The sequence below is a fragment of the Mesorhizobium sp. WSM1293 genome (assembly GCF_000513875.1).
Classification (GTDB): domain Bacteria; phylum Pseudomonadota; class Alphaproteobacteria; order Rhizobiales; family Rhizobiaceae; genus Mesorhizobium; species Mesorhizobium ciceri.
This window is the reverse complement of sequence record NZ_AZUV01000009.1, coordinates 1-230686: the sequence shown is the minus strand read 5'-3', so window position 1 is coordinate 230686 and position 230686 is coordinate 1. Positions and strand designations below refer to the sequence as shown.

At 61.8% G+C, this 230686-nt stretch carries 191 protein-coding genes, 1 tRNA gene, 9 pseudogenes and 1 riboswitch (1 of these 202 cut by a window edge); of the genes and pseudogenes, 113 read left to right on the top strand and 88 right to left on the bottom strand.

The annotated features are described in order from the left end of the window. The 3 genes in view from M729_RS0112825 to M729_RS0112815 are tightly spaced (each overlapping or abutting the next) and all read right to left on the bottom strand, a layout consistent with a single transcriptional unit that may run on beyond the window. On the bottom strand, positions 1–454 hold the 5' end (the start) of the coding sequence (locus M729_RS0112825) for an efflux RND transporter permease subunit (protein ID WP_027161776.1). It extends 2642 nt beyond the left edge of the window; 454 of the gene's 3096 nt are visible here — the first part of the coding sequence; its start codon is at positions 452–454; its stop codon lies beyond the left edge, outside the window. Continuing rightward, positions 451–1530, bottom strand: coding sequence for an efflux RND transporter periplasmic adaptor subunit (locus M729_RS0112820; protein ID WP_027161775.1), 1080 nt, complete (start codon positions 1528–1530; stop codon positions 451–453). Before M729_RS0112820 ends, M729_RS0112825 begins: the two co-directional genes overlap by 4 nt. Next, positions 1527–2666 (bottom strand): efflux RND transporter periplasmic adaptor subunit, encoded by a 1140-nt coding sequence (locus tag M729_RS0112815; RefSeq protein WP_027161774.1) that lies wholly within the window; start codon positions 2664–2666, stop codon positions 1527–1529. The genes M729_RS0112820 and M729_RS0112815 overlap by 4 nt, the downstream gene beginning before the upstream one ends. Before the next feature lie 244 nt (positions 2667–2910). On the opposite strand from M729_RS0112815, the gene M729_RS0112810 reads away from it, so the two are divergent. Beyond that, entirely contained in the window at positions 2911–4188 is a 1278-nt protein-coding gene (locus M729_RS0112810) for a 4-aminobutyrate--2-oxoglutarate transaminase (RefSeq protein ID WP_023811424.1), read from the top strand. Positions 4189–4237: 49 nt separating this feature from the next. Here M729_RS0112810 and M729_RS1000000137105 read toward each other — a convergent pair whose 3' ends face one another. From M729_RS1000000137105 to M729_RS0112800, 3 genes are read right to left on the bottom strand one after another with little or no spacing between them, the layout of a single operon-like run. Next, the gene (locus M729_RS1000000137105; RefSeq protein WP_084652612.1) at positions 4238–4564 is read right to left on the bottom strand and encodes a type II toxin-antitoxin system RelE/ParE family toxin; all 327 of its coding nucleotides are present in this window, start codon (positions 4562–4564) and stop codon (positions 4238–4240) included. 5 nt (positions 4565–4569) lie between these two features. Beyond that, on the bottom strand, positions 4570–4800 hold the full coding sequence (locus M729_RS0112805; protein WP_027061046.1) for a type II toxin-antitoxin system ParD family antitoxin: 231 nt from the start codon (positions 4798–4800) through the stop codon (positions 4570–4572). Positions 4801–4837: 37 nt separating this feature from the next. After that, a complete protein-coding gene (locus M729_RS0112800; protein WP_027161773.1) occupies positions 4838–6091 on the bottom strand; it encodes an FAD-dependent oxidoreductase in 1254 nt (417 codons plus the stop codon). 433 nt (positions 6092–6524) lie between these two features. On the opposite strand from M729_RS0112800, the gene M729_RS0112795 reads away from it, so the two are divergent. The 18 genes from M729_RS0112795 to M729_RS0112710 all read left to right on the top strand — a co-directional run bounded on the left by M729_RS0112795 (position 6525) and on the right by M729_RS0112710 (position 23802). Beyond that, the gene (locus M729_RS0112795) at positions 6525–7814 is read left to right on the top strand and encodes an imelysin family protein (RefSeq protein WP_013527916.1); all 1290 of its coding nucleotides are present in this window, start codon (positions 6525–6527) and stop codon (positions 7812–7814) included. 112 nt (positions 7815–7926) lie between these two features. Beyond that, positions 7927–8238 (top strand): (2Fe-2S)-binding protein, encoded by a 312-nt coding sequence (locus M729_RS0112790; protein ID WP_013527915.1) that lies wholly within the window; start codon positions 7927–7929, stop codon positions 8236–8238. Next, complete coding sequence (bfr, locus tag M729_RS0112785; protein WP_013527914.1) at positions 8204–8689, top strand: bacterioferritin; 486 nt, start codon at positions 8204–8206, stop codon at positions 8687–8689. Before M729_RS0112790 ends, bfr begins: the two co-directional genes overlap by 35 nt. A gap of 12 nt (positions 8690–8701) precedes the next feature. Beyond that, the gene (locus tag M729_RS0112780) at positions 8702–10303 is read left to right on the top strand and encodes a di-heme oxidoredictase family protein (protein ID WP_027161772.1); all 1602 of its coding nucleotides are present in this window, start codon (positions 8702–8704) and stop codon (positions 10301–10303) included. After that, on the top strand, positions 10303–11382 hold the full coding sequence (locus tag M729_RS0112775) for an imelysin family protein (RefSeq protein ID WP_027161771.1): 1080 nt from the start codon (positions 10303–10305) through the stop codon (positions 11380–11382). The genes M729_RS0112780 and M729_RS0112775 overlap by 1 nt, the downstream gene beginning before the upstream one ends. 1 nt (position 11383) lies before the next feature. Continuing rightward, positions 11384–12490, top strand: coding sequence for a DUF1513 domain-containing protein (locus M729_RS0112770; RefSeq protein WP_027161770.1), 1107 nt, complete (start codon positions 11384–11386; stop codon positions 12488–12490). A gap of 94 nt (positions 12491–12584) precedes the next feature. Continuing rightward, positions 12585–13262 (top strand): tRNA (adenosine(37)-N6)-threonylcarbamoyltransferase complex dimerization subunit type 1 TsaB, encoded by a 678-nt coding sequence (gene tsaB / locus M729_RS0112765; protein WP_027161769.1) that lies wholly within the window; start codon positions 12585–12587, stop codon positions 13260–13262. A gap of 83 nt (positions 13263–13345) precedes the next feature. Further along, on the top strand, positions 13346–13840 hold the full coding sequence (gene rimI / locus M729_RS0112760; protein ID WP_024503455.1) for a ribosomal protein S18-alanine N-acetyltransferase: 495 nt from the start codon (positions 13346–13348) through the stop codon (positions 13838–13840). 21 nt (positions 13841–13861) lie between these two features. After that, positions 13862–14662 (top strand): 1-acyl-sn-glycerol-3-phosphate acyltransferase, encoded by an 801-nt coding sequence (locus M729_RS0112755; RefSeq protein ID WP_027161768.1) that lies wholly within the window; start codon positions 13862–13864, stop codon positions 14660–14662. 74 nt (positions 14663–14736) lie between these two features. Beyond that, on the top strand, positions 14737–16146 hold the full coding sequence (gene miaB, locus M729_RS0112750) for a tRNA (N6-isopentenyl adenosine(37)-C2)-methylthiotransferase MiaB (RefSeq protein WP_027161767.1): 1410 nt from the start codon (positions 14737–14739) through the stop codon (positions 16144–16146). An 83-nt stretch (positions 16147–16229) separates the two neighbouring features. Further along, a complete protein-coding gene (locus M729_RS0112745; protein ID WP_023758127.1) occupies positions 16230–17222 on the top strand; it encodes a PhoH family protein in 993 nt (330 codons plus the stop codon). 18 nt (positions 17223–17240) lie between these two features. Beyond that, positions 17241–17741, top strand: a complete 501-nt coding sequence (ybeY, locus tag M729_RS0112740) for an rRNA maturation RNase YbeY (protein WP_032808361.1) — start codon at positions 17241–17243, stop codon at positions 17739–17741. Between the two features lie 28 nt (positions 17742–17769). Beyond that, complete coding sequence (locus tag M729_RS0112735; protein ID WP_027161765.1) at positions 17770–18900, top strand: hemolysin family protein; 1131 nt, start codon at positions 17770–17772, stop codon at positions 18898–18900. Between the two features lie 16 nt (positions 18901–18916). After that, the gene (locus tag M729_RS0112730) at positions 18917–19387 is read left to right on the top strand and encodes a VOC family protein (protein ID WP_032808360.1); all 471 of its coding nucleotides are present in this window, start codon (positions 18917–18919) and stop codon (positions 19385–19387) included. A 101-nt stretch (positions 19388–19488) separates the two neighbouring features. Beyond that, entirely contained in the window at positions 19489–21081 is a 1593-nt protein-coding gene (gene lnt, locus M729_RS0112725; protein WP_027161763.1) for an apolipoprotein N-acyltransferase, read from the top strand. Positions 21082–21222: 141 nt separating this feature from the next. Beyond that, on the top strand, positions 21223–21642 hold the full coding sequence (locus tag M729_RS0112720) for a helix-turn-helix domain-containing protein (RefSeq protein ID WP_013527901.1): 420 nt from the start codon (positions 21223–21225) through the stop codon (positions 21640–21642). Positions 21643–21811: 169 nt separating this feature from the next. Further along, positions 21812–23077, top strand: a complete 1266-nt coding sequence (gene metK / locus M729_RS0112715) for a methionine adenosyltransferase (RefSeq protein ID WP_024503461.1) — start codon at positions 21812–21814, stop codon at positions 23075–23077. Between the two features lie 23 nt (positions 23078–23100). Beyond that, positions 23101–23802 carry a tRNA (guanosine(46)-N(7))-methyltransferase TrmB gene (locus M729_RS0112710; protein ID WP_027161762.1) on the top strand — a complete coding sequence of 234 codons (702 nt, stop codon included), beginning with the start codon at positions 23101–23103 and terminating at the stop codon, positions 23800–23802. 66 nt (positions 23803–23868) lie between these two features. On the opposite strand, the gene M729_RS1000000137100 is transcribed toward M729_RS0112710, so the two are convergent. Beyond that, positions 23869–24036, bottom strand: coding sequence for a hypothetical protein (locus M729_RS1000000137100; RefSeq protein ID WP_013527898.1), 168 nt, complete (start codon positions 24034–24036; stop codon positions 23869–23871). A gap of 299 nt (positions 24037–24335) precedes the next feature. Here M729_RS1000000137100 and rimP point away from each other — a divergent pair, with 299 nt between their 5' ends. From rimP to M729_RS0112655, 10 genes are all read left to right on the top strand, one after another. Next, on the top strand, positions 24336–24980 hold the full coding sequence (gene rimP / locus M729_RS0112700) for a ribosome maturation factor RimP (protein WP_027161761.1): 645 nt from the start codon (positions 24336–24338) through the stop codon (positions 24978–24980). Between the two features lie 49 nt (positions 24981–25029). Then, positions 25030–26625 (top strand): transcription termination factor NusA, encoded by a 1596-nt coding sequence (gene nusA / locus M729_RS0112695; RefSeq protein WP_013527896.1) that lies wholly within the window; start codon positions 25030–25032, stop codon positions 26623–26625. A 38-nt stretch (positions 26626–26663) separates the two neighbouring features. Beyond that, a complete protein-coding gene (locus M729_RS0112690; protein WP_024503463.1) occupies positions 26664–27314 on the top strand; it encodes an RNA-binding protein in 651 nt (216 codons plus the stop codon). Then, a complete protein-coding gene (gene infB / locus M729_RS0112685) occupies positions 27311–29887 on the top strand; it encodes a translation initiation factor IF-2 (RefSeq protein WP_013527894.1) in 2577 nt (858 codons plus the stop codon). The genes M729_RS0112690 and infB overlap by 4 nt, the downstream gene beginning before the upstream one ends. Before the next feature lie 125 nt (positions 29888–30012). Then, positions 30013–30453: a 30S ribosome-binding factor RbfA gene (gene rbfA / locus M729_RS0112680; RefSeq protein WP_024503464.1), complete on the top strand. Its 441-nt coding sequence runs from the start codon at positions 30013–30015 to the stop codon at positions 30451–30453. Then, complete coding sequence (truB, locus tag M729_RS0112675; RefSeq protein WP_027161760.1) at positions 30453–31448, top strand: tRNA pseudouridine(55) synthase TruB; 996 nt, start codon at positions 30453–30455, stop codon at positions 31446–31448. Before rbfA ends, truB begins: the two co-directional genes overlap by 1 nt. 44 nt (positions 31449–31492) lie before the next feature. Next, the gene (corA, locus tag M729_RS0112670) at positions 31493–32587 is read left to right on the top strand and encodes a magnesium/cobalt transporter CorA (RefSeq protein WP_027161759.1); all 1095 of its coding nucleotides are present in this window, start codon (positions 31493–31495) and stop codon (positions 32585–32587) included. A gap of 139 nt (positions 32588–32726) precedes the next feature. Continuing rightward, complete coding sequence (rpsO, locus tag M729_RS0112665; RefSeq protein ID WP_269470859.1) at positions 32727–33038, top strand: 30S ribosomal protein S15; 312 nt, start codon at positions 32727–32729, stop codon at positions 33036–33038. A gap of 275 nt (positions 33039–33313) precedes the next feature. Continuing rightward, positions 33314–35461: a polyribonucleotide nucleotidyltransferase gene (pnp, locus tag M729_RS0112660; RefSeq protein ID WP_013527890.1), complete on the top strand. Its 2148-nt coding sequence runs from the start codon at positions 33314–33316 to the stop codon at positions 35459–35461. A gap of 100 nt (positions 35462–35561) precedes the next feature. Further along, positions 35562–36581: a class I SAM-dependent methyltransferase gene (locus M729_RS0112655; RefSeq protein ID WP_027161758.1), complete on the top strand. Its 1020-nt coding sequence runs from the start codon at positions 35562–35564 to the stop codon at positions 36579–36581. Positions 36582–36649: 68 nt separating this feature from the next. On the opposite strand, the gene M729_RS0112650 is transcribed toward M729_RS0112655, so the two are convergent. The 4 genes from M729_RS0112650 to fabA form a co-directional block, all read right to left on the bottom strand. Beyond that, complete coding sequence (locus M729_RS0112650) at positions 36650–38194, bottom strand: bifunctional diguanylate cyclase/phosphodiesterase (RefSeq protein ID WP_027161757.1); 1545 nt, start codon at positions 38192–38194, stop codon at positions 36650–36652. Positions 38195–38401: 207 nt separating this feature from the next. Beyond that, positions 38402–39214 carry an enoyl-ACP reductase FabI gene (fabI, locus tag M729_RS0112645; protein WP_013527887.1) on the bottom strand — a complete coding sequence of 271 codons (813 nt, stop codon included), beginning with the start codon at positions 39212–39214 and terminating at the stop codon, positions 38402–38404. Between the two features lie 13 nt (positions 39215–39227). After that, on the bottom strand, positions 39228–40448 hold the full coding sequence (gene fabB, locus M729_RS0112640) for a beta-ketoacyl-ACP synthase I (RefSeq protein WP_024503470.1): 1221 nt from the start codon (positions 40446–40448) through the stop codon (positions 39228–39230). A gap of 51 nt (positions 40449–40499) precedes the next feature. Beyond that, on the bottom strand, positions 40500–41015 hold the full coding sequence (fabA, locus tag M729_RS0112635; protein ID WP_013527885.1) for a 3-hydroxyacyl-[acyl-carrier-protein] dehydratase FabA: 516 nt from the start codon (positions 41013–41015) through the stop codon (positions 40500–40502). 242 nt (positions 41016–41257) lie between these two features. On the opposite strand from fabA, the gene irrA reads away from it, so the two are divergent. Together irrA and M729_RS0112625 are read left to right on the top strand one after the other, a co-directional pair. Beyond that, positions 41258–41689 (top strand): iron response transcriptional regulator IrrA, encoded by a 432-nt coding sequence (gene irrA, locus M729_RS0112630; RefSeq protein WP_024503471.1) that lies wholly within the window; start codon positions 41258–41260, stop codon positions 41687–41689. 46 nt (positions 41690–41735) lie between these two features. Then, the gene (locus tag M729_RS0112625) at positions 41736–42140 is read left to right on the top strand and encodes a DUF4260 domain-containing protein (protein ID WP_027161756.1); all 405 of its coding nucleotides are present in this window, start codon (positions 41736–41738) and stop codon (positions 42138–42140) included. Here the strand turns inward: M729_RS0112625 and M729_RS0112620 are convergent. Then, positions 42113–42673, bottom strand: a complete 561-nt coding sequence (locus M729_RS0112620) for an SH3 domain-containing protein (protein ID WP_027161755.1) — start codon at positions 42671–42673, stop codon at positions 42113–42115. The two genes, M729_RS0112625 and M729_RS0112620, sit on opposite strands and share 28 nt — an antisense overlap. Before the next feature lie 209 nt (positions 42674–42882). Between M729_RS0112620 and M729_RS0112615 the strand changes: the two genes are divergently transcribed. Further along, on the top strand, positions 42883–43884 hold the full coding sequence (locus tag M729_RS0112615) for a D-glycerate dehydrogenase (protein WP_013527881.1): 1002 nt from the start codon (positions 42883–42885) through the stop codon (positions 43882–43884). A gap of 47 nt (positions 43885–43931) precedes the next feature. On the opposite strand, the gene M729_RS0112610 is transcribed toward M729_RS0112615, so the two are convergent. From M729_RS0112610 to M729_RS0112570, 9 genes are all read right to left on the bottom strand, one after another. Continuing rightward, positions 43932–44420 carry a GNAT family N-acetyltransferase gene (locus M729_RS0112610; protein WP_027161754.1) on the bottom strand — a complete coding sequence of 163 codons (489 nt, stop codon included), beginning with the start codon at positions 44418–44420 and terminating at the stop codon, positions 43932–43934. 4 nt (positions 44421–44424) lie between these two features. Continuing rightward, entirely contained in the window at positions 44425–45180 is a 756-nt protein-coding gene (locus M729_RS0112605) for a molybdopterin-synthase adenylyltransferase MoeB (protein WP_013527879.1), read from the bottom strand. A 31-nt stretch (positions 45181–45211) separates the two neighbouring features. Then, on the bottom strand, positions 45212–46357 hold the full coding sequence (gene recF, locus M729_RS0112600) for a DNA replication/repair protein RecF (RefSeq protein WP_027161753.1): 1146 nt from the start codon (positions 46355–46357) through the stop codon (positions 45212–45214). Positions 46358–46439: 82 nt separating this feature from the next. Continuing rightward, the gene (gene dnaN, locus M729_RS0112595) at positions 46440–47558 is read right to left on the bottom strand and encodes a DNA polymerase III subunit beta (protein ID WP_013527877.1); all 1119 of its coding nucleotides are present in this window, start codon (positions 47556–47558) and stop codon (positions 46440–46442) included. A gap of 303 nt (positions 47559–47861) precedes the next feature. Continuing rightward, positions 47862–49337 (bottom strand): chromosomal replication initiator protein DnaA, encoded by a 1476-nt coding sequence (dnaA, locus tag M729_RS0112590; RefSeq protein WP_224618575.1) that lies wholly within the window; start codon positions 49335–49337, stop codon positions 47862–47864. 925 nt (positions 49338–50262) lie between these two features. After that, positions 50263–50529, bottom strand: a complete 267-nt coding sequence (gene rpsT / locus M729_RS0112585) for a 30S ribosomal protein S20 (RefSeq protein ID WP_013533694.1) — start codon at positions 50527–50529, stop codon at positions 50263–50265. Between the two features lie 182 nt (positions 50530–50711). Continuing rightward, on the bottom strand, positions 50712–51485 hold the full coding sequence (locus M729_RS0112580) for an enoyl-CoA hydratase (RefSeq protein WP_027161752.1): 774 nt from the start codon (positions 51483–51485) through the stop codon (positions 50712–50714). 132 nt (positions 51486–51617) lie between these two features. Continuing rightward, positions 51618–52508 (bottom strand): bifunctional DNA-formamidopyrimidine glycosylase/DNA-(apurinic or apyrimidinic site) lyase, encoded by an 891-nt coding sequence (gene mutM / locus M729_RS0112575; RefSeq protein ID WP_027161751.1) that lies wholly within the window; start codon positions 52506–52508, stop codon positions 51618–51620. Beyond that, positions 52501–53742 (bottom strand): phosphopentomutase, encoded by a 1242-nt coding sequence (locus M729_RS0112570; RefSeq protein WP_027161750.1) that lies wholly within the window; start codon positions 53740–53742, stop codon positions 52501–52503. Before M729_RS0112570 ends, mutM begins: the two co-directional genes overlap by 8 nt. 301 nt (positions 53743–54043) lie before the next feature. Between M729_RS0112570 and M729_RS0112565 the strand changes: the two genes are divergently transcribed. Further along, positions 54044–54964 (top strand): PhnD/SsuA/transferrin family substrate-binding protein, encoded by a 921-nt coding sequence (locus tag M729_RS0112565; RefSeq protein ID WP_027161749.1) that lies wholly within the window; start codon positions 54044–54046, stop codon positions 54962–54964. Between the two features lie 36 nt (positions 54965–55000). Here M729_RS0112565 and M729_RS0112560 read toward each other — a convergent pair whose 3' ends face one another. The 3 genes from M729_RS0112560 to M729_RS0112550 form a co-directional block, all read right to left on the bottom strand. After that, positions 55001–55618, bottom strand: a complete 618-nt coding sequence (locus M729_RS0112560; protein WP_027161748.1) for a TadE/TadG family type IV pilus assembly protein — start codon at positions 55616–55618, stop codon at positions 55001–55003. A gap of 38 nt (positions 55619–55656) precedes the next feature. Further along, entirely contained in the window at positions 55657–56238 is a 582-nt protein-coding gene (locus M729_RS0112555; protein ID WP_027161747.1) for a TadE/TadG family type IV pilus assembly protein, read from the bottom strand. A gap of 137 nt (positions 56239–56375) precedes the next feature. Next, on the bottom strand, positions 56376–56798 hold the full coding sequence (locus M729_RS0112550) for a pilus assembly protein N-terminal domain-containing protein (protein ID WP_013533687.1): 423 nt from the start codon (positions 56796–56798) through the stop codon (positions 56376–56378). A gap of 334 nt (positions 56799–57132) precedes the next feature. Here M729_RS0112550 and M729_RS0112545 point away from each other — a divergent pair, with 334 nt between their 5' ends. The 9 genes from M729_RS0112545 to M729_RS0112505 all read left to right on the top strand — a co-directional run bounded on the left by M729_RS0112545 (position 57133) and on the right by M729_RS0112505 (position 66234). Then, complete coding sequence (locus M729_RS0112545) at positions 57133–57315, top strand: Flp family type IVb pilin (protein ID WP_024503191.1); 183 nt, start codon at positions 57133–57135, stop codon at positions 57313–57315. A gap of 172 nt (positions 57316–57487) precedes the next feature. Further along, the gene (locus tag M729_RS0112540) at positions 57488–58006 is read left to right on the top strand and encodes a prepilin peptidase (protein ID WP_024503190.1); all 519 of its coding nucleotides are present in this window, start codon (positions 57488–57490) and stop codon (positions 58004–58006) included. A gap of 214 nt (positions 58007–58220) precedes the next feature. Next, positions 58221–59033: a Flp pilus assembly protein CpaB gene (gene cpaB / locus M729_RS0112535; protein ID WP_024503189.1), complete on the top strand. Its 813-nt coding sequence runs from the start codon at positions 58221–58223 to the stop codon at positions 59031–59033. Beyond that, complete coding sequence (locus M729_RS0112530; RefSeq protein ID WP_027161746.1) at positions 59030–60550, top strand: type II and III secretion system protein family protein; 1521 nt, start codon at positions 59030–59032, stop codon at positions 60548–60550. The genes cpaB and M729_RS0112530 overlap by 4 nt, the downstream gene beginning before the upstream one ends. Positions 60551–60564: 14 nt before the next feature. Further along, positions 60565–61302: a CpaD family pilus assembly protein gene (locus tag M729_RS0112525; RefSeq protein WP_027161745.1), complete on the top strand. Its 738-nt coding sequence runs from the start codon at positions 60565–60567 to the stop codon at positions 61300–61302. A 38-nt stretch (positions 61303–61340) separates the two neighbouring features. Then, entirely contained in the window at positions 61341–62630 is a 1290-nt protein-coding gene (locus M729_RS0112520; protein WP_032808351.1) for a CpaE family protein, read from the top strand. Positions 62631–62659: 29 nt separating this feature from the next. Beyond that, the gene (locus M729_RS0112515) at positions 62660–64159 is read left to right on the top strand and encodes a CpaF family protein (RefSeq protein ID WP_013533680.1); all 1500 of its coding nucleotides are present in this window, start codon (positions 62660–62662) and stop codon (positions 64157–64159) included. Positions 64160–64188: 29 nt separating this feature from the next. Next, entirely contained in the window at positions 64189–65202 is a 1014-nt protein-coding gene (locus M729_RS0112510) for a type II secretion system F family protein (RefSeq protein WP_013533679.1), read from the top strand. 9 nt (positions 65203–65211) lie between these two features. After that, positions 65212–66234, top strand: a complete 1023-nt coding sequence (locus M729_RS0112505; RefSeq protein WP_013533678.1) for a type II secretion system F family protein — start codon at positions 65212–65214, stop codon at positions 66232–66234. 85 nt (positions 66235–66319) lie between these two features. On the opposite strand, the gene M729_RS0112500 is transcribed toward M729_RS0112505, so the two are convergent. Continuing rightward, complete coding sequence (locus M729_RS0112500) at positions 66320–67141, bottom strand: tetratricopeptide repeat protein (RefSeq protein ID WP_027161744.1); 822 nt, start codon at positions 67139–67141, stop codon at positions 66320–66322. A 116-nt stretch (positions 67142–67257) separates the two neighbouring features. Here M729_RS0112500 and M729_RS0112495 point away from each other — a divergent pair, with 116 nt between their 5' ends. The 5 genes from M729_RS0112495 (at position 67258) to pdeM (ending at position 73399) form a co-directional block, all read left to right on the top strand. Next, positions 67258–68622 (top strand): M17 family metallopeptidase, encoded by a 1365-nt coding sequence (locus M729_RS0112495; RefSeq protein WP_027161743.1) that lies wholly within the window; start codon positions 67258–67260, stop codon positions 68620–68622. A gap of 72 nt (positions 68623–68694) precedes the next feature. Further along, on the top strand, positions 68695–69045 hold the full coding sequence (locus M729_RS0112490; protein WP_013533675.1) for a MarR family winged helix-turn-helix transcriptional regulator: 351 nt from the start codon (positions 68695–68697) through the stop codon (positions 69043–69045). Between the two features lie 31 nt (positions 69046–69076). Then, positions 69077–69937, top strand: coding sequence for an NlpC/P60 family protein (locus M729_RS0112485; protein ID WP_027161742.1), 861 nt, complete (start codon positions 69077–69079; stop codon positions 69935–69937). Between the two features lie 199 nt (positions 69938–70136). After that, complete coding sequence (locus M729_RS0112480; protein WP_027161741.1) at positions 70137–72686, top strand: ligase-associated DNA damage response DEXH box helicase; 2550 nt, start codon at positions 70137–70139, stop codon at positions 72684–72686. Then, a complete protein-coding gene (pdeM, locus tag M729_RS0112475; protein ID WP_013533672.1) occupies positions 72683–73399 on the top strand; it encodes a ligase-associated DNA damage response endonuclease PdeM in 717 nt (238 codons plus the stop codon). Before M729_RS0112480 ends, pdeM begins: the two co-directional genes overlap by 4 nt. A 6-nt stretch (positions 73400–73405) precedes the next feature. Here the strand turns inward: pdeM and M729_RS0112470 are convergent, their stop codons facing one another. Genes M729_RS0112470 through M729_RS0112460 form a run of 3 tightly spaced genes read right to left on the bottom strand, consistent with a single transcriptional unit; the run spans position 73406 to position 78006 of the window. Continuing rightward, positions 73406–74341 carry a DmsC/YnfH family molybdoenzyme membrane anchor subunit gene (locus tag M729_RS0112470; protein ID WP_027161740.1) on the bottom strand — a complete coding sequence of 312 codons (936 nt, stop codon included), beginning with the start codon at positions 74339–74341 and terminating at the stop codon, positions 73406–73408. Between the two features lie 3 nt (positions 74342–74344). After that, positions 74345–75079, bottom strand: coding sequence for a 4Fe-4S dicluster domain-containing protein (locus M729_RS0112465; protein WP_027161739.1), 735 nt, complete (start codon positions 75077–75079; stop codon positions 74345–74347). Further along, complete coding sequence (locus M729_RS0112460) at positions 75076–78006, bottom strand: molybdopterin oxidoreductase family protein (protein WP_027161738.1); 2931 nt, start codon at positions 78004–78006, stop codon at positions 75076–75078. The genes M729_RS0112465 and M729_RS0112460 overlap by 4 nt, the downstream gene beginning before the upstream one ends. Positions 78007–78284: 278 nt before the next feature. Here M729_RS0112460 and M729_RS0112450 point away from each other — a divergent pair, with 278 nt between their 5' ends. Further along, positions 78285–79187: a LysR family transcriptional regulator gene (locus tag M729_RS0112450; RefSeq protein ID WP_027161737.1), complete on the top strand. Its 903-nt coding sequence runs from the start codon at positions 78285–78287 to the stop codon at positions 79185–79187. Positions 79188–79321: 134 nt separating this feature from the next. On the opposite strand, the gene M729_RS0112445 is transcribed toward M729_RS0112450, so the two are convergent. Beyond that, complete coding sequence (locus M729_RS0112445; RefSeq protein ID WP_027161736.1) at positions 79322–80884, bottom strand: winged helix-turn-helix domain-containing tetratricopeptide repeat protein; 1563 nt, start codon at positions 80882–80884, stop codon at positions 79322–79324. 110 nt (positions 80885–80994) lie between these two features. On the opposite strand from M729_RS0112445, the gene M729_RS0112440 reads away from it, so the two are divergent. Continuing rightward, entirely contained in the window at positions 80995–81456 is a 462-nt protein-coding gene (locus tag M729_RS0112440) for a cupin domain-containing protein (protein WP_013533666.1), read from the top strand. Positions 81457–81644: 188 nt separating this feature from the next. Here M729_RS0112440 and M729_RS0112435 read toward each other — a convergent pair whose 3' ends face one another. The 4 genes from M729_RS0112435 to M729_RS0112420 form a co-directional block, all read right to left on the bottom strand. Further along, positions 81645–82901 carry an Hsp70 family protein gene (locus M729_RS0112435; RefSeq protein ID WP_027161735.1) on the bottom strand — a complete coding sequence of 419 codons (1257 nt, stop codon included), beginning with the start codon at positions 82899–82901 and terminating at the stop codon, positions 81645–81647. A 169-nt stretch (positions 82902–83070) separates the two neighbouring features. After that, on the bottom strand, positions 83071–83862 hold the full coding sequence (locus M729_RS0112430; RefSeq protein ID WP_027161734.1) for a TIGR02186 family protein: 792 nt from the start codon (positions 83860–83862) through the stop codon (positions 83071–83073). Continuing rightward, positions 83862–84785 carry a sulfite exporter TauE/SafE family protein gene (locus M729_RS0112425; protein WP_023811359.1) on the bottom strand — a complete coding sequence of 308 codons (924 nt, stop codon included), beginning with the start codon at positions 84783–84785 and terminating at the stop codon, positions 83862–83864. Before M729_RS0112425 ends, M729_RS0112430 begins: the two co-directional genes overlap by 1 nt. Before the next feature lie 192 nt (positions 84786–84977). Continuing rightward, complete coding sequence (locus M729_RS0112420) at positions 84978–89015, bottom strand: peptidoglycan-binding protein (RefSeq protein WP_027161733.1); 4038 nt, start codon at positions 89013–89015, stop codon at positions 84978–84980. A 455-nt stretch (positions 89016–89470) separates the two neighbouring features. On the opposite strand from M729_RS0112420, the gene M729_RS0112410 reads away from it, so the two are divergent. The 7 genes from M729_RS0112410 to M729_RS0112380 all read left to right on the top strand — a co-directional run bounded on the left by M729_RS0112410 (position 89471) and on the right by M729_RS0112380 (position 98307). Beyond that, positions 89471–89929: a MerR family DNA-binding transcriptional regulator gene (locus M729_RS0112410; RefSeq protein WP_013533661.1), complete on the top strand. Its 459-nt coding sequence runs from the start codon at positions 89471–89473 to the stop codon at positions 89927–89929. Positions 89930–90236: 307 nt separating this feature from the next. Further along, on the top strand, positions 90237–92027 hold the full coding sequence (locus tag M729_RS0112405) for an acyl-CoA dehydrogenase (RefSeq protein ID WP_027161731.1): 1791 nt from the start codon (positions 90237–90239) through the stop codon (positions 92025–92027). 46 nt (positions 92028–92073) lie between these two features. Next, a complete protein-coding gene (locus tag M729_RS0112400) occupies positions 92074–93246 on the top strand; it encodes an acyl-CoA dehydrogenase family protein (RefSeq protein ID WP_027161730.1) in 1173 nt (390 codons plus the stop codon). Between the two features lie 33 nt (positions 93247–93279). Beyond that, entirely contained in the window at positions 93280–94488 is a 1209-nt protein-coding gene (locus M729_RS0112395) for an acetyl-CoA C-acetyltransferase (RefSeq protein ID WP_027161729.1), read from the top strand. A gap of 14 nt (positions 94489–94502) precedes the next feature. Further along, positions 94503–96722, top strand: a complete 2220-nt coding sequence (locus M729_RS0112390) for a 3-hydroxyacyl-CoA dehydrogenase NAD-binding domain-containing protein (RefSeq protein ID WP_027161728.1) — start codon at positions 94503–94505, stop codon at positions 96720–96722. 82 nt (positions 96723–96804) lie between these two features. Further along, entirely contained in the window at positions 96805–97455 is a 651-nt protein-coding gene (locus tag M729_RS0112385) for a helix-turn-helix transcriptional regulator (RefSeq protein ID WP_013533656.1), read from the top strand. Positions 97456–97464: 9 nt separating this feature from the next. Continuing rightward, positions 97465–98307: a hypothetical protein gene (locus M729_RS0112380; protein WP_027161727.1), complete on the top strand. Its 843-nt coding sequence runs from the start codon at positions 97465–97467 to the stop codon at positions 98305–98307. On the opposite strand, the gene M729_RS0112375 is transcribed toward M729_RS0112380, so the two are convergent. Then, entirely contained in the window at positions 98273–99919 is a 1647-nt protein-coding gene (locus M729_RS0112375) for a lysine--tRNA ligase (RefSeq protein ID WP_027161726.1), read from the bottom strand. The two genes, M729_RS0112380 and M729_RS0112375, sit on opposite strands and share 35 nt — an antisense overlap. A 165-nt stretch (positions 99920–100084) precedes the next feature. Here M729_RS0112375 and M729_RS0112370 point away from each other — a divergent pair, with 165 nt between their 5' ends. After that, entirely contained in the window at positions 100085–100492 is a 408-nt protein-coding gene (locus M729_RS0112370; protein WP_013533653.1) for a tellurite resistance TerB family protein, read from the top strand. A gap of 12 nt (positions 100493–100504) precedes the next feature. Here the strand turns inward: M729_RS0112370 and M729_RS0112365 are convergent, their stop codons facing one another. After that, positions 100505–101353 carry a transporter substrate-binding domain-containing protein gene (locus M729_RS0112365; protein ID WP_027161725.1) on the bottom strand — a complete coding sequence of 283 codons (849 nt, stop codon included), beginning with the start codon at positions 101351–101353 and terminating at the stop codon, positions 100505–100507. A 249-nt stretch (positions 101354–101602) separates the two neighbouring features. Between M729_RS0112365 and M729_RS0112360 the strand changes: the two genes are divergently transcribed. The 3 genes from M729_RS0112360 to M729_RS0112350 all read left to right on the top strand — a co-directional run bounded on the left by M729_RS0112360 (position 101603) and on the right by M729_RS0112350 (position 103833). Continuing rightward, positions 101603–102334: a LuxR family transcriptional regulator gene (locus tag M729_RS0112360; RefSeq protein ID WP_013533651.1), complete on the top strand. Its 732-nt coding sequence runs from the start codon at positions 101603–101605 to the stop codon at positions 102332–102334. 96 nt (positions 102335–102430) lie between these two features. Continuing rightward, entirely contained in the window at positions 102431–103069 is a 639-nt protein-coding gene (locus M729_RS0112355; RefSeq protein WP_013533650.1) for an acyl-homoserine-lactone synthase, read from the top strand. Between the two features lie 14 nt (positions 103070–103083). Beyond that, the gene (locus M729_RS0112350; protein ID WP_013533649.1) at positions 103084–103833 is read left to right on the top strand and encodes an enoyl-CoA hydratase-related protein; all 750 of its coding nucleotides are present in this window, start codon (positions 103084–103086) and stop codon (positions 103831–103833) included. Between the two features lie 49 nt (positions 103834–103882). Here the strand turns inward: M729_RS0112350 and ppk2 are convergent, their stop codons facing one another. Next, positions 103883–104791 (bottom strand): polyphosphate kinase 2, encoded by a 909-nt coding sequence (ppk2, locus tag M729_RS0112345; RefSeq protein WP_027161724.1) that lies wholly within the window; start codon positions 104789–104791, stop codon positions 103883–103885. A 120-nt stretch (positions 104792–104911) separates the two neighbouring features. Here ppk2 and M729_RS0112340 point away from each other — a divergent pair, with 120 nt between their 5' ends. The 3 genes from M729_RS0112340 (at position 104912) to M729_RS0112330 (ending at position 108116) form a co-directional block, all read left to right on the top strand. Further along, positions 104912–106177 (top strand): ATP-binding protein, encoded by a 1266-nt coding sequence (locus tag M729_RS0112340; RefSeq protein WP_027161723.1) that lies wholly within the window; start codon positions 104912–104914, stop codon positions 106175–106177. Between the two features lie 112 nt (positions 106178–106289). After that, on the top strand, positions 106290–107015 hold the full coding sequence (phoU, locus tag M729_RS0112335) for a phosphate signaling complex protein PhoU (RefSeq protein ID WP_013533646.1): 726 nt from the start codon (positions 106290–106292) through the stop codon (positions 107013–107015). Positions 107016–107105: 90 nt separating this feature from the next. Then, positions 107106–108116 (top strand): magnesium and cobalt transport protein CorA, encoded by a 1011-nt coding sequence (locus M729_RS0112330; protein WP_013533645.1) that lies wholly within the window; start codon positions 107106–107108, stop codon positions 108114–108116. A gap of 153 nt (positions 108117–108269) precedes the next feature. Here the strand turns inward: M729_RS0112330 and M729_RS0112325 are convergent, their stop codons facing one another. Then, complete coding sequence (locus M729_RS0112325) at positions 108270–108788, bottom strand: GcrA family cell cycle regulator (RefSeq protein WP_027161722.1); 519 nt, start codon at positions 108786–108788, stop codon at positions 108270–108272. A 358-nt stretch (positions 108789–109146) separates the two neighbouring features. Here M729_RS0112325 and M729_RS0112320 point away from each other — a divergent pair, with 358 nt between their 5' ends. The 3 genes from M729_RS0112320 (at position 109147) to M729_RS0112310 (ending at position 112417) form a co-directional block, all read left to right on the top strand. Further along, positions 109147–110346 (top strand): aspartate aminotransferase family protein, encoded by a 1200-nt coding sequence (locus M729_RS0112320; RefSeq protein ID WP_013533643.1) that lies wholly within the window; start codon positions 109147–109149, stop codon positions 110344–110346. A 17-nt stretch (positions 110347–110363) separates the two neighbouring features. Continuing rightward, positions 110364–111275: an ornithine carbamoyltransferase gene (gene argF / locus M729_RS0112315; RefSeq protein WP_013533642.1), complete on the top strand. Its 912-nt coding sequence runs from the start codon at positions 110364–110366 to the stop codon at positions 111273–111275. Between the two features lie 110 nt (positions 111276–111385). After that, entirely contained in the window at positions 111386–112417 is a 1032-nt protein-coding gene (locus M729_RS0112310; RefSeq protein ID WP_013533641.1) for an Hsp33 family molecular chaperone, read from the top strand. A gap of 47 nt (positions 112418–112464) precedes the next feature. Here M729_RS0112310 and apaG read toward each other — a convergent pair whose 3' ends face one another. Next, positions 112465–112857, bottom strand: a complete 393-nt coding sequence (gene apaG / locus M729_RS0112305; RefSeq protein ID WP_013533640.1) for a Co2+/Mg2+ efflux protein ApaG — start codon at positions 112855–112857, stop codon at positions 112465–112467. A gap of 233 nt (positions 112858–113090) precedes the next feature. On the opposite strand from apaG, the gene M729_RS0112300 reads away from it, so the two are divergent. Then, positions 113091–114242 carry a ceramide glucosyltransferase gene (locus M729_RS0112300; protein WP_027161721.1) on the top strand — a complete coding sequence of 384 codons (1152 nt, stop codon included), beginning with the start codon at positions 113091–113093 and terminating at the stop codon, positions 114240–114242. A gap of 7 nt (positions 114243–114249) precedes the next feature. On the opposite strand, the gene M729_RS0112295 is transcribed toward M729_RS0112300, so the two are convergent. Further along, positions 114250–115437: an O-succinylhomoserine sulfhydrylase gene (locus M729_RS0112295; RefSeq protein WP_027161720.1), complete on the bottom strand. Its 1188-nt coding sequence runs from the start codon at positions 115435–115437 to the stop codon at positions 114250–114252. Between the two features lie 57 nt (positions 115438–115494). Then, positions 115495–115572: riboswitch (SAM riboswitch) on the bottom strand. A 74-nt stretch (positions 115573–115646) separates the two neighbouring features. Here M729_RS0112295 and M729_RS0112290 point away from each other — a divergent pair. Both M729_RS0112290 and M729_RS0112285 read left to right on the top strand, forming a co-directional pair. Next, positions 115647–116741: a 2'-deoxycytidine 5'-triphosphate deaminase gene (locus tag M729_RS0112290; RefSeq protein ID WP_027161719.1), complete on the top strand. Its 1095-nt coding sequence runs from the start codon at positions 115647–115649 to the stop codon at positions 116739–116741. Between the two features lie 100 nt (positions 116742–116841). Then, positions 116842–117615: an ABC transporter substrate-binding protein gene (locus tag M729_RS0112285; RefSeq protein ID WP_050596217.1), complete on the top strand. Its 774-nt coding sequence runs from the start codon at positions 116842–116844 to the stop codon at positions 117613–117615. Between the two features lie 171 nt (positions 117616–117786). Here M729_RS0112285 and araD1 read toward each other — a convergent pair whose 3' ends face one another. From araD1 to chvE, 4 genes are all read right to left on the bottom strand, one after another. After that, positions 117787–118779: an AraD1 family protein gene (gene araD1, locus M729_RS0112280; RefSeq protein WP_013533635.1), complete on the bottom strand. Its 993-nt coding sequence runs from the start codon at positions 118777–118779 to the stop codon at positions 117787–117789. 305 nt (positions 118780–119084) lie between these two features. Next, complete coding sequence (mmsB, locus tag M729_RS0112275) at positions 119085–120371, bottom strand: multiple monosaccharide ABC transporter permease (RefSeq protein ID WP_027161717.1); 1287 nt, start codon at positions 120369–120371, stop codon at positions 119085–119087. Further along, positions 120368–121900: a multiple monosaccharide ABC transporter ATP-binding protein gene (gene mmsA, locus M729_RS0112270; protein WP_027161716.1), complete on the bottom strand. Its 1533-nt coding sequence runs from the start codon at positions 121898–121900 to the stop codon at positions 120368–120370. The genes mmsB and mmsA overlap by 4 nt, the downstream gene beginning before the upstream one ends. A gap of 123 nt (positions 121901–122023) precedes the next feature. Continuing rightward, positions 122024–123094: a multiple monosaccharide ABC transporter substrate-binding protein gene (gene chvE, locus M729_RS0112265; RefSeq protein WP_027161715.1), complete on the bottom strand. Its 1071-nt coding sequence runs from the start codon at positions 123092–123094 to the stop codon at positions 122024–122026. Positions 123095–123405: 311 nt separating this feature from the next. Here chvE and M729_RS0112260 point away from each other — a divergent pair, with 311 nt between their 5' ends. After that, on the top strand, positions 123406–124395 hold the full coding sequence (locus tag M729_RS0112260; protein WP_027161714.1) for a LysR family transcriptional regulator: 990 nt from the start codon (positions 123406–123408) through the stop codon (positions 124393–124395). 130 nt (positions 124396–124525) lie between these two features. Continuing rightward, positions 124526–124762: a hypothetical protein gene (locus M729_RS0112255; protein ID WP_024503153.1), complete on the top strand. Its 237-nt coding sequence runs from the start codon at positions 124526–124528 to the stop codon at positions 124760–124762. A 2-nt stretch (positions 124763–124764) separates the two neighbouring features. Here M729_RS0112255 and M729_RS0112250 read toward each other — a convergent pair. The 10 genes from M729_RS0112250 to M729_RS0112205 all read right to left on the bottom strand — a co-directional run bounded on the left by M729_RS0112250 (position 124765) and on the right by M729_RS0112205 (position 134296). After that, positions 124765–124838: transfer RNA gene (locus M729_RS0112250), tRNA-Gly, on the bottom strand. A gap of 81 nt (positions 124839–124919) precedes the next feature. Next, on the bottom strand, positions 124920–126833 hold the full coding sequence (locus tag M729_RS0112245; protein WP_027161713.1) for an acyltransferase family protein: 1914 nt from the start codon (positions 126831–126833) through the stop codon (positions 124920–124922). 196 nt (positions 126834–127029) lie between these two features. After that, positions 127030–128511, bottom strand: a complete 1482-nt coding sequence (locus M729_RS0112240) for a hypothetical protein (RefSeq protein ID WP_027161712.1) — start codon at positions 128509–128511, stop codon at positions 127030–127032. Between the two features lie 39 nt (positions 128512–128550). Next, positions 128551–129018, bottom strand: a complete 468-nt coding sequence (locus M729_RS01000000134955; protein WP_032808347.1) for a GtrA family protein — start codon at positions 129016–129018, stop codon at positions 128551–128553. Continuing rightward, on the bottom strand, positions 128996–129697 hold the full coding sequence (locus tag M729_RS0112230; RefSeq protein ID WP_024503149.1) for a class I SAM-dependent methyltransferase: 702 nt from the start codon (positions 129695–129697) through the stop codon (positions 128996–128998). Before M729_RS0112230 ends, M729_RS01000000134955 begins: the two co-directional genes overlap by 23 nt. Further along, positions 129690–130679, bottom strand: coding sequence for a glycosyltransferase family 2 protein (locus tag M729_RS0112225; RefSeq protein WP_196815397.1), 990 nt, complete (start codon positions 130677–130679; stop codon positions 129690–129692). The genes M729_RS0112230 and M729_RS0112225 overlap by 8 nt, the downstream gene beginning before the upstream one ends. Positions 130680–130759: 80 nt before the next feature. After that, positions 130760–132259, bottom strand: a complete 1500-nt coding sequence (locus M729_RS01000000134950; protein WP_032808343.1) for a HAMP domain-containing sensor histidine kinase — start codon at positions 132257–132259, stop codon at positions 130760–130762. Beyond that, complete coding sequence (locus tag M729_RS0112215) at positions 132256–132930, bottom strand: response regulator transcription factor (protein ID WP_013533623.1); 675 nt, start codon at positions 132928–132930, stop codon at positions 132256–132258. Before M729_RS0112215 ends, M729_RS01000000134950 begins: the two co-directional genes overlap by 4 nt. Positions 132931–132970: 40 nt before the next feature. Then, positions 132971–133363, bottom strand: a complete 393-nt coding sequence (locus tag M729_RS0112210; RefSeq protein ID WP_024503146.1) for a hypothetical protein — start codon at positions 133361–133363, stop codon at positions 132971–132973. Between the two features lie 315 nt (positions 133364–133678). Next, on the bottom strand, positions 133679–134296 hold the full coding sequence (locus M729_RS0112205; RefSeq protein WP_024503145.1) for an outer membrane protein: 618 nt from the start codon (positions 134294–134296) through the stop codon (positions 133679–133681). Positions 134297–134753: 457 nt separating this feature from the next. Between M729_RS0112205 and M729_RS0112200 the strand changes: the two genes are divergently transcribed. Then, a complete protein-coding gene (locus M729_RS0112200) occupies positions 134754–135017 on the top strand; it encodes a DUF6460 domain-containing protein (RefSeq protein WP_013533620.1) in 264 nt (87 codons plus the stop codon). A 65-nt stretch (positions 135018–135082) separates the two neighbouring features. On the opposite strand, the gene M729_RS0112195 is transcribed toward M729_RS0112200, so the two are convergent. Continuing rightward, positions 135083–135988, bottom strand: a complete 906-nt coding sequence (locus M729_RS0112195) for a histone deacetylase (RefSeq protein WP_027161711.1) — start codon at positions 135986–135988, stop codon at positions 135083–135085. A 171-nt stretch (positions 135989–136159) separates the two neighbouring features. Between M729_RS0112195 and M729_RS0112190 the strand changes: the two genes are divergently transcribed. Then, positions 136160–137494 (top strand): MATE family efflux transporter, encoded by a 1335-nt coding sequence (locus M729_RS0112190; RefSeq protein ID WP_027161710.1) that lies wholly within the window; start codon positions 136160–136162, stop codon positions 137492–137494. A gap of 267 nt (positions 137495–137761) precedes the next feature. Here M729_RS0112190 and M729_RS0112185 read toward each other — a convergent pair whose 3' ends face one another. Beyond that, positions 137762–138838 carry a quinone-dependent dihydroorotate dehydrogenase gene (locus tag M729_RS0112185; RefSeq protein WP_027161709.1) on the bottom strand — a complete coding sequence of 359 codons (1077 nt, stop codon included), beginning with the start codon at positions 138836–138838 and terminating at the stop codon, positions 137762–137764. Continuing rightward, entirely contained in the window at positions 138835–139185 is a 351-nt protein-coding gene (locus M729_RS0112180; protein ID WP_024503140.1) for a DUF952 domain-containing protein, read from the bottom strand. Before M729_RS0112180 ends, M729_RS0112185 begins: the two co-directional genes overlap by 4 nt. Positions 139186–139371: 186 nt before the next feature. Between M729_RS0112180 and M729_RS0112175 the strand changes: the two genes are divergently transcribed. Together M729_RS0112175 and M729_RS0112170 are read left to right on the top strand one after the other, a co-directional pair. Beyond that, positions 139372–139800, top strand: coding sequence for a hypothetical protein (locus M729_RS0112175; protein ID WP_013533615.1), 429 nt, complete (start codon positions 139372–139374; stop codon positions 139798–139800). 120 nt (positions 139801–139920) lie between these two features. Beyond that, positions 139921–140580, top strand: a complete 660-nt coding sequence (locus M729_RS0112170; RefSeq protein ID WP_027161708.1) for a response regulator transcription factor — start codon at positions 139921–139923, stop codon at positions 140578–140580. Positions 140581–140584: 4 nt separating this feature from the next. Here the strand turns inward: M729_RS0112170 and M729_RS0112165 are convergent, their stop codons facing one another. From M729_RS0112165 to M729_RS0112155, 3 genes are all read right to left on the bottom strand, one after another. Beyond that, positions 140585–144061 (bottom strand): PAS domain-containing hybrid sensor histidine kinase/response regulator, encoded by a 3477-nt coding sequence (locus M729_RS0112165; RefSeq protein WP_027161707.1) that lies wholly within the window; start codon positions 144059–144061, stop codon positions 140585–140587. 120 nt (positions 144062–144181) lie between these two features. After that, positions 144182–144457, bottom strand: a complete 276-nt coding sequence (locus M729_RS0112160) for a type II toxin-antitoxin system RelE/ParE family toxin (RefSeq protein ID WP_013533612.1) — start codon at positions 144455–144457, stop codon at positions 144182–144184. Beyond that, positions 144447–144836, bottom strand: a complete 390-nt coding sequence (locus M729_RS0112155) for a hypothetical protein (protein WP_027161706.1) — start codon at positions 144834–144836, stop codon at positions 144447–144449. The genes M729_RS0112160 and M729_RS0112155 overlap by 11 nt, the downstream gene beginning before the upstream one ends. Before the next feature lie 219 nt (positions 144837–145055). Between M729_RS0112155 and mscL the strand changes: the two genes are divergently transcribed. Beyond that, entirely contained in the window at positions 145056–145478 is a 423-nt protein-coding gene (gene mscL / locus M729_RS0112150) for a large conductance mechanosensitive channel protein MscL (protein WP_013533610.1), read from the top strand. A gap of 113 nt (positions 145479–145591) precedes the next feature. Next, positions 145592–146758: a pyridoxal phosphate-dependent aminotransferase gene (locus M729_RS0112145; RefSeq protein WP_024503136.1), complete on the top strand. Its 1167-nt coding sequence runs from the start codon at positions 145592–145594 to the stop codon at positions 146756–146758. A 72-nt stretch (positions 146759–146830) separates the two neighbouring features. Here the strand turns inward: M729_RS0112145 and hemA are convergent, their stop codons facing one another. Further along, complete coding sequence (hemA, locus tag M729_RS0112140) at positions 146831–148108, bottom strand: 5-aminolevulinate synthase (protein ID WP_024503135.1); 1278 nt, start codon at positions 148106–148108, stop codon at positions 146831–146833. A 266-nt stretch (positions 148109–148374) separates the two neighbouring features. On the opposite strand from hemA, the gene galE reads away from it, so the two are divergent. The 3 genes from galE (at position 148375) to M729_RS0112125 (ending at position 152555) form a co-directional block, all read left to right on the top strand. Then, a complete protein-coding gene (galE, locus tag M729_RS0112135) occupies positions 148375–149370 on the top strand; it encodes a UDP-glucose 4-epimerase GalE (RefSeq protein WP_027161705.1) in 996 nt (331 codons plus the stop codon). Positions 149371–149476: 106 nt separating this feature from the next. Next, positions 149477–150727, top strand: coding sequence for a D-amino acid dehydrogenase (locus M729_RS0112130; protein WP_027161704.1), 1251 nt, complete (start codon positions 149477–149479; stop codon positions 150725–150727). 1 nt (position 150728) lies between these two features. Beyond that, positions 150729–152555, top strand: a complete 1827-nt coding sequence (locus M729_RS0112125) for an alanine racemase (RefSeq protein ID WP_027161703.1) — start codon at positions 150729–150731, stop codon at positions 152553–152555. Here M729_RS0112125 and M729_RS0112120 read toward each other — a convergent pair whose 3' ends face one another. From M729_RS0112120 to M729_RS0112090, 7 genes are all read right to left on the bottom strand, one after another. Next, positions 152556–153932, bottom strand: a complete 1377-nt coding sequence (locus tag M729_RS0112120) for an FGGY-family carbohydrate kinase (RefSeq protein WP_027161702.1) — start codon at positions 153930–153932, stop codon at positions 152556–152558. It lies immediately after the preceding gene. After that, positions 153929–154246 (bottom strand): L-rhamnose mutarotase, encoded by a 318-nt coding sequence (gene rhaM, locus M729_RS0112115; RefSeq protein ID WP_024503130.1) that lies wholly within the window; start codon positions 154244–154246, stop codon positions 153929–153931. Before rhaM ends, M729_RS0112120 begins: the two co-directional genes overlap by 4 nt. Next, entirely contained in the window at positions 154246–155241 is a 996-nt protein-coding gene (locus tag M729_RS0112110) for an ABC transporter permease (protein WP_024503129.1), read from the bottom strand. The genes rhaM and M729_RS0112110 overlap by 1 nt, the downstream gene beginning before the upstream one ends. Further along, positions 155238–156212 carry an ABC transporter permease gene (locus M729_RS0112105; RefSeq protein ID WP_027161701.1) on the bottom strand — a complete coding sequence of 325 codons (975 nt, stop codon included), beginning with the start codon at positions 156210–156212 and terminating at the stop codon, positions 155238–155240. The genes M729_RS0112110 and M729_RS0112105 overlap by 4 nt, the downstream gene beginning before the upstream one ends. Beyond that, entirely contained in the window at positions 156209–157750 is a 1542-nt protein-coding gene (locus M729_RS0112100; RefSeq protein WP_024503128.1) for a sugar ABC transporter ATP-binding protein, read from the bottom strand. Before M729_RS0112100 ends, M729_RS0112105 begins: the two co-directional genes overlap by 4 nt. Before the next feature lie 84 nt (positions 157751–157834). Beyond that, positions 157835–158830, bottom strand: coding sequence for a rhamnose ABC transporter substrate-binding protein (rhaS, locus tag M729_RS0112095; RefSeq protein WP_013533599.1), 996 nt, complete (start codon positions 158828–158830; stop codon positions 157835–157837). Positions 158831–158885: 55 nt separating this feature from the next. Further along, the gene (locus M729_RS0112090; protein ID WP_013533598.1) at positions 158886–159695 is read right to left on the bottom strand and encodes a DeoR/GlpR family DNA-binding transcription regulator; all 810 of its coding nucleotides are present in this window, start codon (positions 159693–159695) and stop codon (positions 158886–158888) included. Between the two features lie 184 nt (positions 159696–159879). Here M729_RS0112090 and M729_RS0112085 point away from each other — a divergent pair, with 184 nt between their 5' ends. From M729_RS0112085 to ggt, 3 genes are all read left to right on the top strand, one after another. Then, positions 159880–161982, top strand: a complete 2103-nt coding sequence (locus M729_RS0112085) for a bifunctional rhamnulose-1-phosphate aldolase/short-chain dehydrogenase (RefSeq protein WP_027161700.1) — start codon at positions 159880–159882, stop codon at positions 161980–161982. Between the two features lie 12 nt (positions 161983–161994). Next, positions 161995–163284, top strand: coding sequence for an L-rhamnose catabolism isomerase (gene rhaI, locus M729_RS0112080; protein WP_027161699.1), 1290 nt, complete (start codon positions 161995–161997; stop codon positions 163282–163284). A gap of 308 nt (positions 163285–163592) precedes the next feature. Then, positions 163593–165332 carry a gamma-glutamyltransferase gene (gene ggt / locus M729_RS0112075; RefSeq protein ID WP_027161698.1) on the top strand — a complete coding sequence of 580 codons (1740 nt, stop codon included), beginning with the start codon at positions 163593–163595 and terminating at the stop codon, positions 165330–165332. Between the two features lie 86 nt (positions 165333–165418). On the opposite strand, the gene M729_RS01000000134945 is transcribed toward ggt, so the two are convergent. Further along, positions 165419–165766 (bottom strand): hypothetical protein, encoded by a 348-nt coding sequence (locus tag M729_RS01000000134945; RefSeq protein WP_032808338.1) that lies wholly within the window; start codon positions 165764–165766, stop codon positions 165419–165421. Positions 165767–166271: 505 nt separating this feature from the next. Here M729_RS01000000134945 and M729_RS0112065 point away from each other — a divergent pair. From M729_RS0112065 to M729_RS0112055, 3 genes are read left to right on the top strand one after another with little or no spacing between them, the layout of a single operon-like run. After that, entirely contained in the window at positions 166272–167147 is an 876-nt protein-coding gene (locus M729_RS0112065; protein WP_013533593.1) for an ABC transporter substrate-binding protein, read from the top strand. Then, positions 167140–169188, top strand: coding sequence for a Fe(3+)-hydroxamate ABC transporter permease FhuB (gene fhuB, locus M729_RS0112060; RefSeq protein WP_027161697.1), 2049 nt, complete (start codon positions 167140–167142; stop codon positions 169186–169188). The genes M729_RS0112065 and fhuB overlap by 8 nt, the downstream gene beginning before the upstream one ends. Before the next feature lie 22 nt (positions 169189–169210). Continuing rightward, positions 169211–170110, top strand: a complete 900-nt coding sequence (locus M729_RS0112055; protein ID WP_027161696.1) for an alpha/beta hydrolase-fold protein — start codon at positions 169211–169213, stop codon at positions 170108–170110. 26 nt (positions 170111–170136) lie between these two features. Here M729_RS0112055 and M729_RS0112050 read toward each other — a convergent pair whose 3' ends face one another. Both M729_RS0112050 and M729_RS0112045 read right to left on the bottom strand, forming a co-directional pair. After that, positions 170137–170475: a hypothetical protein gene (locus M729_RS0112050; protein WP_084652616.1), complete on the bottom strand. Its 339-nt coding sequence runs from the start codon at positions 170473–170475 to the stop codon at positions 170137–170139. Positions 170476–170853: 378 nt separating this feature from the next. Beyond that, positions 170854–171294 carry a hypothetical protein gene (locus M729_RS0112045; protein ID WP_013533589.1) on the bottom strand — a complete coding sequence of 147 codons (441 nt, stop codon included), beginning with the start codon at positions 171292–171294 and terminating at the stop codon, positions 170854–170856. Positions 171295–171535: 241 nt separating this feature from the next. Between M729_RS0112045 and M729_RS01000000134940 the strand changes: the two are divergent. From M729_RS01000000134940 to M729_RS01000000134920, 5 genes and pseudogenes are all read left to right on the top strand, one after another. Continuing rightward, positions 171536–172700 (top strand): annotated as a pseudogene (locus tag M729_RS01000000134940) (IS481 family transposase). A gap of 884 nt (positions 172701–173584) precedes the next feature. Then, on the top strand, positions 173585–174148 hold the full coding sequence (locus M729_RS0112035) for a hypothetical protein (RefSeq protein ID WP_027161694.1): 564 nt from the start codon (positions 173585–173587) through the stop codon (positions 174146–174148). Between the two features lie 29 nt (positions 174149–174177). Further along, entirely contained in the window at positions 174178–175167 is a 990-nt protein-coding gene (locus M729_RS1000000138800; protein ID WP_245267562.1) for a S8/S53 family peptidase, read from the top strand. Positions 175168–176286: 1119 nt separating this feature from the next. Further along, positions 176287–177248: pseudogene (locus M729_RS01000000134925) on the top strand (DUF1403 family protein). Positions 177249–177253: 5 nt separating this feature from the next. Then, positions 177254–177981: pseudogene (locus M729_RS01000000134920) on the top strand (SMC-Scp complex subunit ScpB). 188 nt (positions 177982–178169) lie between these two features. Here the strand turns inward: M729_RS01000000134920 and M729_RS0112000 are convergent. Beyond that, positions 178170–179267: a GSU2403 family nucleotidyltransferase fold protein gene (locus M729_RS0112000; protein ID WP_027161689.1), complete on the bottom strand. Its 1098-nt coding sequence runs from the start codon at positions 179265–179267 to the stop codon at positions 178170–178172. Between the two features lie 346 nt (positions 179268–179613). Here M729_RS0112000 and M729_RS1000000136465 point away from each other — a divergent pair, with 346 nt between their 5' ends. Next, complete coding sequence (locus tag M729_RS1000000136465) at positions 179614–180633, top strand: DUF3883 domain-containing protein (RefSeq protein ID WP_050596216.1); 1020 nt, start codon at positions 179614–179616, stop codon at positions 180631–180633. Between the two features lie 46 nt (positions 180634–180679). Here the strand turns inward: M729_RS1000000136465 and M729_RS01000000134910 are convergent, their stop codons facing one another. From M729_RS01000000134910 to M729_RS0111980, 3 genes are all read right to left on the bottom strand, one after another. Next, entirely contained in the window at positions 180680–181003 is a 324-nt protein-coding gene (locus M729_RS01000000134910; protein WP_032808334.1) for a DCL family protein, read from the bottom strand. Positions 181004–181088: 85 nt separating this feature from the next. Then, positions 181089–183725, bottom strand: a complete 2637-nt coding sequence (locus M729_RS0111985; protein WP_027161688.1) for a DEAD/DEAH box helicase — start codon at positions 183723–183725, stop codon at positions 181089–181091. Next, positions 183722–184687, bottom strand: a complete 966-nt coding sequence (locus tag M729_RS0111980; protein WP_084652605.1) for a DUF1837 domain-containing protein — start codon at positions 184685–184687, stop codon at positions 183722–183724. Before M729_RS0111980 ends, M729_RS0111985 begins: the two co-directional genes overlap by 4 nt. 506 nt (positions 184688–185193) lie before the next feature. Here M729_RS0111980 and M729_RS01000000134905 point away from each other — a divergent pair. The 4 genes from M729_RS01000000134905 (at position 185194) to M729_RS0111955 (ending at position 190758) form a co-directional block, all read left to right on the top strand. Further along, on the top strand, positions 185194–186408 hold the full coding sequence (locus M729_RS01000000134905) for a DUF2235 domain-containing protein (RefSeq protein ID WP_050596223.1): 1215 nt from the start codon (positions 185194–185196) through the stop codon (positions 186406–186408). A 136-nt stretch (positions 186409–186544) separates the two neighbouring features. Further along, positions 186545–187393 (top strand): S1/P1 nuclease, encoded by an 849-nt coding sequence (locus tag M729_RS0111965; protein ID WP_027161686.1) that lies wholly within the window; start codon positions 186545–186547, stop codon positions 187391–187393. Positions 187394–187504: 111 nt separating this feature from the next. Next, positions 187505–189439: a serine protease gene (locus tag M729_RS0111960; protein WP_245267561.1), complete on the top strand. Its 1935-nt coding sequence runs from the start codon at positions 187505–187507 to the stop codon at positions 189437–189439. Then, the gene (locus M729_RS0111955) at positions 189421–190758 is read left to right on the top strand and encodes an MBL fold metallo-hydrolase (protein WP_027161684.1); all 1338 of its coding nucleotides are present in this window, start codon (positions 189421–189423) and stop codon (positions 190756–190758) included. Before M729_RS0111960 ends, M729_RS0111955 begins: the two co-directional genes overlap by 19 nt. A gap of 262 nt (positions 190759–191020) precedes the next feature. Here M729_RS0111955 and M729_RS0111950 read toward each other — a convergent pair whose 3' ends face one another. Both M729_RS0111950 and M729_RS01000000134900 read right to left on the bottom strand, forming a co-directional pair. Beyond that, positions 191021–192910, bottom strand: a complete 1890-nt coding sequence (locus M729_RS0111950; RefSeq protein ID WP_027161683.1) for a UvrD-helicase domain-containing protein — start codon at positions 192908–192910, stop codon at positions 191021–191023. Then, a complete protein-coding gene (locus M729_RS01000000134900; RefSeq protein ID WP_032808332.1) occupies positions 192907–195246 on the bottom strand; it encodes an ATP-dependent endonuclease in 2340 nt (779 codons plus the stop codon). Before M729_RS01000000134900 ends, M729_RS0111950 begins: the two co-directional genes overlap by 4 nt. Positions 195247–196591: 1345 nt before the next feature. Between M729_RS01000000134900 and M729_RS1000000138795 the strand changes: the two genes are divergently transcribed. After that, positions 196592–196759 carry a hypothetical protein gene (locus tag M729_RS1000000138795; protein WP_198032088.1) on the top strand — a complete coding sequence of 56 codons (168 nt, stop codon included), beginning with the start codon at positions 196592–196594 and terminating at the stop codon, positions 196757–196759. Positions 196760–196786: 27 nt separating this feature from the next. Here M729_RS1000000138795 and M729_RS0111935 read toward each other — a convergent pair whose 3' ends face one another. Continuing rightward, the gene (locus M729_RS0111935) at positions 196787–197485 is read right to left on the bottom strand and encodes an IS6 family transposase (protein ID WP_027161682.1); all 699 of its coding nucleotides are present in this window, start codon (positions 197483–197485) and stop codon (positions 196787–196789) included. Between the two features lie 75 nt (positions 197486–197560). Between M729_RS0111935 and M729_RS01000000134895 the strand changes: the two genes are divergently transcribed. Then, a complete protein-coding gene (locus tag M729_RS01000000134895) occupies positions 197561–198229 on the top strand; it encodes an IS110 family transposase (RefSeq protein WP_032808330.1) in 669 nt (222 codons plus the stop codon). Between the two features lie 285 nt (positions 198230–198514). Here the strand turns inward: M729_RS01000000134895 and M729_RS01000000134890 are convergent, their stop codons facing one another. Beyond that, complete coding sequence (locus M729_RS01000000134890) at positions 198515–198784, bottom strand: hypothetical protein (protein WP_245267560.1); 270 nt, start codon at positions 198782–198784, stop codon at positions 198515–198517. 151 nt (positions 198785–198935) lie between these two features. Beyond that, positions 198936–199480: pseudogene (locus M729_RS01000000134885) on the bottom strand (recombinase family protein). Between the two features lie 341 nt (positions 199481–199821). Between M729_RS01000000134885 and M729_RS01000000134880 the strand changes: the two are divergent. The 3 genes and pseudogenes from M729_RS01000000134880 to M729_RS01000000134875 all read left to right on the top strand — a co-directional run. After that, positions 199822–200031 (top strand): annotated as a pseudogene (locus tag M729_RS01000000134880) (transposase); the annotation flags it as partial. A gap of 428 nt (positions 200032–200459) precedes the next feature. After that, complete coding sequence (locus tag M729_RS0111910; protein ID WP_032808328.1) at positions 200460–202145, top strand: NAD(P)/FAD-dependent oxidoreductase; 1686 nt, start codon at positions 200460–200462, stop codon at positions 202143–202145. Between the two features lie 114 nt (positions 202146–202259). Next, positions 202260–202631: pseudogene (locus tag M729_RS01000000134875) on the top strand (DDE-type integrase/transposase/recombinase); the annotation flags it as partial. Between the two features lie 320 nt (positions 202632–202951). Here the strand turns inward: M729_RS01000000134875 and M729_RS1000000138365 are convergent. Further along, positions 202952–203191: a hypothetical protein gene (locus M729_RS1000000138365; protein ID WP_156949285.1), complete on the bottom strand. Its 240-nt coding sequence runs from the start codon at positions 203189–203191 to the stop codon at positions 202952–202954. A 774-nt stretch (positions 203192–203965) separates the two neighbouring features. On the opposite strand from M729_RS1000000138365, the gene M729_RS0111890 reads away from it, so the two are divergent. Both M729_RS0111890 and M729_RS0111885 read left to right on the top strand, forming a co-directional pair. Next, entirely contained in the window at positions 203966–204340 is a 375-nt protein-coding gene (locus tag M729_RS0111890; RefSeq protein ID WP_027161678.1) for a hypothetical protein, read from the top strand. Positions 204341–204381: 41 nt separating this feature from the next. Beyond that, positions 204382–205902 (top strand): radical SAM family RiPP maturation amino acid epimerase, encoded by a 1521-nt coding sequence (locus M729_RS0111885; RefSeq protein WP_156949284.1) that lies wholly within the window; start codon positions 204382–204384, stop codon positions 205900–205902. Positions 205903–207044: 1142 nt separating this feature from the next. Here M729_RS0111885 and M729_RS01000000134865 read toward each other — a convergent pair. Continuing rightward, positions 207045–207197: pseudogene (locus tag M729_RS01000000134865) on the bottom strand (transposase); the annotation flags it as partial. 235 nt (positions 207198–207432) lie between these two features. On the opposite strand from M729_RS01000000134865, the gene trxA reads away from it, so the two are divergent. The 3 genes from trxA to M729_RS0111865 all read left to right on the top strand — a co-directional run bounded on the left by trxA (position 207433) and on the right by M729_RS0111865 (position 213877). After that, positions 207433–207753, top strand: a complete 321-nt coding sequence (trxA, locus tag M729_RS0111875) for a thioredoxin (protein WP_027161676.1) — start codon at positions 207433–207435, stop codon at positions 207751–207753. Positions 207754–208464: 711 nt separating this feature from the next. Further along, the gene (locus M729_RS0111870) at positions 208465–213231 is read left to right on the top strand and encodes a shikimate kinase (RefSeq protein WP_245267559.1); all 4767 of its coding nucleotides are present in this window, start codon (positions 208465–208467) and stop codon (positions 213229–213231) included. A 133-nt stretch (positions 213232–213364) separates the two neighbouring features. Continuing rightward, complete coding sequence (locus M729_RS0111865) at positions 213365–213877, top strand: DUF192 domain-containing protein (protein ID WP_027161674.1); 513 nt, start codon at positions 213365–213367, stop codon at positions 213875–213877. A 128-nt stretch (positions 213878–214005) separates the two neighbouring features. On the opposite strand, the pseudogene M729_RS1000000139840 reads toward M729_RS0111865, so the two are convergent. Next, positions 214006–214749, bottom strand: a pseudogene (locus M729_RS1000000139840) (Tn3 family transposase); the annotation flags it as partial. 391 nt (positions 214750–215140) lie between these two features. Between M729_RS1000000139840 and M729_RS0111855 the strand changes: the two are divergent. Next, complete coding sequence (locus M729_RS0111855) at positions 215141–216496, top strand: aspartate aminotransferase family protein (RefSeq protein WP_027161673.1); 1356 nt, start codon at positions 215141–215143, stop codon at positions 216494–216496. A 193-nt stretch (positions 216497–216689) separates the two neighbouring features. Beyond that, positions 216690–216918, top strand: a pseudogene (locus tag M729_RS1000000139200) (LysR family transcriptional regulator); the annotation flags it as partial. A 13-nt stretch (positions 216919–216931) separates the two neighbouring features. On the opposite strand, the gene M729_RS0111850 reads toward M729_RS1000000139200, so the two are convergent. The 5 genes from M729_RS0111850 to M729_RS0111830 form a co-directional block, all read right to left on the bottom strand. Next, positions 216932–217744: a TIM barrel protein gene (locus tag M729_RS0111850; RefSeq protein ID WP_027161672.1), complete on the bottom strand. Its 813-nt coding sequence runs from the start codon at positions 217742–217744 to the stop codon at positions 216932–216934. A gap of 573 nt (positions 217745–218317) precedes the next feature. Beyond that, on the bottom strand, positions 218318–219214 hold the full coding sequence (locus M729_RS0111845) for an alpha/beta fold hydrolase (RefSeq protein WP_082827299.1): 897 nt from the start codon (positions 219212–219214) through the stop codon (positions 218318–218320). A 101-nt stretch (positions 219215–219315) separates the two neighbouring features. Next, positions 219316–219714, bottom strand: a complete 399-nt coding sequence (locus tag M729_RS0111840) for a tautomerase family protein (RefSeq protein WP_027161670.1) — start codon at positions 219712–219714, stop codon at positions 219316–219318. A gap of 61 nt (positions 219715–219775) precedes the next feature. Next, positions 219776–221131 (bottom strand): MFS transporter, encoded by a 1356-nt coding sequence (locus M729_RS0111835; protein WP_027161669.1) that lies wholly within the window; start codon positions 221129–221131, stop codon positions 219776–219778. Positions 221132–221178: 47 nt separating this feature from the next. Beyond that, positions 221179–222180 carry a nitronate monooxygenase gene (locus M729_RS0111830; protein ID WP_027161668.1) on the bottom strand — a complete coding sequence of 334 codons (1002 nt, stop codon included), beginning with the start codon at positions 222178–222180 and terminating at the stop codon, positions 221179–221181. A gap of 115 nt (positions 222181–222295) precedes the next feature. On the opposite strand from M729_RS0111830, the gene M729_RS0111825 reads away from it, so the two are divergent. Beyond that, the gene (locus M729_RS0111825) at positions 222296–223222 is read left to right on the top strand and encodes a LysR family transcriptional regulator (protein WP_027161667.1); all 927 of its coding nucleotides are present in this window, start codon (positions 222296–222298) and stop codon (positions 223220–223222) included. Between the two features lie 544 nt (positions 223223–223766). Here the strand turns inward: M729_RS0111825 and M729_RS01000000134860 are convergent. Then, positions 223767–224045 (bottom strand): hypothetical protein, encoded by a 279-nt coding sequence (locus M729_RS01000000134860; RefSeq protein ID WP_027161666.1) that lies wholly within the window; start codon positions 224043–224045, stop codon positions 223767–223769. A 781-nt stretch (positions 224046–224826) separates the two neighbouring features. Between M729_RS01000000134860 and M729_RS0111815 the strand changes: the two genes are divergently transcribed. The 4 genes from M729_RS0111815 to M729_RS0111805 all read left to right on the top strand — a co-directional run bounded on the left by M729_RS0111815 (position 224827) and on the right by M729_RS0111805 (position 230356). Continuing rightward, entirely contained in the window at positions 224827–226257 is a 1431-nt protein-coding gene (locus M729_RS0111815) for a phosphomannomutase (RefSeq protein ID WP_027161665.1), read from the top strand. After that, entirely contained in the window at positions 226257–227672 is a 1416-nt protein-coding gene (locus tag M729_RS0111810; RefSeq protein ID WP_027161664.1) for a mannose-1-phosphate guanylyltransferase/mannose-6-phosphate isomerase, read from the top strand. The genes M729_RS0111815 and M729_RS0111810 overlap by 1 nt, the downstream gene beginning before the upstream one ends. Positions 227673–227889: 217 nt before the next feature. Then, on the top strand, positions 227890–228150 hold the full coding sequence (locus M729_RS1000000137080) for a helix-turn-helix transcriptional regulator (RefSeq protein ID WP_167355167.1): 261 nt from the start codon (positions 227890–227892) through the stop codon (positions 228148–228150). 298 nt (positions 228151–228448) lie between these two features. Then, the gene (locus M729_RS0111805; protein WP_032808323.1) at positions 228449–230356 is read left to right on the top strand and encodes an EAL domain-containing protein; all 1908 of its coding nucleotides are present in this window, start codon (positions 228449–228451) and stop codon (positions 230354–230356) included. The last annotated feature ends 330 nt before the right edge of the window (positions 230357–230686 follow it).

Genomic DNA, 230686 nt, shown 5'->3' with positions numbered 1-230686 from the left:
CGTCCGATGTGAAGGCGTAGATGTTGCCATAGACGTCGCCGAAGCGGTCGTTGAAGAACGGTCCCTGCACACCCTGCGGAAACTGCGCCCCGATGTCATTGACCATGTTGCGCACCTGAATCCAGTTCGGCACGACATCGCGTGCCTTGGTGGTGTCCTTCAGGTTGACGAAGATGACGGTCTGGCCGGCCGTGGTGACGGACTTGGTGTAGTCGAGGCTGTCGAGTTCCTCGAGTTTCTTCTCGATGCGGTCGGTCACCTGCTGCACGGTTTCCTTGACCGAGGCGCCCGGCCAGTTGGCCTGGATGATCATCGTCTTGATGGTGAAGTTGGGATCTTCTTCACGGCCGAGATTGAGGTAGGAGAACACGCCAGCCACGACGAAGACCAGCATGAAATACCAGACCATGGAGCGGTGGTTGAGCGCCCAGTCGGAGAGATTGAAGCCTTTCATGAGGCCCCTCCCTCGGGCGCTGTCACCTTCTGGCCTTCGCTCAGGCTGTGGACGCCCGCCGTGACAACACGCATGCCGGCCTCCAGCCCCTCTGTCACCGTGAAGGTGCCGCCATTCTTCGACGCGACCTTTATGTCGCGTGCGTTCACGCTCGATGTCTGCGGGTCGACGATCCACACTTTCGCGGAACCGTTCTTTTCGAACAGCGCCGACATGGGCAGTTCGATCGTCGGTGCCACCTTGGTCACGCGGGTCGCCGTCACCGTCGAGCCGAGCCGGAAGGCCTGTGGCGGATCCGTGAGCGTCAGCCTGACGCGCCGGGTGCGGGTCGAGCCCTCGGATTGCGGTGCGATCTCGCGCAGCTTAGCCCCGGTCTGGATCGTCGGCAGCGACTGCAGGATGACCTGGAAGGGCGTGCCGGCCGCGAGATCACCGGTCAATTGGTCGGGAATGTCGACCACCGCCTCGCGCAGGTCCGAGCGCGCCACGGTGACGACGGTCTGGCCGGGCGAGACCGTCTGGCCAACTTCGGCGCCGACAGCGGTGACGACACCGTCGAAATCAGAGAACAGCCTGGCATAGCCGAGCTGTTCCTGCGATTTGGCAAGCGAGGCCTTAGCCCGCTCGACACCTGCCTCCGCAGCTTTGCGCGCCTGCTGCGCGGCGTCGAAGACAGCTTGCGTGGCGTTGGCCGAGGCGAGTAACTGGCGCTGCCGTTCCTCGCTGGCGGCGGCGTTGGCGAACTGCGCCTCGGCATTGGACAGTTCCGCCTTGGCCGCCTGGAGCGACAACTCCAGCGCGGTCGGATCGAGTGCCGCTATCGTCGTGCCCTTGCTGACGATGTCGCCGACCTGGACGTCGCGCGAGACGACCCGGCCAAGCAGACGGAAGGCCAGATCGGCGCTGACCTGCGGTTCGACGGATCCGGCAAAACCGAAGACTTGCGTGGTGCGCGGCTCGATCACCATCGACAGCACCGGCCGGATGATCTCGGGCGGCTTTTCCTCCGACCTGGAGCAGGATGCCAGCGCGCCAAGCATGAGCACGCCGAGCAGGACGCGCGGCGCCCGGCTCATTGGCCCGCTCCTGATATCTCGATCGTCTGTCCAGGGCTGAGCAGCTGTCCTCCAGCGGTGACGACGCTCTGGCCTTCGTCCAGCCCCCTGGCGATCACGACCGTGCCCGAATTGAACGCCAGCACTTCGACCGGCGCCATCGTCACCGCCTTGGTCGAGGGATCGACGATCCAGACCGCCGGCTTGCCGCCGCTGGACGTCAGCGCCTGCCAAGGCAGCAGGATCGCCTTCGCCGGCTTGGCGCTTACCGAGCCGATGACGGCTGCTCCCAGCGGCATGCCGGCGGGCGTGTCGGGAATGGCGACCTTGACCCGGATCGAGCCCGAAGCCGGGTCGACCGCAGGCGAGATTTCGCGGACCTTGCCCGTTGCCCTGACCTGCGGACCGGACAACAGCGTGATCGTCACCGCAGGCGATGCCGGTGTCTTGGCGATCAGCGTCTCCTGCACGTTGAACACCGCGTCGCGGTCGCCGTCCTCGGCGACGGTGAAGACGGTTTGCGCGGCTTGCACCACTTGGCCGGTTTCGACTTGGCGGGCGGTGATCACGCCGGCGGCACCGGCCTTGAGCTCGGTGAAGGACAGGTTTTGCTGGGCGTTGGAGAAAGCGCTCTGCGCGGCTTCGACGCTGCCTTGTGCCACCTTCAGGGCCTGGTCCGCGGCGTCATAGTCGCGCCTGGTGGTGAAGCCCTGCGCCAGCAGCGTCTTCTGCCGCTCGAAGGCGGCAACGGACTGGGTCAGTTGCGCCTTGGCTGCATCAAGATCGGCCTGCGCCGAGCGCAGGTCGGATTCCTGCTCCTGCGGGTCGATGCGGGCGAGCACCGTGCCTTGATCGACATGCTGGCCGACATCGACAAACCGTTCGGCGACGCGACCGCCGACCCGGAACGACAGATTGTTCAGCGTACGCGCCGCGATCACCCCGGTCAGCGAAGTCCTTGGCGCATAGTCGGCCATCGCCACCGTTTCGGTGCGCACCATGATCTGCAGTTTCTTGTCCGCCGCTTCCTGCTTCTGACAGCCGGCCAGAAGCAGCGCCGCCGTGCAGGCGAAAAGCGCCGGGGCGGCTGGAAAAGACAAAAGACCGGGAGCTTTGACCGATGGCTGCGAGACGGGCGAAGTCACGTTCCTGCTCATGGGCTCTCCCGGCCGCGGGCCGCTCGCTGATCGCGGTGCCTCGCGGCCATCCAGAGGATAGTCGATCCCCGGGAAAAGGAAACCGGTCTCGTACGTGTATCGCCCGACTGGCTAAGCGCCGGGATCTGCCCACCGCAGGCCCAATCGCCTGCCGGTGGTGCCGACTTGAGGAAAACGTGAAATAAGGTCAGAAGACATCTCAACGGCATCAAACAGGACGGGCGCCGGCCCGGTGAGGGATACGATGAAGAATTCAGCCATTTCCGAACGCAAGAACCAATCGATTTCCCGCGGCGTCGGCATGACCACGCAGATTTATGCCGACCGGGCTGAAAATTCGGAAATCTGGGATGTCGAGGGGCGTCGCTATATCGATTTCTCGTCGGGCATCGCCGTCGTCAACACCGGGCATCGCCATCCCAGGGTGATCGAGGCGGTCAAGGCACAGCTCGACCGCTTCACCCACACCTGCCACCAGGTGGTGCCCTATGAGAGCTATGTGCGCCTGGCCGAACGGCTGAACGGCATGCTGCCCGGCAAGTTCGAGAAGAAGACGATCTTCGTCACCACCGGGGCCGAGGCGGTAGAGAACGCCATCAAGATCGCCCGCAATGCCACCGGCCGTCAGGCGGTCATCGCCTTTGCCGGCGGCTTCCATGGCCGCACCTTCATGGGCATGGCACTGACCGGCAAGGTCGTGCCTTACAAGGTCGGCTTCGGCGCCATGCCGGGCGATGTCTATCATGCGCCGTTCCCTGTGCCGCTGCACGGTGTCTCGGTCGCCGACTCGCTGGCCGCGCTCGACCGGCTGTTCAAGGCCGATGTCGATCCGGCCCGCGTCGCCGCCATCATCATCGAGCCGGTTCAGGGCGAGGGCGGCTTCTACGACGCGCCGCGTGACTTCCTGGTTGCGCTGCGCAAGCTTTGCGACCAGCACGGCATGCTGCTGATCGCCGACGAAGTGCAGACCGGCTTTGCCCGCACCGGCAAGATGTTTGCGATGGATCACCATGAGGTGGCCGCCGACATCACCACCATGGCCAAGAGCCTGGCCGGCGGTTTCCCGCTGGCGGCGGTCACCGGCCGCGCCGAAATCATGGATGCACCCGGCCCCGGCGGGCTCGGCGGCACCTATGGCGGCAGCCCGATCGGCGTTGCCGCCGCGCACGCCGTGCTCGACGTCATCGAGGACGAAAACCTGTGCGACCGCGCCAACACGCTGGGCGCAAGGCTGAAGCAGCGGCTGCAGTCGATCCGTGACGACGTGCCCGAGATCGTCGACATCAGAGGCCTCGGCTTCATGAACGCGGTCGAGTTCAACGACGTCAAGAAGGGCCTGCCGTCGGCCGAGATCGCCAATGCGATCCGGCTGAAGGCGCTCGACAAGGGCCTGATCCTGCTGACCTGCGGCGTCTACGGCAACGTCATCCGCTTCCTGGCGCCGATCACCATCCAGGACGAAGTCATGAATGAAGCACTCGACATTCTGGAAAGCTCGATCCGCGAAGTCTGCGCCGCCTGAAAGAGCAGCGCCACTTCGCCTAAGGACCTACCTCAAAGCGAACCTGTCGTCAGGAGCTTGGATTCTGTAGCCAGGCGGGAATGTCCCGCTTGGCATGCAGTACTCGCCACACATCAATATGGTCGGGCTGCTCAAGATAGAAAATCAGATATGGATAGCGCTTGAGTTGCACACTCCGCAGACCAGGCAATCCAATTTCGTAGCCATACCTTAGAGAGCCGGATGCTGGATGGCTGCCTATCAGTTTGTAGGCATTTTGAAGGTCCTCGACATAGCCCAACGCCGTATGCGAACCAACTTCGCGTGCATAATAATCAACGGCGTCCTCGATATCCCGCAGAGCGAGGTTTCGAGGGGTAATTGCCTTTGTGGCCACTTAATTTATTGGCCCTGCGCTCGTTTTCGCAGCGCGGCGAAATAGTCATCGTCTACGGGAGCGCCCGGCGCGGATGATGCGCCTTCGAGGAGCAAACCGCGCAGAAGTTGACGATCCTGATCGTGGCGGATCAATTCACGCACATACTCGCTGCTCGTACCATAGCCGCGATCCGTCACTTGCTGATCGACAAAATGCTTCAGGCTGTCGGGCAGTGAGATATTCATGGTGCTCATTCAGACATTTTATTGCGTATGGCAAAAATTGGCAACTCTACGCGCTGGCCTTGGCTGGCTCCATGTTCTGAAACGCAGCCAGTGCCGCTTTCAGCCCCTCGGGGCCAGCGGCCACCGTCTGCGGCGTCGGCGAGAAGCCGGCGCCCAACATCTTGCGGCCAAGCATATGGTCGCCCGGACGGTTGACCGATTCGATGCCGAGCAGCCGCTCGCCGGCGTAGTGGTAGATCGAGAATTTGTTGTCGGGCAGGTCGCCCAGCACGACATGGCTGTCGCCGCCGGCGGTCAGGCCGACCATCTGCAGCTTCATGTCGCCGATGTCGGACCAGAACCATGGCACCGCAGAATAGGCGTCGGCATGGCCTGATATCGTGCGCGCGGCAAGCCGCGCCTGGTCGGTGGCATTCTGCACCGATTCCAGCCGCACGTCGCCGCCGGTGAACCAGTGACGGTAAGAGGCAGCATCGCCAATAGCGAGAATCTCCGGCACCGAAGTCCGCATCTGGTGATCGACGCGGATGCCGTTGGCGATGCCGAGGCCAGCTTCCTGTGCCAGTTCGACATTCGGCACGGCACCAATGCCGACAATGACCATGCGCGCCGGCAGTCTTTCGCCTGACGAGGTGATCGCGGCCACGACATGACCGTTTTCGCCTTCGAGCCCGGCGATCGAGGTGCCGGTGAGGATGCGCACGCCCGTCGCTTCCAGCCGTTGCCGGACGTGGCTCGCCACCACCGGCGCCACGGCGCGGCCGAGCAGCCGGTCCACCGCCTCGACCACTGTCACCGTGCGGCCGGCGGCCCGCAACGTGGCTGCGATCTCCAGCCCGATGAAACCGCCGCCGAGGATGACGACTTCGTCGGTTTGCGCGCTGAGGTCGCGGATCAGCCGCGCATCGGCCAGCGAGCGCAGCGACAGCACCCCGGACAGATCGGCACCGGGCAGCGGCAGCGTGCGCGGGCGCGAGCCTGTCGCCAGGATCAGGTGGTCGAAGGCAAGCGCACCACCGCCGGCAATATCCAAACTGCGGCGTCCGGCATCGATGCGATCGATCCTGACGCCAGGCCGGTAGTCGATGGCGCTGCCGGTGTAAAAGGCCTCGCCGCGCAAGGGTTGTGGCTTGGCCTCGGCATCCTTGATGAAGGTCTTCGACAGCGGCGGCTTGTGGTAGGGCAGTTCGTCCTCATCTCCGACGAGGATCACCGGCCCGTCATAACCGTCCTCGCGCAGACTTGCGGCCGCTTGCACGCCCGCATGACCCGCGCCGACAATGACCACACCGTTCTTCATCGCACTCAATCCCGATTCTACCCTAGGATGTTCCGCCAGATGGCAATTGTCTGGCACCGCTGCAAGCGAGCTTTTGCGGGTCGCATCCGGGATGGCGGCTGTCAATCGCACAGTTCAGCGGCAAGACCGGTGCAGGAAAATGCATAAAGTTGACAGTCGCAGTTTAGAATAATTCTAAACTGTTGTTTCGATTGACTTTTCTTGCGGATTGTCATTGACATCCGACGGTGTCGCAGCTTTATGGAAGCTCGCGCGTCAGCGCATCCCTTTAATGTCTGGGCCTTGAACCCTTTCGATTGGAGGCATTTTGGTGTCTTTCTTCCGCGAACCGCGCGATGGCGCGGCATCTCTTGCGCCCAATGGCCCGCAGATGGCCTGGCGCCGGTTGCTGCGCGCGCCGTTTACAGAATTTCCGAGAAACTGGAGAGTGATCATGACAGCACGATATGGCAGCAGGCTTGCGGCGATCGGCGCCACTGCCCTGCTGACGGCGGCGGTATTCGTGTTGCCGGCAAAGGCGGAAACAGATGTAAAGGCGGTCATCAAGACCTATTCCGACATCGCGCTCGCGAAATACGAGGATTCGCTGACCACCGCGCAAGCGCTCGACAAGGCGGTCGACGCGCTGCTCGCCACGCCATCGGTGGAAACCCTCAACGCTGCCCGTGACGCCTGGAAGGCATCGCGCGTTCCCTACCAGCAGACCGAAGTCTACCGCTTCGGCAACAAGATCGTCGACGACTGGGAAGGCAAGGTGAATTCCTGGCCGCTGGATGAAGGCTTGATCGACTATGTCGCCAAGAGCTACGGCACCGAATCGGACGCGAACGCGCTCTACACGGCCAATGTGATCGCCAACAAGGAGATCGAGATCAACGGCAAGAAGGTCGATGCATCGAAGCTTTCGCCGGAATTCCTCTCCGGCACGCTGCAGGGAGCCGGCGGCATCGAGGCCAATGTCGCCACCGGCTATCACGCCATCGAATTCCTGCTCTGGGGCCAGGACCTGCATGGCACCGGCCCGGGTGCCGGCGAGCGCCCCTACACCGACTACGACCTCAAGAACTGCACCGGCGGTAATTGCGACCGCCGCGCCGAGTATCTGAAATCGGCCAGCGACCTTCTGGTTTCGGATCTTCAGGAGATGGTCGGCAACTGGAAGGAAGACGGCGCCGCCCGCAAGGCTCTTGTCGATGGCGAGCCGAGCACGGCGATCTCGACGATCTTCACCGGCATGGGCTCGCTGTCCTACGGCGAACTGGCCGGCGAGCGCATGAAGCTCGGCCTACTGCTGCATGATCCGGAAGAGGAGCACGATTGCTTCTCCGACAACACCTACAATTCGCATCTCTACGACGCCATCGGCATTCGCGCGGCCTATCATGCGAGCTACACGCGTCTCGACGGCACCATCGTTTCGGGTCCTTCGGTGGCCGATATGGTGAAGGCGGCCGACCCGGCGATCGACAAGGAACTGTCTGACAAGCTCGATGTTTCGGTCGCCAAGATGGAGGCGATCAAGGCGCGTGCACTGGCCGGCGAGGCCTATGACCAGCAGATCGCCGAGGGCAACATTGAGGGCAATGCCACCGTCCAGGCGGCGATCGATGCGCTGATCGATCAGACCAAGTCGATTGAGCGCGCCGTCGGCTCCCTGAAGCTCAGCACCATCGCCTTCGAAGGGTCCGACAGCCTCGACGCGCCGGACAAGGTGTTCAAGTAAGGGGTAAACGACGGAGACTGGCCCGGAGCCGGACAACCGGCTTTGCAACGGCCTCCGCCAGAAGATCAAGCCACACGGCGCGGGAGACGCCGTCAGCCAGCCGAGCAAGCCAATGCTGATTTGTCATTGCAACATCATCACCGAGAAGGAGATCGAGCAGACGATCGTCGGGCTGCTGGACCAGGATCCCTGGCAGTTGATCGTGCCGGCGAAAATCTATCATGCAATGCAAAAGCGCGGTCGCTGTTGCGGCTGCTTCCCAAATGTGGTGGAAACGATCATTCGGGTCACCGAAAACTACCACGCTCGCTCGGAGGCGAGCGGCGTGGATGTCGTTTCACACCTGGATCGCGTCAGAGGCCTGCGCATCCAATACGGGAGCAGAATTCATGAAAGGCGATCCGCAGATCATCGAGCGGCTTAACGAGGCCCTTTTTCTGGAGCTTGGCGCCGTCAATCAGTACTGGGTGCATTTCCGTCTGCTTGAGGACTGGGGATACGCCAAGCTGGCAAAGAAGGAGCGGGCGGAATCGATCGAGGAGATGCACCATGCCGACAAGCTCGTCGCCCGCATCATCTTCCTCGAAGGCCATCCGAACCTGCAGTCCGTGGCGCCGCTGCGCATCGGGCAGAACGTCAAGGAAGTGCTCGAATCCGACCTTGCCGGAGAATATGACGCACGTACCGCCTACAAGCGTTCGCGCGAAATCTGCAACGACGCCGGCGACTACGTGACGATGAAGCTGTTCGAGGAATTGCTGGCCGACGAGGAGGGTCACATCGACTTTCTTGAGACGCAGCTCGACCTGCTTGCCTCGATTGGCGAGGAGAAATACGGCCAGCTCAACGCCGCATCGGCAGACGAGGCGGAGTAAGGGCATGCGGGAATGCGGCGCCTGCTAGAATTCGTGCGCCGCTCGCGGCGGGCCAATGGCTCGCCGCCCCCTGAGAAGACGCCAGCCGGATTGGCGCGTCGGCGCTGTGTCATGCTCGTGTTGGCGCTTACCTCTTCGGCGATGGCGGGTGATCTTCAGCCGGCCGGCTTCGCCACCACGCGCACCGACCTCAATGCGAAGGATCAGGCGCGCGTCATTGCCGTCACCAGGCCGACCACGGATTTTTCCAGGCCAGAGCCGTTCGAATTGATGCAAGGTGGCGCCGGCACGTCCCGAAAGGACGTCAGCCGCGATTCCTTCTCGCAATCCTCGGCCAACATCACCTTCGAGGAAGAGGGCGACTTCAAGCTCGGCAATGCCCTTTTCCGCAAGAACTGGGTCTCGTCGCCATCCTCGACGCAAGCGTCGGACGGGCTCGGCCCGCTGTTCAACGAACGTGCCTGCCAGAACTGTCATCTGAAGGATGGCCGCGGCCGCCCGCCGCAAGGCGACCCCGGCACCACGTCGATGTTCCTGCGGCTGGCCCGCGACGCCAGCAGCGTGGAAGAGAAGGCGGCGCTTGCCGACCATGAGGTGCTCAACTTCCCCGACCCGGTCTACGGCAGGCAATTGCAGGAGCTCGCCGTACCCGGCCTGCCCGGTGAAGGCAGGATGCATATCGATTACCAGGAACGTAAGGTGGAGCTGACGGACGGCTCTGTGATCTCCTTGCGCAAACCGAGCTATTCGGTTGACGGCCTTGGCTACGGGCCGCTTGACCCGCGCACCACGCTGTCGCCGCGGCTCACACCGCCGATGATCGGCCTGGGCCTGATCGAACAGATCGCGCCGTCTGATATTCTCGCCCAAGCCGATCCGGACGACAGGGACGGCGACGGCATTTCCGGCAGGCCGAACATCGTGCGCGATAGCCTGAACGGGGAACTGACGCTCGGCCGCTTCGGCTGGAAGGCGCAGACCGCGTCGATCCGCCAGCAGGCGGCGGATGCCTTTGCCGGCGACATCGGCATCTCGACGCTCGAAGAGCCGAGGCATTGGGGCGATTGCACTGCTGCGGAGGCAAAATGCCTCGCCATGCCGAACGGCGTGCAGCAGCGTCTTGGCCCGGTCGAGGCGCCGCCGCCGGTGATGGATCTCGTCACCTTCTATTCGCAGAACCTGGCCGTGCCGTCGCGCCGGGACCTCGACCGGCCGGACGTGCTCGCGGGCAAAAAGACATTCTACGAGATCGGCTGCATTGCCTGCCATACGCCGAAATTCGTCACGCGCCGCGATACGCCCAATAAGGCGCAGGCCTTCCAGTTGATCTGGCCCTATTCCGACTTCCTGCTGCACGACATGGGGCCTGATCTGGCCGATGGCCAGGCCGTGGGCGATGCGACGGGCAATGAGTGGCGCACGCCGCCGCTGTGGGGCATCGGCCTGACCGAGACAGTCAACGGCAATTCCTTCTTTCTGCATGACGGGCGCGCGCGCAGCCTGGCTGAGGCGATCCTGTGGCATGGCGGCGAGGCGCAGAAAGCGCGCGACCGTTTTGCCGCCGCTAACGCGACCGAGCGTGACGCATTGCTCAAATTCCTGGAGTCACTGTGATGTTCAAGCGTTCTGCATTGTTTTTCGCTCTTCCGCTGGCCCTGCTGGGCGTTGTCCCTGCGTCGGCGGCGGTCAAAGCCTCCGACATCATCCAGCGGGCGATCGATGGCTTCGTCCGCCCGGCCTATGCCGGCCTGCACGAGCATGCGGAAGCCTTGACCGGATCCATGCGCAAGCTGTGCGTCACGCCCTCGCAAGGAGAGCTCGATGCCGCACGCGCCGAATTCTCCGCCACCGTCTATGCCTGGTCGTCAGCCGAAATCATCGGCTTCGGGCCGATCAAGGAGAACAACCGGCTGGAACGCATGCTGTTCTGGCCGGATCGCAAGAGCATTGGCCTGAAGCAGGTGCAGGCGGCGCTGTCGGCGAAGGATCCAACCGCCACAGATCCGGCACAGCTGGCCGGCAAGAGCGTCGCCATGCAGGGGCTGGGCGCGCTGGAGTTCGTACTTTACGGCGACGGCGCCGATGCACTGGCCGGCAAGGATGATCCCTACCGCTGCGCCTATGGCACTGCTGTTGCCGGCAACATCGAAACCATGGCCGGCGAGGTCAGCGCCGCCTGGAACAAACCGGACGGCTTTGCAGCGATTTGGGCCAATCCGGGGCCGCAGAATGCGCTCTACCGCGACGGCAACGAAGCGGTGACGGAACTGGTCGGCGTCTTCATCAATGAGCTGGAAATGGTGCGCGACGTGCGCCTGAAAGGGTTTTTCGGCGGCAAGCCGGACGCGGACAAGCCGAAACAAGCGATCTATTGGCGCTCGCAAAACACCACCGCGTCACTGGCCGGCAATCTCTCCGGCATCGATACGCTGTTCCAGGCCTCGAAACTTGGCGACGCCCTGCCGGCCGATGCGCGCTGGATGGCCGAATCGATCCACATCCAGTTGGTCAACGGTGTCGCCACCGCCAAGGCCGTCAGCGGTCCAATCGACAAGGCGCTTGCCGATCCGGCATTGCGCGACAAGCTCGAGCATTTCGCGCTGATCACCTCCAGCCTGTCGACCCTGATCGGGACCAGGTTGACCGCTGAATTCGGCCTGACCGCAGGCTTCTCCTCGCTGGATGGGGACTGAATTGAAAACCCCGCTGATAGATCGCCGCGATTTCCTGAGAGCTGCAGGCGTTGGCTTCATGGCCGCGATGGCGCCATCGGCCTGGGCAACGACGCTTTCGGCCGACGCCGTCTTCGCCACCGCTTTCGTCAAACGCGACGGCAGCTTTGGCGCTGCCGTCCTGTCCGAGGCCGGCAAAGTCCTGCATGCGATCGATCTGCCCGATCGCGGCCACGATGTCACCTTCGATCCCATATCGAAACGCTCGGTGGTCTTCGCGCGCCAGCCCGGCACCTTCGCCGTGGTTTTCGACCATTCGGGCCGTGATGCGCCGCTGACCATCGCCAGCACCGCCGGCCGGCATTTCTTCGGCCATGGCGTGTTTTCGGCCGACGGTGCGCTGCTCTATGCCACCGAAAACGACTTCGACAACGCCGCCGGCGTCGTCGGCGTCTACGATGCGCGGGCGAAATTCAGCCGTGTCGGCGAGTTCCCGACCTATGGAATGGGTCCGCACGAGCTTCTGCTCCTGGGCGATGGCAGGACGATTGCGGTAGCAAATGGCGGCATCGAGACCCATCCGGATTACGGCCGCGCCGAGCTCAACATTGCGACCATGAAGCCGTCCTACGTGCTGATAGACCGCGCCACCGGCGACCTTATCGAGAAGCACGAATTGCCGGCCGCACTGCATCAGCTGTCTATCCGCCACATGGACACAGATCCATCCGGAACCGTCTGGTTCGGCTGCCAGTACCGGGGGCCGGGCACCGATCGTCCGTTGCTGGTCGGTCGCGCCACGCGCGGCAAGGATCTGCAACTGCTCGACATGCCGCAGGACGTTTTGTCCGGCTTCCGCAACTACATAGGCTCGGTCGCCGCCAATCCAGCTGCCGGCACGGTCGCGGTCTCCTCGCCGGAAGGCAACTCGCTTGTCGTGCTCGATTCGGCCAGCGGCCGGGTCGTCGCGAACAGCGCGCTGGTCGAGGTCTGCGGCGTGGCACCTGACGGAACCGGCTTCATGGCCACCACCGGCGCTGGCGAGATCGTCGAGGGCAGTGGTGCGACACGCTCCGAACCGGACTATGTCTGGGACAACCACATGCTGCGCATCGAGCAGGCCGCATAGGCCACAAGCGAAGCCGCTTAACGAATTATGCACTATCCCCTTGCGGTGGCGGGCCGTGGCGGGCACAGGGAATTGTTTTCGAACCGGTTGCTTCATGAAATTGCTTGCCATCGACTGTGCCGCCAACCTCTGCGCCGCTAGCGTCTATGACGCGACGGCGAAGCGGGAGCTCGGCCGCTCGGTGCTCGATCTCGGCAAGGGCCATGCCGAGCAGCTGATGGCGGTCATCGCCGAAGCGCTGGAGGCAGGCGCAACCGACTATGCAGGTCTTGGCGCCATTGCCGTGTCTGTCGGCCCCGGTTCCTTCACCGGTCTGCGGGTCGGCGTCTCGACCGCGCGTGGCCTGGCGCTGGCGCTGAAGATACCGGCAATCGGAGTGACGACACTGGAGGCGCTGGCTGCCGAAGCAGCGACGGCATTTCCCGGTCGCACCGTGCTGGCGGCGCTGGATGCCGGCCGTGAGGAGATCCACGCGGCCTTTTACGACGAAAGGTTAGTCTTGACTTACGGTCCGGCCGTGGCCACGCTGGCCGACGTGGTGGCAATGGCGATGGAAACGTCTCCGGTGCTTGCCGGCACCGCTGCAGCGCTCATCAGCGCATCGGCCGGGCGCGAATTCGATGTCGGCCCTCGGACGGCCACCGCCGACATTGTCACCTACGCCCGCCTGGCTGCCGCCAAGGGCGCGGGCGAACGGCCGAAACCACTCTATCTGCGCGGCGCCGACGCCAAGCCGCAGGCCGGGTTCATTCTTTCAAGGATCAGACCATGATCCCGAAAAGTGGAAGCCGGTTTTCACGGACAACGGTTCCCGTTTGTCCAGAGATCATGGTCAAACAAGAAAACAAAAATTAGATGCGCATACCTTTTCTCCAACCACGCCGCCGGGACTATGCGCTCGAGCCGCTGAGGATCGCCGACAGTCCGGCGGTCTCGCTGCTGCACCGCGAGGACTTTGTCCGCCCCTGGACCGATGGCGAATTCGCGGCCCTGCTCGAACAGGACACTGTGTTCGGCTATGCCGCGCGCGAAACCGGACAGGGCTCCAAGCCGCCCGTCGGCTTCGTGCTGGCGCGGCTTGCGGCAGGCGAGGGCGAGATCCTGACCGTCGCGGTGGCGCGATCGCATCGCCGGCAGGGGTTGGGCTGGCAATTGATGGACGCGGTGCTGCGCGAACTGCACGCGCAGCGCGCCGAAGCGCTGTTCCTCGAGGTCGACGAGACCAATGTCGCGGCGATCGCGCTTTATCGCCGGCTGGGCTTCCGCGAGGTCGGCAAGCGGCCGAATTACTACAGGTCGGCCGAACACGGACCGACCGGCGCGCTTGTCATGCGCCGCGATCTTCGCTAGCGAGACGGCCGGGATGGGGCGATGATCAAGAAAATCAGGATTTTCCTGGCGCTGGGCCTCGTTGTCGCCGGTTCGCTGGTCCTCGTGCCGTTACAGATACTGTCGATGAAGACCGGCTGGTGGCCGGAAACCTTCATCCTCAAGATCTGGCACAGGCTGATCATCAGGGCGCTCGGCATGCGCATCCATGTCAAGGGGACGCTGTCCAACAAGCGCCCGCTGCTGGTTGCGTCCAATCACATCTCCTGGACCGACATCATGGTGCTCGGCTCTTTTGCCGACGTAAAATTCATCGCCAGGGCTGATATGGAAGGCTGGCCGCTGATCGGCATGCTTTCGAAGCTGCAGCGTACCGTGTTCATCGAGCGCGAGCGCAAGCGTTCGTCGAGCGACCAGGCAAGCGAGATTGCCAGCCGCATGGCCAAGGGCGATGCGATGGTGCTGTTTGCCGAGGGCTCGACCGGCGACGGCAATATGGTCCTGCCGTTCAAGAGCACGCTGTTCGGCGCCGCCTCGATGGCGATTTCGGAAGGCGCGGCGGAACAGGTGTTCATCCAGCCGGTGGCGATCGCCTATACGCGTCTGCACGGCGTGCCGCTCGGCCGCCGGCATCGCCCGCTTGCCGCATGGATCGGCGATGAGGATTTGATGCCGCATCTCAAGGTATTGCTGGCGGAGGGCGCGCTCGACGTCGAGGTGCATTTCGGCGAGGCAATCGCCTTTTCCAAGGGTTCGAACCGCAAGGAGACGTCGAAACTGATGGAAAGCCAGGTGCGTGAGATGATGCAGGCGGCGCTTGCCGACCCGCGGCCGAGCCGCTAGCCCCGGCATGCCCTTGCTGGCGTGGGCTGAGAATCGTCTGTTTTTTGTCACGGAAAGGCGTTAGAAGCCGCCTTATGGACTTGAACACGATAGAAAGCGACGACATCGGCACTTTGGCTGGACAGCCGGCAGTGCTTTCCACGGCAGCGAGAAAAGTCTTCATCAAGACCTATGGCTGCCAGATGAATGTCTATGATTCGCAGCGTATGGCCGATGCGCTGGCTGCCGACGGCTATTCCGCGACCGATGCCATTGGCGAGGCGGACCTGGTGCTGCTGAACACCTGTCATATCAGGGAGAAGGCGGCCGAAAAGGTCTATTCCGAGCTCGGCCGTATCCGCGACATGAAAGCCGAGCGTGCCCTGGCCGGCCGCGAGATGCTGGTCGGCGTCGCCGGCTGCGTGGCGCAGGCCGAAGGCGCCGAGATCATCCGCCGTTCGCCGGCCGTCGACCTGGTCATCGGCCCGCAGACTTATCACCGGCTCCCCGACGTGCTGGCGCGGGTGCGCGGCGGCGAAAAGATCGTCGAGACCGACTACGCCATCGAGGACAAGTTCGAGCATCTGCCGCAGCCCAAGCGCGCCGAGGTCATCAAGCGCGGCGTCACCGCCTTCCTCACCGTGCAGGAAGGCTGCGACAAGTTCTGCACCTTCTGCGTCGTGCCCTATACCAGAGGCTCCGAAGTTTCCCGGCCGGTGGCGCAGATTGTCGCGGAGGCTGAGCGCCTGGCTGAAGCCGGGGTGCGCGAAGTGACGCTGCTTGGCCAGAACGTCAATGCCTGGCATGGCCAGGGCGAGAACGGCCACGAGTGGGGCCTTGGCCGCCTGCTGTTCAGGCTGGCCGAAATCCCCGGGCTGGCGCGTCTGCGCTATACCACCAGCCACCCGCGCGACATGGATGACGAGCTGATAGCGGCCCATCGCGATCTGCCGTCGTTGATGCCCTATCTGCATCTGCCGGTGCAATCAGGCTCCGACCGCATCCTCAAGGCGATGAATCGCCGGCACACGGCGAGGGATTATCTGGCGCTGCTCGACCGTATCCGCACTGCCCGGCCTGACATCGCGCTTTCCGGCGACTTCATCGTCGGCTTCCCCGGCGAGACAGAAGCGGATTTCGAGGCGACCATGGAGCTGGTGCGTCAGGTGAATTACGCCTCGGCCTTCTCCTTCAAATATTCGCCGCGCCCCGGCACGCCAGGCGCCGAAATGGCCGATCATGTGCCGGAAACGGTCAAGGACGAGCGCCTGCAGCGGCTGCAGGCTCTGCTTGTGAAGCAGCAGCAGGACTTCGGCTTGAGCCTCGTCGGCAGCACCATCGACACGCTGATCGAGAAGCCCGGCCGTCAGGCCGGCCAGAAGGTAGGCCGCTCACCTTGGCTGCAGCCGGTTATTGTTGATGAAAAGGCCGGCGAAATCGGTGACATTATCCAGGTGCGAATCACGAAGACGGGCTACAACAGCCTGTTCGCCGAATTGGCCTGAGGGTCTCGGCAGATGAGGAGAGACGGTTGAGCGCAGCAGAGCTGAAGAACCTGCCCCCGGTACCGGCATCTGGGGCTTCTGACATGGCGCACATCGTTCTGACTTTCGACAACAACAAGCTTGCCAGCGCCCTCTATGGTCAGTTCGACGAAAACCTCGCCCGGCTCGAGCAGAAGCTTGGCGTCGACATCCGCTCACGCGGCAACCAGCTGACCATCAAAGGGTCCGCTTCTGCCGCCGAGCAGGCGCGCCGCGCCCTGGACAATCTTTACGGCATTCTCCAGAAAGGCGTCGATATCGGCCAGTCCGACGTTGACGGCGCCGTGCGCATGGCGATTGCCGCCGACGATCAGTTGACCCTGCCAACGCTGGAACGCAAGGGCAAGGTCTCCGCCGCCCAGATCGCCACCCGCAAGAAGACGATCTATGCCCGTTCGCTCAACCAGGACGCCTACATGCGGGCGCTGGAACGGTCGGAACTGGTGTTCGGCATCGGCCCGGCCGGCACCGGCAAGACCTACCTGGCGGTGGCGCACGCGGCGATGCTGCTCGAGCGCGGTATGGTCGAGCGCATCATTCTCTCGCGGCCGGCGGTCGAGGCCGGCGAGCGGCTGGGCTTCCTGCCCGGCGACATGAAGGAGAAGGTCGATCCCTATCTGCGGCCGCTCTATGACGCGCTCTACGACATGATGCCGGCCGACAAGGTCGAGCGCGCCATTGCCGCCGAAGTGATCGAAATCGCGCCGCTTGCCTTCATGCGCGGCCGCACGCTGGCGCATGCCGCCGTCATCCTCGACGAGGCGCAGAACACCACGCCGATGCAGATGAAGATGTTCCTGACGCGTCTGGGCGAAAACTCGCGCATGATCGTCACCGGCGATCCGACCCAGATCGACCTTCCCTCGAACACCAAATCGGGCCTGGTCGAAGCCTTGCGGGTGCTGGACGGCGTGGCGGGCGCGGTCACCGTGCGCTTCAACGACGGCGACGTGGTCCGCCATCCGCTGGTGGCGGAAATCGTCAGGGCCTACGACCGGGACGCCAAGCTGGCGCGTGGCCTCGGCGCCGAGAATTGATGTTGGCGATGCGGCTTCATGCCTGAGGACATAATATCCGGCGACGGGAATATTCCCGTCGACATCGACATAGCGGTTGAGGCGGGCAACTGGCCCGACGAGGCAAGCCTGACGCGGCTGGTCGATCGGGCCGTTAAGGCGGCTTTTGCCGAAATCGGCGTGGCGGGCCGTTCCGAACTCAGTCTCGTTTTTTCCGACGACGCCCATATCCAGGTTCTCAACGCCGGCTGGCGCGGCAAGGACAAACCGACCAACGTCTTGTCTTTCCCGGCTTTTCCGTTTGCGCAGGGCGGTCCGTTGCCGCCGATGCTGGGCGACATCGTGCTGGCCGCCGAAACGGTCGCCCATGAAGCGGTACTGGAAGACAAGCCTGTCGAGAACCATATCACCCATCTCGTCATCCACGGCCTGCTGCATCTGCTGGGCTACGATCACGAGACCGAGGCCGAGGCCGAGGCGATGGAAGCCGTCGAACGCGCGGCGCTTGCAAGGCTTGCCATTCCCGACCCCTACGCGTAACTACATCTGACCAATTGACCGGACGACGATGAACGACAAACCAGAGACTGCCGCCCGCCCCGACGCCGGCAGTGCAACCAAGGCTTCCGATACGTCGGAAGAGGGATCAAGTCCGAGTACCGTTGCCTCTGGTGCTAGCAGTACCTCTGCTGCTGCCGGCACCTCTGGTGCTGCCAGCATCGGCAGCGCTGCCAGCGAGACATCGCCTGCCGGTCCCTCCCTGTTCGACCGCGTTCTTGGCCTGTTCAGGCAACGCAACGGAACCAGCCTGCGGGAGGAAATCGCCGGCGCGCTTGCCGAGACAACGAGCGATGCCGGCGCCTTCTCGCCCGGCGAACGCGCCATGCTCAACAACATCCTGCGGCTGCGCGAAGTGCGCGTCGAGGACGTCATGGTGCCGCGCGCCGACATTCAAGGGGTCGAAATCACGACGACGCTCGGCGATCTGCTGGGCACCTTTGAGCAATCCGGCCATTCCCGCATGCCGGTCTATTCAGAGACCCTCGATGATCCGCGCGGCATGGTCCATATCCGTGATGTGCTGGCCCACATCACCAAGATCGCGCGCGTCAAGAAGGGCCGCTCGACCAGGAAAACACCCGTCGCCACGGTTCTCGATCTCGCCCAGGTCGATCTCGCACGCACCATTGGCGACCTCAATCTGATCCGCCCGGTGCTGTTCGTGCCGCCGTCGATGCTCGCCTCCGACCTGATGGCTCGCATGCAGACGACGCGCACGCAAATGGCGCTGGTCATCGATGAATATGGCGGCACCGACGGCCTTGCCTCGCTGGAAGACATCGTCGAGATGGTGGTCGGCGACATCGAGGACGAGCATGACGACGACGAGCCGATGATCACCCAGAGCGGCGACGGCGTGTTCATCGTCGATGGCAAGGCCGAGATCGACGACGTCGCCAAGATGATCGGCGGGGATTTCGCCGCCGGTGAACATGGCGAATATGTCGACACCATCGGCGGCATGATTTTCAACACGCTTGGCCGTGTTCCGGCCCGCGGCGAGGTGGTACAGGCCATACCCGGTTTTGAATTTCACGTCCTCGACGCTGATCCGCGCCGCGTCAAGCGCGTGCGCATCGTGCAGAGCCAGAAGGGTGAGCGTCGCCGGCGTGCCACGGCGCGCACCGAACAGGCGTGAGCGTTTCGCTCGCACGATGACTATCGACGACCCGTTCAAGCATCCAAGTCTGGGCTCTGGTGTTTTCTACAAGGATCCGCATGCCGCGCTGGACTGGCTCGAGGCGGCTTTCGGCTTCGAGCGCAGCATGGTGGTCAGCGATGCCGAGGGAAAGCTCATCCATGCAGAGATGCGGTTCGGCGACAGCTACATCATCGTCGATTCCGAATGGAGCGATTACGTCGCCAGCCCGGCTTCGATCTCGGGCAAGAACACGCAGTCGATCTATGTCAGGCTGAAGGGTGGCCTGGATGCGCATTGCGAGCAAGCGCGAGCCCTCGACGCTGATATAATCCAGAAGCCGGCGGATCAGTTCTACGGTGAGCGCCAGTATCGTGCACGCGACCCCGAGGGCCATGTCTGGACGTTCACGCAGACCATCCGTTCGGTTCCGCGCGAGGAGGCCGAGCGGCTGGGGGGCGTTCAAATCGAGGGTTGGCACCGGTAGGCAGGGCCGGAGCTGTGCATCTCAGCCAGCCCATCCGCCGTTTGGAGCGCGGAGCGCAGCCTGTTAAATCTTGTGTCCTGATTCGCGACTCGGAAGTATGCATGGAGCGCCTCACCGGCCGGATAATTCTGCTTTGGGGTTGGCGGCGTGCGCTCGTGGCGTTTCTCGCCGGCGCCCTCGCGGTGCTTGGGCAGGCGCCTTACGACTTCTTCGCCGCCTGTTTCGTCTCGTTCCCGCTGCTGGTCTGGCTGCTCGACGGCGCCACCGGCGAAGCTTCAGGCAGTCTGTTCCGGCGTCTGCGGCCGGCTTTCGCCGTCGGTTGGTGGTTCGGTTTCGGCTATTTCCTCGCCGGCCTCTGGTGGATCGGCTCGGCGCTGCTGGTCGAGGCCGACAGCTTTGCCTGGGCGCTTCCCTTCGCGGTGGTCGGCATTCCTTTCATGCTCGCCTTTTTCTATGGCTTTGCGGCAATCGTTGCCCGGCTGCTGTGGAGCAACGACATTGGCCGCATCGCCGCCCTTGCCTTCGGCTTCGGCCTGGCGGAATGGCTGCGCGATTTCCTGTTCACCGGTTTTCCCTGGAATGCCGTCGGCTACGCGGCCATGCCCGTGCCGCTGCTGATGCAGAGCGTCTCGGTGACGGGCATGATCGGCATGAACGCGCTCGCGGTGTTCGTCTTCGCACTGCCGGCACTGCTGGCGGCACGTCGGCACCTGCGCCTCGGCGCGGCACTGTTTGTCGTGCTCGTCGCTGCCCATGTCGGCTTCGGCTATATCAGGCTTGCCGCTCCCGAATCGCCAGCTTCACGCAGCCTGGATGTCCGCATTGTCCAGCCGGCCGTGGACCTGTCGGAAAAATGGGATGCCTCGGTGCGCGACCGCATCTTCGCGGTCCTGATGGGGCTCTCGGGCAAGGCGCCGGATCCAGGCCATCAAAAGCCGCAACTGATCCTGTGGCCCGAAACCTCGGTGCCGTTCCTCTTCACCGAGCGTCCGGACGCATTGACGGCGCTGGGGGATATGCTCGGACCCGGCCAGATGCTGATTGCCGGCGTCGTCCGCGAGGAAGGCGGCTCGGCCGCAAATGCCGACAGCCGCTACTACAACTCCGTGGTGGCGATCGACGACAAGGGTGAAATCACCGACGCCGTCGACAAGGTTCACCTGGTGCCGTTCGGCGAATACCTGCCTTTCGCCGATCTGCTCCAGCGTTTCGGCATCGAGCAACTGGTTGCCGGGCCGATGAGTTTCGCGGCCGGCAATGAGCGGCACGCCATTACGCTGCCCGACGGCATCCGTGCGCTGCCATTTATCTGTTATGAGGTGATCTTTCCCGATCTTGTGGCAGTTGACGCTGCGTCAGCGCAGCTTATTGTGAACGTTACCAATGATGCGTGGTTCGGCGACACGCCGGGTCCGTATCAGCATTTCAGGCAGGCCCAGATCCGTGCGGTGGAAAATGGATTGCCATTGGTGCGTGCCGCCAACAACGGCATCTCGGCCGTCGTCGATCCGCGCGGGCGCATCGTCGATGCGCTTGCTATCGACGCGCGCGGCGCCATCGATGCCCACATACCGACTTCCGGACAGGCGCTCATATCTCCCGGCCAACGGCGCATTAACGGAATGCTGATCATGTTGCTGTTTGCCGTTGGGGCAGCGCTGTTGAACGTAAGGCAAAGGCTACGGGTGAATTGACAGCCAACACATTAGAAACTCATACTGTAAGTGCCTGAAAATTTCTCGAAGCCGGTGGATCGTTCTGTTGGGGCAGTTGCCTCCGGCTTTGTTTGGGCAGGAAAAAAATAGAGAAAGCCGAAAAAATTCGGCGAGGAAAAAATGACAGAAGATAACAAGAAGAAACCGAATCCGATCGACATCCATGTTGGCAGTCGCATTCGGCTTCGCCGCAACATGCTTGGAATGAGCCAGGAAAAGCTGGGAGAAAACCTCGGCATCACATTTCAACAGATTCAGAAATATGAAAAGGGCACCAACCGCGTCGGCGCCAGCCGTCTGCAGGCGATCGCGTCCATACTCGGCGTGCCTGTCGCTTTCTTTTTTGAGGATGCGCCCGGCCAGGAGCCTGTGGCGGGCCGTGGATTTGCCGAGGACGCCTCGATGGCCTTCGCCGTCGAATTCTGCGGCAGCCCTGAAGGCCTTCAGCTCAACCGGGCCTTTGTCAAGATCGCCGACGCCAAGGTGCGCCGCAGGATCATAGACCTGGTCAAGTCCCTCTCCGCCGACGATCCCGACTGATCCTCAATCACGCCAGGACCGGCGGCGCCCCGCCGCCGGTGGCACAAGATAACGGCATCGACATTCATGCCAGAGCCGAAGCACCGCTTGACGAGCGGCGCTTCGCCCCGCTAACACGTGGCGCGCCAAAATCGGCAGCCTGCCGATCGTTTTTCAAGAGGGGACACCCGTGACGCGGCAGAACTACTTCTTTACCTCGGAATCCGTTGCCGAGGGCCATCCTGACAAAGTCTGTGACCGGATTTCCGACGAGATCGTCGATCTGGTCTATCGCGAAGCCAAGAAGACCGGCATGGACCCGTGGAAAGTCCGTGTCGCCTGCGAGACGCTGGCCACCACCAACCGTGTCGTCATCGCCGGCGAAGTGCGCGTCCCGGAAACGCTGCTGAAGAAGGACAAGGCAGGCAACATCCTCAAGGATGCCGCCGGCCATCCGGTCGTCAATCCGGCCAAGTTCAAATCGGTCGCCCGCAAGGCGATCCGCGAAATCGGCTACGAGCAGGCCGGCTTCCACTGGAAAACGGCGAAGATCGAGGTTCTGCTGCACGGCCAGTCGCCTGACATCGGCCAGGGCGTCGACAACGCTGCCGACCGTCAGGGCGAAGAGGGTGCCGGCGACCAGGGCATCATGTTCGGTTATGCCTGCCGCGAGACGCCGGATTTGATGCCGGCGCCGATCTACTACAGCCACAAGATCCTCGAACTGCTGGCTGCTGCCCGTCACGAAGGCAGCGGTGAAGCCGGCAGGCTCGGGCCGGATGCCAAGAGCCAGGTCACCGTTCGCTATGTCGATGGCAAGGCCGCCGAGGCGACGCAGATCGTGCTGTCCACGCAGCATCTCGATGCGAGCTGGGATTCGAAGAAGGTCCGCAAGGTCGTCGAACCCTATATCCGCGAGGCGCTGGGCGACCTCAAGATCGCCGACGATTGCATGTGGTACATCAATCCGACCGGCAAGTTCGTCATCGGCGGGCCGGACGGCGACGCCGGCCTGACCGGCCGCAAGATCATCGTCGACACCTACGGTGGTGCCGCACCCCATGGCGGCGGCGCCTTCTCCGGCAAGGACACCACCAAGGTGGATCGTTCGGCAGCCTATGCGGCGCGCTACCTGGCCAAGAACGTGGTGGCGGCGAAACTCGCCGACCGCTGCACCATCCAGCTTTCCTACGCCATCGGCGTCGCCCAGCCGCTGTCGGTCTATGTCGACTTGCATGGTACCGGCAAGGTCGACGAGGCAAAGCTCGAGGACGCGCTGCGCACGGTGATGGATCTGTCGCCGTCGGGCATCCGCCGTCACCTCGATCTCAACAAACCGATCTACGCCAAGACGTCGTCCTACGGCCATTTCGGCCGCAAGGCCGGCCGTGATGGGTCTTTCTCCTGGGAAAAGACCGATCTCGCCAAGGCGCTCAAGGACGCGGTCGCCGCCTGACAGCGGCGCCGCGAAGTCCCGCCATGGATCCGAAGGACAGACCAAGCCGCGCGACCGAAGCCTTTTTCGGTCGCCGGCGCGGCAAGACCATGCGTCCGCAACAGGCGGCCGCGCTGGAAAGCGGCTTCGGTGCATATCGGCTCGACCTGGCGGCCGAGCCGCCGGCCGATCTGCAAACTTTGTTTCAAGCCGATGTCAGCGCGGTTCGCCTCGAGATTGGCTTCGGCGGTGGCGAACATCTCCTGCACCGCGCGACCGAGGCGCCTTCGATCGGCTTTATCGGCGTCGAGCCCTTCGTCAACGGCATGGCCAAGATGATGATGGCGGTGCGCGAGAAACCGCTCGCCAATCTGCGGGTTTATGACGACGACGCCACAAGGCTGCTCGACTGGCTGCCGCAGGCCTCGCTCGGCGGCATCGATCTGCTCTATCCCGACCCCTGGCCGAAGAAGAAACACTGGAAGCGACGTTTCGTAAGCCCGGTCAATCTCGAGCGGTTCGCGCGCGTGCTGAAGCCTGGTTCAAAATTCCGCTTCGCCTCCGACATCGACACCTATGTCAACTGGACCTTGCTGCATTGCCGCGCGCATGGCGCGTTCGCATGGCAGGCTTGCGAGGCGGCGGACTGGCACCGGCCCTATGATGGTTGGCCGGGCACCCGTTACGAGGCCAAGGCCATTCGTGAGGGCCGGCGGCCGGCCTATCTTACCTTCATTCGGAAATAGGCTCGCGGTCTTAGAGCAATTCCAGGAAAAGTGTGAAACGGTTTTCCGTCCGGAATTGCGTCAAAGCTAGAATCGGCGGCCGATGCGATCGAAGGCGGCAGGCTCGACGCCGAGGTTGCGCAGGTCGTCGGCGCGCGGCCTGCGACCGGCTTCCACGGCCCGTGAAGCGGCCACGGCGCTGCCGAATACGGTGAAGAAGTCGCCTATTGCAGAAAATATCTTGCGATTGCTCATGATCATGTCCTTTCGCGCACGTGTGGCGCACGGCCACCTTTGTGCAGCGCAGCGTAAGTAGGTGCGTTTCAGCGCCAATCCCATGGGGGCCGCCGCATGGGCGCCATGCGCTCCATGCAACGCTGGCGGGGGCCACCTCGATGGCAGCGTTGCCCGACCAGCATAGCGGGCTTGAAACACAGGCCGCGATCGTCTATATCAGCCTCAAATTCTTGGTCGGTATGACGAAGAGTGGGTCCACCCGGTCCCGCTCTTTTTTATTACCTGCCGATAACTTGGTAGAGAACGACAGGGCTTCAATGACTGCAACGGCAAGCGAGGGCGACGATCGCATCATCCGCGAAAGCGGCATCGATGCGCGCATCGCGCTGATCGTCCAGCCGGTTCTGCGCGGCATCGGCTTCCGCCTCGTGCGGGTGCATCTGTCGGGCCAGAACGGGCTGACGCTGCAGATCATGGCCGAACGCGAGGACGGCACCATGACCGTCGAGGATTGCGAAGAGGTCAGCCGCGCGGTGTCGCCGGCGCTCGATGTCGATGATCCGATCGAAAAGGCCTATCATCTTGAAGTCTCGTCGCCCGGCATCGACCGGCCGCTGGTCCGCAAATCGGATTTCACGACCTGGACGGGTCATCTGGTGAAAATGGAAACATCGATGGTCGTCGCCGACCGCAAGCGCTTCAAGGGCAAGATCGCCGAAGCCGGCGAAGACGATGTGCTGATCGAGCGCGACAAGGCAGCCTATGGCGAGGAGCCGACGGTGCGCGTCCCCTATGACGCGATTGCCGATGTGCGCCTGATCCTGACCGACGATCTCATCCGCGATGCCCTGTCGAAGGACAACAGGGCGCGCAAGGAAGCCAAGAAGCGCCGCGGCGAACCGGACGACGACGAGTCGGGTGCGGAAGCGGACGCCACGGAAGAACACGAACAGGAACTATGATTGAGCTGCCGGGCGCAAAAGTCCGGCAAACAAGCTCGGGAGAAAAACGATGGTTGTAAGCGCCAACAGACTTGAATTGCTGCAGATCGCCGACGCGGTCGCGCGTGAAAAGTCGATCGACAAGTCGATCGTCATCGCCGCCATGGCCGATGCGATCCAGAAGGCGGCGCGCTCGCGTTACGGTCAGGAGACCAACATCCGCGCCGACATCAACCCGAACACCGGTGAGATGAAGCTGCAGCGGCTGATGGAAGTGGTCGAGAAGGTCGATGACTATGCCACGCAGATCGCCATTTCCTCGGCTCGCGAGCGCAATCCCGACGCCCAGCTCGGCGACTTCATCGCCGAACAGCTGCCGCCCATGGATTTCGGCCGCATCGCCGCCCAGTCGGCCAAGCAGGTCATCGTCCAGAAGGTCCGCGAGGCCGAACGCGACCGCCAGTATGACGAGTACAAGGACCGCATCGGCGAGATCGTCAACGGTACCGTCAAGCGCGTCGAATACGGCAATGTCATCGTCGATCTCGGCCGCGGCGAAGCGATCATCCGTCGCGATGAGCTGATCCCGCGCGAGAACTACAAATATGGCGATCGCGTCCGCGCCTATGTCTACGATGTGCGCCGCGAGCAGCGCGGCCCGCAGATTTTCCTGTCGCGCACCCATCCGCAGTTCATGGCCAAGCTGTTCACCATGGAAGTGCCGGAAATCTATGACGGCATCATCGAGATCAAGTCGGTCGCCCGCGACCCAGGTTCGCGCGCCAAGATCGCCGTCATCTCGCGGGACTCTTCGATCGATCCGGTCGGCGCCTGCGTCGGCATGCGCGGCAGTCGCGTCCAGGCCGTCGTCGGCGAATTGCAGGGTGAGAAGATCGACATCATTCCGTGGTCGCCTTCTGCGGCGTCCTTCATCGTCAATGCGCTGCAGCCGGCGGAAGTCGCCAAGGTCGTGCTCGACGAGGATGCCGAACGCATCGAAGTCGTGGTTCCCGACGACCAGCTGTCGCTGGCCATCGGTCGCCGCGGCCAGAATGTGCGTCTGGCTTCGCAGCTGACCGGTTGGGATATCGACATCCTGACCGAAGCCGAAGAATCCGAGCGCCGCCAGAAGGAATTCGTCGAGCGTTCGTCGCTGTTCATGGAAGCCCTCGACGTCGACGAGATGGTCGGCCAGGTGCTGGCCTCCGAAGGTTTCACCAGCGTTGAGGAAGTCGCTTATGTCGATTCCGGCGAGATCGCCTCTATTGACGGTTTCGACGAGGACACCGCTTCGGAAATCCAGACCCGCGCCCGCGAATATCTGGAGAAGATCGAGGCCGAGCACGACGACAAGCGCAAGGCGCTCGGCGTTTCGGACGAATTGCGCGAAATCCCCGGCGTCACCACCGCCATGATGGTGACGCTTGGCGAGGATGGCGTGAAGACGATCGAGGATTTCGCCGGCTATGCCGCCGACGACCTGACCGGCTGGAAGGAACGCAAGGACGGCGAGACAAAAGTCTATCCGGGCGTGCTGGCCAATCATGGCGTGACCCGCGCAGACGCCGAACAGATGGTTCTGGCCGCCCGCCTCAAGGCCGGCTGGATCACCGAAGACGAGCTTGCAGCCGAAGAAGTCTCGGCTGACGAAGCCGTTGGTGCGTGAGGTGAAACCGCATCGCACCGAACCCGCCCTTGGACGAGATGAACGATCGCACCTGCATCGTTACGCGCAAACAAGCCGAACCGGATGATCTGATCCGGTTCGTCGTCGGCCCGGATTCGGCCGTCGTTCCCGACATCAAGAGAAATCTGCCCGGCCGCGGTTGCTGGGTGAGCGCCGACCGCCTACATATCGACAAGGCTGCGGCGAAGAACCTCTTTGCCCGCGCCTTCAAGGCACAGGTGGTCGTGCCGCCCGATCTTGGCGGCATGGTCGACGGGCTGCTTTCCAGGCACGCTCTGGGCATGCTTGGTCTTGCCCGCAAGGCAGGCGCAATTTCGCTTGGTGCTACCAAGGTCGAGAGCGCGGTGCGCGGCGGATTGGCGCTTTTCGTGCTGCATGCTTCCGAGGCGTCCGATGACGGCGTGCGCAAGATCAGCCAGGCGCGACGGGCGACGGTCCATCTCGGTGGGCCCGCTATCCTTGCCTACAAACTTTTCTCCGAGGCCGAGTTGAGCTTGGCATTGGGGGGTACAAATGTGATACATGCTGCCGTTCTCGCGGGAGACGCGGGCAGGGCGGTCCAGAAGCGCATGGTTGCGCTCGACCGGTATCGGGGCGGTTCCCCGGACGATCTGGCAATGCTTGCGGCTGTTGCTGACGAAGATGATGCCGCAGAGGATATGGAATGAGCGATACGAAATCGGGTGACGACAATACGCTGAGTGTGACGCCGAAGAAGACCTTGACGCTGAAGCGCCCCGGTATGGAACAGGGCACTGTGCGCCAGAACTTCTCGCACGGCCGCACCAAGCAGGTCGTCGTCGAAACCAAGAAGCGCAAGTTCTCGATGCCCGGCGACAAGCCGGAGCCTGTTGCCGCCCCCGTCTTCACACCGAAGCCGGCGGTCGTGGCCGCACCCGTCGTCGTGCCGGAAGCACCGAAGGCGCCGCCACCCCCGCCGCCCCCGGCCCCGGTCGAGCGCAGCGGCATGGTGCTGAACGAACTGTCGCGCAGTGAAATGGAAGCACGCCGCAGGGCGCTCGAGGGCTCGAAGGTTCGCGAGGTCGAGGACCGCCAGCGAGCCGCCGAGGATGCCAAGCGTCGCGCCGAGGACGAAGAGCGCCGCAAGCGCGAACGCGATGAATCCGCGCGCCGCCAGGCCGAGGAAGAAGCACGGTTGCAGACCGAGGCCGAATCCCGCCGTCGGGCTGAGGAAGAGGCGCGTCGCCGCGCGCCATTGGCTGCCGAACTGGCAACAGTCGATGACGAGGAAGTGGCCAAGCCGAAGCGGGTTGGCGCCGGCGCACCGGTGCGCCGTCCGGTCACGCCTGAAGTGGCGCGTCCGGCCAAGCCGACCAAGAGCGAGGAAGATCGCCGCCGTGGCAAGCTGACGCTGAATTCGGCATTGTCCGACGAAGATGCGCGAGCCCGTTCGCTGTCGTCGATGCGTCGCCGCCAGGAAAAATTCAAGCGCGCGATGCACAATGAGCCGCGCGAGAAAGTCATGCGCGAAGTGATCCTGCCAGAGACCATCACCATCCAGGAACTGGCGCAACGCATGTCCGAGCGCGCGGTCGACCTGGTCAAGTTCTTCATGAAGCAGGGCCAGATCCTGAAGCCGGGCGACGTTATCGACGCCGACACGGCCGAGCTGGTCGCCACCGAATTCGGCCACACGGTCCGCCGCGTCGCCGAGTCCGACATCGAGGAAGGCCTGTTCAACATCGCCGACAATGCCGAGGACCTGGTTTCGCGTCCGCCGGTCGTGACGATCATGGGTCACGTCGATCATGGCAAGACCTCGCTGCTCGACGCGATCCGCAACGCCAATGTCGTCTCCGGCGAAGCCGGCGGCATCACCCAGCATATCGGCGCCTACCAGGTCGAGAAGAATGGTCACAAGATCACCTTCATCGACACGCCCGGCCACGCCGCCTTCACGGCGATGCGTGCTCGTGGCGCCCAGGCGACCGATATTGCCATCCTGGTGGTTGCGGCCGATGACAGCGTCATGCCGCAGACGATCGAATCGATCAGCCATGCCAAGGCGGCCGGCGTTCCGATCATCGTGGCGATCAACAAGATCGACAAACATGATGCCGATCCGCAGAAGGTGCGCTCCGAACTGCTGCGCCACGAGGTTTTCGTCGAATCCATGGGCGGTGAAGTTCTGGACGTCGAAGTGTCGGCGACCAAGGGCACCAATCTCGACAAACTGCTTGAGGCGATCCTGCTGCAGGCCGAAATTCTCGACCTGAAGGCCAATCCGGACCGTACCGCCGAAGGCGTCGTCATCGAGGCCCAGCTCGACAAGGGCCGTGGTCCCGTTGCCACCGTGCTGGTGCAGACCGGCACGCTGATGCCGGGCGACATCCTCGTTGCCGGCAATGAATGGGGCCGGGTGCGTGCGCTGGTCAACGATCGTGGCGTGCAGATCAAGGAAGCGCCGCCGGCGATGCCGGTGGAAGTGCTTGGCTTGCAGGGCACCCCGCAAGCCGGCGATCGCTTCGCCGTGGTCAACAACGAGGCCCGTGCCCGCGAGATCACCGAATACCGCCAGCGTCTGGCGCGCGAGAAGGCGGTTGCCAAGCATGCCGGCCAGCGCGGTTCGCTCGAGCAGATGATGTCGCAATTGCAGACAAGCGGGCTGAAGGAATTCCCGCTGGTCATCAAGGGCGACGTGCAGGGCTCGATCGAGGCGATCAACGCCGCACTCGACAAGCTCGGCACCGACGAGGTTCGTGCACGCATCGTCCATGCCGGCGCCGGCGCCATCACCGAAAGCGACGTGTCGCTGGCCGAGACTTCGGGTGCCGCGATCATCGGCTTCAACGTCCGCGCCAACGTCCAGGCACGTGCCGCTGCTGCGGCGGCCGGCATCGAGATCCGCTACTACTCGATCATCTACAACCTTGTGGATGACGTGAAGGCGGCTCTGTCGGGCCTGCTGTCGCCGGAACGTCGCGAGACCTTCATCGGCAATGCGCAGATCCTCGAAATCTTCGACATCACCAAGGTCGGCAAGATCGCCGGCTGCCGTGTCACCGAAGGCAAGGTCGAGCGTGGTGCGGGCGTGCGCCTGATCCGCGACAACGTCGTCATCCACGAAGGCACGCTGAAGACGCTGAAGCGCTTCAAGGACGAAGTTTCGGAAGTCCCCGGCGGCCAGGAGTGCGGCATGGCCTTCCAGAACTACGAGGACATGCGCGTCGGCGACGTCATCGAGTGCTTCCGCGTCGAGATGGTGACCCGGACACTCTGAGTTCGAGTGACTTGTCCATACCGGGCGGTGGTCGAAAGGCCGCCGCCCCAAGTCTATTGAGAATGCCCATATGAGACATGCGGCACGGTTCCATCCCGCGCCTCACGCTTTCAGGATTGAGAAAAATGCCCCGTCCAACCGCATCCAGCCCATCCCAGCGCATGCTGCGCGTCGCCGAACAGGTGCGCCATGCGCTATCCGAAACCCTGCAGCGCGGCGAGATCATCGATCCGCTGATCGAGAACACCGTGGTGTCGGTCTCGGAAGTGCGCATGTCGCCCGATTTGAAGGTCGCAACCGCTTTCGTCTCGCCGCTCGGCGCCAAAGATGCCGATGCGGTGGTCGAGGCGCTGAACAAGCATGCGAAATTCGTCCGTGGCCGTGTCTCCGGCGCGCTGCGGCAGATGAAGTTCATGCCGGAGTTCCGCTTCAAGCTCGACACCTCCTTCGACAATTTTGCCAGGATCAACGACCTCTTGAAATCGCCGGAAGTGGCGCGCGATCTGGGTCCTGAGGACCAGGAAAACGCAGACCAGGACAAAGACGACAACAAGGACACCGAATAGTGGCGCGTCGCGGCAAGAAGAAGGGCCGGCCGATCTCGGGCTGGCTGATCCTGGACAAGCCGGTCGGCATGGGCTCGACCGAAGCCGTCTCCAAGATCAAATGGCTGTTCCAGGCGGAAAAGGCCGGCCATGCAGGCACGCTCGACCCGCTGGCATCCGGCATGCTGCCGATCGCGCTTGGCGAGGCTACCAAGACCGTGCCTTACGTGCAGGACGGCGCCAAAATCTATCGCTTCACCGTTGCCTGGGGACAGGAGCGTTCGACCGATGACCTCGAAGGTCCGGTGACGAAAGAATCCGACCTGCGTCCGTCGGAAGCCCAACTGCTCGCCCTGCTGCCGAAATACACCGGCGTCATCATGCAGACGCCGCCGCAATTCTCGGCCATCAAGATCGCAGGCGAGCGCGCCTATGATCTGGCCCGCGACGGCGCGACGGTCGACATACCCGCGCGCGAGATCGAGATCGGCCGTCTGGACGTTGTCGAGCATGGCGCCGACCATACTGTTTTCGAGGTCGAGTGCGGCAAGGGCACCTATGTGCGCTCGCTGGCCCGCGACATGGGCCGCGACATCGGCTGCTTCGGTCACATCTCCGAATTGCGCCGGGTCGAGGTCGAGCCGTTCACCTCGGAAGACTTCGTCACCATCGCCGAACTGGAAGCCGCCCGTTTCGGTGTGGAGGAGGTCGACAGCTCGGACATGACAGAAGCCGCTGACACGGCAGAGGCTGCCGACAAGGTGGAAGCGCCAATCGACTTCGACGCCATCGATGCGCTTCTGGTCGACACGTCGGCTGCCCTCGATTGCCTGCCGCAGATCGCCATCAGCGATGACGCGGCAACCAAGATCCGCCTCGGCAACCCGGTCATCATCCGCGGCCGCGACGCACCGGTGGAAGCCGAAGAAGCCTGCGCCACGGCGCGCGGCAAGCTGGTCGCCATCGGTGCCATTGAGCAAGGCATGTTCAAGCCCAAGCGGGTCTTTGCCGGTTGATTCCTGTCGTCTAATGTCGAGGCGAGGACTCGCACGAGGGGCATATGGCAAAGACTGAGACCGTGAAGACGCGGGCACCGGTGAAAACGCGGCGGCCGCCGGTCGGTGCGTCGCCCGGCACGCTGATCGCCGACCCGTCGGCGCGTCGCTCGGAACTGCGTCTGACGCTGATCTCGCCCGAAAAATTCAAGACTATCGAAAATGCCAGCATCGACGACCTCAACACCCATTGCCACAAATGGCCGGTCCTCTGGCTCGACTGCACCGGCCTCGCCAACATCCCGCTGATCGAGGAGATCGGCCGCATTTTCAGCCTGCATCCGCTGGCGCTGGAGGACGTCGTCAACACCGGCCAGCGGCCTAAGGTCGACTTCTTCGAGGACCATGCCTTCGTCGTCGTCAGGATGATCGACGATGTCACCTCGCACCGCTATGAGCAGATCGCCGTCTTCTTCGGCAGCAACTTCGTCGTTACCTTCCAGGAGCGGGAAGGCGATCCATTCGATCCGGTGCGCAAGCGTATCGAAAGTTCGGCGCCCAACCGGCTGCGCGCCCGCGGCGCCGACTATCTTGCCTATGCGCTGATCGATGCCATCGTCGACAGCTATTTTCCGCCGATCGAGGCCGCCGGTGACATGGTCGACAGCATCGAGGACCAGATGCTGCATTCGCCGCACAAACACCAGATGCGGCAGCTACATGAATTGCGGCGTGACGCCAACGTGCTGAAAGGTGTGCTGTGGCCGATGCGCGATGCGCTGGCGACGCTGATCCGCAACGATGTGCCCTATGTGAAGGCCGAGACCAAGATCTTCCTCAACGACACGCTCGACCATGCGCTCAGGCTGATCGAACTGGTCGAGACCCAGCGCGATATGCTGACCGGCCTGATCGAGATGCACCTGTCGCTGAGCCAGGCGCGCACCAACGACGTTATCAGCTATCTCACCATCGTCTCGGTCATCTTCATGCCGCTCACCTTCCTGGTCGGCATCTGGGGCATGAATTTCGATCCGGAGTCTTCGCCCTGGAACATGCCGGAACTGAAGGCCTACTACGGCTATCCCTTGTCGCTGCTGTTCATGGCGCTTGTCGCGTTCGGGCTGATCGCCTTCTTCAAATGGAAGAAATGGCTTTGACAGGGATAAACCTGCCATTTTGGCCTGAAAAGCCGGCTTGTGAATTGGGCTGGTGTTTTCCGGGGAATTGCACTATATGCGCCGCAGCTTAGCGCTATGACGCTTTGCTTGCACCGGCCCCTGCTGGACGACATCCCGGCTGAGGGCGACCCGTTTCCTCAAACAGATAAGGAAAAACACGATGTCGATTACTGCCGAGCGCAAACAGGAATTGATGGGTGAATTCGCAACCGCCAAGGGCGATACCGGGTCTCCGGAAGTCCAGGTGGCCATCCTTTCCGAGCGCATCAAGAACCTGACCGACCATTTCAAGGACCACAAGAAGGATAACCATTCCCGCCGTGGTCTGCTTGCTCTCGTCTCCCAGCGCCGCAGCCTGCTTGATTATCTCAAGCGCAAGGATGACGCGCGCTACCAGACGCTGATCGAGAAGCTCGGTCTGCGTCGTTGACGAATTGACCGGCGGGCTTTCGAAGGAGAGCCCGCCGGTCGCGCATTCTGCCAGTCGTATCGACTGGCCAGACCCGGTTTCGATCGTGCAGAGGGCACTCGAAACCGCCCATGGACGGTCATGGGGCAGGATTGCAGGACGCTCGCGCGCACCGCGCCGAAACACCCGAGCCTCCCGTTGTCTTGCCCGTGGCTGCCCGAGAAAGGAAGCCAGGGAAAGGGCATCTCCGCGCACCGTGAAACGGCGCGGCCCTTTCCTCATATTAAGGACAAGAGATGTTCAATCACCACAAAGTGGAAATCGAATGGGGCGGTCGTCCGCTCATCCTCGAAACCGGCAAGATCGCGCGCCAGGCTGATGGCGCGGTGCTCGCCACCTACGGCGAGACCAAGGTCCTCGCCACCGTCGTTTCGATGAAGGAGCCGAAGCCCGGCCTCGATTTCTTCCCGCTGACCGTCAACTACCAGGAAAAGACCTACGCCGCCGGCAAGATCCCGGGTGGCTATTTCAAGCGTGAAGGCCGTCCGAGCGAGAAGGAAACGCTGGTTTCCCGCCTCATCGACCGCCCGATCCGCCCGCTCTTCGCCTCCGGCTACAAGAACGACACCCAGATCGTCGTCACCGTCGTCCAGCATGATCTCGAGAACGATCCCGACATCCTGTCGATCGTTGCCACTTCGGCCGCCCTGACGCTCTCCGGCGTTCCCTTCATGGGCCCGGTCGGCGGCGCCCGCGTCGGCTACATCAACGGCGAATACGTTCTGAACCCGCATGTCGACGAGATGCAGGAATCCAAGCTCGACCTCGTTGTCGCCGGCACCGCCGACGCTGTGCTGATGGTTGAGTCCGAAGCCAAGGAATTGGGCGAAGAGCTGATGCTCGGCGCCGTCATGTTCGGCCACAAGGGCTTCCAGCCGGTCATCGACGCCATCATCAAGCTGGCCGAAGTCGCCGCCAAGGAGCCGCGCGACTTCACCGCGCCGGACTATTCCGCGCTTGAAGCCGAGATGCTGAAGATCGTCGGCGACGAACTCAGCAATGCCTACAAGAACGTCGACAAGCAGAAGCGTTACGCCGCCGTCGACGCCGTCAAGGCGAAGGTCAAGGCAGCGTTTGCCCCGGCCGAAGGCGAAGATGCCAAGTACACTTCCGAGCAGATCGGTTCGGTATTCAAGGAACTCCAGGCCAAGGTCGTGCGCTGGAACATCCTCGACACCGGTTCGCGCATCGATGGGCGTGACCTCAAGACGGTCCGCAAGATCGTCTCCGAAGTCGGCGTCCTGCCGCGCACCCACGGTTCGGCGCTGTTCACCCGCGGCGAGACCCAGGCGCTGGTCGTTGCCACGCTCGGCACCGGCGAGGACGAGCAGTATGTCGATTCGCTGACCGGCATGTACAAGGAGAAGTTCCTCCTTCACTACAACTTCCCTCCCTATTCCGTCGGCGAGACCGGCCGCATGGGTTCGCCGGGTCGCCGCGAAATCGGCCATGGCAAGCTCGCCTGGCGCGCCATTCGCCCGATGCTGCCGAGCGCCGACCAGTTCCCCTACACGCTGCGTGTCGTCTCGGAGATCACCGAGTCCAACGGTTCGTCGTCGATGGCCACCGTCTGCGGCACCTCGCTGGCGCTGATGGATGCCGGCGTGCCGCTGGCCAAGCCCGTCGCCGGTATCGCCATGGGCCTGATCAAGGAAGGCGAGCGTTTCGCCGTTCTATCCGACATCCTCGGTGACGAGGATCACCTCGGCGACATGGACTTCAAGGTCGCCGGCACCGCCAACGGCATCACCTCGCTGCAGATGGATATCAAGATCGAAGGCATCACCGAGGAGATCATGAAGATCGCGCTGGACCAGGCCAAGGATGGCCGCCAGCACATCCTCGGCGAGATGGCGCATGCTCTGACCGGCGCGCGTTCGGAACTCGGTGAGTTCGCACCGCGCATCGAAGTGATGCACATCCCGACCGACAAGATCCGTGACGTGATCGGCTCGGGCGGCAAGGTGATCCGCGAGATCGTCGAAAAGACCGGCGCCAAGATCAACATCGAGGACGACGGCACGGTCAAGATCGCTTCGTCCAATGCCAAGGAGATCGAGGCGGCGAAGAAGTGGATCCACACCATCGTCGCCGAGCCGGAAGTCGGCGAGATCTACGAAGGTACGGTCGTCAAGACCGCGGACTTCGGCGCTTTCGTCAATTTCTTCGGTCCGCGTGACGGCCTCGTCCACATCTCGCAGCTTGCCAATGACCGGGTCGCCAAGACCTCGGATGTGGTTAAGGAAGGCGACAAGGTCTGGGTCAAGCTGATGGGCTTCGACGAGCGCGGCAAGGTCCGCCTGTCGATGAAGGTCGTCGACCAGGCCACCGGCAAGGAACTCGCCCGCGACAAGAAGACCGAAGGCGAAGAAAACGCCGCCTGATTGGTCTGAGACCATGAATCGAAACGGGCGCGGCTTATGTCGCGCCCGTTTTCATTTTCAGCCTGGGTTTCAAAGCGCTTAGACAAGTCGAGATCGAACAATGTCCGCCGAGCCGTTGAAGACGCTTTTCCATCCCTTCGAGGCGGAGGCTGTTCCTCTACCGGCCAAGGGCACGCGCGCCCTGTTTCTCGGCGCTGAGCCGGGTTTTCGCCTGCCTGAAGGCTTTGAGGCGACACTTCACCTCGTGCAGGGTTTCCGGCCGCATTTTAGCGCGCTGCAGGCGTCTGGCTTCGTCGTCACCGCGCAAGTGGAAGGCGATGGCTTCGATATGGCACTTGTGCTTGCCGGCCGGCATCGCGGCCTGAACGAAGTGCGCATCGCGCAGGCGCTTGAGTGCGTGGCGCCGGGCGGCCTGGTCGTCATTGCCGGCGGCAAGGACGATGGCATTGCCAGCCTGCGCAAGCGCGTTGACGAGCTTGTGCCGCTTGAAGGCCATTTGCCCAAATATCACGGCATTGCCTTCTGGCTGCGACGTCCCGCCGATCTGGCCGCCGCGGAAGAATTGCGCGCTGCCAACCCCGCTCTGCAGGTTGAAGGCCGGTTTCACACCGCGCCCGGCATGTTCTCGTTCGACCGGATCGATACCGGATCGAAATTGCTGGTCGAGAACCTGCCCAATGACCTGCGTGGCAGCATTGCCGATCTCTGCGCCGGCTGGGGCTATGTGGCGGCCGAGATCGCCGCCCGCTCCCCCGGCGTTCAGGCGCTCGACCTCTATGAGGCCGATTTCGCCGCGCTTGAAGCCGCGAAGCTCAATCTGGCAGCGGTCAACCAGTCGATCGCCAGGAATTTCTTCTGGATCGATCTGCTGAAGGAACCAGTCGAGAAGCGCTACGACGCGATTGCCATGAACCCGCCCTTTCACCGCAGCCGGGCGGCCGAGCCGGAGATCGGCGCCGGCATGATCCGAGCGGCGGCCAAGGCCTTGAAGCCGGGTGGGCGGCTGTTCATGGTCGCCAACCGTCAGCTTCCCTACGAACCGATCTTGGCGGCTGTCTTTTCGAGCCATGCCGAACTCGCTCGTGACGGCATGTTCAAGGTGCTTTCCGCTCGTCGTTGAAGCATGATCCCGAAAGTGGATACCGGTTTCGGAAAAGATCATGCTCAAAAACAGATATCGCGTCGCACTCAATGCAGATTGGCAACGCGCCGGACCTCATCGGTGATATGCACGTCGCCGACCCTGATCTTGAGGGGGGCGGGCCTGCCATACAGGTAGCCTTGCACCACCTCGCAGCCGGCTGCCCTGAGCAGTGTCGCCTGGCTTTCGGTCTCGACGCCTTCGGCAATGATGCTGACGCCGAGCGCGCGCGAAAGCCCGACGATGGTCGAGACGACCGCGCCGGAGCTGGAATCCGTGTCGAGGCGGCTGACGAAGGACCGGTCGATCTTCAGCTTGCCGAATGAGAAATCGATCAGGTAGCTCAAATTGGAATAGCCGGTGCCGAAATCATCGACGGCGACCGAAATGCCGATGTCCGCAAGCTCCTTCAGGATGGCGGCGGCGCGGTCGCGATCCTGCATCATCGCCGTCTCGGTCACTTCCAATTCCAGCCGTGACGGCTTGATGCCGGTGCTCGTCATGGTGTCGCGCACGATGCCGACGAAGTCCTTGGTCATGAACTGGACGGGCGAGATGTTGACGGCGACGAAGCAGTCGTCGGGCAGATGCCGGGCGTCGCTGCAGGCTTTGCGCAGCACCCATTCGCCGATCGGGCCGATCATGCCGGTTTCCTCGGCGATCGGAATGAACTCCATCGGCGGGATCATGCCGCGTTCCGGATGCCGCCAGCGGATCAGCGCTTCGTAGCCGACGATGCGGCCGGTCGGGAGATCGAGCTGCGGCTGGTAATGAAGGTCGAAGTCACCGCGCTCGAAGGCTGTATGCAGTTCGGATTCGATCCACTGGCGATGGTCGGCGACCCTGCCCATTTCGGCATGGAAGACGGACCAGTTGCCGACGCCGCTGGCGCGCGCGTTCTGCAGCGCCAGATTGGAGCGGCGCAGGATGAGGACGGGATCGACACCGTCCTTTGGCATCGCCACGATGCCTACCGACAGGCTGACCGATTGCAGGTGCGTACCGAGATCATAGGGCTCCATCATCTCGTCGATGAGCCTCTCTATGGTGCTTTCCAAGGACCCTGCGACTTGGTTGTCGGGGAGCAGGATCGCGAATTCACCGGCGCCGATGCGTCCGATCAGCGCGCGCGGCGGCACGCACGTCTTCAAGCGCTTGGTGAAGGCGCGGATCAGCTCGTCGCCCTGGCTGTAGCCGATGGCGTCATTGATCTGCTTGAACCGGTCGATGTCGATATCGATGAGGAACATCGGCTCGCCGGTCCGGCTGGTCGCGCATGCCGCCTCGGCAATCTTGCCGACCATCGCCGGACGTGCCACCAGGCCGGTCAGCTTGTCGAAATGGGTTTCCGTGAAGACGAAATCCGCCGATTCATCGACGCCGGCGAAGAAGGACATCGCGGCGACCGACGCCGCCAGTGCGCAAAGAGCGGCCATCACCGAGACCATCATGTCGGCGGAGATGCCGGCAAAGCCATCGCCGAGACCGAGCTTCAGGCCCCAGAGCCCGAGGACGAAACTGCCGAGACCCGAACTCGCTATGGTGAGCAGTCGGAACACCGGTGTTCGCTTCGGGTTGCTGACGGCGAGCATTGAAAGTTCCCCTGAGTACGGAGCTTTCTACCGGATATCTCCTTAAAATGAGTTTCCGCGAATGAATCCAATTTTATTGGACCGGAAGTATTTCTTGAGCGGATCAATGCGACTGGCGCTGAAACGGGGTTTAGCCGCGCGGCTTAAGCTTCGTGTTTTCAGCTGTCCGCCATTTCAAAACCGTCGCGCACCTTTGGCCGACAGGCGTTAGTCTCGCCCGCCGTCGGTCTGCTTCAATTCGTCGAGCGTCGGCATGGAAACGATGTGATAGCCGGAATCGACATAGTGGATTTCGCCGGTAACCCCGGAAGACAGATCCGACAACAGATAAAGCGCCGAACCACCGACCTCGTCGATGGTCACCGTGCGGCGCAGTGGCGAGTTTCGCTGCTGGTAGGAGAACATGTGGCGGGCGTCCGAAATGCCGGCGCCGGCGAGCGTGCGCACGGGCCCAGCCGATATGCCGTTTACCCTGATGCCGCGCGGACCGTAATCGTTGGCGAGGTAGCGCACGCTGGCCTCCAGTCCGGCCTTGGCGACGCCCATGACATTGTAGTTCGGCATGACCCGGACGGAGCCCGCATAGGTCAGCGTGATCATCGATCCGCCGTCCTTCATCAAGGTGGCCGCATGGCGGGCGACCTCGGTGAAGGAGTAGCAGGAGATCACCATGGTGCGGACGAAATTGTCCCGGCTGGTGTCGGCGTAGAGGCCTTTCAACTCGTTCTTGTCGGAAAAGCCGATGGCGTGGACGATGAAATCCAGCCCGCCCCATTCGTTGCCCAGGGTCTCGAACGTGGCGGCGACCGAAGCGCTGTCCTCGACGTCGCACGGCACGACCAGCGAGGCGCCGAGCTTGTCGGCCAGCGGCTTGACCCGGCGTCCGAAGGCATCGCCCTGATAGGTGAAGGCGAGTTCCGCCCCGTGTTCGGATAATTTCCGGGCGATGCCCCAGGCGATCGAATGATCGTTGGCGACACCCATGACAAGCCCGCGCTTGCCCTTCATCAATCCGTCCATGGCCGGCAAATCCTTATGCGGAATAGCGCTGGAAAACGAGCGTGGCGTTGGTGCCACCGAAGCCGAACGAATTGGACAAAACAGTGTCGATCCTGGCGTCGTCGATGCGCTTTCGCACGATCGGCATGCCCTCGAATTCGGGGTCGAGGGTCTCGATATGGGCGCTTTCGCCGATGAAACCGCCCTGCATCATCAGGATCGAGTAGATGGATTCCTGCACGCCGGCCGCGCCCAGCGAATGGCCGGTCAGCGACTTCGTCGAGGTGATGTACGGCATCTCTGGGCCGAACACCTCGCGGATGGCGCCCATTTCCTTGGAATCTCCCACCGGCGTCGAGGTGCCATGGGTGTTGATGTAGTCGACCGGCGTGGAAACCGTGGCCAGCGCCTGGCGCATGCAGCGGACCGCGCCCTCGCCTGAAGGAGCAACCATGTCGTAGCCATCCGACGTCGCGCCATAGCCGACGATCTCGGCATAGATCTTGGCGCCGCGCGCCTTGGCATGCTCAAGCTCTTCCAGCACCAGCACACCGGCGCCGCCGGCAATGACGAAGCCGTCGCGATTGACGTCATACGCACGGGAGGCGGTCGATGCCTTGTCGTTGAATTTCGACGACATGGCGCCCATGGCGTCGAACAGGTCCGACATCGTCCAGTCGAGATCCTCGTGGCCGCCGGCGAAGACGATGTCCTGCTTGCCCCATTGGATCAATTCATAGCCATTGCCGATGCAATGCGCCGAGGTCGAACAGGCCGACGAGATCGAGTAGTTGACGCCGTGGATCTTGAACCATGTGGCAAGCGTCGCCGATGCGGTCGACGACATTGCCTTCGGCACCGCGAACGGACCGATGCGCTTGGGACTACCGTTCTTCAGCGTCGTTTCGGCAGCTTCGACGATGGTGCGGGTGGATGGTCCGCCCGATCCCATGACGATGCCGGTGCGCTCATTGGTGATGTCGCTCTCGCCGAGGCCCGCATCCGCGATCGCCTGGTCCATGGCGACGTGGTTCCATGCAGCACCCTGGCTCAGGAAGCGCATCGCACGGCGATCGATCATCGCCGATGGATCGAGCGTCGGCGCTCCCCAGACCTGGCAGCGGAAGCCGTGTTCGGCGAAGGAATCCGAGAAGCTGATGCCTGATCTGGCGTCATGCAGCGAGGCTTGCACCTCGTTGGCATTGTTGCCGATCGACGACACGATGCCGAGGCCTGTGACTACGACACGTCTCATTCGCAACTCCTTCCAGGGATGCTGGCCAAGGGGGCCGGCCAGGGGTGCCGGTCAGCCGACCGCCGACTGCTTGGACAGACCGACTTTCAAATCCGTTGCCGCGTATATGGGTTCGCCATCCGCCTTCAGCCAGCCATCGGCGATGCCGAGCACCAGCCGGCCCCGCATCACGCGCTTGAAGTCGATGCCATATTCAACCTTCTTCACCGAAGGCGTGACCATGCCCTTGAATTTCACTTCCCCGGTCGACAGCGCCATTCCCTTGCCGGGTTCGCCAAGCCAGCCAAGGTAGAAGCCGGTCAGTTGCCACATGGCGTCGAGGCCGAGGCACCCCGGCATGATCGGATTGCCGATGAAATGGCAGGCAAAGAACCACAGGTCCGGCTTGATGTCGAACTCCGCGCGGATAAAACCCTTCTCGAAGGCACCGCCGGTCTCGCTGATCTCGGTGATGCGGTCGAACATCAGCATTGGCGGATAGGGAAGCTGGGCGTTGCCCGGTCCGAACAGTTCGCCGCGGGCGCAGGCCAGCAATTCGTCGTACTCGTAGCTGGATTTACCCGCCATCAATCTCATCCCATATCGTTCCGGGCCATCGGGTGCCCTTGTCGTTGGTTTCCTAACACAATCTGTTTCAGGCCGGAAACCGGCGTTTGCGCTTAGCCTGCTCGTCTGCCTGGGTCAATGCGCGCTATTGATCGCATTCGGACGACAGAATATATGTCCTGAGAGGTCCGGTTTCGGCAGACGTTCATTTTTTTGCCATTCTGGGCGTGTCTTGGGGCGGAACTGTGGGGTTCGACGAGAAGATGGACCTGGACGGCCGGAAGGAAAATGTCGCTGTGGACAAGCGGGTCCGTGAAGCCGGGCTGAGGCCGACGCGTCAGCGCATTGCGCTGGCCGATCTGCTTTTCGCCAAGGGCGACCGGCATCTGTCGGCCGAGGAACTGCACGAGGAGGCGGTTGCCGCCGGCGTGCCGGTGTCGCTGGCCACCGTCTACAATGCCCTTCACCAGTTTACCCAGGCGGGACTTTTGCGCATCCTCGCCGTCGAAGGCGCGAAAACCTATTTCGACACCAACACCTCCGACCACCACCATTTCTACATCGAAGGCGAAAACCGTATATTCGACATCGACAGCGGTCCGGTGACGGTTGCCAACCTGCCGGAGCCTCCGGAAGGGATGGAGATCGCCAATGTCGACATCGTCGTGAGGCTGCGCCCCAAACGCCGCGAATGACTGGCGAGGCCGGAATCATCTGCCAAGCCAGAATTATCGGCCAGGGATGAAACCCCTCGATCTCGTAATCCGGCTCGAATGGGCGATCGTGGCACTGGCTGCCGTCATTTTCTACGGTTCGACCGGCATCTCCTGGTGGCTCTTCGGATTGCTTATCCTGGCGCCTGACCTATCGATGTCGGGCTATCTGGCCGGTCCGCGTGTCGGTGCCCTTGCCTATAACGCCTTGCACATCCTGATCGTGCCCGTGCTGCTGCTCGGCGGGCACATGTGGGGCAATACGGCCGCGATGGCGGTTGCGCTGATATGGATCGCCCACATCGCCATCGACCGTGCGCTGGGCTACGGTCTGAAGCTGCCGACCGGCTTCCAGGACACCCATCTCGGCCGTATCGGGCATAAAGCCAGGACCGCGAAAGAGAATCAGTCCTTGACCCGTTCGCCGGGATAGGCGCCCCAGACGACCGACTGGGCAAGCCAGCCGGTGTGGCCGTCGAACGTCATTTCGCACCACTGGCCGTCGCAGGATTTGATCGTACCCATGACGCCAGGTTCGATCATCGCGACCACCCTTGCGTCCTTGTCGGGACTGTTGAGAAGGTTGATCTGGGTGCCCTTGCCACGCTGCCATGGTGCGACGATTGCCGTGCGTCGGCCGGAAAGCAGCGACTGGTTGATCCAGCCTTCCGAACCATCGGCATCGCGCACGCGGCGCCATGTGTCGAATTCCTGGATGATCTCCATCGGCAGGCCGGCCTTCATGTACATCCAGTCGACCGAGTAGTTGGCGCCGGGGCCGACGCGCGAGTTGACGCGGCCGGATTTCAGGCTGACGAATCGCGGCAGCGGCAGGCCGCTCGGCCCGAGCGTGACGACGCTCTGGGCAGGTGCAGCCGCACTCTGTGCCGCCGTAAGCGGAGAATAAAGCAGAGCGCCGAAAAATGCTGCACTGAGGGCCAGGCGAAGCGACGCGAAACCAGACACTTTCATTCCTTTCGGCGCTTGCCTCGGCGCCCCTTTTTCTTTGTCTTCGGCGGCACCGCTTGTTACATGGGTAATCGGCACCGCGACCGGCTTTCAGTTTCGCCGGTCTTGGTTAAAGAGGTCTCAACGAGATCGGGTTAGAGCAATCCCAGCAACCGTGTGAAGCGGTTTCGCGTTCGGAATTGCGGCAAATACTCGAGAGGGAAACAATGGCAGGCAAAAAAAGGCCTCTCGTCGTCATCACGCGCAAGCTGCCCGACCCGGTCGAGACCCGCATGCGCGAACTGTTCGACGCAAGGCTGAATGTCGAGGACCGGCCGATGACGCAGCCGGAACTGGTCGCGGCGGTCAAGGAAGCCGACGTTCTGGTGCCGACCATTACCGACAATATCGACGCGGCGCTGATCGCTCAGGCAGGCGACAACCTCAAGCTGATCGCCAATTTTGGCAACGGCGTCGATAAGATCGATGTCGCGGCTGCGGCCAAGAGGGGCATCACCGTCACCAACACGCCGAATGTCCTGACCGAAGACACCGCCGACATGACGATGGCGCTGATGCTGGCGGTGCCGCGGCGGCTCGCGGAAGGCGCCAATGTGCTCACCGGCGACAAGAAATGGGCCGGCTGGTCGCCGACCTGGATGCTGGGCCGGCGCATCTGGGGCAAGCGGCTCGGCATTGTCGGCATGGGGCGGATCGGCACGGCCGTAGCCAGGCGGGCCAAGGCCTTCGGACTGTCGATCCACTATCACAACCGCCACCGCGTGCTGCCGGCCGTGGAAGACGGGCTGGAGGCGACCTATTGGGAAAGCCTCGACCAGATGCTGGCCCGGATGGATATCATCTCGGTCAACTGTCCCTCGACGCCGGCAACCTTCCATCTGCTTTCGGCGCGGCGGCTGGCGCTGCTGCAGCCCACCGCCTATGTCGTCAACACCGCGCGCGGCGACATCATCGACGAGGAAGCACTGGTCAAGCTGATCCAGGATGGCAAGATCGCCGGCGCCGGCCTCGATGTCTACGAGCACGAGCCGGCCTTGAACGGCAAGCTGCTGAAGCTCGCCGCCAAGAACAAGGTTGTGCTTCTGCCGCATATGGGCTCGGCGACGCTCGAGGGCCGTATCGACATGGGTGAAAAGGTCATCATCAACATCCGCGCCTTCGTTGACGGCCACCGCCCACCAGACCGCGTGCTGCCGCTCAGGACCTGATGCTGTCGCGGTGCAATATCCGTGGCCTACAAACCGTAAGATAAGACTTACGGGAGGGCTTTGCGCATGGTGACCGAAGTCGGCCTGGCATAGCCGTCATGCGCCGTCCGTTCAGTTTCGCGAAAGCCGAGGCGAGCAAAGGCCGCATGGTTTGCGGTCAACTCGATCCGCGTCTGAAGCTCGATGGCGGCCTTGCCGCGGCTGCGGGCAAGGTCTTCGACCGCCTGCATCAGCTGCCGGCCGATGCCTTGTCCCTGGCAGTCCGGCGCCACGGCGAGCTTGCCGACATAGAACTCTGCCACCTTTTCAAGGGCAAAGACGCAGCCGACGATCCGATCGCCCCTGAGCGCCACGAAGCCGGTCTCCCGCCCTGCCTTGTCCCGCAGAGTGTCTGCGGTCAAAAGGTGGGCCGAGGAGGGCGGGTCGATGACGTCGTCCATCGAGGCGAAGGCATGCATGATCAATGCGAGCACATCGTCCCAACGGTCGAAATCGGTCGGGATCCGCCTGATGGAGACTGCTTCGATCCGGTCCAAGAATTCAGCTTCTCTTGTAACGGATGGTGTCGAAGCGCGCCGCCAGCCCATCATAAAGCAGCAGCCGGCCGACCAGCGGTTCGCCCACGCCGGTGATCAGCTTGACCGCCTCCATGGCCTGCAGCGTGCCGATGACGCCGGTCAGCGCGCCAAGCACGCCGACTTCGGCGCAGGACGGCACCAGGCCCGGCGGTGGCGCTTCGGGAAACAGGTCACGATAGCCTGGGTTGGGCTTGCCGTCCTTGCCGTCTTCGAAGGGCTTCAGCACCGTGACCGAGCCGTCGAAGCGTCCGACTGCGGCATGCACCAGCGGTTTCCCAGCGCTCGCGCAGGCATCGGCCACGGCGTAGCGCGTTTCGAAATTATCGGAACCGTCGACGACGATGTCATAGCGGGCGACGAGGGCAGGCGCATTGTCCGTGGTCAGCCGGAATGTATGCGGTTCGACTGTGGTATTGGGATTGATGCGGGCGATTGCCGCCTTGGCGCTGTCGGTTTTCAGCAGGCCGACAGTGTCGGTGCCGTGAATGACCTGACGCTGCAGGTTGGAGAGCGAAACGGTGTCGTCATCGACCACGCCGAGCGTGCCGACGCCGGCGGCGGCAAGATATTCAAGCACCGGGGCGCCCAGCCCGCCGGCGCCGATGACCAGCACCCGGGCCTGCTTCAGCCTCTGCTGTCCGGCGCCGCCGATTTCCGGCAGCACGATGTGGCGGGCATAGCGTTCGATCTCGTCTGCGGTCAGGGCGGCAGTGGTCATTGCCTGATCATACAGGCACGGAAAAACCTTGTCAGGGGTCTTCGGTTGGCCCAACCGTCCCATGGTCGACGGTCAGGAATTGCGCGCGGCCCTGGAGACTGGAAAACAGCGCAGCATCGGTTCCTGTCATGAATGCCTGGCAGTTCAGTTCCTCCAGGATGGAAAACAGCGCCGCGCGCCGCCCGCTGTCGAGATGCGCAGCGATCTCGTCGAGCAGCAGGATCGGCGTCATGCCCGACATTTCGCCGGTCAGCCTCGCGTGCGACAGCACGATGCCGACCAGCAGCGCCTTCTGCTCGCCGGTCGAGCAGAGCTCGGCCGGCATCGCCTTGGGGCGGTGCCGAACCACCAGGTCCGAACGGTGCGGGCCGTCGAGCGTGCGCCCGGCGGCGCGATCGCGCTCGCGGCCCTCGGCAAGCGTCCGACGGAAGCGTTCCTCCACATCGACCGCCGGCGCCACGGCAATCTCGGCTTCCAGCTCGCCTGAAAGGCCGATATCGGCCTGCGGAAACGGTCCCGTGTCGGGCAGCCTGTCGATCATGGCGGCCAGCAGGCGCACCATCTCGGCGCGCGCCGCGGCAATCGCCACACCGGTTTCGGCCATCTGCGTCTCGATAGCGTCGAACCAGCGGTCGTCCCGAGAGCTTTCGGTAAGCAGTCGGTTACGACCGCGCATCGCCTTCTCGTAGTCGATCGCACGTTGCCCGTGGCCGGGATCGATCGCCAGCACCAGCCGGTCGAGGAAGCGCCGGCGATCCGCGGCCGGTCCGGTGAATAACGCGTCCATGGCTGGCGTCAGCCAAACCACGCGCAGCCATTCCAGCATGTCCTCGGCCGAACGCGCCGAAGCTCCGTTGATGCGTACCCGCCTGCCGCCTTCGCCGGCGGTGTCACCGCCGGAAATGCCTGTTCCGATCTCGACCTGGCCATCAGGTCCGTCGAGCCGGGCATGCAGCGCAAAGCCGCCGTCGCCGCCCTCGCGCGCGACATCGGCGTAGGGCGCGCGGCGCAAGCCACGTCCCGGTGTCAAAAAGGAGATCGCTTCGAGGAGATTGGTCTTGCCGGCGCCGTTGTCGCCGGAAAAAACCACGGCACCTGGCGCCAGATCGATCGTCAGCGCCGCATAGTTGCGGAAATTAGTAAGTGTTAGCTTACTTATATGGGTCTGTGCCGGCAACCGCTATCCGCCTATAGAAGTCGCCGTAAATATCGCGCTTGCCGCCGGTCCACAACAGGACCGAAGTGCTGACACCGCGCCGCTACACGCGCATCGGCATCAGCACATAGAGTGCGGTCTCGTCGGCCATGTCGTGGATCAGCGTCGGCGAACCGGCATCTGCCAGCATGAACTTGGCCTCCGTGCCGGTCAGCTGCGCGGCAACGTCGAGCAGGTACTTGGCGTTGAAGCCGATCTCGATCGGATCGGATGAATAGTCAGCGGACAGTTCTTCGGTGGCGCTGCCTGAATCCGGATTGTTGACCGCAAGCGTCACCTGACCCTCGCTGATCGACAGCTTCACCGCGCGACCGCGTTCGGAAGAGATGGTCGAGACACGATCGACGGCGGCGGCAAAGCTCTGGCGGTCGATGATCAGCTTCTTGTCGTTGCCTGTCGGAATGACCCGCTGATAATCGGGGAAGGTGCCGTCGATCAGCTTCGAGGTCAAAACCACGCTGCCGATGGTGAAGCGGATCTTGGTGTCCGACAGTTCGGTGGTCACCGCAACATCCGGATCGTCGACAAGCTTCTGCAGCTCGCTCACCGTCTTGCGCGGAATGATGATGCCCGGCATGCCCTCGGAACCCGCCGGCGCGTCGATCTCGGCGCGCGCCAGGCGGTGGCCGTCGGTCGCCACCGAGCGCAGCTTCAGCTTGCCGCCGACCTCATGCGTGTGCAGGTAGATGCCGTTCAGGTAATAGCGTGTCTCCTCGGTGGAGATGGCGAACTGGGTCTTCTCGATCAGGCCTTTCAGGGCAACCGAGTCGAGACGGAAGATATGTGAGAAGGATCCGGCCGAAAGCTCCGGGAAGTCGGATTGCGGCAGGCACTGAAGGCGGAAGCTCGAGCGGCCAGACGTCACCGTCATGGCGTTGCCGTCCTCGTCCGTCTTCAGCATCACCTCGGCGCCATCGGCGAGCTTGCGCACGATGTCGTAGAGCAGATGTGCCGGGACCGTCGTCGCCCCGCCGCGCTCCACCTTGGCGGGCGTCGCTTCGGTCACCTCGAGGTCGAGATCGGTCGCCTTCATTTCGAGGCTGGCGCCTTCGGCGCCGAGCAGCACGTTGGACAGGATCGGTATGGTGTTGCGCCGCTCGACCACACGGTGGACGTGGTTGAGCGACTTCAGGAGATTTGACCGTTCCAGGATAACACGCATGACGAAACAGGCTCGCTTGAATGAATGACGGGTCACCAGTGAGCGGCGTCCCGCGAAAGGTCTGAATAGGCTCAGAATCTGCGTAAACTGACAGGAAAAAACCAGCAAACGCAAGCCCGCGCCGCCGGTTCAGGCCGGCTACGCGGGCTTTCTGGGGATAACGCGCCCGAAGTCCGCGAGCCAGTGTCGAAAAACCGAAATCCAGATCGCTTCCAGGCGATGCCACGAGCCCGATGCAGGCCCGGCGCCGCACTGGCAAGCCATTGAATTCCGGCGTTGTTTCGGTTCGGCCCTCCCGGAGGGTCAGGCCTGATCGTTGATCAGCCGCCTCAAAAGCTCAAGTTCCTGCGCCAGCGTGTTGTCGTTGCCGGAAAGGTCCTCGATCTTGCGCACGGCATGCAGCACCGTGGTGTGATCGCGGCCGCCGAAACGCCGTCCGATCTCGGGTAGCGAGCGCGGCGTCATCACCTTCGACAGGTACATGGCGACCTGCCGCGGCTTGACGATGGTGCGCGTGCGCCGGTTGGACAGCAATTCGGTCTTCGACACATTGTAGTGACGCGCCACGATGCGCTGGATGTCCTCGATACGGACACGCTTCGGCTCGCCTGTGCGATAGATGTGGCCGAGGATTTCGTCGATCCGGTCGATGGTGATCTGCGGCTCGAAGGATTGACGGAACAAAAGCTGATTGAAGGCGCCTTCCAGCTCGCGTCCGCTGCCGGTCACGGTGCGGGCGACGTGATTGAGGATCTCCTCCGAAATGTCGAGGGATGCGTCGTCGCTCCTGGCCGTGGCAAGGCGCAATTTGAGCATGCCGAGGCGCATGGCGAAATCGGGCGCCGACATTTCAAGCGCGACACCGCCATTGAGGCGCGAACGGACCCGCGGTTCGAGCGATTCCAGTTCCGATGGGGGCCGGTCGGCAGCGACGACGACCTGCTTGGCGCTGTCGAGCAACATGTTGATCAGGTGGCAGAATTCATGCTGGATCGACTTGCCCTGCAGGAACTGCATGTCGTCGATGATGAGCAGGTCGATGTCGCGCAGCTGCTCCTTGAGCGTCAGAGCGTTGTTGTCGCGGATGGCGGTGGCAAAGCGCCACATGAAATACTCGGCCGTGAGATAGACGACGCGCGACTTGGGGTTCTGCTTCAGCGATTCCGCGGCGATGGCCTGCAGCAAATGGGTCTTGCCGAGCCCGACGGTTGCGTGAAGGAAGAGCGGATTGAAGCGCACCGCGCTCGATTGCGATTCCGCCACTGCCTTGGCGGCGGCGAAGGCCACCCGGTTCGACGGCCCCTCGATGAAAGAGCCGAACGTGTAGCGTGGATCGAGCGGTGACCCCAGAACGTTGTGGCGGAATTCGCTCTCGACGGGTGTGCCCGGACGCGGAGTCGATGCGCGCTCCACCCGGCTGGGGCTGACTGTGCCTGCGGCAAGCGCCGTCTGCGTCTGCCGTGTCACCTTGCTGCGTGCCGGCGTTACCTCTGGCTCGGCCTGGGCGCGTCCCTGACGGGTTGCCGTGCGCACGACGATGTCGATCTTGAGAAGATCGGGATCCTCCTGCTTCCACAGTTCGGAGATGAGGTCGAGATAGTGGCCGTTGATCCATGAGCGCAGGAAGGCGGTAGGCACCGAGATGCGGACAATGCCCTTGGAAGCCTCGGCGACTTTCATGCGGCCAAACCAGCTCGAATAGACTTCGGTTCCCAGGCGCGCCTTCAACTGGGTCTTGACCCGGTCGAATTTCTGTTCCGCGTCGCTGGACACCGCCATGTCGTTTGCTCCGATCAAAGTTCCAGGAAATGGGAGGTCGCCCGTAAGTTCCCTTTCGATGCCGCTCTGCATGATCTTTTCCTTGTCCTTCCGTACCTGTTTTCCGCCGGGGATGCGCCTCCTGCATCCGGTTCCGGCGACCTAAGTCTTTGCTGCGATGTCCGCTGCCGCCGCCGGCAGGTGAACGTCGCCCATTATCCGTGGGAACCGGTGCCGGCCCATGGAAGCCAGTCCGCGTTGGGTATGTCAGGGCAATACAACACCGTCCGGCGAAAAGAGCGCCGGCGCGCCGTCTACCTGCCATGTCTAGTTACGCCAGTCCCCTACCGTATCGAAAAAGACAAACCAAAGCCGTCCGCGGACTTGATCCGCGTTGCAAATCCCGCCAATTTAAGCTGGCCGATTCAGGCTTGGGTTAAGAGCCAGAGCCCGTCCCTTTCGATAGATCGACACTACCGAAATCGCTGTGGATAGGGCAAGGCCACGTCTAACGGATTTTTAAGGAATCTGGTTAGTGGAGGCGGGTTCGAGTGGCATGCCGCGACGGCACATTTTAACAAAGCCATTGTGATTCAAACCCTTTTCCGGCGAATATGAAAAACCGGGCGCTGACAGAAATATTCTGAAATAATTCGCTTGACAGCGACTTCTCCCCGATCGGGCCAGTCCGGTGTGGACAAGCTGTGGATCACCATCTGTAAGCGTTTGAAAAATATAAGCTATTTTTGACAGCCAAGAATCATTAGGCCGGCGCTTTTCAAGCGTGCCGATCAACAGCAGTCATGCATATGCCGGCAAACTATTCCCTATTGTGAAATCCGCATAAGACGCCGTTTCCGGACATTCTTTTTAAGTGCTTGCCGGCAAACGAAAAAACCCGGCACAAACGGCCGGGTTCGAAGAACGTCAGTCTAGGCAAGTAATGTCAGGCCGACAGTACCTTAACCCGCTGAGCCAGTCGCGACACCTTGCGGGACGCCGTGTTCTTGTGAATCACGCCCTTGGTTGCGGCGCGCATCAATTCCGGTTCCGCGATCTTGAAGGCAGCCTGTGCGGCAGCCTTGTCACCGGAGGCAAGCGCCTCTTCGACCTGGCGGATATAGGTGCGGACGCGCGAGCGACGGTTCTTGTTGATCGCTGCGCGGCGGACGATCTTGCGCGTTGCCTTTTTGGCCGAGGATGTATTGGCCATGATGCCTCTCTTCTGATCTGGTCGGCGCATGCGGGATGCCGCAGGGCGCAAAAAACAAACGGGCTGCCACGGGGCCGCCTCGGTTGGTGCGGCTTATAGTTCAGCTTTTCCGGCGCGTCAACGCTGCCTGACCTTCTTTTTGGCGGCCAACAGCCATCCTCTTCGAAGCCAAGGGATTGGCGTCAGCGGTTGGTGAAATTCGGCTTCCGCTTCTCGGCAAAGGCCGCCATGCCTTCCTTCTGATCGTCCAGTGCAAACAGCGAGTGAAACAGCCGGCGCTCGAACCGCAATCCCTCGGCAAGCGTCGTCTCGAAGGCGCGGTTGACAGCTTCCTTTGCCATCATCACCGATGGCAGCGAGAAAGCGGCGATCTTGGCCGCGGCCTTCAGCGCCTCCTCGACAAGTTCGCCGGCAGGCACGACCCGCGACACCAGGCCAGAACGCTCGGCCTCGGCGGCATCCATCATCCGCCCGGTCAGGCACATGTCCATCGCCTTCGACTTGCCGACAAAGCGGGTCAGCCTTTGTGACCCGCCCATGCCTGGAATGACGCCGAGCGTGATCTCGGGCTGGCCGAACTTGGCCGTGTCGGCGGCGATGATGAAATCGCACATCATCGCCAGCTCGCAACCGCCGCCGAGTGCATAGCCCGCCACCGCCGCGATAATAGGCTTTCGCGCCCGCGTCAGTTCCTCCCAGCCGACGAAGAAGTCCTGGGCGTAGGCGTCCGCATAGGAGATGGACTGCATCTCCTTGATATCGGCGCCCGCCGCGAAAGCCTTTTCGGAACCGGTGATGACCATGGCGCCGATACCGGGATCGGCGCTGAACCCGTTCACGGCTGCCACCACCTCGGTCAGGATCTGGGAGTTCAGCGCGTTGAGCGCCTGCGGCCTGTTCAGCGTGATCAGCCCGACCTTGCCGTGCGTCTCGGTGATGATCGTCTCATAGGTCATGGCTGCTTCTCCTTGCTTACGCTCGTCTAGAGCGGTTCATCGTTTCACGGAAACGCAGAACCGCTCCATCTCCTTGTCTTGATGCAATTTCGGACGGAAAACCGCCCTCGCCTTTCCTGGAATTGCTCTGACTCATCGCTGGCATGTCCGGCAATAAAAGGTCGATCGGCCGCTCTGCACGATACGCTCGATGTGGCCGCCGCAACTGGGCTTGGAGCAGGCCTCGCCTTCGCGGTCGTAGACGGCGAAGGCGTGCTGGAAATAGCCCAGCGACCCATCGGTCTGCATATAGTCCCGCAGTGAGGAACCGCCGGCTGCGATCGCATCCGATATCACCGAACGAATGGCTTGCGCGAGGTGTTCGCTTTGGGCCTGGGCTTTCTTTCCGGGCCTGGCGATCGTGCCCGCCTCGCGCAGCGGCGACAGGCCCGCACGCCACAACGCCTCCGACACATAGATATTGCCGAGCCCGGCGATCAGCCTCTGGTCGAGAAGCGCTGCCTTCAGCGGTGATCTCCGCCCCTTCATCAATGAGGAAAGCAGCGCACCGTCCAATGTGTTGCCCGTAGGCTCGACGCCAAGTCCAGCCAGCATCGGATGAACGTCCGGCATTCCTTCCGCAAACAACATGAAGCCGAAGCGGCGCGGATCATTGAAGATCACGCGCGATCGGGTACCGGCCGGAGACACGACATGGAAGACGACGTGGTCGTGATTGGAGCTCTTCGAGCGGTCGTGCCGGAAGATGCCGGGCATGTCGCTGCCATCAGCCGTCTCGATGCGGAATGAGCCCGACATGCCGAGATGGCAGATCAGCGCGGGGCCGCCTTCCAGGTCCATCGTCAGATACTTGGCCCGGCGGCCGAGTGCCGTGATCGTCTTGCCGGCCAGTCGCTGCGCGAATTTCTCGGGAAATGGAAAGCGCAGATCCGGTCGGCGCGCCTCGACGCGGGCGATGGTGGCGCCTTCCAGAACCGGCTGAAGTCCGCGCCGGACGGTTTCGACCTCCGGTAACTCAGGCATGACCGCCGATCGCCGCATAGAAAGAAGTGCCGTAGCGTCCGGGCGCCAGCCCGAGATGCTCGGCCACGGTTTCGCCGATGTCGGCGAATGTCGTTCTCAGTCCGATGTCGCCGCTCTTGAGACCCGGTCCAGTGCCGATCACCGGAACCCGCTCGCGCGTGTGATCGGTCCCGGCCCAGGTAGGGTCGTTGCCGTGGTCGGCCGTCAGGATGAGAAGATCGCCCTGCCGCAGCCTCGCAAATGCCTCCGGCAGCCGCAGGTCGAAGGCCTCGAGCGCTGCAGCATAGCCCGCGACATCGCGGCGGTGACCGAATTCGGTGTCGAAGTCGACGAAATTGGCGAAGACGAGGTCACCGTCGCCGGCATCATCCATCGCACCCAGCGCTTCGTCGAACATCGCCATGTTGCCTGCCGCCTTGCGCACTTGCGAAATTCCGCGATGGGCGAAGATGTCGCCGATCTTGCCGACGGCGATGACACGGCTGCCACGCGCCGTCAGCCGGTCGAGCAGGGTCGGTTCCGGCGGGGGCACGGCGTAGTCATGACGGTTGTATGTCCGCTCGAAAGTGGCGGTGGTTTCGCCGACGAACGGCCGCGCGATCACACGTCCGATCCTGAGCGGGTCAACCAGCCTGCGCACCACCTGGCAGAATTCATAAAGCCGATCGAGGCCGAAATGGACTTCATGCGCGGCGATTTGCAGGACCGAGTCGACCGACGTGTAGCAGATCGGCTTGCCGGTCCGGATGTGTTCCTCGCCAAAGCGCTCGATGATTTCGGTGCCCGGCGCATGGCAATTGCCGAGAATGCCCGGCACCTTGCCTTCGCGGATCATCGCCTCGGTCAGTTCGGCCGGAAAGGCGGGAACCGTATCCGGGAAATAGCCCCAGTCAAGGCGCACCGGCAGGCCGGCGATCTCCCAATGGCCCGACGGCGTGTCCTTGCCGCTCGAAACCTCCTGTGCGGCGCCGTGGAAGGCAGTTGGGAGCAGATCCGTCCCGCTGCTGGCAAAGCCCAGCCCCGTTGCGGTTTCGGCGGCCGTGCCAAGCCCGAGCGAGGCCATGTGGGGGACAAACAGCGGTCCACTGCGAAGCCCTTCGCGATCCGCTCGCCCCTCGGCACAGGCTTCTGCAATGTGCGCAAATGTGTTGGCGCCGGCGTCGCCGTAGCGGTCGGCGTCGGCCGCTCCACCGATGCCGAAGGAGTCCAGGACAAAGAGGAAAGCGCGCGTCATCGAGTTGTTGCCAGTTTGACCGACCAGACATAGGGTTCCGCGACTTCATTGGCAATTCGGAAACCAAACGGCAACGGCTTGGCGTGATAGTCTGATGCATGTCGCCCAAAAGTGCGCAGCGGTTTTGGGATAACGACATGCACAAACAGAGATGCATGTCGCCCAAAAGTGCGCAGCGGTTTTGGGATAACGACATGCACAAACAGAGATGCATGTCGCCCAAAGGTGCGCAGCGGTTTTGGGCAACGACATGCACAAATGCACCGGCATGGATCGAGGACAACAGACTGTGGTTCCTGTCATGAGAGTTGCGCTGAAGACTTATGCCGCTCTCATGCTGGCGCAGGTCGGGCTCTGGTCCAATCCGGCGCATGCCGACTGGCGTGATGATATCGGCACGTTTCGCATCGGCATCGTTGCCGAGCCAGGCGCCGGCAACTCCGTTCCGGGGCTGGCACTGTTGACCGACGCCTACACCAAGGCCTTGGGCATGAAGGTCGAGTTTGTCGTTGCCCGCAACTATGCCGCGCTGATCGAGGCGCAGGCCAATGCCCGCATCGAATACGCGATCTATTCGGCCACCGCCTATGCGACGGCCTCGCAACGCTGCTTATGTATCGAACCGCTTGTGGCTCCGGTCGATTCAGACGGCTCGATCGGCATCCGCTCCGTTCTGCTGACGCGGGACGGCAAGCTGCCCGACCTTGCGGCGATGGACAGCCATCGTATCGCCATGGCGCCTTCGGACAGCGTCGGCGGTTCTCTCTTGCCATTGGCGGCGTTGGCGGCGGAAGGCCGCAAGATCGCGGAAGATGCGCCGTTTCTGGTCCATGCCGATTCGGCCGCGGCGGCCGAAACGATGCTGGTCGATGGCAAGGCCGATGGCCTGTTCGGTTGGGTGACGGCCGCCGCCGACAGCCGGCCGGGAGCACCGGGCACGCAGGCCAGGTTGGAGGCGGCAGGGCTCTCAGTGACGGCGCTTCGGATCGTATGGACGTCGGGCCTGCTGAGATATGGCCCACATGCGGTCCGCAGCGATCTCGACCCTGAAGCCAAGCGCCGGCTCACCGTGTTCCTCACCAACCTCAAGTCGACGACGCCCGATATCTACGACCTTCTGGAGTCGAAGCATCCCGGCGGCTTCGCCACCGTGGCGCCAAAAGACTACGAGATGGCCGCTGCTATCGTGCGCTTCGTTTCGGACCGTGGGCAGCAGCAGTAGCTGGAGCGGCCTTGCGCCGCGCCTGACTGCCTCTGTTCAACAGTCGCTGCAAGGGATTGCCACGCTTCTGCGGGGGCGCAGAAAATAGGTTTCGCCCATATTTATGTTGCTGAAAGCCGAGGTCAGCCCAAGCTTCTGTTGACTGCTCGCGCTCCATGCGATGACCGGCGTATAGCCGAGATTGCTTTCGACGCGGATGAGAAAAGTGTTGGCGACTCTGAGCGACGCCGGGACCGTTGTCGCGGTGGTGGCGGCGGCGCCACGGCTGGCGACGCCGGCTACCAATTTGCGTGACCACACCACCAGTGCCTGTGTCCCATCGGCCGAGACCTGGATTGCCGTGATGGTGATGGTCGGGTTTGAGCGATTGTAGGGTTGAAGGGTGACGCTGCCGATCTGCATGATGGCGTCGACATCCGCTTTGAGGACGCTTGTCTGCTGGGTGACGAGATCGGCCACCATGCTGCCGATACGACTGACCTTCTTGCTGGTCTCGATGGCTTGGGACGCTTCCATTGTGAGGAAATACATGATCAGCAGAATTGGCATGATCAAAGCGAATTCGACCGCTGCGATGCCGCGGCGATCCGACCAGAATCGACTTGCTTTGCGCCAAACTCCCGTAATCATAAGATGTGCCCCCGCACGCATCATGCTCATTGCCCTTTTCTTATACTGCTCGTGCATTCCGCTCAGTTGTCGAACGGCTCGTTCTGCCAGGTCACCGATGCGAAATGCAGGGTCTTGTTGCCGCCCATCGATTTGGCCAGCAGGTCGGTCATGATCGGCCATTTGTAAAAGACCCGCAGCATGTTCCTCGACTCCGCCGCACCCGCCGTAGTGGAAAAGGGCACTTCGGTGGTGCCGTTCGTCAACTGGACATCGTTGTTCTTGATCTTGAAGCCGGCCGCCGCCGCGTCTGCGAATGCCGTGTATTGGCGAAGATCCACCATCAACTGAAGCTTGCAATCCTGGGCGACGATGATCTGCAGTTTGTTGCAGATCGTGGTCTTCAACCCGTCTTCAGTGACGGTGGCCGCCTTTAACTGGCCGGTGCGCAACTGGCGCGCGACATCGTCGGTGATGTTGGCCATCACTTCCTGCGCGGCAAACGAAATGCAGCTTTCCAGAATGGCAAAGACAAGCAGCGCGAAGGGGACTGAAAGGATCGCGAATTCGATTGCCGTGGCGCCGCGCCGGTCACGAAGGAAGCGAACGAAAAACCTTCGGCGTCCCGCTCTGTGGTCGCCTGCGCAGCCGAATTCCGTGCTCATGTCCAATCCTGCCGATCTCTATGCGGTCTCGGAAGGAGCATTAGCGCAAACCAATTGAGGTCCGGTTTGGATGATCGTTAAAGTCGGCGCAGGCCTCTTAACCAGCCGATAACCGGAACGGCAGCCGGTCACGCCACCTATCGGCTGACGCTCATCTCCGCTTCGGAAGACTTCTCCGCTTCGCTCTTGTAGGAGCTTTCGCAATAGGGCGTGCAGGACATCGTCTGGATTTCGGCACGCCGATAGATGCGCACCGACGAAGCGGCCTGCCGCACGACGGTAACCTGCTCGTCGACGATGGGACTGCCGTCGGTATCGAGCACGACCAGATTGGTGACGCCGAAGCCTTTGCCGGTGAGCACGATCGTCGAAGCGTCCTGTACCGAAGCGTCGGCGATTGCCGGGTTGCCGACCACGATGGTGTCTGCGGGACGCGACAATTTGACGATCTTGGCCTGGTTCATCGTGACCTCGATGCCGGCGCCGGCCATGGCGGGAGCGACGAAGCTCGAGACGGCAAGAAGCGCGGCAATCAGGATTGACGATCTCGGCTGGGCCATTGAGGCGCTCCACGCAGGCGGACTGATCAACGGAACATGAACGAGATTGGTGAACCAACGGTTAAGCATACGATGTTGCCAATCGTGCGAATGGCCGGCAAGGGCGCCCGCGAGGCGCGGTCCGGTCGGGGCGCAAGCCTGCCAAACCCGGGACTGGAAGGCGCGGCGGTACTTTAGCCCGAAGTTAACCACGCAATATGTTCCAACCGGGAAAGGAATCGGTAAGGCTGTTTCTTAAGCCGATCGAAAGAGCTTCTCCCTAGATTGGCAGCATCCGATCAACCATCACAGAAGTTGACGGAAGTGCTGTAACACGTGGAGTAGGAGCTCTCGAATGTCTAATCTCATCGCACGTTTTGTGAAGGACGAATCCGGCGCGACCGCTATCGAATATGGTCTGATCGCCGCTCTCATCGCGCTCGCCATCATCACTGGCGCCGGCACGCTCGGTAATGCCCTCAACGGCAAGTTCACCAACATCGCCAGCACCCTGAACTCCGCGCCGAGCGGCAGCTGATCGGCTTATCGCCGAGCACTTAGATTGCGTTTCTGGAAAAGGGCCGCCGCGTGGCGGCCCTTTTTCTATGCCGCAGTCAATATAGGTCGTCTTTTCGCTCCTGGCCTCATCAATCGTTAATCGAACATACTTAGATTGAGCCCTGTGGAATCGGACAATAGGCATAGCGCCAATGCTTGAAGCCCTGATCTTGGTCGTTTTTCCGTTCTGCATGCTGTTTGCCGCGATCTCCGACATGCTGTCGATGACGATCGCCAATCGCGTGCCGGTGCTGCTTGTCGCCGTTTTTGCGCTGGTCGCGCCCCTGACAGGCATGGACTGGGCGGCCTATGGCGGACATTTCGCCGCCGGCGCCCTGGTCCTGGCCGTGACGTTCGGCCTGTTTGCGATGGGCGGCATGGGCGGCGGCGACGCCAAGCTTCTGGCCGCCACCGCGATGTGGATGGGCCTCAATGTCAATCTCGTGGAGTATCTTGTCGCCTCGACTATCATCGGCGGCCTGCTGACGCTGGCGATCATCCTCTACCGGAAGTCGCTGCTTGCGGCCGTTACCGGCCAAAATCCGTTTCTGCGCCATTTCGCCGACGAGGCAAAAGGTGTTCCCTACGGTGTCGCGCTCGGCCTTGGCGGCTTGCTGACCTATCCGGATTCGCCATTGATGGCATGGGCGCTTGCCAGGTTGGCGGCCTGAGCGCGATCTTATTTTTTTGTCTGTCAGCATTGCCGAAACCCCGTTCTCAACAGGGCTGGCCCGGCCATTTTGGCCGGTCAGGCCACATTCCGGCTAATTTATGTAAACCTTAAATTAATCACGATCGTAAGCATTACATTAACCTTGTTTTGACGATTGCCGCTGCAAAGTCCGGCTTGGCTACGTGGTTTGCCAGGGGCAAGGGTTCGAACAAATGCCAGCATCGCGATTGATAATTCTGAGCGTGGCGGTGGCTGCGGCGGGTGGCGCTGGCTATGTCGCGAAGAACATGGTGGCACCGCCGCCCCAGATCGTCGTCGATTCCGGCCCCCAGGCCCCGGCGGTGGCACTCCAGGATGTGCTTGTGCTTTCAGGCGACGTTCCGATGGGCAGCCCGATCCAAAACAGCATCGCCTGGCAATCCTGGCCCGCCGACGGCGTCAACGCGAATTTCATCACCCGCACCGCCGAGCCCGAGGCGCTGGACAAGCTGAAGAGTTCCGTTGCCCGTGTGGCGATGTATGCCGGAGAACCGCTGCGGCGGTCCAAGCTGATCGGCGAGGGCCAGAGCTTCATGTCGTCGATCCTGCCTTCCGGCATGCGGGCGGTCGCCACGGCCATCTCGGCCGATACGTCGGCCGGCGGCTTCATTCTTCCCAATGATTTCGTCGACGTCATCATGACCCGCAGGGCCGATGCCGCCAGCGGCGCCGCCGGCTTCAACACCGAGACCATCCTCAAGAACATCCGCGTCCTGGCCATCGACCAGACCATTCAGGAGGACGAGGAAGGCAAGAAGACCAGGGTGGGCCAGACTGCCACGTTGGAACTGACGCCCAAGCAGGCGGAGATCATCACCGTCGCCCAGCAGATGGCGGATCGCCTGACCCTGGCGTTGCGGGCGGTCGCGGACACGCAGGAAAAAAATCTGGGTGAGGCCGACTATCTCGTTTCCGGCAATGGCCGCAGGGGAACGGTGAGGCTGATCAAGTCGGGCGAAGTTTCCGAAGTGGGGGCAAGGAAATGAAGCTAAGCGGTAAACTGCCGGCAATCGTAGCCGCGGCATTCGGCCTGCTGCTCGTCGGATCGAATTTGCAAGGCAGCGTCGTCGAGGCAAAGAACGCGCAGGTCACGGCATCGACGGCCACCCAGCGCGTCAAGCTAGGCCTCAACAAGTCGGTGGTCATCGACCTGCCGAGCGATGCCTACGACATTCTCGTCGCCAACCCGGCGGTTGCCGATGCTGTGACCCGCACCGCGCGGCGCATCTATCTGTTCGGCAAGGCGGTCGGCGAGACGAACATATTTGTCTTCGGCCCCAATGGCGAGCAGATCGTCAGTCTGGACCTTGCCGTCGAACGCGACGTTGCCGGCCTTGAGGATTATATCAGGCGCTTCCTGCCGACGTCGGCCGTCAAGGTGGAACTGCTGAACGATAACGTCGTTCTCACAGGAACCGTGGACACCCCGCTGGATGCCAAGCGTGCCGAACAGTTGGCAAACATGTTCGTGTCGGGTGGTGAGGCAACGACGGGACAATATTCGCAGACCGCGGCCGGCGGTTCGGCCCAGAGCGGTGTCGACATCAACAATCCGGACCAGGAGCGCCGCACCAGCCAGATCGTCAACCTGATCCAGATCATTGGCGACGACCAGGTGACGCTGAAGGTGACGGTCGCCGAAGTCAGCCGCTCGGTGATGAAGCAGCTCGGCGTCAACATGGTTGGCAGCGGCGGCAGCAACGGCATTAGTTACGGCGCAATCAGCGACAACTTCACGGGTCTCGGCAAACAGCTGTCGAATTCCGGCTTTCAAATCGGCGCTTCAGGACTGCAGGCTTATGTAAACGCCATGGAGCAGTCCGGGGTGATGAAGACCTTGGCCGAGCCGACCTTGACGGCTGTGTCGGGCGAGAAGGCAACCTTCAAAGTGGGCGGTGAATACAATATGGTCACGGGTGTCTCGGCAAATGTATCGCAAGACAACCAGACCGGCCTGAAGACCTACAGCGTCGAAAAGATCGAGTACGGCATCGGCCTGGAATTCCAGCCGGTTGTGTTGTCTCCCGGCCGCATAAGTTTGAAAGTCAGGACGTCGGTTTCCGAGCCGACAACCGAGGGATCCGTATCGTTCTCCTCAGGCGTGACGAGTCCCGGAATGAATGCCCTGTCGCTGCGCAAGCGCCTTGCCGACACAACGGTGGAATTGCCATCCGGTGGCTCCATGATGATCGCCGGCCTGGTTCGCGACGACGTCAGGCAAGCCGTCAACGGATTGCCTGGACTGACAAAGATCCCGGTGCTTGGCGCGCTCTTCCGTAGCAGGGATTTCGTGCGAAACGAGACCGAGCTCGTCATCATCATCACGCCCTATCTGGTGAAGCCGGTGGCGCGCAACGACCTTGCCAAGCCGGACGACAATTTCAACGCCGCCAGCGATGGCGCCGGCATGTTCCTTGGCCGCGTCAATCGCGTCTACGGCACCATGCAGACCGACAAGCCCAATGGCCGCTACCACGGCGTTGTCGGCTTCATCTACAAGTAAGCGGGGAAGCGGACATGTCTCAGTCAGCATTGAAGGCAAGCACCATCGCCGCAACGACCCGTCTCGGCCGTTCACGGGTCTGCCGGCGAGCCGTTCCTGTCCTGGCGGTTGCGGTGGCGGCGCTGCTGGCCGGCTGCGCCCAGCGCGACAGCATCACGGTCGGCGCCATCCCGGACGATTACCGCACCAACCATCCGATCGTCATCGCCGAGAAGAACCAGAAGATCGACCTGCCTGTCGGCGCCGGTGACCGCGGCATGACCGGCTCCCAGCGCGATACGCTTCTTGGCTTCCTGGATGGCTATGACAGAAGTGCCGCCCCGACGCTGACGATCCAGGTCCCGAGCGGATCGGCCAACGAGGTCGCGGCGACCGCGGCGGCCCGCGATTTCGCCCGGCTGGCGGTTGCCAGCGGCATCAAGCGCAACCGGATTGTCGTGACTTCCTATCAGTCCGCTTCCGCCGAAGCCTCGGCCCCGATTCGCGTTGCTTATATCTCGGTGAAAGCCCAGACCGACAAATGCGGACGCTGGCCAGCCGACCTCGTCGACACGTCGGAAAACAAGCACTATGCCGATTTCGGTTGCTCTTATCAGAACAATCTTGCCGCCCAGATGGCTAACCCATCTGACCTGCTCGGCCCGCGTAAATCTGCCAATATTGATCCGGCAAATCGTAGCCAAGCCATCGATGTTTACCAAAAGAGAGGTATCTCGGACGAGTTCCTCGGCAATTCGGAAGTGACGTACTGAGCCGCCAGTCTCGGATAGAACAGGCCACGGGAAAGAGCATGACGATGAGCAACCTTGCCTACGACGCCCCGGTGGACGGCAGCGATACCTCGCAGCAGGACATCGCCGCGATGCAGGCGTTGCGGCCGATCCCGCGCATCTCGATCCAGGCATTCTGCGAGACCGAGGGTGTTGCCAACCCGGTCGAGCGCGCCGGCGAGGACCGTCGCATGACGAAGGCGCATCTCAAGGTCCACATGGGCGGTGTTCCCACTGCCATCGAATTCTACCAATCGGCGCCGACGCCCAATCTGATCCTGCTGGAATCGCGCAGCGAGCCCAAGCAATTGCTGGAACAACTCGCCCAGCTTTCGGAATATTGCGATCCGACGTCGAAGGTGGTGGTGATCGGCCACTACAATGATGTCGGCCTCTACCGGGAACTCATCCGCAACGGCATTTCCGAATATGTGATCGCTCCGGTCTCGATGGCCGACATCGTCAGCGTGGTGTCGTCGATTTTCATCGATCCGGAAGCCGAGCCGCTCGGCCGCTCGATCGCCTTCGTCGGCGCCAAGGGCGGTGTCGGCTCCTCGACGATCGCCCACAATGTGGCTTGGGCGATGTCCTCCCTGTTCAAATCCGAAGTGGTCGTCGCTGATCTCGATCTGGCTTTCGGCACCGCCAACATCAATTTCGACCAGGATCCGGCGCAAGGCATCGCCGAGGCGGTGTTTTCACCGGAACGCATCGATGAAGTCTATCTCGACCGGCTGCTGACCCAGTGCGCCGAGCATCTGTCGCTGCTGGCGGCGCCTTCGACGCTCGAACGGGTCTATGATTTCGATCCCGAGGCCTTCGCGCAGCTCATCGACACCGCCCAGCGCAGCGTGCCGCTTCTGGTGCTCGACGTCCCCCATGCCTGGACGGGCTGGACCAAGAACACACTGGTCAAGGCCGACGAGGTCGTCATCACCGCGACACCGGAACTTGCCAATCTGCGCAACACCAAGAACCTCATCGACATGCTCAAGCGGCTTCGTCCCAATGATCCGCCGCCCAAGCTGATCATCAACCAGGCCGGCGTCCCGAAGCGCCCGGAGATTTCGCCGTCCGATTTCGCCGAGCCGCTCGGTCTGTCGCCAATGTCGGTCATTGCTTTTGATCCGTTGCTGTTCGGCAATGCCGCCAACAATGGACGCATGCTTGGCGAAATGGATGCCAAGAACCCGGTCGTCGCGATGATCAACGAAATGGCGCATGTGCTGACCGGGCGCAGCGAAATCAAGATCAGGAAGAAGGCCGGGCTCGGCAGCCTGCTCGGCAAGCTCTCGCGCAACAAGAAGTGATGCTTCAGCAGTGGAATCGGTAGTCGATCATGTTTGGTAAAAGAGGCAGCGACGACGGCAACCGGTTCACGCCGGAATTTCGCCAGCCAGCACCGGCGCCTGTTGCGCCACCGGCTGCAGGTTCCGTGGACACGGCGGTTCTGACACGGCCTGCGGCGCCAAGCGCGCCTGTCGCGCCGCCGGCGCGCCGTGCGGTCGAGGCACCGCCATTGGCGCCTGAGCCGAAGCGGGCACAGCGCGAAAAGAGCGAAACCTATTACGATACCAAGAGCCAGGTCTTCTCCGCGCTCATCGACACCATAGATCTGTCGCAGCTTTCCAAGCTTGATCCTGAAAGTGCGCGCGAGGAAATCCGCGACATCGTCAACGACATCATCGCGATCAAGAACTTCGCAATGACGATCGCCGAGCAGGAAGAGCTGCTCGAGGACATCTGCAATGACGTGCTCGGCTATGGGCCGCTCGAGCCGCTGCTCGCCCGCGACGACATCGCCGACATCATGGTCAACGGCTCCAGGAACGTCTACATCGAGGTCAACGGCAAGGTCGAACAGACCGGCATCCGCTTTCGTGACAACCAGCAGCTCCTCAACATCTGCCAGCGCATCGTCAGCCAGGTTGGCCGCCGCGTCGACGAATCCAGCCCGATCTGCGACGCGCGCCTCCCCGATGGCTCGCGCGTCAACGTCATCGCGCCGCCGCTCTCCATCGACGGCGCCACGCTCACCATCCGCAAATTCAAGAAGGACAAGCTGACGCTCGACCAACTGGTCAAGTTCGGCGCCATCTCGCCGCAGGGCGCCGAAGTTCTCAAGATCATCAGCCGTGTTCGCTGCAACATCGTGATCTCGGGCGGTACCGGTTCGGGCAAGACCACGCTGCTCAATTGCCTGACCAACTATATCGACCGCGAGGAGCGCGTCATCACCTGCGAAGACTCGGCCGAGCTGCAATTGCAGCAGCCGCATGTGGTGCGCCTCGAAACCCGCCCGCCCAATCTGGAGGGCGAGGGTGAGGTGACGATGCGCGACCTGGTCAAGAACTGCCTGCGCATGCGGCCCGAGCGCATCATCGTCGGCGAAGTGCGCGGACCCGAAGTGTTCGATCTTCTGCAGGCGATGAACACCGGCCATGACGGCTCGATGGGCACGATCCACTCGAACAGCCCACGCGAATGCCTGAACCGCATCGAATCCATGATTGCCATGGGCGGTTATTCGCTGCCGCAGAAGACAGTGCGCGAAATCGTCGTCGGTTCCATCGACGTGATCATCCAGGCAGCGCGCCTGCGCGACGGATCGCGCCGCATCACCCACATCACCGAGGTGATCGGGATGGAAGGCGACGTTATCATCACGCAGGATATCGTCCTCTACAACATCAAGGGTGAGGACGCCAACGGCCGGCTGTTGGGTGAGCACGTATCGACCGGCATCGGCCGTCCGCATTTCTGGGAGCGTGCACGCTATTACGGCGAGGAGCAGCGTCTCGCCATTGCGCTCGAGGCGATGGAGAAACGCGCTGACTGACGTCTGCTGGGGTGTAAGGGTTCGGGCCAATGTTTGGAATTGACGGCACAGTACTGGCGTTTGTCGTGCTCGCCGGCTTCAGCGCCGGCGCCGTCGCTTATGCATTTCTGTTCACCCGGATCAGCAACGAGAAACAGGTCGGCAAGCGGCTCGAAACAATCAGGACCGCCGAGACGGATCGCTCCGTCGTCAAGGCCTCGCGCGACCGCGTGGCGGAAGCCGCCAAGCGGCGCAAATCGGTTCAGGATTCTCTCAACGAACTCGACGCCAAGCAGAAAACCAAGGACAGCCGCGTCAAGAAGCCGCCGCTGAAAGCCCAGCTTCGTCAGGCCGGCCTCAAGACCACCATCGAGCGTTTCTATATATATTCCGCAATATGCGGCATCGTTTTGACAATGGCCGCTTTCGTGGCCGGAGCCCCGCTGATCGCCTTGCCGGGCGTGCTGCTGGCCGGGGGGCTGGGCCTGCCGCGCTGGTTCGTCACGTTTCGCCGCGCCCGCCGGGTCAAGGCATTCCTCAACGAATTTCCAAACGCGCTCGACATCATCGTGCGCGCGGTCAAATCCGGCCTGCCGCTGAACGATGCCGTGCGCCTGATCGCCAACGAATCGCCCGAACCCGTGAAGACCGAGTTTCGCCGCATCGTCGATTCACAGCAGATGGGCCTCTCTATCCCCGACGCGACCTTGCGCATGCCCGAAACCATGCCTTGCACCGAGGCAAGCTTCTTCGGCATCGTTATCCAGATTCAATCGCAAGCCGGCGGCAATCTCTCCGAGGCGCTGGGCAATCTTTCGCGCGTGCTTCGCGATCGCAAGAAGATGAAAGCCAAGGTCGCGGCGCTGTCGATGGAAGCGAAGGCATCCGCCGCGATCATCGGTGCGCTGCCCTTCATCGTCGCCTTTCTCGTCTACCTGTCGAGCCCGGCCTACCTGATGCCGCTCTTCAACACCAGCGTCGGAAACCTGATCCTTGGTTGCTCTGCGGTCTGGATGTCGATCGGCATCCTGGTGATGCGCAAGATGATGAACTTCGAAGTCTAGGATGCTGGCATGACCGAGCAAGTCATCAAGACCCTGACGGATCCGAGCTTCCTGATCGCGATGCTGGTCGCGATAGCGGTGTTTGCGACCGTCTTCACCTTGCTGCCGGCGTTTGGCGGAAACCAGCTCAAGTCACGCATGAAATCCGTTGCGCTGGAGCGCGACGAACTGCGTGCGCAACAGCGCGCCCGGCTTGCGGTCGAGGCCGATCGCCGTCGCAAGGGCTTGCGTGAGGAACAGTCGATCGGCATGCGCAACATCGTCGACCGGCTGGATCTGAGACGCGCGCTCGCCGATGAAGGCACCTTGCAGAAACTCAAGGTGGCCGGTTTTCGTGGACAGAATCCGCTGACGCGGTTTCTTTTCTTTCGTCTCGTGCTTCCTTTTGTCGGTTTCGCGCTGGCCGCAATCTACATCTTCGTGCTCGGAGGACTGCCCGACAAGCCATTGGTCATCAGGCTGTTCGTCTGCATCCTCGTTGCTTACGGCGGCTTCTACGCGCCGGTCATCTACGTCAACAACCGCGCCACCAAGCGCAAGCAGTCGATCCAGATGGCATGGCCGGATGGGCTCGATCTGATGCTGATCTGCGTCGAATCGGGCATGTCGGTGGAAGCAGCATTGCGCAAGGTCGCCGACGAGATCGGCGCGCAATCGGTGGCGCTGGCGGAAGAGTTCATCCTCACCAATGCCGAGCTTTCCTATCTGCCGGAGCGCAAGCAGGCCTACGAGAACCTGGCAAGCCGCACCGGCCTGGATTCGGTCAAGTCGGTGTCGCAGGCGCTCGTCCAGGCCGAGCGTTACGGCACGCCGGTGGCGCATGCACTGCGCGTGCTTGCCGCCGAAAGCCGCGACATGCGCATGAATGCGGCCGAGAAGAAGGCGGCCGCCCTGCCGCCAAAGCTCACCGTTCCGATGATCCTGTTTTTCCTGCCGGTGCTCTTCGCCATCATCCTGGGTCCCGCCGGCATTCAGGTCAGCCAACGCGGTATCTTCGGCGATCATGCGGCGCCGGCAACAAACGCCCAGTAGCGGCAAATTCCTGCAGTGCACTTCAAACGAAGAGGCCGCGCTGCATGCAGCGCGGCCTCTTCGTTTGGGCGTCGGAATTGTGGTCTCAGTTGGTTGCGGATTTCGTCTTGTCCTGATCCTTGAGCTGGCTCCAGGCGTTCTGTTGGGCCAGCATCTGCCTGAGATAGGCGACATTTGCCTGCGCCTGTTCGGGCGACAGTTCCTGTGAGGCGATCTTCTCGGCCTCGTCGAACCGGCCTTGCAGGCCGACGACCAGCGCCAGGTTCTGGCGGACCCGGCTGTCCGCATTCGGCTGTTGCGCGGCCGAGCGCATATAGGTTTCGGCGGTGCGCAGATCACCTTCCAGCACATACGACATGCCAAGATTGGAGAGCACGGAAGGCTCGTTCGGCTTGAGGTCGAGCGCCTTGCGGTAAAGCTGGCGCGCATCGTCCTTCTGGCCGGTCTGGTCGAGAATGGCCGCTTCCGCCGACACCAGCCTCCAGTCGGGATATTCCGGTGTCTGAGCGCGGCGCACGGCGTCGAGCGCCGCCTCGAACTGGCCATTGGCGGCCAGCGCCTTGCCATAGGAGGCAAGCACGTCACGATCCTTGGGCAAAGCGATGGCGAGTTTGCGCATCACGGCCAGCGACTGGTCGGCATCGCCATCCATCTGCAACGCCGCCGCATAGTTCGTCGCTATCCGCTTGTCGTTGGGGTTCTTCGCGTAGGATTGGCCAAGTGCGCCGGTGGCATTGTGCAGTTCGCCGGCCGACATGCTTTCAAGCGGTTTGCCGCTGGTGCGTGCGATAGAGCCGGTGGAGAGCTTGTCGGTTCCGCAACCGGCGACGCCCGCCGTCAGCGCCAGCACAAGAGCCATGGTGATGAGCCGTTTTCCCCTGGTATTGATCCTGCGGTTGGTCGGCATGGCACCCTAAGCCTCCATTCATGCGCGGCCATTGCGTGGCCGTCTTCCCTCTCGCAGAAATATTCTGTTAACCCTAACGGACGGTTAAGAACGGCGACTCACACGGAGAACATCGCATGCCTGTCGAACTCGTCGGGAAGACATTGCCGGGCGCGCTGCCGGTCCATCTGGTCGCCAGGGACGGTCTGGACGCGGCCGGTCTTGCGCCGGCCGCCATCGCCTGGGCCAGGGCCAACGGCTTTTCCGGCGAGGCAGGCAGGACACTGGTCGTGCCCGGCGAAAACGGGGCGCTCGGCGGCGCCTTGTTCGGTATCGGCGATGGCGAAGGCGCGCTTGCCCTCGGCGCATTGTCGAAAGCCTTGCCGGAAGGCGACTGGCATTTCGCCTTGGCGCCGGCCGAGGCCGAACTCGCGGCGATCGCGCTGCTGCTCGGCGGTTATGTCTTTACTCGCTACGGCAAGAAGCCAGGCAGGGCGCTGCGCTTCGGCCTGCCGGCCGACGTCGATGCCGGGCGCGTTCGCCGCATTGTCGATGGCGTCTTCCTGACACGCGATCTGGTCAACACGCCGACCAGCGATATGGGTCCGGAAGATTTGGAGCAGGCGGTGCGGACCCTGGCCGCCAGGCACAAGGCCGAAGTCTCGGTGATCAAGGGTGACGATCTCCTCGACCGGAACTTCCCGATGATCCATGCGGTCGGCCGTGCGTCGACCAGCGCACCGCGCTTGATCGACATGCGATGGGGGCAGCAAGACGCACCGAAGGTGACGCTGGTCGGCAAGGGCGTCTGCTTCGACACGGGCGGTCTCGACATCAAGCCATCGTCCGGCATGCTGCTGATGAAGAAGGACATGGGCGGTGCCGCCAATGTGCTTGGCCTCGCCTCGATGATCATGGCTGCCGGGCTGAATGTGCGGCTGCGCGTGCTCATTCCCGCGGTCGAGAATTCGATTGCCGGCAACGCCTTCCGGCCTGGCGACGTGCTGGTGAGCCGCAAGGGCATCACTGTCGAGATCGGCAACACGGATGCCGAGGGACGGCTGGTGCTGGCCGACGCGCTGGCGCTGGCCGACGAGGAGGAGCCGCAGCTTCTAGTCGACATGGCGACGCTGACCGGGGCTGCCCGTGTCGCGCTCGGCCCCGATCTGCCACCGTTCTACACCGGCGACGAAACGCTGGCATCCGATCTGGCGGAGGCTTCCGTCGCGACGGAGGATCCGCTGTGGCGCATGCCACTGTGGCGGCCCTACGATGCAAAACTGTCGTCGAAGATCGCCGACATCAACAATGTCACCACGGACGGTTTCGCCGGCTCGATCACAGCGGCGTTGTTCCTGAAGCGCTTTGTCGAAAAAACCGCGGGCTGGGCGCATTTCGACATCTTCGCCTGGAATCCGGCTGATCGTCCGCATGGCCCCGCCGGCGGCGAGGCACAGGGCATCCGCGCGCTGGAGCGGATCATCGCGAAACGCTATGGCTGACAGTCGCAGGCGAAAGACGGCAATCGCTTTGACTGAAACGGAACCGAAACAATTTGCCGTCATGCTGGCGCGATGTCGATTGCGATGCGCCCGAGCCAGGCCTTGCGACTGTGGCAGCAGGTGATGCTGTCGCAGGTGCGCGACGACGCGCCCGATCTGACCATGCGCCAGACGGCGATCCTGTTCACCATCTATCTCGATCCGCCGCCGCACACCGTGCGCGGGCTCGCCGCCCGGCTCAATGTCACCAAGCCGGTGATCACCCGCGCCCTTGACACGATGGGCGCTTTGAAACTCGTCTCGCGCCATCGCGACGAGCTCGACAAGCGCAATGTTCTGATCAGGCGCACGGTCGAGGGCGCGCTCTTTGTCGAGCGCTTCGGCGATGGTATCATCGCCAAGGCGCTCGAACTGCCTATGTGAGCGAATTTACCTTTTCAACAGAGTGCTCGATTTGACTGCCAGGGATGCCCGCCTTCACGCTTTTCGCTCCGACCTTGCCGATGCACGGCTGAAGGGCGAGGTCGCCGCTGACCGCTTCGTCGCCGGCCGGCCGGCGCGGGTCATCGCGTCAGTGGCCGATATGCGCAAGGCGCCGCGGCCGGATGCCGGCGTCAACACGCAAGCCCTGTTCGGCGACGATGTCCTGGTCTTCGATGTCGCTGAAGGCTGGGCCTGGGTCCAGGCCGAACGCGACGGCTATGTCGGCTACGTCGCTGACACGATGCTGGGCAAACGGGACCATACGCCGACGCACATCGTCTGCGTGCCGCGCACCTTCCTCTACCCCGGGCCGGATCTGCGCTTTCCGATCGCCGGACAATTGTCGATGGGATCGACGGTGACAGTGACTGAGGCGGCCGAGACGCGCGGTACGCACTATGCGGTCCTGCCGTCCGGCGAGGCGCTGATCGCAGGTCACCTGCGGCCGCTCAGTGAAGCTGCCTCCGACTATGTCGCGGTTGCCGAGGCGTTTCTAGGAACACCCTATCTCTGGGGTGGCACTTCCGGTTTCGGCATCGACTGTTCGGGGCTGGTGCAACTGGCGATGCGCATGGCCGGCAGAGACGTGCTGCGCGATTCCGACATGCAGGCTGCGGCCCTTGGCGAGCCGCTGGAACCGGGACCTGATTTCTCCGGCTTGCGACGCGGCGATCTGGTGTTCTGGAAGGGCCATGTCGCCGTGATGACCGATGCCGACACGATGATCCACGCCAACGGCCACACCATGCTGGTGTCGCGCGAAGGCCTGAAGGATGCGGTTGACCGCATCGGTTATCTCTATGGTGGCCCGACAGGGTTCAGGAGGCCGTAGCCTTTCTTCCTTCGCCCCGTTCACGGGGAGAAGGTGCCCGAGGGCGGATGAGGGACAGCGCCAGCATTGAGAGGTTCGCGCCGCCCCCCACCTGCCTGCCGGCATCCTCTCCCCGTACCGGGGCGAGGAAAGCTCACCTCGATCACCTTTTGTTCCGATTTTCCTTGGCGTTCGCGCGCCGTCGCGCTACCTCTGGCGGGTGACAGTTGAGCCGCGCCTTGCCGAACAGAATGCCGCCGTGGCCCTGCCCGAACCATTCCTCAGATGGTTTGGCGAGAAAGGCTGGTCGCCGCGCGCCCATCAGATCGAACTTCTAGCGAAGGCCCAGGCCGGTCAGTCGGTCCTGCTGATCGCGCCGACCGGCGCCGGCAAGACGCTGGCCGGCTTCCTGCCTTCGCTGACCGAACTGGCCAATGGGCCAAAGAGAAAGCCGGGCCAGGCGCAGCGCGGTATCCACACGCTCTACATCTCGCCGTTGAAGGCGCTTGCCGTCGATATCGAGCGCAATCTCGGCAAGCCGGTGGAAGAGATCGGGCTGCCCGTCACCATCGAGACGCGCACCGGCGACACGCCGGCGCACAAGCGCCAGCGCCAGAAACTGGTGCCGCCCGATATCCTGCTGACCACACCCGAACAACTGGCGCTGCTGATTGCGGCCGGCGATGCCAGACGCTTCTTCGAAGATCTGCGCTACGTCGTGCTCGACGAACTGCATTCGCTGGTGACATCGAAACGCGGGCATCTGCTGGCGCTCGGCCTGGCACGGTTGCGCAGCTTTGTCCCTGGTCTGCAAACCATCGGGCTATCGGCGACGGTGGCCGAACCGGACGAGTTGCGGCGCTGGCTGGTCAGCCAGAATCCACCCAAGGGTTCGACAGGCCATGACATGGCCGAACTGATCGTCGTCACCGGGGGTGCGAAACCGGAGATTTCCATCCTCGACTCCGAAGAGCGCGTGCCATGGGCAGGACATTCTGCGCGCTACGCCACGCCGGAAATCTATCGCGAGATCAAACGCCACAAGACGACACTGCTGTTCGTCAACACCCGCAGCCAGGCGGAACTGCTTTTCCAGGAATTGTGGCGGGTCAACGAGGACACGTTGCCGATCGCGCTGCATCACGGTTCGCTCGACGTCGCCCAGCGCCGGCGGGTCGAGAAGGCGATGGGCGAAAACGCGCTGCGCGCCATCGTCGCCACCTCGACTCTCGATCTCGGCATCGACTGGGGCGATGTCGATCTGGTGGTGCATGTCGGCGCGCCAAAGGGGGCGAGCCGACTGGCACAGCGCATCGGCCGTGCCAACCACCGCATGGACGAGCCGTCCAAGGCGATCCTCATCCCCGCCAACCGCTTTGAGGTGCTGGAATGCCGGGCCGCCCTCGACGCGAACTATCTAGGCGCGCAGGACACGCCTCCGTTGATCAATGGCGGGCTCGATGTGCTGGCCCAGCATGTGCTCGGCTGCGCCTGCGGCGCGCCGTTCCGTGCCGATGACCTGTACGAGGAGGTGCGAACGGCAGCACCCTATGTCAGCCTCGACCGGCCGACATTCGACCGCGTCATCGACTTCGTTGCCACCGGCGGCTATGCGCTCAAGAACTACGAGCGCTATGCCCGCATCCGTTTGAACAAGGACGGGTTGTGGCGGGTGTCCAATCCCCGCGTTGCCCAGCAATACAGGCTGAATGTCGGCACCATCATCGAGGTGCCGGCGCTGAATGTTCGATATGTGCAGGCCGGCAGCAAAGGCGCGGCTTCGCGTGGCGGTCGGGTCCTCGGCAAGATCGAGGAGGCCTTCCTCGAAACGTTGACGCATGGCGACACGTTCATGTTCGCTGGCAAGGTGCTGCGCTTCGAAGGCATCCGAGAGAATGAATGCTTCGTGTCGAACGCGCCGGGCAGCGATGCCAAGGTGCCCTATTATGGAGGCGGCAAGTTTCCGCTTTCGACCTATCTCGCCGAACAGGTCCGCATCATGCTCGATGACCCGCAGCGATGGAAAAAGCTGCCCGAGCAGGTCGCCGACTGGCTGCGGTTCCAAGCCGACAAATCGGTGCTGCCCAAGCGCGACGACCTGCTGATCGAGACCTTTCCACGCGGCAACCGCCACTATCTGGTGGCTTACCCGTTCGAGGGCAGGCTGGCGCACCAGACGCTCGGCATGCTGCTCACCCGCCGCCTCGACAGGGCAGGAGCCAGGCCGCTCGGCTTCGTCGCCACCGACTATGCCTTAGCGATATGGTCACTGGGCGACATGGGCGCGATGTTCAAAGCCAGGAAGCCTTCGCTGAGCGCACTTTTCGACCAGGACATGCTGGGCGACGACCTCGAAGCCTGGCTGGCCGACAGCTGGCTTCTCAAGCGCACCTTCCGCAACTGCGCGCTGATTTCCGGATTGATCGAGAAACGCCACCCTGGCCAGGAGAAGAGCGGCCGCCAGGTCACGGTCTCGACCGACCTGATCTATGACGTGCTGCGCAGCCATGAACCGGACCACATCCTGCTGCAGGCGACGCGTGCCGATGCGGCGGCCGGCCTGCTCGATGTCAGCAGACTTGCCGACATGCTCTCGCGCATCCAGGGTCGAATCGTGCATAAGGCTCTCGAACAGATATCGCCGCTCGCCGTGCCGATCATGCTCGAGATCGGCAAGATGCCGGTGAACGGCGAAGCCGATGAGACATTGCTGATGGATGCGGCGACGCTGGTCGCGGAGGCCATGGGGCCGGAGATGGTCGAGGAATGAATTTTTCGCTGGCGCGCACATCGCTGATCGCCGAGGCCGATCTTGTCGGCATATCAGGCGAACGCGCCGTCTGCGACCCGCGCGGCGTGCTTTATTTTCCGGATCTGCGGCTTCTGGCCGTGTCCGACCTGCATCTGGAAAAGGGCTCGTCGCTGGCACGCCGCGGCACGCTGATTCCGCCCTATGACACCGGCGCGACCTTGCTGCGATTGCAGGCCGTCATCGCTGACTACCAGCCGTCTATCGTCATCAGCCTGGGCGACAGCTTTCACGATGGCGGCGGCGCCCAACGCATGCATGCAAGTTTCCGAGAGCGGCTGGAAGCGCTGATATCAGGCCGGCAATGGTTCTGGGTCGCCGGCAATCATGACCCGGAAGCGCCAGCCGACCTGCCTGGCGAGACGGTGCGTGAACTTGCTATAGGCTCGCTGCTGTTCCGGCATGAGCCATCGAAGCAGCGTGTCGAAGGCGAAATAGCGGGCCATCTGCATCCCTGCGCCCGCATCGTCCAGCAGGGCCGCTCGGTGCGGCGCCGCTGCTTTGCCGGCGACGGCGGCCGCATGATCATGCCGGCCTTCGGTGCCTATACAGGCTCGCTCAACGTGCTCGATCGCGCCTATGCCGGGCTGTTCCGGCTGGATACGCTGATGGCCTATATGCTGGGCGCCCAACGCATCTTTGCCATTTCCGGCTCGATGCTGCGGCCGGGCTAAACAGCCCTACCTGCCGTAATAGAGCGTAACCGTGTGCTTCGCCTCTGCAAAAAACAGCCAGCGCTCGACCAGCATGCCGGCGAACTGGATTGCAGCAGCGAGTACCGACAGCAACGCTGCCGGCGGCCAGGGCAGGGCGAACACAATGGCGAGCAGCCCCAAGGGCAACGCGAAGGCCAGAAGCTGCGTGATCTGGCGCAGCCGCGCGCTGTGCTTGCGCGCGATGCGGAAACCCATTTCCTTGAGCAGATAATTCTCTTCGGTATGCGGCCATTCCAGCGACCGCACCGTACCTCCCGCCAGCCCGGTCGCGGTGTTGGCGGTGGTCGCGATCTCCAATCGGTCGTTGTAGCGCCAGGTCGCCACTTTCCAGCCCCAGCCGATCAAGGTCAGCAGCAGGCAAGCCGCCAGAAGCATCTTCGAACCGAAGGCAAAGCCCTGCAGCAGCGCGTTCAGCAGCACGCTGCCGGTCATTGCCGAGAAGATGACATAGCCGGGCAGGGTGAAGCGGCTATGCCATTGGGCGATCGGCTTCAGCGACGCATAGATCATGCCGGTGGTGCAGACGGTGATGATTGCGCCGATGGTGGCCAGAGATCCGGCGATGCCGACCCAGCCATCGGTCTTGCCGAAGAATATCCAACCGATGCCGAACAGTCCCGCCGGAATGAAGGTGATGACCGAGGCAACACCTTCGCGCGACAGCCATGAACTGCGCCATTGTGAGAACGCCCGCCAGGCGCGTTCGGGTCTGCCGAGGTGGCCGGTCGAGGACAACAGGCCGGCCACGATCAGGCCGAGCGCCAGGCCCATGCCGATGAAGCCCAGCCAGAAATCGGGTGGGATGATCTGGAAGCCCCCGAGCACGCCGAGCAGCGCCAGCAGTCCATAGCCGGCACCGGTGGAGGTGGTGAAGAAGACGACGGAGAAGGCTGGATGCATGGGTCAGTTCGAAAGCATGCGGTCGACCCAGCCGAGGAAACCGCCTTCGGCCCGCACCGGTTCCAATGCCGGCGCGGCCACCGATGCGGCGCGCGCGGTGTGGGCGCGCGGCGGCAAATATTTGTTGGTCGGGCGATAGCCGAGCTCAGGCATCAGGTCGACGCCGCCACGCTCCGCCACCAGTTGCGAAACAGCCGACAGGGGATCGCCGAGATCGCCGAAATGCCGGGCACTGGTCGGGCAAGCGGCGACGCAGGCCGGCACGCGGTCTTCTTCGGCCAGATTGTCATTGTAGATGCGGTCGACACACAGCGTGCATTTCTTCATCACCCCGACATCGGTGTCGAATTCGCGTGCTCCATAAGGACAGGCCCAACTGCACAATTTGCAGCCGATGCACTTGTCCTCGTCGATCAGCACGATGCCGTCCGAAGCCCGCTTGTAGGAGGCGCCAGTCGGGCAGACGGTGACGCAGGCCGGCGTCTCGCAATGCAGGCAGGAGCGCGGAAAGTTCACCGTCCGTCCGCCCATCTCGGTGGTGTGCTCATAGCTGTGCACGCGGTTGAACCAGACGCCGTCGACATGGCCGCCATAGGGATCGATGTCGGTCAGCGGCGCCATGTGGCCGCCGGTGTTCCATTCCTTGCAGGCGGTGACACAGGCCTGGCAGCCGACGCAGGTATCGAGGTCGATCACAAGGCCGAGTTTCTTGTCGCTTTGACTTGGCAGACAGGTCATTTGGTCGCCTCTCTCGCCCTGCGGAATTCGGCGCCGAAAGTCAGTCTGTCGGGCGAGGGTTCGAAATGCGGCGGCTGCAGGAAACGCTCGAACTGCGGCTCGGTGAACCCGGCTTCTTCGGCTGCGCATTTGACGATGCGCACGCGCAGGTCGAACCACGCAGCCTGGCCCGTCACCGGATCGGAATTCGAATAGCGTTTGCCCTGCGCGTCGGCCGAGGTCTGGTCGCCGATGATATGGTTGAGCAGGAAGCCACGGTTGCTCTCGGCCGCGTCGTCCTTCAGCCCCCAGCTGCCGCGCCTTTTGCCGATGGCGTTCCAGGTCCAGACCGTGCTTTCGTTCACCCCGTCGATCAGCTTGATCTGCCCCTTCACTCTGCCGTTGATGCTTTCGACCCACACCCAGTCGTCATCGACAAGGCCAAGACCGGCTGCCGTCCGGTGATGCACGAACAGCCGGTTCTGGCTGGTGATCTGCCTCAGCCACGCATTCTGCGAACCCCAGGAATGGTACATGTGCATCGGCCGCTGTGTCAGCGCATGCAGCGGATATTTTTCGAGGTCGACGACCGCTTCCTCTAAGGGCATGTGCCAGAACGGCAGCGGGTCCATGTAGGTCTCGATGCGCCGGCGATCGCCTTTCGGCGGCACCACACGGCCATGGCCACGCGCGGCGAGCCTGAAGCGCTGCATAGGCTCCGAGTAGAGCTGGAAAACGATCGGTTCGGCTTTCGGGATAAAACCCATCTGCACTGCGAAGTCGAGATAGGAGCGGTTGGCCATCTTGTAATAGCGCTGGTCGTCCGCGAAATCATGATGCCAGAAGCCGCCATTGTCGATGTAGCGCTGCAACTGGTCCGGGTTGGCCTCACCCCTGCCGGTCGAGGTCCCATCCTTGCCGCGCCAGCCGGCGAGCGGGCCGATGCCGGGCGTGCGCTCATGGTTGACGATGTAGTCGGCATAGTCGCGGTATCTGGCCGAGCCGTCCTCATCGACGAAACCAGGCAGGCCGAGCCGGGCGCCGAGTTCGATCAGCACCGACTGGAACGGCCGGACGTCGCGGTCGGGCTCGATGACGGGATGGCGGATGGCGTCGCCCGGTCCGTCGGCATGACTGATCGGCCGGTCGAGCAGGCTGATGCAGTCGTGGCGCTCGAGATAGGTCGTGTCCGGCAGCACCAGATCGGCGAACGGCACGGTCTCGGAATAATAGGCGTCGGAATAGATGATGAAAGGGATCTTGTAGTTGCCCGCTTCGTCGCTGTCGGTCAGCATCGCCATGGTCTCGACGGTGTTCATCGAGGAATTCCACGCCATGTTCGACATGTACATCATCAGCGTGTCGATCTTGTAGGGATCGCCTGCCCAGGCGTTGCGGATGACGGTGTGCATCAGGCCGTGCGCGGCCAGCGGCGCGTCCCACGAATAGGCCTTGTCGATGCGAAGCGGCGTGCCGGCCTCGTCGACCAGCAAATCGTCCGGCCCGCAGACGAAGCCGAGCGGCATGCCGTCGAGCGGCGTCATCGGCTTGACGGTCTTGCCCGCCGGCTTCGGTCCGGGCGGCGCGGATCGGGGGTAGGGCGGCTTGAAGCGGAAGCCGCCGGGGACATCCACCGTGCCCAACAGCACCTGAAGGAGATGGATGGCGCGGCAGGTGTGAAAACCGTTCGAATGGGCCGAGATGCCGCGCATGGCGTGCATCGAGACAGGCCGCCCCTTGATCGTCTCGTGGCGGCGCCCGGCCCAGTCGGTCCAGGCGATCGGCAATTCGATCGTCTGTTCGAAGGCGACATGGGCGAGTTCGGCGGCGATCCTGCGGATCGTGTCGGCGGCAATGCCGCAGCGCTCGGCGACCGAGTCCGGTGCGTAACTCTCATCGAGGTAGCGGTCGGCGATCAGCTGGAACACCGGGACGCAGCGGCGCCCGCCGATCGTGAAGCTGCCGGTCAGCGCCGGTTTCGCACCGGCATCGGCGGCGCTGACCGGTGTTTTGGCCACTCTGTTCCAAGCCAGCGGATTGCCGTCGGCGTCGCGCACGAACAGCCCGTCATCGGCAGCACCTGGCTCCTGCACGACGAGAACATGGGCATTGGTGTAGCGCAGCAGATACTCGAGATCGACGCGACCCGCCTTGAGCAATTCGTGGATGAGGGCGAACACGAACAGGCCGTCTGTTCCGGGTCGGATGCCGATCCAGTCATCGGCAATGGCATTGTAGCCGGTGCGGCACGGATTGATCGAGACGACCCTGGCGCCGCGCGCCTTGAGCTTGCCGAGACCGATCTTGATCGGGTTGGAATCGTGATCCTCGGCGACACCGAACAGCATGAAATACCGGGTGTTGTCCCAGTCGGGCTCGCCGAACTCCCAGAACGAACCGCCGATCGTATAGAGGCCGCCGGCCGCCATGTTGACCGAACAGAAGCCGCCATGGGCGGCGAAGTTCGGCGTACCGAACTGGCTCGCCCACCAGCCGGTCAGCGACTGCGACTGGTCGCGGCCGGTGAAGAAGGCGAGTTTCCTGGGGTCGGTCCGGCGGATGTTCGACAGCCGTTCCGTAGCGATAGAAAACGCCTCCTCCCACTCGATCTCGCGGAACTCGCCGGAGCCGCGCGGGCCGGCGCGCAGCAATGGCTTCTTCAGCCTTGCCGGGCTGTAATGCTGCATGATGCCGGAGCTGCCCTTGCCGCAGATCACGCCGCGATTGACCGGGTGGTCCTTGTTGCCGTTGATGTAGCGGACCTTGCCATCCTTGATGTGTACATCGATTCCGCAGCGGCAGGCGCACATGTAGCAGGTCGTCTTGGCGATGCTGTCGGAAACGGCAGGCGAGCTGTCGACGCCGTCGCCTTCATCGGGCGCTCGCGTGTCGGCAAGCGGGCGTTGCGATGGTGCCGAATTCGCGCCGCGCGGCGGTTCCTGCATCATGATCCGGTGGCGCCTGTACGGCGCATGGATTTGGCCCGCGTCTTCGGTCCGGGGCCGCGCATGTAATGCTCTTCCGGGTGGTAGCGATCACCGGCAAGCCGCCGCCTTATGCCGCGGATCCAATGCGCAAGCAGGGATCTGAAACGCCCGATCATTCTGCTCCCTGCGATCTTTCGGCGAATTTTTTCTAACTTCGCCGGAAAACTTAGAATAAAGCTATCGATCTGTCTAATCAGTTGTTCTTGTAAATTCGATCGATATTGGTTCTTAATGCGGACATGACCCTGGACCAGTTGCGGATTTTCGTCGCCGTCGCCGAGCGCGGCCATATGACCAAGGCGGCGGAACTGCTGGGCATTTCGCAGTCGGCGGCATCGGCGGCCATCCGGGCGCTTGAAGAACAGCACGGCGTCCACCTGTTCAACCGCGTCGGCCGCAACATCGAGCTTGCCCAGACCGGCCATCGGTTCCTGCCCGAGGCCAAGGCCGTGCTCGAACGGGCCGCCGCTGCCCGCAATGTGCTGGAGCATGTCTCGCAGACCGTCACCGGCAGCCTCTCGATCGCCGCCAGCCAGACCATCGCCAGCTACTGGCTGCCGCGCCGGCTGGCTTCCTTCCACGAAGCCTATCCGGCCGTCAGGCTGAGCGTCTCCATCGGCAACACCAGGCAGGTCGAGGCCAATGTCCTCGATGGCGCGGCGGATCTGGGCCTGGTCGAAGGCCGCACCGAGTCCGATATCCTGCGCCGCACCAAGGTCGACGTCGACAAGCTGATGCTGGTGGTTGCCAGCGCGCATCCGGAGATCCCCGAAGTCGCGCCCGGCCGCCCTGACATCAAGGGCCTGCGCTGGATCATCCGCGAGGGTGGTTCGGGTACGCGCGAGGTGCTGGAGGATCTGGCACGCCACGAAGGCATTTCGCTCGCCGACTTGCAGATATTCCTGGTGCTGCCGAGCAATGAGGCCATTCGCCAGGCGGTCGAGGCGGGAGCCGGCGCCACCATCATTTCGGAGCTTGTCGTGGCCCGCGCCGTGGCCGAAGGCAGTCTGAGATCGGTGCCGCTCGAATTGCCGAAACGCGACTTCGCCATGATCACCCATCGCGATCGCCAAGCAAACCTAGCCCAGATGGCGCTTAAGGCGCATCTCGACGGCAAGGCGGATGCCCCGTCGGCGGGCTAGAGTATCAGAGTTTGCGGCTTTGCCGTTGGCTCGGAGGTCTTGGTACTTTGTATCGAGTGGCTGATTGAAACGCCTCACCACGACCTTCCTCCCCAGATGGGCTCGCTAGCGCTGTCCGCCTCGACGCTCAGCCGTCACTCTGGCAATCCGGCGTCCCGCAGCGCGCTTCCCAGAGTCTCCGCGAGCGCTGGCGCACAGCGCACGCCAGCAAATTGGCGCCTGTAGCGGAAGCCCGGCTGAAGCTCGCGCACGCGCGCGGCGGCGGCCCTCGCTTCGTCCAGCCGGCCGAGTTTGGCGAGCGCAGCGGTCAGTTGCACGTAGGTGATGCTGTGTGCCGGATTGGCTTGAACGGACTTGTAGGCTGCGCGACAAGCTTCTTCGTAACGCCCGCGCAGCAAATGGCTCATTGCTTGGGCGTCAAACGCGGCCCAAGCCCACGAATCGAACGGGCTTAGCCGGATACCCTTCTCGCTCCATTCTATCGCGCGCTCTGCTTCGCCGGCCCATCCGAGAACGACGCTGCCAAGAATGTAAGTCAGCGCCGATGACGGGCTAATGGCGAGGGCTGCGTCTAATGCCGTGAATGCAGCGGCGCGATCATGCGCGTCCATGCCGATCGAAAACCCTGCCCATGTCAGAGCGAGTGCATCGTCTTGTCCATGGACAATGGCCAATCGGGCGTGCCGGATCGAAGCCGCACGGTTGAATTCCTGCAGCCCGGCACGAAGGAACAAACAATGATGACACATTGCTGCATTGCCATGCGCAAGGGCATAGGCAGGCTCGAGTGCGATGGCACGCTCAAGAAGCGCCAGTGCTCTCGTAACTTGTTCCGGCATACCTGTATCGACATCAGGCTGGGCTTGAAGCACGAGATCGTATGCGTCGAGACTCTCTGGGCGCTTCCGCCTGACACGTTCAATTTCCGCTTTTCGCAAGCTTGGAGCAATCGCGCCCACCGCTGATAGCGCGATTTCGTCCTGAAGCGCGAAAATGTCCTCCGAACTGCGGTCGTAGCGCTCGGCCCACACGTGCGCGCCGGTCGATGCATCGATCATCTGAGCGGTTACGCGCACACTACCGCCAGCTTTGCGCACGCTGCCTTCGAGGACATATCGTACGCCAAGCTCGCTGCCGACCTGCTTCACGTCCACGGCGCGGCCTTTGTAAGCGAAGGTCGAGTTTCGCGCGATAACGAAAAGCCATTTTATGCGTGCCAGGCCGGTGATGATGTCATCGACCATTCCATCGGCGAAGTACTCCTGTTGCGGATCTCCGCTCAAATTCGAGAACGGCAGGACCGCGACGGAAGGCTTCTCAGGCAAGGTCGGCGCCGACGCGGTGCGGGCGGCTGCAAAACGATCGGGGACATTCGTCGCAACAGCCGGTCCTACATAGCGATAGCCTCGGCGCGGCAGTGTTTCGATCCAGCTCTCAGCATCCGCTGCGTCGGCCAATACCCGGCGCAAGGCCGCGATCTGGACCGTCAGGTTGTTGTCGGCAACCGCCAATTTGCCCCAGCCGGCTTCGACCAGCGCGTCTTTGGATACCGGTACGCCCGCGTTTTGGAGCAGCAAACGCAGAAGCGAAACGGCGCGTTGCCCAAGCATGGTCGGCTCGGCGCCGTGATACAAAATGCCCGCCACCTGATCGAGACGGAACGGGCCAAACTGATAAAGGTCGCCTCCGATTGTCATCCAACGCTTTTAGCAAATTTTTGGGAACGAATTCACGACTTTCCCGGCATCGACGGCCAATGTTGCACAGGTGCTTGCCGGAAGTAAGCACCCAGTCAAAGGAGGATCCTATGAGTGCCAATGCCATTATTCGCATGCCCGACGAGAAGAAGGGGATCATGCTGCGTGGTCAACCTATGGTCTTCCTCGTCACCGGCGAAAACACCAAGCACACGAGCATGTTCGACTGGACGATCCCAGCGGGATTCGCCACCGGACGGCATGTTCACCGTGTGCAGGAAGAGACGTTCTACCTGCTCGAAGGCGAGTGTGCGTGGCATGTCGGCGACAAGACGGTTCGCGCAACGCCCGGAACCTATCTGTTCATTCCACCGGGAGTGCCGCACGACATCACGAATGTCAGTGAGAGACCCGCCCGCGTGCTGATGACCGTCTCTCCGCCTGGCCACGAACGCTACTTCGAAGAACTTGCCAAACTCGCGGCGCAGGGTGCGCCGGACCCAAAAGCCCTCGCTGAGCTGCGGAACCGCTACGATACTGACCAGCTCTCGACTTTGACGACACGCGGGTAGGCATCTGTCACGGCGGCCCCACGACAGCTTCTGGCCCATTGCGACATATCGCGCTGGCGCACGAGCTTGGTCGCTATCGGCGCAAAGCGGACGTGATCTTCATCGCATCACGCCGAAGGTTATGGGTACACGACCTGGCCTAAAGCGGATCAGTAATCTCTGAAAAGCTGGACCGCTCGAAGAAAGCCTCAGCCGAACTTGCGTTGCGCATCCAGCGCCAGGCCAAGTCCGACCGAGCCGAACATGTCGCCTTCGATGACGGATGCCTGCGGCACCAGCGACAGGATCTCTCGTTTGGCCAGCGGGATCGCGGTCGATCCGCCGGTCAGGAACACCGCGGTGATGTCGGACGGCTTCACCTCAGCGTCCCTGATAGTCTGCCCGACCGTTGCGGTGACCCGCTCGATGTCCCTGGCAATCGTCGCGTCGAGCCCGCTGCGCGTGATTTCGGCGGTGAACTCCGCACCCGGCAGCTTCACAGCGACCTCTGCGGATGACCTGTCGGTCAGCTCTATCTTGGCCTTCTCGACACGTGCGGCCAGCGCGTGTCCGTAGCGGTGTTCGACGACGTGGATGAAACGGTCGACCAGGTCGGCGCGCTCGGCCTCGTAGCGGATCTGGCGCAGATGCGTCATCGCCTTGGCGGTGTAGACCAGGTTGATGCGCTGCCATGTGGCGAGGTCTATGAAATAGCTTGCCGGCAGGTTGCGCTTGCCGTCCTTGGTCGGCGTCAAATAGCCGAGTTGCGGCATGACATGGGCGATGCTCAGCAGCCGGTCGAAATCCGTGCCGCCGATATGGACGCCCCGGCTGGCCAGGATGTCGTCCTTGCGGTCGAGCGAACGGGAGCGCTGCGGCGAGACGCGCACGATCGAGAAGTCCGACGTGCCGCCGCCCATATCGATGATCAGCGCCAGCTCCTCGCGTGTCACCTTCTGCTCGTAGTCGAGCGCCGCCGCGATCGGCTCGAACTGGAAAGCGATGTGCTTGAAGCCCTGGGCACGCGCGGCGTTCTCGAGTTCGCTTTGCGCCTTCGCGTCGGCCTCGGCATCGTCATCGACGAATTGCACCGGCCGGCCAAGAACGACGGTCTCGACCGTATCGCCGGCATCGGCTTCCAGCCTCTTCTTGAGATGGCCAAGGAACATGCCGACGATCTCCATGAAGCCGATCGACCGCGATTTGATGCGGGTCTTTTCATGGGCCAGCGAACTGCCGAGCACGCTCTTCAGCGAACGCATCAGCCGGCCTTCGATGCTGTCGGTGTAATTGGCGATGGCCTGGCGGCCAAAGCAGGTGCGGTTGTCCTCGAAGTTGAAGAACACGGCACTGGGCAGCGTGACCTGGCCGTTCTCCAGCGCGACGAGGCGCGGCTGCCCGTTGCGGACCACGCCCACGGTGGAGTTCGAAGTGCCGAAGTCGATGCCGCCGAAGGCTGGTCGCATGACAAGTTCCTGCATTTGTCGTCGGCGAGCCGACAGGCGCCATGAGAAATCGCGCGCTGTCCGGGGACGGGCTGCTCTGCCGAACCGAATTGTTTGTGTCTGCCATTTGGCTGGGGAGCGCGGTCTACCGCATGCCTCGGCAAAGGGAAACCACTTTTCGGGGAAAATGCTAATCTCGCCGGAAGATCAGCCTTCCGAGCCAGCCGGTCAGCATGGCCAGCGATATCGCGAAGACGCCGTAGAGGAAGGAATAATTGTGGGCGACACGGAAGATCGACTGCTCGAAACCGGATTTGCGGATTTCGAGCTGGGCCGAGCTTTCCTTGATGAACAGACCGCTCTTGAACAGGAACGCGCGGGCTTTGTGGGTTCCAACCGGCACATTTGGCGCCAGCCTCACTGTGGCGCGGAAAAGGTTCTGCGACAGGAATTGCACGCCGCCGACATTCTCGCTGTAGAGCCCGGTAGCCGACTTGCGCTCCCGCAGTGCCGCCGTGAACTCCTCGATCGTCGCCGGGCTGTCGCCGGCATCGGCGGGCTGCATGTAGAGGTTGGAGGCGCCGAGCGACAGCTGCTTGTAGCTGTTGGGTTCGGTGATGTCCTGCAGCGGCCGCGTCGTCGCCACCGAATAGGAGACGGGCACGTTTTCGAAGGTCTCAGAGTCCAGATTGACCCAGACGCCGAGCACCCTGTCCTTGCGGCGCACCACCACCGGTTTGGGCGGACCTTCGAGCACGACGATGACGTCGTAGCGGCCCTGGCGCGCGACGAGTGGATCCGGGTTCTCCAGCGAACCGAAGATGGTCAGATCGGCACCAGAAAAACCGGCGGTGATCGAGACGTTGTCGGTGGAGAGACCGATCTGGATGCCTTCGGTCAGCGGGACCTGTGCCTTCGCCGGCACGGCGGCCGCAAGCAGCGACAGGACAATGGCGGTTGCGAATGTGTTGCGAGCCCTCATCAGTTGAGGCCCGCGGCAGAAAGCGAATAGAGGTTGGGCGGTGTGACGAAAAGATCGATCGCCAATCGTATCGCCACCGCCAGCACCAGCAGCGCCAGCAAGGCCCTGAGCTGCTCGCCTCGCAGCCTCTGGCCGGCCTTGGCGCCATACTGCGCGCCGGCGACGCCGCCCGCCATCAGCAGGAACGCCAGCACGACGTCGACCGTCTGGTTGGTGGTGGCGTGGACCAGCGTCGTATAGGCGGAGGTGAAGATGATCTGGAACAGCGAGGTGCCGATGACGACGTTGGTCGGCACTTTCAGCAGATAGATCAGTGCCGGCACCATGATGAAGCCGCCGCCGACGCCCATGATAGACGACAGGAAGCCGATGCCGGCGCCAAGGCCAAGGACGGGGATGACGCTGACGAACAGTTTTGACGCCCTGAAGCGCATCTTCAGCGGCAAGCGGTGGATCCAGTTGTGCTGGCCGGATTTCTTCAGCACCGGCGCCGCGCCGCTGCGCGTGGCGCGCAGCGCATTGACGCTTTCGACCAGCATCAGCCCGCCGACGGTGCCGAGCAGCACGACGTAGAGCAACGAGATGAACAGGTCGAGCTGGCCGAGCCTGCGCAGGAAGGCGAAGACGTAGATGCCGCCAGTGGAACCGACAATGCCGCCGGCCAGCAACACCCCGCCGAGCTTGAAGTCGAGCGTCCCTCGCTTCATGTGCGAAAGGACGCCGGAGACGGAGGAGGCAATGACCTGGTTGGCGCCGGTGGCGACCGCGATCGCCGGGGGTATGTTGTAGAAGATCAAGAGCGGCGTGATGAGGAAGCCGCCGCCGACGCCGAACATGCCCGACAAGAAACCCACCGCCGCGCCCATCGCCAGCAGGACGAAGATATTGACGGAAATTTCCGCGATCGGGAGATAGATGCCCACCCGTCAGTCTCGATCAGTTCTGCCTGTCGGCGAATGCAACCGTTGCGGGCATCTTGGACCGACAAGCCAATTCGTTCTTGCGCCGGAGGTGCTGCGAAGTCAAACCGCGCTACGCCGCCGAAACAAAAAACATCTCAATCAGTTAACAGGCGAATGTGTGGCAAGGGCGTCGTGGAAACGACGCCTCTGCCGTTATTTGCGCGCCAGCAGTGCCTTGACCAGGTTTTCGTCGACTTCGCCGGTCGCCGCCATCTTGTTGTCGGTCTGGAAAGCCATGATCGCGGTCTTCGTCTTCTGGCCCATCTTGCCGTCGGCGCCGCCGGCGTCGTAGCCGTTCTTGTTGAGAATGCGCTGGATGTTCTGGACGGCCTTCTTCATGTCGATGCTGGCGGTCGTCTGCGGCGCGCCGTCCTGCCAGGACTCGGGAATGTCGGCCGAATTGGCTGCCGCATCCAGCGGCTTGGCCTTCCACAACTCGGTCGCGGCGCGGGCGCGCTCGAGCTGCTCGGGCCGCAGCGCATTGGCGATCTCGTCACGCTTGGCCGCCGCATCCTTGTCGCCTGTCTTGGCGACGAGCGCGAACCATTTGTAGGACTCCTCGAGGTTCTGCTTCATGCCGACGCCCTTGGCGGCGAGGATGCCGAGATTGAACTGGCTGTCCTTGACGCCGACGTCGGCCGCCGCCTGGAACCAGTGCGCGGCCGATTCATTGTCGGTCACGCCGTCAGCCGCCATGGCAAACAGCACGGCCAGATTGTGCATGCCGCTGGCGTTGCCCTGTGCCGCGGAAAGCTGGTACCAGGTCTTCGCCTTCTTGATGTCACGCGCGACGCCGATGCCCTTTTCGTAGAAATTTCCGATACGGTATTCGGCCGGCGCGAAGCCGAGTTCCGCCGATTTCTCGTACCATTTGGCCGCTGCCGCCATGTCTTCCTTGACGCCGCGCGACTCGGCATAGCGCGAGCCGATTTCGAACAGCGCCTTGGCGTCGCCGCTGGCAGCGGCATCACGCAAGGCGGCCGGGCCGGCGTCAGCGGGAATGTCGAATTTTGCCGTCGTCGCCGGCGAAGCGTCCACCGGCGGAACCGCGCCCGTGGTGTCCTTGGCGGTGGTCGGCTCTGTCGCCATAGGCTGGATGCCGGTGGCGGTATCGGTATCGGCAGGTTCGGCGGCGACCGGAACGGTCGAGGCCGGCGCAGGCGAGGCTGTCGTCGTCTCGGACACCGCTGGGTTTGCATCGGCCGATGTAGCCAAGGCGACGGGGGCGGGAACCGGTTCTGCGATCGGCGCGGCACCCATCGACGGCTCGGCGCCTGACGGCATGGCAATCATTCTTTGCGCGGCCATGTCGTCCTTGGTTGCCGGTGCGGATGGCTCGGCCTGTCTGACGGCATGGTCCGGCGCGCTTTCCACTGCCGCGGGCTGCGCGTCCGTCTTTGGCTGGCTCGCGGCATCGAGCGAGGCGGTTTGCATCGGCTGCGAGGCGACGATTGGCACGACATCGTTGCTCGCCACCTGGGCCGGATCGGCGAAGAAGGCCTTGCCCAGTTGCAGGGCGCCCAGCGCCAGCAGGATCGCGGTTGTCCCCATCAGGATCGGCTTGCGCCGTGCCTTGAGCAGGTCGCCGATCCGCAGTGCCTTCACCGGTCCGGTCACCGTCGACTGGCGCTTCAGCGCATCGGCCTCGGCGGCCGCGGCCTGCGCCGCGCGCCGGGCAGCGGCGATGAAATCCGATTTCGCGGCATCGGTGTCGCTGGGCTTGGCCGGCTGGCCGCGCTCGTCACGCACGCGCTTCATGATGGCATTGAGGTCAGGTGCGCCGGAGCCGGGCTCCAGCGGCCGGTTGGCCATTTTCGGATCGAGCGGCTCGTCGAGATCGACGCTCGGTATTGGGGCACTCGGCGCTGAGCCGGCCAGTGGCGGGATATCCGCCTCCTTCTTGCCCTTGAAGGCGCGGGCCAGCCCGCCGAACAACGATTTGCGGCCGCCGGCCTGTCCGCCTTTCTCGGCGATCGTGTCCGAACCGAGCGCGGCCATGGCCGCCGCCGCGGCAGCCTCGGCCGGCGTGCGCGTGCCAATACCAATACCGAGGTCGCTACGCATGCCCAGGTCGCCGCGTGCACCCGGCTCATTGCGCAGGATGGCGGCGGCACGGCCATCGAGATCTGCCATGACCCCAGTCAATGGCAGGGGCTGATCGATATCCATCGACGGCGCGTCGACGGCCATTTTGGGTCGGCGCACGCCGCGCCAGTTGCTCGGCTCGGCCGGTGCCGCATCCAGCAATTCGCTCATCGCCTCGACCGGCTCGCCGGGTTCGAGCGAACCCAGCCGGTCGACGATCTTGAGCAACGTATCGTGGATGGCCTCGAACGTTCTCGAATTGCGTTCGTCGGAGCGCCGCGTCAGCGTTTCAAGCGTCTTCAAATCCTGGGCGAGGCCGGAAACCGCGGTCGCATTGGCGCTCGAACCGGCCAGCGATTGCACTGCGTTCTCGGCCGCTTCGCGCGCCGCGCCAAGGATGGAATCGCGGGTTCCTGCGAGCGACTTTTCAATTTCGTTGAGACGCGGGCTGATGTCCTCGAATTCCGGCAGCGGGGTGCTGGGCTTGGAAAGATGGGCCGACAGGCCGGCAACCTGTGCTTCCAGGCTGCGGATCAACGCCGGATCGATGCCGGCGACCTGTGCGGCCGACGCGTCCAGCCGGCTTGAAATGTCTTCGAGCCGGCTCTCCAGTCCGCGGATCGCCGCTTCGCCCGCGGGATCGGGCACACGCGTTTCAAGGCGCTTGGCGAGCGCCGTAAAGCGGGCATCGATGGCTTCCATGATGCCGACGCTGTCGACCTGCGGCATGCGCTGGTCGAGCCTGTCAGCAACCTCGTCCAGCCTGCGCTCGAGATCGCGGAACAGCATGTTGCCCTGCTCGATGGCGTCACCCTGGCGGCGTTCCATCATGCTCGACAGCACGTCGAAGCGTTGCTCCAGCCCATGGAAGATGTAGTCGGCGTCAGGCATGGCGGGTGCCTGGTCGATCTTGTCGGCGATGAATGCGATCTGCTTGGCCAGGCGCTCCATCGCCTGCTCCGGCAGATTGGCGCGGCCGGCGAGTTCGTCGACCCGGCCCGACAGCGTGCTCAACCGGTCCATGACCGCGTTGCCGGGACGATCCTGCGCCACTTCTTGAATCTGGCCGGCAAGCGAGTCGATCCGTCTCTCTATGCGCTCGAAAGCCTCGTGGTCGAATGAATTGGCTTGCGCGGCGACCGTCGATGCCACGATGGCGCGGGAAATCTCGTCCAGCCGCTCGTCGATCATGCCAAGCGTGTCGCTGCCGCGATTGTCTTGCTGGCTGGCGAAATGGTCGACAGCGCCGGCAAGCGTGCGCACCTTCTCCTCCAGCGAGCGCAGCGACAACGATTCCGGCAAATTGTTGACGGCATTGCTGATCTGCTCGAGCCGGGCGGTGAGAGCAGACAGGCCCGGGTCGTCCAAGCGCTTGCGCTGGTCGGCGTCGACGCGGTCTTCGAACGCCGTCCAGCGGCGATCGAAATCGTCCCAGCGGCGGTCGACCTTCTGCACGCTCTCTTCGCGTGCCAGCGTTTCGAGTGCGGCTTTGACCTGTTCGAGCTCGAGCCGCAGCATGTTGACGCTTCTGTCGTCGCTCTTCTCGGCCAGGGTCTGGATGGCGCCCGAAAGACGCTCGAACTCAAGGCCGAGTTCAGCACTGCCCTTGGCCGAAGCACCGGGCCTTGCGCCTGACTGGAAGGCCCGCTCGATGTCCTTGCGCAGCGCTTCGAATTCCCGCTGCAGGCCTGCGGTCATCTGGTGGCGCAATTCCTCGCGCATGCCGCGCAATTCGCCGGCGATCTTGCCGACCATGGCAACGCCATCCTCCTGGCCGCGCACGCGATCGATATCGCGGGCAATGGCCTGGTAATTCTGCTCGAAAGCGGCGGCTCCCTGCATCGGGCTCTTCGGACGCGACGCGAGCTGCGGGTCCTCATACCAGCGCTGCTGGCCAGAGGGCCGGGCGGCGGGGTAGCGCGCATCGGCACCATATTGGCGGGGATCGGGTTGGCGGAGTTCGGGACGTGCCATCGGATCCTCGCGCGTCCGCTCCAGCCGCTGCTCCAGTGTCTCCAGCGACTGGTTCAACTGATCGAGCGTGGTCTGCGGCCTGCGCTGCCTGCCGGCATTGAGTGTATCGAGATAGGACCGCTTGCTGTTCATCGGTGCGTCCGTCTTTCAGAATGGCTGGCTCGCGGCCAGTTCCCCCAGGTCCCTATCGGAACGAAGGCGACCGGCGGCGATGCCGCGGCGGAAGACGAGCTTCCCGGGCTCTCGCCCGCGCTCCGAAAAACCGTGAAAAATTCGATACAGGATAAACACGGGTAGCCGACGCGCCCACATTTCCCCCAACGTGGTAAACAACGCGTTAACCAAACTTAAGAAATCGAAAGGATGTTGGCTGCTGGCCTGACGGTGCGGCATAAAGGGCGGGGCGCAGAACGCCCTTGCGTCATCCTGCGGCAATCGGTATAGAATTGACGTAAACGTAAAAGGCGCATTGAGCGCATGTTTGCGATTTGTTTGTTGAAACCACGACTGGAAGCAGGCCCCCGCTTCCAGTCAGGCGACGCACGGTCCAGGACCGCGACGCCACCAGACGGGGAAAGCCAGTGACCATGAAGCTTATCTCGGCCGGCGAGACCGCGGCCAATACCAATATGTCTGCCGAAGCCGGCGAGGACCTCGTCCGCATCGGCGAGATGGCGAAGAAATATGGAGTGACGCTGCGCACGCTGCGTTTCTACGAAGACAAGGGCCTGCTCAACCCGCAGCGCGACGGTTCGACCCGTCTCTACACGCGCCGCGACAAGGCCCGCCTCAAGCTGATCCTGCTTGGCCGCAAGGTCGGATTCTCGCTGCGCGACGTCAAGCAGATGATGGATCTCTACGATCCCACCGGTTCAAACACCAAGCAGCTCAAGCTTGCGCTGGACAAGTCGGAAAAGCAGCTTGCCCGCCTGCAGAAGCAACGGGCGCTGATCGACGACGCCATCAACGAGCTCAGCGGCTCGATGTCGGCGGTGCGCCAGATGCTGAGCGAGCGTTCGGCGCCGCAGGCGAGCGCCGCCAGCTGAAGCAATTCCGTCAGGAATTGCGCCAGACACCAAGTCGTCTGCTGATTGTCCGAGTTCTGTCTAGCCGCGTGGCCTGCCACGCGGCTTTTCGTTGTCCTGGCCCACTCTTATGGCCTTTCGGCGCTGGCTTGCGCAACGTCGCGCCGCTACGCTCATTGCTCCAGGGGGCGGGGAATCTTGTCGCATCAAGAAAATTGACGTTTACGCAAACGTCAATTTTTGCTATCCCGCTCCCAATATGGGTCCGCATGCCGCCCTGGCTTGTCTTCGGGGCATTCGGACCGGGTTTGCAGGGTGGAGAAAAAGCATGCCGACATACAGGGCTCCGGTCCAGGATACGCTGTTCGTGCTCAACGAGGTTCTGGGTTATCAGCGTTATTCGAACCTTCCCGGATTTGCCGACGCCACGCCCGATGTGCTCGAGGCGATCCTCGCCGAAGGCGCCAAGCTCGCCGAAAACGTCATGCATCCGCTGAACCGTGTCGGCGACATGGAAGGCTGTGTGCGTCACGACGATGGCTCGGTGACCACGCCGAAAGGCTTCAGGGAGGCCTTCGACCAGTACCGCGAGGGCGGCTGGATGGGATTGGCCGCACCCGTCGAGTTCGGCGGTCAGGGCCTGCCCTATGCCGTGCACACCGCCGTCGCCGAATATATGGTCTCGGCCAATATGTCCTTGATGATGTATCCGGGCCTGACGCAGGGCGCGATCGCGGCAATCATCACCCACGGCACCGACGAGCAGAAGGCGACATGGTTGCCGAGGATGATCGAGGGTGCCTGGACCGGCACCATGAACCTGACCGAGCCGCATTGCGGCACGGATCTCGGCCTGTTGCGGACCAAAGCGGTGCCGAACGGCGATGGCACCTATAAGATTTCAGGCCAGAAGATCTTCATCTCGGCCGGCGAACACGACATGTCGGACAACATCGTCCATCTGGTGCTGGCCCGCATCGAGGGTGCGCCGGAAGGCGTCAAGGGCATCTCGCTGTTCATCGTGCCGAAGCTCAAGCTCGACCCGTCGGGCAATCCGGGCAACAGGAACACCGTCTCCTGCGGCTCGATCGAGGAGAAGATGGGCATCCACGGCAATTCGACCTGCGTCATGAACTATGACGAGGCTGAGGGCACGCTGCTCGGCGAGCCCAATGGCGGCCTGAAGGCGATGTTCACGATGATGAACGAGGCGCGCCTCGGTGTCGGCCTGCAGGGGTTGTCGCTGTCGGAGATCGCCTATCAGAACGCTGTCGGCTACGCCAAGGACCGTTTGCAGGGCCGCTCATTGTCTGGGCCGAAGTCGCCGGACAAGAAGGCCGATCCGATCATCGTCCATCCCGACATCCGCCGCAGCCTGATGACCATGAAAGCCTTCAACGAGGCCGGCCGCGCGCTGGCGCTGTGGACGGCGATCAAGTCCGACATCGCCCACCGCTCCGGCGATGACAAGGATCGCCAGGCCGCCGACGACTACACCGGCCTGATGACGCCGGTGGTCAAGGGCGTGCTCACCGACAAAGGGTTCGACCACGCCGTCATGGCGCAGCAGGTGTTCGGCGGTCACGGTTATATCGAAGAGCACGGCATGAGCCAGTTCGTGCGCGATGCCCGCATCGCCATGATCTATGAAGGCGCCAATGGCATCCAGGCGCTCGACCTCGTCGGCCGCAAGCTTGGTTTGCATGGCGGCCGCGCCGTGCAGGCCTTCTTCAAGGAGGTCGGCGAATTCTGCGAGGAGAACCGCGCTAACGAGAAGATGGCGCCGTTCACCAAGGCGTTGAAGAAAGGTCTCAACGATTTGCAGGCGGCGACCATGTGGCTGGTGCAGAACGGCATGGCCAAGCCCGACAATGCGGGTGCCGCCTCGACCGACTACATGCATCTCTTCGGCCTGGTCGCTCTGGGCTATATGTGGGCGCAGATGGCCAAGGTGGCACTTGGCAAGACGGACGCCAATGGCGCGCAATCCTTCTACGACAACAAGATCGTGACGGGGCGCTTCTTCATGGAGCGGATCATGCCGGAGACATCGGCCCATCTCGCCCGCATTTCGAGCGGCGCTGACACATTGATGGCACTGCCGGCGGAAGCGTTCTAAGCTCGACCTCACTGGCCTTTCTGTCTGTCGATACGCGGAGGAAATCGTGGCGACAAATCCCGCCGAAGTGCTCTCTTTGCCGAAGCCCGCCTGGGCGGCGGACGAGGTCGGCATGCTCTACGACATGGCGCATCGCTTCATGTCGGAGGAGATCGCGCCGCGCTACGACGAGTTCGAGAAGAACGAGATGGTCGATCGCGAAAGCTGGCTGAAGGCAGGTTCCGCCGGCCTGCTCTGCGCTTCTATGCCGGAGGAATATGGCGGCTCCGGCGGCACCTTCGCGCATGAGAGCGCCATCATCGAGGCCATTGGCCATGTCGGCGTCGACGGGTTCGGCATCGGCCTGCACAATTCGATCGTCGCCCCTTATATCCTCCACTACGGCTCCGAGGAGCAGAAAAAGAAATGGCTGCCGAAGCTGGCGACCGGCGAGCTGATCGGCGCCATCGCCATGACCGAGCCCGGCGCCGGTTCCGATCTGCAGGGAGTCAAGACGCGGGCGCAGAAGGATGGCAACCACTACAAGATCAATGGTTCCAAGACCTTCATCACCAACGGCCAGCTTGCGAACTTCATCATCGTCGTCACCAAGACCGATCCGGAGAAGGGGGCCAAGGGAACCTCGCTGATCGTCGTCGAGACCGACGAGGTGGAAGGTTTTCAGCGCGGCCGTAACCTCGACAAGATCGGGCTCAAGGCCAACGACACGTCGGAGCTGTTCTTCAACGACATGCGCGTGCCGACCTCCAATTTGCTCGGCCACGAGGAAGGGCAGGGCTTCGTCCAGTTGATGCAGCAACTGCCGCAGGAGCGGCTGCAGATCGGCACAGGCGCCATCGCCATGATCGAGCGGGCGCTGGCGCTGACCATCGACTACGTCAAGGAGCGCAAGGCGTTCGGCAAGGCGATCATCGATTTCCAGAACACCCAGTTCGAGCTGGCCGAACTCAAGACCGAGGCCACCATCGGCCGCGTCTTCTACAATGATTGCGTCACCCGCCACATCGCGGGCGGCCTCGATCCCGTGACAGCGTCGATGGCCAAGTACTGGCTCAGCGACCTGCAGGGAAAAGTCGTCGACGAATGCCTTCAACTGCATGGCGGCTATGGCTACATGAATGAATACCCGATCGCCCGCATGTTCCGCGACGCCCGCGTCCAGCGCATCTACGGCGGCACCAACGAGATCATGAAATTGCTGATCGGACGCTCTCTCTGAAGGCGACATCAGGCAAACCCAAGGAGCAAGCAAATGGCTGAAGCTTATGTCTATGACGCCGTGCGCACACCGCGCGGCAAGGGCAAGAAAGACGGATCGCTGCACGAGGTGCCGGCGGTGCGGCTTGCCGCCAAGACGCTCGAAGCGCTGCGCGACCGCAATGGGCTGGACACTGCAAACGTCGACGACATCATCTTCGGCTGCGTCGATCCGGTCGGCGAGGCGGGTTCGGTCATTCCGCGCGCCGCCGCCTTCGAGGCCGGCTACGACACCAAGGCGCCCGGCATGCAGATCTCACGCTTCTGCGCTTCCGGGCTCGACGCCATCAATTTCGGTGCCGCCAAGATCGCGCAGGGAGCGGACGAGATCGTCATTGCCGGCGGTGTCGAATCGATGTCGCGCGTCGGCATGGGCGCCTCGGGCGGTGCCTGGTTCATGGATCCTTCGGTCGGCCTGCCCGGCTGGTTCGTGCCGCAAGGCATCTCGGCCGACCTGATCGCCACCAAATACGGCTTCAGCAGAGACGACGTCGACGCCTATGCGGTCGAGAGCCAGAAGCGCGCCGCCAAATCCTGGGCGGATGGCCGCTTCAAGAAATCCGTCATCCCGATCAAGGACCAGAACGGCCTGACCATCCTCGACCATGACGAGCATATGCGCCCGTCGACCGACATGCAGTCGCTGGCCTCGCTCAACCCGTCCTTCGTCATGCCCGGCGAAATGGGCGGCTTCGATGCGGTCGCGGTGCAGAAGCATCCCGAAGTGGAAGAGGTCAACCACGTCCATCATGCCGGCAATTCGTCCGGCATCGTCGATGGTGCGGCGGCCGTTCTGCTCGGTTCGAAGAAGGCCGGCAAGGCGATGGGGCTGAAGCCCCGCGCGCGTATCCGCACCTTCGCCAACATCGGCTCCGAGCCTGTGCTGATGCTGACCGGTCCGGTCGACGTCACCGAGAAGCTGTTGAAGCGCGCCAAGATGAAGCTCTCGGACATCGACCTGTTCGAGCTCAACGAAGCCTTCGCTTCGGTGGTGCTGCGCTACATGCAGGCTTTCGACATTCCGCATGACAAGATCAACGTCAATGGCGGTGCCATCGCCATGGGTCATCCGCTCGGCGCCACCGGCGCGATGATCTTCGGCACGGTGCTGGACGAACTCGAGCGGCGCGATCTCAACACCGCTCTGGTGACACTGTGCATCGGCGCCGGCATGGGCACCGCAACCATCATCGAACGCGTCTGACGGGGAGAGAAACGATGAGCTACACCAATTTCGCCCTCGACACCGACGCCGACGGCATTGCGCTGGTCACCTGGGACATGCCCGGCCGTTCGATGAACGTCTTCACCGAAGAGGCGATGCGGGAATTGAACGCCATTGTCGACAAGGTGGCTGGTGACGCCGCCATCAAGGGCGCCGTGATCACCTCCGGCAAGGATACCTTCTCCGGCGGTGCAGATATCTCTTTGCTGCAGAAGATGCTGACGACCTTCGCCGCGGAAAAGGGCAAGGACGTCGAAAAGGCCACCAAGGCGCTGTTCGACAATGCCGGCATGATGACCGGCCTGTTCCGCAAGCTGGAAACATCAGGAAAGCCTTGGGTGTCGGCGATCAACGGCACCTGCATGGGCGGCGCCTTCGAATTGTCACTCGCCTGCCACGGCCGTGTCGCCGCCGATAGCGACAAGGTGAAGATGGCGCTTCCCGAGGTGAAGATCGGCATCTTCCCGGGCGCCGGCGGCACCCAGCGCGTGCCGCGGCTGACCGATCAGCAGCAGGCGTTGCAGATGCTGACCTCCGGCCAGACGCTGTCGCCGCAGAAGGCCAAGTCGATGGGCCTGATCCATGAGATCGCCGAGCCGGCCAGGTTGGTCGAGACCGCCAAGGCGATGATCAGGAATGGGCTGAAGCCGGTGGCGCCATGGGACGAGAAAGGTTTCAAGCTGCCAGGCGGCCAGATCTATTCGCCGGCCGGTTTCAATCTGTGGCCGCCGGCCATCGCCATCTTGCGCCGCGAGACCTATGGCAACTATCCGGCCGCCGCCGCGATCCTCAAATGCGTCTATGAAGGCCTGCTGGTGCCATTCGACACCGCCTTGCGCATCGAGCAGCGCTATTTCACCGAGATCATGCAGACCAGGGAAGCGGCGGCGATGATCCGCTCGCTGTTTGTGTCGCTGCAGGAACTGAACAAGGGCGCCCGCCGCCCGGCCGGCGTGCCCGAAACCAAGTTCAAGAAGATCGGCATTCTCGGCGCCGGCTTCATGGGCGCCGGCATCGCCTATGTCACCGCCAAGGCCGGCATCCCGGTGGTGCTGCTCGACCGTGATCTGGAGTCGGCCGCCAAGGGCAAGGCGCATTCCGACAGCCTGGTCTCGGATCAGGTCAAGAAGGGCCGTGCCAAGCCGGAGGACAAGGACAAACTGCTGTCGCTGATCACGCCGACGGCGGACTACGCCGACCTTGCCGGCTGCGATCTGGTGGTCGAGGCGGTGTTCGAGGATTCGGGCGTCAAGAAGAGCGCCACCGAACAGGCGGAAGCCGTGTTGAAGCCATCGGCGATCTTCGCGTCGAACACCTCCACTATCCCGATCTCGTCGCTGGCCAAGAATTCGGCGCGGCCGAAGAATTTCGTCGGCATTCATTTCTTCTCGCCGGTCGACAAGATGATGCTGGTCGAGATCATTTTGGGCAAGAAGACCGGCGACAAGGCGCTGGCCACCGCGATCGACTTCGTTCGCGCCGTCAAGAAGACGCCGATCGTCGTCAACGACACGCGCGGCTTCTACGTCAACCGCTGCGTGCTGCGCTACATGTCGGAAGCCTACAAGATGCTGATCGAAGGTGTGCCCGCGCCGATGATCGAGAACGCGGCGAAGGCAGCCGGCATGCCGGTCGGCCCCCTGGCACTGACCGACGAAACGGCCATCGACCTTGCCCAGAAGATCATGAAGCAGACCATCAGGGATTTGGGCGACAAGGCGGTCGATCCCAAGCAGATGGCGCTGATCAACACCATGGTCGACGATCACGGCCGCTTCGGCCGCAAGAACGGCAAGGGTTTTTACGATTATCCGGCCAAGCCCGCCAAGAAGAAGCTGTGGCCGGGCCTCAGGGATCTCTATCCGCAGCTTGCGCCCGAGAAGGTCGATTATGAGGAACTGCAGCAGCGGCTGCTGGTCACCATCGCGCTGGAAGCGGCACGGGTGATGGAAGAAGGCATCGTCACCGACCCGCGCGAGGCCGATGTCGGCTCGATCCTCGCTTTCGGCTTCGCTCCCTATACCGGCGGTGCGCTGTCCTACATCGACGGCATCGGCGCCAAGGCGTTCGTCAAGATCGCCAGAAACCTGCAGAAGAAATACGGCGCCGAGTTCAAGGCGCCCAAGCTGCTGCTCGACATGGCCGAGAAGGGTGAGAGCTTCTATCAGCGCTTCGATCCCTATGCGAAAGGCGAGACCAGGAAAGCGGCGTGAGTAAGCCTTGCACTGTGGACAAGATGGCGGTCCGGGGTTAGAACAGGGAAGGTATTTTTTCCTGTTCAAAGGAGAGCGACACATGCTCTCGCATGACCGTGTCTGGGCTGCCATTGATGCTCTTGCCGAGCGCTATTCGCTTTCGGCCTCGGGGCTGGCCAAGCGTGCGGGGCTCGATTCCACCGCCTTCAACAAGTCGAAGCGCCTGTCGTCGGATGGCCGGCCGCGCTGGCCCTCGACCGAATCACTGGCAAAGATCATGGAGGCAACGGGCGCTTCCCTCGACGAATTCACCGGTTTGATTGAAGGTCGGGCCGGGGCCAGCCATGCGGCTTCGGTCGCCCGCCGAAGCTCCGTGCCGCTGCTCGGCTTTGCCCAGGCCGGCGCCGGCGGCTTCTTCGACGATGCCGGCTTTCCAGCCGGGCAGGGCTGGGATCTGATCGAACTGCCGACGCAATCGACCGAGAGTTCCTATGCTTTGCAGGTGCAGGGCGATTCCATGCTGCCGCTCTACCGCAATGGCGACGTCCTCATCGTCGAACCGGGCGCCGTTACCCGCAAGGGCGATCGCGTCGTCGTCAAGACCACATCAGGCGAAGTGATGGCCAAGGTGCTCGAGCGCCAGACCGTCAGGTCGATTGCGCTGGTCTCGCTCAATCCCGATCATCCCGACCGCGATATTCCCATGCGCGATGTCGAATGGGTGGCGCGGATTGTCTGGGCAAGCCAATAGGTCAAGCTGGTGCGGCTTCTCCATCATGCGCTGGCGGTTCTGATGGTCCCTGTGATGGCAGCCATTGTCGTCACTGGCGGTCACATTCTGAAAGGTAGTGAAAGCGTCATCACCGTGGACCAGCTTGATCCGGGCGCCGATGCGATGGCGCAGCAGGCTGCCGGGACGCTGCCCGAGGAGCCGGCCACATCGGCCATCGCAGCTCCGCAGCCGGCGACGCATTCGAGGGCGATCGATCCCGAAATCGTCGCGCCGCCGGAACTGCCCGCCGACGGGCTTGAACGGATCGAGCCGCGCGAGCCGCTGAGCAAACTCGCGCTGGCCGTGCCGCCCAAGCCGAAAATGCCTGACGACTGGAACGGCACAAAGCTGTTCCAGCCGGTTGCGCCGGCCGCCGGCTTGATCGAGGCGAAGGGCTACTCGGTCGCGGTTTCCGGCATCGACATCGTCAGGCAGGACGAGATTTGCAGCGAGGACGGCAAGTCCTGGCCGTGCGGTGTCCGGGCGAGGACAGCGTTCCGCGCCTTCCTGCGCGGCCGCGCGGTGGTCTGCACGGTGCCGCCGCAGGGCGGCCGCGACGTGATCGCAGCCGAGTGCCGGATCGGCAAGCAGGATGTCGGTCAGTGGCTGGTCGAAAATGGCTGGGCGCGCGCCGCCAAGGGCGGCCCCTATGTCGAGGCCGGCGACAAGGCGCGCACGGGCAAGAAGGGCATTTTCGGATCGGCGCCCGATCTGTCGGGCATGCCGGCGATGCCGGCCGCGCCAAGCCCGGCACCTCAGGCGCCGGGTTCGATTCTGGAAGAGGTCGACGGCGTGCTCAAGCCAGCTGACCAGCCAGCGCCCGCTCAATGAGCGCACGCGTCTCGGCAACGCCATAGAGTGCTGCGAACGAGCCGAAGCGCGGGCCGCGCTCCTGGCCGATCAGCACCTGGTAGATCATCTGGAAGAAGGCGCCCGATACGCCGGGGCCGCCTTCCGGGCTCTGCTTGGAATGATCCTGATAGCGCTCGATCCTGCGTGCGACGTTGAGCGAGGCGTTCTGGATCGCTTCGCCGCTGGCGTCGGCGGGCAGCGCGCCAAGTGCTTCGTCGAGGGCTGCCAGCGCTTCGCGCTCGACCTCGTCGGCGGGCCGGAAGGTTTTCGTCGGCTTCACGAAATCGTCGAAATAGCGGATCGCATGGCCGACCAGCCGGTCGAGCTCTGGATGCGTCGCCGGCGTCACGCCTTGCGTATGACGTGAAATGAACCCCCACAGCACATCCTTGTTCTGCGCGTTGGAAGCGCTGACCAGATTGAGCAGCAGAGAGAACGGCACCGGCATGTCGATCGCTGGCGGGTTGCCGTCATGCATATGCCAGACCGGGTTGCCCAGCCGCTCCTTCCAGTCCTGGCGGGGATAGGCGGCGAGGAACGTGTAGTATTCATCCACGGCCCGCGGGATAACGTCGAAATACAGCTTCTTGGCCTGCCGCGGCCGTTGGTACATGTAGAGCCCGAGGCTTTCGGTCGGCGCATAGGTCAGCCACTCGTCGATGGTCAGCCCGTTGCCCTTCGACTTCGAGATCTTCTGGCCGTTCTCGTCGAGGAACAGTTCGTAGACGAAATGCTCCGGCGCCCGTCCGCCCAGAATGTTGCAGATACGGTCGTAGACCACCGCATTGGTCTGGTGGTCCTTGCCGAACATTTCGAAATCGACGCCAAGCGCTGCCCAGCGCATGCCGAAATCCGGCTTCCACTGCAGCTTCACGCGGCCGCCGGTGATCGAAAGCGTGGTCTCGGTGCCGTCGTCGTCGAAGGTGATGGTGCCGGCTTTGGCGTCGACATGCTTCATCGGCACGTAAAGCACGCGGCCGCTCTTCGGCGAGATCGGCAGGAACGGGCTGTAGGTCGCCTGCCGCTCGGGCCCGAGCGTCGGCAGCATCACCGCCATGATCTGCTCATAGCGCTCGGCGGCGCGCTTGAGCATCGCGTCGAAACGGCCGGCCTTGTAGTATTGGGTCGCGCTGGCGAACTCGTAGTCGAAGCCGAACGTGTCGAGGAAGCGGCAGAGCATCGCATTGTTGTGGTCGGCGAAGCTCGCATAGTCGCCGCCGAAGGGGTTGGGGACCGACGATAGCGGCTTGTGCAGATGCGGCTCGAGTGCGGCGCGGTCCGGCACGCTGTCGGGTATCTTGCGCATGCCGTCCATATCGTCGGAAAAGCACAGCAGCTTGGTCGCGACCTTGTCCTGCGTCAGGACACGGAAGGCATGGCGCACCATCGAGGTGCGCGCCACCTCGCCGAACGTGCCGATATGCGGCAGGCCGGACGGCCCGTAGCCGGTCTCGAACAGGACTGTTTGCGGAAAGTCGGCGCCTTTGTAGCGCTCGATGATCTTTTTGGCTTCCTCGAACGGCCACGCCTTGCTTTCGGTCGCGGCCGCCAGCAGCTCGGGGTTGAGATCGATGATGTTTGATCCCGCCATGTCACAGTTTTCCAAATCATCTGCCGGCCCGAAGGCGGGCCGCAGCAAGGGTTTTTCAACCGGTCTCTAGGCGTGCAGCGCCGGAGCGTCAACGCGTGCGGCGCTTTTTCCTTGCGGTGCAGAATGGGCGTTCCTAACTTCGAGGCCCGGTTCAAGGAGAAAAAATTGCCGACACCTCATGAAGCCCTGATCTATCTGATGGTCATCACCTCGGCCTCCGACCGCGACATGACCGATGTTGAACTGGCGCGGATCGGCGAGGTCGTCCGCTCCTGGCCGGTGTTCGAGGACTTCAACCACGACAGGCTGGTCGGCGTCGCCCAGGACTGCCAGAAGCGCCTGCACGAAAAGGATGGGCTGGAGGGTGTGCTGGCTGAAGTCGCCGAGGTCTTGCCCGAGCGGCTGCGCGACACCGCCTATGCCGCCGCCTTCGAGGTTGCCGCCGTCGACCTCGAAATGCGCATGGAAGAGGTGCGGGTGCTGCAGCTGATCCGGCGTCAGCTCGATCTCGACACGCTGACGGTTGCTGCCATCGGCCGCGCGGCCAAGGCGCGGCTGCGTACCCTGACCTGAAAGTCCTTGGCTTTAGAAAAAACTGACGGGGAAATAGCGCAGATAAAATTCGGCGAACGTGCCTTTCATTGAAATTTCCTGCAGCGCGTAGTCGATCGCTGCGGCCAGCGCCGGATTGTCCGCTTTGGTGGCGATGGCCATGCCCGTGCCCAGATATTCGGGCGCCAGATAGGGCCCGCCGGCAAAGCGGCAGCAGCCCGCCGCGTCCGAGCCACCCAGCCAGAAAGCCAGGCGCATGCCGTCGCCGAAGGCGGCGTCGACCTTGCCGGCCTTGAGATCGGCATACAGTTCTTCCGGCCTGTCGAAAGGGACGACCTGGACCGTGTTGAAATAGTCGCGCAGCATGCGCTCATGCGCCGAGCCTGATATCACGCCGACACGCTTGCCGTGCAATTTGTCAAAGACGGGCTCGGTCAGCGCCTTGCCCTTCGGCATGACGAAGCGCGCCGGAAACTGCAGATAGGAGCGTGAGAAGGCGTAGGTCGCGCGCGATTCCGGTGTGGCGGCGATGCCGGCGATGATCGCCTCGCCTTCACCTTTCTGCAGTGCGCCTTCCAGCTCGGCCCAGGGCAGGGCCTGGATCTGGCATTTTTCGACAATGCCAAGCTCGGCGCAGATGGCGCGTGCCAGATCGATGTGGAAGCCGGACAGCTTTCCCGCACCGTCGAGGAAGTTGAAAGGCGGGAAGTCCGTGGTGGTGAGGAATCTCAGCCGGGGCAGCTTCGAAAGGTCTGGCTTGGGCAGCCGCTCCTTGGCATCCCACAGCACCGGAACCTGAGGCGCCGCGGCGCGCGCACCGTCGGCGAACGACAGCAACCCGATCAGCATCGCAAAGGCGAAGGACCTCCACCGGAACGCCAAGATAAAACTCCGCCACAGTCGTGCTCGCACCGGTTTTGGTACGAAAATGGTACAGGCACAATGGTTTTTGATTTCAACACGCCGATTTCAGGATATGATTTAGCCGGTTTGCAAATCAGCTTCGGTCGCCTCGGTGAGAGGGAGCCACAAAATAAGTATGCGATTTGCAATCCGTGGTCGGTGGCGAAGTGTAAATCAGGCACGCATCATTGGCCGCAATGCACAAGGCAACATGGGGTTGATGTTGCGATGGGTCAGTTCGATCGCACGCTGGAATACATAGACCAACTGCAGCACGCCGCAACGGCGGCGGCGGTCTGCGAAAGGCTGCTGGGCATAACATCGGATTTCGGTCTCACCGCACTGATGGCGGGAACCGTCCCGCAGCCAGGCACGCCGGCCGGCCAGCAAAAGCAGCATGTGCTTCTCTGCGATTGGCCTGGCGAGTGGCTGGAGCGCTATGTCGCGCGCAACTATGTCGATCATGACCCGGTCGTCAGCCATATGAAACAGTTGCAGGCGCCCTTCCAGTGGCATGAAGCGTCCCAAGGCATCCGCATAGACAAGAGCAGCGGCGAGGTGATGGGCGATGCCGGCGCCTTCAAACTGCGCGATGGGTTGGCCTTTCCGCTGATCACGCTCGACGGCCAGATCGTCATGGTGTCGCTGGGCGGCGAGGCCGTGGAATTGTCCGCCGCCGAATTCGGCCAGGTGTCGCTGGTCTCGACCTACGCGGTTGGCCGCGCCATGCAACTCCACACCATGGCGAACAGGACCATCGATCATATCGTGCTGACGCCGCGCGAGCGCGAATGCCTGCAATGGGCCGCCGTCGGCAAGTCCGAATGGGAGATTTCGCAAATCCTCGGCATTTCCGAACACACCTCGGAGAAACATCTTCTTAACGCCAAAAGCAAACTAGGTGCCGTCAACAGGGTGCAGGCCGTCGCGGAAGCGATACGGCGCGGCTACATTAGTTAGGTCGGCCGTGCCGACCTGAAATCCTTGCCTACGCGATCACGCAATTTTCTCATCAAAGCACGGCCGTATCTTCCTCTGAACGCAGGAGACGGCGGAATGCTTTTTTCCCTTACAACCCAGGAATTGATGGAACGTCCCGACCTTTGGGAGGCCGTCCATCGTTTGCGCTACAAGATATTCGTCGAGGAGATGGGGTGGGATGACCTCAGGCGCCCCGACGGGCTCGAACTCGACCAGTTCGATCACGACGAGGCGGTCCATCAGATCGTCATCAGGGGCGGTGAAGTGGCGGGTTATCAGAGGATGTTGCCGACGACGCGGCCACATCTGCTGACCGAGGTCTTGACCGATCTTTCCGAAGGAACGCCGCCATCGGGTCCAAACATCTGGGAATTGACCCGCTACGCGGTGGCTCCCGGTTTTCGCGATGGTCGTCGCGGCGTTTCGACCGTCGGCACCGAACTGATTGCCGGTTTCGTCGAGTGGGGGCTGAAGCGCGGCGTCGACAAGGTGATCATCGAGTTCGAGCCGATGTGGGTGCTGCGCGCCTTGCAACTGCATTTCCTGGCGACCCCGCTTGGCTATCAGCGCACCTATGGCAACCAGCAGGTGGTCGCCACCTTGCTGACCTTCAACGAGCACACACTCGATGTGGTGCGGTCGCGCCGCAATCATTTTGCTCCCGTGCTGGCCAGGGGATATCCCGACATGCTCGGGCAAAGGCGTGCGTCATGAGATCGGAGACAGTCATGAGCACACACCCGCAACCTGAACTTCGCAACCACACGCTGGTGGTCACCGTGTCGTCGAGTGACGGCCGGCCGGTGCTGGACAGGAGGGCCTATGAAAGCCTGGCAAGGACCTTCCATGAAGCAGCCGACAATGAGGAGGTTCGCGTCGTCGTCTTGCGCGGCCTGGCAGGCTGTTTCTGTCTGGGCGGCGACTTCTCCGAATTCCTCGACGCCACCAAGCACCAGAAACTGATCGCCGCCGTCACCGACCTGTTCCGCACGCTGGCGACGTTTCCAAAGCCCATCCTTGCCTGCGTCGATGGCGATGCCGTCGGTGTCGGCTGCACCATCCTGTTCCATTGCGACATGGTGATTGCGTCCGATGAGAGCACGTTCAGGGTGCCGTTCGTCGATTTCGGCCTGGTGCCGGATGCGGCGACCAGCATCCTGGCGCCGCAGAAGCTCGGCTACGCCGGTGCCTTCCGCTTCTTCTGCCTCGGCGACACGCTTCGCGCCGAAGATGCCAGGGCGCTCGGCCTGGTCGCGGAGATCGTGCCGGGAGGCACCGTCGAGGAGGCGGCCCTTGGTCGGGCAAGACAGCTCGTCAAGAAGCCGGTCGCCGCCCTGCTGCAGACGCGCGGCCTGCTGAAGGGGAACACCGAGGCCCTCTGCGACCGCATCGATCAGGAGATCTCGCTTTTCCAGCAGGCGCTGCAGGATGATACGACGCTGCGGCGATTGCAGCGTATCGCCAGGCTGGCGGCTTAAGCATCATGATTGCGTCGCGCGGTTCCTTGCCGCGCGACGCAAAAAAGCGTCAATCCTGTTTTCCCAGGAATGACGGCCCTTCGCCGATGATCTTCTTGTCTTCCTTGCCGATGATTTCGAGATCGCGCCCCTCATAGGGCAGAGACGACAGGATGCGCCGCATAACCGCCAGCCGCGCGCGCCGCTTGTCATTGGCCCGTACGATGATCCATGGCGCGAATTCCTTGTGGGTGCGCTCGAACATTGTGTCGCGCACCTTGGTGTAGTCGTCCCACTTGGTGATGCCCGCAACGTCGATGGGCGAAAACTTCCAGCTCTTCAGCGGGCTGTAGCGGCGGTCGTGGAAGCGCTCGAGCTGCGTTTCCCGGCCGATGTTCAGCCAGAATTTGAAGAAGTGAATCCCCTCGTTGGAGATCATCCGCTCGAAATGCGGCGTCTCGTCGAGAAACTGCTCGTGCTGCTGCGGCGTGCAGAAACCCATCACCGGCTCGACGCCGGCGCGATTGTACCAGGAGCGGTCGAAGGTGACGAATTCGCCTGAAGTCGGGAAATGGTCGACATAGCGCTGGTAGTACCATTGCCCCAGTTCGGTCGGGGTCGGTTTGGTCAGCGCCACGTTGCGTGCGGTGCGCGGATTGAGGTACTGGCGCACCACGAAGATCGTGCCGCCCTTGCCGGCAGCGTCGCGGCCCTCGAACAGCGCCATCACCCGTTTGCCGGTCGACTGCAGCCAGGCCTGCGCCTTGACCAACTCGATCTGCAGCTTCTCGAGCGTCTCGTCATACTCGTCGCTTTTCATCTTCTTGTCGTAGGGATAGGCGCCGGCAGTCAGCTTGTTGTCCTCGACCCAGTCGGGAAGCACGGGGTTTTCGATATCGAACTCCCGCTCCTTGCCGCCGATCCTGATCTTCAGCGGCCCCGAAGTTGGCGCGGCGGGACTTTCCTTGGCTTTTTTCATCGAGACGAACCCTTTCCAGCTTCCGGACTCATGCTATGGGGAGCCTCCGGAACGGTCTAGTGGAAGTTTTTCCGCCACCGTGGACCGGGTGCGAAGGCATGGGTGCGGGCCCGCGGGCAGATGGCTGACCTGGACACAGAGCAGAGAGGCATCACGCAAACCATGGCCGCACGGCTGTGGAACAGCCGCTGGCTGCTTGCGGCCGGCGTCGTCGCGATCGTCGCCGTTTATGCCTTGGCCGGGATTTCAGCCTATGTCGTCCTTGCGGCGCTGCTGTTGCTGTTTGCAGCGGCAATACTGCCGGCCGCCGGCGCGCGCCAATCCACCGGCAGCGGCGCTGCCATCGAGGCCATCGGCCTGCAGCGGCTCTCGGGTGAATATCTGGCCGCCGCCGTCGCCGATCCGCTGATCATCTTCGACCGGGCTGCCACCATCGTCCATGCCAACGCCGCCGCCTTCGCCGCTTTCGGCGGCATCGCGCCAGGCATGTCGCTGTCGCTGAAATTCCGGGCGCCGGAAATGCAGGCTCTGCTGGATGGCGTGCTATCGGGCGATGTCGCCTCGGATGTCGTCGACTACATGGAGAAGCTGCCGGTCGAACGGGCTTACCGGGTGAGCGTGTCCTCGGTCGGTCACGCCACCGATCTCTATGTGCTGGTGTTCAAGGACCAGAGCGAAACGCGCAGGATCGACCGCATGCGCGCCGACTTCATCGCCAATGCCAGCCACGAACTGCGCACCCCGCTTGCCTCCATCGCCGGCTTTATCGAAACGCTGCGCGGGCCAGCCCGCAACGACGCGGCGGCGCGCGACCAGTTTCTGCAGATCATGCAGAGCCAGACCGGCCGCATGGCGCGTCTGATCGACGATTTGTTGTCGCTGTCGCGGCTCGAGATGAAACCCTATCTGAAGCCGGGAACCGAGGTGGACCTGCGCCAGACCGTCGACAGCGTCATCGACTCGCTCGGACCGCTGGCCAGCGAAAACGCCGTTGCCATCGAGCGGCGCTACGCCGATGGACCGCTTCATGTGCCTGGCGATCGCGATGAGCTTTTCCAGGTTTTCGAGAACCTCCTGGAAAACGCCTGCAAATACGGGCAGTCGGGTGGGCGCGTGGTTGTATCCATAGCGCATAGCGATGCCGGATCAGAGCCGGGCATCGACGTGACGATCAGGGACTTTGGCCCTGGCATTCCCGAGGAGCACATTCCGCGCATCACTGAGCGCTTCTACCGCGTCGATGTCGAGACCAGCCGGACCCAGAAAGGCACCGGCCTCGGCCTGTCGATCGTCAAGCATATCCTGACGCGCCACAACGCCCGGCTTTCGATCAAGTCCGAAGTCGGCAACGGCGCGGCATTCTCGGTTCATTTGCCGGCGCACTGATACCGCCCTAATTCAAGGGGACTGTTTCTTTTTTCTGTCATCCGGCTAGCGTATCAGCGGGGATTCGAGGAAACGACTCAAAATCAAAACACCCCGTGGGAAGGCATTTGCCATGCAGTCCGTGCACATCGTCAGCGCTTATGACGAAGAGTTGAAATATCTGTCGAAGCGCATCGCCGCGATGGGTGGCCATGCCGAGCGCATGGTCGAACAGGCGGTCACCGCTCTCGTCAATGCCGACCCGGGCCTTGCCCAGAAGGTCATCCGCGACGATACCGTACTGGACGAGGGCCAGCGCGAAATCGACGACAAGGCGATCATCATCATTGCAAAGCGTCAGCCGATGGCGGCGGATTTGCGCGAGATCGTCGGGACCATCCGCATCTCCGCCGACCTCGAACGGGTTGGCGATCTCGCCAAGAACGTTGCCAAGCGGGTGGTCGCCGTCACCGACGGACGCCAGCCGACCAGCCTGTTCCGCGGCCTCGAGGCCCTCTCCAACCTGGCGTTGACCCAGCTCAAGGAAGTGCTCGACGTCTACGCGTCCCGTTCGGTGGAGAAAATCGGCTTCGTGCGCGATCGTGACGACCAGATCGACGCCATGTACACATCGCTGTTTCGCGAATTGCTGACCTACATGATGGAAGATCCGCGTAACATCACCCCCTGCACGCATCTGCTGTTTTGCGCCAAGAACATCGAGCGTATCGGTGATCACGCCACCAACATAGCCGAGACCATCTACTACATCGTCACCGGCGATCAGTTGCCGGCTGAGCGGCCCAAGGGCGACAAGACCGACAAAATCAGCCTTTCCGAGACGCAGCCGGTGAAGTGAACGCCGCCTCTCGAACCCTCACCCGATTTACGATAAGCTTTCCGGGCCTTGCCTCTATCCTCGTCCGTGGATTTGCTCCGGGAGGTCGTGATGGAAAATGTTCGGAACCTGACCCCGGCGCCTGCGCCGATATCCGGCATTATCGCTTGCGGCGTTTACACGGCGGGGCGCCGCATCGCCGACATTCCCATCGAGGAAGCCGGCGAATGGGCAAAAAAATCCGGTCACGTCGTCTGGATCGGCCTGTTGGAGCCCGACCGTAACCTGTTGCTGCGCGTCCAGGCGCAGTTTCACCTGCATGAGCTGGCGATCGAGGATGCCGAGCACCCGCACCAGCGGCCGAAGATCGAGCAATATGGCGACGCCTTGTTCATCGTCGCCCGCACCGCGCAGCTGATCGAGGGCCGGGTCACCTTCGGCGAGACCCATTTGTTCGTCGGCTCAGGCTACATAGTCAGCGTCAGGCACGGTCCCTCGACGTCCTATGCCGCCGTGCGTCAGCACTGGGAAAGCTGTCCGCACTCGCTGGCCAAGGGCGAGGATTTCGTCCTCTATGCCATCCTCGATTTCATCGTCGACAATTACATGCCGGTGCTCGAGCAGATCGAGGACGAGGTCGAGGCGATCGAGGACAAGGTTCTGCTGAAGCCGATGACCGCTCCCGACATAGAGCGGCTCTATATGCTGCGCCGCGATCTCCTGCGCCTGCGCAATGCCGCGCTTCCGCTGGTCGAAGTCTGCCGAAGGCTGACCAGCGCCGAGCTGCCGCAGATCCACACCGCCATGCATCCGCTGTTCCGCGACGTCACCGATCACATCCGCACCGTTCAGGAGAAGATCGACAGCCTGCGCGAGGTGCTGGCATTCGCTTTCGAGGCGAGCTTGCTGGTCGGCCAGAGTCAGGAAACGGCCAACACCAAGAAGCTCGCTTCCTGGGCCGCAATCCTGGCGGTGCCGACGGCGCTCGCCGGCATTTACGGCATGAACTTCAGCGACATGCCGGAACTGAAGATGGAATACGGCTATCCGGTGGTTCTGGCCACGATCGCGCTGATCTGCGCGTTTCTGTATTGGCGGTTCAGGAAGAATGGCTGGTTGTGAAGTAGGGCAGTAGGGCAGTAGGGCAGTAGGGCAGTAGGGCAGTAGGGCAGTAGGGCAGTAGGGCAGTAGGGTGGCATTTCGTGAGCGCGACTTTCCGCGCACATACTGCCCTACTGCCTTACTCCCCTACTCCCCTACTCCCCTATTCCCTATCTACCTGCTCCGCCGCCGCTCCGATGCCGGCTGGAATGCCACGCGGGCGTGATACTTGCAGTAGGGACCGGTTTCGGCGGCATCGTTGCCGCAGAAATGGAAGTCCTCTGAAAGCGGATCGCCGTTCGGCCATTTGCAGGTCCGCTCGGTCAGCTCGACCAGCTGCAGATGCCGCGAGATCGGCAGCACGACATTTTCGATCGGGCGGATGTAATGGCGTGCCACGGGTTCGGCGTCGAACTGCGTCTGCAAAGCAGTGGCGCCGACCGATGTCGTGACATGGCGTGCCGTGGTTGCGGCGCGTGATACCGATTTCTGGACGGTCGATCCTTGCGCTGCCTTCTTCTGGCGTGCCGGCGTGGCGGTCGAGCGACCGCGGCCCGACAGTTTCAGCCGATGCACCTTCCCGATGACCGCATTGCGGCTGACCCCTCCAAGCTGCGCAGCAATCTGGCTTGCGCTCAGACCCTCCGACCACAGTTTTCTCAAGAGTTCTACCCGCTCGTCAGTCCAGTTCATGAGACCGCGCTCCTCTAAGCGTGCGGCAATCGGAATCCTTCTCCCGACCCGGCAACATTTGCCAGGGCAGACACCACATATATCTGGTGATTAGGTCCGCCGCACGAAATCTAGTTATTTCTCGACTACAACTACTCTATGCGCTGACTCGGTGACAAGAGTCCCAAGTGCAACACGAATCGGTTTTTTCGGTTTTCCCCAACTTGCCCGGTCGCTTATGAGCCGGCGTCCCGTCGGGGGGCTTGCCGCGCGCCACTACGCGACGTTTTCGTTGACTTCATGGCCGAAAAACAGGATAAGCCGCACAGGCCGCCGCTTTGGCGGCTTTTTTGATTTTCCGGTACCGGAGACGCATATAATGAGCGGTTCGGCGCTTTACGAGACCTTTGCTCGCGCACCCCTGGCCTTCGACCACGGGGAAGGCACATGGCTGATTACCGACAAGGGCGAGCGATATCTCGATTTCGCCGGCGGCATCGCCGTCAATTCGCTGGGCCACAGCCATCCGCACCTGGTCGCCGCACTCACCGAGCAGGCAGCCAAGCTGTGGCATGTCTCCAACCTCTACGAGATCCCCGGGCAGAGCCGGCTTGGCGAACGGCTGGCCGACGCCACCTTCGCCGACAAGGTGTTCTTCACCAATTCCGGCGCCGAGGCGCTGGAATGCGCGATCAAGACGGCGCGGCGCTACCATTTCGTCAAAGGCCATCCCGAGCGCTTCCGCATCATCACCTTCGAAGGCGCCTTCCACGGCCGCACGCTGGCGACCATCGCGGCTGGCGGCCAGTACAAGTATCTCGAGGGCTTCGGCCCCAAGGTCGAGGGTTTCGACCAGGTCGGCTTCGACGACATTGACGCCGCCGAAAAGGCGATCACGCCGGAGACGGCCGCGATCCTGATCGAGCCGGTGCAGGGCGAGGGCGGTATCCGCCCGGTGCCGACGCAGTCGCTGAAGCGGCTCAGGCAATTGTGCGAGCAGCACGGCCTGCTGTTGATCTACGACGAGGTCCAGTGCGGCATCGGCCGCACCGGCAAGCTGTTCGCACATGAATGGTCGGGGGTAACGCCCGACATCATGGCGATTGCCAAGGGTATTGGCGGTGGCTTCCCGATGGGCGCCTGCCTTGCCACGGATGAAGCGGCGGTCGGCATGACCGCCGGCGTGCATGGCACCACGTTCGGCGGCAACCCGCTTGCCATGGCGGTCGGCAACGCCGTGCTCGATGTCGTGCTGGAAGACGGCTTCCTCGAAGATGTCCAGCGCAAGGCGCTGCTGATGAAGCAGGGTCTGGCGTCGGTCGCCGACGAGTTTCCCGAAATCATCGAGGACATCAGGGGTGCCGGGCTGATGCTCGGCCTCAAATGCGCCATGCCCAACACCAAGGTGAACATGGCCTTGCGCGACCAGCACCTGCTGGCGGTTCCGGCCGGCGACAACGTCATTCGCCTGTTGCCGCCGCTCACCGTCACCGACGCCGAGATCCATGACGCGCTCAACCGCATCCGCGCCGGCGCCAAGGGCCTGGCGGAGGCGATCGCTTCCGCCGCGGCGAAGTAATCCCGGAATCATTGCTGATGTCAGTTCGCCATTTCACCGATCTTTCCACCGTTTCCGAAGGCGACCTGCGCTTGATGCTGGACGACGCGGTGGTGCGAAAGGCGCGGCTCAAGGCCGGCGAGCGCACCAAACCGCTCGAAGGCAAGGTGCTGGCGATGATCTTCGACAAGCCGTCGACGCGCACGCGCGTCTCCTTCGACGTCGGCATGCGGCAGCTCGGCGGCGAGACCATCATGCTGACCGGCACCGAGATGCAGCTCGGCCGTTCCGAGACCATCGCCGACACCGCCAAGGTGCTGTCGCGCTATGTCGATGCGATCATGATCCGCACCACCTCGCATGAGCGGCTGCTGGAATTGACCGAGAACGCCACCGTGCCGGTGATCAACGGACTGACCGACGATACCCATCCCTGCCAGCTGATGGCCGATATCATGACCTTCGAGGAACATCGCGGTCCGGTAGCCGGCAAGACCATCGCCTGGACCGGCGACGGCAACAATGTGCTGCATTCCTTGCTCGAGGCCTCGGCCCGGTTCCGCTTCAACCTCAACGTCGCCGTTCCCGAAGGCAGCGAGCCGGCGCAGAAGCATATCGACTGGTCGCAGGCGCATGGTGGCAAGCTGCACTTCACCCGCTCGCCCGAGGAAGCCGTCGATCAGGCCGACTGCATCGTCACCGATTGCTGGGTGTCGATGGGCCAGGAGCATCGCGCCCGCGGCCACAATGTGTTCTCGCCCTACCAGGTCAATGCCAAGCTGATGGCGAGAGCCAAGCCGGACGCGCTGTTCATGCACTGCCTGCCGGCGCATCGCGGCGAGGAAGTGACAGACGAGGTTATCGACGGACCGCATTCGGTGGTCTTCGACGAGGCCGAGAACCGGCTCCATGCCCAGAAGGCCGTGCTTGCCTGGTGTCTAGGCGCTTGAAGTGTCTGGGCGCTTGATCCCTGGGAGCTTGATCTGCGGGCGTGTGATGCCTATTTGCGCCGCATCACGCAAATCAAGCGCGTTTCGACGCATGCGCCCCGGAGGGCGGCATGGCCGCGCCCTGGAGCTTTGTCATGTTGGAAACCTATCAAGTGACTGAACATCACCCCAAACTCGGCGAATTCGGCTATGCCGGCGACGATCACGTCGTGCCATTCGAGGTCGGCCCTCTCGACGTGCGCGGCCGCACGGTCCAACTCGGGCCGATGCTGGACGCCATCCTCAGCCGCCACGATTATCCCGAGCCGGTCGCCCGCCTGCTGGCGGAGGCCTGTGTGCTGACCGTGCTGCTCGGCACTTCGCTGAAGTTCGAGGGCAAGTTCATCCTGCAGACCCGCACCGACGGACCCGTCGACATGCTGGTTGCGGATTTTTCCACGCCCTCGGCGCTGCGCGCCTATGCGCGTTTCGATGCCGACCGGCTGGAAGCGCTGGTCGCGGCGGGCGAAACCTCCCAGCAGACGCTGCTCGGCAGTGGCGTGCTGGCGCTGACCATCGACCAGGGCGCCCATACGCAGCGCTATCAGGGTATCGTCCAGCTCGATGGCGAGACCCTGGAAGACGCGGCACGCACCTATTTCCGTCAGTCGGAGCAGATCCCGACGGATATCAGGCTGTCGGTGGCCAAGCTTTTGACGCCCGGTCCCGGCGGCGCCCGCGAGCAATGGCGCGCCGGCGGTATCCTGGCGCAGTTCCTGCCGCAGTCGCCCGAGCGCATGCGCGTCCCGGACCTGCCGGGCGGCGATGGCGATCCGCGTGAGGAGATCCACGATCCGGTCGACAATTCCTGGCAGGAGTTGCTGGCTCTGCTCGGCACCATCGAGCCGACCGAACTCATCGACCCGACGATCGGCGCCGAGCGGCTGCTCTACAGGCTGTTCCACGAGCATGGCGTGCGCGTCTTCGGCGGCGTTCCGGTCGCCGACCAGTGCTCGTGCTCCAGGGACAAGATCCGCGGCATCCTCGAGGGTTTTTCCGCCCAGGAGATCAAGGACAGCACCGAAGACGGCGGCATCCACGTCGCCTGCGAATTCTGTTCGAAGCAATATGATTTCGACCCGGCGGAATTTGCGGCCCAGTAGAGTAGAAACCACGCCTCACCGGTCGCTCCGCGGCCGGTGAGGCGAAATCAATTCACCGTCCGCCGCGTCCCCGGCAAGTCCAGCGAAAACGCCGGAATGGCGATGTCGAACGTCTCGCCCCGCTTGTTGCGCATCGTGTAATGCCCGACCATGATGCCGGACGGTGTCGAGAGCGGGCAACCGGACGTGTACTGGTAGCTGTCGCCGGGATTGAGTTCGGGCTGGTCGCCGACCACGCCGGGGCCGCGCACTTCCTCGACCCGGCCGGTGCCGTCGGTGATGTGCCAATAGCGCGACAGAAGCTGCACGAAATCGTCCGACTGATTGTCGATCGTTATCTGATAGCCCCAGACATAGCGGTTCTCAGAGGGATCCGAACGGTCCTCCAGATAGAACGGCCTGACCTGCACTTCGATGTTGCGCGTGACGGCGCTATACATAAGCGGCTCCAAAAAACGGTTCCAGCGGAACTTTCGGCGCTCCGTGCGGTTAGGTCAACCGATCGAAGCCTCCTCTGGCCGACCTCGCGGGCAGGTGCCGACAAAGAATGTCATTTAAGTGACATATGACAATGATGGTGTGCGCGGACTGGTGACGCGCGACTCGGGCGCTCTGCTGAACTGTTGAAACCGGCCATCTTGCGGACCGGTTTTCCTGGAGTGACCGGATCTCGATGCAACTCACTCTCATAGCCGCCACGCTTTCAACCGTCCTCATCCTCTCGAATCTCGCCAGCATCGTGCTCGCCGCGTCGCGTCTGAGACGGCGTCGCACCATTGCGCCGCCGGCCGGCAAGCCGCGGCCGGTGTCGATCGTCGTGCCGTCGCGCGGCGTCGAGCCGTTCACGCAGGAGACGCTGGAGCGCGCCTTCTCGCTCGACTGGCCGCGCTATGAGCTGATTTTCTGCGTCGCCCATGCCGACGATCCGGTGGTCAAATTGATAAACAGGACGATCGTCCGGTTTCCGAAAGTGCCGGCCCGGCTGCTTGTCGGCGACGACCGCATCAGCGCCAATCCGAAACTCAACAATTGCGTCAAGGGCTGGGAAGCGGCGCGGCACGACTGGGTCGTCCTGGCCGATTCCAACGTGCTGATGCCGAGGGACTACATCCAGCACCTGATGGCTGCCTGGCGGCCCGGCACCGGCCTTGTCTGCTCGACGCCGATTGGTTCGCGGCCGGCCGGCTTCTGGGCCGAGGTCGAATGCGCTTTCCTCAACACGCTGCAGGCGCGCTGGCAATATGCCGGTGAGGCTCTCGGCCTCGGCTTTGCCCAGGGCAAGAGCATGCTCTGGAACAAGCCGATGCTCGACGCCAATGGCGGCATCCGCGTGCTGGCCGCCGAGATCGCCGAGGATGCCGCTGCGACCAAGCTGGTGAACAGTCTCGGCCTGCGCGTCAATCTCGTCGCCGCCCCCTTCGAGCAGCCGCTTGGCCGGCGCTCGTTTGACGAGATCTGGTCGCGTCAGGCCCGTTGGGCGCGCCTGCGCCGCGTCACTTTCCCGCTGTTCTTCGCACCCGAAATCCTGACCGGCGCCGTGGTGCCGCTGGTGCTTGCGTTGCTTGCGGCGGCAAGCGCCGGTTTCAGCCTCTGGGCAACCGCCCTTGCCGTGCTGGCGGCCTTCTATCTTCCAGAGTGCGCCCTGGCCTGGTCCAAGGGCTGGTACCTGTCGCCACGCATGGTCGCTGCGCTCATGGCGCGCGACCTGATCCTGCCGGCGATGTGGGGGCGCGGTTGGCTCGGCGGCGCCGTCGACTGGCGCGGCAATGCGATGACCATCGGCACCAAGACGGCCGAGCTGGAAGAGACGCCGTCCGGCGCCTGAAGGCCTCCTACCTGGCCTTCAGCGCCTGCGCGATGTCCTCGAGCAGATCGTCGGTATCCTCCAGGCCAACCGACAGCCTGAGCGTGCCCGGCCCGATGCCGAGCTCGGCGCGCGCCTCGTCGCTGAGATTCTTGTGCGTCGTCGTCGCCGGGTGGGTGATCAGGCTCTTGGCGTCACCGAGATTGTTGGAGATCAGGACGATGTCGAGCGCGTTCTGCAAGGCGAAGGCCGCCTGCTTGCCGCCCTTGACGTCCAGGCAGATCAGCGTCGAGCCGCCCGACATCTGCTTCTTGACGATGTCGGCCTGCGGATGGTCGGCGCGGCCGGGATAGATGACGCGCGCGATTTCCGGCCGTTCGGCCAGAAAATCCGCGATCCGGCCGGCACTTTCCGTCTGCTGGCGTACGCGCAGCGGCAGCGTTTCCAGGCCCTTCAGCAGCGTCCAGGCGTTGAAAGGCGAAAGGCTTGGGCCGGTATGGCGGAAATAGTCGTGCAGGTTCTCGTCGATCCACTTCTTGTCCGACAGGATGACGCCGCCGAGACAGCGCCCCTGGCCGTCTATGTGCTTGGTCGCCGAATAGACGACGACATGGGCGCCGAGCTGCAGGGGCTTCTGCTGCAGGGGCGTGGCGAAGACATTGTCGACGATCAGCCTGGCGTCGATCGAATTGGCAAGCGAAGCGACAGCGGCGATATCGACCACTTCCAGCGTCGGATTGGTCGGGCTTTCCAGGAAGAACAGCTTGGTGTTCGGCTTGACCGCCTTTTCCCAGTTGGCGATGTCGGTGCCGTCGACCAGCGTCGCCTCGATGCCGTATCTCGGCGCCAGCGTCTCGACCACCCAGCGGCAGGAGCCGAACAGCGCGCGTGCCGCCACGATATGGTCGCCGGCCTTGGCGCTGCACAGAAGGGCGGCCGTCACCGCCGCCATGCCGGACGCGGTGGCGCGCGCGTCTTCGGCACCTTCCAGCGCGCACATGCGCTTCTCGAACATGTCGACGGTCGGATTGGCGTAGCGCGAATAGATGAAACCCGGCTCTTCGCCCTTGAAACGGGCTTCGGCGGCTTGCGCCGTTTCGTAGACATAGCCTTGGGTGAGATAGATCGCTTCTGACGTTTCGCCGAAACCGGAACGCAGCGTTCCGCTGTGCACGAGTGCCGTCTGAGGCTTCCAGTTGCGCTTCTTGGTGCTCATCGCTTTTCTTCCAGACACAAAAAAACCGGCCGCGAAAGTCGCAACCGGTCCATACGGCCTTGCGGCCCGACGGTCCTTTAGCGACTTGTTTAACGTGGCTGCAAGCCGACCGGCCAAATCACCACGGGATAACGACCCTTTAGACCCGCACCGCGCTTGCGTCAATTGCCGGCTTCATTAAGAGGTTTGTACCAAGCAGGAGTGGAGCCTTGCGGCAGACAGGCATTCTTCCCGACCAGGACATATCGGCGCTGTTCCAGTCCGGCGCGCTGAAGTCGGCGCGTGCGCTCGATGCCGACCAGATCCAGCCGGCCAGCCTTGATCTCAGGCTCGGCGACAAGGCCTGGCGGGTGCGCGCCTCCTTCCTGCCCGGCCCCAATCACAAGGTCTCGGAAAAGCTCGACCGGCTGCAGCTGCACGAGATCAATCTGGCCGAGGGCGCGGTGCTGGAGACCGGCTGCGTCTATATCGTGCCCCTGCTTGAAAGCCTGGCGCTGCCGGCGGACATTTCAGCCTCGGCCAATCCGAAGAGCTCGACCGGGCGGCTCGACATCTTCACCCGCGTCATGACCGATCGCGGCCACGAGTTCGACAAGATCGCCGCCGGCTATCATGGCCCGCTCTTTCTGGAAGTCAGCCCGCGCACCTTCCCGATCGTCGTCCGCACCGGGTCGCGCCTGTCGCAGATCCGTTTCCGCATCGGCAATGCGCTGCTCTCGGAAGCCGAGTTGCACGACCTGCATCGCACGCAGATGCTGGTCGCCACCGAGCCGCCGAACATTTCCGGCGGCGGCATCGCGCTGTCGATCGACCTCAACGGCGATCAAAGCGGCTTGGTCGGCTATCGCGGCAAGCATCACACCGGCCTCGTCGATGTCGACAAGCGCGCGGCCCAGGAAGTCGTCGACTTCTGGGAACCGATCCACAAGAGCGGCGCCGGCGAACTGGTGCTCGACCCCGATGAATTCTACATCCTCGTCAGCCAGGAGGCGGTGCATGTGCCGCCGCTCTACGCCGCCGAGATGACGCCCTTCGATCCGCTGGTCGGCGAATTCCGCGTCCATTATGCCGGCTTCTTCGATCCGGGCTTCGGCCATTCCGCGTCCGGCGGCACCGGCAGCCGGGCGGTGCTGGAAGTGCGCAGCCATGAAGTGCCGTTCATCCTCGACCACGGCCAGATCGTCGGCCGGCTGGTCTACGAGCATATGCTGAAGCGGCCGCAGGCACTCTACGGCACCGATCTCGGCTCCAACTACCAGGCGCAGGGCCTGAAGCTGTCCAAGCATTTCCGCGCCGCGCGCTGACACTCATTGCCCCAAGGCAAAATACTTGCCTGTGCCGGTTCGGCATGCTTGGCTGCCTTGCCGCCCGTCAAGCTGGCGGCGTTCAAGGGGAACCAAGAAAATGCGATTTTCGAAATGGGTCATATCGGCGGCGGGCGCTGCCATGCTGGCAATGCTGGCCGGCTCTCCGTCGGTGCAGGCGGCGGAGAAAATCAAGATCGGCACCGAGGGCGCCTATCCGCCGTTCAACACCATCACCGCTGACGGCAAGGTGGAAGGCTTCGACATCGACATCGCCAATGCGCTGTGCGCGCAGATGAAGGTCGAATGCGAGATCGTTACCCAGGACTGGGACGGCATCATTCCCGCTTTGCAGGCCAAGAAGTTCGACGCCATCATCGCCTCGATGAGCATCACCGAAGAGCGCAAGAAGCAGGTCGCCTTCACCAACAAATATTATACGACACCGCTGGCTCTGGTGGCGCCGAAGGACACCGATCTCACCTCGACCGAACCGGCGGCCCTTGCCGGCAAGACGGTCGGTGCCCAGGCTTCGACCACGCAAGCCGACTATGCCCAGAATGAATATGGCAAGGCGGGCGCGGAGGCCAAACTCTATCCCACCCAGGAAGAGGCGATCACCGACCTGACCAACGGTCGTCTTGACGCCGTGATCTCGGACAAGTTCGTGCTGATGGACTGGCTGAAGAAGGCAAGCGACGGCTGCTGCAAGCTGGTCGGCGACGTCAAGGGTACCGAGACCCAGGCCGGCATCGCCGTGCGCCTGGACGACACGGCCCTGCGCGACAAGCTCAACGCGGCCATCGACGCGATCGTCGCCGACGGCACCTACAAGAAGATCCAGGCCAAGTATTTCGACTTCGATATCTATTGAGGCAGAGGCGCCTTTTTCCTTCTCCCCTTGTGGGAGAAGGTGTCGCCGGAGGCGACGGATGAGGGGTGTTCCAGGGAACGCCAACGTTTCACTCCGCTGGAACACCCCTCATCCGTCTCGGCGCTAACGCGCCGATCCACCTCCCACTTGGGGAGAAGGAAAGGCGCGCTCTCAAAGCGCCTTCACAGCCACCTTCACCGGCTGCTCGATCTCAAGCGGGTTGCGCAGCGGCAGGCCGAAATCCCCGGCCTCGATCTCGAAGACATCGCCGGCCTCGGTCGTGATGCCGTCGGCGAAGGACAGTGTCGCCGTGCCGAACATGTGCACATGCACGTCACCCGGCTGGCGGAAGGCCGCGTATTTGAAATGATGATGTTCGAGGTTGGCGATGGTGTGCGACATGTTCGCTTCGCCGGACAGGAACGGCTTCTCCCACAGCACCTCGCTGTCGCGCACGATGCGCGAGGTGCCGCGGATGTCGGACGGCAGGTCGCCGATCAGGATCTCCGGCCCGAACGAGGCGTTGCGCAGCTTGGAATGCGCGAGGAACAGATAGTTCACGCGCTCGGTGACGTGGTCGGAAAACTCGTTCGACAGCGTGAAGCCGACGCGGAAAGGTGCGCCGTCGTCGCCGATGACATAGATGCCGGCGACTTCGGGCTCTTCGCCGGCGTCCTTGGCAAAGGCCGGTGACAGGAGTGCGGCGCCTGGCGCCACCGCCATCGTGCCGTTGCCTTTGTAGAACCATTCCGGCTGCACGCCGATCTGGCCTTTCGCCGGCTTGCCGCCCTCCAGCCCCATGCGAAACATCTTCATGGAATCGGTGAGCTGCTCCTCGCCGTCGGCGCTCAGCTTCTTGTGCATGGAATCGCGCGTCGCGGCGGAGCCGAGATGCGTCAGCCCGGTGCCGGTCAGGTGCAGATGCGCCGGATCGGGGTGATTGATCGGCGACAGCAGCCGCCCCTTCTTGTAAGCGGCCTCGAGATCGACCGTCTCGCCAAGCCCCTTGCGTTCGATCAGCGCGACGAGGCCGACGCCGGTGCGGGCGGCCTCCATCGCCAGCGAATAGACGCTGCGGGCGCCATTGATGATCCGGGTCTTGCCGCCATTGCGGGCGACGACGCGGATGGTCTCGGCGTCGTCAAGGATCTGGGAGATCAGCATGATGAATCCTCTCTCATTTGCCTTGGCAGGGCTGCCAAAACGGCAAACCTTGCTCAGCGCGGCCGGGACCTCGTCCATGCCACGGTTTAAATTCTCAGTTCGGATTGCGCTCGCGGGCCTGGTCCCTCAGGGACTTCTGTTACCGGCGGGTTGCCGGCAGCGTCGCGATCGTATGCCTCCTGCTTTCCTCGACCAGAGCAGTTCACCGTTTCACGGAAACGGCGAACCGCTCTAACTCATTGTCTTGGCGCAATTCCGGGCGGAAAACCGTTTCACACTTTTCCTGGAATTGCTCTTAAGTCCGTTCAAGCCTTGTTCTTGTTGTAGACGTCGAAGATCACGGCGCCGAGCAGCACCAGGCCTTTGACCACCTGCTGCCAGTCGACATTGACGCCCATGATCGACATGCCGTTGTTCATCACGCCCATGATGAAGCCGCCGACCACCGCGCCGATGACCTGACCGACGCCGCCCATCGCCGAGGCGCCGCCGATGAAGACGGCGGCGATGACGTCGAGCTCGCTGCCGAGGCCCGCGGCCGGCACCGCCTGTCCCAGTCGCGCCGCGATGATCAGGCCGCCGAGCGCCGACAGCACGCCCATATTGATGAACACCATGAGCGTCAGCCGCTCGGTGTTGATGCCTGACAGCTGCGCGGCCTTGGCATTGCCGCCCATGGCGTAGATACGGCGGCCGATGGTCATGCGCTTGGTGACGAAGACGAACAGCGAGATCAGCACGCCCATGACGAGCAGCACGACCGGCAGGCCTCTGTAGCTGGCGAACTCATAGACCAGGAACAGCGCCAGGGCGCTGGCGACCAGCGTCTTGACGACGAACAGGGCAAAGGGCTCGGCCTCATAGCCATGGCGTTCGCGCTTGCGACGCGTCCTCACCCCGAAATAGGCATAGGCCAGCACGGCGATCAGGCCGAGCACGACTGTCGTCATGTGCAGGGTCACGCCGCTGCCCAGGATGGTCTTGCCGGCCGCGTTCACCACCGGCGGGACGAGCGTCAGCGGGCCGATCACATCAGGGATGAAGCCGGAGCTGAGCATTTTGAAGTCGTCCGGAAGCGGGCCGACCGAAGAGCCGCCGCCGAGCAGCGCCTGGCAGATGCCGCGGAAGATCAGCATGCCGGCCAGCGTCACAATGAAGCTCGGTATCCGGTGATAGGCGATCCAATAGCCTTGCGCGGCGCCGATCAAGCCACCCGCAACCAGGCAGACGATCGAAACCACCAGCGGATTGCTGAGCGGTCCCAGCTGCCAGATGACCATCATGTTTGCCGCCAGCGCGCCGATGAAGCCGGCGACCGACCCGACGCTGAGGTCGATATAGCCCGATACGATCACCAGCAGCATGCCCAGCGCCATCACGATAATGAAGGAGTTCTGCTGCACCAGATTGCTCAGGTTCACCGGTTTGAACAGCGTTCCCGACGTGGTGAACTGGAAGAACAGCATGATGACGATCAGCGCGATAATCAGACCGTATTCGCGCAGGTTCGTCGCCAGCGCCGAGACGGCGATGCGCGGGCGCTGTTCCTCGGCGACATTGCCCTGCGGGGCGGGGGCGGTTTCGGTGCTCATGCTGCTTTTCCTTCTCCCCGGACGATGGCGCGCATTATTTTTTCCTGGCTTGCTTCCGCCGCCGGCATTTCGCCCACCATGCGCCCTTCGTTCATGACGTAGATGCGGTCGGTAATGCCGAGCAATTCCGGCATTTCCGACGAGATGACCACGATCGCCTTACCCTCCGAGGCAAGGCGCGCGATGATCGTGTAGATTTCATACTTGGCGCCGACATCGATGCCGCGTGTCGGCTCGTCCAGGATCAGCACGTCAGGGTCGGCAAACAGCCATTTCGACAGCACCACCTTCTGCTGGTTGCCGCCGGAAAGATTGCCGGTCATCTGATAGACGCTGGACGCACGGATATTGGTCTTCTTGCGATAGTCGTTGGCGACGGCGAGCTCGCGCATGTCGTCGATCACGCTGTGGCGGGCCACGCCGCCGAGATTGGCCAGCGTGATGTTGTGCTTGATATGGTCGATGAGGTTGAGCCCGTAGGTCTTGCGATCCTCGGTGACGTAGGCGATGCCGTGTTGGACCGCCTTGCTTACCGAGGACACATCGATCGGCTTGCCCTTGAGCAGCACCTCGCCTGTGATGCGGCGGCCGTAGGAGCGGCCGAACAGGCTCATGGCGAATTCGGTGCGCCCGGCGCCCATCAGCCCGGCAATGCCGACCACCTCGCCCTTGCGCACATTGATGTCGATGCCCTTGATCACCTGCCGCTCGGCATGGAGCGGATGATAGACCGACCAGTTCTTCACCTCGAACACGATCTCGCCGATCTTGGGCTCACGCGGCGGATAGCGGTCGTCGAGCGAACGGCCGACCATCGAGGTGATGATGCGGTCTTCCGAGATATCTTTCTTGGCCAGCGTCTCGATGGTGCGTCCGTCACGGATGACGGTGACCTTGTCGGCGACCCGGTTGATCTCGTTGAGCTTGTGCGAGATCAGGATCGAGGTCATGCCTTGCCGCTTGAATTCGAGCAGCAGGTCGAGCAGCGCCTGGCTGTCCTTCTCGCTGAGCGACGCTGTCGGCTCATCGAGGATCAAAAGCTTGACGTCCTTGCTCAGCGCCTTGGCGATTTCGACCAATTGCTGCTTGCCGACGCCGATATTGGTGATCAGTGTCTTGGGGTCCTCCTTGAGGCCCACCTTCTTCAACAGGGCGGCGGTGCGCGCCTCGTTGGCATCCCAGTCGATGACGCCGAATTTCGCGTGCTCGTTGCCGAGGAAGATGTTTTCGGCGATCGACAGCATCGGCACCAGCGCTAGCTCCTGGTGGATGATGACGATACCCTTGTGTTCGCTGTCCTGGATGCCCTTGAACTGGCATTCCTGGCCTTGGAAGATGATCTGGCCGTCATAGGTGCCGGAGGGATAGACGCCCGACAGCACCTTCATCAGCGTCGACTTGCCGGCGCCGTTTTCGCCGACCACGGCGTGGATCTCGCCTTCCTCGACGCTGAGATTGACGTTCGACAGCGCCTTCACGCCGGGAAACGTCTTGGTGATGTCGCGCATCTCCAAAATCGTCGGGGCCATGGGGACTACCGCTCCTTGAGAGCTCGGCAAACATTGCCGGCGAGGTCGGTGACAATACCGGGCTCGCTGGTGAACGAAAAGGGGCCCTGCGTTGCGCAGGACCCCCTGACTTTGTAACCGGGATTACTTCAGTTCGTCGGCCTTGATGTAGCCGGAGTCGACGACCAGCGCCTGGTAGTTCGACTTGTCGACTTCATGCGGCGTCAACAGGATCGAGGGAACGACCTTGACGTCGTTGTTGTAGGTCTTTTCATCGAGTCCGTCCGGCTTGCCGCCCGAGAGCACCTTGTCGACGAGCTCGACGGTGGCCTTGGCCAGTTCGCGGGTGTCCTTGAACACGGTCGAGTACTGCTCGCCCGAGATGATCAGCTTGACCGAAGCGGTCTCGGCGTCCTGACCGGTCACGATTGGCCAAGGCTGAGCCTCGGTGCCGTAGCCGACGGCGCGCAGCGAGGCGGTGATGCCGCGCGACAGGCCGTCATAGGGCGAAAGAACGCCATCGACGCGGCTGCCATCCGAATAGTTGGCCGACAGCAGATTGTCCATGCGTGCCTGGGCGGTGGCGGCGAGCCAACGCAGCGTGCCGACCTTGTCCATGCCGGTCTGGCCGGACTTGATCTTGATCGAGCCGTCGTCGATCAGCGGCTGCAGGACGGAGATGGCGCCATTGTAGAAGAAGAAGGCGTTGTTGTCGTCGGGCGAGCCGCCGAACAGTTCGACGTTCCACGGCTTGGTGTTCGGGAAGCGTTCCTTGAGGCCCTTGACCAGCGAATTCGCCTGGATCACGCCGACGCCGAAATTGTCGAAGGTGGTGTAGTAGTCGACATTGGCGGTCTTCTTGATCAGGCGGTCATAGGCGACGACGACGACGCCCGCGTCAGCGGCCTTCTGCAGAGCATCCGACAGGGTGGTGCCGTCGATCGAAGCGATGATCAGCGCCTTCGGGCCTTTGGTGATTTCGTTTTCCAGCTGGCTGAGCTGGTTGGGGATGTCGTCCTGCGCGTATTGCAGGTCGACGGTGTAGCCGAGAGCCTCGAGCTGGGACTTGACGGCATCGCCGTCATTGATCCAGCGCTGCGAGGTCTTGGTCGGCATCAGCACGCCGACGAGACCCTTGTCGGCTGCGTGCGCCGAGTAGGTCATGGCAGCGATGCCAAGGGCCGCGACGGCGGCCAGTGTCTTGATGATTTTCACTTTAACTCTCCCTGTTTGATGGACGCGGCACCCCGGGGGTCGCGGGCNGCGCAATCGTGCAGAAGCGCCAAGGCACCGCTGCCGTCATATCGATCTCCGGTATCCTCCCATGGCCCCGAGACGCTGATTCAATCGATACGATTTTTCTCGTCGGCGACCGTCACGTCTTGGAACGCGCGGAGGGTGTGGGTCTTTGCCATAACTGTCAAATGCGATCTTTGATGGTTGCTATATCATGGTTGGTATATGTATTGCGACGTGACGGGCTGACCCCGATGTCGGTCGTACACGAGCAGAAGGCAGGGAAAGCGATGGCGCGGCCAGCGAATCCGACAACAGCTTCAGATGGTTACAGAGAAGCACCGGGCGATGGCGAAACCCTGCTGCGCAGCGGTCTCAGTCTGCGTCACATGCGCATGATCGTCGCGCTCGACGACCATGGCCGGGTCAGCGCGGCAGCCCAGGTTCTGAACATTTCGCAGCCGGCGGCCTCGCGCATGATCGCGGAGATGGAGGCGGTGCTGGAGGTCAAGCTGTGCGAGAGGCTGCCGCGCGGCATCACCTTGACGCCATACGGCAAGGCTTTGGCCAGGCGCGCGCGCTCGATCCTGCTGGAGATGCGCGAGGTCGACCGCGAGATTTCCGAGCTCAAGGCGGGCAAGGGTGGTTCGGTTTTCCTGGGTGCCGTGACCGCGCCGGCAATCGAGCTGGCGGTGCCGGCAATTCGTGAAATCCGCCGCATCTATCCGCGCATCGAGATCACCATGCAGGTCGAGACCTCCAATGTGCTGGCACGCGAGCTGATCGCCACGCGCCATGACTTCATCATCGCGCGCATCCCGGACGACCTCAATCCGCGGCTGTTCGAGTCGCGCGTCATCGGCGTCGAGAAAGCCTGCCTGATCGTGCGCCGTGGCCACCCGCTCACCAGGGGCAGCGTGGTGCGGCTGGAAGACACCGCCGCCTATGACTGGGTCTTTCAGTCTGGCGGCTCGCCCTTGCGCCAGGCGATGGAGAGCAACTTCCTCAACCGCAACATCGCTTTGCCGGACCGTATCCTGAACACCAGTTCGCTGCTCCTGACCCTGGTCATGGTCGCGCAATCCGATGCCATCGCACCGGTCTCTGTCCAGGTGGCGAAATTCATCCAGAACCCTGACGGGCTGGCCGGCGCCATCGACGTCGTCCAGACCGAATTCGACATCGAGGTCAGGCCCTACAGCCTGATCACGGTGAGGAATCGCGCGCTGTCGCCGGCCGCCAAGATGCTGCACGACTTCATTCTGAGGGAAGTGGGATGATGGCTGGATCAGGTAAGCTTCTCCGGCGAAAGCGCCGCCAGGCCGAGGCCAGCGAAAGCGCACTGGGAACATTATTTCCCGCCGATGCGTTCATGATCTTGCAAGGGACGATTTCTTCTGGAGGCTGAACATGCGCAGCTTCGAAATCATCGACCTGCTTTGCGTGATCGAGGCCTGCAAGCACGATCGATCGGTCGGCAATTTCGTGTCCATGGCTGAAGGCGTGGAAGAATTGCGGGTGTTGACCGGCGATTTCGTTTCATCGGATGACGCGGCGGCAAACGCCCTCGCAACGGTGGCGCTGGCGAGAGGCTGCTCGGTTGTGTTCGACGAACAGGCAGGCGCTGAAATGGTTCTGACGCCTTAGACTGGAGCGGGTAGCGGGAATCGAACCCGCGCGTTCAGCTTGGGAAGCTGACAAGCTACCATTACATCATACCCGCGTGCGCCCTCGTTAGCATGAGGGTTGGCCTTCGGGCAATCGCAAAGCGGTCCGTTTCGGCACGACGCCGTCGTGCTGCGGATCACGGCGCGCCTGCGGCCGTGAATTGCCGGTTTGCCTTCGCGGCCTTGTCGCTGGTGGCGAAACTTGGCCAGTATTTCGAGATGGCCAGCGTCGCGCCGGCGGAAGAGAAGTGGCCATAGTCGAAGTAGAGAAATTCATTGGTCTTGGCGTCGGCGTATGAACAACCGGCCGAGTCGCACAGATACGTCAGCGGATCTATGAAATCGGCCCCTTTGGTGAACGGCAGAACCCGTGCGTTGATGCCCGGATCCATAGCCATAGGCCAGGACGTGGTTCCGGCATGCTCCCGCTTCACCAAGAAAGCGATCTTCTGGACGTCGGCGATGAATTCCGGAGACTGGCCGACGGTATAGACCTTGACCCCCATCTCGCGAAGCCGGTCGATCGTCTTCTGCAGGCCGGCGAAGCCCTTGGCCTGGTAGTCGGTCCATCGGCCGCTCAGGATCACCGCCTGGATGTTTGCGTCGCGAATGATCGACAAGGCCCGTTCGTTGAAGCGGGTGCAGGCGGGCCGAGCATAGGAAAAATAGGTCAGGTCGGGCGGACAGCCGGCATAGGTGTATTGGATGACATTGGCCTGGATTTTCTGGGCGTTGGGCTCAAGTCCCGATACATAATGGGCAGCGAAAGAATCGCCCCACAGCAGCACATCGGTGGCAAAGCCCGTTGTACGGGTGCAGTCGGCGAGATTCCAGTCTTCGATGCGGGTCCCGTTTTCGTTGAAGCAGATGCCGTTGCGCCAGTCGCCGACCCGGATACGTTCGGTCGAGAAGTCCGGGAACCGTTGCGGGAAACCGTTGCCCAGTGCTCCGGCCAAACCACCGGCGCACAGCAGCGCGATGGCCGTCGCCGAAAAGGCGAAGATAGGCAGCGGTGCGGTATAGGCTCGTTTCTGGCGGAAGGGCTGCTCGATATATTTCCAGGAGAATGCCGCCAGGGCGAAACTGGCCACCGTCATCGCGACAATCGTTGGCACACCGACGGTCTTCAGCGAGAGATAATGGACGAACGAGTTGATCGGCCAGTGGACGAGGTAAAGCGAATAGGAAATCAGGCCGACCCAGACCAGCGGCGCCAACCGAAGCACGCGAGTGGCGACAGGTGCCGGCCTGTCGGCGTTATCCTGGCCGGCATAGATCAGCAGTGCTGTTCCGATGCAGGGGAATAGGGCATTGTAGCCGGGAAACGGATCGCTGTCCGAAATCATCACAAAGCCAAACGCAATCAGGGCAAAGCCGGCGAGGCCGATCAGCTCCACCGCCAGCCGACCGGCTGGGACCGGAGGCTTGCGCAACATCAGCATGGCGCCCAGCGCCAGCTCCCATATGCGCGTCGGCAAGAGATAGAAGCCTGCCGTCGGTGCCAGCGAGGTTGCTATGACTGCCAGGGCAAAGCTGCCGACGGCCATCGGCAGAAGTACCGTCAGCCAGCGCTTCGAGACGTATCGGTGGATCAGATAAAGCAGGATCGGCGCGAAGATATAATACTGCTCTTCCACCGAAAGCGACCATGTGTGCAGGAGCGGCCGCAGTTCTGCGTCGATGGAGAAATAGTTCGTCGTTTTCCAGAAATAGATATTCGACCAGAAGGTCGAGGCGGCAATCACGCTAAGGCTGAATTCGTGGAGATCCGAAGGCAGAAGGATGAACCAGGCGGCAATGCTCGCGAGCAGGATGACGAAAGTCAGCGCCGGTAGGATGCGCCGGGCGCGGCGCCAGTAAAAGCGGCCGATCGAGAACTGGCCCCGCTCAAGATCATCGAGCAGGCTGCCGCTGATCAGATAGCCCGATATGACGAAGAAGATGTCGACACCGGTGAAGCCGCCAGGAATGGCGGACACGCCGAAATGGAAGAGCACGACGGGCAGCACCGCAACGGCCCGCAGGCCGTCGATGTCGCGCCGGTAGTTCATCCGGCCGGCTCGCGCGCGACCACCATGATCCGTGCGGCCGCACCCGACACGCTCATGCGGCGATGCCTTCGGTCGTGCTGAAAATTCCGGCTCGTCGATGTCACTGGCTTACCCTCAGGCAGCAATTTTGCTGCGCTGCAACATGGGTGTCAAGGCATATATTGGCTGTCGCGAAATCCGCCAGGAACGCACAGGATCAGGCGCCGGGCAGATAGATTACCGCGTAATCGTCCGAGTAGGCCCGTTTCCAGCCCAACTGGTCGAAGAAGGGAATCCGGCTGTCGTCGGCCGACAGCAGCGCCCAATCTATTGCGTATTTCTTCAGGCGGGCTTCGAGGAGCGGCTTGCCGTCGCCGCGTCCGGTGTCGTTGTCGCTCTTTGTGAAACCGCCCAGGAACAGTTGGTCCGTCCGTCCATCGATATAGGTCTTGAACCCGTGGAAAATCAGCGTGCCACCGAAATTGTAGGAATTCAGCACATTGCCGGATAGATGATGGCTTTGCGCGAATGCCAGCGCCCCGCTGGCCGATGTCTTCGGACTTGGCGCTACCTGATAGACGCTGCCGAGCACAGCGACCCCGCCGATCAGCAGAACGGCTGCCGTGCCGCAGATGGCGTAGAACCGTCTGGCTAAGAATCTCTCCAGCCCGTCGCGCTTTTCGGCCAGCCAAGCGGTGGCTGAAAGCGAGGGATATTGCTGTGCGACCTCGGCCGCCATCACCAGCGGAATCAGCAGGAAGAACAGGTACATGAAGCGCACATGGGCGAGATAGACATGCAAGGTGAAGACGACGAACAACGCCTTGGCCCAGCCAATTCGCAATCGGGACACCAATAGCCCGAAAAGCGCCAGCAGCATCACCGCTTCCTGGACGGGACTGTCCGGCGGATTGAACGGTTTCCATTCCATGATCAGCGACACTGCCTCATTGCCGTAAGCCACGGCGAGCGTCGCCAGGATGGCCTGGACGCCGTACGGGTGGATCAGGCTGACCAGCGGGCAAAGCAGGCCGAACGCGATCCACTTCGCCAGCAGGGCCGGTTTTGACAGGCCCGTGCGCGCCAGCAGATCGAGACCGGCGAAAGCCGCGATGACGAAGCTCAAGGTGAAGGTGGCGTGCAGGTTCGCCCATAACACGACCAGCACAAGCAGCCACCAGGGCGGCGCCCGTTCTTCCCTTGCCGCACCGAAGAGCACCGCCGTCCAGATGACGATGATCGGGAAGGTGAAGACATGCGGACGCGCCGTGAAGATCGGGTTGATCAGGAACACCGCCGCGAAGGCCAGTGTAATCGCCAAGATCGGTTTCAGCCATGCGCTGAGAAACCACCCCATCAGGAAAACCGTCAGGGAGATCGAGGCGATGATCGCGGTGACGACCCCGTTCCAGCCGCCCGCCCGGTAGGCAAGAGCCAGCAGGACCTGTCCCAGCCATTCCTTGGCAATCCAGGGCTGGCCTGCAAACGTGTAGGAATAGGGATCGACGGTCGGAAATGTCCGGTTAGTCAGGAAATCCAGACCGACCTTCACTTGCCACCAGCTGTCGGGATCCTGCAGGGTGGCGCCTGCCTGGGCACCCAACGCACCCGCCATCGCCAAGGCGGCGAGCAGGCAGAAGATCAGCCTGTTCCGCTCGTTGTACGTCGCGGCCTCCGCACTGGCCTGAGCGTCGTTCATGGGTGCGCCGCCTCTAATCGGTTCCGGTGACAGTTGGGTTCAAGGTGTTGGATTGGCGGGCTGCCGCCGAGGCTTGTCGGCCACCCGAACTGTGCGGTCGGTGCTGTCGTCCCCACGTCCCACAAACACGAAGCGGGCCGAGCCAAGATAGAAAACCACCGAATAGACGCAGATTCCCGCGAGGTGGACCAGCGGGTTTTCGACGATGCCTGCTGAACGGGCGGCGATTACGACGGCCAGATTGATGCTGTAGGCGACCAGAAAGACACCCCCGTAGCGCAGCGCGGTCCCGGGCTGGAAGCCATCGGCTCTGCTGAAGGTCCATTGGCGGTTGAGGAAGAAGCCGAGGACAAGGCCGGCGGCATAGCCCGTGGCGTTGGCAAGGATGTCGCCCAGACCCAGCGCAAGCCCGGCCAGAATGACCGCGTATCCCAGCGCCATGTTCAACAGACCGACGGCGCCAAATCGCAGCATCCTCGGGAAGTCAAACGGCAGGCTTGACCACATGCGCAAAATATTGGGCTCCGACAGGTACCTTGGTGAGGAAGCGCTCGAACGGCCTCAGTCTCGCAAGCATCCGAGGAAAGAAAATCCGGTAGACGATCCTCGTATTGGCAAGGCCCGCCTCGGCCATGCGCCCGCGCATCTCGCGCGAATTTATCAAAACCGCGTTTTCGTCGAAGGCACAGTTCCTCACCGCGTGCGTGGTCAGCGGGTTCCAGGGATTGTGTTCGAAGACGAAGAAGCTGCCGCCATCGGCCAGGACCCTGCCGATCTCGGCGAACAGCCCGATCTGCAGATTCTCGGGGATATGGTGGAAGACGCAGGCCGCGAAGGCCAGGTCGAAGCTGCCGTCGGCAAAAGGAATTGTCTTGCCGTCGAAATGCGTGAAGGCGGCCTGATCGGGGAAGCGCTTGCTGGCGATGTCGAGCGATTCACGCGAAGGATCGAGCAAGGTGATCTCGGCGCCGGGAAACGCGCTCCGCATATGGCCGAGCGAATTGCCGACGCCGGCGCCGAAATCCAGTATCCGTCGCGGTTCGACACCAGCCCGCCGCAGCGTCGCGGCGACGTCGTCGATCTTGTACCTGGCGAAGAAATCCGGGTTTTCGCCGCTCAGCCTTATGCTTGCGGCATGCTGCTCCTGATATTCCCGCGCAAACTGGTCGAATTCCGCCTCAAGCACGTGCGGCCCTCTTTGCCATCTCCTGCAGGCGATGGACCGGCAATTCGCCGTCCTCCACCGCCTGGCTGCGCGAAACGATCTCGTTGACGAAGTAGAGCGGCCGCCGCTTTGTCTCCATGTACATGCGCCCGAGATACTCGCCGAAGATTCCGAGCACCATAAGCTGGACGCTGCCGAGGATCAGCACGATCGCGGCAAGGCTGGTCCAGCCGGGCAACACGTTTCCGACCGACCATTCGAGCAGCGTGTAGCCGAGCACGACCAGCCCCAGAAGCCCGAACATCATTCCGAGCAGCGAGGCGAACCGCAAGGGCACGATGGAGAAGCTGGTCATCGCGTCGACCGCCAGAAGAAGCATTTTCTTCAGCGGATAGTGGGTGGTGCCGGCAAAGCGGCGGTGCCGCTCATAGGGAAAGGCCACCTGTCTCAGCCCGATCCAGCTCACCATGCCGCGAATGAACCTGTAACGCTCTGGCATCGCGTTCAGATGGTCGAGCGCGCGACGGTTCATCAATCGGAAATCACCGGTATTCGGGGCTATATCGACGTCGACCATGCGGCGCAGCAAACGATAGAACATGGACGCGGAGGCGAGCTTGAACCAGCTTTCGCCATCGCGCGTCAGCCTCTGGCCGTAGACCACATCGAAGCCTTCGTTCATCTTCGTCATCATCGCGCCGAGCAGTTCAGGCGGATCCTGCAGGTCGGCATCGAGAATGAGAATGCGCTGGCCGCGACAGAATTCGAGCCCGGCGCTCAACGCGATCTGGTGGCCGTAATTGCGGGCGAGGTCGATGGCGACGACATGGTCGTCCTTTTCGGCCAGCTGCAGAATGGCCTCGCGCGTACCGTCGGTCGCGCCATCGATGACAAGGACGATCTCGTAGGAAGGGCCTTGTTCAAGGCATGCGGCCGTTACCCGCCGATGCAGTTCGGCCACGCCATCCAGCTCGTTGTAGCATGGGATGACCACCGACAGCATGACGCCGCGTCGCGCGGTGTTTTTCTCCGTCTCCACCAAAGCCTTGCTCCCGCTATTCGATTGGGAATAGCGGCAATTGGTTAGAAAACAGATAAGCCAGTGGGATCGGCCGCAACCGTCGGTCGGCCATCATTTCTGTCGCACGCGGCCACCGGCCGAACCGGCAACTCCATGCGGAGGCGGGCGCCTTGCCAGGAGCCCGCCACTATCCGGATCGAGCCGTCGTGCAGCAGTGCGATCTGCCGGGCAAGGTTCAATCCCAGGCCCGCGCCGCGCGATTGCGGCTGCAGGCGGTAGAAGGGCTCGAAAACATTCTCGTGCTCATCGGCAGGAATGCCTGGGCCTTCGTCGCGGATTTCGACGCCGCCGGTTTCATCGATCGCTATGGTGATCGTGCCGGAACCGCCGCCATGATCGATGGCGTTGCGCACGAGATTTGCCAGCGCCCGCTCGATCTGCAGCACGTTGATCTCGACATGGACCTTGTTGGCTGGCGGCTCGAAGGCGAGATCGTAGCCTGCTTCGATGGCAAGCGGGGCGAAGTCGGCAGCAACCCGGCTGGCAAGATCGCAGAGGTCGATGATCTGGCGCTGGTCCGCCGGGCGGTCGAGCAGTTGATGGTCGAGCAGCTGCTGCGCAAGATGCGACAGGCGCTCGATGTCATGCAGCAGGCGCGCGCTTTGCGGTTCCTGTTTCAGCAATTCGGCGCGCGTGCGCAGGATGGCGATCGGCGTGCGCAGTTCGTGCGCGGCGTCGGTGAGGAAGCGGTTGTGCCGGTCATAGCCCTGGGCGAGGCGGGCCAGCGTCTGGTTGAAGGCATGCACCAGCGGCGCGATCTCCTGCGGCACATTCTTGACCGGCAGTTGCATCGCACGGGTGCCGATGTGGATGCGCGCGGCCTGCTGGACGGTGTCGACGAGGCCGGCAAACGACCGGCGCACGACGGCTGGCGTCGTCACCAGGGTCGTGGCTCCCATGACGAGGACGATCGGCAGCAGCAGGATGACGATGATGGCCGCGAGAGCGGGAAGCGCCTTCTCCCAGTTCCTGCTGCCGTCCGGGTTCTTGGCGACGTCGATGGTGGCCGAAATGGTGACTTCGAGGCCGTCGGTCTCTTCCCGCGACGATCGCGTCGCGGCAATGATCTGAACCGTGCCAGCCTTGGTCGAAACCCTTTCGAGATAGGCCTCCGGCCTCAAATCATCTTCGGAAAAACCGACGGTGGCGTGATCGACCTGGCCCAGCAGATCGCCAAAATTCCTGGTGTAGACGTCGGGTATGCTGCCGAAGCGGATGCTCTGGCCGCTGTTGTCGCGGATGATGTACCAGACATTGGGGAAACCCTCACGAAACGAACGCAACCCATCGGTCTCATGGACGATCAATCTGCCGTTGCCGTCACGATCGACGGCATCCTTGAGGGCGGCGACGGCAGCCTCGTTGTCGACAAGAAGCCGTGGATCGGCGATCCACAGCGCGGCCGCGCACAGCACGATGAAGACAAGAAGCGTCGCCGCCTGCAGCAGGATCATCCGCCGCACCAGCACCCATTGCAGCGATCGCGTGCGCGGCTTCTTCACGAGGCGGCCCGCAAGAGATAACCGAGGTTGCGGATCGCCCTGATCTCGATGCCGGCAGCGACGTCGTCGAGCTTGCGACGCAGCCGCGAAATGTGCGCATCCAATGCATTGGAGCCGATCTCGTCGTCGAGAGCATAGACGGCTTCTTCCAGCGCCCCGCGCATGATCGTCCGCCCCGGCCTGCGGATGAGCGTTTCGAGCACCAGCCGCTCGCGCCGCGGCAGTTCCAGCGCCTGATCCTCGACAAGCGCCTCTCGATGGCGGAAGTCATAGGTGAGGCGGCCGACCATCACCTGATTGGCACGCGTGGTGAACGAACGCCGGTGCAAGGCATTGAGCCTGGCGACCAGTTCCACCGTGGCGAACGGTTTGACCATGTAGTCGTCGGCGCCGGCGTCGAGCCCCGCCACGCGATCGTCGAGCCCGCTGAGCGCCGTCAACGCGATCACCGGCACGTCCAGATGCAAGGCCCGCAGGCGCGGGATCAGGCTGAGGCCATCGCCATCCGGCAGCCGGCGGTCCAGCACCACCGCGTCATGGTGGCCGAGCCGCGCCACGGCTTCGGCATCCGCCAGTGTCGCGGCATGGTCGACGATGATGTCCTGGCGCTCGAGCGCGGTCTTCAGCACCGAGGCCATTTCCGGCTCGTCCTCGATCAGCAGGATGCGCATGCGCACTCTCCGTCACAGGCAGCCGGCACGCTGTGGCAATTCATTCGCATTCCAGCTTCGGTTGACGAAAATTGGTGATGAACCATCGGCCGCCCGAGGCGCGGGCATAGAACGTATAGAAGCATTCCTGGCGCTCGATATAGCCAGGCGTTTCGGTTTCTTCGTAGACGGTTCCGTGTTTTGTATGGCGAACTTCGCCGCTGGAGCTTCCGGAAACCGCATTGGTGGATATTTTCCGCCATTGATAGGCCCGCTCGCCCCGGCCGAGATCAACGACGGCGGTCGGCGGCCCGTAGTCCAGAATGACCGATTCGACCGGTTGCCCGATGTAGTTCTTCATGATGTCGGAGGCGCATCCCGTCAGCGCCAGCACGATGGCGACGAAGAACGCCTTGGAGATCCACACCAGATGGTTCGCGTTGCGTTTGGACATATCCGATTCCCGTCATCAAGGTCATCCGCGGCACCGAATGCATGTCGCCCAAAAGCGGTCCCGGTTTTGGGACAACGACATGCACAAAACAAAACCTGAAGCGGGCCGCATGATCCGTTTCGATGCGACGCGCTTTAGGACGTGAAGATTGCATCGGCATTACGCAGGACCTGGCACACAAATGCGGTCTGCCGACACGCGTCGATGACGGTGCGGATGGAGGCAAAGCAATCGCGCGGCCCCGTTGCATCCGGGCGCCGCGCAAGGTCGTTCGAGCAAAATACAAAACAGGTTCGACGGAACCCATGGCCTGCCCTAGAACCGGTAGTTGATGCCGGCCTTCAGTTCATGGCTGCCGATCGTCGCCTTGGATTTGCCCAGGGCGGACGTCGTTTCGACGCCTGGGGTGCGCACATAGTCATATTCGACCTTGGCCGAGAGGCCGCCGGCAAAACCCTGCTCGATGCCGCCGCCGACCAGATAGCCGAGTTTCCATCCGTCGATATCGTTCACCTTGTCGCCCTTGTCGAATTTGGTCATGGCGACGCCGCCGGTTCCAAACAGCAGCGTCTGGTCGAAGCTCAAGCCGGCCTTGGCCTTGGCGGCACCGCGCCATTTTTCCTTGATCTTGCCGCCCCGGACGTCGTGCTCGGCGCCACCCAGATAGGAGCCCTCGATCTCGGCACCGAGAACCGCTGGACCCATCTGCTGGTTGTAGCCCGCCTGAACGCCGCCGCTGAGGCCGTTCCTGCCGGCAAACGGGTTCGGCATCCCGGTGAACGCCGTGCCGCCATGCACGCCGACATAGGCGCCGCTCCACTGGAACGCGGGGGGATCATTGTAGGCGGGCGAAAGGTCGGCGGCCATCGCCGGCCCCAGGAGGCACATGGCAAGGGCACTTGCCGTCAGGATGATCTTTGCTTGAGAGAACACTGCATTACTCCAACACGCGCGCGCATCCGGCAATCGATGCGCAGGTTTCCCGAAGAACTCGACCGTTGAGGCGGTCGGGCTCCGATTTGGTGTCTTTCAGGGATGGTTGCGCGGTCCTGGGACTGGCTTTCGCCAGTTGTGGTAGGGGGTCAGATCGCCCGCGCGGCCAATCGCCTGAAAGACGCCGACCGTCTCGCAGGCGAAAATTGCGCGCACATTGCGGGAAATCGAAAAATGAACGTTTTTCGCTTTGTTTTCAATAAATTAAAGCGATGTTGTTTACGCAAATTTAACAGTCTGGCGCGGGTTTAGTCCGTTTGGCAGCACAAGCCTGCCATGCAATCGCGCGGTGCAGGCCGTTGGCATCCCGCAAAACTCCCGGCTTGAAGCGGACAAGCCAAGTGCGTATGTCTGGCCGACGCCCTCGAGCCTGGGTGCCTCAATCGGGAGACGAGCCTTGTCCGCACTGACGCGCTTTCTTGGCGACTCGCCGCTCAAGGTGATCCTGAAACTGCTGGTGGTGTCTTTCCTCGTCGGCCTGGTCATGAATGCCTTCGGCTGGTCGCCGATGGATGTGCTCTACGGCATCCGGAAGTTCTTCATGGACCTGTGGAATCTCGGCTTTCATGCCATCGACCGTTTCCTCGGTTATATCCTGCTGGGCGCGGCTATCGTCGTGCCGGCGTTCATCCTGTTGAGGCTCGCCAACTACCGGAAGTAGAGCATGATCCCGAACCGCAGGTCCGCGTCAGCGAACCCTGGCACCGGTTTTTGGACAAGATCGTACTATCGGGCGCAGCCTGCGGCGACCTCGAACAGGATGGCATGGCGCGCGGCAAGGGCGGGCACATCGGTGGAATAGCCACCGCCTATGACGCCGCAGACCGGAACGCCCTGCGCGCGAAAATGGCTGATGACCATGTCGTCACGGGCGCGCAGGCCGTCATCCGACAGCGACAGCCTGCCAAGCCGGTCATCTGCATGGACGTCGACGCCGGCATTGTAGAACACGATGTCCCAATGCGCCTGTGCGGACAGCTCCGGCAGGATGGCGGCGAGCCTCTCGAGATAGGCAGCGTCACCCGTGCCGTCGGGCAGCGCGACATCGAGGTCGGAGGCGATCTTGCGCACTGGGTAGTTGCGGTCGCCATGCATGGAAAAGGTGAATACGCGCGGGTCATCGGCGAGAATATCCGCCGTGCCGTCGCCCTGGTGCACGTCGAGATCGACGACCAGGATGTTTCGTGCCGCGCCTTCGGCCAGCAGCACCAATGCGGCGACGGCGACATCGTTGAAGGTGCAGAAGCCCGCGCCTTGCGCGCGCCGCGCATGGTGGCTGCCGCCGGCAGTGTTGCAGGCGATACCGTGGCGCAAGGCCAACCGCGCCGCCAGCACCGTGCCGCCGGTGGCAAGCTGCGCGCGCAGCGAGACGCGGGGTCCGATTGGAAAACCGATCTCGCGTTCGATCTTTTCGGGCACGCGGCAGTTGATGACCTGGTCGACATAGTCCGCCGCATGGGCAAGCTCCAGCCATGAAGCCGGCGCCGGTTCGGCGGTGCTGAGCGCGTCGGGGCCGGCGAGGCCGCGTGTCCGCAGCGCCTCCATCAGCAGGGGATATTTGCTCATCGGAAAGCGATGGTTGACGGCGAAGCCGGCGTCGTAGTCGGGATGATGGACGATCTGCAGAGGCATGAACTCGTATCCGGCTGGCTCACGCCAGACCGGGATTTCGGTTGGCCGTCAAGGGATAGGTGATTGCGCGGTGGCCGGAAAATGGGGCACATCGACGGTTCCATCAAGCCGCAATCAGCAAGGCAGCAATCCTTGGACAAAGGCGCAACCCCAGCCGACGCCGGATCCCCGATCCTCTCGGGATCGCCGCTTCACTCCGGATCATTTGTCGTCACCAACCGCTCCGTGCTCGCCATCGCGGTGCCGATGACGCTAGCCTATCTGACGACGCCGATGCTCGGCCTCGTCGACACGGCTGTCGTCGGCCAGTTCGGCGATGCCGCCTTGCTCGGCGGCCTGGCTGCCGGCGCACTGATCTTCGACGTCGTCTTCACCTCTTTCAATTTCCTGCGCTCGGGCACCACCGGCCTTGTCGCACAGGCATTTGGGCGTGGCGATGCCCTGGAGGAACAGGCGGTGTTCTGGCGAGCCGTGCTGATCGCGGTTATCGCCGGCATCGTGCTCGCTGCCCTTGCGCCGCTGGTCGCCATCGCCGGGCAAAAATTCATGGGCGCCGAACCGCGCGTCAGCGAGGCGATGGGCGTCTACATCAGGATCAGGCTGCTTGCAGCCCCCTTTTCGCTGATCAACTACGCCATCCTCGGCTACGTGCTGGGGCGCGGCGAGGGCGGGCTTGGACTGGTGCTGCAATTGGTGCTGAACGGCATCAACATCGCGCTGTGCTTCCTGCTTGGGCTGGAACTTGGCTGGGGCGTCGCCGGCGTTGCCTGGGCGACCGTCACCGGCGAGTTCCTGGCCATGCTGCTCGGCCTGGCCATCGTGATCCGCCGGTTTCGCGCGGCCCCGCCCTTGCCGCGCCATCGCCTGCTCGACATGACCGCCTTCCTGCGCATGCTGTCGCTCAACCGCGACATCATGATCCGTTCGTTCTCGCTGCTCGCCGCCTTTGCATTGTTCACCCGCCAGGGCGCGCAGTTCGGCACGGTGACGCTGGCCGCCAACGCCGTGCTGATGAATTTCTTCCTCGTCGCCGGCTATTTCCTCGATGGCTTTGCCACCGCCGCCGAACAGCTGGCGGGCCGTGCCGTCGGCGCACGTGCCGCCGCACCGTTCCGTCAGGCCGTGCGGCTGACGCTGTTCTGGGGTTTCGGGCTGGCGGGAGCCGCGACGCTGGTAATGCTGTTTGGTGGCGCCAATCTGGTCGCCCTCGTGACGACATCGGAGGACGTTCGTTCGGTGGCCGACATCTACCTGCCATGGGCGGCATTCACGGCGCTGAGCGGTGTGCTGGCGTTCCAGATGGATGGCGTCTTCATCGGTGCGACCTGGTCCCGCGACATGCGCAACATGATGCTGCTGTCGTTCCTGGTTTTCGCGGCCGCGCTGCTGACCCTTGCGCCCGCCTTCGGCAACAATGGACTGTGGGCGGCGCTGCACGTCTTCCTGCTGGTGCGAGGCTTCAGCCTGCTGACGATCCTGCGGCTCAGGGTACGGACGGCGTTTTAGACGTGCCCCCGGAAGGCCCTGCGCCGTTCAGGACACCGAACGCCAGCTCTCGCGATAGGAATTTTTTCTTGACTCGGTGATCTCAGCTATGGTACATTTTTGCCCATGGTGCTGATTTGCGCCAATGACCCGCCGCACTGGCGGGTTTTTTGTTTGATGCGCCGTCAGCCAACGCCCGGCGAAAGCTCCGAAGGAACCCTTTGACCCGAGTTCGTTGCACCATCTGCGAGCGGGCCGTCAGCCGCGACCTGCGCTCCTGAGAGCAGTTCAGAGTTGCCTGGACGCCCAGAAGTCGAGGCGGCTGTCGCGCAACTCGCAAATCGACCTCAGCCGTTCTTTTTCGACGAAACGGGCCATTCCGGAAAGAATACGGCTTGGCAGCGAAGGCCCGGCATAGATCATGCCGGTGTAGAGCTGCACCAGATCGGCACCCGCACGGATCTTGTCCAGCGCCGTATCGGCGGAATCGACGCCGCCGACGCCGACGATGGCAAGCTCCGGCCCGAGCAGTTTGCGCATCTTCGCCAGCACGATGGTCGAACGCTCGAACAGCGGCTTGCCGGAGAGCCCCCCGCTCTCGCGCGCGGTGTCGCCGCTGCGCAGTGGCGGCCGGGAGATGGTGGTGTTGGAGACGATGACGCCGTCCACCCGCTTTTCCGTGACTTCGGCGGCGATGTCCGCCAGTTCTGCCTCGACCAGATCCGGCGCGATCTTCAGGAACACCGGCGGCCGGGCGGTTGCCGCGGCGCGCGCGGCCATGACCCGCGACAAGAGCTCGCCAAGCTGCTCACGGGCCTGCATGTTGCGCAGGCCCGGCGTGTTGGGCGAGGAGATGTTGACGGTCAGATAGCTGGCGTATTGCGCAAACCGGGCGGCGCCGCGCTCATAGTCGCCGATGCGGTCGCTGCTGTCCTTGTTGGCGCCGATGTTGACGCCGACGATGCCGCCACGCCCCTTGCGCGCGGCAAGGCGCTTTTCGGCCGCCGCATGGCCTTCATTGTTGAAGCCCAATCGGTTGATCACCGCATCGTCGGCCGTCAGCCGGAAAATGCGCGGCTTCGGATTGCCGGCCTGCGCCAGCGGCGTGATCGTGCCGACCTCGGCAAAGCCGAAGCCCAGGCCAAGCAGCGCGTCGGGCACTTCGGCGTTCTTGTCATAGCCGGCCGCCATGCCGAGCGGATTGGGGAAATCGAGGCCGCAGATGCTGACCGTCAGCCTGTGGTCGCGGATCGCTGGTGCACCAACCGGAACGCCGCATCGCAAGGCCGCGATCGACAGGCCATGCGCGGTTTCCGGATCGAAGGCGAACAGCAGCTTCTGGCCGAGCCGGTCGAGCACGCTCATTGCCCCTCCAGTGCCGGGAACTGGTGCACACCATCGGAGCCAAGCGGCAGTGGCCGGACCCACAGCACAGCCTTGAGGCCGAGCGGACCATAAAGATGCGGAAACAGCGCACCACCGCGCGAGACCTCGTATCTCAGCGCAGCACCCAGGCTGGCGCCGTCGATGGCGACCAGCAGAAGGTCGGTCTGGCCGGCAAAGTGCTTTGCCGCCGTTTCCTTGACCTGCGCCGCCGTGGAGAAGTGGATGAAGCCGTCTGCGACATCAATCGGCGCGCCGGTGAAGCGGCCATGCGTTTCGGCCTCGCGCCAAAGCGCCTGCGGGGTTATCTTGTAGATAATCTGAGACATGGTTGCGCTATAGAGCAGTTCCAGGAAAAGTGTGAAACGGTTTTCCCGGGAAAAGCGCATAGCGCTTTCCCTTGGGAATTGCTTCAAAAGATTCCGAACCAGCCATTCGGGAAAGGCCACGCCAAGGGTCTTCCCCATTTCCGGCGCAAACATGCGATATCTGAGGCCTTTGCCATGGAGGACAACATGCGTCTGCAGCACATCTTGATCCCCGCTGCGCTCGTTTCGCTGGTCGCGGCTTCAGCTTATTCGGAAGAAACCGACCGCTACCGGCTGGAAAAGTCGGCCACCGGCTATATCCGCATGGACACCCAGACCGGCGCCATGTCGATCTGCGACGAACGCTCCGGCCAGCTCGTCTGCAAGATGGCGGCCGACGAACGCGCCGCTTTCCAGGACGAGGTCGACCGCTTGCAGACCTCGATGAAGGCGATGGACGAGCGCGTCACCAAGCTCGAGAATTCGCTCTCCGCCCGCCTCGAATCGAAACTGCCGAGCGAAGAGGATTTCAACAAGACGATGGGCTACATGGAGCGCTTCCTGCGCGGCTTCATGGGCATCGTCAGGGATATGGACAAGGACAACGGCGCCCAGCCCAATTCGCAGAAGACCTGAGCGTTTCAACCACGGGAGGCGGCGCACTGGCTTTGCCGCTTGAAAACAGCGCGCAGCCGCTCATAATCGTCCAGTTGAACCCGAAAAGCCAAAAATCATCGGGGATTCGGGGAGGGACATTTGCCGGCAGGCTATTCTTTCGTCATCGCCGACGATCACCCGCTGTTTCGCGGTGCGCTGCGCGAAGCGCTCGCCGGCATCGGCAATGTCGCCGCCATCCATGAAGCCGGCGATTTCGAGAGCGCCAAGGCGCTGGTCGTGGCCAACGAGGACATCGACCTGGTGCTGCTCGACCTGTCGATGCCGGGCGCCAGCGGCCTCTCCGGCCTGATCTCGCTGCGTGGCATCCATCCGGCGGTGCCGCTGGTCGTGGTGTCGGCGCATGACGATCCGGCGACCATCAGGCGGGCGCTCGACCTCGGCGCTTCCGGCTTCATCTCCAAATCGGCCAGCATGGAAGAGATCCGCAGCGCCGTGCAATCGGTGCTTGCCGGCGATATTGCAGCACCCGTCGGCGTCGATCTCGGCACCGAGCGCGACCCTGAAATATCCGACCTGATCAAGCGGCTGCAGGCGTTGACGCCGCAGCAGACCCGGGTGCTCGGCATGCTGGCCGAAGGCCTGCTCAACAAGCAGATCGCCTATGAACTCGGCGTCTCCGAGGCCACCATCAAGGCGCATGTCTCCGCCATCCTGCAGAAGCTCGGCGTCGACAGCCGCACCCAGGCGGTGATCCTGCTGTCCAAGATCGGCAGCGACCCGCTGCAGCCGGCGGGTTAGACCGCTATTCCGCCGCCGGCGCCAGCGGCCTGACCCTGGCCATCATCGAGCGCAGTACCGCTGGTTTGAGCGGTTTGTTGATCACCGCAATCTCGAGCCCGCCGGCGGCCGTGCGCACCTCGTTGGAGCGGTCGGCGGTGACCAGCACGGCCGGCAGGGTGTCGCCATGGATCGCACGCAGCCTGACGACGAGTTCGAGACCGGTTTCGCCGTCGAGATGGTAGTCGGCAAGGACGATGTCCGGGCGGTGTATCTTCGCGGTCTCCAGATCCTTTGAACCGGACGCGGTGTCGACGTTGCAACCCCAGCCTTCGAGCAGGAGCCGCATGCCTTCGAGGATGCGGGCGTCGTTGTCGATGCACAGCACGTGCAGACCGGCCAGCGAGGCCGTCGCGCGGGCGGGAGCCCTGGCTTCGATCTCGCGTCGTGCCTGCACGGCCGCGACGGGCAGGATAACGGAGAATCGCGTGCCCTTGCCCGGACTGGAAAAGATGCGGATCTCCAGGCGCAACACCCGGGCGATGCGGTCGACGATGGAGAGGCCGAGACCGAGGCCCTCGGCCTCGCGCGCGCCCTCGTCGAGCCGGGTGAATTCGCGAAAGACGGTGTTCAGCTTGTCGCCGGCGATGCCGATGCCGGTGTCGATCACCTGGATCTCGGCCAAATCGCCGCGCCGCCTGACGCCAACCAGCACGCGGCCGCGGCGCGTGTATTTGATGGCGTTGGAGACGAGATTCTGGATCAGGCGGCGCAGCAAATTGCGGTCCGTCGTCACCGTCAGCGATGACGGCATGATGGTCAGCTCGAGCTTCTTTTCGGCGGCGAGCGGGCGGAAGTCGTTGCCGATCTGGCGCAGCAATCCGTCGAGGTTGAAGGCGGTGTCATCCGGCTTCATCGCGCCGGCATCGAGGCGGGAGATGTCGAGCACGGCGCCGAGAATCGTCTCGACCGATTCCAGCGAGGATTCGATGTTCACGGCCGCCTTGCCGGCAGGTCCCTTGCCGGCCTTCTCGATCAGCGAGGAGCAATAGAGCCGGGCGGCGTTCAGCGGCTGCAGGATGTCGTGGCCGGCGGCGGCGAGGAAGCGCGTCTTGCCGAGATTGGCCTCCTCGGCCAGCATCTGTGCCTGCGCCAGTTCCTCATTGACCCGGGTCAGCTCGATGGTGCGCGTCTTGACGCGCTGCTCCAGCGATTCATTGGCACGCTTCAGTGCCAGGTCCTGCTCGACGCGCCCGGAAATGTCGGCATAGGTGGCGACGATGCCGCCGTCCGGCATCGGGTTGGAACGCAGTTCCAGGATGCGGCCCGAGGTTTTCAGCTCCATCTGCCACGGACTGACGAAGCTGGTCAGCCGGTTGAGCATGGCCACACGCTGATCGGCAGGGATGTCGCCGCGCTCGGCGAGATGGCGCAGGATGCGGTCGAGCGAGACGCCGACCTGGCCCATCTCGTCGGGCAGGTCGAACAGCGCCCGGTACTGGCGGTTCCAGCAGATCAGGCGGAAATCGCGATCGAAGACGGTGATGCCCTGTTCCATCTGGTCGAGCGCGATCTGCAAGAGGTCGCGGTTGTGCTGCAGCGCCTCGGTGGCGTCGTCAAGCAAGCGGAAGGCATCTCGGGATTCGCGGTCGTGGCGCCGAAACAGCAGCGACAGGATCAGCCGTGCCGAGGAGGAGCCGACGGCGCTGGCCAGCAGCTGCTCGGAAAAGCGGATGACGTCCATGCTCGCCTGTTCGTTGCCGTGCAGCGAGGTTCCGTTGGTCTTTTCGAACGACTGGAAAGAGCGCTCGGTGCGCTCGACGCCGAGATAGCGCCCGATCGTGTCCTTCAGGTCGTTGACGGTGATGGCGGTGCGGAAACGGCGCAGGCTGGGCATCGGGCCGGCATCGCGCGGCACGAAGATCGACGCCTGGATGCGTTCCAGCGGCACCGACGCGCGCGACAGCGAGCCGAGCACAAAGAACACCGCGTTGACCGACAGGCTCCACAGCACGCCGTGGTTCAGCGGTTCGGCGACGGTGCCGAACAGGGCCTGCGGCCGCAGCGCCTCGAAGCCGAACAGCCCGTGCACGATGATGCCGGTATCGGCCGCGGCAAGCGACGGCAGGAGCAGCGTGTAGCCCCAGACGAGGATGCCGGCGACCATGCCGAGTGCCGCACCCCGGCCGTTGGCGCCGCGCCAGATCAGCCCGCCGATCAGGGCGGGGGCGAACTGGGCGATGGCCGCGAACGACATCAGGCCGATCGACGACAGGCGCGCGCTGTTGGTGCTCTCGCGGTAGTAGAGGAAGGCTATGAACAACAGGATGAAGATCGCCCCGCGCCGCACATTGAGGATCAGCGTCGACCAATCCTCGGTCTCGGAGGTCGAGGTCTTGAGCAGGCGGCGCACGAACAGCGGAATGACGAGATCGTTGGAGATCATGATCGACAGCGCCACGCTTTCGACGATCACCATCGCCGTCGCCGCCGACAGGCCGCCGATGAAAGCCGCCATCGCCAGCACATCATGGCCGCTGAACAGGGGCAGCGACAGCACATAGAGATCGCTGCTGGTTCCGGTGCCGACCAGCGACAGGCCGGCGAAGGCGATCGGCAGCACGAACAGGTTGATCGCCACGAGGTAGAGCGGGAACACCCATGTCGCGGTGCGCAGTTCGGCCTCGCCGCGGTTTTCGACGATGGTGACGTAGAACTGCCGCGGCAGCATGATGATGGCAAAGCCGCTGAGGCACGTCAGCACCAGCCAGGTGGCGAGCGAGGTGTTGTAGCTCATCGCCTGCCGGACCTGCGCGTTCTCGGCGAGCTTGTCGAACATGTCGCCTGGGCCGCCGAAGATCAGGAAGGTGACCATCAGGCCGATCGCCAGGAAGGCGGCGAGCTTGACCACGGTTTCGACCGCCACCGCCAGCACCAGCCCGTCCTGGTGTTCGGTGGCGTCGGCGTGACGGGTTCCAAACAGCACCGCGAACAGCGCCAACAGCATGGCGACGACCAGCGAGATGTCGCTGACGAAGGGATCGAACGAAGGCGGCGATCCCGTATAGTGCTCGACCATCAGGCTGACCGAACCGGATATCGCCTTCAACTGCAGCGCGATATAGGGCACCGCGCCGATGGTGGCGATCAGCGTGGCGATCGCCGCGACGGTGAAACTGCGTGCGCCGAGGAAATCAGCGATCGAGGTGATCTTCTCGGTCTTGGCCAGCCGCACGATACGGTTGAGCAGCGGGAAGCCGAAGACGAAGACGAGCACCGGGCCCGTATAGATGCCGAGGAATTCGAGGCCGCGTTCGGAAGAGAGACCGACCGAGCCGAAGAAAGTCCAGGATGTGCAGTAGATCGCGAGGCTGAGCGCATAGATGAAAGGCCGCCCCCGGCTCGGCTCGGAGATGGCCGAGCGGCGGTCGCCGAGGCTGGCGATGGCAAACAGCAGCGTCACATAGGCGACCGCGATGATGACGATGAACAAGCCCTGCACGCTTGGACTTTCCTCCTCTGCCGTCTTTCTATCCGGCTTGCCCGGACGCAACCACAGCTTGGCGTCCGAGTCCATTGCAGAGCTGTGCAGGACGGCTATCAGGGCGGCGCGTCGGTGTCGTTATGGTGAAGATCGCCGCTGAGCGCCGTGGAAAATACGGCCAATGACGACCTCCTCCAAACCCATGCGATAGAGGATGATGTGCTTGCCGTGGACGAACTGATGGGTCCTGCCTTCATAGAGCCGGCCCATACTCGGATAGTCGCCGAGCAACTCAAACACCGCGTCGAGTTCGCGCAGGTACTTTTCGGCCTGAGTGTGGCCGAAGTTTTCGAAGGTGTGTCGGTAAATGTCTTTCAGATCGCGTTCGGCACGATGCGTTATCCTATGGCGCATGCGGGAGTTCGGCACGCGCTTCCCGAATAATGTCGTCGATCGACTTTTCGCTGACCGGGCTCTCAAAACCTTCGTTGATCGCCGCCTGAATCGCTTTCCGCTTCTCGCCGGGCGAAAGCGCGTCAAACCAAGCGCGCTGCTCCTTTGTTGGAGCCGCCCACGGACAAACATCAATGCTGATGGTTTCGAGCATGTTCATGAGAACATTATAGGCGAAAACGCCTATAATTTCCAGAAATTCAATGCTGGCTTTGCCGTGCCGTAAATGCGGGAAACCTTGCAAAGAGCGATTGATCGCTCGCGTCAACAACCAGGGGCCCATGCCGTGCTCGGCGGCAATCTGGTCCAGCGTGGTCGTTTTGCAGTGATTCGGCGGCATCTGTGTCGATTTGCATCGCGGGGATATGAAATTTCACGCCCTTGTACGCAACGCGTCAAATTCGGCAGAGCTGCCGCCCAAAGTGCCGTAAGGTAAGGAGAAAGCGGTTATTTTCTCCCTTTTACCCATGTTGCGTCAGGAGGTTTTTGTTATGTTGCCTCAGGTCGATGCCGCAAGGACGGAAACGGCAGCTCGGCCAGTCACGACAAGGAGGGTCGAATGCTGAAAGAATTCCAGGAATTTATTTCCAAGGGCAATGTGATGGACCTTGCGGTCGGCGTCATCATCGGCGCGGCCTTCGGCAAGATCGTCGATTCCCTTGTTAACGATATCATCATGCCGATCGTCGGCGCGATTTTCGGCGGCTTGGACTTCAACAATTATTTCCTTGGCCTCTCCTCGGCCGTCAACGCAACCTCGCTGGCCGACGCCAAGAAGCAAGGCGCGGTCTTTGCCTACGGCAGCTTCATCACTGTCGCGTTGAACTTCCTCATCCTCGCTTTCATCATTTTCCTGATGGTCAAGGCGGTGAACAACATGCGCAAGCGGCTTGAGCGCGAGAAGCCCGCTGCACCGGCCGCTCCGCCGCCCGCCGACGTCGCGCTGCTCACCGAAATTCGCGATCTGCTCGCCAGGCGCTGACCACGGGCAGCATTTGCTGGACCAAAACCCCGGTCGTTGGCGGCCGGGGTTTTCTGTTTTCGCATCTGGTAAGGACCGCTGACGAAAACCGCAGACCAAAAACGGATCCGCCCATGACCCTGATCGACAGCTTGCGCACCGAGGCCCGTGCGGCACCCGAAAGTGGCATTGTCGCCGTCGTCAATTACGGCCGCCTGCGCGAAGGCATGATTCCGCTCTGGGCCGGCGAAGGCGACCTGCCGACGCCAGCCTTCATCACCGATGCCGCGTCGAAGGCGCTGGCCGGCGGCGAGACATTCTACACCTGGCAAAGGGGCATCCCCGATCTCAGGCAGGCACTCTCCCGTTACTATGCCAGGCATTTCGGCAAGAATTTCCCGGAGGAAGAATTCATCGTCACCGGCTCCGGCATGCATGCCATCCAGCTGGCGCTCGACGCGCTCGCCGGCGCCGGCGACGAGGTGGTCTACCTGTCGCCGGCCTGGCCGAATTTCGATGCCGCAGCAGGGATAGCGGGAGCCGTTCCAGTCGCGGTCACGCTCGATCATTCCGGCAATGGCTGGTCCTGCGACGTCGAGAAGATCGCCGCTTCGATCACGCCGCGCACAAAGGCGCTGTTCATCAACACGCCGTCGAATCCCACCGGCTGGACCGCCGATCACGAGACCTTGCAGGCGATCCTCGCTCTGGCGCGCGCGAAGAACCTCTGGATCATCGCCGACGAGATCTATTCACTGTTCCACTATGGCCACGGCCGCGCGCCGTCCTTCCTCGACATAGCGTCGGCGGAAGACCGTATCCTGTACGTCAACTCCTTTTCCAAGAACTGGGCGATGACCGGCTGGCGCGTCGGCTGGATCAAGACGCATCCGAGCTTGCAGCAGGTGTTCGAGAACCTGATCCAGTATTCGAGCTCCGGCGTCGCCCAGTTCATGCAGCGCGGTGCGGTCGCCGCCCTTGACGAGGGCGACGCCTTCGTCGCCGAACAGGTGGAGCGGGCGCGCAAGGCGCGCGACCTTGTCTGCGGCATCCTCGGCGCCACCGGCCGCGCTGGGTTTACGGTGCCGCAGGGCGCGTTCTATCTGTTTTTCACAGTCGATGGCATCACCGATTCACGCACTGCTGCCTTCGACATCGTTGACAAGGCCAATGTCGGCCTGGCGCCAGGCACCGCTTTCGGCCCCGGCGGCGAGGCGTTTTTGCGGCTGTGCTTCCACCGCCGTCTCGACCAGATCGAGGAAGCGGCGCACCGGCTGGCGAAGTGGATGAAGAACGCCTGAGCCGCTGACGAAGCCCGAATTGAAATCGCTCCGGCGAGCCAGATGGCGGCCGGAGTAGAGTTCCAAACGGCATCAGCCGCCTGACTTGGGCACCAGCAGGGGAATGATGCGGTCGCTCTTGGCCACCGAAGGCCGACCTGCCGAACCATAGGGGATGCCGAGCGCATCCCAGGTCTCGACCAGCGCATCCTGCAATTCGGCGATCAGCGCATCGGAATGGAACGGCGTTGGCGTGATGCGCAGCCGCTCGGTGCCGCGCGGCACGGTCGGGTAGTTGATCGGCTGGATGTAGATGCCGTGCACGCCGAGCAGGCGGTCGCTGGCCATCTTGCAGGCCTCGGGATCGCCGACCAGCAGCGGCACGATGTGCGTCGGCGAATCCATCACCGGCAGGCCGGCGGCCGACAGGATGTGTTTGGTTCTCGCGGCCTGCTGCTGCTGGGCGTCACGCTCGGCCTGCGAGCGCTTGAGATGGCGGATCGACGCGGTCGCGGCGGCAGCGATCGCCGGCGGCAGTGCCGTGGTGAAGATGAAGCCCGGCGCATAGGAGCGCACGGCGTCGATCACAGCGCTGGTGCCGGTGATGTAGCCGCCCAGCGTGCCGAATGCCTTGGCCAGCGTGCCTTCGATGATGTCGATGCGGTCGGCCAGGCCTTCGCGCTCGGTGATGCCGCCGCCGCGCGGCCCGTACATACCGACGGCATGGACCTCGTCGATATAGGTCATGGCGTTGTAGCGCTCGGCGAGTTCGACGATCTCTTTGATCGGCGCGATGTCCCCATCCATCGAATAGACGCTTTCGAAGACGATCAGCTTGGCGCGTTCGCGCCCCGCCGCCTGCAAAAGGCTTTCCAGATGCGCCACGTCATTGTGGCGGAAGATCTTCTTTTCGGCGCCGGAACGCCGCACGCCTTCGATCATCGAGGCGTGGTTCAATTCGTCCGAGATGATCAGGCAGTTGGGCAAAAGCTTCGCGATGGTCGAGATCGAGGCTTCGTTGGAGACGAAACCGGAGGTGAAGACCAGTGCCGCTTCCTTGTCGTGCAGGTCGGCAAGCTCCACCTCGAGCTCTACCAGCGGGTTCGAGGTGCCGGAAATGTTGCGGGTGCCGCCGGCGCCCGAACCCATCTTGCCAGCGGTATTCTGGAACGCGGCGATGACGTCGGGATGCTGGCCCATGCCGAGATAGTCGTTGGAGCACCAGACGGTGATTTCCTCGGCGCGGCCATTGGAACGCCAGATGGCGCGCGGGAACTTGCCCGCGATCCGCTCGAGGTCGGCGAAAACGCGGTAGCGACGCTCGGCATGGAGCTGGTCGATCGCTTCCTCGAAGAACCGCTGATAGTTCATGTCGACTTCCCAATTTTTGCGCGGGATCATAATCATTGGCCTGTTGGTCGTCCACCTGGCCTTTTTGGTCAAAATGCCACGCCCCGGACCTGTTCCTAACGACCGCGGATCGTGGCCTATTCCCTTGATGTGGATGAACTTTGTTTCAGGACAATGCCACTGGCCGGCAATGCCGGTTACCAGGGGTCCAATGGCCATGCGGCGGGCTTTCCAGTAGAGCGGGGTTGAGACAGTTTCCGATAAATCTTGGATAAGCGAGGACGCGGATGACAGTTTTGGTGACAGGCGGCGCCGGTTACATCGGCAGCCATATGGTCTGGGAGCTGCTGGATGCCGGCGAAAGCGTGGTCGTTCTCGACCGTCTTTCCACCGGTTTCGAATGGGCGGTGGCGCCGGAGGCCAAGCTGGTCGTCGGCGATGTCGCCGACAAGGAATTGGTCGGCGCGGTCATCAGGGAGAACAAGGTCGACGCGATCATTCATTTCGCCGGCTCGATCGTGGTTCCGGAATCGGTCGCCGACCCGCTCGGCTATTATGAGAACAACACCTCGAAGACGCGCACGCTGATCGAAACCGCGGTGCGCGAAGGCGTGCCCAATTTCATCTTTTCCTCGACCGCCGCCGTCTATGGCGGCGCCGGGCTGGAGCCGGTGCGCGAGGACGCCCGCCTGGCGCCGGAATCGCCCTATGGCCTGTCCAAGCTGATGAGTGAGTGGATGCTGCGCGACGCATCGATCGCGCATGGCCTGCGCTATACCGCGTTGCGCTACTTCAACGTCGCCGGCGCCGACCCGAAGGGCCGCACCGGCCAGTCGACACCGGGCGCAACCCATCTGATCAAGGTCGCATGCGAGACGGCACTCGGCAAGCGGTCGTTCATGCAGGTGTTCGGCACCGATTATCCGACGCCGGACGGCACCTGCATGCGCGACTACATCCATGTCAGCGACCTGGCGGCGGCGCATCGCCTGGCCCTGCAGCGGCTGCGTGCCGGGGGACAAAGCCTTGTCGCCAATTGCGGCTACAGCCATGGCTATTCGGTGCTGGAGGTCATCGACAGCGTGCGCCGTGCCTTTGGCCGTGATTTCGAGGTGAAGATGGGCGACCGTCGCCCTGGCGATGCCGCGGCGGTGGTTGCCAATTCGGATCTCGCCCGCGCCGAGCTCGGCTGGACCCCGCAACGCGACGATCTCGACCAGATCGTTGCCGACGCGCTCGCCTGGGAGCGCATCCTGACCGGCAAGAACTCCGCGCGCGGCTGAGCCGGGTTCTCCCAAGGGCTCGCAAGGCGGGCAGCGAAGCGCTATTGAAGGCGTTCGCGGCAAGGCGCGGAGGCGCGGCGCCGCGAGGAGATTTTGGGGGAATGGCATGAAAATAACGGTGCTCGGGGCCGGTGTCGTCGGTACGGCGGCCGCCTATTATCTGGCCAGCGACGGCCATGAGGTGACGGTTATCGAGCGCCATCCGGCGGCGGCACAAGGCACCAGCCAGTCCAATGCCGGCCTGGTGTCACCGGGTGACGCCACCGCCTGGGCCTCGCCGGCGGCTTTGAAGACCTTCCTGCGCGGGCTCTACAACCATGATCTCGGCATCAAGGTCAGGCTGCGCCTTGATCCCTATTTCCTCGCCTGGAGCCTGCGTTTCCTGCGCCAGTGCACGGTGGCGCGCCTGCGCGCCAACACCGACATCAAGCTCAGGCTCGCGCTCTATTCGCGCGACTGCATCAATGCGCTTTCGGAAGCGACCGGCATCCATTACGACGAGCGCAAGAAGGGCATTCTCTATTTCTTCCGCTCGCAAAAGAGCCTCGACACCGGCACCGACAATTACCGTTATCTTGCCAAGCACGGCCTGCCGATCGAAATCGTCGGCCGCGACCGGCTGGTCGAGCTGGAACCGGGCCTTGCCGGCGTCAAGGACAAGATTGCCGGCGGCGTCTATTCGCCAACCGACCAGACCGGAGATTCCAAGCAGTTTGTCGACAGGCTGGCCGCCTATGCGGCCGAGAAGCTCGGCGTCAAATTCCTGTTCGGCACGACAGTCGAAGGCCTCGACATCGAGGGCGACCGGGTGCGCGCGGTGATGACTTCGGCCGGCCCGGTCGCCGGCGATGCGGTTGTCATCTCGATGGGGCCGGAAAGCGGCCTGCTCGGGCGCCGTTACGGCATCGACCTGCCTGTCTATCCGGTAAAAGGCTATACCGCGACGATTCCCCTGGAGGACGAAAGCAAGGGACCGACCATGGGCGGCGCCGACGAGGACCGGCTGATCGGCTATTCCAGGCTGGGCAACCGCTTGCGGATGTCCTCGACGGCCGAATTCACCGGCTTCGACCGCACTTTCAAGCCCGCCGATTTCAAGACGATCATCAGCACCGGCAAGGATCTTTTCCCGGGTGCCTTCGACGAGAAGAAGGCTGTGTTCTGGGCGGGTCTGCGCCCGATGATGCCGAACTCGGTGCCGGTCATCGGCCAGGCGCGCTACAAGAATCTCTATCTCGACACCGGCCACGGCCATGTCGGCTGGACCATGGCCTGCGGTTCGGGAAAATTCCTCGCCGACCTCGTTTCGGGCCGCAAGCCGGAGATCGACCCGCAGGGGCTGGTCTACGGGGGCTAGGATGTCGGGACCGCAAGTCGCCATCGACCTTGGCCGCATCGAGCGCAACGCGCGCACCATCGTCGAGCGCTGCGCGCTGTCGGGCATAAAAGTGTTCGGCGTCACCAAGGGCACTTGCGGCATGCCGCAAGTGGCACGCGCCATGCTGCGCGGCGGCGTCGCCGGCATCGCCGAATCGCGTTTCGAGAACATCCGCCGGCTGCGCGACAGCGGCATCAACGCACCGATCATGCTGCTGCGCAGCCCGCCGATGGCGCGGGTCGAGGAGGTGGTGCGCACCGTCGACATCAGCCTGCAATCGGAACTCGCCACCATCCGCGAAATTTCGCGCATCGCCGAGCGCATGGGCCGCGTCCACGACATCATGCTGATGATCGATCTCGGCGATCTCCGCGAAGGCATCTGGCCGAACGACCTGATCCCCACGGTTGAGCAGATCCTGCAGTTCAAGGGCGTGCGCATCGCCGGCATCGGCACCAATCTCGGCTGCTTCGGCGCCATCATGCCGACGCCGGAAAACCTTGGGCAGCTCGTCGCCCATGCCTACAAGACCGAGCGCCTGTCCGGCAAAAGCCTCGACGTGATTTCCGGCGGCGCATCGTCGTCGCTGCCGCTGCTGCTCGAAGGCAGACTGCCGGCCGGCATCAACAATCTGCGCGTCGGCGAGGCGATCCTGCAAGGCGGCGTCGAGACCTTCCGCGATGTGCCATGGGCCGAGCTCGAGCCCGATGCCTGCCGGCTGACCAGCGACATCATCGAGGTCAAGCTCAAGCCGTCACGGCCGATCGGCCAATCGGGCTACGACGCCTTCGGCAACCAGCCGGTCTTCCCCGACGAGGGCGACAGGCTGCGCGCCATCGCCAATATCGGCCGCGAGGACGTGCTGGTCGAGGGGCTGACGCCGATCGCCAGGGGGATCCGGGTGCTGGGCGCCTCCAGCGACCATCTGCTTTTGGATGTCGCCGATGCCGACCCGCCGCTGGCCGTCGGCGACCGCGTCGCCTTCCGCATGAGCTATGGCGCCATGCTTTTGGCGATGACCTCGGAATATGTCGAGAAGGCCCCGATGCACGATGTCGAGGATTTTTCCGGCCGCAAGATGGTGCAGATCACGGCCGGGCCGGGGGCTGCCGGCATCCTGGCCCGGGAAGGCACCGGCGCGCGGCTGGAGGCGATGAATTTCGACGTCGTCGAATTGGCCGATATCGAGCGGCCGCCATCGGGACTGGTCCGGCTGACCGCCGGCGCCGATCGTCGCGTCGCGCACAAGGCGCTGACCGCGACGGCGCGAGCCACGCATTCCTTCGGCCTGATCTGGATCGATTCCATCGCCGCCCTGATGCCCGAGGACGAGGACGGCATCGACCTGCCGGAAGGTTCGGTCCTGGCGCGCTCGCTTGGCCTCGACCACAAGGCGGGCGCGCTGCAGCCGCAGCTGTCGCCGGAGAATGTCGTCATCGTCGGCCTGCGCCACGCCGATCCGGCCGAGGCGCGGGTGCTGAAGGATTCGCGCGTCTCCGCCTTCACCATGACCGATATCGACGCCATGGGCATGCGCGACCTGATGCATGAAGCGATCCGTATCGCCACATCAGGCGCGCAAGGCTTTCATGTCAGCTATTCGCCGACCGCGACCGAATTCGCCGGCTGGGCTGCGGGCTCCGGTGGGCTGACCGTGCGCGAAACACATCAGGCGATGGAGGCGATCGCGCTCTCCGGCGGCTTGCTGTCGATGGATGTTTCGGGCCTGACGGCGGATCTGGAGCCGCGGATCGGCACCGACGCGGTCAACTTCGTCATGTCTGCCTTCGGCAAACGGATTCTCTGATCAGCCCTGCACTTCCACTGCCGCCCGCCATGCGCTGACATAGTCGACCCAGGCTGGGTCTATAGGCCGTTCTATTCTTTCGCCCTTGCCTTGCGTCGCCGGCCGATCGCATGCCAGCAGCGCCGCGCCGATGCTGGTGCCGGTGGCGGCCTCGGACGCAACCACGGCGCGCGCCGTGGCTGCCGCCAGCATGCCGACAAAGAGCCGGTTGCGGGCAAAGGGGCCTTCGACAGTGGTCGGGCCGTCGGCGCCGATCAGGTCGAGGCAGGTCGCCGTCATCAGCGCCAGATAGAATGAGATGGCGGCAAAGCGCTGGCCATTGTTGATGCCGTCGGCGTTGAGCCATGCCGCGGCATGGTGCGGGAACGGCCCCGAACCTTGCTGGGTCGACGGCAGCAGCAGCGTCTTTCGCGCCACCACGGCGCCGACATCGGCTTCGGTCCACTGCTCCGGCTGGTCCTTTGTCAGCACGGAAAACTCGCGGCCACCCATGAAGCGCGCAGAGGGAACGGGATCGCCGAGCGCGTTGACATTGACCAGCGTGTCGCGCGCCGCATCCAGCACAATCTGCTTGCCGCCGACCGCCATCGACACCACCCAGGTGCCGGTCGAGACGACGGAGAAAGGCGGCTTGTCGGAGAGAAGATGCGGCAGCAGCGAGGCGTTGGAATCATGCAGGCCGCAGAACACCGGCGTGTGCGGATCCAGTCCGGTTCGCACAGCAACGGTGGGCAGGATCGGGCCGAGGCGATCGCTGGCCGGCCGCACCGGCGCCATCAGGCTCCGCCACTCCAGCCTGTCGACCAGGGATGAAAAATCCGCCGTCCACGGGTTCCACAGGTCGGTGTGGCAGCCGAGCGAGGTGACCTCGTTGGCGGCGATGCCGGTCAGGCGCAAGGCCCAGTATTGCGGGTACATCAGCAGCGCCGCGGCCCTGGCGAATTCCGCCGGGAAGCTCTTCTGCTGCCAGAAGAATTGAGCACCGAGATTGAGGCCGAGCGGCAGGCGCGGCGTGCCGGTCTCGGCAAAAGGCGGGCGGATCGCGTCGTAATCCTCGGCCATCCCGTCGGGGCCGTCGAACTCATAGTCGAGCACCGGCAGCACCAGTTCACCCGCCGCGTCGACCAGCACGCCCGTCGCGCCGTGGGTGGTGATCGAAATGGCGTCGATACGCTGTTCGCGGTTGAGGCCGGCAAGGCTTTCGAGGATGAACGCCCACAAGGCCTCGACATCGTGGTGCGGGTAGGGAGCCTGCCGCACCGGCGCATTGGACGTGCGGCGCAGCGCCACCTCGCTCAACGTCGCGAGGTCGACCAGCGCCACCTTGGCGTTGGTCTTGCCGATGTCGATGACGGCGATGTGGCGCATCGCACTCATGCCATGTGGAACATTGTTTCCAGCTTCACGGCCACCGGCTCGTTGTCCGGCCTGGTCTCCATGATGTCGGCCATGTGGGCCCACCAGCGCTGCATCACCGAATGTCCGGGCAATTCGTCCATGCGGTGGTCGTCTTGCCGCCACAGCACACCGAACAGGATATTGGTCTCCTCGTCGAGATGGATGGAATAATCGGAGACGCCGGCCTGCTTCAGCAGCGCGACCAGCGACGGCCAGATCTCGTCATGGCGCTTCTTGTACTCTGCCTTCATGCCGGGCTTCAGCTTCATCTTGAACGCGTATTTCTCGGCCATCAACGCCCTCCGCGCAGCCGCCGCCAGACGATCGGCAAGGCAATGACGATGATCAGCAGCAGGCCGATGAAGATCGACATGACGATGCCGGGCACGTTGAGCAGGCCAAGTCCGAAGGTCACCAGCCCCATGATGAAGGCGGCGAGCACGACCCCAAGAATGCTGCCGGCGCCACCGAGGATACTGACGCCGCCGAGCACCACCATGGTGATGACTTCCAGCTCGTAGCCCTGTGCGATCGAGGGCCGCGTCGAACCGAGGCGCGAGGTGATCAGCACCGAGGCGATGCCCGACATCAGCCCGGTCAGGCAAAACAGGATGAACTTGGTGCGGCCGACGCGCACGCCGGAAAATTGCGCAGCGACCGGATTGTTGCCGATGGCGAAGACGCGTCGGCCGAAACTCGTGCGGTGCAAGAGGAACCAGTAGACGACAGCCGCGATCAGGAACAGCACCAGCTCGAACGACACCACCCACCAGACATAGCCCTGGCCGAAGAAGGCGAAGCTTGAGGGATAGCCTTTGTAGGCCTGGTCGCCGAGGATGATGAAGGCGATGCCGCGAAACAGGCTCATCGTGCCGATGGTGACGACGATCGAGGGCAGGCCGAGCCTTGTCACCAGCAGACCGTTGAAGGCGCCGCAGCCGAGCCCGACAACGATGCCGATTGCCACCAGCACCGGCGTGCCGGCGCCGGCCTGCACCGCCATGCCCATCATGGTCGACGCCAGCGCAATGATGGCGGCCACCGACAGATCGATCTCGCCCGAGATGATCAGCAGCGCCATGGCAAAGGCGATCAGGCCCTTCTCGGTGAAATTGAAGGTCAGATCGGACAGCGAGTACGGGTCGAGGAAATAGGGCGAGGCGAAGCTGTTGATGGCGAAGATGGCGACGGCCACCACGACCAGCAGCGCCTCCCAGGAAAAGATCGCCGAACGCAGCGGCTTGTCGAGCCGGTCGGGAATGTGGCGCGGGGCAGGGATGTCGGTCACGCCTCCGCCTTTCTCAGGATGATGCGGCCCTGTTGGCGCTCGCCGCGCGCATTGAGCACGACGGCCAGAATGATTGCGCTGCCCGAAATCGCCATCTGCCAGAAAGGCGAGATGTTGATGACCGGCAGAGCGTTGGAGATGATGCCGAGGAACAGTGCGCCTAATACCGCGCCGCCGACCGAGCCGATGCCGCCGGCGATCGAAATGCCGCCGATGACGCAGGCGGCGATGATGTTGAGCTCATAGCCATTGGCGACCTCGACCGAGGCGATCACGTAGCGCGAGATCCAGAGATAGCCCGACAGGCCGCCAATCATGCCGGAGATGCAGAAGACGATGAATTTCGTCCGGCCGACATCGATGCCGGCATAGACCGACGCCGTCGGGTTGACGCCGATCGCGTAGATCGAGCGGCCGAGCGCGGTGCGTGTCATCACAACGAAGAACAGCGCAATGACCAGGATGGCGATCCACGACAGCACCGGAATGCCGAGGAGGGCCGCGCGCTGGAAGCCGATGAAGTCCGGGCTCATCTTGTCGGCATTGACCCAGGCGCCACCGGACAGGACGAAGGTCGCGCCGCGATAGATGGTCAGCGTGCCCAATGTCACCACGATCGAGGGAATGTTCAGCCGCCAGACCAAAAGGCCGTTGATGGCGCCGAGCACAAGGCCGACCAGCAGTGCGACGACGATCAGCAGCGGGATCGGGATCGCCGGATGTGCTGCGTTCAGCATCGCCACCACCATGCCGGTGAAGCAGAGGTTGGACGCCATCGACAGATCGATCGACCGGGTCAGGATGACCACCATCTGGCCGAGCGCCAGGATCATCAGGATCGAGGTGTCGTTGAACACCTGACGCAGATTGGCCGGATCGGCGAAGGCCGGAAAACGCGTCGAGATCAGCCCGATCAAGACGATGATGGCAGCAGCCAGCCAGATTTCGCGGTATTTGAGGAAAGCCTTCATGCCGCGATCCCTGCTGCCGTCCGAACCAGCGTCTCGGCGTCCAGCTCCTTGTTGTCGTAGACCGCCGCGACAAGCCCCTCGCGCATGACCACGACACGGTCGGACATGCCGAGGATTTCGGGCAGCTCGGACGACACCATGATCACCGACAGGCCTTGCGCCACCAACTCGGCCATGAAGCCGTGCACGGCGGCCTTCGAGCCGATGTCGATGCCCTTGGTCGGCTCGTCCAGGATGATCACCTTGGGCGACGTCGCCAGCCATTTGGCGATGACGATCTTCTGCTGGTTGCCGCCCGACAGTGTGCCGACATCCTGGCTGAGCGAAGAGGCCCTGAGGTCGAGTCGCTCGGTGTAGGAGCGGGCCAGATCGAACTCCTCCGACAGCCGCAGCAGGCCGGACTTCGACGTGCGCTTGAGCGAAGGCAGCGAGACGTTCTGGAAGATCGGCAGGCCGATCACCACGCCTTGCTTGCCGCGTTCTTCCGGTACGTAGACGATGCCGGCATCGATCGAATCCGCAGCCGATTTCGGCGCGATCGTCTTGCCTTCCAGCGTGATCGTGCCGGCTGAGGTGCGGGTGATGCCCGATATCGCCTGCATCACCTCGCTGCGGCCGGCGCCGACAAGGCCGTAAAAGCCGAGGATCTCGCCCTTGTGCAGTTCGAAGCCGATATCGTTGAATTCGGTCGGATGCGACAGGCCGGAAACGGAGAGCACCGGTGCGCCGATCTCGGCCTTGCGCTGCGGGAAGATGTGATCGACCGCGCGGCCGACCATCAGGCGCACGATCTGGCTCTGGCCGGCATCCTTGATCAGGCCTTCGCCGACCATCTCGCCATCGCGGAATACCGTGTAGCGGTCGGCGATGCGGTAGATCTCGTCGAACTTGTGGCTGATGAACAGGATCGCCTTGCCGTCGCTCTTGAGGAACTCGATCAGCAAAAAGAGCTCCTCGATCTCCTTCATGGAAAGCGCGGCGGTCGGCTCATCCATGATGACGATCTGCGCGTCGATCGACATGGCACGCGCAACCGCGACCAGATGCTTGTTGGCGATGCCGAGGTCCTTCAGCCGCGCGTCGGCGTCGATATGGCCGGCATGCATGGTGTCCAGCACTTCGCGCGCGTTCTTGCGCATCGTGCGCCAGTCGATGGTGCCGAAACGCGTGCGTGGCGCGTGGCCGAGAAAGATGTTTTCGGCGACGCTCAGATCGTCGAACAGCACGGTTTCCTGGTGGATGGCGGTGACGCCATGGCCGAAGGCGGCATGCGCGCTGGGCAGGGTGACGGCGTGGCCGTCTATGCTGATCGTGCCCCCGTCGGGCTGGTAGATGCCGGTCATGATCTTGACCAGCGTCGACTTGCCGGCGCCGTTCTCGCCGATCAGCGCCGTCACCTGGCCCGGATAGAGCGACAGGCTGACATTGTGCAACGCGCGCACGCCGGGAAAGCTCTTGGAGATGCCGGACAGCGTCAGGCGTGGAGCCGGGGCCGGAGGCCGCTCCTTCACCGCGCCGTGTTGGGCTGTCGTGTCCATAGTCGTATCAAGCCCTGAAACAAGGTTCGTTTAAAGCCGCGGCGGGACGTGAGCCCCGCCGCGTCAGCTCTAGAGAACTCCAGATCAATAGATCTTGGAGAACTTTTCGATGTTCGACTTGTCGAACTGGAAGGGCGGAGCCATTGCAGCCGAGTTGGTGTCGTCGAGCGTGACCTTGCCGACGCGGCCGATCGACAGCGTGGCGCCGGGCTTTGCCTCTTCCTTCTTCACCGCCAGATCATGGGCGAGGTAGACGGCCGAGTAGCCGAGGTCGATCGGGTTCCACAGCGCAACCGCCTGGCTGGAACCGTTGTCGATGAACTTCTTGAACTCGGACGGCAGTGCGAGACCGGTGACATTGACCTTGCCGATCAGGTTCTCGTCGGTGACGACCTGGGCGGCGGCAACGACGCCGACGGTGGTCGGCGCGATGATCGCCTTCAGGTTCGGATAGGACTTCAACAGGCCCTTGGCTTCGTCGGTGCTCTTGGCCGAATCGTCATCGCCGTAGACGGTGGCGACGAGTTTGATCTTGGGGAACTTCTCCGGCAGGATTTTCTTGGCCGCGTCGATCCAGGCGTTCTGGTTGGTGGCGGTCGAGGAGGCCGACAGGATGGCGACCTCGCCGCCTTCCGGCAGGTGGTCGGCGGCAAGCTTGATGATGGTCTCGCCGATCAGGCCGGTATCGGACGGGTTGAGGTGAAGCTGGCGGCCTTCCTTAGCGACGCCCGAATCCCACGAGATGACGGTGATGCCGCGTTCCATGGCCTTCTTCAGCACCGGCACCAGAGCGTCGGCGTCATTGGCCGAAATGGCGATGGCGTTGACCTTCTGCGCGATCAGCGAATTGACCACTTCGATCTGCGCTTCGGCGGTCGCCTTGGTCGGGCCGGTGTAGATGATGTCGACATCGCCGAGTTCCTTGGCCGCCTCTTCGGCGCCCTTGTTGGCGGCATCGAAGAAGCCGTTGCCGAGCGACTTCACCACCAGCGCGATCTTGACGTTTTCGGCGTAGGCGGCATTCACGAACATGGCGGCTGAGAATGCAGCCGTCACCATCAATTTCTTCAAGAAGCTCATCGAATTTCCTCCCTTGAGCGTTGCATTCCATCGCCGCTGCGAGCGCGAGTTGGCCTCAGGCCTGCAGTGAAGATTCTTCCTTGTTGGTTGCGGATGTGCGGGCGACGATCAGCGTCACGCCGGCGGTCTCCAGCATCTTGGCTTCACGATCCTCGATGCCGTCATCGGTGATGACGGTGGCGATGCGCGACAGGCCGCACAGGATGAGGCTGGAGCGTTTGCGGAATTTCGAGGAATCGACCAGCACCACCAACTCGTCGGCCTGGTCGATCAGTTTCTGCTCCGCCTGGATCAAGAGCGGATCGCCCTCCATCAGGCCGAGCGGCCCCAGACCCTGCGCACCCATGAACATGCGGCGCGCATAGAAATTGCGCGTCACGTCGTTGTCGAAGGGCGACAGGATGATGTTCTGCTCGCGATAAATGGTGCCGCCCGACAGCATCACCGTATTCTTGGAGTGCTTGAGCAGGTGCTCGGCGATGGGGAACGAATTGGTGAAGATCGGCATGCGGCGGCCGGTCAGGAAATGCACCATCTGGAAGGTGGTGGTGCCGCCATTGATGATGATCGGTTCGCCGTCGTTGCACAGCTCGACCGCTTCACGCGCAATCGCCCGCTTCTGCGAGGCGTTGATGGTTTCGTTGACGGAAAAGGGCCGGCCGGCCAGCCCGATGAACTGCGGCGGCGAGATTGCCTCGGCGCCGCCGCGCACGCGGCGCAGGCGCTTCTGGACGTGGAGAGCCGCGATATCGCGCCGGATCGTCGCCTCGGAGGACTCCGTCAGGTCGACCATCTCCTGCACCGTCACCACAGGCTTTTCCTGGACGGCGGACAGAATGATCCTGTGGCGCTCTTTTTCGTGCATGGTTCCTCCCTGCCCGGGCATCTAGGCACCCAAAACGCGCAGTGTCAATCATTTCCGATCATATAATTTCATTGTGCAGTGCAATATGATCGATATTGATCGTTTGTGATTGACAAGCCGACCGCTTCCGTGGAAATTCGGGCCAAATGGCCGCGCCTTCTGCGTGCCTTCGGGAGGATTTCTTATGCTCGACAAGCGCACCGGCGCGCGCCTCGCCAATCTGTGGGACGAGGCCAAGGCTCACGCCATGAGCGGGCCGGAACTTCTGGTCTACCGTTCGAACACACTTGGTTCCGACAAGCGGGTCACCAACTATGGCGGCGGCAACACGTCGTCGAAGATCTGGCAGAAAGACCCGCTCACCGGCGAGGATGTCGAAGTGCTGTGGGTTAAGGGATCGGGCGGCGACAGCGCCTCGATCAAGCTGGACGGCTTTGCCACGCTCTACATGGACAAGCTGCGCGCGCTCAAAGGCCTCTATCGCGGCGTCGAGCACGAAGACGAGATGGTCGGCTTCCTGCCGCACTGCACCTTCAACCTCAATCCGCGTGCGGCTTCGATCGACACGCCGCTGCATGCCTACGTGCCGAAGCCCTTTGTCGACCACATGCATCCCGATGCCATCATCGCCATTGCCGCGGCGAAGGATTCGAAGGCGCTGACGAAAGAAATCTTCGGCGAGGCCATCGGCTGGCTGCCGTGGAAGCGCCCTGGCTTCGAACTTGGCCTGTGGCTGGAGAAATTCTGCCTCGAACACCCAGCCGCCAAGGGCGTCATCCTGGAAAGCCACGGCCTGTTCACCTGGGGCGACACCCCCAGGGAATGCTACGAGACGACGATCTCGGTGATCAACCAGGCGATCGAATGGTTCGAGCGCCGCTCCGAGGGTGTCGCTATCTTCGGCGGTGAAGCGGTCAAGTCGCTCGACGCCACTGAGCGCCGTGCCATCGCGGCCAAACTGATGCCGAGGATTCGCGGCCTGATCTCGGAAAGGAGCCACAAAACAGGCCATTTCGACGATTCCACTGCTGTGCTCGAATTCGTCAACTCCAGGGATCTGCGCCCGCTGGCGGCACTCGGCACCTCATGCCCCGACCATTTCCTGCGCACCAAGATCCGCCCGCTGGTCATCGAATTCGATCCGGCAAAGCCCGATGTCGATGCCGTCATCGCGCGTCTTGCCGACGACATCGCCGAATATCGCGTTGGCTACCAGGCCTATTACGACAGCTGCAAGCATCCGGACTCGCCCGCCATCCGCGATCCCAATGCCGTCGTCTACCTGATGCCCGGCGTCGGCATGTTCACCTTCGCCGGCGACAAGGCGACGGCGCGCATCTCGGGCGAATTCTATGTCAACGCCATCAACGTCATGCGCGGCGCCTCCACCGTGTCGTCTTATGTCGGCCTGCCTGCACAGGAAGCCTTCGACATCGAGTACTGGCTGCTCGAAGACCTGAAGCTGCAGCGTATGCCGAAGCCGAAGTCGCTTGCCGGCCAGATCGCCCTGGTCACGGGTGGCGCCGGCGGCATCGGCCGCGCCACGGCCAACCGCCTGCTGCGCGAAGGCGCCTGCGTGGTGCTGGCCGACATCGACGAGACAGCACTGGCCAGCGCCAATGACGAACTGGCGAAAGTCTACGGCAGGGACTTCGTGCGGCCGGTGCTGATCAATGTCACCTCGGAGGAGCAGGTCATTTCGGGCTTTGCCGAGACAGCGGTCGAGTTCGGCGGCATCGACATTCTGGTGTCGAATGCAGGGCTGGCCTCCTCGGCGCCGATCGAGGAGACGACGCTGGCGCTGTGGAACAAGAACATGGACATCCTGTCGACCGGTTATTTCCTGGTCTCGCGGGAAGCGTTCCGGCTGTTCCGCGCGCAGAAGATTGGCGGCAACGTCGTCTTCGTCGCCTCCAAGAACGGCCTTGCCGCATCGCCGAACGCCGCCGCCTATTGCACCGCCAAGGCTGCCGAGATCCATCTCGCCCGCTGCCTGGCTCTGGAGGGCGCGGAGGCGCAGATCAGGGTCAATGTCGTCAACCCGGACGCGGTGCTGCGCGGCTCGAAGATCTGGACCGGCGAGTGGAAGGAACAGCGCGCCGCCGCCTACAAGATGTCGACCGACGATCTGGAGGAGCACTATCGCTCGCGTTCGATGCTGAAGCGCTCGGTCTTCCCGGAAGACATCGCAGAGGCGATCTATTTCCTGGCGTCCGACATGTCGGCCAAGTCGACCGGCAACATCATCAATGTCGACGCGGGCAACGCCCAGTCGTTCACGCGCTGAGCGGAGGGGACGATGGAACACATCATCTCCGCCGGCCTCGTCGACAAGGACAACGCCGCGCGCAAGGCCAACCTCGAGCGCGACTACGCCTCGCTCGGCGAGCGGCTCGACCGTCGCGGCATCGCCATCGACGCTATCAGAGACAAGGTCGAGAAATTCGCGGTCGCGATCCCGTCCTGGGGCGTCGGCACCGGCGGCACGCGCTTTGCCCGCTTTCCCGGTGCCGGCGAGCCACGCGATATCTTCGACAAGATCGAGGATTGCGCCGTCATCCAGCAATTGACGCAGGCGACGCCGACCGTTTCCCTGCACATTCCGTGGGATAAGGCCGATCCGAACCGGCTGAAGCAAGCGGCCTCGCGCTTTGGCCTCGGCTTCGACGCCATGAACTCCAACACCTTTTCCGACGCCAAGGACCAGAAGCTCTCCTACAAATTCGGCTCGCTGTCGCATGCCGACGCCGGCACGCGCCGGCAAGCGGTCGAGCACAATCTCGAATGCATCGAGATCGGCAAGACGCTCGGCTCCAAGGCGCTGACGGTGTGGATCGGCGACGGTTCGAACTTTCCCGGCCAGGTCAATTTCGCCAAGGCATTCGAGCGCTATCTCGACGCCATGAAAGAGGTCTACGCCGGACTGCCCGCCGACTGGAAGCTGTTCAGCGAGCACAAGATGTACGAGCCGGCCTTCTATTCCACCGTCGTGCAGGACTGGGGCACCAACTACATGATCGCGCAGGAGCTGGGCGACAAGGCGTTCTGTCTCGTCGACCTCGGCCACCATGCCCCAAACGTCAACATCGAGATGATCGTGTCGCGGCTGATCCAGTTCAAAAAACTCGGCGGCTTCCACTTCAACGATTCGAAATATGGCGACGACGATCTCGACGCCGGTTCGATCGATCCTTACCGGCTGTTTCTCGTCTTCAACGAACTGGTCGACGCCGAACTTTCCGGCGCCGAGGGGTTCGACCCGGCCCACATGCTCGACCAGAGCCACAACGTCACCGATCCGATCGAAAGCCTGATGCTGTCGGCAGTCGAGGTGCAGCGCGCCTATGCGCAGGCGCTGCTGGTCGATCGCAAGGCGTTGGAAGGTTTTCAGGATAGCAATGACGCGTTGATGGCGACGCAGACGCTGAAAGCGGCCTACCGCACCGATGTCGAGCCGATCCTCGCCATGGCGCGGCTGAAGACCGGCGGCGCCATCGACCCGGTCGCCGCCTATCGAGCGGCGGGTTACCGCGCCAAGGTTGCAGCGGAACGCCCTGCAGTCGCTGGCGGTTCGGGCGGCATTGTCTGAGGCCGAGCCGGCCCCCTCATCCGGCCGCTTTGCGGCCACCGCCCTCCGGGCGTTCGTTGTTCGAAAAGCCAAGCAGTTGGCTTTTCGCCCGCTGCGCGGACCACGCCTCACCCCCGCAGGGAGAAGAGACTGGCGTCAGCGCTGACACCTCCTCTCCCCTCGGGGAGAGGTCGGATTGCCCCGAATTGCCCTTCGCAATTCGGTTGGCAATCCGGGTGAGGGGGCTCTTTCTCGTGCTCCCTTAATTGTTAGTGGACTCGATCCGTCCAACACGGTCTTCTAGGCATCCCCCCGCCCGGAGAACCGCCATGCCTCTCAACCGTCGGACACTGATCGCCGCCAGTCTTTCCATCACCTTTGTCCTGGCGCCGTTGACGAGTGTCTTCGCCGCCTCGCCGGCGCCGGCCAAGGGCGAGCACGGCATGGTGGTGACGGCCCAGCATCTGGCGTCCGAAGTCGGCATCGAGGTGTTGAAGAAGGGCGGCAATGCTGTCGACGCGGCGGTTGCCGTCGGCTATGCGCTCGCCGTCGTCTACCCCAATGCCGGCAATATCGGCGGCGGCGGCTTCATGACCATCCGCTTCAAGGACGGCAAATCGACCTTTCTCGATTTCCGCGAGCGGGCGCCGCTGGCGGCGACAAAAACCATGTATCTCGACAAGGACGGCAACCCGGTGAAGGGCGCCAGCCTCGACGGCTATCTCGCCGTCGGCGTACCGGGCTCTGTGGCTGGCTTCGAGATGGCCCGTGAAAAATACGGCAAATTGTCCCGCCAGGATCTGATGGCGCCGGCAATCGGCTACGCCAAGGACGGGTTCATCCTCAATCAGGGCGACGCTGCCTCGTTTGCCGGCAGTGCCGACAGGCTGGCGAAGGACCCCGCGGCCGCCGCCATATTCCTGAAACCCGACGGCAAGCCCTATGGCATCGGCGAGCGGCTGGTCCAGCCCGACCTCGCCGCCTCGCTCGCCGCCATTTCCGAAAAGGGTACGGATGCCTTCTATAAAGGCGCCATCGCTGACGCCATCGTCAAGGCGAGCGGCGCCAAGGGCGGCATTCTCGCCAAGCCGGATTTCGAGCAATATGCGGTGCGTGAGCTCAAGCCCGTGACCTGTACCTATCGCGGCTACGAGATCACCTCCTCGCCGCCGCCCAGCTCCGGCGGCATCATCATCTGCGAAATCCTCAACGTGCTGGAGGGCTATCCGCTGTCCTATCTCGGCGCAGGTTCCGCCGAGACGGTCCACGTCATGGTCGAGGCGATGCGCTACGCCTATGTCGACCGCAATTCAGCGCTTGGCGATCCTGATTTCGTCGACAACCCGGTCTCGAAACTGCTTGATAAGGCCTATGCCAAGGATATCCGCGACAAGATCGACCCGTTCCGGGCCGGCGTGTCGCAGGATTTGATGCCGAAGGGCTTTGGCGAGAGCAAGGAGACGACGCATTATTCGATCATCGACGATGCAGGCAATGCGGTCGCGGTCACCTACACGTTGAACGGTTCCTTTGGAGCCGGCGTCGTCGCCGACGGCACCGGCATCCTGCTCAACAACGAAATGGACGATTTCACCCAGAAACCCGGCGTGCCCAACCTCTATGGCCTGGTCCAGGGCGAGGCCAACGCCATCCAGCCGAAGAAGACGCCGCTGTCGTCGATGAGCCCGACCGTGGTCGCCAAGGACGGCAAGCCGTTCATGGTCATCGGCAGCCCCGGCGGCTCCCGCATCATCACCATCACGCTGGAAGCGATCGTCAATGTCATCGACCACGGCATGAACATCCAGGAGGCGATTGACGCGCCGCGCATCCACCATCAATGGCTGCCCGACAAGGTGTATGTCGAGCCGTTCGGCCTGTCGCCGGACACAGAAAAGCTGCTGGCCGGCATGGGATATCACCTCGATCTCGCCGACCAGACCTGGGGTCAGGCCGCCGGCATCCTGGTCGGCGGCAAGAGCCTGGCGGAAATCGAGAAAGGCGGCGGCGCGCGCTACAACGGCGCCATCGACAGCCGCGCGGCCTCTGGCGAGGCGCTCGGATACTGACAGCTCGGAGGAAAAGCTTGGAGCAGCGTGGCGATTCGGGTTGATCGCCCGCTGCTCAAGTAGATCGGCTCACACCGACTTGACCGTCACAAGACCAGCGTGAGGGTGGACGCAACCAGCATCAAGGCGGCAATGCCGACGAACAGCGCATAGATGCGCGGCCGGTCGAGCAGCAGCGCATTTCCGGAGATCCAGGCGGATGTGGCGCCGCCAAGCGCGAAGAGGAAGCCGTTGCGGTGCCCGAAGACCATCGATGCGGCCATCAGCCCGCCGATGATCAGCGCACCGAACACGATGATCACGGCAACGGCATATCTCTCGAAATCATTGCCGCTTCCCATGCTCGGGCCGATTGCGTTCAAGGTTGGCAGGTCGTCCGGATCGAAAGGGTTCGTCGACCCGTATTCGTCTTGACCGGCAGGCTCTCGCATCATTCGTTCTCCGTATAGCGGCAACAAATCATCAAGCCTTGCCGAGTGCAACCCGATCACGCTGCCTTGATGCGTTCGACCGGTCCTTGACGTCTTCAGGTGGCGGCTTGCTGCCGGCTTTTGGTTCTTGGCCGTCTTTGGTCTCTCAGGCAATCCAGGAAACGGCTGCCCAAAGGCGACCGTAGCTCCCTCTATCATGGAATGCATTCGTGGAGGAAAAATGATGCGGGGCGCGGATTGGGCTTCGCAAACCGTGATTCGGACGGTGACGTCGCACAGGGTTGTTGTACGGGCGAATCGCCTTGCGGCCAGTGGGCGTCTGCGCTTGGCATGCGGTTGCGTGAAAGTTGACTGGGCAGGCATCTTAAATGTTGACTAGTATACTCATGTTTCATAGTCACCGGGCAGTGGTCACTGGAGACCAACCCCCCGAAAAGCAGGGCCGGCCGCATTGCAGAGAGACCAAGAGCCCCAGTCGAGAGCCGCGCCCGATCATTTACGCAGCCGAATGACCCGGCGCCAGGCGCTCGGGCTTTTTACGCTGCCGTTCGCCGGCATGGGGTCCTCCACGGCTGAAGCCCGTCCGTTGCGCATCGTCTGCCTGGATGACGGGTTGACCGAGACCTTGCTCATGCTCGGTGTCAGCCCGGTCGCCATTGCCGATCGGGAGGTCTGGGAGAAATGGGTGGTCGAGCCGCGGCTGCCGCCCGACATTGCCGATCTCGGCACGCTGCTCGAGCCCAATCTCGAATTCCTGCAGCAGCTCAGGCCCGACATCATCCTGTCCATGCCGTATCTCGACGGCATCAAGCCGCTGCTCGAACGCGTGGCTCCAGTGACGACGATCGGGCTCTATACCGAGGCCGGGCAGCCCTATCGGCGCGCGCTCGAGGCGACGCGCCAGCTCGCCGGGCTTGTCGGCAAGGAAAGCGAAGGCGAGGCGCTGATCGCGGCGACAGACGCGTATCTTTTGGAGGTTCGCCAGCAGCTGGCGCCGCTTTCGGCACGGCCGATCTATGTCGTCAGCTTCCTGGACCCCCGCAATGTGCGCGTCTACGGCGCAAAGAGCCTGTTTCAGGAGGTGTTCGACCGCATCGGGCTCAGTAACGCCTGGACGGCCGAGACCAACTATTGGGGGTTTTCGACCGTCGGCATCGACGGGCTGGCGACATCCAGCGATGCGCGCCTCGCCTATCTCGAACCCTTGCCTGAGGGCGCCGGCGGCACGCTGACCGAAAGTCCGGTCTGGAATGCCATGCCCTTCGTGCGCAACCGCTCGATCATGCGCCTTCCTGCCGTCCTGATGTTTGGCGCGCTTCCATCCGCGAGCCGTTTTGCTCGGGTCCTGGCATCGGCGATGACCGCGGAGGCCGCCCATGGCTGAGGATGCTGCCATTGCCCAAAGGGGGAAGCCTGCGTCGGCCGGCCGGGCCTCCGTGTGGAGCTTTTCCAGCAATCAGCCGGTAGGCGCGATCCTGCTTTGCGCGGTGCTGCTCGCGGCTGCGGCAGCGGCAACCGTCTCGAACCTCACCGTGCAACTGCCATCGGCGCTCTGGCTCCAATCGCTCGCCGCCCCCGACATCGCTGACATGCGGCAGGTGCTCGTCCACTATGCCTTCCTGCCCCGGCTTGCGATCAGCCTTTTGTGCGGTGCGGCGCTCGGGCTTGCCGGAACTGTCCTGCAGCAGGTTCTGCGCAACCCGCTCGCCTCGCCTGAAACCGTCGGCGTCTCGGCCGGTGCCTATCTGGCGCTGGCACTGGCGACGCTTCTGTCACCGTCCCTGCTTGCCTTCGGCCGCGAATGGGTGGCGCTGGCCGGCGCATTTATGGCCCTTGCTGCCGTCATCGCTCTGTCCTGGCACAAGGGCCTGTCGCCGCTTTCGGTGGTGCTGGCGGGGCTTGTGGTCAGCCTCTATGCCGGCGCCATCGGTGCCGCTCTCATCGTGCTGCGGCACGAATGGCTGGCCAGCCTGTTCATCTGGGGCGCCGGTTCGCTCGGCCAGCAGGATTGGTCGACGACGCTGTGGCTTTTGCCACGCATCGGCACTGCTGCGCTTGCGATCTTCTTCATGGTGCGGCCCCTGACCCTGCTTGGCCTCGACGATGAAGGCGCGCGCAGCCTTGGCGTGCCGCTCGGCGCCTATCGCTTCGCCGGACTGGCGGCCGCCGTCGCGCTGATCGCCTTTGTCGTTGCCGCTGTCGGCGTCATCGGCTTCGTCGGCCTGGCCGCGGCGACGCTCGCGCGCATCGGCGGTGGCCGGCGGCTTGGCCAACAGCTGGTGATGGCGCCGCTGATCGGCGGCGCGTTGCTGTGGGCCGCCGATCAAGGCGTGCAGATCGCCACCGGGCCGCAAGGCGACCTGCTGCCGACCGGAGCGATCACAGCACTTCTCGGTGCGCCGCTGCTGCTCTGGCTGCTGCCGCGCCTTGCGCTTGGCTCGGAAGCCCCGACCTTGATGGCCGTGCGCCTGCCGCGCGCAAGCCGGCCCGGCCTTGTTCTGATGGCACTCGGCCTGGCTCTGCTTCTGCTGCTCGGGCTGGCCCTGCTCTATGGACCGGGTCCGCATGGCTGGACCTTCGCCTTCGGCGACGAGCTGCAGCCTTTGCTGTCGTGGCGGTGGCCTCGCGTGCTTGCCGCGCTGAGTGCCGGGGCGATGCTGGCGCTTGCCGGGCTGATGATGCAGCGGCTGACCGGCAATCCGATGGCCAGCCCCGAAGTGCTGGGCATCAGTGCCGGTGCCGCCCTTGGCATGATGGTGGCGCTGTTTGCGCTCGTCGATGCCGGGCGCCCGGTTCAGACGGCGGCGGCAACGATCGGCGCCTTCGCCACTTTGCTGGTGACGCTGGCGATCGGCCGTCGTGCCGCCTATGCGCCGGAGCGGCTGCTGCTTGCCGGCGTTGCCCTGACGGCCTTGTTCGACGCGCTGATCCTGGTGCTCACCGCGACCGGCGATCCTCGCGCCATGCTGCTGCTCAACTGGCTGACCGGTTCGACCTATGGCGTCGATGTCGGTGACGCCCTGCTGACCGGTGGTATCGCGGTCTGCCTCTTCGCGCTCGCGCCTGTCTTCGTGCGCTGGCTCGACATCCTGCCGCTCGGCTCCGCCGCCGTTCAGGGCCTTGGCATCAACCTGAAGAGGGCGCGGCTTCTCGTGCTGCTGGCCGTCGCGGCACTCACCGCGGCTTCGACGTTGATCGTCGGTCCGCTGACCTTCATCGGCCTTATGGCGCCGCATCTTGCTCGTCGCCTTGGCCTTTCCCGTGCGCTGCCGCAGGCCATTGGCGCGGTGCTCGCCGGCGCGCTGATCATGGTCGCCGCCGACTGGGTGGGCCGGATCGCCATCTTCCCGCGCCAGATCCCGGCCGGTCTCGTCGCCACGTTGATCGGCGGCCCGGTGCTGATGTGGCTGCTGCGCCGCCGCTGACCGTTTTGCCCTGGAGATATCCATGTCCAAGATATCCATGTCCAACGCGACGCCAGCCCTGATCGCCAACACGGCGGTCCACGATCTCGTTCCGGCGCAGGGCGGCGCGCCCTGGCGGATATTCCTGCATGTGCCGTCCGGGCCGGTGCCCGAGGCCGGCTGGCCGGTCCTCTACATGACCGACGGCAACGCCGTCATCGGCACGGCGGTCGACGCCATGCGCGCGCAGGCCTTCTATCCCACGGGCACCAATGTCGGCTGGGGCGTCATCGTCGCCATCGGCTATCCCGTCGACGGCGCCTATGATCCGCTGCGCCGCTCACGGGATCTCGGCCCGCCGCCAGGCAAGACCTACCCGCCCTTCCACGAAGGCACGCCCGAAGTCCGGACCGGTGGGGCAGGGAAATTCCTTGCTTTCATGGAGGATGAGCTGAAGCCGTGGGTCGCCAGCCGGGTCACGGTCGATGCCAGCCGCCAGGCGCTTTACGGCCATTCTTTCGGTGGCCTGTTTGCGCTCTACGCCCTGTTCACGCGGCCTTCTTCCTTTCAGACCTGGATCGCGGCGAGCCCCGCCATCTATTGGGAAGAGCGTGCCATCGACCGCTTTCTCGAAGCCTTCGAGGCCGCCATTCCCGATGGTTTGGCGGCGACCATGATCCTGTCGGCCGGCGAGTACGAGACCGAGAAGCTGGCGCCGTTCCAGATTGGCGCCGAGGACGAGGAAAAGCGCCTGAAGCAGAAAAAGGTGACACGCACCGACGCATTCGCGCGGGCAATGGCGCAGCGTCTTGACGCTCTCCCGGGCGTGCGCGCCAGTTTCGAACTGCATGCCGGCGAGAACCACATGTCGATCCTGCCGGTCACCGTCAATCGCGCGGTGCAGGCGGCGTTTGCGGTGAGGAGGGACACCGCCCTTTGCTGAACGCCGCAGCAAGACGGTCGGCGCTGTCATTCCTGTGAAGGGGAGGCGCTCAATCGGCGGTAGGAGACGCCGCCGAAGTTTGCCGTCACAAAATCCGTGACGAACATCTTGCGCTTGCCTCCGTCGCTGCAGGCGTAAACCGGCCAACCGGCATCGCTGCATTCGCTGGCAGCGCAGATGCGCGCCAGGCAGTTGCCGATAGTCAGCCGGAAGCCGCCCTTGCCGGCGAAGCCTTGCAACAGGCTGCCGTCCGCCGAGCGCCATGTCCGCGCACGGAATTCCGCCCGCAAAAGCAGTGGTTCGAGAGGGACCGCAAGGTTGTTTTCGCCGGCACGCCCTGCGAGCTGCAGACGGAAGCGCGCCATTGCGGTCGCGTATGCAGTCACAAGATCGGCTTGGCGAAAATAGGCGGTTGCCAGGCTTGGGCGGTCAAGCAGATGAGACGTCCAGTCGCCTGCCCCTACCGGCCTCACCAAGGCAACAAAGGCAAGAAAGGCGAAGCAAGCTCGTGACATTTCCAGCAGCCATATCTGTCTCGGCGTGCCGGTTTGCCCCCCGGTTGCCCTCCCATAACATCCCGCCAATCGGCGCCCGGCGCAAGCCGCTTGCTAAGGCAGTTCAGAAGGCCGCCGAGCAAGGGATCCTGGAGCCGAAGACGGTGACCCGCATCGACGAACCTGTGCGGGCGATCGCGAGAGGGTGGCGGTGTTTGCGGCAAGGGATCTTGACCAGCCCAGGGTTTCCTAGCCGATGCGAGCCGGCGGCAGCTCGAACAAAGTGGCGCCGTTCTCCCGGCCGCGCTCGACATAGCCGATGACGCCGAACCATCTTGCGACATCCGGCCCCTGGAGCCAACTGCGCGAATGGATGGCGAGGTTGCCGGCGAGCGCCTGGATATGCCTGATATGCCGCTTGCAGAAACGGACGGTCGTGGCCCGGAAGAAGTCCTCCCGTGCGGCGAACAGCGTGTCGGCGGCGTCGCTGTTCTCATGCCAGGCGATGATCGCCACGGCCTTGTCGCCCTCGACAAGCGCGTGTGCGCGGCCCTCCTTCAAATTCATCATAAGGTTGTCGTAGGCGATCTTGCTGTCCTTGCCGGCAGCGACGTATTCGTCCGACATCCGCTTGGACAGACCGCGAAAGACATCCTCCAGATCCCCAAGCGTTGCTGCGCGTGCTCTCATTTCACCTCCTGCAGCCCCAACGGGCAGTTTGCCCTAGGGTTGAGGGGTGGCCAAGCAAATTAAATCCGCCGGCGGGCTAATGTGCGCAAAGTGATTCCACTTGGCGATGCAGGCGGCGACGCGACGGGGGTGCCCAGAACTGCCCTTCCCGAGAGATGGGTGACAGTTCATTCCGGATAGATGGGTTACACTTTCGGCCCTTTGCAAGGAGAGCAAGGTGCCTTGGAAGGAGTGTAACGTCATGGAAGAGCGGCTGAAGTTCGTCGCCCGGCTGCTGGACGGCGAGAAGATGGCGGTGCTTTGCCGGGAGTTCGATATCTCGCGCAAGACCGGCTACAAGATCCTCACGCGCTACAACGACAGCGGCCTGGAGGGGCTGACGGACCGATCGCGGCGGCCCTATCGCCACGCCAATCAGCTTCCGTTTCAAATCGAGAAGCTGATTGTGCGCCTCAAGCAAGACAAGCCGACATGGGGTGCGCCGAAGATACGCGAGCGGCTGGCCCGGCTGTATCCGGATGTGCACCGGCCCGCGATCTCGACGGTGCATGCCGTGCTCGACCGCCACGGCATGGTCGAGCGCCGCAAGCGCAGGCGCAACAGGGCGACGGGGACACCACTTTCAAACGGCTGTCGCCCTAACGATCTTTGGTGTGCCGACTACAAGGGCGAGTTCATGCTCGCCGATCGGCGCTATTGCTATCCGCTGACCATCACCGACTTCGCCAGCCGTTATCTCATCGCCTGCGAGGCGCTCTCGACCACCAAGGAAGCCTATGCCTTCACCGTGTTCGAAGGCGTTTTCAAAGAGTTCGGCCTGCCCAGCGCGATCAGGACCGACAATGGCGTTCCCTTCGCCACCCCCCACCGCGCTGTTCAATCTCAGCAAACTGTCGGTCTGGTGGCTGCGCCTGGGCATCGACATCGAGCGCATCAAGCCGGGCTGTCCGCAGCAGAATGGCCGCCATGAGCGCATGCACCTCACCCTCAAGAAGGAGACCACCAAACCGGCCGGCGCCAATTTCCTTCAACAGCAGGCCAAGTTCGATGACTTCATCGACGAGTTCAACTCACAACGCCCGCACCAGGCGCTCGACATGGACTGCCCGGCCGAGCGCTACACGCCCTCAACGCGTCCCTACACCGGCTTGCCCGATCTCGACTACCCGTTTCACGACAAGGCCGTCACCGTCACCACCTGCGGCCGCATCTGCTATAACCGCAAGAAGATCAACCTCAGCCTTGTCTTTGCCGGCCAGACCGTCGGAATCAAACAGGTCGAGGACCATATCTGGCTGGCTAGCTTCATGGACTATGATTTGGGATATTTCGACCATGAGACATGCAGGCTCGAACCACTCCAAAACCCCTTCGGGCCAAAAGTGTTACCCATGTCTCCGGTATAAACCGTAACCTATGTGTCCGGAACGGACCAACGGGAAAATGGTGCCCAGAGGCGGAATCCAAGCGACGGAAAACTCGCTCTGTTTCCAAATTGTTAGGCCTACGCTATAGCCGGGCTGGCCAACAAAAATACCAACAAAATATTTCTGTGGATTGGTTCGGTGTTCTGGACACGATCTGTTCGCGCAATTGCTCTTTCACACTCCTTGCAACAGAATTTGTTACGCGGCTACAAGGCGATCGGATGCGGCGGCGACAGGCACTCGGGAAGCACCTGCCGGTCGAGCTAGGCGCGACCCCGACTGTTGATCAGATCGGCATGCGGGCACTTCGCACGAGGTGCGCCGGCAGTAGCCCATGCACCTTGTTTTTTCAGACGTACTCGCGTTCAGAACTGCAAATTGGGCGGCGCGATGCCCAGCTGAAGAGAATTGCGTCGAAGTAATCTGAAGGCCGGCTCGAGGGCTCTCCGATGGCCGGAGCGCAAGGGAGCTTTGCTGCGCCCATGCGGGTAGGTTCACACTCCGCGTATTCGGCGACATCCGACAATTGTGTCGGCTTTGTCGTTTTGACGACACAGCCTTTGTTCGGCGGGCGCCTGGACGTTTGGCTAAGCCGCTGAAAGCAAACATACAACACTGTTCCTGGCGCGCTATCATCTAGATTGGCATGAAGTTTGCGCCTGGTCGAGAGAGCGGGAGCTGCTTGACTCGGCAAAAAGTGAACAACGGGAGATCACAGATTTGTTGCGAATGAACACCTTGGCCGCTGGCGGCCATGCGTCTGCCGCTAGAGCCACCGTATGGTTTGAAAATGCTGCGAGGGACTGCAGTACGCGTGTCGATCGCACATGATTTGCTGGCGGCTCCAACAATGGGCGTTGCAGATGTACATACGGTGGGCGGCCGGTTACGTCCTGTTCGTGATGGCATTCTTCGTAAGCGCTATGGCTGCGAACGGACAGGAGACCAGCCTTGTCGGCATTTACCAGGGTTCGGAGCTAACCGCGGCCGCCAACCATCTGGGACAAGGCGGATACGAGCTGTCGGGTGGAACCAAAGTGTCTTTCGACAAGTGGTACCATAGCAAATGGATCGACATGCGATTTGAAATGTTGACGCAGCTGTCGGATGATTTCGGTCTCCTGTGGGGCGCGAGCACCGGCCAACGTGCCGAAAAGGTCCGAATCGACCCAGGTGTGAAACTCGGCTTTATTCTGCAAAAGCGACCGACGCTATCCACGACGCTTTCTCTCACCGTCAGTTCGATTTTGGGCGGGAACCTGACGGAACGACCTTGCACGGCTGACTATGGCGCCATCGGCGGTTTCCAGACAGTGAATTGCCGTCTGGCCACGTCGCAACTCCGGCCTGCGGACACGTTGAAATATATGGCAAAAATTAATCCAAGCCGCTTGAAAGTCGATCTCCGGTTCAGGAGTAAATTCTAGCGATAGGAGCATAGAAGGTACATTTCGTCATGAAGAACAATCCAGACAGGAAGTTTATTATGCACAAAACACACTTCTTCCCGGTAGGACTCGTTGCCGGTCTTTTCATGTGCCTGCTGACGGCACCCGGTTTTGCTGGCGATCTCGATACGGGGGTCAGCGGCAAGGGGAGGGCCGGAACGCCAACCACGGAAAGCAGTAGCTCGGACTGCCGACAAAATGCCGACGGGACCTTTTGCTGGATGAGCCCGGATATTGGTGAAGCATGGGCATCGGGCCATACCGGTTCTGGGGTATCGGTGACTGTCGTAGATGACTTCACGGGACAGCGCCGAGTCGATGGAGATCTCGGTCGCGGTACGCAGAGGCAGCGACATGGGGAATGGGTCGCGGAAATTGCCGGCATGGTGGCCCCTGGTGCATACATGTTCAAGCATGACTTTTCCGACAAGTCCTCGATCAGGCTGCAGGAGGGCCTCAATGTCATTAATCTGAGCTACAGCGTTCCGCAGCCCCTGAGCCAGCATACGCTCGAGCAGTCGATTGTCGATGCGGCTCAGGCGGGTGCTGCGGTCTTCACAAAGTCAGCCGGAAACAAGTCCGTACCGGTAGGTACCCCGACCGAAGGGCATATTGATTTCCTAGCTCTTGAGCTGATTGGGACGCAATCGACAATTTTGGTGGGTGCGCTCGAGCACAATGGCACTCCCGAAAACAAGGCAAAGCTGGCCTCCTATTCGAATTACGCCGGTTCAGATTCGGAGGTGCAGAACCACTTCCTCACGGTGGGGGTCGAAAGTGACAAGATTGGGCTATCCGGGACGTCTGTCGCGGCACCTGTGGTTGCAGGCTATGCCGCCATCCTTGGCAGCAAGTTCACGTTAGCAACACCGACACAGATTGCTAATCAGTTGCTGGATACGGCTAGGACCGACATGCTCGTCAACTACAATCCGGCGACTTACGGCCGCGGCGAGGCCAGCCTTTCGAGGGCATTGGCACCAGTTTCGATAAGGTAGACGAGCACTTCGATCGAGCAACTGATTCTGTGAGGCGTTGAGAGCCACACAAATCGCCTCCCAGAATTCAGCAGCTGTGCCGTTGTCCGATCCAGTCATAAACAAGAGCCACTGCGTTCTTATCGAAGTCCATTGCCGGTAAACAAGGCCGAATAGCGCTTTCCCATCTCATGTATGAAGGCAGAGCCATGTCCTTCCGCTCAATCACAGCCGCATCACCTTCTTCTCCTGCAGGGCCAGTTCTGACCAAGGAAGAGCGGAGCGCCGGCGGCACCTCTGCGTCATGGTCTTCCCAGCCTGGTGCTCGAACGGCGAGAGCGCCCGAACTCGAATGTGACATCCCTGGAAAGAGGCATCAAGCCGCAGCAGCTGGTGTCGGTCGAATATTCCAAGGTCCTATCAGCGCCTGTCGCGAGGTTTTCCGGGCGTGAATTTTCGATTGGGCGATGCGTTCGCGCTGAGTGGGGTCTTGGCGGAGCAGGTCGGGGAGCAGTTCGACTGTGTCATAGGGTTGCTGGCCCGCATCCCTGCTGGAAGACCCGTGATGCAAATCACCTAACGATCCTTTGTCACATATTAGAGGCGCCCCTACGTCGTATGCTCTTTCACTCGCCGCTCCACTGGCAGCCCCGTGCAAATCCGACGGCCAGCATGTTTCAGGTACGATTAGGCGGGCGCTGGATGACTAGGCTGGGGTGGCTTCTGGCCGCTGCAATCTTGACGGAGGGTTTATAGAATAGGCAATGACGCGGGATTTAGAGTTGGTGATCCGGCTCGGCCTCTTCGAAAGGTGTCGCGGAAGCCGGTCGCCGTGACCAACTCCAGGTACCGCGATAGTCGCGACGAGAAGACGGGGACGTGAGTGGCTGCACCGAACCGCCGTGCGGGTGTCCGAAGAGCAATGTTAGGCGGCTAACCTGCGGCAAGTGAAAGCAATAGAGCTAAGTGACTGATAATGTAACATTATCGTTCGTTATGTTGGTGCGACAGGTGCGGCGGATTTTTGCAATTGGGTTGCCAAAAGCGCCGCCGTGATTCATCCTGCTTTCGATGATTCTGCATCCCGAAATTCTCCTGCACCATCACGCCGCGCTTGCCGGCGCCCCTTTGACCGCGCCGATGGCAATGGTGCCGACCTGGCTGCGCCGGGTCGTTCTCGATGCGCACAGCCTTGCGGCGAAACAGGTTGAGGACATTGCCATCACTGCCGGCGCCGCCATCGGCGCGCTCGATGCGGTGGTCCGCCGGCAGGAGCGGTGGGCCGGCGCGTGGCGGCAGCGGCTGGGGCTTGCGGCGGCGGCGGCAACGGTGAAGCAGGCGGGCCGCATCGAGGATGAAAGCGCGCTGCGCGACGCCGTACTGCTCACACGACCGGGCGATTTTTTGTCCTCCAGGTCGACAAACCCCGGTCCCGCCGGGCTTTTGCTGCTCGGCTGGCGCCGGTTGGCAGCCCGGCCTGGGGACGAATTGCTGATAGTGAAAAACCTTGCTGCGGTGTTAGAAGAGTTTGGCTACGCCCCGAATGATGAGGTGGTCAGCGATCTGGCGGATGATCTGCGGCAACTCGGCGCCACAGAAGGCGCAGTCGGCACGCTGACCGGCGCGTTCATGGTTGCAGAACGATACGGCTTTGAGCGCGCCGTCGGCGCATGGTTCGCCGACGCCCTGTTGGCGCAACGGCTGGGCTGGACCCATGCTGTACCGCTGCTGGGCGCCGACACTGGACAAGCGCCCGACCGCGTCGATCGGCGGCCAGTCCAGTGGCGACAAGCATCGAGACAAATCCTGAACGTGCCAAAAGTCTGCTTGCTGCGCAGGCGCGCGCCGCGTTGCGGGCCGTCGATCTTTTCGCAGAGCTTGAGCGCCGGGCGGACCGGCTGCTTGCCGTTGCCCCAAGACTTAGGGCCAAGGCAGCAGACGCCGTTGTCGAAAAGCTCTTGTCCGAGGACGCGATCGTCGCTTCGGAAAGGATTGCCGGCATCAGCGATCGCGGACTGCGCCGGCTGTTCGATCGGCTGGTTGAGCTTGGCGCCATCCGCGAATTGTCAGGCCGCCCGACTTTCCGAATCTATGGGCTTTGACGCTAATGGTCGAGGCGGCGCGTGCGAGAAGGGGGAAAGGTCGATCAGCTGACCATCGATCAGGCGAACGGCGATCAGCTGACCAGCTGTTTGACCGGGAGCTGGATCATCTGCCGCCGGAGGCGCGTTGGCGCGAATGGATGAACCGCGTCGAGGCAACCATTTTTGCCGCGAGCGAACCGGTTACACGCGAAACGCTGGCCCGAGTTGTCGGCAAGAGCTGCAGCGTCGATCTGCTGATCGATGACATCCGCGAGGAGCTGCGCGGCCGGCCCTACGACCTCGTCGCGGTTGCCGGCGGCTGGAAGCACCTGACGCGCCCGGCCTATGCCGATGCCATTCGCAATGCATTCGGCGCCGCCGGCGGCAGTGCCGGGGCTTGACGCAGTCGGACGTGCTGGTGCTGATGTGCATCGCCTATTTCCAGCCGATCACCCGCGCCGAACTGTCGTCGTTCTTTGGGAAAGAGATTTCCCGCGACCTCATCGGTCATCTGCGTGGCGCCGGTCTGATTGCGTCCGGGCCGCGCAGCCCGACGCCCGGTGCGCCGTACACCTATGTCACGACCAAAGAATTCCTGCTCGAGTTCGGGTTCGACACGCTGCGCGACCTGCCGGATTTCGAGGCGCTGGAGGATGCGGGTCTGCTCTCGAAAGAGAAGCTGCTGGGCGGTGACATCATGCCCAATTTTGCCCTCGGCCAAGAGAATGTCGGAGACGAGACGAGCGGATAGCTGTGCGTGGACGGGAGAGCGCCAGAAGCGTCAGGGAAAACAACCGAGGCCGAGGACGGCGGCTACCGCCTCCAATAAGCATGGGCTTGTAAAGGGAATTGGTGAAGGGCTTGTCTGGGTGTTGCGAGTGAATCGTCAGACAAGTGCGAAAATGGAGAGGGCGGCTTTCGGATCGCCCTTTTTGCTGGCTACGACTTCACGGCCGAGCTGAAGCCGGCCAGCTCTTCGCCGATCTCGACCAGGGCCTTTCTGAGTGTCTCCTCGACTTCCTGTCGTTTCTTCGGCGGCATCAGGCCCAGCCCCTTCAGTATCGCCTCGCGCCAGTGCTGTCCTCTCCCCCACGCTTCCGAGAACACTGTTGCAAGGTCGTCCTGGCGACGGGTGGCCTCCAAGGCCTGGACAAGCAGGCTGGCCTGATAGACGTCTTTTTCGCGCTTGGCGACGCCGTTTGTATCTGATTGCCTGCGGGAGGCGACGATGAGCTTGTGAACTGCATAGCGTTCCGGCGACGGCACGGTTACAGGCACCCCTGACCGATGCAGCATCACCGTCCGGATGGGCTCATGGATCAGGAAATCAAGGAAACGCAAAGGCTGCGCCGAAGCCCCGCCCAGTGCTGCCATCGGACTGGCGTGGTCGGTGTAGTCGTCGGATCCCCGGTTCGGCGTAAGAAACTCGACCTTGTATCTCGTTGCATTCTCGAATTGCGTCGAGTGCCCGGGATCCGATCTGTGGGGAATCTCCCTGAAGGTTGGGTCAATCTCTCTCAAGATTTCCAGGATCGGCGGCAGGCTGTCTGCGACCGACGACGAGATCGAGTAGTGCTGCGCGAAATCGGCATCGCCAGTTTGCAATGAAGCACCGGGCAGTCTTACGCCGAGATGTCCCGCATACGTCTGGAAAGCAACTGTACCGACGAGCACGCCTCTTAGGCGGAAGATTCCTGCTGTTCCCATGACTTCAACGACATCGCCAGTGAACCGGTCCGGTGCAGTCAGCCCTGCTTCGCGGGTGAGCGTGGAGACGAGTTTCCGACGGCTGCGGAGATCTTCCTTGATTTCCTGGAAGGCTTCAACGCGTCTCGCAATCTCAGGATCGTCGGATGGGCCGACATACTTCCTCCTTTTCTTGGGCTGGGTTTCCTCAAAATACCAGTAATCCCGCCCCTTCACCGGAACCCGGACGAAATTACCTGCCGTTGAGAAGTCGGTTTCGAACGATGCATCAAGGGAGCGCTGGACGAGTTCCGCATACATCGTGCGATAAACGAGATCGACCGTCTTCATGCGGCAGCTCCGTTATAAGAAAAACGCGATTCTCTTATAGAGGTATGAGCTGGAGCGACGCAAGCGGCGTTATAAGAAAACTGCAGAAGTCTTATAATGTCGCCGGATCGACTCCCAAGCTGCGGCCAGCATTCCGGCCGTTCGGCTGACTTGGAAAAAAATCCCAAAACCTGCCGTACGCTCCCACGCGAGCCAGTCACATCTGCGGGCAGAAAGCAGTCATATCATCAGCGTGAGGATTTGAGCTGCTGGCGACAAGCCGACTTAATGCTGCACACTCCCCAATTATGTGCTCATTACTAGGCGTCGCGGCTCTTGTCGCTGCGAGACCGCCTTGGGGGAGGCAATGAGCGATACACTCAAAACTGTACCAGTTGTCTTCGTGAACATCGGCTGGATGACGGTTTACGCCGGGGCAACGGCAGCTGACCCGACGATTGGCGGGCACGGCCATCTAAGAAGCAGCTCTGTAGGGCACGAAGCATGGAATTTTCAGCCCAATAGAGGCAGGGTGTATGGGTACATTCCCCGTAATTCCTCGATCGCGCTCGAACGGCTCGGCGCTTCGAAGAGGGCGGACACACTGGATGGAGTAACTGTGATATGGGTCGCCCGCGATCCTAGGAACTCAAAGACCTACATAGTTGGCTGGTACGAGGGCGCCACGTTTCACAGGCGGACCCCGGGCATTCGACTTCATCGCAATGGAGGTTTCGACGTCCACTATCAGGTGGTGGCGCCGGCGACGAAGGCTACATTACTGAAGGCTGACGCGCGGGTGTTTCCCATTCCCACCGCGAAGGGGAAGGGAAACCTTGGTCAGAGCCCGGTCTGGTACGGCAAGGAAGAAGCGTTTAGATTAAAGGTACTTACATACGTAGCGGCAGGTGGTGTGGTGCCAGCTACGAAAATGGAGGACGACCGCAAGGGCGGGTCGCCTAGACAGCCCGACGCTGAACTGCGCAAGCGCATCGAAGTCGCTGCAGTCAACCATGCCACAAATCACTATCAATCTGCTGCCGGTGGCAGCAGGACGATTAGGAGCGTAGAAGTGGAGGGGAAGGGTTGGGACCTGGAAGCAATAGCGTTCGACGAGAGCTTCCTGAAGATCGAGGTGAAAGGGCTGCAAGGCAAAGCGATAGTAGCGGAGCTCACGTCGAACGAGTACTCGAAGATGCTGCACGTGGACCACAGAGGGCACTATGTCGTCTACATAGTGACCGGTGCGTTGGAGAAGAAGCCCACTGCGCACATCTTCCGCTTCGACGCAAAGCGCAGCAAGGAGGCTAAAGCTGGGGTTTGGGTGACTAACGACGGACGCGTTCTGAAATTGCAGCCGGTTACGGCCGCCCGCATCAGTTGCTGAAATGGTTGTTGTAATTTCCTGACCCGCTATGCCCGGCGCCGCCCGATCAGTCGTACGGTTTTGGCTCTAGGCAGTGGCCGATCGAAAAGTCGATTTTGGTACCATCGCTTCTAACTACCCAGAAGCATCTCTTTGAAAATTGTGGGACGTCTTTTGGCGGGGTGTCTACCTCAAAGCCCGTAATGCCAGTTCCAACCTTTTCTTCAAGCTCATCATGGCGATCAAGTAGTGCAGACAAATCAGCTGCGTCTTCGGTGCTGACTCGTTCGCCGATTTCATAGCGCTTCAGCATGGCTGAGTAGAACGCCGTGGCGTCTCCAACCTTATCAAACGATCGCGTGGCGAGCGTAATCCGCCGTGCCTGCCCCATAGCCGATCCCCTTTCCCGGGAGAGTACCATATTTGTTGTCCGAACCTAAACGCCGGCCCAGCTGGTTTTCCTAAGGGGTCGACCGCTAAGCATTTTGTTCCGGCTGGTATACTGGCGGTGTCTCGCCGAGTAACTTCTCGCGCAACTCCCGCACGATGATGGAAGGCATCCCAGCACCTTCCAGAGCGTCTGCATTGGCACGCATCCAGTCGCGACACGCAACCTGATCCAAGTCGTCCATGGCGACCACTTCGTACAACGCGACGGCGCTCATCCTCGAAAGCCCTAGCTCCATCAGCGATAGCAGCGTCGTGGTCGAGATGCCGAACTCAAGAGCCAGTCCGATGTCGAAGCTTTCCCGGAGAAGATCGGCTCGTCCGGCTCCATTCAGGTGGACCTTTAAGACATCCATGTAAGCAGCGATGTACTTCGGAGCGGCGAAGCGTGCGGTTTGCTCGACCATCTCCATCGTCTGGCGGCATATCTTTGGCACGTTGATAGCCTTTCCGTTCCGTCGAAGGTTCTCGATGCGTGCCTTGATCATACGGGCAAGCGACCAACCGCGGAGCCACCGTTGAACGGTCACCGCATGACCGTACATCAGCTCATCCGGCTTGAAAGCCGGGTAGAGGTGATCGTTAATCGCCTTCATTACGAACATCATGGAAGCTATAGCCTCGTCGTCCTCGGTGGCCGCGAGGATCAAGTCCTCGGGTTCGCCCGGATGTCGGCCGAAAAACTCGAGAAGGGATTGCATCGCGATGGCACTGACTCCCGGATGCCGTGCGACCAGTGTCGGAGGCAATCGATTAGCCTCACATAGCTTAGCGAGCACTACCTCAAGCTCTGCGACGAATCTTGGATCATGTCGCTTTGCGAACGCGGCGTTGGAGACGGAGCCGGAACGCAGAAATGTCGAGATGAGATAGGAAGATACCTGTTCGAGCTTGGAGTCGCGGCCTACTTCCTCCATGGACAGGCTCGCCCGCGCTGTCAAAAAGCCCAGAATCTCCTCCGGTGCCTCCATCACCGCGTCTGTCTCGCGCTTGATTTCGTAACGCGTGCGCTTGGGCACTCCTATCGGCCATGCTTCTTCGTCGTGGGGATCGATGCAAACGATCTTGCCCTGGAACTCGTCACCCCATCGACCCGCACGACCGGCCAAATTCCAGAAGTCATGCGCCAACATATGCTTGCCGCTTCCCTTCCTCGGGCCGCGGAGCACGATCATTCGGCACGAGAGATTGACACCCTCGATGAGGGTCGATGTGCACACCAGGAAGCGGATTTTACCGGATTTGAAAAGCCGCTCGATCTCCGAACGCAATAGGGACGGCATGTTGCCGTAGTGAAATGCAACACCGCGCTCAACGAGCGGCGCGAGCAGGTAATCTTGATGAACCCCCTTTCGCGAAAGATCGGCGAGGGCCGCCAACTCCGGGTCGATAGCCCCCCTTGGTGAACCTTGGTTCAGCAAAAAGGCGATCTTTTCCGCCTCGTCTGCACCGTTGGCGTAGATCAGGGTGCCTGACCGCTGACCTGTCAGTGCCTGCGCAATAAACGCCACCCTCTTTCGAAGGCCCATCGGTCGGTCCGGCAGGCTCAGGATGCCGACGTCTTCAGGCTCGTCGCCGCGCCGGACCGCCAGTTCGTATTTGGTAGTTTGGCGCTTAACCTGCCGGGCGAACAGAACGTTCTGCAACACCGTCGGGGCGTCGCTTTCGATAACACGGCGATCGGCGGACGCCGGAGCGTCTTCCAGCAAGGTCTGCGGGTTCTGCGTCGCTGGACTGATGAAGACTGCCCGAACCTTCGGGCTAGCCCGCACCGCGCGCTCGATCGCGTCCTGCAAGATTACGCCCCGTTTGGTGTCACCGATCTTATGGGCTTCGTCGACCACCATGAGGTCTATACCCATCTCATCATTCAGCGCATTGGCAAAGAGGTGCAGTCGCTCTTGGGTGAAGACAGCGATCAGCGGGGGACCGCCGTCCCGCATAGCCAAATACTCGTCGGTCAGTGGCAGCGAGCTGATCCGGATTTCACCTGTGCCGATGCCAGCACTTGCCAACATGCTGCGGAGATTGGCTTCGGTCTCGCTCACCAGCGCTCGGGTCGGAGCGAGATATACCACCATTCGGGCCCGCTTCGCCTGCACCTGGTCCAATAGCCACTGCAGCACCAGATATGTCTTCCCGCATGCGGTCGGTGCCGAGGCGGACACCCAACTCCCATCGTTACCGGCACCGGTCCAGAAGGACCGCTGGAAGGCGTTGACCTCCATGAGACCCCCGGTTGTCTCGAGTACCACGGAGTTCTTAAGGCGGTTTCTCGTCAATTCCAGCCGGGCACCGACACCTAGGCGTGCATCTAAATCTGACCCGACCTCTTTCCGCCGCTGCGCAAGCACAACCGCCAGCTTGTTCGACAGTTGCTCGAACAGCAACGCCGCCGCATCCCGCGTCGGACCTCGCTCCGTCAACGTCATTGCGGAAGTCGCGATCAAAAGCGCAGCTTCGCGCGGACGCCGACTTTCCGAGCGGGCCAGGATGCTTCCGGCGAACAGCAGCCGTTTCCAATCTATGGCGGTCAACGCATTGCCGATGGACTCCACCGGTTCCACGTTTTCGAGCTCCTGAAGCGCATTGACCCGCGACAACAGGCCAAGATCGACGGCGACACCTTCGGCCAGTAGCCAGTCGATGAGCTCTTCCTCGCTCACTTGGCTAATCCCAAAGATGCCCGAACAGCCGTGCGGAACGCCTCAGCGTCAGGAAGCGGCAGGCAGAGGAATTCTATCTGGCAATCGGTTAGCTTCTCGATGGCTAGCCGGTTCCCGACATTCATGGACCACTTGTTGAGCGCCTCTCTTGACGCGTCCACTATGTCGTTCGCCCCACACTTCTCGCCAGCGGCAGGATAATCATCGCTATCGAAGCCAACCAGGGCGACCGCGCGATATCGCTTCCTCTTCACGAGCGGGTCCGTCTGGTCGAAAAACCGGCGCAACGAAGCGTTGAGTTCGGGTTTTCCGAGATCGGCTCGCTCGCTGAGCAGCACAAGATCACGTTCGCGGCTTGCTGCCTCCCCCTCTTCCTCGTCGAGAAACGGCCTCAACGAGCTAAGGCATTCGCGGATCGCCCTGGTCACATCGGAATGGATCTTCGACTCGCCCCAGTACAGATTAAGCACGCCCTCCTCGTCGACGTTGGCATATACGCCATCGGCGCCATGGTAATGCACTTGCGCACTGGTCTTGAGCGACATTTTGCAAAGGATCTGCGGCAGGCCTAGGAAGCGCTCGGCAAGCAGGTAAAGGAGAAGCTCACCTCCCTCGCCGGACGTTTTCAGATCGGTGAAAGTACCAACTGCGCGATGATAAAGTTCAATCGTGGCCGCGAAGCCACCTTCTCGATAGTCCCGCTCTTTCGCGCGCAGACGGGCCTCATGCGGGATTGCATAGTCGATCACCGCCGTTCGGATGAACTCCGCTAGCCGCGCGGCGCTGACGCGACCGTCGGCGCCAACCTTGAGGCAATGGCAGTGGATGCGAACCTTGCAGCCCGCGATCTCGACATTACGCTCCACCAAGTCGAGGTGAACCTCGAGAGTGTTCGGCTTGGACTCGATCGCCTGCTTAAAGTCTGCTAAAGACAGCGGCGCCAACGCCTTCGTGTCGATCAAGCCAACCCCCTGTGCCACAAGTGTTTAGCGTTACTATTACGTGCCGATAACCTTGATAACTAGCCTTTTCGACATTTAAGAGTGCCGAATCCAGTCCAGCTGTAACGATCATTCGACAGACGGATAAATTACATCAAGGCATTCTGCCGTATAGGCACGAGCTAGCGATAGCGCCACTATGAATTTGAGCTCGTCGAAGTTTGGCGGTAAGAACAGGCAGACTGCTCAAGCCCAGGTGAGGCTTAGGCAGGCGGCACGCCGAATGTCTGCTTTCCATTATTTTGTGCCAAAAGCGGTCTGACCGCTGTCGGCCCCAAAGGCGACATCGGAGCATGTGTCCGGCAATGGCCGCTTCTGGTTCAAAGCAGTCATTCAGAACGAGATCAGCGTGCAAATGGCGCGCATGAGTGCTTCGGCGACCGCCTGCATGAAAAACCGTGCTAGACCATAGAACTTCAAAATCGTCCATTTAATCTCAATGCATCAGTGGGGGAGTGTTGAACAAGGTGGGGAAAAATATCGTCGTCTGCTGCGATGGAACCGGCAACCAGATCGAGCGCAACCTCTCAAATGTGCTGAAATTGTTTCGCATCCTGAAGAAGAATGAGGAACAGCGCGTCTATTACGACGCCGGCATAGGCACGATCGGCGCCAGTGACGCATGGGCTCGCTGGCGGCAAAACACCAAATCGGTGTTTGAGCTGGCCACTGGATATGGGCTCGACGCTGAAATCGCCGGTGCCTACGAATTTATCTGCCGGCACTATGTCGAAGGGGACGCAATTTTCCTCTTTGGCTTCAGCCGCGGCGCCTACACAGTGCGAGCCGTTGCAGGCCTGATCCACATGATCGGCCTGCTGCAGCCGGACCAGCTCAACATCGTTCGATATGCTGTAAGCTCCTATAAGCAGGCCAGCGACGAGAACGACCTAAGCGTCGCCTGGCACTTCTCCAAAGTCTCTGGAGCCCGAGACGCACGTATCAAATTTCTTGGTGTCTGGGATACGGTTGCGTCGGTCATCGTGCCGCGAAAGGACCGACTCCTGCCGCAGCTCCAGACACTGCCGCATACAAGAACTAATCCGAGTGTCGAAGTGTTTCGCCATGCAATTGCGATCGACGAGCATCGACGCATGTTCCGGCTGAACCGGTGGGTCGAACCGCAGCCGTTCGTCGAAAATCCTTTCGATAAAACCGCGCCGGTACAAGAGCAGGATATCAGGCAAGTCTGGTTCGCCGGATGTCATTCGGATGTCGGTGGTGGGTATCCTGAAGAGGACAGCGCCATCTCCAAATTTCCGCTCGACTGGATGATTGATGAGGCCACGGCATTTGGATTGCAGATCAATTCTCGGATGCGAGAGCGCCTCGTCTTCGGAACAGGGGAGGGCGAGGGGAAGATGAACTTCGTTGGCCCGAGCCCACTGGGGACCGTGCACGATTCAGTGACGTGGGGCTGGAAGCCGCTTGAGTGGATTCCAAAATCCGCCAAATGGCGTGAATGGAAGCGGAAATCGGCCCTCGGTTTCTACCTTCCGCAGGCCGAGCCTCGCATGATCGAGCGGCAAGAGCCGCAGCCGTTTGTTCATCAGTCGGTTCTGGATCGGAAGGCAGCCGTCTCGGCCTACAAGCCCGAGAATTTTCCAGTGGCATTCGACGTAGAGCCTTATAGTGACCGTATGAAAGAGCACTTGGTTAAAGCACCTATCCAGTTAATTTAGGCACAGGCGTAGAGCAGCCAAGGTGTCTGTGGGTACGGTCGAGCAAAATTTTCTGGTAGGCGTGATCCGTTCGGGTTGATTGTGACGTGCTGTTGGAGAAGTATTGGCAGGCTGGTCTGGCGCGGGGAGGGTTCCAATGCTGCGTCGTATTTCTCTGGCAGCCGCTTTTCTAGTCATTGCATCGAACCTCGCACTGGCTTGGGGGCCGTCGGGACACGCGATCATTGCCGAAATCGCGCAGCGCCGCTTGGGTGCGGAGGCGCTGAAGGGTGTTTCGGATCTTCTCGGCCCCGGAGCCTCGCTCGCGTCTATTGCAAATTGGGCAGATGACGAGCGGGTCCAAGATAAAGTCGCTACCAAATGGCATTTCGTTGATATTCCGGGGACTGCCACGGCATACGACGCCTCTCGCGATTGCATCCCCGACGCGGCTCTCGGTGACTGCCTGATCGCTGCCATTAACAGGCAGCTCGCGGTTGTCGCCTGCCCAACACAGCCTGTCGATGCCCGTCAACGCGCTTTGAAATTCCTGGTCCATTTGGTGGGTGATCTGCATCAGCCTTTGCATGCCATCGGAGATGCAGGCGGCGGCAACGGCATCGCGGTGACGATCGTCACCCAAGAGGGCGTCAACGGCGATCTTCCGTTCAACAGCAATCTTCATTCCGCATGGGACGTCGCGCTGATTGAGAAGACCGCCTGGTCGTGGGGCACCTATGAAGAGCGACTGGAGGATGGTTGGCTGAAGGCCGCAGATGTTCCCGCGGTAACTGCTGGAACGACGATCGACTGGGCGAATGAGAGCCACAGGCTTGCTGTCGCAATCATCAAATCTGTCCCGCCCAACACCGTTCTCGATGATGCATACAGGAAAGCCAATCTGCCCATTCTCGACGAGCAACTCGGCCGCGGCGGTCCGAGGCTTGCGAAGCTGTTAAACGATGCGTTTGCGGCGGCTCAGTGTAAAATCGGGAAGCAAGGGTAAAGTCGTGGTGGTTCGGATAGTCTGGTGCGCAAGAGCTAAGAACCGGACAGCCGTGACATCTCCAAGTTCACGATAGCAAGGCCAGTTCGCGGTCATCCGAGGGGGATGCAGATGGCGAAAAAGAGCAGTACCGTTAAGAACGGTGAAAAGGCTGTGGCGATGGCCCTGTCACCTGCTGAGACGCGAGACGTTTATGCCTCCCGGCGGTTTCTGGACGGGACCACGCAGAAGAAACTCGGCCTCAAGATTCGCTTCGACACATATTACAAGGATCCTCTTGTCGCGAAGCAGAATCCAGGTCTGGAGATCGACGGCGATTTCTATGTGCCTTGGGAGCCGCGCATTGGCGATGGCCCGACAAGCGCAAGGTTTGCTATTGTCGACTACGACAGCACCGCGAATACGTTGGAAGAACCGGCCAAATGGAGCGTCGGGGAGAAGGCGTTTCTCGATCCAAAGGGGCGCAAGGTAGATAAAGCGCTGAAAGAGACGGCTCACTTCCGCCAGGTCAGTACCTGGGCAATCCTGCAAAGCACACTTGATTTCTTCGAGAGCCCCAGCGGCCTCGGCCGGCGCATCTCCTGGGCGTTCGAAGGCAATCGGCTTCTGGTCACGCCGAATGCCGGTTACGGCGCAAATGCCTATTATGATCGCCAGAGCAAGTCCCTCCAGTTCTACTATTTTGACGACGACAGCGGTCAGCGAATTCACACCTGCCTATCCAGCGATATCGTCAATCACGAGTTCGGCCATGCCCTGCTGGATGGGATTCGCCCATACTACTTGGAGGCGGTCTCACCACAGACAGGTGCTTTTCACGAATTCCTTGGGGACCTGACCGCAATCTTGATGACGCTGCGGAACAATTCGTTCCGTAAGGAGCTTGCGGCCAGGACCAACGGCCACTTGAAGACGAAATCCGGTGACGAACTCATCGCATCTGTCGCCACAGAGTTCGGCAACGCCGTGTCAGGACAACCATACCTGCGTAGCGCTGCTAATGAGCATTTGCTGGGCGAATACAAGGATGAGATCGAACCTCACGCACTCTCGGAGGTGATGACCGGAGCGATGTTCGACATCTTCGTTGCGTTGACTGAGCAATATCTCAAACGAGAGCGCAGCGACGGGGAGACACACACTCCAGCTCAATCGCTACAATATGCGGTCGCTCAGATGCAGATAATTGCCATCCAGGCGCTCGATCTTTTGCCGCCTGTCGAAGTTACATTCAACGACTATGGGCGCGCCGTCTTGCGCAACCTCGCGATCGCAGATCCAACCGATCCCAAAAATTATCGCAAGATGATCGCTGACATTTTCGTCCACCGCGAGATCATGACCGAAGCGGAGAGGGCCGACCTGCTGGCGCGCGCGCCTTTGTACGATCGGATGCCAGGAACAATTACGCACGATCCGGAGCTCATCGCGAGTTCGCGCGCCGCAGCCTACCGGTATCTCGATGACAACCGCGACAAGCTCTTCATTCCCGACCATGTCGACATTGTCGTCAATGAGGTCTTCACCTCCGAAAAGATGGTCGGTCCAGGTCTCTTCCAGCCCAAACAGATCATCCTTCAATATCTGTGGCGCGAGGATTTGGCATTAACGGGCACGCAATTTGGCTCTTTCAGCGGCAAGACGACCAGTCTCCTCTGTGGCGCGACGATGGTGTTCGACGTCAATGGCAGCCTTCTCTATTGGGTGCGCAAGCCGGGCAGTGAACCCTTTGCCACTGCAGGCGTGGCGATGGAGAAGATGAAATCACGCAAGAAACTCTTTGGCACCGAGCAGGTAGCCTTAGCTGAACTCGAGGTTGGCAAGCAGCGCAGGCAGGAGTATCTCGACGCACTTTCCAGACGCATCGGTGAGGGGATGGTTGGCGAGGAACTCGCCGGCCCCGAAGGTCTTGTTGGAGGCCTTACACCGCCGCTGATCGCGCGAGAAGTTGACGGCTCGGTTCGGTTTGAACTCTCGCCGCACTTTCATGTCTATGATGATGATGATTCCAGCCTGGGAGCGCTTAGATGGCAAATGAGCTCCTGATCCGCCTTTATGACGTCGGTTTGGGCGACTGCATTTATGTTCGCATTCCCGGCAAAACCGACAAGAAGGAAGATGCATTCCATATGCTGATCGACTGCGGCACCTGGAGCGAAGGGAAGCTTCTTGTCGCGGCGATGAAACAACTCGAGAGCGAGTTGCCAGACGCACAGGATGGAAAAAAGCGGCTCGATCTTGTCGTTGTCACGCATGAGCACAAGGATCACATAGCGGGCTTCGATCCCAAGCTGTTCGAGAATATGAAGGTCGGCGCGGTTTGGATGAACTGCGCAATGAATCCGAGACATCCGCAGGCCGGAAAGACCCGCAAGATTAGAGGAGTTGCTGAGCAGGCCATGCGGGGGCTTGCGGCACTTGGGCTCAGCCTGAGCCCTCGTGCAAGCGAGCTCTTGTCAGTTTTCCAGATCGACAACAAAGGCGCCATGCAGACGTTGCGCAAAACTCTGCTCGATGGCGGAGACCCGACTTACGTGCAAGCAGGCGAGACCAATGAAACGCATAGCATTGCACTCAATAAAGCGAAGATCAACATCTTGGGGCCGGAGGCTGATTTCGATCGATTTTATCTTGGCGCGACCGCTCAGCGAACATTGAAGGGCGTGCTGGGAGCGGCCGCATTCGACGCGGAAGAAGAGCTTGATGCCACGGCAGAAGCGAAAGAGCCACCTGCGCCTCACAATATCAGTCCCGCCTCTTTTCGCGCCCTTCGCGCCCGCATGCAGTCGAACGCTTTGGCATTCGCCGAACTGGACGGCACGCTAAAAAACAACTCCAGCATCGTTTTGCTGATCGAATGGAAAAAGAAGCGCTTGCTGTTTGTCGGTGACGCTGAATGGAACGGCGACTTCAAAGAGGGCAAGATGAACGGCTCGTGGAATGTGATGTGGAACGAGCGACGAGATCTGTTCGGCAAAGCCGTCGATTTCCTCAAGATCGGCCATCATGGCAGTGAAAACAGTACACCCTGGGATATGGGCAAAGGAAAGCCGAGCGAGGCGACTGCGATCCTGGATGCAATCCTGCCGGTGCCGGCGGCCGGCCAGCAGTCGAAAGCAATGGCGGTTGTGTCGACCGAACGTGGGAAATATCGCACGATTCCGCGAGGGCTGCTGATGACTGAAATAGCGCGGCGCGTTGGCGATACCCGAATCTACAAGCCTGACCTCAAAGATTTCAAACCGAAAGATCCAGCGGATTTTGAAGCCTATGAGCGGGAATGGCTCGACAGAGCCCAGCCTTTGCGCACCGACTTCGAACGAATCAGGGAAGGAAAGGGCTTTATCGACGTGGTGTTGAGCTAACCGCTCGAGTTGGCATCCAGACGAAACAACCTATGGCTCAGGGCTCAGTTGCCGGTTAAACATCAACCGTAGGGATAGGCCTCTCTGTGGACAGCAAAAAGCTGTGTGCCGGGGGTACATGGAACCCCCGACTATCCAGACGCCCTTGCCGTGGGCTGCATCTGTGCCGAGCATAGCCGCTTGGCATTCAGACTATGTGGAACGATTTCCAAGACGCCACAGGTCGATAGCCCTTCTGACAGGATGGTAGGCTTATAGTGGCCTAGGCAGCGGCGAGATTGATGACGTCCTGAAGGTGAAACAGGCCGGACGCGACGATAGCGGCGTGAGCCTGCGCGGGGTCGTCCGCGAAAAAAACAACACCCAGATCGTCGCCGGCTCTGGAGCAGCAGACATAAAGAAGGCGACGGGTGCGCATTACCGTCGTTTCCTTGCCGTCCCGAATGTTCTGCTCGTCCGTGTCGGAGGGGGGCGTAATGCCGAAATACTTGCCGTAATTGAACTGATTATGGCGACCTTCTTCGTCATCGAGGATCGTGAGAACACGGCTGAATTCCGCGCCCTTTACCCCCTGATGCGTTTCGAACGGCGACTGCTCCTCAATGTAGCGACGATAGCCCCATAGCTGGCGGATTGGCGTGTGAAGGAGCTTCACCAAAGCAGCATGGTCGCCGCTTTCAACTGATGGAGCCGCAGCATCGTATTCGGCCATTGCCGCGAGGATGCGATCATCCAGCTTGAACATGCCTCCGTCCCGCAGATGCTCGAACGCAGCAAAAGCAGGGGTCGCTGAAGCCTCTCCGCAAATCTGCGCGAGTACTTTCACCCGAGTGTCCATGTCTTTCAAGATGCCGGGCACAGCGTTCACCTGCATGTAATCGCGCTGCAAAAAAGGCGCATGGCGACGCAGAAGGCTCATAACCTCGAACTGATCGTCATCGGCATCGGCTAGCATCAAGGGGGCCAGCAGCTTCAGCAGAGGGGTGACGGCCCAATGTGTGCCGTCATCGAAACCGTCTCTGAGACGGTCAGACGTCTTGTCGTGGAAGGCTTCGTACAGGGAGCCGAAGCCAAGGCGATTGGCGGCCATCCGGTGGGCAATCACCAAGATCTTCACGTCAGCGTCAGATTCATCGCTGAGCCAAAGGGCGTCGTTGTTGTGGTGTGCTAGCCACTGTCGCGCGTCAGCTAGGCTCTGAGTACGGTCGGTCTTCGACACCACGAGCAGTTTCGCCGAGCCTTGGACCGAAACGCGTGCGCCTCCGACCTCTTTCGTTTTGCCGCCGGTCTGAACAAGACCGTCATCGCCCGCGCGGATCTGATTGATCACATTGAGGACAGCGATGGGGCAGCGAAAATTTTCAGGCTTCTCGATAGACTTCCAGCCCTCGAGAGGTGCTATGACGCCGGCCCCGGATGTGTAGATTTTTTGCATCGGATCGCCAATGAACCCAAGGCAGAACTTACTGCCAAGCAAGGCTGAGATCGCCTGGAGTGCCGCGACGACATCCGGATCGGTGTCCTGACTCTCATCGACAAAGATGAACGGGTACTTCTGCCCGACCACTTTGGCGATGACCGGAAAGTCGCGGATCAGCTCGGTCGAAAGCTTGATAATGTCGTCGTGCCCCAGAATGCCCTTAGGGTAGTCGCTCCCGACACCGTAGGTGAAGCGTTCCACATCACTGACCGTGAGCTTTTGGGCTCGATACCGTTCGAGGTCGGCGTTTTTGCGTTCGCGCGTCGGTGCCCGCGTCCTGTTCGTAAATCCTGCAATCTCAGTTTCAGTGTCTGTGATTTTTTTGTCGAGCCGACGCCCGACCCAGCTTGCGATGTCGATCTGAAACGGCTTCACGGCCGCCCAGAGGAAGCTGTGGATCGTGGACACGTGGAACAGCGGATTGTTGCCGACATCACCCCAGATCTCGGCGACCGCGACTTCTGTATAAGTAATGCAGGCGATCTTTTTGGACTGCGCTCGGAGAGCTCGGCCTCGTGTTTTCAGAAGATGATCGAGCGCTTTGACGATCGAGGTCGTCTTTCCCGACCCTGCACCTGAGACCATCACGAACCCGGTAGACGCGTCATCGTCTAGCAAGGTTCTCAGTGCAATATCAGCCGTCGTATCTGGCTTTCCCGCGCGGCTGGTCATTGAGTCACCTGAACGTTCTGAGGTTGGGTAGGAGCTTCTGGGGCGCCCGCGACTTCAGCCGTGTCATCCGTCTCTTCTTCTTCTACGATCGCCACCTGTTGAGTCAGCCAGTCCAAGCCCTGCTGGATGTAAGTAGGGACGACCCATGTAGCGTCACTGCTAGCCAAGAGACCCAAGGCGAAGTTAGTCTTCTTGAAATGCTGGCCTTTGACGCGCGTGTGAATTTTCGAAGCGAGATCGGTTAGCGGCATGGTTCCCGCCTTGCTCCATCGCAGCTTCAGATCGTGGTGCTCCTTCTTCTGGCACCATTCAAGGTTTTCGTAAGCGAAGGCCTCTTCGAGGGTTCGGCTCTTCAGCTCAGCCGTCTCCGCTCCCCACGTTACGGTCACGGGGCACTGATACGTCACCATCACATGCGCACCCAAGCCATTCTGGGGCGCTTGCAGCTTACTTTCAGGCGCCGCGGCCAGGAGGTCTTCAATCAGCATCTTGCCAGGGAGCCACTGGCGTAGGGTCTGGTTTGCCGTCACAGCTCCAGCCGTTCCGGCAGGGCATTTTGAGCTTGGCTTCGGCTCATCTCCTTCAGCCGTAACTTCATCATCAAGCTCATCGTCTTCGTCTTCACGCGCGTCGTTATCGCTTTGGGTAGCGGCGTTCCCGTTGGCGTCCGGTGCGGCTTCAGGAGCGTCCTTGGGCCTGGGAGGGTACACGCTGTCGAGGTCCGTCACGATCAGGGTTGGCAGGCCGAGAAACTCAATCAGCTTCTGGAAGCGAAAGGCGAAGGCGCCGCCAACCTCAAGAATGCTGAGATAAGCAGCGTTCAGCTTCTCAGCGCCGTGTCCGATCATCAACGGAAGTACGAGGCGCTCGACGTTGCCCTCAACAAGGATTGCGCCGTCAGCGAAGAAGAGGTCGCAATGCGTCAGCTTCATATATCGCTGCAGGAAGTCCCGGTCTTCCTTGTTGCTCTCGTAGAAGGCTGAGAGGTTGAAAACAGACGAGCTTTGCTTGGAGCCGATTTCTGCCGAACGGCGGAAATAGCGTATCGGTTTGAAGCCCCGCTCGTACAGGATGTGCGGAGAATGTGTCGTGATCACGAACTGCGTGGCGTGAGCGTCCGCGCCTGCGGGCGGGATGAGTTCGGTGAGCTTGCGAACGAAGGCCTGCTGGAGTTGCGCGTGCATATGCGCCTCCGGCTCCTCGATGAACATCAGGTGGATTGGCTGGCGCTTTTCTTCCTCACCTTCTTCTGTAACCGACCACGCAGCATGGAGGTCGAGGAGTTCGACGCCCATGTAAATGAGGTTTTTAAAACCCAACCCGTTGTAGCTGTCGGGGAGGGACAGAGCTTCTGCACCACCGATCGCCTGTTCGAGCAGGTAGTGAACTTTGGCCTGCTGATCGCCCATCAGGCGCTCCAGCCGTAGGGCGGCGCGGATCTCCAGTGAAGGGTTGGCAAGGCCGGGATACCCGAGCTTGCGCAGCGATTTGAACGTATCCTTGAACACGTCTGAAAAATGCTTCGTCAATTGGTCTTCAGATAGCGCCAACGCGCGCAGGGCGTTGTGGTCGTCTTCGCGCTTGCTCTGGTTGCGCGTGTAGAAACGGCTGAGGCGCTTAGACAGATCTTCGGTTCGAGCCTGTGCGTTTCCGTCGCTCAAGTGTCGTTGCGCGCTCAGGAAGTCCACCTTGATCAGCGAATTGATGATCGAGTGGCCCGTGCGCTCGGTGTCTCCCAGAATCTCCTTCGGCGTATAAGTCTCGCCAGCGTTCGCGGGGTCGAGTGACGCTTCGTCGAGGATGAAATAGCGCAAGCCGTATTCATTCTTCAGCTCTCGCGCGAGGTAGTCTCGCATGTGGCGAGGCCAGGGCTTGTAGTCCGCGCCATGCTCGGCCTTGGTCTGCGCGAAATTCGCGGCCTCGGTCGCCATCCTCCGGTAGCTGGCCAGCGTCTGGGCGGCATTCTTCACGGCAAACTCAATTCGGACGCCGACGAGTGCGCCTTCCCATGCGGCTCGGGGCAGGAGATCTACGACCCGGTAGAGACTGTCCGGATCAACGCTGATCCACACATCAAGAGTTATGGCTGGAAATTCGAAGGCTTGCTCAGCCGCATCTTCTGCCGGAAAATTTTCAAAGCCCGGCCAGCAATCTGCGCTGAAATCATTGACAGTGAATTTGTCCTTAGAACCGGACAAAAATAGGTCCACAGCATGAGTTGCAGACGTTTTGCCGCTGTTGTTGGCTCCAACAAATATTGTCAGATCGTTTGCAAACTCGACGCGTGTATCTCTCAATCTACGAAAGTTCCTAAAAGTCAAAGAGTGAAGATGCATATGATTTGGCCCCCGCTCGAGTATGCAAAGAATTATTGTGGATTACTGAATATCGCTTAGGCTGTGCCATATCATGTAAACAACGGCAGGGGGAGTGACGCGAGGGCGAGACCGGCATTCTCTGCACATCAAACGACGTGGCGAAACGTGAGATTGGCGGTTGTGAGTGGAGAGCGCGTGGAGGCTCAACTAAAGCTCAAAGCTCAAAGCGGACAAGCTAAGGATCGATAACTTGGTTTGTTCTCGTTTTGTGCGTTTCCAGTCGCATAAAAGGGCAGACTGGTGTGCCGTCCAGAATTATCTGTCGTCGGCGTCCAGAATTATTTGTCGTCAGCTGTACTGCTAAATGGCTCATATCCCACTGCTTTCGCTCGAATAGGTTACCAATGCCCTTCGATCAACAGGGTTACCATTGTGCCCCAACGACAATTAATTTCGAACTGGCGCTAAGGCGCTGATTCATTGAGATAATTGCGGCCTCAATTGGTAACCTAAGGCCATTCATTAGGCGCATTGGTAACCCACCTGCGACAGGTTTGGTAACCCTCAACGAACGACTACCGCTGGCACTCGGCGGACGCTGAAGCCCGCAGATTCCCACCGCGGCGGCGGCTCGACACATAGGTCATTGATCGTTTTCGTGATGGGCCCGGCCTCTCCGAAGTCCGGATTAATTCCGGACAACGACAGATAATTCCGGACGGCACAACGTCTTTCGTTTGTCATATTAGGGGAAGTGCGGGGATAGGTGCCGTTGCGCAAGAAGCGCAGGGCACTTCGTCTCAACTCAGCGCGCCGGGGGGATTCGGCAATGGCGGCGCCGCACTGGCGGCGGGCAGTCGGCGGATGGCGGAGGCACATCGGCGTCGGGCACCATGGTGCCGACGACAGGTGTGGCGCAAGATGCCGCGCCGGGCGGAACGGCCGCCGCCGGCAGCCCTGATGCAGCGGCCAAGGTTGGTGCCAAACCTGCCGATGCCAACGCAGCCGATAGCAAGGATGCCAAGACAGCCAAATCAGGTACGGCGGCAGAGACGAGCGATATCGAGGCCGCTCCACAAGCCGCTGAGGAGCAAGCGGCCACGACCACCACGACAACCGGCAGCGGCGATCCCGAGGCGATCGGCACTCCGAAGGTGGATCTGCCGAAAGCGGCCGGCAACGGCAATCTTGGCTGTTCCATCGGCATCGATGCTCCTGCTTTCCATGGCATCGAGCCGCAGATCGCGCTCACTACAATTCCTCGCGCAAGACCAAGCTCGGCGGCCTCTACCAGGGTTGGCTCGGCTATGCCCGGGGGCTCGATGGTTTTGACGTCATCGAACGGGCAAGTCCGGGCTATGGCATGCCAGCCTACGATGCCAACGACGTATACCTGCTCGACGGCCAGGCGATGGTCGCCTGCATTGCCGGCATAGTGTCGCCGTCCTGCTCGACCGGCGGCACCCATGCGACCGAGAATGAATCCTATCGCCGCATTGCGCTCAACGGTTTTGTTGCAACGGCTGAATAGGGGCGCAGAGAGGCCTGATGCGGTCAATCAGGCGGCGAGGATTTCGAATTGCTCGGCCAGGGACAGATTCGGATTGAAGGCGTACCTCGCCTGTCGCTTGCCCATCGAGGGGATCATTTCGATGCCGGAAAGGATGGTGCAGGCGGTGGCCGTCGATTTGAAGCCGAACATCGGCCGGACCCGCCGCTTGATACGCCGATGGTCCTGCTCGATCCGATTGTTCAAATACTGGCTCCGGCGGATGCGGAACGGCTTCAGCCGGCGCCGGGAGCGATCCTGCAAGCGATTTGTGATGTCGCAGCAAACGATCGCCTCGTGGTTGGTCTGGCTCCCGTCGATGACGACGCGATCCGGTCGGCCATGACGCTCAAGCGCCTTTCTGAAGAAGCGCTTGGCCGCAGGCAGGTCGCGCTGCTCGCTGAACCAAAACTCGACTGTGTCACCGACAGTGTCGATGGCGCGATAGAGATACGTCCACTGGCCGCGGACCTTGATGTAGGTCTCGTCGACATGCCACTTGCCGGTGACGGCACGCTTGCGCCGGTTGAAACCCTCGAGCAACAAGGGCGAGAAACGAACGGCCCAGCGGTGGATGGTCGTGTGATCGACCGTGATGCCGCGCTCGGCCATCATCTCCTCAAGATCGCGCAGGCTCAGATTGTAGGCGAGATACCAGCGCACGCACACCAGGATCACGGATTCGTCGAACTGACGGCCTTTGAACATTGCAACCCTTCGAAATGATCGAAGGCTCCTTGCCACAGCGCTGGCAATCAAAAGGTTGCAACAGAACCTCCCAGAATGGTGCTCAAAACACGAGATTTGCTCATCCGTCAGCGCACTCAAGCAATCAATGCCTTGAGAGCTCACCTTGCCGAACTGGGCATTGTCAGGGCGACCGGTCTGGTCGGAATCATCAGTCTTGCCGCCATGGTGCGCGACGACAGTGACCTGAGATTGCCGGGTGCAGCACGAATGGCTTTGAAAGAGCTAGTCGAGCAAATCGAGACCGTGACGGCACGCATTGAAAGGCTCGATCGAATAATCCTTGCGGTGAGAGAAGACGACAGCGCTCGACGCCTGACGGCGATTCCCGGCGTGGGGCCGATCATTGCCGCGACCGTTCGAGCAGTTGTACCGGATTTCGCTGGCTTCCGAACCGGTCGAGATTTCGCTGCCTGGATTGGGTTGACTCCACGCGCGCATTCCAGCGGAGGAAAAGAACGGATAGGTTCGATCTCAAAGCGCGGAAACCGGCAACTGCGAACGTTGCTTGTCGCTGGAGCGACGTCGATCCTCAAGCTCGCTCGTCGTGGCCTCCAGCCATCACCATGGATAGCGGCCATGATGTTGCGCCGCCTGTTCAAGGTTATCGCTGTCGCACTCGCAAACAAGATCGCGCGCATCATCTGGGCTCTTCTCGTTCGAGGCGATAGCTATCGGGGAGCGAAGATGATCGTCCAGGCTTAGACAACGCGCTTTCCGGCCTACCAGTCGGAAAGGCAGGCAAGGTGCCAATTGTGATGAGCCAACGGGACGACATCCCGAAGCAAATCTGACCGCAAAATCGCAAGCGCGTTACAGCGCGAGAAGCTGATTAGGCGATTTGCTCCGCGGATCTCATCGTGGCCATGGCTGAAAGGCCAGAAAACAGGCCGGACATATGACCGCACCGTCCTTACTGGGGAAATACATGAGGAAATATGCCAAGCGGGCCGTTCCATATATGCGATTTTGGCTAACAATCCGAGAACGTCACGGCTTGTTCTCCTTGGCTTGGAGGAGCATGGCGACGTTTTCGGCGGCAAATTTGAACCCTCTGCGGTCGGGAATTCGCTCAGCGGAGATCGGGTAGCGTGGCCGCTTTGGATCGATGCCGGTGATCCGGAACCGTTCGCTTCCGGTGCGGAACTCGCGTCCGAAGTCCGAAGGGGCCAATCCGAATTGCTCTGCCAAGAACTCGAACCTGTCTTTTTCGAGATTGAATGCGGTGCCGTCGGAAGCGGGAATGCTGACGCGGAACACGGGCTCGAAGAAGAAGCCGGTATCCGTACCGTGCCATCCGGCGCCCTAGATGACCAGGCCATGGTCCTCAGCGATCTTCTGGCAGACTTCGAGCATGCGGGTCTGGATCTCTTCGCATGTGGCGTCAGACGGGTTATGAGCCTGCCCTTCATCATTTGCCCTTCCTCACCTGATAGACAGTACCGCGTGAGACGCCGAGATCGCGGGCGATCTGTGTTGGGTCCTGACCCTGTTTAAGCCTTTGCTGGATCGCGTCGCGGTCGATTTTCGGCGGGCGGCCCTTGTATGTGCCGCGCTTCTTGGCGGCAGCGATTCCCTCCGCTTGGCGCTCGCGCCGCAGATTGGTCTCGAACTCGGCAAAGACACCAAGCATGTCAAAGAAGGCCTTACCGGCGGCGTCGACGTATCGACAGGTTGTTCTGTCGCGGAGAGATGCGCGCCCTTCGTCTTGAGCTTGTCCACGATCATCTGCAGGTCGCGCAGCGATCTGGCCAGGCGGTCAATCCGGGTGACGACAAGCGTCTCGCCAGCATGAATGAAGTCGAGAATGGTGTTGAGTTGCGGACGGCCTTCCAGGGTAGAGCCGCTCTTCTGCTCCTCGCGAATGACCTCGCAGCCGGCGGCCTTGAGCGCGGCGATCTGCCCGGCGAGGTTCTGGTCGGTGGTGGAGGCGCGAGCGTATCCGATGCGGGTCATGCAAACTGTTCATTTTGGGTGTGCCGGCGCGATGCTCTGTTCATTAACGAAGATTGAGCCCAAAATATATACAGGCTTTTCCGGTTGCGACGTGTTCATGGCGGGTGTTCAGGCCGGGTATACCCCCATCGGTTCCGGTGGTCAGTTACGCCGTCGTCGGGGTTTCAGCTTTCTGGTAACCTCCGCCAGCCACGCGACTGCACCGGGCGTGGCCTGCCATGCCTGGCCGTTTTCGTCGACGTAGTCAGCTGCCTCATCCTCGCCCCCCAAAGTGATATAGCCGCCGATGGAAGCAACCAAAGGCTGCTTGCCGGAAAAGACGCCAGGCGTCGTGCCTACGAATCACCATCCTGCCACTGCCGCCGAAATCACCGGAGCTCAACCCGGTCGAAAACCTCTGGCTCGTATTGCGCGAAAACTGGCTGTCGAACCGCATCTTCAAATCCTATGACGATATCGTCGCCCATTGCTGCGATGCTTGGCGCAAGCTCGAAAACCAGCCTTGGCGCATCATGTCCATCGGCCGAAGAGAAAGGACAAATGGGTTCTGATCAGTAAGGAAGCGTATTATATTACATATGAAACGTAATAATAATTCAATGGGTGGGAATTTAGTGATAGAAAGAAATAGATAATATTGATAGTTAGCAAGCACTAATAGAAGATATCGCGCAAGAGTATTTGGAGCATGTTGGTGGCAGGAGCGAGACTTCCCCATATGAGAGGAACGCGATGTATTTCGGCTAATCCATTCTCATCCAAATAAATATGCGTCAATCGTCGATTAGTGATATGTGTTTGAAGTTCTTTTATTACTAAGTACTAAAGCTGGCAAGGTCTCTTCTAATACGTACCGTTAATTGCGCCTCCGGTGAGCAGCAATTGTTATGCTGTGGCCAGCGTTCCAATTTAACAGGGGAGGCATTCTGAGGGCGGCTACACTAGATCTCAAGAAATATAGCTATCACCGGAGAGCGGTATGCTGAACAATACCATCGCAAGAAATTCGTTGCCGAGTATCGATCTTCTGTATGATTATGGACCGTTCTTGCGATTGAGCGAGTCTGAAGGTGGTATCGGGAGCTTTGCTCAAAACAGCCGGCGCCCGCGGGTTGGCATTGTGGGCGCCGGCATCAGTGGCTTGGTTGCGGCGACTGAACTTTTGCGCGCCGGAATAACGGACATCGTGCTATTTGAGGCGCGGGATCGTATGGGTGGGCGGGCTTGGTCACAAATCTTCGACCCGCGCGAACCGCATCTCATTGCCGAGATGGGCGCTATGCGCTTTCCTTCCAGCGCAACCTGCCTGTTCCATTATCTGGACAAATTGAGGATAGATACCGCAGCTTCCTTCCCCGATCCGGGCATCGTGGATACCGAGGTGCACTATCGAGGTGCGCGTCATTTATGGCAGGCCGGCGAGTCTCCGCCGCCACTGTTCAGACGCGTTCATCAAGGATGGCAGGCTTTGATAAGCGACGGTTACGTGCACGAAGGGATTCAACTGCCCGCACCGGCAAAGATCACAACTTTGCTTCGGTCGCATCGCTTTGACCAAGCTCGTGACGCATGGCAGGCCTGGCTAGATTCGTTTCGCGACATCTCCTTCTATTCGGCCCTCGTCACCATCTTTACCGGACCGCAACCACCAGGGCGCGTACCTTGGAAAAGGCCGGAAGATTTTGAGCTTTTCGGATCGCTGGGGATTGGGTCTGGAGGCTTTTTACCTGTGTACCAAGCCGCGTTTACTGAGATACTGCGTCTAGTAATTAACGGGTACGAGGACGATCAGCGCCTGATTATGGGTGGGATCTCCCTGTTGGTGAAACGGTTGGCTGAACAGGAGCTTAACGGTGTGAGTTTGCGGCAGTGTGTCCGCTACGGTCATGTAAACCGTATTTACAAACAGGGCGGTCAGATTCTCGTGACATGCGCAGGAGGGCAGGTCGTGCCTTTTGACCGCGTCATCGTCACTACCAGCAATCGAGCTATGGAACTGGCCCATCGTCTCACGGCGGATGGAACCTTTCTTACTAACGAAGTTTTGCGAGCGGTCAGAGAAACTCACCTTACCGGCTCTTCCAAGCTGTTTATGCTGACGGAAAACAAGTTCTGGTTAAAAAAGGGCTCGCCGACAACCATCTTGTCAGATGGCCTTGCCAGAGGGGTTTACTGCCTGGACTATCAGCCAGATGATCCCGATGGTAGGGGCGTGGTGCTGTTAAGTTATACATGGGAAGATGATGCTAACAAAATGCTTTCCATTCTGGACAAAAAGGAACGGTGCCAGCGTCTGGTCGATGATCTGGCCACCATTTCCCCTGATTTCGCCCGTCATCTAGTCCCGGCTAACGGTGACTATGAACGTCATGTCCTGCAGCACGATTGGCTGATGGATCCATATTCAGTAGGTGCCTTCAAGCTCAATTATCCTGGTGAAGACATCTATTCAGAACGGTTATTTTTCCAATTCGCTACCGCAAAAAGACCGGAAGAAGACACGGGCTTGTATCTCGCAGGATGTGGATGCTCCTTTACCGGCGGGTGGGTCGAGGGCGCGGTACAAACGGGCTTGAATGCCGCATGTGCTGTTATCCGCAGCAGTGGCGGCCAGCTCTTGAGCGGTAACCCTATTGATTCGATGGTTTCCGCTTATCGATATTGAGAACCGGTAAATTAGCCTTCTTTAGAAAAGGCTTCTTAAATATTTGAAACGTCCACACTCAAGGAGATTTGCAATCAAATACTGGCCGGGAAAACTTCGGCGTTGGACTGGAACCGCCGCAACACTAAAGCGGCCAAGCGCTTGCTGACGCGGCTGCTGAAGAAGCAAGGCGTCGCGCCGAAGCGCATGATCACCGACAAGCTGCGCTCCTATGGAGCAGCCAGGCGACAGGTGATGCCGGACGTCGAGCATTGGTCGCATAAGAGATTGAACAACCGTGCCGAGAATTCGCATGTGCCGCTGCGAAAACGGGGAGCGGATTATGCAAGGCTTCCGATCACCAGGAGCACTGCAACGCTTGGTTTCGATCTTCTCGGCTCTGCGCAATCTCTTCGTCCGCCCCGCTCAAAACGCTCCGCTCTCGCTACACATATTCACCGCCTGCAGGCCATGGGGGAATGGAAAGCCGTGGCCATGGTCAGCTGACATCAGCGGCTGCAGGTCTCGACGCGTGTATATGCAGACAACGTGACATCCCCCTCGCAATGTTTCTATTGCCGGGACGAAGATCCCAGCTTCAGCCTTAAAGAACTTTCTGACCACCTCGCAACGGTATTCGAGCTGTATTACGACCGCACCTCCGACGAGCCGACGTCAATGCAGTATGCAATGCAGAATGACAGGAGTCGGACTACGAATGGGACCGCGAGGGGGAACCTGTCTCAGCGGCCGGCGCGGATCGTGATGCCGAAGAAGCCTTTGATCTCCGAAGAGCGCCGACGCGAACAGGACGAGCGCATAGCCGCTCAGATGGACTTGGTGAAGAGGATCGTCGGATGACGATGTTCGTTAAAACCCGGGCTGCGCTCACCGTGCGGGCTGCTTTCGAAACGGCGGTCAAGATGCGATATCCGGTGCTTGCGGTCGGCAAAGCCGGACTCGGAAAGACCGTAGCGCTCAACTGGATAGTCGCCCAAAGCGGCGCTGCCTATTGCGAGGTTGCGCAGCATACCGAGGCTATTAGGCCGATGTTCCTGATGCTGCATGAGGCCTATGGCGTCCCAAGGGACAGCAAGCACACATATGATCTTGCGAAGGATTGCATGAATTTTTTTGGCGCCCGATACGGCCCGACGCGTCCCTTGCTGGTGGACGAATATTAGAACTTCACACCCACTGTTTTGCGGGAGCTGCTCCATCTTCAGGAGAGGTGCGGCTTCGCTTTACTGCTCGCCGGCAACACTCATCGGTTAGCGGGCACGAGGCGTGATACCCGCGCTGTGGACCAGATCGAAAGCCGTATCGGCATGCGTTTCGAGATCGGGCAGCCGACGCGGGAGGACTGCATAAGGATCGGCGCCGGAGAGCCGACGCCTACGAAGCGATTGTTATCTAAGGTGAGAACACCTCGCTTCGCGCCCTTTGCCACCTCCTCCAGAACTGCGCTGCCGTTACCAATGGCGTTGGCAGCGAGACCACGCTTCGTGTCATGTCATGCGGCAGCGACAGCGCGCCAGCTCGGCATGCGCGGCTTTCCCGCACCAATACAGCCGGCCACAATGGTGTGGGAATCCACCCGCCCGGATGTTTTAAGGCGAAAAGCCGAATGGCTCAGCTACTCGGCCACGATCCGAAAGATCCAGAAAAAGGTCGGTAAGTTGACATCGTGCGGTCAGATAGCGCGCAAAATCAGAGATTGGAGATTGGTATGAAGCTTGCTGGTACATCAGCGTATGAAGCTTGCAGGTACATCAGCCGATCGCTTGTGGAGAGCGAGATGGCTGGATAGCTCGGACACTTAGGAGAGGCAGGAATTAGCTATGGCGCGAACTGACGTAGAGCGATTCATCAACGAGTTGGGAAAAAAAGGCAGTCCGCTTGAAAACCTCAAACGGCGTGCTGGAGGGCTTGCGTCGATTGTGGAAGTTGCAAAGGACCTCGACTACAACATCACACTTGACGAGATTAAAGGCTTTATCCGATCGAACAGGCGAGAAAAACCAAACAGCAAGAAGTTTCGCGCGACTGCGGGCCGCAAGGGTGGTTCGAGTGTTTCGACCTTGACCAGCCTTGTACACACCAATGCGGCTAATTGCGCTCCGTGTACATCCATGAGCCCTGTTGAAGTCGGAGGAAAAACTGCAGTCGTCGCGGTCGTTATCGTCATTGTGATAGTTGTAGCGGTCGCGAGCTAGCTCTGATCGCATTGGCTCGATGGAGCCGGTATGAAGAGAACATGATCGCAGAGCTTGTCAGCGAGGAGATAATGTCATCAGTCGGACAAGGGGCCGCTGCAACGGCTCATCTCTACCATCGGAGCGAACGCTGGCGGCAGATTTTTAATCGGCGCACGCCGAAGGAACGGCGAAGTTTGTCACATATCAAGCGCTTCATGGAGCGGCTGGCCGGTGACGGGAAATTCCGTAAGGCGCTTTCCGAGAACCTCGACAACCCTCGGATAGTGACCGCGTGCTACGGCATCGAAGTTGACCCAATGGAGATCCTGCCGCTCTGGTGCGGTGACTACCTGAAGTATCGCTTCAAGCCGGAGTCTGCCCCCTGGCCGCTGGCTATGATGTGGGATGAGTATACGCGGGAGATGTTACGCTATCGCGACCTCATGCGCGGCCAAGGCGAAATGTCCACTAACAATCCTCGCTTTCATGTCTGGCGCGAACGCCAAATCCGGCGCTGTAACGACGAAATGGGCGAATTGGCGCCGTCGATCTCGCACTCCGTCATCGCTTTCGAGCTGAGCGAAGGCTGCACCGTCGGTTGCTGGTTCTGTGGCCTCTCGGCAAGTACCTTCAAAGGTTACTATGAATACACTGAGCAGCATGCAGAGGTTTGGCGCGGCGTGCTCCGTGTGGCGAGCGAAATGTTTGGTTCCGCAGTCCGCACGGGCTTCTGTTACTGGGCCACAGACCCGATCGACAACCCGGAGTACGACCGTTTTCTGTTCGACTACCATCAAATCACGGGCGAATTGCCACAAACGACGACGGCGGCACCGCTCAAGGATCAGGCACTCACCAAGCGCGTGCTCGAACTGTTTGAACGCTACGGTCGCGTGACCAATCGGTTCTCGGTGCTAAGCACGGACCATCTTAATCAGATACACGCGGCGTTTTCGCCCGAGGACCTGATGGGGGTCGAACTCATCCTGCAGGGCGAGGACGGGCCGATCGCAAAGGCTTTCACCGGGCGCGCGCGCGCGCGGAAGGAGAAACTCAGGGCGTCCGGCAAAGATGCCGCAATCGCCGTGCCGGAGGGCTGTCCCACCACTATCGCCTGTGTTTCTGGCTTTCTGGTGAATATGCGGCAGGGACGTTTACAACTGGTGACGCCGGTACCGGGGAGCGAACGCTGGCCTCTCGGGTACCGAATCGTGGCTCAACGTTTCTTCAGCACGCCCGACGAATTCAGGGAAGGTCTGGATAGCATCATCGACGAGAATATGCTCGAAAGCCCGCCTCCCAACCGGCCAATTCGCTTCCGCGGAGACCTGCAGTACGAGGTGGGGGACCACTGCTTCCATCTCCGCTCACGCAACATTGAGCATCGAGTGCTCGACGGGGAGGTTCCGATTCCCATTGGCCATCTAATCGCGATTGGGAGCTGTACAGCCTCGGAGCTGATTATGAGGGCCACGGATGGAGCGAGCGTCCTTGCAGTCGCTGACCTGCTCGATCAGCTTTACGCGGCTGGGGTGATCGAAGAGGACCTCGACGACGTTTCGCTTGGTAGAACGGGATGACGGGCGCGGGCCTCGGGCCGCGGGCTTTTTTGCCCTGCGTTCGAATCCGATAAAACGGGCTATCGCGGCCGGTCCTCGACGACATCGAGGTGCTCGCCGACGGCTTCGCCAAGGACAATGGCGCCAAGCTTACCGAACGCTCTATGCCGACGGTTGGCATTGAATCATTGGCAAGCCAGGCCGGCGTGGCGTTCCCCTCACGGATCCTCTGGTCCCCGGTCCGTTGCGCTGTCACGTCATGGTTATCGTGCGCGCGGCCAGGCCGCGACATCTCTCCATTTGGTGATTTCACGAGCCCTCCTTCACGCAGCGCGACGGCACCTTCAAGTGCATCCCGGCAACGATTCGAGATGCCAAGTCTCTTGGCGCAGACTGGCACCCGGTGCTCGATGCCGTCCGGCGACAGGGCAGACTGTCTGGCACGCCTTGCCGCTCGCTGAGCAACGCTTGCGTGATGCGCCATTTGCGCGCGCTTTGGGATGTGCATCGCTTCCGCATTGCGCCGCAGAATCGCCGTTCTCGATTGCCGCGTTGCGCGGGAACGCTCGCTTGCCGCGTCGCATCGGATACCGGCCCCGAGCGGGTTGACGGGCGCATTCGTGTCACACTGCGGCCAAGGCGCGAAGCCGCCCAGACCACCGGGACGTGCGAAACCGACGGCCAAGGCCATGCGGTCGGCACATCCGGGCGCACGACCAACAGCATTTTTGTCAGCGGGCCGCTGGCGCGTGGCAGCGTCGGTGAATTGATGGGAATTCCCGAGGTCACCGGGCGCGTTCCTGGCGCTGTCGGGTTTCTCGCGGATAGGACGAGCTTGACGTTGCGAGGCCTGGGGCGGGTCCGTTTGACGCGCCGTCGAGATCCGCTCGACCTCCGAGGTGCCGATCTCCTTCCCAGATCGGCGGCCCGCTTGGCGGCAACCGCAATGATGAAGACGACCAGAGACCGACTGGGCGGCAAGACGCTTACATCGGGCCGCCCGCCCTGTCGCCGCAGGCGCCATCGTGAGAAAGCCGGGAAATTCTACCTTCCGGCGGTCCAAAGAATGGTATCGGAGCAGAACACTGCATCGTCCTGATCGAAACGACCCTTGCACGGGGGCGGGTCATTTTGAAAGCAGCTCGCGAAGGGCGGCCACGTAGAAGCATCTGCTCGGCCAGAAACTTCTTCAGCTTCGCGTTCTCCTCTTCCCAATGCCTCAGCCGCTTCGCCTCGGAAACGTCCATGCGCCGAAATTTGGCCTTCCAACTGTAGGTCGTCGCTTCGGAGATCCCATGCTTGCGAGCCAGTCCAGCATGTCCGATCTATCCACATTACGAATGTAACCCGTTTCGACGTTGACGCTTCAGAATTTTGGATCTTCATTAAAGGACACGCTCCAATCGACGCATTCGATATTGAACGAAGGTCCATTTGCCGCTCGCAAAACTTACATCATCTCACTCGGGCTCAGTCAAAGTGGAAACAGCGTTCGGCTAAGCCGAAAACCGCACATTTGATTCAACATCTTCTTCGGTCAAAGGAGCAGCCATGGCTACCGTGAAAGTCGATATCAATAACTTCCGGTCGGAAGTTCTGGAATCCGCAGCACCCGTCGTCGTCGATTTCTGGGCCGAATGGTGCGATCCCTGCAAGATGATTGCTCCGAGCCTCGAGGAAATCTCCGTCGAGATGGAAGACAAGATCAAGATCGCCAAGCTTAACATCGATGAAAACTCGGAGCTCGCCGCCCAATTAGGCGTGCGCTCCATTCCGGCGCTCGCGATCTTCAAGGGCGGCGAAGTGGCCGATTTCTCGGTCGGCGCCAAACCGAAGATAGCTCTTTTGAACTGGATTTCGAACGCTGGCTGATCGATATCGCTCAATCTGTACCGCAATGAAAAAACCGTAGATTCGGCCCGCAAAGCGGGAGGGTCCATAGTGATTTATGGGCGTTTTGTACACGGCTCAGCCCTTTAAGCTTCAGCCTGATGTCGGAGCGATCGAGTGGCCAAGAAGCTTTTCATTGCGGTGTTGTCGAGGCAGTTGTCGTTGCGTGAATGCTGCGGCTTTCAAGCATGCCGTTGCAGGCTCGCCTGACCGCACTCAAACCAATGATCTGTTGTTGACAGGCCTAGGCGATGCGTTTTGCTGGATCGGAGAGGGAATATGGGCAGCACCGGAGAGTTGGCCGGACAAGCAGGGCGTCCTAATAGCGAAGGCGGCCCGCACCGCATCTCAGACGCAATGTCGGACCAGCAGAAGACGCGCGAGGCGACGCTTGCCAGCGCCGACGCGTTGGTCGCCCGCGACGGCAATCTCGACGGATTTTCGGATTCAGAGTTGGCCGATTTGGTGAACGGCTTCAGCCGATGGCCGGACCAGCAGGAGACGCGTGAAGCGACGCTTGCCATCGCCGGCGCGGTGGTTGCCCGCGACGGCAATCTCGACGGATTTTCGGATTCAGAGTTGGCCGGTTTGGTGAACGGCTTCAGCAGATGGCCGGACCAGCAGAAGACGCGAGAAGCGACGGTTGCCATAGCCGGCGCGGTGGTTGCCCGCGACGGATTCTCGGATCAAGAATTGGCCAATCTGGTGAACGGTTTCGGTAAGTGGCCGGAAGAAGAAAAAGCACGCAAGGCGATCGTTGCCATCGCCGGCGAGCTCGGTTCCAAGGGCCGTCGCTTCAGGACTTTCAGCACGCCTGCGCTAGTCAGGATCGCCAACGGTCTGTCGCGGTGTATCGAGGAGGGAGAGACCGCCGGCGAGGCCGCCGAACCGGCCTTGCTGAAGGACCGCCTGCATCAGCTGGCGCGCTACCTCCAGCATGCAGAGGATCGGCTGCAGCAGGCCGATGTCCATGCGATCGCGAGTATATTCAAGGCGTTGGGCAAGGCGCAGTTGTTGGACGATCTCGGGGTGCTGACACAGCCGGGGCTGGATAGGCTCGAGGTGTTACGTGCCGCTCCCGGGTTTAAGCTCGACAACAACCTCGAGACGATGGGCAATCTTTGCGCCTCCCTGCTGCCACTGGCTCGCAGCCCGAAGCCGGTGTTGCGCTGGCACCGCAGGTCGGCGCTGAACCTGCTCAACGCCATCCAGCCGGTGGTGGAACACAAGATCGATGCCCATCTCAAAGCAGGCCAGGCCGAGCGCACCAGCGGCGCCAATGCAAGCCGCTGCCCGGCGCTTTCGATCCATGAGGTGCTCAAGACCCGGGCGGTGCTGGAGAACCTCTACCGGCTGCCCTATGTCGAGGGCGACACGCTAGCCTTGAAGCGCAGGCGGCAAGAGCTGCATGGCAAGACCAGGCAGATACTGAAGAGCGCCCGCACCCTCATCGACGCCGGCCGTTCCTACAGAAGCTGGAACGTGATCGCCGAGATCGAGGCGAAGGAGCCGCTCGAAGCGCTCGACACCTTCATGGCGCAGAACGCATCGATGATCCAGGCCCAGCATGCAGCCGCCAGCTTCGATGTCCATCGGGTCCTTCAGGCCATGGACCAAGAGCCGAGACCGCCGCAAGGCGATGCCGGACTGATGCGGCTGCCGGTGGTCGACATGCAAGGCCGGCCGCTGGCCAGCGAAGCCGAGTTGCGCTATTCCACTTTCCACCGCTTGACCTCGGGCGCGGTGAAGGTGGTGGCGGTGCAGCTAAAGGGAACTCCGACTGCCGCCATGCTGACACGCACGGTCGCCGTGGAGGGCGTGCCCTACCGCATGGACCTGTTCGGCGGCAGCAAACTGAAGCCGCCGAAAAAGAGCCTGAACCAGCTTGCCTCTCAGCTGCCCTTCACGGCCGAAGAGGCCCCGAGCGGCAAGCTTTTGGCGATCCCCTATGCCGAGACGGCTCCGGGTACGGCCTTTGAGCAGCTGTCGCGGGACTGGGCGCCGTTCAAGGAAGCCTATTACTATACCCAGCGCCGCGGATTTGCTGCGCCGCCGGGCATCCCCGACGTTGGCCCGCATGATTATGCGCTGGAAGGGTGCTTCAAGCTGTCCCTTCTGCCCGACCGCCCCGCAGGCGCAGTGCATCCCTTCCGGTTGGAGGGGCGAGACGGCGAGATCGCCTTGCGGCCGCATGACGGCTGCGGCTTCATCAGGGCGTCGCTGGCCGAGCGCATGCCGTCCATTGCCCGAGCTCGCCACGACGCTCCCGAGCGGATACCTGCCTATGCCGATAAAAGGCAATCGGCGGTACCGCCCTCGGCGCTGCAACATTATCCGCGCAGCGTCGAGGTGGCACAGGAGACCCGCGAGAAGGCTCTGGCATGGCTCGAAACCCATCAAAGCCTCACCGCCGAGGAGCTGTTCCGGACGGTCACGGGCGGGCATATCGAGGGTTCGAGCGCTATCGCCGTGCCGTCCAGCGACGAATGCCTGCATGTGCCGACGGGCAAGAGCAAGACCTTGACCCGTGACGCTGGCGTGCTTGTCGGACGCTCCCCCTATGACAAGCCCAACCTGCGCCCGTTCGCCGCCGACCGGGTCAGGTCGGCGCGCGATGGCGATCGGACCGCGGCGTTCCTGGATCGGTGCGTGGCCTTCCAATACAGCTTCAACGTCGCGCACAGGTCGGGGGCTAGGCTTGCCGCCGACGATCCGACCTTCTTTGCCAAAGGCGTCTTGATCGTTGTGCCCGACGAAATGTGGCCGGCGGACTTCGCCGAGCGCGGGGTGGTGATGTCTGCCGAGGACGTAAAGTGCCATTCGCACTGGCTGGAGGAAAAGGACCGGGTCAAGGCCGACACCGCGCTCGAGTGCGTCGGCATCCTGCAGGCGACGGAGGTGATCGCGCCCGGCTCTTTGGTTGCGGTTCCGAGCGCCGAACAAAAAATGCTCGACGGCGATTTTGACGGCGACAGCGTCGTCATCATCGGCGACCACCCTCGCCTTTACGAGCATGTGCGCCAGTTCGACGCGCAGCTGCAGGCGCGCGGCATCGCCTCGATGAAGCCGCCGAAGTCGCACACACCGGCCATTGAGAAAGGCGGCTACCAGTTCAGCCGGTCCAAGCAGATCCTGTCGACCACCGGGCTGGTGCTGGAGACCTACAGCTGCCTGCAGCGCAATCTGCTGGCGCAGCCGCTGGAGGCGCAACGCTGGTTTGCCGAGCGTGCCATCTTCGGCACCTACGAGGGCATTCATCAAGAGCTCAAGGCCGACATCCGCGCACTGTTGCAGGAAGATCGGCCGGATGGCCAGACCCTCCATGAGCTGATCGCCAGGGCGGGGGAAGACAGCAAGGCCGCCAGGCATCCGGTGGCCTGCGAACTGGCCGCGTTGCTGGTGGCCGAGCTTCAGGATTGGAACCTGCAGCTCAATAGCGAGCCGGCTCATGAGCAGTCGGACGTCAAGCAGCAGTTAGCGCGATCCGTGGCCTCAACCGGCGCGAATCCTGCCGTCAGCGCCGACGCCGGCGCGCTCTTCCCGAAACTCCGAGAATCCTATCCGGCAACCGCTGACGCCAGGAAGCGCATCGACTTCCTGCTCAACCACTACCAGCCGCGCATTGATCCGCGACCCGACGGCTACAACCCGCACGATCTGCATGAAAGCGCCCTCAATCTGTTGAGCGTCGGCATCAAGGTCGGCACGGACGCCTACAAGTCCGATACCGGTGCGCGGGTGTTCATGCAAAAAGCCACCGAATTGCAGCGGCTATTGGAGCTGAGGCCGAGCTTCAAGTCGGCGCCCTATGTCAAGGCGCAGGCGGCAAAGCTCCACCAGGGCCGGTTCGAGGTCGATGACAGCCTGGCGGATCTGAAGGACAACCCCACGCTGGCGGCCTCGGTCATGGAGACCTCGATCAGACTCGCCGTCGAAACCCGCATTCTGCCCAGCGCCATAGCAATCTCGGCCGACGACGACCCCGCCAGCAGGATAACGCTGAGCAGCGAACAGGCCCTGGAGCGCGCCAGGCTCGAAGCCGCCCCCGCCGAAGCGCAAGAAAGCGCGATTACCGAAACTGTGCATGCGGTTGCCGAGCTTTTGCGGCAGGACGGCATCGAGGTGAAGGTGCCGCATCTTGACCAACGGTCGCGCGGGCATGTCTGGATAGCCGACGAATTGACCGGCCAGAGCGTGAGCGCGGCGCCGGAGGCCCAACTGGTCACCAATGCCGTGCGCCATATCTTCGAGATCCCCGACGAGACATTTACGCGCGCCTTCAGGAAGGCGGCACTGGCCTTCGAGGAGCGGGACTGTAGCGAGGTCGAGACCACCAACTGGTTCATCAGGATGGACACGCCGCGGTTACGCGGCGTGCACACGGCGTTCAGAACCGCGCAGAACTATCGCTTCGAGGTCGAGTTCCATACGCCGGCCAGTTACCGGGCCGATCTCGCGCAGCGCGCGCAGAGCGAATGCGAGATGGTCCCCATTCCCCGTGGTGCCTGGGAGATATTACACTGGGGCTCGTCAGCAGAAAGCAGGTCGAGGGCGGCAGGTACCTCCAGGTCGCTCACCGTCGCAAGACAACAGATTGCGCTCGCTCGCTCGCCGCAAGCCGGCGAGATCGTCGCGGCCCTCGGCACGCGGCCGGTGGTGCTCGTCGGCATGCCGGCGAGCGGCAAGTCGAGCATCGGCCCCCAGCTTGCCAAGGAGCTGGGGGTGGAGTTTGTCGACATCGATAAGCTTATCGTCAAAAGGCACGGCAATATTGCGGATATATTCAAGCGCAGTGGCGAGCTGTGCTTCAGGGAGCTGGAGGCTAGAGAGCTCGCCGAGCAGCTGAAGAAAGGGCCCATGGTCATCGCAACCGGCGGCGGCGGCTTTGTCAAGCAGCACAATCGAGAACTGATCCGCGAGAAGGCGGTGTCGATCTGGCTCAATACCGACCTGCAAGAGATCGGCAGGCGTCTCAGGGGCGACACCAGCCGGCCGCTGCTACAAGGCCCCGACAAACAGCAGCAGCTCGAAAACATGTTAGAAGAGCGCCGGCCAGACTACCAACAGGCCGATATCAGGGTGGTCCCGCCCTTTAAAAAAGACAAGAAGAACGCCGGCACTTGCGTGAAGGAGCTCTACGCTTTCCTGTGCAGCAGGGAGAGAGAAGCCGCCCTGACGCCCGCTGCCGAGATATCAGATGTCTCTGGTGCTTCCGGCTCCGCCATCGACTTGCCTCCGACAGCACAGCGCATGCGCGACGATCATGACAACCGCTATGATCGCGGGGGCGGCGTCGTGGAAACCATCCAGGCGCTGGCGGCACCAATGAGTGAAGGTGAACTGCCGCCGCCCCGCGACACCCTCACCGCCGACCCGCAGTCTTTGCTGGCCGGCAACAACCCACGAGCGGATTTAGCGTCTTCCACGAGAAGCAGAGAACGCTCAAGTCCAGGACGATAAAGCTTTAAGTGGCACAAGGGTTCTTTCGCAGGTTTGGTGCAGAGCGTGCGGGTACGCCGCCGAATGCTAATAAAAGCGGGAATCGCATGCATAAAGTCGTCAGAAGTAGGACGATTCCGGCCGAGGATTTCGAATGACTCACAGGAACTGGCTGACAACGGGTGCAATTTGCGCGGCGATCGCCTTTGTCGTCGCCACAGGCGCTTTCTTCCATTCGCAGCAACCGGCTTCGGCCGACAGCCGGGCGATGATCGTTGCCGTCGACCCGCAGCCGCTGGTCGTGGTGACGAAAGGCGGCGGACGCTCATTTTCCGTCGAAATCGCCGACACCTCGGCCGAGCGCGACGCCGGCCTGATGTTTCGCGATGAGATGGCCGACGACCATGGCATGCTGTTCGTGTTCGAGGAGCCTCGGGACGTCAGCTTCTGGATGAAGAACACGCCGGTGCCGCTCGACCTGATCTTTGTCGGCCAGGACGGCAGGATCCGGGCGATCAAGCAAGGCAAGCCGCAATCGGAGGCGATGATCTCGCCCAGCGAGCCGGCTCGCTTCGTGCTCGAGCTCAAGGAAGGCACGGCAGCCAGGAGCGGCATCGCGGACGGCGATTTGTTGCGTCACCCGGCAATCGGCACTGCACCCAACTGAACGCGCAGGATCGATCGCAGATGCAGTTTTTCTCCCATGACGGGTCGGAACAAGAACTGTTCCCAGCGACACGCCAAGATCGAACGGAGCATGAACGTTGTGCGGCGTGGCGTAACCGAGTCGGGGTCGAGCGATCGGAAGCCTTCAGGTACCTCATGTTCTGTATCCCAGGTGTAGATTCCGGTCAGATTGATTTGTTCCGAGCTCAGCGGCGAGACGTGATTGGGCAACATCCAGAGTCTCGGGGTGCATTCTCGCAAGTGGGTGACGGCCCGTTCGATATAGACCGCGTTCCAATTCACGATCGCACTAACGAGGCCCGGAGGCGCGCAAGGCCTGGCTTTCGAATGATCGGTCGCGGATTTCACCGCGCTCGTGGAACAAGACGGCGCCCTTCAGTTTATGCGCAGCTTCGCCTTGCTGAGCCCAGCTTGGCAGCGCCGACGCAACATCGGACTTGAGTATCACTCGTGTGAAGAGCGAGCGCTCGATCTTATCGAGTTCCCGTAGCGCCCTTGCGAGCTGGACGCGGACAGGTTCCTCAGGATCGTAGACGCACCACGGACCGCGTTGTGATCGACGCCGCCAGATGGAGCAGATCGTCCCATTGGTGGAGAATCAGAGTGGTGTTAATCGGCGCCCCGATGTGGTTCGACAGCGCCGGATAGCATCGCCCTTCTCGAACATGTGGAACTTCCGATCTTTTTTGGGCGTCGCGGTGCGAACCGATTGCAGATCAGCGAACAGCCCGAAGACGTGATCACTCGCACCGCCCGTATCAGTAAAGTCTTCTGGATATCGAGGACCGTGATCGAATGGCCCATCGAGCACATAGGGTCCGCCTCGTTTTCGGTCGGACTGATGAGCAGAATGGGCGCAACAAGGCAGGATGGTCTGCGAACAGTTCGGTTGAGCCGTCGGCGGCAAGCAGTGTAACAGATCCTTCAAAGAAATTGATAGACTCTTAGCAACTCCAAACCGCCGCCCATGCTAACGACATAGACTCATTGAAAGCCGTCTCGTTGGCCTTCTTCTTGTTGGAGCTGACTTGGGAAGCATCCCGATCCGTGTTGATGGTGTAGCCATCCATATGAAGCCTCGCCGTCCACCCCCACGGCCCAATCACCACGATCGGGCAAGCTGCGATGACAAAGGCTTAGTTAATCCATTGAGCATCTCACGCTTCCTCCAAGTCGCCGACGACAACAATGGCATCAAGGTTTCGTAGCGCCTCGCCATCTCGACAGGTCAAGGAGTTCGGACATGAAGCGCATTTCAAGGCTGGGCCACAACCGGGGAGAGGTTGTTGGGCCGAGATCGCGCGACGAGTTTCAGCGTTCGCTAAAGATCACGCCAGGCGGAAGCATGCGTGCTGCGCCTTTCTTCGCTCCACACCCGCCCTATGCTGTGTCAGGAGCGGGCTGCTGGATCACCGACGCGGACGGCAGGAAGATCTTCGACTGCGAAAACAATTTCTTCTCGCTCGTTCACGGCCATGCCTTTCCGCCGGTGATTGAGGCGCTGCACAAGGTCCTGGACGACGGGACCGCATTCGGGCTCCCGACCACAAGCGAGACCAGGCTTGCGGAAGCACTCACGACGCGTTCGTCGAAGCTTGAGCAGGTCCGCTTTACGAGTTCCGGCACCGAGGCCGTCATCTTCGCTGTCAAGGCCGCTCGCGCTGTTACAGGGCGCCCTATGATTGCCAAGTTCGAGGGCGCATATCACGGCGCCTATGACTATGTGGAAGTGAGCCTTGATTCTGCACCAAACAACTGGGGCAATTCGTCGCCTAACAGTGTGCTCTACGCCAGTGGAACTCCCCCCTCCACCGCCGCGGATGTCCTTGTCCTTCCTTACAACGAGCCCAAGTCGTGCAGAGAGCTCATCCGTAAACACCATGAGCGTCTCGCCGCGATCCTTTTCGATCCAGTTGCTTCCCGCGTGGGCCTGGTTCCGATAGAGGCGGATTTGCGGGATGTGATCCAGGATTGCTGTCACCGCTACGGTATCCTGCTTGTGGTTGACGAGGTCGTTTCCTATCGCGTCGGTTTCCGCGGAGCCCATGACGTCTTCGGCGTTGAGCCTGATCTGGTTGCTTTGGGCAAGATCATCGGCGGAGGTTTGCCCGTTGGGGCCGTAGCGGGGCTTGCGTCGCACATGGCAGTCTTCGATCACACCAATGGTAAACCAGCCGTCTCCCACGGCGGCACGTTCAGCGCCAACCCGCTCAGCATGACAGCTGGGCTGGCGGCACTGCAATCATACACGAAGGATGCCGTGGTCCGCCTTAACCAGATGGGCGACACGCTTCGCAGTGATGTCACCGAGCAACTCAGAAGGCGCGAACTCCCCGCGCAAGTTACCGGCATGAGCTCCCTCTTTCGGCTCCACCTGAAGGCTGAAGTTGTCCGAAACTACCGGACCTCGTTCCCAAGCGTCTTGCAGAAGGCTGCGCTGGCAAAGGTGCACCGTGCAATGCTGGAACGGGGTTTTCTGATGACGCCGAATTGCTCTGGCGCGCTGTCGACCCCGATGAGCGAGACCAATATCCAAGATCTAGCCGCAGCGCTCGTGGATGCCGTCCATGAAGTTTGGAAGCAATCTCCGTGGGACTGATCGAACAAACGGTGGAACGCAGTCGCGGCAGCGCTCGCTCGGCGGCCCCGCGGACATGGGACGAGGTCCGAGGGGAAATGAATAACCACCCAATCAAATAGCCGGCGATGTCGTTGGTCTTTGAAGCAACTTCGCGGACCATCTGCTTTACACTCGCCGGCATTTCGGTAATTCCGCGCACATCTTGCCGGCGAGCATGATCCCGCCGATGGTCTCAGGCACAGCGCTTATAGCGACCGTGCCCTCCCGGCTGGTTGAGCTTTTCAAGTCTTCCCACTAAGATCATCTAACTTCCGCTGCGCTTCCCGCATTTACCGAGGCGCTGCAATGGCCCGCCCTTCACAACAGTGATGTGGCAAGCGTCTGGGGAGGCTTCTCTAACGACTTCTCCGCGGGACGCTAAAAAAGGTCGCATGCCCTGATTGATACCGCGTCTCACGCCGCCACTCGCGTCAATAGCCCGTGTCGGACGAGATCGATGCTCGCGGCAAGCGCGCCTGCGAGGTCGTCCTGCGGGTCGGCTGCGCCCAGAAAAGGAGCGAATGAAAAGGGTCCCCCATAGCCGCCATCAAGCAGCGCCCGGATCTGGCTGCCATTGTCTGAACCGACTAGGACGCGATCCGGGTAGATCCAGTGGATCGGATCGTTCACGCTTGAAATGTGCACGAGACCGGTCAGTTCGCAGGAGAAGAATGGCTCCCCGGCGAGCGTGTGATGAAATGTGTCGTGCACGAGCCGGAAGACGGACTGGCCATCAATGGCGGCGATGGCCTTAGCCGCTTCGTTCTTCGATCGAAGCGAGCAGGTCTGGAAGCCCAGCGGCTCGATGAGACCGATCAAGCCGCGCGACTGGAGGATCGGCTTGAGAGCCTTCAAGGCAAAGCGGAGATCGCCCCTGCGCTCGCCATTGGCGGGCCAGGAGCCGTCGTTGACCGGCATTAGCATGAGCGTCTTGGCTCCGCAGGCCGCCGCATAATCGGCGAGCTTGTTCGCCTCGGTCTTGCGGGCGGGTGTCCACTCGTTGAAGCGCTGCAAGGCATTGATGGAAATGATCCCAACGCCTACTTCGGCGGCGGCAGCCCGGACGTCCGCCGCCGGCATACCGCGTGCAATAGCATTGCTGTACGGTTGGCTGCGGATCTGGACATCGGTCAGGCCCTGGTCACGGGCAACAGCGAAAAGTGCCCTGACGTCGAGTCCGGGCGTCGCCATTTGGTCGAGTACAAAGCGGGGCGCTGCTTGGCGCATGGCTTGGCTTTCCTTCAAATTTTCCGCGACCCTATTGCGACACTTGAATTAAGACAAACGATTAGATCAGATGTTTTTCATCTGAAAAGGAGATGGCTGATAAACAACGCCGAACTCAGGTTTTTCCAGGCGGGTTTGAGAGCAAACACACGGATTGGAGCACAATGGCTGGCCATGGTGCTTCGCTTGCGCGTGCCATGCGGCCAGACTCATTGTAAGACGCTTGAGGTCAGCACTGCTGCTCTTCAGACCGAGGTCCAACAAGCAAATCAAGATCAGTAAGTGTGACTGTCGTCGAAGGTGCCCCGCAGCAGCCGAGTGCCCAACTGTGGGATGCCTCTAGTTTGCACACGACGCTCGCACGATGGGGCCGGGACAAGAGCTGCAAAAGATTTACGAGGCATTTTGCAACCGGAGGCAGCTATGGTTGATTTGATGATGATTCCTCCACCCAGGCTTCAGCGGACGCCCCGTGGCGGCGCCAAACGCTCAGTAGCTGCAGCGCCGGCGGGCACGCGCGACCGCCAATCCGGCCGGCTTTGCCGGCCGAGCGAGCGCTGTTGGACGCGCAGGCTATTCGCCGTTGGACTTTAGGAAGGCGACCGTCGCTAAGATCAGCTTGTCCACGGTCTTGGCACTCCGTTCAACGCCGAAACCATGATCAACGGGTTCAGCCCACAGTTCTTCCGGACCGTCGTGATAAGCGAGCAACGACTTGGCGAGAACGGGTTGGGGAAAGACGATGCTATCGCGCGTGCCGACCGCGAGGAACAGCGGCCCCTTGTAGCGCGAGATTTCGCCGGCAGGCTGCACCGCGTAGAGGCTCTCGAAAAAGCGGCCTTTCAATGGAATTTCCTTCCCATCTCCGACGCGCTTGGCCGGATAGACTTTATCGCCCACCGTCACAGCTTCCGCCATCTGCTTCTCGCCAAATATGGAGATGAACGCTGCCGGAAGATTGATGCCGGGGTTCCAGAGCACGACAGACTTTAAAGGCGTTTTCGTCCGGCCGGCAACTGCTGTCGTGACCGCACCGCCCAGGCTCATTCCCATCAGCGAAATGCGTTTGGCGTCGACGCCGTCATTCGTCGATAGGAAGTCGAGTGCGGCTTGTGCGTCCGTTATCTCGGTTTCGACGGTCATGTCTGCGAATTTGCCGTCACTCTCGCCGCTGCCTCGAAAATCGATCCGAAGCGAAGCGATGCCATTCTTTGCGAGCACCGGCGCGGCACGCCCGAACAGGCCTTCCTTCACTGCCTGCGAACTCCATTCGTTGCGGCTGCCGGTGAAACCGTGAAGCATCAGGATGACGGGAGGATTCGCGACATCATCCGGCGTGACCATTGTGCCTACGATTGTCTGGCCTCCGACTTGGAACTTGATGATGGCCTCCTTGGCTTGCGCCGAAACTAAAAAAGTTGTCATCAGCATTCCCAGTGATGCTGCAACGGTTCGGTGTAGTTGTTTCATAGCTCACTCCCTGTTGTTCGGATTTGCGCGGCCGGTCAAAGCTATTGGCGCGGCCGTATCGGACTGGTATTAGTTGTTGACTTATTTTTCCGCCGCGATGCCTAATTTCCGCGAAGCTCGCTGGTTAGGAATTGAGCTCGACCAAGGCCGAAGGACCAATCCGCGTCACCATTTTCTACGATACTGACCACAACATCTGCAGGGTCGATCGCACACACATCCAAAAGCCCTCTTGCAACGAAACGATAGAAGGCCTGTTTGTTGTCAGTTGACCGTGCTCGCGAGATCACCTCGATAATGATCAGCCTGTCACTGCGAAAAAGGTCGAGACCGGTATCCTCGGCGCGCATATGCGCTCTCTCGTGTTCGATCAGGATCTGATAACGATCGGCGGGTGGCACATGGAAAGCCCTGACCACCGCCTCATGGATGCAGTCGAGGATATTTTCCTTCTCACCAGGCGATCGGCCCTTCAGAAGGTTAATTTTTACCAGCGGCATGGCTCGTCCTCGGCAATGGAAAAGAGGGCGGGGACGCGCACTCGGCGTCCCAGTGAAGATTTCAGATTGCTCTCGCAGGTAGGCCGGTTGGGGCAGCCTCGGGCTCTCCAGCCATCGCGCAGGGGAACCATAGAACATTTACAACTGCGCTCATGATCGCGATCGCAATGGGATAGGCCAGGCCCGCATAGATGTTGCCCGTGTAGGCAACCAGCGACAGGCTGATGAGGGGAACTAGGCCGCCAAACACGCCTGTGCCGATGTGATAGGGCAGCGAGAGCGAGGTGTAGCGCAATTTCGCCGGGAAGAGCTCGACGAGGAAAGCTGCCATAGGGCCATAGACCAATCCGACGAAAACGAGTTGGGCCACGATCAGCGCTGTTACCAAAACGAAGTTCTGGGCAGCGACGGCGGCGGCAATGCCTTGATAGATTGGAACATAGAACGTGGCTGCCAGAATGAAACCGGTGACAATCAACGGGCGGCGGCCGATCCGGTCGGACAAGGCGCCGAAGAAAACGATGAGGGGCGCTCCGATCATCAAAGCAGCAGCAAGGCAAATGTTCGCTGTCAGGAAGTCAAGTTTCAGCACGCTCTGCATGAAATACAGTGCGTAGAACTGGCCTGTATACCAGACGCACCCCAAGCCGGCGGTCGCCCCGAACAGTGCAAAGGCTGCATAACGCACGCCATGACCGGTGGCGAAACTCTCACGAATTGGGCTCTTTGCGGTCTTCCCGCCTTTGCGAAGCTCCTCGAAGACCGGGGATTCGCTCAGCTTGAGGCGCAGATAAAGGGACAGCACGATCAAAACGGATGATAGCAAGAACGGAATTCTCCAACCCCATTGCTTGAAGAGTTCTTCGCCGAGCGACAGCCGGCACGTAAGCACGACGACAATAGCCAGAAAAAAGCCGACGGTCGCCGTTGTCTGGATAAAGCTCGTGAAGAAACCGCGCCGGTTCGCCGGTACGTGTTCTGCAACGTAAACGGCGGCGCCGCCGTATTCGCCGCCGATCGCCAATCCCTGGATCAGCCGAAGGACCACAAGAGCGATTGGAGCGAAAAATCCCGCTGTCTCAAAGGTTGGCAAGGCGCCGACGAGCGCGGTCGCAATGCCCATCAGAATGAGCGTCATCAAGAACGTGCTCTTACGTCCGACGCGGTCGCCGATGCTGCCGAACAGCAGGGCTCCCAATGGGCGCACGAGGAAGCCTGTGGCAAAGGTAGCGACGCTGATCAGGACAGCTGCCGTCGGTTCATTGGCAGGGTAGAAGAGCGTTGAGAAGAAAATCGCCAGACTTCCGTAAAGATAGAAGTCGTACCATTCGATTACGGTGCCGGCGCTTGATGCTAGGACGACGGTCCAGATACCTGGTTTTTGGGCGGAGTCGCCCCTTTCCTGTAGCTGTTGCATGCTGCAATTCCCCTTTTATGTTTTTTGAAAGCAGTCGGCCCTCTTCTTTAGGGCCGTGGTTGCTCAGCTCGCGATGCGTGATCGAATGCGTAGACGCCAAGTCTTTCGCTTGCCTCGCGCACCGTTCGGCGGACGATGTCCTTCGCCGATGGCAGATCGCTGATGAGGCCCACCGCCTCACCGACAGTCACGTTGGCCGTGTCATAGTCGCCAGAGGCCCATGCCGCCTCGACTTTCGACAATTCTTCGGAACGCAGCGTGCGCAGCTCTTCTTCCCGCCCGTGCCACTTGTCGACGAAGCCGTTTTTGAGCAGTCGGCCGGTATAGCCAGCCGGCCAAGCCTTCTGACGAACAATATCGTAGACGGAAGTCCGGATTGTCTCGTCGCCAGAGGCAGCGACTACCTTGTCCTTGGCTGCCGGATGAATGAGCGACTCTCGCGTAGCCCAGAACCTGGTTCCCATCAGGATCCCGTCGGCTCCGAGCATCAGCGAAGCGGCCAGGCCCCTACCGTCTGCAATGCCGCCTGCCGCCACGACAATGACAGAAGGCGAAATCTTTGACACCAGATCCACGACTGCTGGAACGAAGGGCATGGTTGACCGCGCGACCAAGCCATGGCCACCGGCCTCGGTCCCCTGAACTATAAGAACGTCGGCGCCAATGTCGATTGCGCGCCGGGCATGTTCGAGTGTGTGGATCATGCAAATCAGCGGAACATCCGCCTGCCTGACCCGTGCCGCGAGTTTCGCCGGATCCGAAAACGAAAGCATCATCGCGGACGGACGCTCCGCAAGTGCGCGGTCAAACAGATCAAGGTCGGCTTCGACTGCCCAGGCGATGAACCCGCAACCAACGCGTTCATTGGTGATAAGCGACGACTCTGTTTCGTACCATTGACGATCAGCATATCCCCCACCCAACAGGCCCAGACCACCGGCGTCAGCGACGGCGGAGGCAAGCGCGCCACCGGCGGCCGGTGTCATCGGGGCAAGGATGATGGGATGCTCGATTTTGAAAAATTCTGTCAGACGCGTTCGTATCGTCATCTGTACGTCTCCCCAGCTTGAGGAAGTTCCCGGAGCTTTTTTTGACGCTATTGCGACACTTGACTTAAGACAAACGATTAGGTCAGATGTTTTTCATCTGAAAAGGAGATGGCTGATGAACAGCGCCGACCTCAGGTTTTTCCAGGCGGTTGTGAGAGCAAACAGTATCGGAGGGGCTGCCGGTGTACTCAACACGGTGCAATCCAACGTCACCGCGAGAATAAAATCGCTTGAGGACGAAATCGGTGCTCCGCTTTTTCATCGCTCCAGGCGAGGGGTCACACTGACAGCCACCGGCATTCAGCTCGTTCCCTATGCCGAGCGCGTCGGAGAGCTTCTGGACGAAGCCAAGCGCGTCGTCACAGACCGCGGTACGCCGAGCGGTTTGCTCAGGATCGGCTCGATGGAGACCACTGCAGCGCTTCGCCTTCCGCCGATCCTGATCCGCTATGCTGCAGAATATCCAGAGGTCGACGTACTGGTGGAGGCTGCCCCGACGGAAAAGCTCGTCAGCGAGGTCGTCGCACGCAAACTGGATGGCGCGTTCGTCTCCGGCCCTATCGTTCATTCCGAACTGAAGAGCCTATCAATCATCGAAGAGGAGCTCGTTGTGATCTCCTCGCCGAGGTTTCGCGAGCTTTCGGATCTGAGGGCCTTGGCCGCATCACCGGCTCTGAAGGTCCTCGCCTTTCGATCGGGCTGTTCCTACCGCCGGCGTATGGACATGTTCCTGGCGGCGTGTGGGGTGACGCATGGCCGCTGGATGGAACTCGGAACAATGGACGGCATCATCGGCTGCGTCGCCGCCGGGGTAGGGATGGCCATGCTACCTCTGGGGGTCGTTCAGGATGCGGCAGCCGACGGACAGGTCATCATACACCAGCTACCTGATAACCTGCGGTCGGCGCCGACTGTTTTTGTGACGCGGAGCGACGAGTATCTCTCCGCGGCACTTCGGGCTTTCATGACGGTGGCGTCTGAAACCCATTCACGGCCTCAGCCGGCAAGACTAGAGCCGGTGCGGAAATTGCAGCGGGCTTAGGAAAGGTGGAACAAAAACAAGGGGTCAGTCGGGTGCAAGCGTCGGCGAATCTTGTTGGCAGCTCGTATGTCCGTTTGCTCAGAAATCGCCCACGATGCTGGAGTGAACAATGGCAGGCCAAGTGCTCCGCTTGCGCGTGCCATGCGGCCCAAACTCATTTCGCCATTCGGTTAAGGAGCTTGACGTCAGCACTGCTGCTCTTAGATTCGCGGTTCAACAATCAATCGAGATCAGTATGTGACTCTGGTGGAAGGTGACCCGCAGCAGCCTGTGAATAGCCGTAGCCAAGGCTGACGTCTGTGCCGCCCAGTGGACCCGCAACTCGGCCTCACCATGGTATTGATGCGAAGCTGCACCAGCTTCACGCGAGCGGTACCGGCCGTTCGATCCCGGCAGCGCTGTCCACGATCAGGTAGAACGGATCGAGTCAGAACGCCAGCATTCCGATCACGGGAGTGGACGGGACGCTTCGAGCATTCCCGAACCAAGCTTCGACCGGCTTCGCGCCATGCCCGCGGCATCCGCCGCCTTGGCGACCGCCGTGTCACAAGCACGGCGTCAAAGCCGAGCTCCATGACGATGGCAGCATGCGAAGGCGCATCGAGCGCAGCGCCTCATATAACCGGCCCGCGGTCACCACGGCGGCATCAGCACCTTGCACATCCAGCACCCGCTCGGCGAGGATAGGCCGCCGATGGTGGCAGGGGATTACCGCAAAGCCGTCTTCACACAGGATGCGCGCGGCCCCGACAAGGCCGGACATGTCCGCTTCCAACGTTACTTCGAGCTTGGTCCAGCTCGTGCCGAACTCTCGCGGTGCCATGTTCGCGGTGGTGTCCGCTCTTCCTTGACGGAGTTGCAGCCAGCAGTCCCGGCGGATTGAAGCGGCGCAAACAAGCACGTGGCTGGATCGGGTTGCAGTGAATGCGGCCGTTACGTTGCCGAAAAGGGATGAATGCAGACAAGGGCGAAGGCGTGGATCACGGAGACGACGAAAGCGTCAACTTTTTGGGTAGGCCCTGATCCAACGCAGCTCCAGAAACAACTTTCATAGACTTGAGCCGTTGCAGGGCAAGACATTGCTTGGTCGAGCGCCCGCGGTGACGCCATAGTCAGCCAGCCCTCTAGCTGACGTCATCACCTAAATCGCAGGGGCTCTACGATCCTTGTCGATAAGGGCTTTCTAGCCCATCCATGGCATGGATGCATCCAATCCAAACAACCAAGTTTACCGGCCGGTCATGATGCTGCATAGCGAAATACCGGCATGCCCCGATCAATCATCAATGCCTTTGATCATTAGAAGAGCGGGCCAAAGATTCCGATAGAAGAGGAGAACTGTGCATGCCCCTGACCGACTGTGGAGGCCGGACCTCAGAAGGGCCTCACGGCTCTCGTGATAGAGCGAGCTATAGGGTCCGCTAAAATCCGGCAGCCTTGGGTGGCGAGAAACCCCCGTTCTGAGCTCCTGTTTGGGATCGTTCTAGAAATTAGATCGGCCGTTACCGGAGAGAGCGCATATCTGAACTGCAGGTGGCTGAGAGCGATGGCGCATTTAATAGAAGCACTAGCCAACTGCAACATTACACCAGCAAAGCGAAGTCATGAAATTCGGGTCAAGCGGCGTTCGAGGTTTGGATTCGGAATTGGTTGGCGAAGCCAGCGGACTTTATGCCGAAGCTTTCGCTTGGCGTTTGATTTCGAGCGGGGTTCAGCCGAATGGTTCAGTCTTCATAGGCCGCGACCTACGTGACAGCAGTCAGGCAATAGTCAACAATTGCTTGGCGGCGTTGGCTTCAAATGGTTTTCAGCCGATCGATTGCGGCGCCATACCTACGCCTGCCCTTGCACTATATGCACGCAGACACGGCACGGCCGCTCTTATGGTCACCGGGTCGCACATTCCAGCCGATCGCAACGGCATCAAATTCTATGGTCCGAATGGTGAAATCAGCAAGGCGGATGAGGCCGCGATGACGCGCTTTGTAGGCGAAAGGTCAGCTGCATATTGCTTGCCACCGGCCCGTCTGGGAACGACGTGGCCTATGCGCCATGAAGAAGCGATCGGCTGTTATCGAGAGCGCGCCAATGACATACTTGAGCCGGGCTCCCTTTCCGGCATGAGACTTGGTGTCTACCAGCACAGTTCTGTCGCGGCGGAACTGTTGGTACAGGTCCTTCAATCGCTCGGTGCCAGCGTAATCGCGGTCGGGAAAACCGGAACCTTCGTTCCTGTCGATACCGAAGCCGTGGACTCGGCAACAATGTCAAAATTGAAGAAATGGGTCCGCGAATTCGGTCTCGATGCCATCGTGTCGACCGATGCGGACGCTGATCGGCCACTCATCGCTGATGAAAATGGCGATCTCTTTCGCGGCGACCTGATTGGGCTCGCAACGGCTCTCTTCCTGAAGGCAGACACGGTCGTGACGCCAGTGACCTCCAATTCGGGCATCACGAAAGCTCTTGGTTTCGAAGTCCGGAGGTCGAAGGTCGGCTCTCCATTTGTCATCGAAGCCATGGAAGCCTCAGGCGGCGCCGCCGGCATCGTCCTCGGTTTTGAGGCCAATGGCGGTGTTCTGCTAGGCTCGGATTGCACGGTGAACGGGAAGACGCTGACCGCATTGCCGACGCGGGACTCGCTGCTCCCAATCCTAGCTGTTCTCGGTACCCTGGCATCGACAAAGAAGAAGCTGTCGGGACTGCGCGGGTTTTGGAACCTTCCGGCGTGCGCGAGCGAACGCCTTCAAGACTTCACTGCGGAAAGTTCGCGCAGATTGATGGATCGCCTCGCAGACCTCGACGCGTTGCGGCAATTTCTCGCTCCGTTCGGGACCGTAGCCGAAGTCGACGAAACCGACGGCCTCAGGGTTCGGATGAGCACAGATGAGATCATACATCTGCGACCCTCCGGCAATGCACCGGAATTGCGCTGCTATTCGGAAGCTTCAACCGAGAGCAGAGCCACGGCGATCGTCGCCTCGGTGCTGAAAAGGGCATTGGCATCCGCGTCACAGACGATAGGGAGCATTTGATGAAAGTGGTTCCGGTCATTATCAGCGGCGGGGCGGGCTCGCGGCTGTGGCCTGCCTCGAGGCAATCGCATCCCAAGCCTTTCCTCAAGGTGGCGGACGGGCATTCGCTCATTCAGCACACCGTGTTGCGTGCGGTCTCGATAGAGGGGGTCGCCGAACTCGTCACCGTGACCTCCAAGGCCCACCTCTACCTCACGAAAGACGATTTTAACGAGCTGAAGTCTGTTGTGCTGCCGCGCACCTTCCTGCTCGAGCCGGAGGGCCGGGACACGGCCTCCGCTGTCGCCGCGGCGACGATCCACACCAAGGCAACACAGGGTCCGGATGCGATCCTGTGCATTTTTCCGGCGGACCAAATCATCGGCGACCTGTCGGCTTTTCGAAGCGCCATGGGCCGGGCGATAGAGCATGCGCGGCAGGGGCACATCGCTGCCTTGGGCATAAATCCGAACAGGCCGGACACAGCATTCGGCTACATCGAGGCCGATGGCGAAAAAGTCGTCCGTTTCGTCGAGAAGCCGGACATCGAGACAGCCAAATCCTACGTCGCCTCCAAACGTTTCTTTTGGAACGCCGGCATCTTCTGCTTCAAGGCGCAGGTCATGCTCGACGAAATGGCTGCGCATTGCCCAGAGGTGATCGATGCCGTTCTCACTAGCTACGAGAATGCTCGCGTCAGCCACGGCGACCATGTTGCCAGCATCGAACTCTCATCTGAGCACTTCGCCATGGCTCCGCGTATTTCACTCGACCGAGCGGTGATGGAAAAAACCCACAATCTCTCCGTCGTTCCATGCGAAATGGGGTGGAATGACATTGGATCGTGGAACGCAATGGCTGAACTGGTCGCCGCTGACGTGAACGGAAACAGGATTCGCGGCGATGTTCACATGATCGACACCATGCGCAGTTACATAAGCTCGGACAAGAGAGTCATCGGCACCGTCGGTATCAGCGACCTGGTGATCGTGGATTCCCCCGATGCCCTGCTTGTCGCATCCCGCGATAGCGTCCAGGATGTAAAGAAACTCTTCGAGGGACTCAAGGCTGCGGGACATGAAGCACACTTACTTCACAGTACAGTGCACCGGCCCTGGGGCACCTACACGGTTCTGGAGGAAAGCGAACGCTTCAAGATCAAGCGCATCGAGGTTAACCCTGGCGGACGCTTGAGCCTGCAGATGCACCATCACCGCTCCGAGCACTGGGTCGTGGTCAGCGGCACTGCGAAAATAGTCAACGGCGACCAGGAGCTACTCCTGACCACCAATCAATCCACCTATATCCCGTGCGGTCACAAACACCGGCTCGAGAACCCCGGCAATATCGGCCTGGTGATGATCGAGGTCCAAAGCGGAGAGTATCTCGGCGAAGATGACATCGTGCGGCTTGATGACGTATACGGTCGAGCCTGACAGTCCACTTCTACGGGTCCCAAACAAGTTGGCGCACTCGCGAACGTCTTCTTTTAGCTATATAGGAATCCGCGGAGATGAGGTCTTGATTTAAACGGTGGCGGCCGCCGCATTAGCGGAGCGCCTCCCACGCCGAGATGCCCCCGGCTCGGGCTTTTCGGCATCCTATCTCAACATCGGCCGCCGCTTGACGGCCGGTCTCTGCTTTGGAGGCAAAATGACTGCTTCGCCTTTCGCGCTGCCCGAGACAGTACTTACCGCAATTTCAAACGGAAAACCCGCAATTCAGGCATATCGAGAACATCTTGGCTATTCGACCGAGGAAATCGCCGTGACGAGCGGACTGACGGTAGAGGAGGTCAGGCTGATTGAGTCTGGCCATCCCTCCGACAGGGCATATCGCGATCGGATTGCTCGGGCACTTGGCTTGGCTGAGAGTATCTTCGATGAAATCTCAACCATCCCAAACGCTGCTTGACCTCGCCCTCTGAAGATTACCCGCCGCAGGGGCCGTGAAGAGCATCGCGAAGCCCTTGTGCGTCGCCTTCGGCGGCACGACCAGCGCAGCTTCCGTGCCGCTCCTTCCTAGATCCCAGTTTCGTGCCGAATCCGGGACACCACGACGCCGCGTTCCTTTGGCCGCAGTAGGTCTTCGCAGACATCTCATTGACTAAGCGACGCAAGGCTGATGCCCCGCTGAATCGTTAACCCGTCCTTCAGGGGGTTTGCATAAATCTGCGCTCCGGAAGAAGACCAGAAAGCAAGCTGACTGATCTATGGCCCTGAACAAAGAAGACGCGCTGGATGCCAGAATTCTTCAGGATCAGCTCGCTGATTTGAGGGCCGGTCTCTTCGTGTCAATGCCGATAAGCACTATCCTATCAGGCTTGATTTTGATGGTGCAGGCCCTTTCTGGCGAGGGCTTTGCGGCCGCAGTCTGGTTCTTGATTGTCAATGCTATAAATGTCGCGCGCCTTGCACTAGCCCATTATCAGCTAAATGAGACGGGTCATCAGGACGATTTGAAATGGATTTCGCAGAGGCTTCGCTGGTTTGCGATTCTTGCTCTTGTGGCAGGATTTGCCTGGTCCTTTCCTGCCGTCCTCACGGCCGGATACACAACACCCCAAGCGGCGCTGCATCTGATCATTCTGGCGGGGATTTCAGCAGGTGCGATAACATACGGCAGTTCGTATTCTGCGGCAGCGATCAACTTCATCACACCGCCACTCCTTATCACTGCAGGATGGCTGCTGACGAAAGGCAACTTGGAAGACTACATTCTGGCCTTTGCGGTTCTACTCTTCGAGGGCGGCTTGGTTCGAAGCTCGTTTGTAGGGCAAGCGCGCTTCCGCGAGGCGAGCCGCCTGAGACATGAGGCCGAGCGGCTTGCGGCCGAAATGGAGCGCAATTCCAGGGAGGACCACTTGACGGGGCTGCTCAACAGACGGGGCCTCGAACACGCAATCGGTCAGTACGAAAACACAGACGGCCCCTTCGTGGCAATGCTGATTGACTTAGACGGTTTCAAGTCTGTCAACGATACCTACGGTCACAGGACGGGTGATGAACTGCTCGTCATGATCGCCCGCCGGATAGAGCAAGAAGCGCCCGCAGGCTCAACGCTCGCCCGTATTGGCGGCGATGAATTTGTGCTTTTTTTCCCCTCGCTCAGAAATTCTCCTTCTCCCAGTATTCTCGCATCCAACATCATAGCCAAACTTGCTCGCCCCTATCCTGGGGTCGCGTCCGTCCGGATCGGAGCATCTTTAGGAATATACTTGGCCGAAAGGCCGGGGCTGACAGAAATGTTGTTGCGGGCGGATATCGCCCTTTACACAGCTAAGCGTCGTGGCAGGAACGAATTTTGCCTGTTCGATGCCGAACTCGACAGGGAGCTGCATCGCCGCCAGTCCATTGAACGCGACCTTCATGCGGCGATAAAGACGAGAAGCCTCAGTTCTTGGTTCCAGCCCATCGTAAGACTCGATACCGAGGCCCTGGTTGGTTTCGAAGCCTTGCTGAGGTGGACCCACCCGATTCATAGCGCCATCTCTCCGCCCGAAATCATCATAGCCGCGCGCGAAACCGGAATGCTTCAGCTGCTGACCCATACGGTATTCGCGGACTGTTGTGCTCTTATCGACGGCTTGTTGAAAGCTGACCGCCGTGATGTACGTGTGGCAATGAATGTTTCACCGCGCGAACTGGAGGCCGGCGATATCGACGATATGATTCTGGATGGTTTGGCCGCAAAAGACCTGCCACCAACGATGTTCGAAATTGAGATCACCGAAGAATCCCCTGTGGACCCGGACAGAGTGGATGAGAAGCTCGGACGGCTTTCACATGCCGGCATCTCCATCGCGCTCGATGACTTCGGCACCGGCTTTTCCACATTGGCATCGCTCAAGGACAGCCGGATACGCAAGGTGAAAATTGACCAGGGCTTCGTTCGCGGTCTGGCAAGGTCCCGAGACGACCGGCTGCTTGTCAAAACGGTGATCGATCTTGGTAGGACGCTTGGGATCGAGGTCATGGCCGAGGGCGTGGAGACAGAGGCAGACCGACAAATTCTGCACAAGCTTGGATGCAGAACCGCTCAGGGCTTCCTATTCTCCAAGGCGGTAACTCTGACCCAAGCGCTTGAATTTGCAGTAAAAGAGCACGCGAAAGACTTGTGACCGGTACCAGCTATTGCTGATTTCATCAAGGAGAGCGCCAAAGGACGAGATGGGTGCTGGAGCGGACATGAGGTGCGTTATCAAGCGCCATTACGACGATGTAGTTGTGGTTCCGAGAAGTTGGTCAAAAAAGGGCGGCATCGCTGCCGCCCTTTCCGTATCTGGAGGCTGATAGAGGCTGGATTAGAAATCCATGCCGCCCATACCGCCCATGCCGCCGCCGCCCATGCCACCAGGCATGCCGCCGCCGCCAGCCGACTCCTTCTTCGGAGCCTCCGCGATCATGGCTTCGGTGGTGACCAGCAGGCCGGCGACCGAGGCCGCGTCCTG

Coding starts and splice junctions, on each gene's coding strand:
- M729_RS0111850 (WP_027161672.1), bottom strand. CDS start 217,744: ATGCGCCAAGCAGCGCCCCGCTTTGTACTCGACCAAATGGCGACGCCC.
- M729_RS0111885 (WP_156949284.1), top strand. CDS start 204,382: ATGATCGCAGAGCTTGTCAGCGAGGAGATAATGTCATCAGTCGGACAA.
- mutM (WP_027161751.1), bottom strand. CDS start 52,508: ATGCCTGAGTTACCGGAGGTCGAAACCGTCCGGCGCGGACTTCAGCCG.
- M729_RS0112410 (WP_013533661.1), top strand. CDS start 89,471: ATGAAGCTTATCTCGGCCGGCGAGACCGCGGCCAATACCAATATGTCT.
- M729_RS0112795 (WP_013527916.1), top strand. CDS start 6,525: ATGACAGCACGATATGGCAGCAGGCTTGCGGCGATCGGCGCCACTGCC.
- fhuB (WP_027161697.1), top strand. CDS start 167,140: ATGGCTGAGGATGCTGCCATTGCCCAAAGGGGGAAGCCTGCGTCGGCC.
- M729_RS0112175 (WP_013533615.1), top strand. CDS start 139,372: ATGCGTCTGCAGCACATCTTGATCCCCGCTGCGCTCGTTTCGCTGGTC.
- M729_RS0112260 (WP_027161714.1), top strand. CDS start 123,406: ATGGCGCGGCCAGCGAATCCGACAACAGCTTCAGATGGTTACAGAGAA.
- M729_RS0112510 (WP_013533679.1), top strand. CDS start 64,189: ATGTTTGGAATTGACGGCACAGTACTGGCGTTTGTCGTGCTCGCCGGC.
- M729_RS0112340 (WP_027161723.1), top strand. CDS start 104,912: ATGGCTGACCTGGACACAGAGCAGAGAGGCATCACGCAAACCATGGCC.
- M729_RS0111890 (WP_027161678.1), top strand. CDS start 203,966: ATGGCGCGAACTGACGTAGAGCGATTCATCAACGAGTTGGGAAAAAAA.
- M729_RS0111825 (WP_027161667.1), top strand. CDS start 222,296: ATGAACAGCGCCGACCTCAGGTTTTTCCAGGCGGTTGTGAGAGCAAAC.
- M729_RS0112490 (WP_013533675.1), top strand. CDS start 68,695: ATGTCGATTGCGATGCGCCCGAGCCAGGCCTTGCGACTGTGGCAGCAG.
- M729_RS0112120 (WP_027161702.1), bottom strand. CDS start 153,932: ATGAGTGCGATGCGCCACATCGCCGTCATCGACATCGGCAAGACCAAC.
- M729_RS0112390 (WP_027161728.1), top strand. CDS start 94,503: ATGAGCTACACCAATTTCGCCCTCGACACCGACGCCGACGGCATTGCG.
- infB (WP_013527894.1), top strand. CDS start 27,311: ATGAGCGATACGAAATCGGGTGACGACAATACGCTGAGTGTGACGCCG.
- M729_RS1000000136465 (WP_050596216.1), top strand. CDS start 179,614: ATGAGCGATACACTCAAAACTGTACCAGTTGTCTTCGTGAACATCGGC.
- M729_RS0112145 (WP_024503136.1), top strand. CDS start 145,592: ATGACCCTGATCGACAGCTTGCGCACCGAGGCCCGTGCGGCACCCGAA.
- M729_RS0112355 (WP_013533650.1), top strand. CDS start 102,431: ATGCTTTTTTCCCTTACAACCCAGGAATTGATGGAACGTCCCGACCTT.
- M729_RS0112160 (WP_013533612.1), bottom strand. CDS start 144,457: ATGCGCCATAGGATAACGCATCGTGCCGAACGCGATCTGAAAGACATT.
- M729_RS0112460 (WP_027161738.1), bottom strand. CDS start 78,006: ATGATGCAGGAACCGCCGCGCGGCGCGAATTCGGCACCATCGCAACGC.
- M729_RS0111910 (WP_032808328.1), top strand. CDS start 200,460: ATGCTGAACAATACCATCGCAAGAAATTCGTTGCCGAGTATCGATCTT.
- argF (WP_013533642.1), top strand. CDS start 110,364: ATGTCAGTTCGCCATTTCACCGATCTTTCCACCGTTTCCGAAGGCGAC.
- nusA (WP_013527896.1), top strand. CDS start 25,030: ATGGTTGTAAGCGCCAACAGACTTGAATTGCTGCAGATCGCCGACGCG.
- M729_RS0112185 (WP_027161709.1), bottom strand. CDS start 138,838: ATGAGCGTGCTCGACCGGCTCGGCCAGAAGCTGCTGTTCGCCTTCGAT.
- M729_RS0112555 (WP_027161747.1), bottom strand. CDS start 56,238: ATGAGCACGGAATTCGGCTGCGCAGGCGACCACAGAGCGGGACGCCGA.
- M729_RS0112615 (WP_013527881.1), top strand. CDS start 42,883: ATGGCAGGCAAAAAAAGGCCTCTCGTCGTCATCACGCGCAAGCTGCCC.
- M729_RS0112240 (WP_027161712.1), bottom strand. CDS start 128,511: ATGAACGACGCTCAGGCCAGTGCGGAGGCCGCGACGTACAACGAGCGG.
- rbfA (WP_024503464.1), top strand. CDS start 30,013: ATGCCCCGTCCAACCGCATCCAGCCCATCCCAGCGCATGCTGCGCGTC.
- M729_RS0112050 (WP_084652616.1), bottom strand. CDS start 170,475: ATGGCGCGCTTCCGTCTGCAGCTCGCAGGGCGTGCCGGCGAAAACAAC.
- M729_RS01000000134955 (WP_032808347.1), bottom strand. CDS start 129,018: ATGTGGTCAAGCCTGCCGTTTGACTTCCCGAGGATGCTGCGATTTGGC.
- M729_RS0111955 (WP_027161684.1), top strand. CDS start 189,421: ATGGCAAATGAGCTCCTGATCCGCCTTTATGACGTCGGTTTGGGCGAC.
- mmsA (WP_027161716.1), bottom strand. CDS start 121,900: ATGGCCCCGACGATTTTGGAGATGCGCGACATCACCAAGACGTTTCCC.
- M729_RS1000000138365 (WP_156949285.1), bottom strand. CDS start 203,191: ATGCAGCATCAGGAACATCGGCCTAATAGCCTCGGTATGCTGCGCAAC.
- ggt (WP_027161698.1), top strand. CDS start 163,593: ATGCCTCTCAACCGTCGGACACTGATCGCCGCCAGTCTTTCCATCACC.
- M729_RS0112820 (WP_027161775.1), bottom strand. CDS start 1,530: ATGAGCCGGGCGCCGCGCGTCCTGCTCGGCGTGCTCATGCTTGGCGCG.
- cpaB (WP_024503189.1), top strand. CDS start 58,221: ATGCCAGCATCGCGATTGATAATTCTGAGCGTGGCGGTGGCTGCGGCG.
- M729_RS0111815 (WP_027161665.1), top strand. CDS start 224,827: ATGAAATTCGGGTCAAGCGGCGTTCGAGGTTTGGATTCGGAATTGGTT.
- M729_RS0112330 (WP_013533645.1), top strand. CDS start 107,106: ATGGAAAATGTTCGGAACCTGACCCCGGCGCCTGCGCCGATATCCGGC.
- M729_RS0112540 (WP_024503190.1), top strand. CDS start 57,488: ATGCTTGAAGCCCTGATCTTGGTCGTTTTTCCGTTCTGCATGCTGTTT.
- apaG (WP_013533640.1), bottom strand. CDS start 112,857: ATGTATAGCGCCGTCACGCGCAACATCGAAGTGCAGGTCAGGCCGTTC.
- M729_RS0112550 (WP_013533687.1), bottom strand. CDS start 56,798: ATGGCCCAGCCGAGATCGTCAATCCTGATTGCCGCGCTTCTTGCCGTC.
- M729_RS0112545 (WP_024503191.1), top strand. CDS start 57,133: ATGTCTAATCTCATCGCACGTTTTGTGAAGGACGAATCCGGCGCGACC.
- M729_RS0111805 (WP_032808323.1), top strand. CDS start 228,449: ATGGCCCTGAACAAAGAAGACGCGCTGGATGCCAGAATTCTTCAGGAT.
- rhaI (WP_027161699.1), top strand. CDS start 161,995: ATGGAACACATCATCTCCGCCGGCCTCGTCGACAAGGACAACGCCGCG.
- M729_RS0112710 (WP_027161762.1), top strand. CDS start 23,101: ATGGATCCGAAGGACAGACCAAGCCGCGCGACCGAAGCCTTTTTCGGT.
- hemA (WP_024503135.1), bottom strand. CDS start 148,108: ATGAACTATCAGCGGTTCTTCGAGGAAGCGATCGACCAGCTCCATGCC.
- M729_RS0112495 (WP_027161743.1), top strand. CDS start 67,258: ATGCCTGTCGAACTCGTCGGGAAGACATTGCCGGGCGCGCTGCCGGTC.
- M729_RS0112195 (WP_027161711.1), bottom strand. CDS start 135,988: ATGCCTCTGCAGATCGTCCATCATCCCGACTACGACGCCGGCTTCGCC.
- M729_RS0112440 (WP_013533666.1), top strand. CDS start 80,995: ATGAGTGCCAATGCCATTATTCGCATGCCCGACGAGAAGAAGGGGATC.
- pdeM (WP_013533672.1), top strand. CDS start 72,683: ATGAATTTTTCGCTGGCGCGCACATCGCTGATCGCCGAGGCCGATCTT.
- M729_RS0112225 (WP_196815397.1), bottom strand. CDS start 130,679: ATGCTGTCGGTGGTCATCCCATGCTACAACGAGCTGGATGGCGTGGCC.
- M729_RS0112085 (WP_027161700.1), top strand. CDS start 159,880: ATGCTCGACAAGCGCACCGGCGCGCGCCTCGCCAATCTGTGGGACGAG.
- M729_RS0112420 (WP_027161733.1), bottom strand. CDS start 89,015: ATGAACAGCAAGCGGTCCTATCTCGATACACTCAATGCCGGCAGGCAG.
- M729_RS0112000 (WP_027161689.1), bottom strand. CDS start 179,267: ATGAAGACGGTCGATCTCGTTTATCGCACGATGTATGCGGAACTCGTC.
- M729_RS0112155 (WP_027161706.1), bottom strand. CDS start 144,836: ATGCCGCCGAATCACTGCAAAACGACCACGCTGGACCAGATTGCCGCC.
- M729_RS01000000134945 (WP_032808338.1), bottom strand. CDS start 165,766: ATGATGCGAGAGCCTGCCGGTCAAGACGAATACGGGTCGACGAACCCT.
- M729_RS0112690 (WP_024503463.1), top strand. CDS start 26,664: ATGAACGATCGCACCTGCATCGTTACGCGCAAACAAGCCGAACCGGAT.
- trxA (WP_027161676.1), top strand. CDS start 207,433: ATGGCTACCGTGAAAGTCGATATCAATAACTTCCGGTCGGAAGTTCTG.
- M729_RS01000000134860 (WP_027161666.1), bottom strand. CDS start 224,045: ATGGCACCGCGAGAGTTCGGCACGAGCTGGACCAAGCTCGAAGTAACG.
- M729_RS0112525 (WP_027161745.1), top strand. CDS start 60,565: ATGTCTCAGTCAGCATTGAAGGCAAGCACCATCGCCGCAACGACCCGT.
- M729_RS0112570 (WP_027161750.1), bottom strand. CDS start 53,742: ATGACGCGCGCTTTCCTCTTTGTCCTGGACTCCTTCGGCATCGGTGGA.
- M729_RS0112465 (WP_027161739.1), bottom strand. CDS start 75,079: ATGACCTGTCTGCCAAGTCAAAGCGACAAGAAACTCGGCCTTGTGATC.
- rimP (WP_027161761.1), top strand. CDS start 24,336: ATGACTGCAACGGCAAGCGAGGGCGACGATCGCATCATCCGCGAAAGC.
- tsaB (WP_027161769.1), top strand. CDS start 12,585: ATGAAATTGCTTGCCATCGACTGTGCCGCCAACCTCTGCGCCGCTAGC.
- lnt (WP_027161763.1), top strand. CDS start 19,489: ATGGAGCGCCTCACCGGCCGGATAATTCTGCTTTGGGGTTGGCGGCGT.
- M729_RS0112285 (WP_050596217.1), top strand. CDS start 116,842: ATGCGATTTTCGAAATGGGTCATATCGGCGGCGGGCGCTGCCATGCTG.
- M729_RS1000000137080 (WP_167355167.1), top strand. CDS start 227,890: ATGACTGCTTCGCCTTTCGCGCTGCCCGAGACAGTACTTACCGCAATT.
- M729_RS0112180 (WP_024503140.1), bottom strand. CDS start 139,185: ATGTCTCAGATTATCTACAAGATAACCCCGCAGGCGCTTTGGCGCGAG.
- M729_RS0112430 (WP_027161734.1), bottom strand. CDS start 83,862: ATGAGGGCTCGCAACACATTCGCAACCGCCATTGTCCTGTCGCTGCTT.
- dnaN (WP_013527877.1), bottom strand. CDS start 47,558: ATGCGTGTTATCCTGGAACGGTCAAATCTCCTGAAGTCGCTCAACCAC.
- M729_RS0112805 (WP_027061046.1), bottom strand. CDS start 4,800: ATGAGCACCATGAATATCTCACTGCCCGACAGCCTGAAGCATTTTGTC.
- ybeY (WP_032808361.1), top strand. CDS start 17,241: ATGCCTGAGGACATAATATCCGGCGACGGGAATATTCCCGTCGACATC.
- M729_RS0112210 (WP_024503146.1), bottom strand. CDS start 133,363: ATGTCCAAACGCAACGCGAACCATCTGGTGTGGATCTCCAAGGCGTTC.
- M729_RS0112745 (WP_023758127.1), top strand. CDS start 16,230: ATGGCGCACATCGTTCTGACTTTCGACAACAACAAGCTTGCCAGCGCC.
- M729_RS0112790 (WP_013527915.1), top strand. CDS start 7,927: ATGCTGATTTGTCATTGCAACATCATCACCGAGAAGGAGATCGAGCAG.
- M729_RS0112780 (WP_027161772.1), top strand. CDS start 8,702: ATGCGGCGCCTGCTAGAATTCGTGCGCCGCTCGCGGCGGGCCAATGGC.
- M729_RS0112580 (WP_027161752.1), bottom strand. CDS start 51,485: ATGACCTATGAGACGATCATCACCGAGACGCACGGCAAGGTCGGGCTG.
- fabB (WP_024503470.1), bottom strand. CDS start 40,448: ATGAGACGTGTCGTAGTCACAGGCCTCGGCATCGTGTCGTCGATCGGC.
- corA (WP_027161759.1), top strand. CDS start 31,493: ATGGCAAAGACTGAGACCGTGAAGACGCGGGCACCGGTGAAAACGCGG.
- M729_RS0112045 (WP_013533589.1), bottom strand. CDS start 171,294: ATGAGAGCACGCGCAGCAACGCTTGGGGATCTGGAGGATGTCTTTCGC.
- M729_RS0112755 (WP_027161768.1), top strand. CDS start 13,862: ATGATCAAGAAAATCAGGATTTTCCTGGCGCTGGGCCTCGTTGTCGCC.
- M729_RS0111835 (WP_027161669.1), bottom strand. CDS start 221,131: ATGCAACAGCTACAGGAAAGGGGCGACTCCGCCCAAAAACCAGGTATC.
- mmsB (WP_027161717.1), bottom strand. CDS start 120,371: ATGAGCACCGAAACCGCCCCCGCCCCGCAGGGCAATGTCGCCGAGGAA.
- M729_RS0112255 (WP_024503153.1), top strand. CDS start 124,526: ATGCGCAGCTTCGAAATCATCGACCTGCTTTGCGTGATCGAGGCCTGC.
- M729_RS0112300 (WP_027161721.1), top strand. CDS start 113,091: ATGCAACTCACTCTCATAGCCGCCACGCTTTCAACCGTCCTCATCCTC.
- M729_RS0111865 (WP_027161674.1), top strand. CDS start 213,365: ATGACTCACAGGAACTGGCTGACAACGGGTGCAATTTGCGCGGCGATC.
- M729_RS0111960 (WP_245267561.1), top strand. CDS start 187,505: ATGGCGAAAAAGAGCAGTACCGTTAAGAACGGTGAAAAGGCTGTGGCG.
- M729_RS1000000138800 (WP_245267562.1), top strand. CDS start 174,178: ATGAAGAACAATCCAGACAGGAAGTTTATTATGCACAAAACACACTTC.
- M729_RS0112360 (WP_013533651.1), top strand. CDS start 101,603: ATGGGTCAGTTCGATCGCACGCTGGAATACATAGACCAACTGCAGCAC.
- M729_RS0112435 (WP_027161735.1), bottom strand. CDS start 82,901: ATGCGACCAGCCTTCGGCGGCATCGACTTCGGCACTTCGAACTCCACC.
- M729_RS0111830 (WP_027161668.1), bottom strand. CDS start 222,180: ATGACGATACGAACGCGTCTGACAGAATTTTTCAAAATCGAGCATCCC.
- M729_RS0112130 (WP_027161704.1), top strand. CDS start 149,477: ATGAAAATAACGGTGCTCGGGGCCGGTGTCGTCGGTACGGCGGCCGCC.
- phoU (WP_013533646.1), top strand. CDS start 106,290: ATGCAGTCCGTGCACATCGTCAGCGCTTATGACGAAGAGTTGAAATAT.
- M729_RS0112470 (WP_027161740.1), bottom strand. CDS start 74,341: ATGCATCCAGCCTTCTCCGTCGTCTTCTTCACCACCTCCACCGGTGCC.
- M729_RS0112245 (WP_027161713.1), bottom strand. CDS start 126,833: ATGAACTACCGGCGCGACATCGACGGCCTGCGGGCCGTTGCGGTGCTG.
- M729_RS0112055 (WP_027161696.1), top strand. CDS start 169,211: ATGTCCAAGATATCCATGTCCAACGCGACGCCAGCCCTGATCGCCAAC.
- M729_RS0111845 (WP_082827299.1), bottom strand. CDS start 219,214: ATGAAACAACTACACCGAACCGTTGCAGCATCACTGGGAATGCTGATG.
- M729_RS0112800 (WP_027161773.1), bottom strand. CDS start 6,091: ATGAAGAACGGTGTGGTCATTGTCGGCGCGGGTCATGCGGGCGTGCAA.
- M729_RS0112515 (WP_013533680.1), top strand. CDS start 62,660: ATGTTTGGTAAAAGAGGCAGCGACGACGGCAACCGGTTCACGCCGGAA.
- mscL (WP_013533610.1), top strand. CDS start 145,056: ATGCTGAAAGAATTCCAGGAATTTATTTCCAAGGGCAATGTGATGGAC.
- dnaA (WP_224618575.1), bottom strand. CDS start 49,337: ATGGCGGTGTCCAGCGACGCGGAACAGAAATTCGACCGGGTCAAGACC.
- M729_RS0112625 (WP_027161756.1), top strand. CDS start 41,736: ATGAAACCCCTCGATCTCGTAATCCGGCTCGAATGGGCGATCGTGGCA.
- M729_RS0112450 (WP_027161737.1), top strand. CDS start 78,285: ATGACCCTGGACCAGTTGCGGATTTTCGTCGCCGTCGCCGAGCGCGGC.
- M729_RS0112125 (WP_027161703.1), top strand. CDS start 150,729: ATGTCGGGACCGCAAGTCGCCATCGACCTTGGCCGCATCGAGCGCAAC.
- M729_RS0112735 (WP_027161765.1), top strand. CDS start 17,770: ATGAACGACAAACCAGAGACTGCCGCCCGCCCCGACGCCGGCAGTGCA.
- rpsT (WP_013533694.1), bottom strand. CDS start 50,529: ATGGCCAATACATCCTCGGCCAAAAAGGCAACGCGCAAGATCGTCCGC.
- rhaS (WP_013533599.1), bottom strand. CDS start 158,830: ATGAGCTTCTTGAAGAAATTGATGGTGACGGCTGCATTCTCAGCCGCC.
- M729_RS0112350 (WP_013533649.1), top strand. CDS start 103,084: ATGAGCACACACCCGCAACCTGAACTTCGCAACCACACGCTGGTGGTC.
- M729_RS0112560 (WP_027161748.1), bottom strand. CDS start 55,618: ATGATGCGTGCGGGGGCACATCTTATGATTACGGGAGTTTGGCGCAAA.
- M729_RS01000000134900 (WP_032808332.1), bottom strand. CDS start 195,246: ATGCATCTTCACTCTTTGACTTTTAGGAACTTTCGTAGATTGAGAGAT.
- M729_RS0112215 (WP_013533623.1), bottom strand. CDS start 132,930: ATGCGCATCCTGCTGATCGAGGACGAGCCGGAAATGGCCTCGGTGCTG.
- galE (WP_027161705.1), top strand. CDS start 148,375: ATGACAGTTTTGGTGACAGGCGGCGCCGGTTACATCGGCAGCCATATG.
- M729_RS0112105 (WP_027161701.1), bottom strand. CDS start 156,212: ATGAAGGCTTTCCTCAAATACCGCGAAATCTGGCTGGCTGCTGCCATC.
- irrA (WP_024503471.1), top strand. CDS start 41,258: ATGGACCTGGACGGCCGGAAGGAAAATGTCGCTGTGGACAAGCGGGTC.
- M729_RS0112035 (WP_027161694.1), top strand. CDS start 173,585: ATGTACATACGGTGGGCGGCCGGTTACGTCCTGTTCGTGATGGCATTC.
- M729_RS0112565 (WP_027161749.1), top strand. CDS start 54,044: ATGAGAGTTGCGCTGAAGACTTATGCCGCTCTCATGCTGGCGCAGGTC.
- M729_RS0112090 (WP_013533598.1), bottom strand. CDS start 159,695: ATGCACGAAAAAGAGCGCCACAGGATCATTCTGTCCGCCGTCCAGGAA.
- M729_RS0112775 (WP_027161771.1), top strand. CDS start 10,303: ATGTTCAAGCGTTCTGCATTGTTTTTCGCTCTTCCGCTGGCCCTGCTG.
- M729_RS0112100 (WP_024503128.1), bottom strand. CDS start 157,750: ATGGACACGACAGCCCAACACGGCGCGGTGAAGGAGCGGCCTCCGGCC.
- M729_RS0112730 (WP_032808360.1), top strand. CDS start 18,917: ATGACTATCGACGACCCGTTCAAGCATCCAAGTCTGGGCTCTGGTGTT.
- M729_RS0111840 (WP_027161670.1), bottom strand. CDS start 219,714: ATGCCGCTGGTAAAAATTAACCTTCTGAAGGGCCGATCGCCTGGTGAG.
- M729_RS0112650 (WP_027161757.1), bottom strand. CDS start 38,194: ATGCTCGCCGTCAGCAACCCGAAGCGAACACCGGTGTTCCGACTGCTC.
- M729_RS0112505 (WP_013533678.1), top strand. CDS start 65,212: ATGACCGAGCAAGTCATCAAGACCCTGACGGATCCGAGCTTCCTGATC.
- rhaM (WP_024503130.1), bottom strand. CDS start 154,246: ATGGCCGAGAAATACGCGTTCAAGATGAAGCTGAAGCCCGGCATGAAG.
- M729_RS0112295 (WP_027161720.1), bottom strand. CDS start 115,437: ATGAGCACCAAGAAGCGCAACTGGAAGCCTCAGACGGCACTCGTGCAC.
- M729_RS0112320 (WP_013533643.1), top strand. CDS start 109,147: ATGAGCGGTTCGGCGCTTTACGAGACCTTTGCTCGCGCACCCCTGGCC.
- bfr (WP_013527914.1), top strand. CDS start 8,204: ATGAAAGGCGATCCGCAGATCATCGAGCGGCTTAACGAGGCCCTTTTT.
- M729_RS01000000134895 (WP_032808330.1), top strand. CDS start 197,561: ATGGTGCTCAAAACACGAGATTTGCTCATCCGTCAGCGCACTCAAGCA.
- M729_RS0112810 (WP_023811424.1), top strand. CDS start 2,911: ATGAAGAATTCAGCCATTTCCGAACGCAAGAACCAATCGATTTCCCGC.
- rimI (WP_024503455.1), top strand. CDS start 13,346: ATGCGCATACCTTTTCTCCAACCACGCCGCCGGGACTATGCGCTCGAG.
- M729_RS0112500 (WP_027161744.1), bottom strand. CDS start 67,141: ATGCCGACCAACCGCAGGATCAATACCAGGGGAAAACGGCTCATCACC.
- M729_RS0112445 (WP_027161736.1), bottom strand. CDS start 80,884: ATGACAATCGGAGGCGACCTTTATCAGTTTGGCCCGTTCCGTCTCGAT.
- M729_RS1000000138795 (WP_198032088.1), top strand. CDS start 196,592: ATGCCAGCCTACGATGCCAACGACGTATACCTGCTCGACGGCCAGGCG.
- M729_RS0111810 (WP_027161664.1), top strand. CDS start 226,257: ATGAAAGTGGTTCCGGTCATTATCAGCGGCGGGGCGGGCTCGCGGCTG.
- M729_RS1000000137100 (WP_013527898.1), bottom strand. CDS start 24,036: ATGAGCAATCGCAAGATATTTTCTGCAATAGGCGACTTCTTCACCGTA.
- M729_RS0112655 (WP_027161758.1), top strand. CDS start 35,562: ATGTCCGCCGAGCCGTTGAAGACGCTTTTCCATCCCTTCGAGGCGGAG.
- M729_RS0111935 (WP_027161682.1), bottom strand. CDS start 197,485: ATGTTCAAAGGCCGTCAGTTCGACGAATCCGTGATCCTGGTGTGCGTG.
- pnp (WP_013527890.1), top strand. CDS start 33,314: ATGTTCAATCACCACAAAGTGGAAATCGAATGGGGCGGTCGTCCGCTC.
- M729_RS01000000134910 (WP_032808334.1), bottom strand. CDS start 181,003: ATGGGGCAGGCACGGCGGATTACGCTCGCCACGCGATCGTTTGATAAG.
- ppk2 (WP_027161724.1), bottom strand. CDS start 104,791: ATGAAAAAAGCCAAGGAAAGTCCCGCCGCGCCAACTTCGGGGCCGCTG.
- M729_RS0112310 (WP_013533641.1), top strand. CDS start 111,386: ATGGCCGCGCCCTGGAGCTTTGTCATGTTGGAAACCTATCAAGTGACT.
- M729_RS0112815 (WP_027161774.1), bottom strand. CDS start 2,666: ATGAGCAGGAACGTGACTTCGCCCGTCTCGCAGCCATCGGTCAAAGCT.
- M729_RS0112395 (WP_027161729.1), top strand. CDS start 93,280: ATGGCTGAAGCTTATGTCTATGACGCCGTGCGCACACCGCGCGGCAAG.
- M729_RS0112325 (WP_027161722.1), bottom strand. CDS start 108,788: ATGAACTGGACTGACGAGCGGGTAGAACTCTTGAGAAAACTGTGGTCG.
- M729_RS0112605 (WP_013527879.1), bottom strand. CDS start 45,180: ATGACCACTGCCGCCCTGACCGCAGACGAGATCGAACGCTATGCCCGC.
- M729_RS0112720 (WP_013527901.1), top strand. CDS start 21,223: ATGACAGAAGATAACAAGAAGAAACCGAATCCGATCGACATCCATGTT.
- araD1 (WP_013533635.1), bottom strand. CDS start 118,779: ATGCTGATCTCCCAGATCCTTGACGACGCCGAGACCATCCGCGTCGTC.
- M729_RS0112065 (WP_013533593.1), top strand. CDS start 166,272: ATGACCCGGCGCCAGGCGCTCGGGCTTTTTACGCTGCCGTTCGCCGGC.
- miaB (WP_027161767.1), top strand. CDS start 14,737: ATGGACTTGAACACGATAGAAAGCGACGACATCGGCACTTTGGCTGGA.
- M729_RS0111855 (WP_027161673.1), top strand. CDS start 215,141: ATGAAGCGCATTTCAAGGCTGGGCCACAACCGGGGAGAGGTTGTTGGG.
- M729_RS0112530 (WP_027161746.1), top strand. CDS start 59,030: ATGAAGCTAAGCGGTAAACTGCCGGCAATCGTAGCCGCGGCATTCGGC.
- fabI (WP_013527887.1), bottom strand. CDS start 39,214: ATGGACGGATTGATGAAGGGCAAGCGCGGGCTTGTCATGGGTGTCGCC.
- M729_RS0111950 (WP_027161683.1), bottom strand. CDS start 192,910: ATGACCAGCCGCGCGGGAAAGCCAGATACGACGGCTGATATTGCACTG.
- M729_RS0112385 (WP_013533656.1), top strand. CDS start 96,805: ATGCTCTCGCATGACCGTGTCTGGGCTGCCATTGATGCTCTTGCCGAG.
- M729_RS0112405 (WP_027161731.1), top strand. CDS start 90,237: ATGCCGACATACAGGGCTCCGGTCCAGGATACGCTGTTCGTGCTCAAC.
- M729_RS0112375 (WP_027161726.1), bottom strand. CDS start 99,919: ATGGCGGGATCAAACATCATCGATCTCAACCCCGAGCTGCTGGCGGCC.
- M729_RS0111965 (WP_027161686.1), top strand. CDS start 186,545: ATGCTGCGTCGTATTTCTCTGGCAGCCGCTTTTCTAGTCATTGCATCG.
- M729_RS0112520 (WP_032808351.1), top strand. CDS start 61,341: ATGACGATGAGCAACCTTGCCTACGACGCCCCGGTGGACGGCAGCGAT.
- fabA (WP_013527885.1), bottom strand. CDS start 41,015: ATGGCGGGTAAATCCAGCTACGAGTACGACGAATTGCTGGCCTGCGCC.